We start from the raw sequence: 224,090 nt of genomic DNA, 5'->3' as shown, positions 1-224,090 counted from the left end.
TCACCCGCGCCTTCAATGCCATGCGTGAACGCATCGCCCGCTACCTGGACGAGCGCGCCCAGCTGTTCAGCGCCATCTCCCACGACCTGCGCACGCCCATCACCCGGTTGCGCCTGCGCGCTGAACTGGTGGATGACGAGGTGATGCAGGCCAAGCTGGTGCGTGACCTGGATGAGCTGGACCTGCTGGTCAAGGGTGCCCTGCAGTGCGTCAAGGACACCGACATCCACGAGAACCTGGAGCCGGTCGATCTCCAGGCACTGCTGATGCAACTGGTGGAGCCCTTCACCCAGGAGCAGCCGCCGCGGGTGCGTCTCACCGGTGAAGCCCGGGGCGCCCTGTTGGGCAAACCCCTGGCGCTCAAGCGTTGCATCGGCAACCTGCTGGACAACGCCCTCAAATATGGCTATCGCGCCCACCTGCAGGTGGAAGACGATGGCCATGCGTTCGTCCTGCATGTCGACGACGAAGGTCCCGGGGTGCCGGAGCAGGAGTTGGAACAGGTGTTCCAGCCTCATGTAAGGCTGGCTACCGATCGCCATGGGTACGGCCTTGGGCTGGGCATCGCCCGCAACCTGGCCCACGCCCATGGTGGCGAGGTGGAGCTGCGCAATCGCCGGGAGGGTGGCCTGCGGGTGACCCTGACCCTGCCGCGGACTTAGCGCCCAGGCGGACGCCATGTCACCAAGCCGTGACAAAACGCTTTCCCTTCGTTACCCACGGTCGCGGTTGCCTGACTAGACTCGGCGCAGCTCCTGAAAAACCGCTCCGATAAAAACAACAAGGAACGACCCCTCATGAATGCGTTGAATCGTCTCGCTCTCGCCGTTTCGCTGTCCTGCGCCGCTATCACGGCCCCCCTGGCCGCCCAGGCCGGAGAGGTCGAGGTGCTGCACTGGTGGACCTCCGGTGGCGAGGCTCGCGCCGTCGATGTGCTCAAGCAGCTGATGCAGAAGCAGGGCGATACCTGGAAGGACTTCGCCGTGGCCGGTGGCGCCGGCGAAGCCGCCATGACCGTGCTCAAGACCCGCGCCGTGTCCGGCAACCCGCCGTCCGCCGCCCAGCTCAAAGGCCCCGACATCCAGGAGTGGGCCAGCATGGGCTTCCTGGCCGACATCAGCGACATCGCCAAGCAGGGCAACTGGGACACCATCCTGCCCAAGCGCGTGGCCCAGACCATGCAGCACGAAGGCGAGTACGTCGCCGTGCCGGCCGGTATCCACCGGATCAACTGGCTGTGGATCAACCCCGCCGTCTTCAAGAAGGCCGGCGCCAAGGTCCCCACCACCCTGGACGAATTCTTCGAAGCCGCCGACAAGCTCAAGGCCGCCGGTGTCGTGCCCCTGGCCCATGGCGGCCAGAACTGGCAGGACGGCACCATCTTCGAATCCCTGGTCATGGCCATCATGGGTCCGGAAGGCTACGACAAGGTCTTCGTGCAGACCGATGCCGACACCATCCGCAGCGACAAGATGGTCGAGGTGTTCAAGACCTTCAAGCGCGTCAAGGGCTACGTCGATCCCAACGCCGCCGGTCGCGACTGGAACCTGGCCACCGCCATGGTCATCGAGGGCAAGGCGGGCATGCAGATCATGGGCGACTGGGCCAAGGCCGAATTCACCGCCGCCGGCAAGAAGCCGGGCGTCGACTACGAGTGCGTGGTGATGCCGGGCACCCAGGGCGACTTCATCTACAACATCGACTCCCTGGCCATGTTCAAGATCAAGAACAAGGACAACCAGAAGGCCCAGGACGACCTGGTGCGCACCGTCATCGACAAGCCCTTCCAGGAGGTGTTCAACCTCAACAAGGGCGCCATCCCGGTGCGCAACGACATCGACCTGTCCAAGTTCGACAGCTGCGCCCAGCAATCCGCCAAGGACTTCCAGGCGGCCAACGCCGACGGCAAGGCCGAGCCGAGCATGGCGCACAGCATGGCCAACACCAGCTACGTGCAGGGCGCGATCTTCGACGTGGTGACCAACTTCTTCAATGACCCGGGCGCCGATCCGAAGAAGGCCACCGAGCAACTGGTCGCCGCCATCCAGGCCGCCAAGTAAGCCCTTTCGCGGCCCTGGTGGTCAGCCGCTGCGGCCACTCCTACGCCTTGCTCCTGTAGGAGTGGCCCTCGGCCGCGATCCTCCGGCAACCGAACTTAAAATAATACCACCCCTGGGATTGTCTCCATGGCTCTCACCGAAACTCTTCCTGTGGCGACGGTCAGCCGGCGCCCGGACCGGCTGCAGCGCCTGCTGCCCAAGCTGGTGCTGGCGCCCACGGCCATCGCCATGGTCGTCTGCCTCTATGGCTACATGCTATGGACGGCGGTGATCTCCTTTACCAATTCGCGCTTCCTGCCCAGCTACACCTTCGCCGGCTTCGCCCAGTACGCGCGGTTGCTGGAAAACGATCGCTGGCTGGTGGCCTGCAAGAACCTGGCGATCTTCGGTGGCCTGTTCATCCTGCTGAGCCTGGCCATCGGCGTCTTCTTCGCCATCCTGCTGGACCAGCGCATCCGCCGCGAAGGCTTCATCCGCACTATCTACCTCTATCCCATGGCGCTGTCGATGATCGTCACCGGCACCGCCTGGAAGTGGCTGCTCAACCCGGGCATGGGGCTGGACAAGCTGCTGCGCGACTGGGGCTGGGAAGGCTTTCGCTTCGACTGGCTGGTGGATCCCGATCGGGTCATCTACTGCCTGCTGATCGCCGCCCTCTGGCAGGCCTCGGGCTTCGTCATGGCCATGTTCCTCGCCGGCCTGCGGGGCGTGGATTCCTCCATCCTCAGAGCCGCGCAGGTCGACGGGGCAGGGCTGCCGACCATCTACCTGCGCATCGTCCTGCCCAGCCTGCGGCCGGTGTTCTTCAGCGCGGTGATGATCCTCGCGCACATCGCCATCAAGAGCTTCGACCTGGTGATGGCCATGACCGCGGGCGGTCCCGGCTACGCCTCGGACCTGCCGGCGGTGTTCATGTACCAGCACACCTTCACCCGCGGCCAGATGGGCCTGGGTTCGGCCAGTGCGGTGCTGATGCTCGGCGCGGTGCTGGCGGTGCTGGTGCCCTACCTCTACTCGGAATTGCGGAGCAAGCGAAATGGCTAAGGCTCTGAACGTCAATCGCGTGGCCATCCACGCCACCCTGATCATCGCCTGCGCGGTCTATCTGGTGCCGCTGCTGGTGATGCTGCTGACCAGCTTCAAGACTCCGGACGATGTCCGTACCGGCAACCTGCTGAGCCTGCCCCTGGACTGGACGATCATCGGCTGGCTCAAGGCCTGGGACGTGGTGCACAGCTACTTCTGGAACTCCTTCATGATCACCGTGCCGGCGGTGCTCATCTCCACCTTCATCGGCGCGCTCAACGGCTACGCCCTGTCGAAGTGGCAGTTCCGCGGCTCGAATCTGCTGTTCAGCCTGTTGCTGTTCGGCTGCTTCATTCCCTTCCAGGTGATCCTGCTGCCGATGTCCTTCACCCTCGGCCAGCTGGGCCTGGCCAACACCACCGCGGGCTTGGTGCTGGTGCACGTGATCTACGGCCTGGCCTTCACCACGCTGTTCTTCCGCAACTACTACGTGGGCATTCCCGATGCGCTGATCAAGGCGGCGCGGCTGGACGGGGCCGGCTTCTTCACCATCTTCTTCAAGATCCTGCTGCCGCTGTCCACGCCCATCGTGATGGTCAGCCTGATCTGGCAGTTCACCCAGGTATGGAACGACTTCCTGTTCGGCGTGGTGTTCGCCAGCGGCTCGTCGCAGCCCATCACCGTCGCCCTGAACAACCTGGTCAACACCAGCACCGGCGCCAAGGAATACAACGTCGACATGGCCGCCGCCATGATCGCCGCGCTGCCGACGCTGCTGGTCTACATCTTCGCTGGCAAGTATTTCGTCCGGGGCCTGACCTCGGGCGTGGTCAAAGGATAAGGAAGGCCACCATGGCAGCTCTCGAACTCAAAAGCGTACGCAAGACCTACGGCAACGCCGCCCAGGAAGCCCTCAAGGGCATCGACATCCGCATCGACGCCGGCCAGTTCCTCATCCTGGTGGGGCCCTCCGGTTGTGGCAAGTCCACCCTGATGAACGCCATCGCAGGCCTGGAGGACATCAGCAGCGGCGCCATCTGCCTGGATGGCGAGGACGTCACCCAGGTCGAGCCCAAGGACAGGGACATCGCCATGGTGTTCCAGTCCTACGCGCTGTACCCGACCATGACCGTGCGCGAGAACATCGCCTTCGGCCTGAAGATCCGCAAGACGCCCAAGGAGCAGATCGACGCCGAGGTGGCGCGCGTCGCCAAGCTGCTGCAGATCGAGCACCTGCTCGACCGCAAGCCGGCCCAGCTGTCCGGTGGCCAGCAGCAGCGGGTGGCCATGGGTCGCGCCCTGGCGCGCCGACCCAAGCTCTATCTGTTCGACGAGCCGCTGTCCAACCTCGACGCCAAGTTGCGGGTGGAGATGCGCACCGAGATCAAGCTGATGCACCAGCGCCTGCAGACCACCACCGTCTACGTCACCCATGACCAGATCGAAGCCATGACCCTGGGCGATCGGGTCGCGGTGATGAAGGACGGCGAGGTGCAGCAATTCGGCACCCCCGAGGAGATCTACAACGACCCGGCCAATCTCTTCGTCGCCAGCTTCATCGGCTCGCCGCCGATGAACTTCGTGCCGGTGCGCCTGGAAGCGCGCGAGGGCAGGGTGGTCGCCCGCGTCACCGGCGACACCGGCGACAGCCAGGTGGACTTGCCCGATCTGGACCCGGCGCTGGCGGGACGAGAGGCGATCCTTGGGGTGCGTCCGGAGCAGATCCAGTCGGCGCATCCGGCGGACAACGCGGTACCAGGCATCCTGACGCGGATCCAGGTGGTCGAGCCGACCGGTCCCGACACCCTGCTGTACGCCGAATGGAACGGCACCAAGGTCTGCTGCCGGGTCGCCCCGGGCGAAGCGCCGCGAGCCGGCGACCAGGTGCTGTGGCGGATCGATTCGCGACGGGCGGTGCTGTTCGATCCGGCGAGCGGTCGCCGACTTTCTTGAACCGAGCTCATGGCTGAAACGTTACAGCAATGGTAAGGTCCGCCCGCCGCCGCGCCTGACGTCGGGTCGCGGCCCTACCAGAGGCCAGGAGTGCACCTCCGGCCGCCGTGACAGACAGGAGAACAACAATGGCACTACCCCGCGTCGTGGTCTTTGGCGAAGCCCTCACCGACATCGTCCAGGGTAATCCTGGCGAATGGCGGGGTTATCCGGGCGGTGCCCCCTGGAACGTGGCGCGCGGCCTGGCCCGACTGGGCGTGGACAGCGCCTTCGGCGGCGCCATCAGCCAGGACGGCCTGGGTGACGAGATCGCCTGGCAATCGGAAACCGCCGGTCTCGATACCCGCTTCTTGCAGCGCGTCGCCGCCGATCCCCTGGTGGCCATCGTGCCGTCGAGCCGTCCGCCGCGCTATTTCTTCGCTGGCGAAGCCGATCTCCAGTTCGACCCGGCGCTGCTGCCCGAAGGCTGGCTGGACGCCGCCGAGGTCTGCCATTTCAGTTGCATCAGCCTGGCCCGCTATCCGCTCGCCGACACCCTGCTGGACCTGGCTCACCAGGCCAAGACCGCCGGCAAGCGCCTGAGCTACGACCCCAACTGGCGCAACCTGATGGACGATCGCTATCGCCAGCAGACCTTTCCCGAGCTGGTGCGCCTGGCCGACGACATCAAGCTGTCCGACGAAGACATCCGGCAGATCTATCCGGGCCTGGACGAACGCGCCGCGCTGGACGAGTTGCGCGCCCTCAATCCCCAGGCGCGCATCCTCTTCACCCGTGGCGAGCACGGCCTCGTGCTCTACACTCCCGAGGGCGAGTGGCAGCAGGCCGCCATCGCCGTGGACGTGGCCGATACCGTTGGCGCGGGTGACGCCTGCATGGCCGGCTGGCTGGCCTCGGGCCTGCTGGGCCTGAGCGATATGCAGCAGCGCCTGAGATTCGCCGCGGCCAGTGCCTCGGTGTCCTGCCGCCATGCCGGCGCCTATGCGCCGACCCGTGCCGATGTCGAAGCCCTGCTGCAGGTGAGCCCTCACTAGAACGCGTTCCCACAACAACAATAGCCGTCAAGGAAACCCGATGGACTTCCCCGATTTTCGTCGTCGCGACACCCTGCTGGAGCACGTCCGCCACACCCTGGCGTTCTATCATCCCCGCTGTGTCGATCCGCAAGGCGGCTTCTATCACTTCTTCAAGGACGACGGCACGGTCTACGACAGCCAGACCCGCCACCTGGTCTCCAGCACCCGCTTCGTCTTCGATTTCGCCATGGCCTACCGGCACTATGGCGATCCGGCCTTCCTGGAAGCGACCCGTCACGGCCTGAGATACCTGCGCGAGTGCCATCGCCAGGCCAATGGCGGCTATGCCTGGCTGCTCGACGGCGACACGGTGGTGGATGGCACCAACCATTGCTACGGGCTGGCCTTCGTGGTGCTGGCCTACGCCCACGGCCTGCAGGCGGGCATCCAGGAGGCCCGCGGCTGGCTGAGCGAGGCCTGGGAATCCCTGGAGACTCACTTCTGGCGCGAGGCCGATGGGCTCTATGTCGACGAAATCAGCGCCGACTGGCAGACCGTGGCGCCGTACCGCGGTCAGAACGCCAACATGCACGCCTGCGAAGCCCTGCTGGCCGCCTTCGAAGCCAGCGGCGAGGTGCGCTACCTGGATCGCGCCGAGACCCTGGCGCGCAACATGACCCAGCGCCAGGCCGCGCTGACCCTGGGGCAGGGCGGGGTGGCCGACGAGGTCCCCGGTGGCCTGGTCTGGGAGCACTACCACAGCGACTGGTCCATCGACTGGGACTACAATCGCGACGATCCGGCCAATCTGTTCCGGCCCTGGGGTTTCCAACCGGGGCACCAGATCGAATGGGCCAAGCTGCTGCTGATCCTCGAGCGCCATCGCCCCCAGCCCTGGCTGCTGCCGCGGGCCAGGGCGCTGTTCGACGTCTCCTGGCGCCTGAGCTGGGATGACGAGCACGGCGGTCTCTACTACGGCTTCGCCCCGGATGGCTCACCCTGTGACCCGGACAAGTACTTCTGGGTCCAGGCCGAGGGCCTGGCCGCTGCGGCGCTGCTCGCGGAGCGCAGTGGCGAGGCGCGCTACTGGGAGCACTATGAAGCGCTCTGGCGCTACAGCTGGGAGTTCTTCATCGATCACGAGCACGGCGCCTGGTGGCGTCTGCTCGACCGTCGGAACCAGAAATACTCCGACGACAAGAGTCCGGCCGGCAAGGTCGACTACCACACCATGGGTGCCTGTTACGAAGTCCTCAACGTCCTGCCGTAAGTACTAGAGACGCGGGTTTCGGGCCCTGGGTGTCATCACTTCAATAAAAAGGGATCTCAGTAATGAACAGTCAGAACCACAAGAATCGTCGGGGTATCGCACTGCCCCTGGTCTCCGCGCTCGCCCTCGCGGTAGCCGGTACCGTCCATGCCGCACCCCAGGCCAACCCGGGTGGCAACTTCAGCGGCGTCAACAACACCGAGGCCGCCTTCGAGCCGCTGGGCAACACCATGACCGGTGACTGGGGTGGCGTGCGCAAGGACCTGCGCGACAAGGGCTGGGACATCAAGCTCGAATACGTCGGCGAGGGCGCGACCAACCTGCGTGGCGGCTACGACGACGACCGCACCGGGCGCTGGAGCTCCCAGTACATGTTCGGCCTCTGGGGCGACATGAACAAGATCGCCGGCTGGGAGAACTCGGTGTTCAAGCTGGCCATCACCTCCCGTGACGGCCGCAACCTGACCGACGACCGCATCACCGATCCGCGCGTCGGCGGCTACTCCTCGGTGCAGGAAGTCTATGGCCGTGGCCAGACCTGGCGTCTGACCCAGCTGTGGCTGTCCAAGGGCTTCTTCGATGGCCGTCTGGACATCAAGGCCGGTCGCTTCGGCGAAGGCGAGGACTTCAACTCCTTCGAGTGCGATTTCCAGAACCTGGCGTTCTGCGGTTCCCAGGTCGGCAACTGGGAAGGCGTCTGGTACAACTGGCCGGTCAGCCAGTGGGCCCTGCGCGTCAAGTACAGCCTGACCCCGGAGCTGTTCGTCCAGGTCGGTGCCTACGAGCAGAATCCGTCGCTGCTGGAAACCGGCAACGGCTTCAAGCTCAACGGCAGCGGCACCAAGGGTGCGGTCCTGCCGGTGGAAATGGTCTGGTCGCCCAAGGTCAACGGCCTGCCGGGCGAATACCGCGTCGGCTACTACTACAGCACCGCCGATGCCAACGATGTCTACGAAGACGTCAACGGCAACTCCGCCGCCCTCACCGGGCTGGATTACAAGGAGCACTCCAGCAAGCACGGCTACTGGGTCGTGGCGCGTCAGCAGATCACCGCGCACAACGATGACCCGAGCCGCGGCCTGTCGGTCTTCGCCAACTTCACCGCCCATGCCAAGGACGTCAACAAGGTCAGCAACTACGTCCAGGCCGGCCTGGTGTACAAGGGTCCCTTCGACGGTCGTCCCAAGGATGACATCGGCTTCGGCGTCGCGCGCATCAGCACCAACAGCGACTTCCGCGACAACCAGCGCGCCCTCAACCAGGCCGCCGGTGCCACCGATTACGATGATCCGGCCTACACGCCCCTGCAGCACAACGAGTACGACGCCGAGCTCTACTACGGCGTGCACGTGACCAACTGGCTGACCGTGCGCCCCAACCTCCAGTACATCAAGAGCCCAGGTGGCGTGCGTGAGGTCGACAATGCCGTGGTCGGCGGCCTGAAGGTTCAAGCAGTCTTTTAAATCGCTCCCATAGACCGCCATCCAGCCGGATGGCGCTGGACAGGGCCCTGCAGTGGTTATACTGCAGGGCCTTTTTCATTTCCGAGGTTGCCGTGGGTAAGGTCGAAAGTCCCTGCATCAGCCAGTGCAAGATCAAAGACGAAGTCTGCCAGGGATGTGGCCGCAAACGCTCAGAGATCAAGGGTTGGAAGGAGCTGAAGGACCGCGAGCGCAAGGAAGTCATCGACAAGTCCAGGAAGCGCCTGAAAAAGCTCAAGAAGGGCTGATGCGTTCCTGTCGGCACCCGTAGGTTGGGTTGAGCGCGGCGAAGCCCAACGTTGCCCTGGTCGCGCCGGCATTGTGGGGCTTCGACGATAGAGCCGTCTCAACCCAACCTACACCTGACGGAGTCGAACCCCGCTCGGCTAGCCCCCTCTCCCCGTGGGTGAGGGTACCGGGGCCACCGAACGGCTCTCGCTACGCCTGCTCGACCTCATCCAGCAACCCCATGAACGCCTGCGCCGCATTCGAATGGGTGCGCTCGGTATGCAGGATGTACCCCAGCCGTCGTTCCAGTTGAATCCCCGGCAGCGGCAGCCGGCGCACCTGGTCGTCCAGCAGGGTCCGCGGCAGTACGCTCCAGGCCAGGCCGATGGACACCAGCATCTTGATGGTCTCCAGGTAGTTGGTGCTCATGGCGATATTGGGTATCAGCCCCTGGGCGTCGAACAGGCCATGCACGATCAGCCGGGTAAAGGTGTTGCCGCCGGGAAACACCGCCGGATGCCGCGCCACGTCGGCCAGGGTGACCTGCTTCTGATTGGCCAGCGCATGCTCGGGCGCCGCCACGAAATCCAGCGGATCGCTCCACACCGGCACCGCCTTGATCGGCGCCGCGGTCTGGGGTGCCAGGGTAATGATGGCCAGCTCCACCCGCCCATGCAGGATCTCGTCGTAGGCGGCTTCCGAATCGAGAAAGCGGATATCCAGGGCGACGTCGGGATAGTCCCGGGTGAAGCGCCTGAGGATCGGCGGCAGCCGGTGCAGGCCGATGTGGTGACTGGTCGCCAGCGTCAGCCGGCCGCCGATGGCACCATTGAGGTTGGTCAGCGCACGCCGGGTGTCATCGATCACGCCGAGAATCTGATAGGCGCGGGGGAGCAGGGCGCGTCCCGCCTCGGTCAGGCTGACCTCGCGCCCGATGCGATCGAACAACCGCAGCCCCAGCTGCAGCTCCAGGGCCGCGATGCGCTTGCTCACCGCGGGCTGGGTCAGGTACAGGCGCTCGCCAGCGTCGGAGAAGCCGCCGGTTTCGGCCACGGCGACGAAAGCGTTGAGATTGGCGAGGTCCAAGACGTCGAATTCCTGTTGGTTATGCGCTTCATGAAAAAGATGAATTTGTTTCATGCGAGCCTAGCGCGGTATCTTTGGCCCCACAAGCACCAAGGGCATGCAAAGGCCCGTGCCGTTCCACGCCTGATGAGGAATCCACCCATGGCTGGCAAGACGCTCTACGACAAACTCTGGGATATGCATCTGGTCAAGCAGCGCGACGACGGTTCCGCACTGCTCTACATCGACCGCCACATCATCCACGAAGTGACCTCGCCCCAGGCTTTCGAAGGCCTGCGTCTGGCCGGCCGCAAGCCCTGGCGTCTGGACGCCAACCTGGCGACCCCCGATCACAACGTGCCGACCACACCCGATCGCAAGGAAGGCCTCGACTCCATCAAGGACGAGATCTCGCGCATCCAGGTCCGCACCCTGGACGAGAACTGCGACGACTTCGGCGTCACCCAGTTCAAGATGAACGACGTCCGTCAGGGCATCGTCCACGTGATCGGCCCGGAGCAGGGCGCCGTGCTGCCCGGCATGACCGTGGTCTGCGGTGACTCCCACACCTCCACCAACGGCGCCTTCGGTGCCCTGGCCCATGGCATCGGCACCTCCGAGGTCGAGCATGTGCTCGCCACCCAGTGCCTGGTGGCCAAGAAGATGAAGAACATGTTGGTGAAGGTGGAGGGTGAATTGCCCTTCGGCGTCACCGCCAAGGACATCGTCCTCGCGGTCATCGGCAAGATCGGCACTGCTGGCGGTAACGGCCATGCCATCGAATTCGCCGGCAGCGCCATCCGCGCCCTGTCCATGGAAGGCCGCATGACCATCTGCAACATGTCCATCGAGGCCGGTGCCCGGGTCGGCATGGTGGCGGTGGACCAGACCACCATCGACTACGTCGAAGGCCGTCCCTTCGCGCCCACCGGCGCTGTTTGGGACGCCGCCGTCGCCCAGTGGCGTGGCCTGGTGTCCGATGCCGACGCCCACTTCGACACCGTGGTCGAACTCGACGCCACTCAGCTCAAGCCGCAGGTCAGCTGGGGCACCTCGCCGGAGATGGTCCTGGCCGTCGACCAGCAGGTGCCGGACCCGGCTCGCGAAGCCGATCCGGTCAAGCGTGGTTCCATCGAGCGCGCCCTGAAGTACATGGGGCTCAAGGCCAACCAGCCGATCACCGACATCGTGCTGGACCGTGTCTTCATCGGTTCCTGCACCAACTCCCGTATCGAGGACCTGCGCGCCGCCGCCGCCGTGGCCAAGGGCCGCAAGGTCGCCGCTACCCTCAAGCAGGCGCTGGTGGTGCCGGGCTCCGGCCTGGTCAAGGCACAGGCCGAGCGCGAAGGCCTGGACAAGGTCTTCATCGAAGCCGGTTTCGAATGGCGCGAGCCGGGCTGCTCCATGTGCCTGGCGATGAATGCCGACCGCCTGGAGAGTGGCGAGCATTGCGCCTCCACCTCCAACCGCAACTTCGAAGGCCGCCAGGGCGCCGGTGGCCGTACCCACCTGGTGAGCCCGGCGATGGCCGCCGCTGCCGCCATCGCCGGTCGTTTCGTCGACGTCCGCGACTTCGCCAACGCCTGAGGAGCCTGACCATGCAAGCCTTTACCCAGCACACCGGTTTGGTCGCACCCCTGGATCGCGCCAACGTCGACACCGACCAGATCATTCCCAAGCAATTCCTGAAGTCGATCAAGCGCACCGGCTTCGGCCCGAACCTGTTCGACGAGTGGCGCTACCTGGACGTCGGCCAGCCCGGCCAGGACAACAGCAAGCGTCCGCTGAACCCCGAGTTCGTGCTCAACCAGCCGCGCTACCGGGGCGCCAGCATCCTCCTGGCGCGCGAGAACTTCGGCTGCGGTTCCAGCCGCGAGCACGCCCCCTGGGCGCTCGACGGCTACGGCTTCCGCTCGGTGATCGCGCCGAGCTTCGCCGACATCTTCTTCAACAACAGCTTCAAGAACGGCCTGCTGCCGATCATCCTCGGCGATGCGGACGTGGACGAGCTGTTCCGCCAGGTCCAAGCCACCGAGGGCTACCAACTGGTGGTCGATCTCAAGAGCCAGACCGTGCGGCGTCCCGATGGCGTGGCGCTGTCCTTCGAGATCGACGCCTTCCGCAAGCACTGCCTGCTCAATGGCCTGGACGACATCGGTCTGACCCTGCAGGATGCCGACGCCATCGCGAGTTTCGAAGCCCGCTATCGCCAGAGCAGTCCCTGGATGTTCCCCAGCGCCTGAACCCAGTCGCCGGCCCGCGAGGGCGGCGCTCTTTCCGGAGGCTCCATGAGCGGTGACCACGAGCAACACGTACAGCAGCAATTCGGCGCCACCGCCGAGGCCTATCTGACCAGTGCCGTCCATGCCCAGGGCGCCGAGCTCATCGAGCTGCGCGACGCCGTGGCCCAGCGGGAAGGCGCCAAGGTGCTGGATCTCGGGTGCGGTGGCGGTCACGTCAGCTACAACGTGGCGCCGGTGGCCGGGCAGGTGGTCGCCCTGGACCTGGCCGAGGAAATGCTCTCGGTGGTCAAGCGCAGCGCGGCCGAGCAGGGCCTGGACAACATCAGCGTCCAGCCCGGCATGGCCGAGCACCTGCCGTTTGGCGACGCCAGCTTCGACTTCGTCTTCAGCCGCTATTCGGCGCACCACTGGCGCGACATCGGCGCGGCCCTGCGCGAAGTGCGCCGGGTGCTGCGCCATGGCGGCGAGATGGCCATCATCGACGTGATCTCGCCGGCCAACCCGCGCCTGGATACCTACCTGCAGACGGTGGAAATCCTGCGCGACATCAGCCACGTGCGTAACTATTCCTTCGCCGAGTGGCACCGCCTGCTGGACATGGCCCGGCTGGGCGTGACCCGCTGCCGTCGCCAGCGCCTGCGCCTGGACTTCGCCAGCTGGACCGCGCGGATGCGCACCCCCGCGCCGCAGTGCCAGGCCATCCGCAGCCTGCAGAGCAAGATCGGCCAGGAAGTGCGCCAGTATTTCGAAATCGACCGCGACGGCTCCTTCACCGTCGACGTCATGGTTCTCTGGGCCCAGCCCATCTGATTTGAGACAGGAAAAGACAATGAGCAAGCAGATCCTCATCCTGCCGGGCGACGGCATCGGTCCGGAAATCATGGCCGAGGCGGTCAAGGTGCTGGAAGCGGTCAACCGCGACCATGAGCTCGGCTTCGAGCTGGTCCATGACGACCTGGGCGGCGCCGCCATCGACCGTTACGGCGTGCCCCTGGCCGATGAGACCCTGGAGCGTGCCCGCGCCGCCGACGCCGTGCTGCTGGGCGCCGTGGGCGGTCCCAAGTGGGACAAGCTCGAACGTGACATCCGCCCCGAGCGCGGGCTGCTGAAGATCCGTTCCGCCCTGGGCCTGTTCGGCAACCTGCGTCCGGCCATCCTCTATCCGCAACTGGCCGAGGCCTCGACCCTCAAGCCGGAAGTGGTCGCCGGCCTGGACATCCTCATCGTCCGCGAGCTGACCGGCGGCATCTACTTCGGCTCGCCGCGCGAGACCCGGATGCTGGAGAACGGCGAGCGCCAGGCGTTCGATACCCTGCCGTACAGCGAAGGCGAGATCCGTCGCATCGCTCGCGTCGGCTTCGACATGGCCCGCCTGCGCGGCCGCAAGCTGTGCTCGGTGGACAAGGCCAACGTCCTCGAATCCAGCCGCCTGTGGCGTGAAGTGGTGGAGGAGGTGGCCAAGGACTATCCGGACGTCGAACTCAGCCACATGTACGTCGACAACGCCGCCATGCAGCTGGTCCGCGCGCCCAAGCAGTTCGATGTCATCGTCACCGACAACATGTTCGGCGACATCCTCTCCGACGAAGCCTCGATGCTGACCGGCTCCATCGGCATGCTGCCCTCGGCCTCCCTGGATGCCCTCAACAAGGGCATGTACGAACCCTGCCACGGCTCGGCACCCGACATCGCCGGCCAGGGTGTGGCCAACCCGCTGGCCACCATCCTTTCGGTGGCCATGATGCTCAGGTACACCTTCGGTGCCGCCGCAGCGGCCGAGGCCATCGAAGCCGCAGTGGGCCAGGTGCTGGACCAGGGGCTGCGGACCGGCGACATCTGGTCGGAAGGCAAGCGGCGGGTCGGTACCCGCGAGATGGGCGAAGCAGTAGTGGCCGCGCTCGTTAAGCGGTAGGCTCTGTTTGAACGGTGCCCGCGCTCGGCCAGGCGGCGTTGAAAACCAGCTGGATCGCCAGCCCGGCCTGGGCGGCCCCGTCGGAATGCTCAGTTACCAGTGGTAAGCTGTGCGTCCTCGCCGGTTTTATCTTGCCTGACCGTCGCTCGGCGACTTTTCATGCAGGCCAATCTGATCGGCCGCCAGGGCGGGCGGCCGTCCTCAAGACAACAAAGGTGCAGTAGCGATGAAACGTGTAGGTCTGATCGGTTGGCGTGGCATGGTGGGCTCCGTGCTCATGCAACGCATGCTCGAAGAGCGGGATTTCGACTTGATCGAGCCCGTGTTCTTCACCACCTCCAACGTTGGCGGCGAAGGCCCGGCCATCGGCAAGGGTGTGGCGCCGCTCAAGGATGCCTACAGCATCGACGAGCTCAAGACCCTCGACGTCATCCTCACCTGCCAGGGCGGCGACTACACCAGCGAGGTGTTCCCCAAGCTGCGCCAGGCCGGTTGGAAAGGCTACTGGATCGACGCGGCTTCCAGCTTGCGCATGCAGGATGACGCCGTCATCGTGCTGGACCCGGTCAACCGCCGGGTCATCGACCAGGCCCTGGCCGATGGCCGCAAGGACTTCATCGGCGGCAACTGCACCGTCAGCCTGATGCTGATGGCCCTGGGCGGGCTGTTCGAAGCCGGTCTGGTGGACTGGATGAGCGCCATGACCTACCAGGCCGCCTCCGGTGCCGGCGCCCAGAACATGCGCGAGCTGATTCGCCAGATGGGCGCGACCCACGCCGCCGTCGCCGACAGCCTGGCCGATCCGGCCAGCGCCATCCTCGACATCGACCGCCAGGTCGCCGAGACCCTGCGCAGCGAAGCCTTCCCCACCGAGCAGTTCGGCGTCCCCCTGGCCGGCAGCCTGATCCCCTGGATCGACAAGGAACTGCCCAACGGCCAGAGTCGCGAGGAATGGAAGGCCCAGGCCGAGACCAACAAGATCCTCGGTCGCTTCAAGAATCCCATTCCGGTGGACGGCATCTGCGTGCGCATCGGCGCCATGCGCTGCCACAGCCAGGCGCTGACCATCAAGCTGAACAAGGACGTGCCGTTGTCCGACATCCACGGCCTGATCAGCCAGCACAACCCCTGGGTCAAGCTGGTGCCGAACAACCGTGACGTCAGCATGCGCGACCTGACCCCGGCTGCCGTTACCGGCACCCTGAGCGTACCGGTCGGCCGGCTGCGCAAGCTGAACATGGGTTCCCAGTACCTGGGCGCCTTCACCGTGGGCGACCAGCTGCTGTGGGGCGCCGCGGAGCCGCTGCGGCGCATGCTGCGGATCCTGCTGGAGCAGTGAGCCGACGGCTAAACGTTTGCCTATAGAGGAGGGCCGCCAGTAAAGTGCGGCCCTCTTTCGTTGCGGACCGTCCTATCATGACTGCCAGAGATATCGCCCTCGTCGGCGCCACCAGTGCCTACGGCGAAGCCATTCGCGAACTTCTCGACGAGCGCGACGTGCCCCTCGGGCGACTGCACCTGCTCGCCAGCGGTGAGTCGGCGGGTCAGAATCTGCCCTTCCGAGGCAGCAATCTGCGCGTCACCGGCCTCGACGGCTTCGATTTCGCCCAGGTCGGCATCGTCATCCTTGCCGCGCCGGCCGCCGTGGTCGAAACCCTGCGGCCACAACTGGTCGCTGCCGGTTGTGCCGTGCTGGATCTCAGCGGCGCCTCGGCCGCGCTGTCGGTGCTGCCACGCATCAATGGCGAACGCCTCGACCAGCTCCCTGCCGCCGCCTGGCTCGGCGTTCCTCTGGCAGCCGCCCAGGCGGCCGCCAGCGTGGCAGCCGTGCTCGCTCGCTTGAATGCACTCAATGATGCTTCCCTGACGGCTTGCCTGGCCGCCTCCGGCGCCGGCCGTGGTGGCGTCGAGGAATTGGCGCGTCAGGCCACCGAGTTGCTCAATGGTCGACCGGTCGAAGCCCGGTTGTTCGAGGGCCAACTGGCCTTCAATCTGCTCGGTCGAACCGGTGCGCCGGCCGCGGATGGCTATACTGCCCAGGAACATCGCCTGCTGGACGAATGTCAGCAGGTGCTGGGTGAGACCTTGCCGGTGCTGGATGTCACTGCGATGCAGGCGCCGGTGTTCTTTGGCGACAGCCTGGCGCTCAGCCTGAGGGGCCAGGCGCCCTGGCAGCTGGAGCAGGTGCTGGAAGCCCTGGGTGACGAGCCGGGACTGTCGCTCGACGAAGACCTCGATTGTCCGTCGGCGGTCGGCGATGCCCTGGGCCGGGAAGAGGTGCTGGTGGGACGGGTAAGATTGCATCCACGGGACGCTCGACGGCTGGAATGCTGGCTGGTCGCGGACAATGTCAGGTTGTCGGCACTGACGGCCGTTCAACTGGCCGAATTGTTGCTTAAACAGTCGGCCTAAAAGATACTTCGTGAAATGCTTCGCCCTTTTGGCTTAGGCGAAAGGGCCGTGGACGTGGCACGCAGCGATGGACACAGGCGCCCGCACGGTGGCGCGATCGACAGCTTCTAAAAAGGGACGGTCATGGTTCGAGTTCAGAAACTGGTGCGGGCAATTGCAGCGGCGAGCGCCTTGATGTCTGGCGCGGCCCAGGCCCTCAGCCTGGGGGAGATCCACCTCAATTCCGCCCTCAATCAGCCCTTCGATGCCACCATCGATCTGTCGGACCTGCGTGACCTCGGCACCGCCGACTTGCGCCCCAATCTGGCGTCCGTCGAGGAGTTCGGCAAGGCCGGTGTCGACCGCGCCTTCTTTCTCAACGACCTCAAGTTCACGCCGGAGCTGCGCAACGGACGCACCGTCATCCGTGTGACCTCGGCGCGTCCGGTGCGCGAGCCCTATCTCAACTTCCTGCTGGAAGTGAACTGGCCGAGCGGCCGGATCCTGCGCGAGTACACCGTGCTGCTGGATCCGCCGCTCTATACCCCGCAGGCCGCGGCGGCGCCTTTCGCGCCCCAGGTGCCGGCCACGCCGCGGGCGCGCACCACCACGCCGAGCGCACCGCGTCCGGCCACGCCGCCCGCCGCGCCAGCGCCGAGCGCGACCCAGACACCTGGCACCTATACCACCGAGCGGCGCGATACCCTCTGGGAAGTGGCGGCGCGCAATCGTCCGGCGTCCAGTGTTACCGTCGATCAGACCATGCTGGCGATCCAGGACCTGAATCCCGACGCCTTCATCGATCGCAACATCAACCTGATGAAGAGTGGCCAGGTGCTGCGCCTGCCCGATCAGGCCCAGGCCGGAACGCGACCCCAGCGCGAGGCGGTGGCCGAGATCGCCCGCCAGACCCGTGCCTGGAAGCAGGGTGGCGAAGGCGCACCCGCCGGTACGCCGCGCCGGCAGGTGGACGCTTCCGCCCAGCCGAGTGGCAACGAGGCCTCGACGCCTGCCGCACCCAAGGACAATCTCAAGCTGCTCTCCGGGCAGCCTGCCGGCCGCGCAGGCGAGTCGTCCGGTGGCAAGGGCAGTGACCAGTCCCTGGCCGATCGCCTGGCGGTGACCCAGGAAAGCCTGGACACCACCCGCCGTGAGAACGACGAACTCAAGAGCCGCCTGGGCGATCTGCAGTCGCAGCTCGACAAGCTGCAGAAGATCATGCAGCTCAAGGACGCCCAGCTGGCACGGATGCAGGCCAACATGGCCAATCCCCAGGCTGCGGGTCAGCCGGCCCAGCCGCCGGCGACGCCCGAAGCCGCGGCTCCGGTGACGCCTGCGCCGGTCGAGAACACCCCCGCGCCCGCGTCTCAGGAGCCGACGGCAGCCGCCCCGGTTGCCCCTGTCGACGCCACTGCACCCACTGCCACGCCGCCGGCCAGCGAGGCGGGCACCGGCTCGGCGCCGCCCGTGGCCAGCGAGCCCAAGGTCATCCCGGTCACGCCGAGCACCCCGGCGACCGAGCCGACCGAGGCCACCAACAGTTTCCTCGACGAGATCCTCAGCAATCCCCTCTGGCTCGGTATCATCGGCGGCAGCGCCTTGCTGGCCCTGCTGGTGCTGCTGATGATCAACTCGCGCCGCAACGCGGTGAAGGAGGCCGAGCGTGAGCGTGACGCTGAAGCCGCGCGCACCGACACCGTGTTCGACGCCGATCCCGAACTCGGTGATCACCATGCCCTCGCCGGGCTGGAGCTGAATCAGGGCAGCCAGGACGCGGCGCGAGACGCCGACGCCCAGGACGATGCCCTGGGTCAGGCCGACATCTACATGGCCTATGGCCGCTTCAGCCAGGCGGCCGAGGTGCTCAAGAAGGCCAGCGACCAGGAGCCCCATCGCGCCGACCTGCGCCTCAAGCTCATGGAAGTCTATGCCGAGATGGGCGACAAGGACGGCTTCCAGCGCGAAGAGCGCGAACTCAAGGAGATCGGCGGCGCCCAGCCGGCGGTGGAGCACCTGAAGTCGCGCTATCCGGCCATGGCCACCGTCGCGGTCGCCTCGGCCGCGGTAGGCGCCGCCGCGCTGGCGGCGGCCCACGAACTGAGCGAGGAGCAATCCCGCAACCAGGGCTTCTCGACCACCGAGGACAGTCAGGACTTCGACCTGTCCCTGGATGACTTCGGCAGCGAGGACACCCAGGGCCATCAGCCTGCCGGTCCGGCCGAGGAGCCCTTGTTCGGCGAAGCCTTCGCCGATGCCCAGGCCAAGGCGACCCAGCCGCGCGACGATTTCGACTTCGATCTCAATTTCGATGCCGAACCCGCTGCCACCTCGGCGGCGACTCCGGCGGCCAAGGACGATGACTTCGCGCTGGACTTCAGCGAATTCGAGCGGCAGGGCGATCTGGCCCACGACGAACCGGTCGCGGGTTCCAGCGCGAGCTCGGCCTTCGACGAGCCACTGGATGCGCCCACGCCGCCGGCGGCCGACGCCGAGCTGCCCGCGAGTTTCGATCTGTCCGATTTCGACGACGAGCAACCGGCATCCAAGCGCGAAAGCGACGAGGAATTCGCCGTTCGCCTGCAGGAGGCCTCTCGCCAGTTCGACGCGGAGACCGCTGGTGGCACGGCCGGCAGCGACGGCCTGGACGACTTCGACTTCCTGTCCGGCGAAGACGAAACCGCCACCAAGCTGGACCTGGCGCGTGCCTACATCGACATGGGCGATCCCGAAGGTGCCCGGGACATCCTCGACGAGGTGATCGCCGAGGGTAACGCCGGGCAGCAGCAGGAAGCCCGGGAGATCATCGCCCAGCTCAGTTGACAGCGGCCGGACTTGGCAGAGGAGGGGAGGCGCTATAAGCTGCCTCCCCTTTTTTTTGCCTGGCCGTCGCCTTGGATTTTCTAGACCCCACGATCATCGTTCCGCCGCAGCGCATCGCCCTGGGCGTCGAGTACAAGGGCGCCCGCTATCGCGGCTGGCAGCGCCAGCAGCCGGGTGTGCGCTCCGTGCAGGAGACCCTGGAAGACGCCCTGTCCGAGGTCGCCGCGGCGCCCATCGCGCTGCATTGCGCCGGACGTACCGATTGCGGGGTGCACGCCACCGGCCAGGTGGTGCATTTCGAGTCGCCGGTCGCACGGCCGCTCAAGGCCTGGGTGATGGGCACCAATGCCAATCTGCCGTCGGATATCAGTGTCACCTGGGTCAAGCCGGTCAGCGACGAGTTCCATGCCCGCTTCAGCGCCATGGCCCGGCGCTACCGCTATGTGATCTACAACGATCCCATCCGACCCGCGCACCTGGTCGAGGAGGTCACCTGGAATCACCGTCCGCTGCGGATCGAGCCGATGCGCGAGGCGGCCCAGATGCTGCTTGGCACCCACGATTTCACTTCCTTCCGGGCCAAGGCCTGCCAGGCCAAGTCGGCGATCAAGACCATCCATCATCTGCGTCTCTGGCAGAGCGGACGGCTGATCGTCCTCGACATCCGCGCCAATGCCTTCCTGCATCACATGGTGCGCAACATCGCCGGGGTGCTGATGGCGGTGGGCTGTGGCGAGCGGCCGGTGGAGTGGGTCGCCGAGGTCCTGGCTGCGCGGGAGCGGCGTCTGGGTGGCGTCACCGCCCATCCCTATGGCCTCTATCTAGTGGACGCCGAGTATCCCGAGAGCACGCCCGTGCCGAAGCGGCCGCTGGGTCCACTGTTCCTGGGGCATATCCCCGAGCTGGATGACCCTCAAGGCTGACGCTGCGCGGGGGGTCTGCTAACATCCATCGATTTGGAACGAGGTCATTCCGGTTTGGCTAACGTTCGAGTGAAGATCTGCGGGATCACCCGAGTCGAGGATGCACTGGCCGCGGCGGCTGCCGGCGCCGATGCCATCGGCCTGGTGTTCTATGCGCGCAGTCCGCGGGCGGTCAGCGCTGCCCAGGCCCGCCAGATCGTGGCGGCCCTGCCACCCTTCGTGACCAGTGTCGGGCTGTTCGTCGATGCCTCGCCTTGCGAGATCGAGGAGACGCTCGACGCCGTGCCCCTGGATCTCCTGCAATTCCATGGCGACGAGTCCCCGGCGCAGTGCGCCCGTTATCGTCGTCCCTACATCAAGGCCCTGCGCATGCGCGAGGACATCGACCTCGCCGCCATCGCCCGGGACTATGCCGGCGCTCGCGGGCTGCTGCTCGACACCTATGTCGCCGGCGTGCCTGGTGGAACCGGTCAGGCCTTCGACTGGACGCGGGTACCCCGGGACCTGTCGCTGCCACTGATCGTGGCCGGTGGGCTGGACGCGGCTAACGTCGCCACCGCCATCGCCGCGTCCCGGCCCTATGGGGTGGATGTGAGCGGCGGCGTAGAGCAGGCCAGGGGCATCAAGGATGCCGCCGAGATCGCCCGTTTCGTGGCGGCCGTGCGGGGTGCGCCGGTCGCCTGATGTGACCCTCGTCGGGTGGTTGCCGTCCACACCTGCGACATATTCAAGCAGACCTGCCCTTCGTGGGTCTGTCGTCCGGCTCCCAGGGAGCCGGCATGCGACAACAGGGTAGCGGCCCGGGAAACAGCGGGCGCTGCCGAACCTATTACAGATGCTCAAGGAAGGCGTGGCCCAGGCCACGCTGGGAGCCCATGCAAGTGGAGAGAGATGCATGAGCAATTGGCTGGTCGACAAACTGATTCCTTCCATCATGCGGTCCGAGGTGAAGCGCAGTTCGGTGCCGGAAGGTCTTTGGCACAAGTGTCCGGCCTGCGAAGCGGTCCTCTACCGTCCGGAGCTGGAAAAGAATCTGGACGTGTGCCTGAAGTGCGGTCACCACATGCGCATCAATGCGCGGCGCCGCCTGGACATCTTCCTCGACGCCGAGGGTCGTGAAGAACTGGGTGCCGAGCTGGAACCGGTGGATCGCCTGAAATTCCGCGACAGCAAGAAGTACAAGGACCGTTTCACCGCGGCGCAGAAGGAAACCGGCGAAAAAGATGCGCTGATTTCCATGCGCGGCACCCTCAAGGGCATGCCGGTGGCGGTCTGCGCCTTCGAATTCTCCTTCATGGGCGGTTCCATGGGTGCCGTGGTCGGCGAGCGTTTCGTGCGCGCGGCCAACGTGGCCTTGGAAGAGCGCTGCCCGCTGATCTGCTTCTCCGCCTCGGGCGGTGCGCGGATGCAGGAAGCTCTGATCTCCCTGATGCAGATGGCCAAGACCTCGGCGGTGCTGGCGCGTCTGCGCGAGGAGGGCATTCCCTTCATCTCCGTGCTGACCGATCCAGTCTATGGTGGCGTCTCCGCCAGTCTGGCGATGCTGGGCGACGTCATCGTCGCCGAGCCCAAGGCGCTGATCGGCTTCGCCGGTCCGCGCGTGATCGAGCAGACCGTGCGCGAAAAGCTGCCGGAAGGCTTCCAGCGCAGCGAGTTCCTGCTGGAGCATGGCGCCGTCGACCTCATCGTGTCGCGCAAGGAATTGCGTGATCGCCTGGCGCGTCTGCTGGCGACCTTCCAGCACCAGCCGGTACCGGCGGCCTGATGGCTTCGCGCAGCCTCGCGCAATGGCTGGCCTATCTCGAGCAGCTGCATCCGTCGGCCATCGACATGGGTCTGGACCGGGTGCGCGAGGTTGCGCAGCGGCTGGGCCTGACCCGGCCGGCGCCGCGGGTGGTGACCGTGACCGGCACCAATGGCAAGGGCTCTACCTGCGCCTTTCTCGCCAGCCTGCTGCGCGCCAGCGGGCAGCGGGTCGGCGTCTATGCCTCGCCGCATCTGGTGCGCTACAACGAGCGCGTCGACGTGGACGGCACTCTCGCCAGCGATAGCGATCTCTGCACGGCCTTCGCCGCGGTGGAAGCCGCGCGGGGCGAGATCAGCCTGACCTATTTCGAAGTGGGTACCCTGGCGGCCTTCTGGCTGTTCGAGCGTGCCCGGCTGGACGTCGCTGTCCTCGAAGTGGGTCTGGGCGGACGTCTGGATGCGGTCAACCTGATCGACGCCGATCTGGCGCTGGTCACCAGCATCGGCCTGGATCACGCCGAATGGCTGGGTGACACCCGCGAAAGCGTCGCCGTGGAAAAGGCCGGGATCTTCCGCGCCGGCAAGCCGGCCCTCTGTGGCGATCTGGAGCCACCCGCGCCGCTGACCGAAGCCGCCGAGCGCCTGGGGGCGCCCTTGCTGCTGCGCGGCGAAGCCTTCGATCTGCGGATCGAGAGCGCCGGCTGGTTCTGGCGCGGGCGCGATGCCCAGGGCGACGCCCTGGCACTGCCAGGTCTGCCGTTGCTCGACCTGCCCATGGAAAACGCGGCCCTGGCCCTGCAGGCCTACGCCTTGCTCGGGCAGCCCTGGCTGCCGGAACGGATCGCGGCGGCCCTCCAGGGGACGCGCATGACCGGACGGCTCGATCGCCGCCAGGTCGAACGGGCAGGGGAGACCCGCAGCGTTCTGCTGGACGTGGCCCACAATCCCCATGCCGCCGAATACCTGGCCCGCCGCCTGGCGATGAAGCCGGTCGCCGGCGTGCGTCGCGCGGTGTTCGGCGTCCTGGCCGACAAGGACCTGGACGGCATCCTGGCGCCCTTGGAAAGCCTGTTCGCCAGCTGGGCGGTAGCGACCCTGCCGACCCCTCGCAGTCGCGACGGTGCCGAGGTGGTTGCCCGCCTGATCGCGCGCGGTGCCCCGGCCGAGGCCCATGCCTCCCTGCTGGCCGCCTTCGAGGCGCAACTGGCCGCCAGTGCGGCCGACGACGAGGTGGTCGTGTTCGGCTCCTTCTACAGCGTCGCCGAGGTCCTCGCGCAGCTCTCTTCCCCATCCGAATCCGCGGAGGCATAACCCATGCTCAAGCAAAGAGTCATCGGCGCGCTGGTGCTGCTGGCGCTGATCATCATCTTCGTACCCATGCTCTTCAATCGCCAGGACGACGCCCGCAAGGTAGCGGTCGAGGCGCCGCCCCAGCCGGCCGCGCCTACCGTGCCCAATACCGAGGTACAGCCGGTCCAGACGCCCGAGGCGCCGCCGGTGGTGGTGGTGCCCGACGAGCCGGCCAAGCCGCTCGGCAAGCCGCAGACGCCCATCGCGGGCACCTCCGGCCAGGCGCCGACGCAGAACGCTCCCGTGAATACCGCACCGCCCCCGGCCCAGCCTGCCGCGCCGGTTGCCAAGGCGCCTGCCGCCCCTGCACCCGTCGCCAGTGCTCCCGTGGCACCGACGGCCACCCCGGCGCCAGCGGCCAAGCCGGACTCGCGCCTGGGCGCGGCCAATCTGCCCAACAGCTGGTCGGTCCAGCTCGCCAGCCTGTCGTCCCGCCCCAGCGCCGACGCCCTGCAGGCCAAGCTGCGCAGCCAGGGCTACAACGCCTATGTGCGTACCGCCGACGGCATGAACCGTGTCTTCGTCGGCCCGGTGATCGAGCGTAGCGAGGCGGATCGCCTGCGCGACCAGCTCAACAAGCAGAATGGCGTCAAGGGCTTCGTCGTACGCTTTCAGCCGGAGCGCGGTTAACCCGGTCACAAGGCTCTGCTAGAATGCAGGGCCTTTTTGTAAGTGGACCTTGCCGTGGGCTTCACCTGGGTGGACTGGGCGATCGTCGCCGTCGTCATCGTTTCCTGCCTGATCAGTCTCAGGCGCGGCTTCGTCAAGGAAGCGTTGTCATTGGCCACCTGGATCGTGGCCGGTGGCGTGGCCTGGGTCTTCGGTGGGGCGCTGTCCAGTTACCTGGTCGACTATATTCAGGTGCCTTCCGGACGGGTGATCGCCGCCTGTGTCATTCTCTTCGTGCTGACACTGCTCGTCGGTGCTCTGGTGAGCTTCTTGCTTGGTGAATTGATCCGCGTCACCGGATTGTCGGGCACCGATCGTTTTCTCGGCATGGCCTTTGGCGCCGCCCGCGGTGCGTTGTTGATCACCGTGGCCGTGGGGCTGTTGAGCCTGGGGCCGGTCCAGCAGGACGGCTGGTGGCAACAGTCGGTGCTGGTTCCACATTTTCTCCTGGTGGCCGATTGGTCGAAGAATCTGCTGTTGGGCTTTGCCGGCCAATGGCTGGGCGCGACGCCCATGCCCAGTCTGCAACTGCTGCCGCAGCTGGGGCCCAAGGCTCCTTGAACGCTTTTCCAGGCCTCGCACTGCCGGGGTCATCCTGCGATGGTTCGCCGTCGCATCACTTGAAACAGTGGGGTCGCGTCACATGTGTGGCATCGTAGGTATCGTGGGCAAGACTAACGTCAACCAGTCGTTGTACGACGCGCTCACCGTCCTTCAACATCGCGGTCAGGATGCCGCCGGTATCGTCACCAGCCTGGACGGTAAACTCTTCCTGCGCAAAGACAACGGCCTGGTCCGCGACGTCTTCCAGCAGCGCCACATGCAGCACCTGGTCGGCCGCATGGGCATCGGTCATGTGCGCTACCCCACGGCCGGCAGCTCCAGCTCCGCCGAGGCGCAGCCGTTCTATGTCAACTCGCCCTATGGCATCACCCTCGCGCACAACGGCAACCTGACCAACGTCGAGCAGCTGTCCCGCGAGATCTACGAATCCGACCTGCGGCACGTCAACACCAATTCCGACTCCGAGGTGCTGCTCAACGTCTTCGCCCACGAGCTGGCGGTGCGCAACAAGCTGCAGCCCACCGAGGACGACGTCTTCGCCGCGGTTTCCGAGGTCCATGAGCGTTGCCGTGGCGGCTATGCCGTGGTGGCCATGGTGACGGGTTACGGTATCGTCGGCTTCCGCGATCCCAACGCCATCCGTCCCATCGTCTTCGGCCAGCGTCACACCGAATACGGCGTGGAATACATGATCGCCTCCGAGAGCGTCGCCCTCGACGTGCTCGGCTTCACCCTGATCCGTGACCTGGAACCAGGCGAAGCGGTGTACATCACCGAAGACGGACGGCTCTACACCCGCCAGTGCGCGCAGAATCCGCACTACGCGCCCTGCATCTTCGAGCACGTCTACCTGGCCCGCCCGGATTCCATCATCGACGGCATCTCGGTCTATAAGGCGCGCCTGCGCATGGGCGAGAAGCTCGCCGAGAAGATCCAGCGCGAGCGGCCCGAGCACGACATCGACGTGGTCATCCCGATCCCGGACACCAGCCGCACCGCGGCGCTGGAGCTGGCCAACCACCTGGGCGTCAAGTTCCGCGAGGGCTTCGTCAAGAACCGCTACATCGGGCGGACCTTCATCATGCCCGGCCAGGCCGCGCGCAAGAAGTCGGTGCGCCAGAAGCTCAACGCCATCGAGCTGGAATTCCGCGGCAAGAACGTGATGCTGGTGGACGATTCCATCGTCCGCGGCACCACCTGCAAGCAGATCATCCAGATGGCCCGCGAAGCCGGCGCCAAGAAGGTCTACTTCTGCTCGGCGGCCCCGGCGGTGCGCTTCCCCAACGTCTACGGCATCGACATGCCCAGCGTGCACGAGCTGATCGCCCACGGCCGCACCACCGAGGAAGTCGGCGAGCTGATCGGCGCCGACTGGCTGATCTACCAGGATCTGCAGGACCTGCAGGAAGCCGTGCGCACCCGCAAGGCACCCAAGGTCGAGCAGTTCGACTGCGCGGTGTTCGATGGCGAGTACATCACCGGCGACGTCGATGCCGCCTATCTGAATCGGATCGAGCAGGCGCGCAACGACGCGGCCAAGGTCAAGCACAAGGCGGTCAGCGCCATCATCGATCTCTACAACGACTAAGGAGCTGCACATGAGCCAAGACTGGGATGCCGGACGCCTGGACAGTGATCTCGAGGGCGCGGCCTTCGAGACCTTGGCGGTGCGGGCAGGGCAGCAGCGCTCGCCGGAAGGCGAGCATGGCGAAGCCCTGTTCCTGACCAGCAGCTACGTGTTCCGGACCGCCGCGGATGCCGCGGCGCGCTTCGCCGGCGAGGTGCCGGGCAACGTCTATTCGCGCTATACCAACCCCACGGTCCGTACCTTCGAGACCCGTATCGCGGCCCTCGAAGGGGCCGAGCAGGCGGTGGCCACCGCCTCGGGCATGTCGGCCATCCTGGCCATGGTCATGAGCCTGTGCAGCGCCGGCGACCACGTGCTGGTCTCGCGCAGCGTGTTCGGCTCGACCATCAGCCTGTTCGAAAAGTACTTCAAGCGCTTCGGCATCGAGGTGGACTATCCGCCGCTGGCCGATCTGGACGCCTGGCAGGCGGCCTGCAAGCCCAATACCCGGCTGTTCTTCGTCGAGTCGCCGTCCAACCCCCTGGCCGAGCTGGTGGACATCGCCGCCCTGGCCGAGATCGCCCATGCCCAGGGCGCGCTGCTGGCGGTCGACAACTGCTTCTGCACCCCGGCGCTGCAGAAGCCGCTGGCGCTGGGTGCCGACATCGTCATCCATTCGGCGACCAAGTACATCGACGGCCAGGGCCGTGGCATGGGCGGCGTGGTCGCCGGCCGTGCCGAGCAGATGAAGGACGTGGTGGGTTTCCTGCGTACCGCCGGTCCGACCCTGAGTCCCTTCAACGCCTGGCTGTTCCTCAAGGGCCTGGAGACGCTGAAGATCCGCATGCAGGCGCACAGCCAGGCCGCGCTGGAGCTGGCGCGCTGGCTGGAAGGCCAGCCCGGCGTCGCCCGGGTCCACTACGCGGGCCTGGAAAGCCATCCGCAGCATGAGCTGGCGTGCCGCCAGCAGAGTGCCTTCGGCGCCGTGGTGAGCTTCGAGGTCGCCGGCGGGCGTGACGCGGCCTGGCGCTTCATCGACGCCACCCGAATGATCTCCATCACCACCAACCTGGGTGACACCAAGACCACCATCGCCCACCCGGCGACGACCTCGCACGGACGGCTGTCGCCGGCCGAGCGCGCCAATGCCGGAATCAGCGACAGCCTGATCCGCGTCGCCGTGGGTCTCGAAGACCTGGGCGATCTGCGGCAGGACCTGGCCCGCGGATTGGCGGCCCTATGAGCCTGACGTTCGCACCGGTGGAACTGCGTGTCGCCCTGGTCACCGGCGCGGCGCGTGGGATCGGTCTGGGCATCGCGGCCTGGCTGGTGGCCGAGGGCTGGCGGGTGGTGGTGGCCGATATCGAGCAGGCGCGCGGCGCCAAGGTGGCCGCCGCCCTCGGCGAGCGCGCCTGGTTCGTCGCCCTGGACGTGGCTGACGAGAGTCAGGTCGAGTCCGCCGTCGCCCAGGTGATCGGCCAGTTCGGTCGGCTGGATGCCCTGGTCAACAACGCCGGTCTCGCCACCGCCCAGGGCCAGCCACTGGAAAGCCTGGCACTGGCCGAGTGGCGCAAGGTGCTCGGGGTGAATCTGGACGGCCCCATGTTGATGGCCAAGCATTGCGCACCCTATCTGCGCGAGCAGCAGGGCGCCATCGTCAACGTCGCCTCGACCCGTGCCCAGCAGTCCGAGCCCCACAGCGAGGCCTATGCCGCGAGCAAGGGCGGATTGCTGGCCCTGACCCATGCCCTGGCCATCAGCCTGGGCCCGGAAGTGCGGGTGAATGCGCTCTCTCCGGGCTGGATCGATGCGCGCGATGCCCATGTCCGCGAGGCCGAGCCGCTGTCCGCCGCCGATCACGAGCAGCATCCGGTCGGGCGGGTAGGGACGGTGGAAGACGTCGCCGCCTGCGTGGCCTGGCTGCTGAGCGGCAACGCCGGTTTCCTCAGCGGCGAGGCCATCACCCTGGACGGCGGCATGAGCCGCAGGATGATCTACCGGGAATAGCGCCCCGTAGAAATTAAATTGGAAAAATCCTTGACGGATCAAGGGGCTACGAGGAGAATGCGCGTCACCCGAAGGGGATGGCTGATTAGCTCAGCTGGGAGAGCACCTGCATCACACGCAGGGGGTCGGCGGTTCGATCCCGTCATCAGCCACCAAACTCTTCGGGAAGTGTTCCGTAAGGTGCACGCAATGCGCGGCGGTAGTTCAGTCGGTTAGAATACCGGCCTGTCACGCCGGGGGTCGCGGGTTCGAGTCCCGTCCGCCGCGCCATATGAGTCGTTCCGGGTCCTCTGAACTGCCCGAACGACGCAAGAGAAGCTGCCCTAGGGCAGCTTTTTTTGTGCCTGGAGAAAAGGCGGTCGATCGTTCGCGTGCCGCTTCGGCGGCCTGCTCCAGGGGCGACCGACGGCCCCGTTCAGATGACGAATTCCGCCACCACCTGCCTGAGACCTGCCGCCAGGCGCGACACCTCGCTACTGGCGCTGGAGGTCTGGCTGGCGCTCGCGGTGGTTTGGTCGGAGAGGTCCTTGACGCTGATCAGGCCGCGGTCGATGTCCTTGGCCACCAGGGCCCGTTCTTCGGCGGCCGTGGCGATCAGCGCCGTGCGCTCGTCGATGCCGCCCATGACGCCGGCGATGGCCCGCAGGGCGCCATGGGCTTCCCGGGCGACGGAAAGGGGTTGCTCGGCAGTCTGGCTGCTCTGCTGCATGGCCTTCACCGCGTCCGTCGAATCATGCTGGATGGTGCCGATCATGGCTTCGATCTCCCGCGTCGACTGCTGGGTGCGGTGGGCCAGGGCACGGACTTCAGCCGCGACCACCGCGAAGCCGCAGCCCTGATCACCGGCGCGGGTAGCTTAGCGGCGGCTTAAGACCGGGCCTCCAGCAGGCAATGGAATGGTCTGACGACTATGGCTGTGCCCCTTGAACGGGTGCCTCGCGGCCCGGGGCACCCAGCTGCGCCGAGATGCGCGCCGTGGTAGCGAGCATCTGCTCGACGTACTCGGCCTTGAGGTCCTCACGGAAGCGGAAGCAGGGAAAGGACACACTCAGGCCGGCGATGACCTGGCCGAAACGGTCGCGGATCGGCGCCGCCAGGCACCTCATGTTGCCCTCGAATTCCTCGTGGTCCTCGGCGAAACCCAGGTCACGAACCCGCGCCAGTTCCGCCAGATAGGCGGCCAGGCTGTCGAGGGTGTTGGGCGTACGGCGGACAAAGGTCTCCTGGGCCAGGATCTGCCGCACCTCATCCTCCGCTCGCCAGGCCATCAATACCTTGCCGATTCCCGTGCAATACAGCGGCGCCCTCCGACCGATGCGCGAATACATGCGCAGGGTGTAGCGCGAATCGAGCTTGTGCACATAGACGATGGCGCCCTCGTCGAAGATGCCGAGGTGGACGGTCTCGCCGGTGAGGTCGTTGAGATGGCGCATGCCCGGTTCGGCTTCGCGGACCAGCTCGAGCTGGGGCAGGGCGCGGGCGCCCAGTTCGAACAGCTTGACGCTCAGGCGGTAGCGGTCCTCGGCGTCCTGGACCACGTAGCCCAGGGCCTTGAGCGTCTGCAGGAAGCGGTGGACGGTACTCTTCGACAGGTCCAGCTGCTGCGCCAGCTCCGAGACGCCGCAGTCGTCCTCGCGCTCGCCGAGGGCTTCGAGCACGGCCAGGGTACGCCCGACCGCGCTGACCATGTCATTGCCGAGATGCTGATTCTTTTCCATGGGACCGCCGGTCGCCTGATTGCCGGAACACTGTTCCATTCTGATTGACGAATGCGGGAAAGGCCAGCAACACTGTCCTCCAGCGAATGGAACAACGTTCCAAAGCATTTCGCGCGTAAGGGTCTCTTTCCACCGCTGACGGTCGTCAGGGGTGCGAACAAAAACAACAACGGAACCTGCGACGATGAAATCCATGACCAAAGGCCCGGGCGCGCTGGCGCCTGCCGCGCGTAACCCCGGTTGGCTGCCCCGTGCCCATCCGGTGTCCTGGCAGATGCTCGGCATCACCACCCTGGCGATGTTGATGATCTCGGTGGATCGCCAGCTGCTGCCGACCGTGCCGCCGGCGATCATGCAGGAATTCGGACTGGACGCCGCCCAGGGTGGCTGGCTCAGTTCGCTGAGTTTCGTCGGGACCCTGATAGGCGCGCTGGTAGTAGGGGTGCTGGCCGACAGCGTCGGCACCGGCCACCGCCGTGCCTGGAGCTGGGTGGGGGCCTGCGCCCTGACCATAGGCTCGGCCTTCGCCACCGTCTATGCGCGTTCGCTGGGCGCCCTGCAGGTGCTGAGATTCACCATGGGCCTGGGGACCGGCGCCATGGAGCCGGTCAACATCGCCGTGGCCAGCGAATTCTGGCAAAAGGAAAATCGCGGCTTCGCCCTCGGCGTCCATCACACCGGCATGCCCCTGGGGCAATTCGTCGGGCCGGTCCTGATGGGGCTGATCCTGGCCAACGGCGACTGGCGCGCCACCTTCCTCTGGATCCCGCTGATCGGCCTGCCGATCATCCTGCTGCAGCTCTACCTGGGCCGCCGCCGCAACGAGGAGCAGGTCTATGCCTGGATCCGCGAGGAGGGGCTGACCGTTCCGGTCGACACCGCCGCGCCCGTCTCGCGCAATCCGCTGCGCAACCTGCGCCAGGCCTTCGCCGAGCGCAACGTGCGCCTCTGCCTGGTGATGAACTTCCTGTTCCTCTGGACCGAGATGGGCGTGGCCACCTTTCTGACCTACCAGCTCACCAGCCAGCTGGGGCTGAGCCTGGCCGAGGCCGCGGTGATCTCCGGCGCCTCGGGGCTGGTGGGCTGGGCGGGACAGATCTTCTGGGGGACCCTGAGCGATCACCGCGGCCGCAAGTTCGCCCTGGGGATCCTGACCATCGGTTTCTCCCTCTGCGTCGCCCTGTGCATGTTCATCGACAGCCGCGCAATGGCCTGGACCCTGCTGCTGGCCTGGGGCCTGTTCCGCAATTCGCCCTATGTGGTGCTCTATTCGCTGGCGGTGGATTCCTCGCCGCGCGCGGCTGGCAGCGGCCTGGGCCTGCTCATCGGCGTGGGGCTGGGCCTGGCGGGCTTTCTGGTGGGGCCGGTGGCCGGTTACGTGATCGAGCATTTCGGCTGGCACTGGAGCTACGCCATGCTCGCCCTGAGCTGCCTGCTGGCGCTGATACCGCTGCGCTTCGTGGAGGAGACCCGCCATGGCGCCGCCTGAGGGCCTGTTCGACCATTGCGATGAACTGGGCGAAGGCCCGGTGTGGGATGCCGGCCAGCAGAGCCTGCTGTGGGTGGATATCCTCGCCGGTCGGCTGTTGCGCGCCGCGCCGCATCCGGCCGCTTCGGTCGAGGTGCTGGGCTTCGGCCGACCGCTGGGCTGCGCCGTGCCCCATGTCGACGGCTCCACCTGGCTGGCCCTGAGCGACGGTGTCTGGCGCCTGGCCGCCGGTGCGTCCCAGCCGACGCCGGTCGCGCGGCCGCCCCAGGCGGTCCATGGATCGCAGCATCGCTTCAATGACGGCAAGTGCGATGCGCTCGGCCGTTTCTGGCTGGGTACCACGCTGCTCGACGAGGCACCCGGCGGCGGCCGGCTGTATCGCCTGGATCTGGATGGCCAGCTGCAGCAGATGCTCGACGGCATCACCGTGTCCAACGGCCTCGGCTGGAGTCCGGACAACCGGACCTTCTACTACATAGATTCGCCCACCCGCCGGGTGCAGGCCTTCGACTTCGATCTCGCCAGCGGCGCACTCGGTCGCGCGCGCACCCTCATCGACTTCGGCGAGCAGCCTGGCGTGCCCGATGGCCTGGCCGTGGACAGCGAGGGGGCGCTGTGGATCGCCCACTGGGACGGCTACCGCCTGAGTCGCTGGAGCGCCGAGGGCGAACTGCTCGCCTGGGTGGAGTTGCCGGTGGCGCGGGTGACCTCCTGCGCCTTCTATGGCGAACGCCTGGAGCAGTTGCTGATCACCACCGCCCGGGTGGGCCTCGATGATTCCGCCCGCCAGGCGCAACCCCTGGCCGGGCGCACCTTTCGCCTCGATCCCGGCGTGACCGGCCTGGCGGTCTCCGCCTGCCGCGTCCGGATTCCGGCCCACCCTCAGGAGTCTGCATGACACTACCCCTCGTTTCGTCCCCCCTGACCCGCATCGGCCTCATCGGCGAATGCATGGTCGAGTTGCGCAGTCAGGTGGATGGCCAACTGGGCCAGGCCTTTGGCGGCGACACCCTCAATGCGGCCGTCTATCTGCGGCGGTTGCTCGGGGATGACCCGGTACAGGTGGATTACCTCACCGCGGTGGGCGACGACGGCCTGAGCCAGGCGATGCGCGCGCGCTGGCGGGAGGAGGGGTTGAGTGACGAGCGGGTGCGGGTGCTGCCCGGGCGCTTGCCGGGGCTCTATCTGATCCAGACCGATGCCGAGGGCGAGCGACGCTTTCTCTACTGGCGGGGCGAGGCGGCGGCGCGGGAGTGTTTCGACGGTGCCGAGGCCCAGCCGCTGCTGGCGGCCCTGGCGGAGTATCAGGTGCTCTACCTCAGCGGCATCAGCCTGGCGGTGCTGACCGATACCGGCCGCGAGCGGCTGTTGGAAGCCTTGCGCCAGGCGCGCGCCGCTGGCACCCGCATCGTCTTCGACAACAACTACCGGCCGCGGCTGTGGCCGAACATCCAGGCCGCGCGCACGGCCTATCACCGGTTGCTGCACCTCACCGACCTGGCGCTGGTGACCTGGGAGGACGATGCCGCCCTGTTCGGTTTCGCCGACGCGGCGGCGCTGTTCGCCCAGTACGCCGAGTGGGGCGTGACCGAGGTGGCGCTCAAGCGCGGCGCGCGCAGCTGCCTGCTGCAGGACCGCCAGGGGCACCAGGAGGTCGCCGGCGAAGCCGTGACGCGGGTGGTCGATACCACGGCCGCCGGGGACTCCTTCAGTGCCGCCTACCTGGCCTGCCGCCTCCAGGGCGGGGCCCCCGAGGTGGCCGCCCGCTGGGGGCATCGTCTGGCGGCCACGGTCATCCAGCATCCCGGTGCGCTCATCCCACGCGCGGCCATGCCGGCGTTGCCGCCCCTGATTCCCGCTCTCACTGCCCAGGCCTGAAGCCATGAAGATCACCGAAGCCCGCGTCATCGTCACCTGTCCCGGTCGCAACCTGGTCACCCTCAAGATCGTCACCGACGAAGGCCTTTATGGCCTCGGCGACGCCACCCTCAATGGCCGCGAGCTGGCGGTGGTGGCCTACCTGGAAGAGCACGTGCTGCCGGCGCTGATCGGTCGCGATGCCCATCGCATCGAAGACATCTGGCAGTACCTCTACCGCGGCGCCTACTGGCGGCGCGGACCGGTCACCATGACCGCCATCGCCGCAGTGGACGTGGCGCTCTGGGACCTCAAGGCCAAGGCCGCCGGCATGCCGCTGTACCAGCTGCTCGGCGGCAAGAGCCGGGAGCGGGTGATGGTCTATGGCCACGCCACCGGCAAGGACATCGACAGCTGCCTGGACGAGGTGGCCCGCCATGTCGAGCAGGGCTATCGTGCGGTGCGGGTGCAGTGCGGGGTGCCGGGCATCCCCACCACCTACGGCGTGGCCAAGCGCGAGGGCGAGCGCTATGAGCCGGCCGACAGCGATCTGCCGGCGGAGCACGTCTGGGACACCGCCAAGTACCTCAACCATGTGCCCAGGCTGTTCGCCGCAGTGCGCGAGCGCTTCGGTGACGACCTGCACCTGCTGCACGACGTGCACCACCGGCTGACGCCCATCGAGGCGGGCCGGCTGGGCAAGCGTGTCGAGGAATACAACCTGTTCTGGCTGGAGGACTGCACCCCGGCGGAAAACCAGGAGGCCTTCCGCCTGATCCGCCAGCACACCACCACGCCGCTGGCGGTGGGCGAGGTGTTCAACTCCATCCATGACTGCCGCGAGCTGATCCAGGAGCAACTGATCGACTACATCCGCGCCACCCTGGTGCATGCCGGCGGCATCACCCACATGAGGCGCATCGCCGACCTGGCGGCGCTCTACCAGGTGCGTACCGGTTTCCATGGCGCCACCGACCTGTCGCCGGTGTGCATGGGCGCGGCGCTGCACTTCGACACCTGGGTGCCCAACTTCGGCATCCAGGAGCACATGCCCCACGAGGCGCGCATCGAGGAGGTCTTTCCCCATGCCTATCGCTTCGCGGACGGCCACTTCACCCCGGGCGAGGTGCCTGGCCACGGCGTGGACATCGACGAGGACCTCGCCGCCCGTTATCCGTACAAACGCGCCAGCCTGCCGGTGAACCGGCTGGTGGATGGCACCCTGTGGCACTGGTGAGCGAGGAATCCAGGATGAAAGCCTTTCAGGTCAGAGCACCCCACGAATTCAGCATCGAAGAGGTCGCGGTGCCCGCGCTGGCGCCCGGCGAGGTCCGCGTCGGGGTGGCCTATGCCGGCATCTGCGGCTCGGACATGCACATCATCCATGGCCAGAACGCCTTCGTGCGCTTTCCCCGCGTCACCGGCCACGAATTCGCCGGCGTGGTGCGTGAGGTCGGCGAGGGTGTGAGCGGCCTGGCGGTGGGCGATCCGGTCTGCGTCGATCCGGTGATCGCCTGCGGCAGCTGCTATCCCTGCCGCATCGGCCGGCCCAATGTATGCAGTCGCCTGCAGGTGCTGGGCGTGCACCGCGATGGCGGCTTCAGCGAAGAGGTCTGCGTGCCCGCCGCCAATGCCCATCGCCTGCCGCCCGGCTTGCCGCTGGCCCAGGCCGCCCTGGTGGAGCCCTACAGCATCGCCCTCAATGTGCTGGAGCGGATGCAGTTCCTGCCCGGGGATTCCCTGTTGATCTACGGCGCCGGCGTGATCGGGCTGACCCTGGTGCAGATGGCCAGGGCACTGGGTCTCACCGACATCACGGTGACCGATGTGCTGGACGATCGCCTGGCCACCGCCCGGGCCCTGGGCGCGACCCGCACCCTCAATGGGCGCGATACCAACGTCGAAGCGGCGCTGCGCGAGGCCACCGGCGGCGAGGGCGTACCGCTGATCGTTGACGCCGCCTGCCATCCCGCCCTGCTGCCGGAGATCGTCCGCCTGGCGTCGCCGGCCGGGCGCATCGGCCTGCTGGGTTTCAGCGCCACGCCCAGCGAGCTGGTGCAGCTGGAGATCATCAAGAAGGAACTGACGCTGGTGGGTTCGCGGCTCAACAACGGGCGCTTCCCGCGGGTCATCGAACTCCTGGCGGCGGGCAAGCTGGATGCCGCGGCGCTGATCAGCCACCAAGTGGCCAGCCAGGAGATGCCGAGCGCCATCGAGCTGATCGAAAGGCACCCCGAGCAGACGCGCAAGGTGCTGGTGCAGTGGGGTGGCAACGCCTGAAAACTCGCGCTCCCCTGGGGCGTTCTCCGATGCCTTACCGAATAAAGACAATGAGCGGGAGGTAACAAATGGCTGGACAAGGTCGTGGACTGGTACTCGTCATGCTGTTCCTGGCGGGAGTCGTCAACTATCTGGATCGCTCGGCGCTGTCGGTGGCGGCGCCCCTGATCCAGAAGGACTTCGCGCTGAGCGCCGGCGAGATGGGGCTGCTGTTCAGCGCCTTCTTCGTCGGCTATGCGGCGTTCAACTTCATCGGTGGCTGGGCCGCCGATCGCTATGGCGCCAAGACCACGCTGCTGCTGGCGATGGTGCTCTGGTCGGCGTTCAGCGGCCTGACGGTGCTGGCCTCGGGCTTCGCCGCGCTGATCGTGATCCGGGTGCTGTTCGGCATGGCCGAGGGGCCCTTGAGCGTCTCCACCAGCAAGATGGTCAACAACTGGTACGCGCCCCATAACCGTGGCCGCACCCTGGGCCTGTCGATGTCGGGCACGCCCCTGGGCGGCGCCATTTCCGGCCCCATCGTCGGGGTGATCGCGGTGGCCTACGGCTGGAAGGTGTCCTTCGTCGTCATCATGCTGATCGGCTTCGTCTGGGCGGTAGTCTGGTACCTCTGGATCAAGGACAAGCCGACCGGCCAGCTAGCCGCCGACATCGCCGCCGAGGAGCGCGCCGTGGCCGTGGTGGACAGCGAGGTGCGACCGCTCAAGTACTACCTGCGCCAGCCCACGGTGCTGTTCACCGCCCTCGCGTTCTTCGCCTACAACTACACCCTGTTCTTCTTCCTCACCTGGTTCCCCAGCTACCTGATCCAGGCGTACGGGCTCAACGTGAAGGACATGAGCATCGCCACGGTGATCCCCTGGGTGCTGGGCTTCATCGGTCTGGCGATGGGCGGCTACCTGTCCGACTGGGTGTTCCGCAAGACCGGTCGCCTGATGTTCTCGCGCAAGGTGGTGCTGGTGACCTGCCTGCTGGCCTGCGCCCTGTGCATCGCCGTGGCCGGCCTGGTCAGCACCCTCTATGCCGCGGTGGCCCTGGTCGCGCTCTCGGTATTCTTCCTCTATCTGACCGGCGCCATCTACTGGGCGATCATCCAGGACACGGTGCCGGCGGCGCGGGTGGGCGGGGTGAGTGGCTTCATGCACTTCCTGGCCAACACCTCGGGCATCATCGGCCCGGCGGTGACCGGCTACCTGGTGCAATTCACCGGGGCCTTCACCAGTGCCTTCCTGTTGGCCGGGGCCCTGACCGTGATCGGTTCGCTGTGCGTGGCGCGCTTCGTCAAGCCGCTGGCCGAGCGGCCGGCGGACGCACCGGCCGCCCTGGCTACCGGAGGCGCCCGATGAGCGATTTCGAACGCATTCCCTCGCGCTATCCGGCGCCAGTCATCGGCATCGTCCACCTGGGACTGGGCGCCTTCCACCGCGCCCACCAGGCGGTCTACCTGGAGCGCAACCTAGCGCGCCATGGCGGCGGTGCCTGGGGCCTGTGCAGCGCCAACCTGAGATCGGGACGGGCGCTGGTGGAGACCCTGCGCGCCCAGCAGGGCCGCTATCACGTGGCCGAGTACCGCAACCGGCGCGAAGGGGTGCTGCGCGAGATCGGCGCCCTGCGCGAGGTGCTCTTTGCCGGCGACGGCGGGGCCGGACGCGAGGCCCTGCTGGCGCGGCTGGCCGATCCCGGGGTGCGCATCGTCACCCTGACCGTGACCGAGAAGGGCTATTGCCTGAGCCCGGCCAGCGGGGCCCTGCGCCGCGACGATCCCGGCATCGTCCACGACCTGGCCGAACCGCGGGCGCCGCGCACGGCGCCCGGGCTGCTGGTGGAAGGCCTGCGCCGCCGGCGGGCCGCAGGCATCGCGCCCTTCACCGTGCTCTGCTGCGACAACATGCCGGACAACGGCCAGCGGACCCGCCAGGCGGTAGTGTCCCTCGCCGAGGCCCAGGATGCGGGCCTGGCGGCCTGGATCGCCACCGAAGTCGCCTTTCCCTGCAGCATGGTGGATCGCATCGTGCCGGCCATGGACGAGGCTGCATTCGTCCGCCTGGGCGAGCTCGGCTGCGACGACCCGGCTGCCGTGGTGGGCGAGGCCTTCAGCCAGTGGGTGGTCGAGGACCGCTTTCCCCAGGGGCGCCCGGACTGGGAACATGAAGGGGTGCAGATGGTGGCGGACGTCCGTCCCTTCGAGACCATGAAGCTGCGCCTGCTCAATGGCAGCCATTCGCTGCTGGCCTATGTCGGCGGCCTGGCCGGTCACGGCACCGTGGCCGAGGCCATGGCCGACGAACGCCTGGCCGCGCTGGTGCACCGCTACATGAGCGGCGAGGCGGCGCCGACCCTGGACATGCCGGAGGACGTGGATCTGCAGGCCTATGCCGCGGCGTTGGTCGCGCGTTTCCGTAACGATGCCCTGCAGCACCGGCTGCGGCAGATCGCCATGGACGGCTCGCAGAAGCTGCCGCAACGCTGGCTGCTGGGCGCCCAGCGGCTGCTGGAGCAGGGCGGCGATCTCTCCTGTACCGCGCTCGGCGTGGCGGCCTGGATTCACTATGGTGAAGGCGAGGGCGAGGCGCTGGACGATCCCCTGCGCGTCACCCTGGCCGCCTTGCCTGCTGGCGCGGCGCGGGTGGACGCCGTGCTGGCGCTGGCCGAGGTCTTTCCGCCGGCCCTGGCTGCACAACCCGCTTTCCGCGAGGCGGTGCAACGGGCCTATGAGCGCATAGCCACGGCGGGTATCGCCGCGGCCCTTGCCGACTTGACCAACCAAGGAGTCTGACATGGAACACACCTGGCGCTGGTTCGGCCCGCGCGATCCCATCTCTCTCGCCGATATCCGCCAGACCGGGGCCACCGGCATCGTCACGGCGCTGCACGAGATTCCCAATGGCGAGGTCTGGCCGGTAGCAGCCATCGCCGAGCGCAAGGCGCTGATCGAGGCGGCGGGGCTGACGTGGTCGGTGGTCGAAAGCATCCCGGTTCACGAGGACATCAAGCGCGGCCTGCCGGGTCGCGCGCGCTATCTGGACAACTATCGACAGAGCCTGCGCAATCTCGCCCAGTGCGGCATCGACGTGGTCTGCTACAACTTCATGCCGGTGCTGGACTGGACCCGCACCCAGCTTGCCCACCGGTTGCCCGACGGCGGCTGGGCGCTCAGGTTCGATCAGGACGCCTTCGCCGCCTTCGACCTCTGCATCCTGCAGCGCGACGGAGCCGAGGCCGAGTACACCACCGCAGAGATCGAGCGCGCGCGCCGCTATCATGCCGGCCTCGACGAAGCCGGGCGCGAAGATTTGGTGCGTACCCTCATCGCCGGTCTGCCGGGCGCCGAGGAAGGCTATACGGTGGCCGACCTGCGCGCCCTGCTGGCCACCTATGCCGGTATCGATGCCGTGCGGCTGCGCGAGCACCTGGCGGTCTTTCTCCAGGCCGTGGTGCCGGTGGCGGAAGAGCAGGGCATCCGCCTGGGCGTGCATCCGGACGATCCGCCGCGGCCGCTGCTGGGTCTGCCACGGGTGGTCTCCACCGCCGCCGATGCCCAGTGGCTGCTGGACGCGGTACCCAGTCCGGCCAACGGCCTGACCTTCTGTACCGGTTCCTATGGCGTGCGCGCCGACAACGACCTGGTGGCCATGGCCCGCCAATTCGCCCCGCGCATCCACTTCGTCCACCTGCGGGCGACCCGGCGCGAGGCGGATCCGCGCAGTTTCCACGAGGCCCATCACCTGGACGGTGACGTCGACATGGTCGGGGTGATTCGTGAACTGGTGCGCGAGGAGCGTCGCCGCGAACGCGAAGGCGGGGCGCGTCTGCCCATGCGCCCGGACCACGGCCATCAACTGCTGGATGACCAGGGGCGGCGAACCAATCCGGGCTATTCGCTGATCGGCCGGCTCAAGGGCCTGGCGGAATTGCGCGGCGTGGAACGGGCCGTGTGGCGCCTGGAAGAGGCGCGTGGCTGATGCGGATCGGCGTCTGCCAGGAATCCCCCGTGCTCGATCCCGCCACAGGCGTGGTCAAGGCCAACCTCGAATGCTGACGTGGAGACTTACATGGAATTGATCACCCGCAGCGGCGCCGCGGCTGCTGCCCGCGCCACCCTGCGTCTGCATCCGCAGGACGACGTGCTCATCGCCCGCCAGGCGCTGGTGCCTGGCCTGGAATTGCCGGAGGAGGGCGTGCAGGTCCGCGAGCCGGTGCCCGCCGGTCACAAGGTCGCGGTGCGCGCCATCGCAGCGGGCGCGCCGGTACGCCGCTATGGCCAGATCATCGGCTTCGCCCGCGAGGCCATCGCCGCCGGCTGCCATGTCCACGTGCACAACCTGGCCATGGGCGACTTCACCCGCGAGCATGCCTTCGGGATCGAGGCCCGCGGTGCCCCGGCGCCCATCGAGCGCAGCTTCCTCGGCATCGTCCGCCCGGACGGCCGGGTGGCGACCCGCAACTACATCGGCATCCTCACCTCGGTGAATTGCTCGGCCACGGTGGCCCGGGCGGTGGCCGACCATTTCCGCCGCGACGTCCATCCCGCGGCGCTGGGGCGCTACCCCAACGTCGATGGCGTGGTCGCCCTGACCCATGGGGTCGGTTGCGGCATCGATACCCAGGGCGAGGGCATGGCGGTGCTGCGCCGGACCCTGGGCGGCTATGCATCCCACGCCAACTTCGCGGCGGTGCTGTTCATCGGCCTGGGCTGCGAAGCCAACCAGATCCCCACGCTGCTGGCCGACCAGGGCCTCAGCGAGCACGCGGGATTGCGCACCCTCAATATCCAGGACAGTGGCGGCACCACCGCCACCGTGGCCCGGGGCATCGCCGCGGTGGAGGCATTGCTGCCCGCGGCCAATGCGGTGCAGCGCGAACCGGTCAGTGCCCGTCATCTGATCCTGGGCCTGCAGTGCGGCGGCTCGGACGGCTATTCCGGCATCAGTGCCAATCCGGCCCTGGGCCGGGCGGTGGACCTGCTGGTGGCCGCCGGCGGCACCGCCATCCTCTCGGAAACCCCGGAAATCTATGGTGCCGAACACCTGCTCACCCGCCGTGCCGCCAGCCCGGCCGTGGGCGAGCGGCTGGTGGAACGCATCCGCTGGTGGGAAGACTATTGCGCCCGCTTCGGCGCCAGCCTGGACAACAACCCCTCGGCGGGCAACAAGGCCGGCGGCCTCACCACCATCCTGGAAAAATCCCTCGGCGCGGTGATCAAGGCCGGCTCCACCGATCTGATGGCGGTTTACGGCTACGCCGAGCCGGTGCGCAGTCCGGGTCTGGTGTTCATGGACACCCCCGGCTACGACCCGGTCTCGGCTACCGGCCAGGTGGCGGGCGGCGCCAACCTGATCGCCTTCACCACCGGCCGGGGTTCGGCCTATGGTTGTGTGCCGACGCCGTCGCTGAAGATCGCCACCAACACCCGCCTCTGGGAAAGCCAGCGCGATGACATGGACGTGGATTGCGGCGGCCTGGTGGATGGCAGCACCACCCTGGAAGAGCGTGGCGCCTTCATCTTCGAGCGGCTGCTGGCACTGGCGTCGGGCGAGCGCAGCCGCAGCGAGTTGCACGGCTACGGCCAGAACGAATTCGTCCCCTGGCAACTGGGCGCCACCACCTGAGCCTTCGCTCGCGCGAGGTGTACAGCCTCGCCGCCGGCCCCTCGCCCGCCTGTCCTGGCGCTGGCCATACAGCAACCCCTAGCGCACCGGGATCAGCCCCAGGGTCACCAGGGTGCCCAGCGCCAGGCCGCCGATCATGCTGATGACCATTCCCGGCCAAAGCGGGCCGGCAAAGAGCATCAGCGGGATGAGACCGAGGATGCAGGTGAGCTTGGTCATGATGATCGGCCTCAGGCGCTCGCCGGCGGCGTCGAGCAGCGCCGGGACGAGAGGCTTGCCGGCCTGGCGTTCGGCCTCGATGCGTTCGAGCAGCAGCACCGCGTTGTTGACGATGATGCCGGCCAGGGACAGCAGGCCGAAGGTGGCCATGAAGCCGAAGGGAGGGCCGCTCAGCCACGGCGCCAGGGCCACGCCGATGAGGATGAAGGGGATGCTGGCGACGATGATCGGCACCTTGCGCCAGGAATCGAATTGCCAGAGGAACAGTAGCAGCGTGGCCACGGCGGCCAGCGGCAGGTAGCGCAGCAGGGCGTCGTTGGCGGCGGCGGCATCCTCGCTCTCGCCGCCCAGCTCCAGGCGCTAGCCGGGCGGTAACTGCGCCATCTGCGCGGCGCACCAAGGCCGCATCGTCGCCCTGGGGGGCGAGGGTGGGGGCACGGTCATGCGGATCGAGTTGCCGGGACACCGGTCCTGGCGCGGCGGGCACCTGGAACGACTGCCCCCGTCATGGCGACGGGGGCAGCGGGGCTCAGGCGGAGGCGTCGTCCGCGGGGGCGGCGACCGCTTCGACCGCATCGACTGCTGCGCCCTTGGCGGGCGCAGCGGTTTCCGCCTTGGCCTTGGCCTGCTCACGGCGGGCCTGGGCGCGCTGGCGACGTGCCTGCTGCTTGGCATAGACCGCCTGGGACGCTGTCACGGTGCCAGCCGGCTGGCCATCGAGATCCAGGCGCGGTGCGTTTTCGGTCATGGCCGCCCAATAGCGGGTGCCGCGACACCAGGTGGCGATCGACTGCTTGAGCTGGTCGCCGGTGATGCCCAGGCGCTCCAGGTGCTGCTCGGCGTCTTTCAGGATGCCTTCCTTGAGCGGTACCTTGGGCGCGGGATTGACCGGGAAGGCCAGCGGGAAGTGCTTTTGCAGACGGCGGATGCCTTCGACCACCGGATCCTGCTCGCGGGGCTTCTGCTCGCGGGGTTTGGCTTTCGGTGAAGGTCTCCGCGCCGGCCGCTCGTTGCTTTCGGTCTTTACCTGCGCTTTTTCGGCCCGCAGGCGGTCGCGTAGTTCAGCTAGTTGCTCAAAGCCCATCGTTCAGCTCACCGCTCCAATAGAATTCACGTGCAAGGGTAACCCATGCCGGGCTTGGACCGCGCCGATTGCAGATCGGCACGCCCAAGGCTGGCGGCCCGTCATTCTAAAGGCTGGTATGCCACTCGTGCATCCTTGGAAGCGTCATTCCCGGCGGATGGTGTGCCCTGCTAGGCGTTTCCTTGGTTCTGTACGCAGGTCGCGAGCGAAGGTGAGGGGAGTTGAAACGACCAAGGGGAGTACCCGCTCAAGGCGGGACCAAAGGGTGAGCGCTGCCGAATCAAAAAGGTGAGGAAGCGCAGTTTACGTGGGGTAAACGAGCATTCCGACCGGGCTGGCGATCCAGGCCTTTTTCCACGAAGCGTCGCCGATGCGTAGGCACTTCTCGTACTGGACCTAGCCGCCTCCGGTCAGGCGCGACACCCACTGCGCCAATCGCAGCTTGAACGGGGAATAGGGCGGCAGCAGCAGACGGACCGCCAGCAGCGGACCGGCGGCGAGCACGCTGCGCTCGTGGGAGAAGGTGCGAAACCCCGCCTGGCCATGGGCGCTGCCGCTGCCGGAGTGATTGACACCGCCAAAGGGCAGGTGCAGCTGGGGGTACTGCTGCATGCACAGATTGAGGCCGACGCTGCCGGAGCTGGTGCGGGCGACCACCCGCCGCTGCACTGCGCGACCGCGACTCCAGAGATAGAGTGCCAGGGGCTTGGGACCGGCGTCGATGCGCTGCAGCACCTCCTCCAGGTCGTCGTAGGCGATCACTGGCAAGAGCGGACCGAACAGCTCCTGGCCGTCCAGGGGGCTGTCGATGGCCGAGCAATCCAGCAGGGTCGGGGCGAGGTAGCGCCCGGCCGCGTCGTGCGCGCCGCCATGGATCAGCTGCGCACCGGCCGCCCGGGCCTGTTCGAGCAGCCCGATCAGCTGGCTGGCGTGGCGCGGGTGAATGAGCCGGGCGTAGTCGGGACTGGCGGCGGCATCGGTCCCGTAGCGCTGCACCAGCAGGGCGCGACAGCCCTCGTTGAAGGCCAGCCGCCTGCCGCTCGAACGGGTCGCCTGGGATGTCGGTTACAGCGATCCGGGCGCCTTCCGCAAGGTCTTCACCCGTGTCGTGGGGCTGAGTCTGGGGGACTACCGGCGACGCTTCGGGGGTGCTGGCCCCGGGCGGTGAAACCGGGGCGCATCCCGCCGCCATGCCGGGCGTTCGCTGCTGGCGACTCGTCTCGTTGGTTGAACCAAGCGCCCGCAGGTGCCCTCCACACCAGTAGAAACGTCAGCGAAACGATCCCAACGGCAAGGCCGTCGATCCCTTCGCTGCATGCTCGGCGCTGATTAGACCCTGCAGGTGTTCATGAACCAAGATCCAGACTTCAAGTTGCTGTTCGAAGCACTTCCCCAGCAGATCCTGGTACTCACGCCCGGCCCCGATTTCATCATGATGGCCGCCAACGAAGCACGGCTGCACGGCACCCAGACCCGGCGAGAAGACTGCATCGGCCGCTCGGTCTTCGACGTCTTCGGCAGCAATCCGGACGACCAGTCGGCGTTCGGGGCGGGGGTTCTGCGGGCGTCGCTGGAGCGGGTCATGCGCACCCGTGAGCCGGACCGCATGGCCATCACCCGGTACGACATCCCGCGCCCCGCCCGCGTGGGCGGGGGATTCGAAGAGCGCTACTGGAGCCCCCTGAACATACCCGTGCTGGATGCGCGTGGCGAGCTGCGCTACATCATCCATCAGACCGAAGACGTCACCGAGCAGGTGCTGGGGGAGCAGGGCTCCAGTTCCACCCTGCAGCACGCCGACGAACGTTTTCGTGCCGCCTTGCTGGCGTCGGAAGCGGGCATTTTCGACTGGTACCTCGATGACCGGCAGTTCTACTGCGATAACGTCCTGCAGCAGTTGTTCGGCTTGCCCGGCGTCCTGACCGGTGCGCCCATCGAGGGCTTTCTCGAACGGGTCCACGTCGCGGATCGCGCCGTGGTCCGGGCCGCGCTGAGCGAATGTCTGCAGGGCAAGGACTTCGCCGTGGAATTCCGGCTGAGCCGGGATGCCGGAAACCAGTGGCTGCTGGGCAAGGGCCACGTCTTCAGGGATTCCGCCGGCAGGCCTTCCTACGTCACCGGCACCTGCGCGGACATCACCGCGCGCAAGCAGGCCGAGAAAGCCTTGCATGACCTCAACGAGACGCTCGAAGCCCGGGTGGCGGCGGAGGTGGCCGAGCGCTCGCGGGTGGAGGACACCCTGCATCAGGCGCAGAAGATGGAGGCGGTCGGTCAGCTCACCGGCGGCATCGCCCACGACTTCAACAACCTGCTCACCGGGGTCATCGGCAGCCTCGAGTTGATGCAGCGGCGGCGGCGCAGTGGCGACGGGACCGAGGACGAGCGCTACATCACGGCGGCGGTGACCTCGGCGCAACGCGCGGCAGCCCTTACCCAGCGTCTGCTGGCCTTTTCCCGCCGGCAGACCCTCGATCTGAAACCCCTCGAGGTCAATCCTCTGGTGGCGTCGCTGGAAGACCTGCTGCATCGCACCACCCGGGAAGACATCACGATCCATACGCACTTGGCGGCAGGTCTGTCGCTGGTGCGAATGGACGCCAACCAGTTGGAAAGCGCCATCATCAATCTGGCCATCAACGCCCGCGATGCCATGCCAGACGGCGGCACCATCACCATCACCACCGCCGCCGTGCAGCTCACCGCGGAAGAGGGCGCTGCCCTGAACGTGGCGGAAGGCAACTACATCAGGCTCACGGTGGCCGATACCGGCGTGGGGATGACACCCGAGGTGCTAGCCAAGGTCTTCGAGCCCTTCTACACCACCAAGCCGATCGGTCAGGGGACGGGCCTTGGGTTGTCCATGGTGTATGGCTACATGCGCCAGGCCAGAGGCGCGGTACGCATTCTCTCCCGGCCGGGGAAGGGCACCCAGGTGCAGCTGTACATGCCGTGCCTGGGCGGCGAACTGGACCTCCTGCCCATCGAAGAAAGCCGCAGCGCCCCCCTTGGCGTCGGCGAAGTGGTGCTGGTCGTCGAGGATGAGGTCGTGGTGCGGTCCCTGATCGTGGAGGTGCTCGGCGAACTCGGCTATCAGACCCTCGAAGCCGGGAACGCCCAGGAAGCCATGCCCTTCCTGGAAAACCCCCAGCGCATCGACCTGATGATTGCCGACGTCGGCCTGCCCGGCATGAACGGTCGCCAACTGGCGGACCTGGCCCAGGCCAATCGGCCGGAGCTCAAGGTGCTGCTGGCGACCGGCTATGCGGAAGGCTCGGACGTGGAGGGTTATCTCGCCGCCAACATGGAGATCATCACCAAGCCCTTCGCCATCGAGGCCCTGGCCAACAAGATCAGCGAGATGCTGAATCCGGCCGGTTGAGGAGCGCCCTGGGGGCAGTCTCACGGCTTGCCCGTGCTGTTCCCCAGGGCTGTCCGCCAGGCAACAGTTGTCTGCTGAGGTGTCTGGCCAGCGACTTTCAGGCACCAGGAAATTTATACAAGTCACTGATAAATAGCGAATTTTAAGCGATGGCACAGCTCGTGCTCCAGCTCGGGGATTACCTCCAAGGGAGTCCCCGCATGGCCGTCGCTACCTCGCCCAATACCTTTCCCCGCGCTGTCCCCGAACGTCCTGCCACGCGCTTGCGCGACGCCGCCGAAGCGCTCGATGTCGCAGCGGTCCTGGCGGAGGATTTCGCCCGCGAGGCGCCCAGTCGCGATCAGGAGCGCCGCCTGCCCTGGGCCGAGATCGAGCGCTTCTCGGCCAGTGGTCTCTGGGCCATTACCGTGCCGCGGTCGTTCGGCGGTGCCGGGGTGGGATTCGGCACCGTGGCGGAAGTCATCGCCCGGATCTCGGCGGCCGATCCATCGCTGGGCCAGCTACCGCAGAATCATCTGGGCGTGGTCAACAACCTGCTGCTGACCGGCAGCCCGGACCAGCAGCGCTACTATCTCGGCCTGGTGCTCCAGGGCTATCGTTTCGGCAATGCCTTCTCCGAGGCGCGCAGCAAGACCGTCACCCAGTTCGAGACGCGCATCCGCTTCACCGGGGACACCGCCTGGATCGATGGCGAGAAGGCCTATTGCACCGGAGCGCTGTTCGCCCATGTGGTCCCCACGGTCGCGCTGGACGACGAGGGGTTGGCCCATCTCGCCCTGGTACCGCGCGATGCCGGTGGCCTGACGGTGATCGACGACTGGGACGGTTTCGGCCAGCGCACGACCGCCAGCGGTCGGGTGCAGCTCAAGGGCGTCAATGTCCGGCGCAGTGCGGTGGTGCCGGCCTGGAAGGCCTTCGAGCGGCCGACGGCGGACGGCCCGGTGTCCCAGATCATCCAGGCGGCGGTGGATGTCGGCATCGCTCGCGGCGCCTTTGCTGCCACCCTGGCCGCTGCCCGAGTGGCACGGCCCTGGACCGACAGCGGACTCGAGCACGGCTGGCAGGATCCGCTGGGCCAGGCGCTGATCGGTGACCTGAGCTGGCGTCTGGCCGCCGCCGAGGCCTTGCTGGAAGAAGCTGGAGTCGCCGTCGACAGGGCACTGGCAGCGCCATCCGCGGCCAGCGTCGCCGAAGCCTCGGTAGTGGTGGGGCAGGCCAAGGTCGCCTCCACCGAGATCGCCCTGGCCGCCGCCAATCGCCTCTGTGAGCTGGGCGGCACCCGCAGCGTCTCGGCGCGCTTCGGCCATGACCGCCACTGGCGCAATGCCCGTACCCACACGCTGCACGATCCGGTGCGCTGGAAGTACCACCTGATCGGCAACCACCTGCTCAACGGCGTCGAGCCGCCCCGTCACGCCTGGAATTGATGCCATGACCGATCTCACCCCTGTCATCCACGCCGAACTCGCCTTCGCCGAACAGGTGCTCGCGCACCTGCGCGAGGCGCTGCCCCAGGACGCCCGCGCCCGCGATCCGCTGGTGATCGCCGCGGTGGGTGACCTCCAGGTGCGCCTGGCCGCCGCGCGTGCCCTGCTGCGTCCGCACCGCGGCGAGGACGCACCGGTACGCCAGCTCCAGCTGCGCCTGGCCACCGACCACGCCCGCCAGCTCGCCGCCGAACTCCAGCGCGAATGGCTGACGGAAGCCCCGGCGCCCCGTCGGCCCGGTCCGACCGTTCGCGACCTCCGGCGCCTGCTGGGCGAGCACCACCTGACGATCACCGACTAGAAAAGGACTGCCATGTCACTGCGTACACTGCTCCGTTCCCTCCTGCTGGTGCCGCTACTGGCCACGGCCGGGCTGGCGTCTGCCGACGAGATCCCCTCGCTGGCCGGCAAGCGCATCGCCATCAGCATGACCGGCACCAGTCACTACTTCGATCTCAAGGCCTTCCAGGCCCAGGTGGAAGAGGTCAAGCGGCTGGGCGGCACGCCCATCACCCTGGACGCCGGTCGCAACGACAAGAATCTGGTGACCCAGCTGCAGACCCTGGTGACCCAGAAGCCGGACGCGGTGATCCAGACCCTGGGCACCCTGAGCGTGATAGACCCCTGGCTGCGACGCATCCAGGCGGCCGGCATCCCGCTGTTCACCATCGACGCGCCATCCCGATACAGCCTCAACAACACCACCTCCGACAACGCCGCCGCCGGGCGGGAGCTGGCCGAGCAACTGGCGAAGGACACCGGCGGCCAGGGCGACATCCTGGTGTTCAACGGCTTCCAGGGCGTGCCGGTCTGCGCGATCCGCTACGCCGAGCTGCGCAAGGTGCTCGACGCCCATCCGGGACTGAAGATCATCCAGCCCGAGTTGCGCGATGTGATCCCCAACACCGTGCAGGACGCCCGTGGCCAGATCGCGGCGCTGCTCAACAAGTATCCCAGGGGGCAGATCGCCGCCATCTGGTCGGCCTGGGACATTCCCCAGCTCGGCGCCAGCCAGGCGCTGATCGAGGCTGGCCGTACCGAGATCAAGACCTATGGCGTCGACGGCACCCCCGAGGTGCTGGAGTTGCTCAAGCGCGGCGACAGTCCGGTGGGCGCGGTGGTCGCCCAGCAACCGGCGCTGATGGGCCGGACCGCAGTGCGGAACGTCGCCCGTTATCTGGCGGGTGCGCGCGATCTGCCCAAGGAGACCCAGGTGCCGACCCTGCTGACCAACCGCGCGAACCTGGACCAGGTCGCGGCGCTGCGAGGTGATCCATGAGAACGACGATCCTCGAGCTGCAGGGTATCTCCAGGCGTTATGGCGCCACCCAGGCGCTGGATGGCGTGGACCTGACCCTCAGGGCCGGCGAGATCCACGGGTTGATCGGCGAGAACGGTGCCGGCAAGTCCACCCTGATCAAGGTGCTCGGTGGCCTGGTGACACCGGATACCGGTGAGCTGCGCTTGCATGGCGAAGCCCTGACAGGCGCAGGGCCGCGCGAGTTGGCCCGCCGTGGCATCGCCATCATCCACCAGGAACGGCTGCTGCCGCCCAACTTCACCCTGGCCGAGGCGCTGTTCTTCGGGCAAGAGCGGCGCCTTGGCCCGCTGCTGGATCGCCGTGGGCAGGAACGGACGGCCGAGCGGCTGCTGGCCGAGCGCTTTGGCCTGGACTGCCGCGCGCGAACCCGGGTGGCGGAACTGAGCAGCGCCGAACAGCAACTGCTGCAGATCAGCCGGGCGCTGCTCGGCACCCCCAAGGTGCTGGTGCTCGACGAACCCACGGTGGCCCTGGCCCATGGCGAGCTGGAGCGCCTGCTGACCCTGCTGCGCCAGTTGCGTGACCAGGGGCTGGCCTTGCTCTATGTGTCCCACTATCTGCAGGAAGTCGAGCGGCTCTGCGATCGCGCCACGGTACTGCGCGGTGGGCAGGTGGTGGCGGAGGTGAAGCCCAGCGTGACACCGGCAGCGGCCATGGCGCGGTTGATGATCAATCGGGACCTGGGCGAGGCCTATCCCAAGGCCCAGGCAGCGCCGGGCGAGGTGCTGCTGGAGACTCGCAGGCTGGGCCGTCCGGGCGCCTTCGGCGAGGTCGACCTGCAGGTGCGCCGCGGCGAGGTGGTCGGGGTGGCCGGCCTGGTCGGCGCGGGCGCCAAGGAGCTGCTCAAGACGCTGTTCGGCCTGTTGCCTGTGGCCGAGGGCGAATTGCTGCTGGACGGTCGCCCGCACCGCTTCGCCAGTCCCCGCGCGGCGGTGCGGGCGGGCCTGGCGCTGTTGCCGGAGGATCGCCGCCAGCAGGGCGTGGCCCTGGATCTCACCGTGACCGAGAATCTCACGCTGGCGGCCCTGGAGCGTTTCAGTCGCTTCGGGCTGCGGTTGCCAGGGGCCGAGCGTCGCGCCGCTCGCGGGCTCCGCCAGGCCCTGGACATCCGCACCCCGGACCTGGACACCCCGGTGCGGCACCTGAGTGGCGGCAACCAGCAGAAGGTCGCCCTGGGCAAATGGCTGGCCCGGGACGCGCGGCTCTATCTGCTCGACGAACCCAGCGTGGGCATCGATCTCGCCGCCCGCGCCGAACTCTATCGCCAGGTCGCCCGGTTGGTGGAGCAGGGCGCCGGCGTCCTGATCCTGTCGGTGGATCTGTCCGAATTGCTCAACCTCTGCGACCGCATCCACGTGATGCACCGTGGTCGCCTGCTGCCGGCACGTCCGGCGGCCGAGGTGAGTGCTGAGGATCTCCTGGCTACCGCCACCGGAGCCAGCGAATTGCCCGCCAGACAGCTGCGGAGGGCGGATCTTGGCCTCGTCTCCTGAGCGGTTGTCGATACCGGTCCCGACCTGGCGCCCTGACCTCTGGCGCCATGGCGCACTGCTGGCCTTCGCGGTGATCGCGGCCCTGTTCGCCTGGCGTGCGCCGGGCTTCCTCGGGGCGGGCAATCTGGCCAACATCCTGGCCCAGGCCGCCATTCCCGGCATTCTCGCCCTCGGCCTGACCCTGGTGATCGTCGGCGGCGGGGGCAACGTGCTCGGCGGTGGCCTGGACCTCTCGCTGGCGGCCAATCTCGGGCTCTGCGCGGCGCTGCAGGCGACCCTGGTCAACGCCGGCTGCGGCGCACCGCTGGCCATCGGCTTGACCCTGGTCTGCGGACTGCTGGTCGGGGCGGTCAACGGCCTGACGGTGACCCTGCTGGGCCTGCCGCCGCTACTGGCCACCCTGGCCAGTCTCAACGTGGTGGCCGGTCTGGAACTGTTGCTGAGCGAGAATACCGTGCTGCCGGCCAGTGCGACCTGGCTGGATCTGCTGGGCCTCGGCAGCTGGCTGGGCATTCCGGCAGCGGGTTGGGTGCTGCTGGTGACCGCCCTGGCGCTGGCGGTGCTCCTGCAGCGAACCCCCTATGGGCTGCGCCTGGCGGCGGGGGGCGACCATCCCGAGGCGGCCCGCGCCGCTGGTCTGCCGGTGCGCGGGCTGGTGTTTTCCAGCTATCTGCTGGCCGGCGGCTGCGCGGGCCTGGCGGCGCTGCTGTCGGTCGCCTGGTTCAGCGGCAGTACCCCAGGGTCGGCCGAGCTGCTGCTGCCTGTCGTGGCCATCGCCTTTCTCGGCACGGTGTTCTCCTGGCGCTCGCAGCCCAGCGTCGGCGGCACCCTGCTGGCCGCTTTGCTGGTGGGCATGCTCGGCAATGGCTTCCAGTTGCTCGGGGTGAGCAGCTTCCTGGTCAATGGCGTCCAGGGCGCGTTGATCCTGCTGGTGGTCGCCGCGGCCAGCCTGCGCCAGGAGGGCCGGCAATGAACGCGACCCTTTCCCTCGGCCGGTCCGGCCTGCGCCTGGCGTTGCCGCTGCTGTTCCTGGCGCTGGTGATGGTCTTCGCCGTGGCGGCGCCCGGGTTCCTCAGCCAGGGCAACCTGCTCAGCCTGTTGCTGAACAATGGCCTGGTCCCGGCGCTGGTGGCCCTGGGATTGACCTATGCCATCGCGGCGGGTGGTATCGATCTTTCGGTGGGTATCGCCCTGGATCTGGCGGCCTTCGGTTGCATCGCCTTGCTCAACGCCGGTTGGCCGCTCGCCGTGGCGCTCGCCGGCGGGGTGGGACTGGGCTTGCTGGTGGGGCTGGCCAACGCCCTGCTGGTGGCCGGCGTGGGGCTGTCGCCGTTCCTGGCCAGCCTGGGCGTGCTGTTCATCGGTACCAGCCTGCAACAGCTGCTGTCCGAGGGCGGCCTGCCGCTCTACCTCAAACCCGAATGCAGACCCTCCACAAGCAACTGGCTCGGCGTACCGGCGGCGGTCTGGGCGGTGGTGCTGCTGGCGCTGCTCTACGGGGTGGTAATGGCTCGTGGCCGCCTGGGCCGCGCCCTGCTGGCCCTGGGCAGCCAGCCGCTGGTGGCGCGCCATTCGGGGCTGGCGCTGCGCCGCCTGGCGCTCTGGACCTGCCTGGCCACGGCCCTGGCGGCGGCGGTCGCCGGCATCCTGCTGGCGCTGCGCATAGACGCCTATGTGCCGCTCTCGGGCAACGCCTACCTCATCAATGGCATCGGCGCCGTGTTCATCGGCGCCAGCCTCAATCGCCACGGCCGGCCCAACGTCCCCGGCAGCCTGCTGGGGGTACTGCTGCTGGCGGTTACGGCCAACGGCCTGCTGCTGGTGGGGTGGAATTTCTACTGGCAACAGGTGGCCACCGGGCTGCTGATCCTGCTGGTGCTGACCCTCAACCAATTGGCGCGGCGCCGCGACGCGTCGTGCTAGGAGTCCCCATGTCCCGCGAAATCCGCCTCAATGCCTTCGACATGAATTGCGTGGCCCACCAGTCGCCCGGACTGTGGCGCCATCCGCGCGACCGCTCCTGGGAGTACAAGGATCTCGAATACTGGACGGACCTGGCGCAATTGCTCGAACGCGGGCTGTTCGACGGCCTGTTCATCGCCGACGTCCTCGGCCTCTACGACGTCTACGGCGGTGGCCCGGCGGCCACCCTGCGCGAGGCCACCCAGGTGCCGGTCAACGATCCCCTGGCGCTGATCACCCCCATGGCGGCGGTGACCCGTCACCTGGGCTTCGGCCTCACCGCCTCCCTGAGCTTCGAGCATCCCTATCCCTTCGCCCGCCGGCTTTCCACCCTGGATCACCTGACCAAAGGGCGCATCGGCTGGAACATCGTCACCTCCTACCTGGAAAGCGGTGCGCGTAATCTGGGCCAGTCCGCCCAGGCCGATCACGATGCCCGCTACGACTACGCCGAGGAATACCTGCAAGTCGTCTACAAGCTGCTGGAAGGCAGCTGGGAAGAGGGCGCGGTACTGCGCGACCGCGCCTCCGGGCGCTTCACCGACCCGGCCAAGGTGCACCCCATCGGCCACCACGGCCGGCACTTCCAGGTGCCCGGCTATCACCTCTGCGAACCCTCGCCGCAGCGCACGCCAGTGCTCTACCAGGCCGGCGCCAGCAGCCGTGGCCGGCAATTCGCCGCGGAGCACGCCGAGTGCGTCTTCGTCGCGGCGCCGTCCAGGACGGTGCTCAAGCAGACCGTGGCCGACATCCGCCGCCGGGCCGCCGAGGCCGGTCGCGATCCGCGCCAGGTGCTGATCTTCAACCTGCAGACGGTCATCGTCGGCGAGACCGATGCCCAGGCGCGGGCCAAGTGGCAGGACTACAAGGGCTATGTGAGCTATGAAGGCGCCCTGACGCTGATCTCTGGCTGGACCGGTATCGACTTCGCCGCCTACCGCCCGGACCAGGTCCTCGAGCACCTGCACACCAATGCCATCCAATCGGCCGTGGAGGCCTTTTCCACCGCCGATCCCACCAAGCAATGGACGGTGCGGGAGCTGGCCGACTGGGTCGGCATTGGCGGTTTCGGGCCGCTGCTGGTAGGCAGCCCGGCGACCGTGGCGGACGAGTTGCAGAGCTGGGTCGAGGAGACCGACGTCGATGGTTTCAACCTGGCCTACGCCGTGACCCACGAGACCTTCGCCGACGTGGTGGAACTGCTGGTCCCGGAACTGCAGCGGCGCGGGGTCTACAAGCGCGCGTACCAGCAGGGCACGCTGCGCGAGAAACTTGGCGGCGCCGGGCCGCGGTTGCCAGAGAACCACCCGGCCGCCGACTATCGCGACCTGGCGCGGCAGCGGGAGGGCAGTGCGATACGGGTACCGGCCTAGATCATCAGGCCTGGCGCCTCACTCATACCAGCGGCTCTACGATCCGTTCCAGCAATTCAGGACCGTCGTTCTTCACGCTGCCCACGGCCTTGCCCACCGGGTACCAGTCGAAGGCGTCCACGGGCGTGCCTTCGACCTCGCCGATCTCGGTGGCGCGTTCCATGGGCAGCTCGGGGTCCAGCCACTCGCGCGCCACGGTGGGCGGCAGGACCAGCGGGCGGCGGTCGTGGATGTCGACCATGCCGGCATCGGCAGCAGCGGTGACGATGACGAAGCCGTCATCGTCCTGAGGCGCCCGGTCGGCCGGGCGGAAGTGGCCGATGGCGGCGAAGAACAGCGGCTCGCCAGATTTCAGCCGGATGAAGTAGGGCTGCTTGAGCTTGGGGTCTGCGGGGTCCTTCTTCCATTCGTACCAGCCGTCGGCGACCACCAGGGCACGGCCGTGCGTCCAGAGGCTACGAAACATCCGGCTGGTGGCCGCCGTCTCGACACGCGCGTTGATCACCGGTGGCCGCTTGGCCTGGCGCGCCCAGGCGGGCTGGTAGCCCCAGAGCACTGGCTCCAGGTGCAGGCCATCGGCCTGCTGGTGGAGCAACTGGACCCGGGTGCCGGGTGCCACGTTGTAGCGACCCAGGGCGCGGGGTTCCAGGCCGCTGCGGACGTCCGCCGGGGCGGCGCCCAGGGCGTCCAGGTAATCGAGGGCATAGCGGTACTGGGCAAAGCGACCACACATGGCGGACTCCTGAAAAGGCGTGCGGGCAGCCGAGGTATCCGGCTGCGCCCGGGCGGTTGAGGTGCTTCGAATGAGGGCACCGCCCTTAGGATGGGACCCTGCCGCCCGCTCGAAGTACCCGCCCCGGGCGTCGTCCAGACGGCAAGGGCGGAGCCGCTCAGCCAAGCAGTGCACTGGGGGGTCGCGATAGCCGGGCAGCGGGCGCCCCAGCAGCCGGAACAGCCGGTCGCGATCGCCGGGTTGCGGGAGCATGCCGTCGCTGACATGGCGCTCGGCCACGGGTCTCATCTCGGAGGCCATCCAGTGAAGTAGGTGGGCCGCAGGGTGGTGGGGCCGAAGCCCATGGCCGCAAGCATGCGTTCACCGCCGAATGTCACCGCGAAGTGCGGCACGTCGACCGCGGTGTCGGCGCCGAAGTCCGAGAGGTAGACGACCTGCTCGACGCTGACCATCCTTCGCGGCGATTGCAGAGCCCCAAGGTCGAGGCCTTCGTCGACGTCCTCTGCGCGCGCTATCCGCATGGGTCCCTTGTGCTGGACTAGGGGAGGCCGAGACCGGGTCCGCTGACCACGAGACGACAGCCTGCGTATCACCCTCGGCCCTTTGTCCGGATAATGGCGGCCACTCTGTCTCCAAACCGGAATGCTGTGCATGGAAATCAAGGTCAATTTTCTCGACAACCTGAGGCTCGAGGCCAAGTTCGACGACTTCTCGGTGATCGCCGATCAGCCCATCCGCTACAAGGGTGACGGCTCGGCCCCGGGGCCCTTCGACTATTTCCTGGCGTCCTCGGCGCTCTGCGCGGCCTATTTCGTCAAGCTCTACTGCCAGACCCGCGACATCCCCACCGACAACATCCGCCTGGCGCAGAGCAACATCGTCGACCCGGAGAACCGCTACAAGCAGACCTTCAAGATCCAGGTGGAGCTGCCCGCGGATCTCTCCGACAAGGATCGCCAGGGCATCCTCAGATCCATCGACCGCTGCACGGTGAAGAAGGCGGTGCAGGCCGGCCCGGACTTCATCATCGAGGCGGTGGAGAGCCTGGACGCCGATGCCCAGGCCCTGCTGCTGCCCAGCGACAGCGGCAGCCAGACCTACATCCCCGGCAAGGACCGGCCGCTGGAAGAGACCATCGCCAAGCTCTCCGGCATCCTCGCCACGCTGGGCATGAAGGTGGAGATCGCCTCCTGGCGCAACATCGTGCCCAACGTCTGGTCGCTGCACCTGCGCGATGTGCAGTCGGCGCTGTGCTTCACCAACGGCAAGGGCGCGACCAAGGAAGCCGCCCTGGCCTCGGCGCTGGGCGAATTCATCGAACGCCTCAACTGCAACTTCTTCTACAACGACCAGTACTGGGGCGAGGCCATCGGCCAGGCCGCCTTCGTCCACCATCCCGACGAGCGCTGGTTCCAGCCGGGGCCCAAGGATGCGCTGCCCCGGGAGATCCTCGACCGTTACTGCCGCAAGCTCTATGACCCGGAAGGCGAGCTGCGCGCCTCGCACCTGCACGACACCAATTCCGGCAACGTGGCACGCGGCATCTGCGCGCTGCCCTTCGTGCGCCAGTCCGACGGCGAGGTGGTGTACTTCCCCTCGAACCTGATCGAGAACCTCTACCTCAGCAACGGCATGAGCGCCGGCAACACCCTGGCCGAAGCCCAGGTGCAGTGCCTGTCGGAAATCTTCGAGCGGGCGGTGAAGCGCGAGATCCTCGAAGGCGAACTGGCGTTGCCCGACGTACCCGAGGCGGTGCTGGCGCGCTATCCCGCCATCGTCGAGGGCATCCGCGGCCTGGAAGCCCAGGGCTTCCCGGTGCTGGTCAAGGACGCCTCCCTGGGGGGTGAATTCCCGGTGATGTGCGTGACCCTGATGAATCCGCGCACCGGCGGGGTGTTCGCTTCCTTCGGCGCCCATCCGCGCCTGGAGATCGCCCTGGAGCGCAGCCTCACCGAACTGTTGCAGGGCCGCAGCTTCGAGGGCCTCAACGACCTGCCGCAACCTACCTTCGAGAGCCAGGCGCTGATGGAGCCGAACAACTTCGTCGAGCACTTCATCGACTCCAGCGGCCTGGTCTCCTGGCGCTTCTTCAGCGCCAAGGCCGACCATGACTTCGTCGACTGGGATTTCTCCCATGAGGGCGAAGATTCCACCGCCCAGGAGGCCGCCACCCTGTTCGGCATCCTCGCCGAGCGGGACCTGGAAGCCTACATGGCGGTGTACGAGGACCTGGGCGCGCCGGCCTGCCGCATCCTGGTGCCGGGCTATTCGGAGATCTATCCGGTCGAGGACCTGATCTGGGACAACACCAACAAGGCCCTGGCGGTGCGCGAGGACATCCTCAACCTGCACCGCCTGGACGATGCGGCCCTGCAATCCCTGCTCGAACGCCTGGACGCCACCCAGGTGGACGACTACACCCGCATCGCCACCCTGATCGGCGTGGAGTTCGACGAGAACACCGTCTGGGGCCAGTTGACCCTGCTGGAACTCAAGCTGCTCATCCACCTGGCACTGCGGCAGTTCGAAGAGGCCAAGGAAGAGGTGGAGACCTTCCTGCAGTTCAACGACAACACCCTGGAGCGTGGCCTGTTCTACCAGGCGCTCAATGCGGTGCTGGAAGTCGAGATGGACGACGAACTGGAATTGGCCGACTTCGAGGTCAACTTCCGCCGGATGTTCGGCAGCGAGCGACTGGACGCTGCCCTGGGATCGGTATCGGGCGAAGTGCGCTTCCACGGCCTGACGCCCACCAGCCTCAAGCTGGAAGGCCTCGACAAGCACCAGCGCCTGATCGACAGCTATCGCAAGCTGCACGCGGCGCGGGCCAGGGCGGCCGGCATCGCGCTCTGACGTCGCGCCCCGCCCGGACCTAGGCGGGTTTTCCCGGCGGTCAGCAGACCGCGATATGGGAATCCGCCCGCGGCTCGGTGCCGCCGCAGAGCACACCGGTCTCGGGGTCGCGGACGATGATCTGGCCGCGACCGAAGTCGGTGGAGTCGTGGGCGATCTCGATCTGGTGACCGCGCCGCGCCAGGCCACTGGCCAGGGCGCGCGAAGCCGCCTGTTCGATGCCGACCTTCATATCCCCCAGCCACTGCCAGCGCGGCGCGTCCAGCGCCGCCTGGGGGTTCAGGCCGAAGTCCACCAGGTTCATCACCATCTGCACATGCCCCTGGGGCTGCATATAGCCACCCATGACGCCGAAGGGGCCGATGGGCACGTCACCCTTGCTCAGGAAGCCCGGGATGATGGTGTGGAAGGTCTGCTTGCCCGGCGCCAGGGCGTTGGAGTGCCCGGCATCCAGGCTGAATTCCGAACCGCGATTCTGCAGGCCGATACCACTGTCGGGCAGCACCACGCCGGAGCCGAAGCCGTGGTAGGCGCTCTGGATGAAGGACACCATGTTGCCCTCGCCATCGGCAGTGGCGATGTAGACGGTGCCGTTGGCCTGGGGATCGCCATGCAGCGGCGGCTGGGCCTGGTCGGTGATCTCGGCGCGACGGCGGTCGGCGTAGGCGTCTTCCAGCAGCACGCTGGCGGCGACCCTCATGTGCTCGGGATCGGTGATGTAGTGCAGGCCGTCGGCATAGGCCTTCTTCATGGCCTCCAGCTGACGGTGCCAGGTGAGCTGGCTGTCGCGCTGGTCGAAGTCATAGCCCTTGAGAATGTTCAGGGTCATGAGGGCGATCAGGCCCTGGCCACTCGGCGGAATCTCCCACACCTGATAGCCACGGTAATCGACCTTGATCGGCTCCACCCAGCGCGGCTGGTAGCCGGCCAGGTCCGCTGCGCTCAGCTGGCCGCCGCTGGCCGCGGCATGGTCCGCCAGGCGCTTGGCGATGGCGCCCCGGTAGAAGCTCTCGCACTGGGTCTGCGCCAGTTCCTCCAGGGTGCGCGCCTGGGCCGGATTGCGGAACAGCTGGCCGGCGACCGGCGCCTGGCCGTCGATGAGGAAGGTGTCGAACCAGGCTTCCAGTTCCGCTGCCTTGGCGCGGCTGGCCTGGTATTCGGCCTGGGCGATACGCCACTGGTGGGCGACCACCGGCGAGACCGGAAAGCCATCGCGGGCCAGGGCGATGGCGGGCTCGAACAGGGTGGCGAAGGGCAGCTTGCCGAACCGCCGCGACAATTCGGCCCAGGCCGCCGGGCAACCCGGCACCGTGACCGGCAGCCAGCCGTGCACCGGCATGCGCTCGTGGCCGGCGGCCTTGACCGTGGCGATGTCGAGGCTGGCCGGGGCATGGCCGCTGGCGTCCAGGCCGTGCAGCTGGTCCTTGATCCAGACCAGGGCGAAGGCATCGCCGCCGATGGCATTGCCGGTAGGTTCCACCACGGTCAGGGTCGCGGCGGTGGCGATGGCCGCGTCGACGGCGTTGCCACCCTGGCGCAGCATGGTGATGCCGGCTTCGGCCGCCAGCGGCTGGGAGGTGGCGACCATGCCATTGCGCGCGAAGACGCTCTGGCGTTGCGAGGCGTAGGGGTAGTCGTGGGCGGAGAAATTCAGCATGGCAGGCTCTTCGTTTTCCATCGGGTATCGGTGTGCTTCGGCTCAGAGCACGCGACTGAGGAATTCGCGGGTGCGCGGATGGGTGGGATTGCCGAACACCTGGGCGGGCGGGCCTTCTTCGATCAGTTCGCCCTGGTGCAGCACCACCACGCGATCGGCCACCTCGCGGGCGAAGCCCATTTCGTGGGTCACCACCACCATGGTCATGCCGTCCTCGGCCAGCTCCTTCATCACCTGCAGCACCTCACCGACGGTTTCCGGGTCGAGGGCGCTGGTGGGTTCGTCGAACAGCATGGCCTGGGGCTTCATGGCCAGGGCGCGGGCGATGGCGACGCGCTGCTGCTGGCCACCGGAGAGTTGCGCCGGATAGTGCTCGGCCTTGTCGGACAGCCGCACCCGGGCGAGCAGGGCGCGGGCCTGCTCCACGGCGGCGGCGCGCGCTACGCCCAGCACCTGGATCGGCGCCTCGATGATGTTTTCCAGCACCGTCATGTGCGGGAAGAGGTTGAACCTCTGGAACACCATGCCGATGTCGCGGCGGCGGCGGGCGATGTTGCGCTCGGAGTCCCTGACTCTCGATCCGTCGGGACGCTCGCGAAAGCCCATCAGCGCGCCGTTGACGCGGATGCTGCCGCCCTGGATGTCTTCCAGGTGGTTGAGGCAGCGGATGAAGGTGGTCTTGCCCGAGCCGGAGGCGCCGATCAGCACCACCACCTCGCCGCGGCGCACCTCCAGGGTCACGCCCTTGAGGATCTCCAGCTCGCCGAAGGCCTTGTGCACCTCCAGCGCCTGGATCACGGGTTCTTGCGTGGTCGTCATGGCTAGCGTCCCCGTAGCTTGAAGCCCTGCAGGCTGAACAGCCGGCCGGTGGCGGTGGGTCGCTGACCGTCGGCCTTGCCGAAGCGCCGCTCCAGCCAGGCCTGGAAGAAGCCCCAGAGGGTGGTCAGGACCAGGAAGTAGATGGCCACCACCAGGTACAGCTCGAAGACGCGGAAGGTCGCCGAGGTGATCATCTGGGTGCTGAGCAACAGCTCCTGCACCCCGATGACGCTGACCAGGGTGGTGTTCTTGAGCATCACGTTGAACTCGTTGCCGAGCGGCGGAATGATCACCCGCAGCGCCTGGGGCAGCACGATGCGGCGCATCAGCTTGGCCGGCGTCATGCCCAGGGAGCGAGCCGCCTCGTACTGGCCGCGATCCACCGCGCCGATGCCGGCGCGGATGATCTCGGCCATGTAGGCACCTTCGTTGAGACCCAGGGCGATGATGGCCGCCTGGATGTTGCCCGGGATCACCAGCAAGCCCAGGTCCAGGTCCTCGAAGCGGAAGATGCCGCCGGCCGCCAGGGCCGTGTAGAGGAAGACGATCTGCACCAGCAGCGGCGTCCCACGCATCAGCCAGACATAGCCGCGCACCGGGTATTGCAGCGCCCGGTAGCGCGACAGCCGCGCCAGCGCCGCCAGCAGGCCGAGCGCGCAGCCCAGCAGCATGGCGCCGATGGCGATGACGCAGGTCAGCCCGAGGCCGTAGAGGTAGACGTCGCTCGGGTGCAGCAGGTACTGCCAGAACACATCCCAGCTGAAGTTCATCGTGGCCTTCCCTTAATCGAGCTTGTCGCCTTCCAGGTGCCACTTGGCCATGAGGGTGGCGTAGCTGCCATCGGCCTTCATGTCGGCGAGGATCTGGGTGAGGGCGCTGCCGAGCTGGCTGTCGTCCTTGCGCACGCCGATCCCGGTGAGGATGCGGGCGAAGGCCGGCACGCCGGTCTCGAACTGCCCAGGCGCCACGCCCTGGTAGTAGGCGGCGGTTTCCACGGTGGTGCCGTAGGCGTCGGCCTGGCCCAGGCGCAGGGCCTGGAAGGCGTCGGTGTCGCTGTTGTAGGCCACCAGCTTCATGGGCGCCTTGCCGGCCTTCTTCAGCTCCTCGTTGCGGGCGTCGAGCAGGGTACGGATGGTGGAGCCATTTAGCACCGCCACCTTCTTGCCGGCGAGGTCGTCCAGGGTATGGATGCCGGCCTTGTTGCCCGCCGGCACCACCACCGCCTGGCTGGAGTACATGTAGTTGACGATGTCGATCACCTGGCGGCGCTCGGGTTTGTCGAACAGTTGGTCGATGAGCAGATCGCACTGGCCCGCCAGCAGCGCGGGGATCAGGCCGGAGAAGGGCACCACGCGCCAGTCCACCTTCTTGTCGCCGAGACGCTTGGCGATCTCGGCGCCGAGGTCGACGGTGAGGCCCTTGGGCTTCTGGGCTTCGTCGAAGAAGCCGATCGGCGGGGTATCGAGGGCGCCGCAATAGGTGATCTTGGACGCCTTGGCCAGGCGCTCGGGGATCTGCGGGGCGGCCTGGGTGAAGCCGGCGACGAGGGTCAGGGCGAGCAGACTGCAGGAAAGCCGGTGGCGGGTCATGGTCTTCTCCGGAAGGACGGGGGTTGGGCAGGGCGGATGGCTCAGCGCGGGGGCGCACTTCGGGTCTGGTCGCCCGATCGTTCGATGAAGGTCAGCAGGTCGGGGACCGTGCCCTCGATGTGCTCGCGCAACACCCGCTCGGCCGCGGCGGCATCGCCGGCGCGCAGGGCGGCGAGGATGGGCGCGTGCTCGTCGCGGGCCGACTGGGGCCGGTCGGCGTGTAGCCAGAGCTGCATGTGCGGCTCGATCAGGGCATAGAGGCCGTTGATCTGGCGCAGCAACCGCGGCCGGCCGGCCAGGCTGCACAGGTATTCGTGGAAGGCGCGGTGCTGGGCGACCCAGGCGCCGGGTTCCTGCTCGTCGTCCAGGTCTTCCAGCAGGCGTTCCAGTCGCGTCATCTCCCGCGGGCCGACATGGGGCGTGGCCAGGCGGATGGCCAGACCCTCGAGGGCACTGCGCATCTCGAACACCTCGCGCATGTCGTCCAGGTCCAGGCCGCTGACCACCGCGCCGCGGTGCGGCCGGAGGATCACCAGGCCTTCGGCGGCGAGGCGCTGGAAGGCGCTGCGCACCGGCATGCGACTCATGCCCAGGGTGGTGGCGATGTCCTCGGCGATCAGCCGTTCGCCATTGCGATAGTGCCCGGCGCAGATGGCCTGCAGCAGATGGCGATAGGCCTCTTCTTCGGCGCTCAGGGCGGTGGAGCGGGACAGGGCGGAGAGCGGCATGGGCTGGCTTCCTGGATTTTTGTATCCAATCTGCCAAGGCAAGGCTCATGCCAGGGCGCCCAGTGCCCGCCAGCGCTGGGCCGCGGGTCAGGGCAGTCCGGCACCGGCGTTACCTTTTGCACCAGCCTGGGTCGCAGTTGCCGCCGCCTTGCTACCCCAGGACCCGAAACGGGGCGGCGTCAGTCCAGCAACTGGCCGTCGGCGGAGAAGAAGGGATAGGGCCCGGGATAGTTGCCCAGCGGCAGATGGTGGGTCACCAGGGCCTCGTCCGCCCAGCGATGCAGCAGGAGGCCCGGCGGTTCCAGGCGGAAGCGCGACGGCGCCGCCTCGCGCAGGTCCAGGTCGACCTGGTGCGACACGCCCGGGCAGACGCAGGCCAGGGTGCCGCCGAAGCGGCGCTGGATCAGCCGGTGCAGATGGCCGCAGAGCAGCCGTTCCACCTGGGGATGGCGGCGGATCACCGCTTCCAGCTCGGCGCCCCCCGCCAGGCCGATGCGATCCATATGGCCAATGCCGACCGGGAACGGCGGGTGATGCAGGAGCACCAGGGTCGGCTGCGCGGGCGCCTGGTTGAGCTGGTCGTCGAGCCAGGCCAGTTGCGCGGCGTCGAGACGCCCCCCGTGCTCGCCGGGGATATGGGTATCCAGGCCGATCAGCCGCAGCGGGCCGCAGTCCTGCTGCCAGTCCAGGGTGCCCTGGGCCGGCAGATAGGGGTGATCGGCGAAGGCGGCGCGCAGGGCGGCGCGGTCGTCGTGATTGCCGGGGATGACGAAGAAGGGCATGGCCAGCTCGGCCAGCACCTCGCGCAGGGTGGCGTACTCCTCGGGGATACCGAAGTCCACCAGGTCGCCGGTGATGACCAGGGCATCCGGGCGCGGCTGCAGGGCATTGAGGCGGTCCACCGCCAGGTGCAGGGCGCCGAGGGTATCGACCACCCCGTAGGACAGCCGACCGCCGGCCTTGATGTGCAGGTCGCTGAGCTGGGCCAGCAGGAAGGGCGCGTGCATGGGGATCTCCTAGGACGCGAGGGTGAAGAGGGCGTCGGGGCGCACGTTCAGGTGCAGCAGGTCGCCCGGTTGCGCCTGCAGGGGCTGGGCGGTGTCCACCAGCAGCGGCTGGCCGGTGCCCACCTCCACCAGCAGCCTCGAATGGGCGCCTTGGAAGAAGTGTCCGACCAGGATGCCGGTGAGGTGCGCGGGCGTCGCGCTCGGCTCCAGGTGTTCCGGGCGACAGAATAGGGTGCTGGCAGCGCCCGTCCAGGGCAGGCGTCCGCCGGCCACCGCCACCTCGGCGTCGGTCTGGCCGCGGACCTCGAAGCGGTTGAGCTGGCCGACGAAACCGGCGACGAAGCGACTGGCCGGGCGCTGGTAGATCTGCGTCGGGGTGCCGATCTGGGCGATGCGGCCTTCGCCCATCACCACGATGCGATCGCCCAGGGCCAGGGCTTCCTGCTGGTCGTGGGTGACGTAGACGGCGGTGGTGCCGAGTTCGCGCAGCAGGGCGCCGATGTCGGCCCGCAACTGCTCGCGCAGCTGGGCGTCCAGGGCCGCCAGGGGTTCGTCGAACAGCAGCACCCGGGGGCGCGGCGCCAGGGCCCGGGCCAGGGCGACACGCTGGCGCTGGCCTCCGGACAGCTGCTGGATGCGCCGCTCGGCCAGGGCCTCGAGTTGCATCATGGCCAGCAGCTCGGCGACCCGGGCATCCCGCTCGGCGCGCGGCAGGCCGCGGATCTTCAGGCCATAGCCGATGTTGCCGGCCACGTCCAGGTTGGGAAACAGGGCGTAGTTCTGGAACACCATGCCGACGTCGCGGCGCTCGATGGGCAGGCCGGTGACGTCACGCTCGTCGAACAGCACCTGGCCGCCGGCATCGGGCTGCTCCAGGCCGGCGATCAGCCGCAGGGTGGTGGTCTTGCCGCAGCCGGAGGGGCCGAGGAACACCAGGGTCTCGCCCGGGTGGATGTCGAGGTCCAGGGGCTGCAGCACCTGGCGGCCTCCGGCGAAGGTCTTGGCGCAGTGGCGCAGGCGGACGGCGGTACCTTGGGTCATCGCAGGGCTCCACGGGAGAGGCGGGCGCTGAGGGCCTGGAGGGCGACCAGCAGCGGCACGATCAGACAGAGGAAGATCAGGGTGTAGGCGGAACCCACCTCCAGCCGCGCCGATGCGTAGCTGTCGGCCAGGCCCACCGGCAGGGTCTTGGTCAGGGGCGTGTGCAGCATCCAGGTGAGGTTGAATTCACCCAGCGACAGGGTGATCACCATGAGGCTGCCGGCGAGGATGCCGGCGCGGGCATTGGGCACCACCACCCCGAAGAAGCTCCGCCAAGGACCGGCGCCCAGGCTGGCCGCGGCTTCCTCCAGCAGCGGCAGCTGGCTGCGCCTGAGCACCGCCATCACCGGGCGGATCAGGAAGGGCAGGGTGAACAGCAGGTGGCCGACCAGGATGATCGCCGGGCTGCGGCGAAAGCCGCCGAGGTGCCCGTAGGTCAGCAGCAGCGCCAGCGCCGAGGCGAAGCCGGGCATGGCCACCGGCAACACCAGCAATTCCTCGAAGGCGCGGGCGAAGCGGTTGTCCAGGCGCACCAGGGCATAGGCCGCCGGGACGCCGAGCACCGCCGCGAAGGCCGCCGTGCCCAGCGCCAGTTGCAGCGACAGCCAGACGGTGGGCGCATAGGCCTGCCAGACCTGCAGCACCCAGTCGAGGGTGAGGCCGCTGGCAAGGCCCTGGAAGTAGTTGCGGGTGAGGCCGGCCAGCACCGAGAGCAGCACTGGCACCAGCAGGAAGGCCGCCACCAGCAGGGTGAACAGCAGTTGCAGCCAGAAGCGCAGGGGTCGATTCATCGCAGGTCTCCCTGGACGCCGCCGAGGCGCCGGGCCAGCAGCAGGACCAGCCAGGTGACGAGGCCGAGCACCACCGAGAGCGCCGCGGCGACGCCGAAGTTGGCGAAGTTGGTGAAGGTGTCGTAGATCGCGATGGGCGTCACCGCCAGCCGCGTGCCGAGGGTGAAGGCGGTGCCGAAGGCGCCCATGGCGGTGGCGAAGCACAGCGCGCCGCTGGAGAGCAGCGCCGGGGTCAGGCCGGGGACCAGCACATCACGCACCACGGCGAAGAGTCCGGCGCCCAGGGAGCGGGCGGCTTCTTCCAGACTGGTGTCGAGGGTCTCGCAGGCCGCCATCACAGTGAGGATCACCCGCGGGATGGAGAAATAGAGATAGCCGAGAAACAGCCCGAACAGCGAATAGGCGAACACCCAGGGCTCGCCGAACAGGCTGCGGCCGAGACCGGCGAACAGGCCCTGGCGGCCACCCAGCAGGATGATCAGGAAGCCCACCACCACGCCCGGAAAGGCCAGCGGAAAGGTCAGCAGGGCCACCAGCAGGCTGCGTCCGACGAAGGCATGACGCGCCAGGAAGCAGCCGGCGATGCCGGCCACCAGCAGGGTGGCCAGGGTGGTGACGGCGGCCAGGGCCACCGTCTGGGCGAGTCCGGACAGATAGCCGGCGCTGGTCAGCACCTGCCAGTAGCCGGAGCTGCCAGCGGCGTCCGGACGCGCGCCGAGCACCAGCAGCTGTGCCAGCGGCAGCAGCCAGAAGGCCAGCAAAAAGGCGCTCGCCGGTGCCAGGGCGACGAGCACGGGCCAGGGCAGCCGGCGCGGCACCCGGCGGCGCCCGAAGGAAACGGCGAGGCCCTGCATCTCAGCGCACCTCGGCCTGGTAACGCTTGGCGAAGGCTTCCTGGACCGCCGCCATGTGACCGTAGTCGACGGTGCCGGCGCGGGCATAGTCGGCGGCGGGCAGGAAGCGTGCCTTCACCTCGGCCGGCAGCGGCACGTCACGCACCGGGCGCAGATAGGCCAGGGCCCAGAGCGCCTGGCCCTTGTCCGACAGCACGTAGTCCAGCACCTTCTCGCCATTGGCGCGGTGCGGCGCGCCCTTCACCAGGCTCATGGTGTAGGGTACGGTCAGGCTGCCTTCCTGGGGGATGACGAAGGCCACCGGGGCGTTGTCCTTGTAGCGGGCGCGGTAGGCGTTGAAGTCGTAGTCGACCAGGATCGGGATCTCGCCGGAGAGCAGGCGGGCATAGGCGGTCTGCTTGGGCACGATGGGATCGTTGGCCGCCAGCTGCTTGAAGAAGGCCATGGCCGGACCGAAGTCGTCGAGGTTGCCACCCAGGGCCTGGTTGAGCGCCACGGCGGTGACGTAGCCGACGAAGGCGCTGGAAGGGTCCAGGTAGCCCACCAGGCCGCGGTACTCGGGCTTGAGCAGGTCGGCCCAGCGCTGTGGCACCGGCTTGCCGCCCAGGGCCTGGGTGTTGACTATGAAACCGAGGGTGCCGGAATGGATGGCGGTCCATTCACCCTGGGGGTCCTTGAGGCCAGCGGGTACCTGGTCCCAGTGCTTGGGTTGGTAAGGGGCCAGCACGCCGGCCTTTTCCGCCTGGATGCCGAAGGTCACCCCGTAGTAGACGACGTCGGCCACCGGGGCTTCGCGCTCGGCCACCAGCTGGGCCAGCGACTGGCCGGAATTCTTGTTGTCCTGGGGGACCTCGATACCTGTGTCGGCGGCGATGGCCTTGAGCTGGGCACCCCAGTCGGCCCACTCCAGCGGGCAGTTATAGCAGATGGCGGTGTCGGCGGCCTGGGCGCTGGCCAGGCCGCAGGCCAGGGCGACGCCGGCCAGGAGGCGACGCATGGGGAAGCGGGATTTCATCGGTAGGGCTCCTTCAAGGGGCCGGCACTGGTGCCGGGACGGACGAGGCAGGGCAGACACCTCTGGTGGATGGCGCTGCCGGCGATCAGCGCCAGCAATTCGGTGACGAGCACGGCGCCCAGGCTCTGCAGCGGCTGCATGACACTGCACAGGCTGGGTTCGAGGCGGGCGCCCATGGCGATGCCATCGAAGCCCACTACCGAGAGGTCGGCAGGCACGGGCACCCCGTGGCGCTGGAGTTCGGCGATGACGCTGATGGCCAGCAGGTCGTTGGTGCAGAGCAGGGCGGTTGGGGCGTGACGCTCCAGCAGCGGCGCCAGCTCCGCCCAGTCGGCGTCGGTGTGGCTGGCCAGCTCCAGACGCGGCAGCGTCGGCAGGCCGGCGGCGGCCATCGCCTGGCAATAGCCGGCGAAACGGCGCTCGCTGCGATCCGACTGCTGGGCCGGTCCCGAGACCAGGGCGATGCGGCGGTGCCCCAGGTCGAGCAGGTGCTCGGTGGCCATGGCCATGCCCTGGCGGTTGTCCACCGCCACCGCCGCATAGGGACGCTGGGGTTCGTGATAGGCCAGGATGAAAGGCGTCCGCTCCTGGCTCAGCTCGGCCAGCACCTCGCTGCGGTCGGCGTCGGCCACCGTCAGTACCAGGCCAGCGACGCGCTGGCGCAGTAGCTCCTCCACCACCGCCGCTTCGCGCTCGGGCTGGTAGTCGGTGGTGGCGATCACCAGCGAATAGCCCTGGCTGCGCGCGGTGCGCTCCATGGCCTGCAGTTGTTCGGCGAACACCGGGTTGAGCAGGCTGGGCACCACCACGCCGATCAGCCGGGTGCTCTGCTGACGCAGCTGGCGGCCCAGCAGGTTGGGGCGGAAATTGAGCCTGCGCGCGGCGTCCAATACCCGTTGTCGGGTGCTCTCGCGCACCTGCTCGGGCGTGGCGAACACCCGCGCCGCCGTGGCCCGGGAGACCCCCGCCTGTTGCGCTACCTGTTTCAGATCGGTCATGCCGGCCTCGTTTGAGATCGATCTCATTTGCGGCAGACGATGCCGGCGGCAGATGTCGGGACGATGACAGCGAGATGAAGCTTCTGCTCCGGCCGGGCACGTCCTCGCGCGCATGGCAGCCGGCGAGGGCAGGCCTCGAAGGGATATACCTTGGTATAGCCAGACGTCCATCGTTTCAATGGCTTGGACGGGGTGGCCAGCCTAGATTAGCCCGGTGGCCGGACCCTGCGCGGCAGGGCCGGCCACTCTCCCAAGGCCCCCATTCGAAGAGGTACGCCATGAAGACCCTTCCTGGCCTCTACACCCCCGCCGTGGCGCCGCGCTCGCTGCGGCAACGTCCCACCTCCCTGTGGGCCGATGCCCTCTGCCTGGCACTCGGGCTGATCGCCCTGGCGCTGATCTGGCACGGCGTCGCCGAGATGCGCGCGCCCCTGGCCGTGCTCGACGCCGATCCCATGACCCTGGACCTGGCGCGACTGCCCGAGTACGCCCTGCGCACCACCCTGCGCATGTTCATCGCCCTGGGCGCCTCGCTGCTGTTCACCTTCGTCTTCGCCACCCTGGCGGCCAAGAGTCGCAAGGCGGAGCTGCTGATCCTGCCGGCCATCGACATCCTGCAGTCGGTGCCCATCCTCGGCTTCCTGACCTTCACCGTCAGTTTCTTCCTGGGCCTGTTCCCGGGTCGCCAGCTGGGCGCCGAGTGCGCGGCCATGTTCGCCATCTTCACCAGCCAGGCCTGGAACATGGCGTTCGGCTTCTACCAGTCGCTGCGCACCGTGCCCGAGGACCTGCAGCAGGTGAGTCGCCAGTTCGGGCTGTCCCCCTGGCGGCGGTTCTTCCGCCTGGAGCTGCCGTTCGCCATCCCCGGCCTGGTGTGGAACACCATGATGTCCATGTCCGGCGGTTGGTTCTTCGTGGTGGCCTCGGAAGCCATCACCGTGGGCGACAACACCATCGACCTGCCCGGCATCGGCTCCTGGCTGGCCCTGGCCATCGCCCGGCAGGACATCGCCGCCATCGGCTGGGCGGTGCTGGCCATGGGCCTGGTGATCCTGGTCTACGACCAGCTGTTCTTCCGCCCGGTGGTGGCGTGGGCCGACCGCTTCCGCGTCGAGCAGACCGCCAGCCAGCAGGTACCGCGCTCCTGGGTCTACGACCTGGTCCGGCGCGCGCGCCTGGGCCGCATGCTGGGTGGCTTCGGCAGCTTCTGCGCCCAGCTCGCCACCCCACGGATCCGCCGCGCCTGGCCGCACGGGCACCTGGCGCCGCAACGCCGCGCCTGGCTGCAGCGCGGGCTGGACGTGCTCTGGTATGGCGCGCTGCTGCTGGTGCTGCCCTACTATGCGCTGTATAGCTTCATCGCCGCCGACGTCTACTGGGTGGAAGCGGTCTCGGTACTCGGCCTGGGGCTGCTGACCATGGCCCGGGTGCTGCTGCTGATCGCCGTCGCCAGCCTGATCTGGGTACCCATCGGCGTCTGGATCGGCCTGCGCCCGGGCTGGTCGCTGCGGCTGCAGGCGGTGGCCCAGTTCCTCGCCGCCTTTCCGGCCAACGTGCTGTTCCCGGTGGCGGTGGTGGGCATCGTCAGCTTCCACCTCGATCCGGACATCTGGCTGTCGCCGCTGATGGTGCTGGGCACCCAGTGGTACATCCTGTTCAACGTCATCGCCGGCGCCAGCGTGCTGCCCAACGACCTGCGCGAAGCGGCCCGGCTGTTCGGCCTCAGGCGCTGGCAGTGGTGGCGGCAGCTGGCCCTGCCGGCGATCTTTCCCTACTACGTCACCGGCGCCCTGACCGCCGCGGGCGGCTCCTGGAACGCCAGCATCGTCGCCGAGGTGGTGAGCTGGGGCAATGAACGCCTGGAGGCCCATGGCCTGGGCGCCTACATCGCACAGATGACCACCGCCGGGGATTTCCCCCGGGTCGCCCTGGGCATCGTGGTGATGTCGATCTTCGTACTCGGCTTCAACCGGCTGCTCTGGCGGCCCCTGTACGCCTACGCCGAGCGGCGTCTGCGGCTCGATTGATAGGAGAAACGCCATGAACCTGACCGCGCTGAATTCCCGTCCCCTGATCGACGTCCAGAACGTCCGCCAGCTCTATGGCAACGCCGGCGGCCCGGCCCGGGTCGTGCTGGACGAAGTGTCCCTGACCCTGCACGAAAACGAGATCGTCGGCCTGCTGGGTCGCTCCGGCTCGGGCAAGTCGACGCTGCTCAGATCCATCGCCGGGCTGCTCACCCCCAGCGGCGGCACCGTCGCTTTCCCGCCCAAGGACGACGGCCAGCGCGCCCGCGTCAGCATGGTGTTCCAGAGCTTCGCCCTGTTTCCCTGGCTGACCGTGCTGCAGAACGTCGAGATCGGCCTGGAGGCGCTGCACGTGCCGCTGGACGAGCGTCGCCGCCGCGCCCTGGCCGCCATCGACCTGATCGGCCTGGACGGCTTCGAGAGCGCCTATCCCAAGGAACTCTCCGGCGGCATGCGCCAGCGCGTCGGCCTGGCCCGTGCCCTGGTGGTGCACCCGGACGTGCTGCTGATGGACGAACCCTTCTCGGCGCTGGACGTGCTCACCGCCGAGACCCTGCGCACCGACCTGCTCGACCTCTGGATCGAGGGGCGCATGCCGATCCGCTCCATCCTCATGGTCACCCACAACATCGCCGAGGCGGTGCTGCTCTGCGATCGGGTGCTGATCTTTTCCAGCAATCCCGGCCGCGTCGCCAGCGAGATCCGCATCGACCTGCCGCAGCCGCGCAATCGCCACGATCCGGCCTTTCGCGAACTGGTGGAGGAGATCTATGTGCGCATGACCGGCGAGACCACCCCGGCGCCCCACGACGGCGGGGTTCCCGGCAATGGCCTGGGCATGCGGCTGCCGACGGTATCGACCAACGCCCTGGCCGGGCTGCTAGAGGCGGTCCAGGCCGCACCCTACGATGGGCGCGCCGACCTGCCGGAACTGGCCGGCGGGCTGGGCTATGCGCTCGACGAACTCTTTCCCCTGGCCGAGGTGCTGCAACTGCTGCGCCTGGCGGTCCTCGAAGGTGGCGATCTGCGCCTGCTGCCGGCCGGGCGTGCCTACGTCGAGGCGGGGGTGGACGTGCGCAAGCAGCTGTTCGCCCGCCAGTTGCTCAACTTCGTGCCCCTGGTGGCCCATATCCGCCGGGTGCTGGACGATCGCCAGGGCCACACGGCGCCGGCGCGGCGTTTCCGCGACGAGCTGGAGGACTTCATGGACGAAGCCGACGCCGCCCGCACCCTCGGCAGCGCCATCCAGTGGGGGCGCTATGGTGAACTCTTCGCCTATGATCAGGCGGCCGATATGTTCAGCCTGGAAAATCCGGGCTAAGAGCGACGAATAAAACGACTGCGCGTCCGCCAGACGGGCGCGTGCAGCGCCCGGAATCCTCATGTATCACCCATACATTGCGGTTCCTGCGCGCCGCGCGCACCCGCCTGACAGCCGCTCGCCACGTTTTGTAAGCCGCTCTGGGACGTACACGCGACCACGAACGAGAGACTGGCCATGGATCGACGACCCTTCGCCACCACCACCCACTGGCTGCGGCTAGGGGGCCTCTGCGCCCTGGCGCTGGGCATCGCCCTGCTGGACACCTTCACCGACCGGGAGATCGCCATCGGCGTCTTCCAGGTGGTGGTGGTGCTCCTGGCGGCCGGCTTTCTGTCGGCGCGCGGGGTCACGATCACCGCGCTGGGCTGCACGCTGCTGGTGCTCTGCAGCTATGTCGCCACCCGGAGCGGGGACCAGGAGGCGGGACTGGTCAACTGCATCATCAGCCTCCTGGCCATCGTCGCGGTCGCGGCCCTGTCGTTGCGGCTGGAGGCCGCCAAGCGCGCCGCCGATGCGGCCCGCGCCCGGCTGGTCCAGGCCGGGCGCCTGAGCCAGCTGGGTGAACTGGCCGCGTCCATCGCCCATGAGGTGAATCAGCCGCTTACCGCCATCGCCGCCAGCGGCAATGCCTGCCAGCGCTGGCTGAGCAACCAGCCACCGCAGGTGGAGCGCGCCGTGCAGGCCGCGCAGCGGGTCATCGATGACGCCCATCGCGCCAGCGCGGTGATCGCCCGCGTGCGCAGCCTGGTGCGCCAGGCGCAGGTGGCCAAGGATTGGCTGAACGTCGCCGATACCGTGGAGAAGGTGCTAGATTTCGTCCGCGCCGAATTGAGCCAGCGCCAGGTCGCCGTGGAGGTACGCCTGCAGGAAGGCCTGCCGCCGCTGCTGGCCGACGAAAGCCAGCTGCAGCAGGTGATCCTCAATCTGCTGCTCAATGCCCTGGACGCCCTCGAAGGGGTGGCGCCCGAGCAGCGGCGGGTGGTCATCCAGGTGGGGCAGGACACCGCCGGTGCCATCCGCCTGGGCGTGGAAGACAGCGGTCGTGGCTTGACGCCGGTAGCGCGCGAGCAGATGTTCGAGGCCTTCTACACCACCAAGGAACAGGGCATGGGCCTGGGACTGGCGCTGAGTCGCTCCATCGTCGAAGCCCATGGCGGGCGGATCTGGGCGACCTCGCTGCCGGAAGGTGGCACCGGGGTCTACTGCAGCCTGCCCAAGGACCCGCAACCATGACCGAGCAAACCCAGCCCGCCCTGGTCCACCTGGTGGACGACGACGCCTCGGTGCGCGCCGCCGTGGGAGACCTGCTGGCGTCCGTGGGGCTCAACACCCGCAGCTATGTCTCGGCCGCCGACTTCCTCGACCGGGCCCGGCTGGACGAGCCCGGCTGCCTGGTGCTGGACGTGCGCATGCCTGGCATGAACGGCCTGGATCTGCAGCAGGCATTGCAGCGCCGGGGCCTGGCGCTGCCGATCATCTTCATCACTGGCCATGGCGACATCCCCATGTCGGTCCGGGCGATGAAGCAGGGCGCCCTGGAGTTCCTCACCAAGCCGTTCCGCGACCAGGACCTGCTCGACGCCATCGACCAGGCGCTGCGCAAGGCCCAGGACGCCCATGCCCGGCGCCGGCAGTTGCAGGACCTGCAGACCCGCCTCGATACCCTCAGCGAGGGTGAGCGCGCGGTGCTGGCGCGGGTGGTGACCGGGCTGCTCAACAAGCAGATCGCCGCTCAGCTGGGCGTCAGCGAGATCACCGTCAAGGTGCGCCGCGCGGCCCTCATGCGCAAGCTGCAGGCCGGCTCCCTGGCGGAACTGGTCAAGATGGTGGAGCGGCTGGAGGCGTCACGCGGCTAGGCCGTTGCGACGCGCCGTACAGCCGCTGGACAACCTCCACAGTATTCTTGTCGCGCCAATCGCTGACGCGCTAAAGAAAGACATTGGTCAGTCGATACGGGCTTTAGAGGATCGCCTTCCGCCGATCCAAGGAGCCCGTCTTGAACCTTCGTCAGCTACGCATCGCCCCCCGCGCCACCCTCTGCTTCGGTGCGGTCACCCTGTTCGTGATGCTGCTCGGCGCCTTCGCCCTGGTCCAGCTCAAGGCCCTGCGCGCCACCGAGCAGGCGATGGAGGCCGAGTGGCTGGCGAGCGTCCAGACCACCGACGACATCCAGATCGCGCTGCTGCACACCCGGTTGGAAAGCATCCGGTTGCTGGCCAGCGAAGACAGCGCCGCCTTGGCCCTCGCCACCCGGCAGATCCAGGTGAATCGGGATCTGATGAACGCCCGGACCGCCTATTACCGTGACCACCTGATCTCCACCCCCGAGGAACGCACCAACCTCGACCAGGCCGCGCTGCAGATGAAAGGCTATCTGGACGGGCTGGATCGGGTGGTGACCCTGGCGGCCAGCGACCGCGCCGAGGCCCTCAAGCTGGCCAATGGCGAGCAGCGCCAGCGGGCCGAGGGTTATCAGGAGCAACTGACCCGCCTGCGAGAATTCAACAGCGAAGGCGCCCGTCGTGCCGGGGAAGTGGCGACGGGCATCTATGACCATAGCGTCAGCATCGTGGTCGGCATCATGCTGCTGGCGGTGCTGGTGACCCTGCTGCTGGCCTGGCGCCTGACCCGCAGCCTGGCCCAGCCGATCGGCGCTTCCCTGGCCGTGGCCAACGCCATCGCCCAGGGCGAGCTGACCGGCAAGATCGATCCGACCGGCAAGGACGAAGCCGCCGGTCTGATGCGCGCCCTGGCGCAGATGCAGGACAACCTCAAGGACACCCTGCACGGCATATCCAATTCTTCCAGCCGCCTGAGCGAGACCGCGCGCACCATGCACGCCGTCACCGACCAGGCCAGTCGTGCCCTGGCGAGCCAGAACGCCGAGATCGACCAGGCCGCCACCGCGGTCACCGAGATGAGCGCCGCCGTAGAGGAGGTGGCCCGCAACGCGTCCTCCACGTCCCAGGCTGCGCGGGAATCCAGTGCGGCAGCGGAAAGCGGCAATGCCAAGGTCGGCCAGGCCCTCGACGCCATGCAGCGCCTCACCCAGCAGGTGCAGTCCACCTCGGTGCAGGTCGAAGGCCTGGCCGGGCAGGCCCAGGACATCAGCCAGGTGCTCAGCGTGATCGGCTCCATCGCCGAGCAGACCAATCTGCTGGCGCTCAACGCGGCCATCGAGGCCGCCCGGGCGGGCGAGCAGGGTCGCGGTTTCGCCGTGGTCGCCGACGAGGTCCGCGCCCTGGCGCATCGCACCCAGACCTCGACCCGCGAGATCGAGCAGATGATCCAGGCGGTCCAGAAGGGCTCGGCCGAGGCCGTGGATTCCATGCAGCTCAGCACCACCCAGGCCCAGGCCACCTACGCGGTGGCCCAGGAAGCCGGCGCGGCGCTGAGCGACATCCTCCAGGCCGTGCGCCTGATCGACGAGCGAAACCTGCAGATCGCCACCGCCTCCGAAGAACAGGCCCATGTGTCCCGCGAGGTCGACCGCAATCTCATCAGCATCCGCGATCTCTCGGTACAGACCAGCGATGGCAACCGCGAAACCGTGGGTGCCAGCGAGCAGCTGTCCGAGCTCGCCGGCGAACTGCAGACGCTGGTGCGACGCTTCAAGCTGGCATGAGGGGCAGGGCGCGCAAAGCGGGCTGCGCGCCTGAACCACTCGGCCCGTCCACTGCCGCCAGGCGACTATCCCTGAGGCCGACGATTCGCGGTGTGGGCCTGCCTGGCACAGCTAAGGTCAGATAAATTACCTCTGACGACTGATTTCTGCCGGCTCGTCGGTGAGGACGGTCTTGGGTCTTTTGGGAATGGTGGCTTCTTGCTATTAATGGTTAGTGCAATATCTAATTAGCCACGTCCACCGAGGCGCTCCTGGAAACACTATGGCTTTGCCCGAATACAGCATCAGACTGCCAGTCTCCCAGTTGCAGCTGGGCATGTATGTCAGCGAACTGGATCGGCCCTGGGCAGGCACGCCTTTCCTGTTCCAGGGTTTTCCCATCCAGAGCGTGCACGACCTCCGCGCCCTGCAGGACACCTGCGAGTTCGTCTGGGTGGACCGACGGCAGAGCCGTTCGGTGACCCCGCTGGCAGCCAACCTGGCGGCAGGCGAGCAGACCAAGACCTATGCCATCGACTACCGGGAGGCGGTCAAGGCCACCGAACCGGTGTGGCGGGAGGCCCGTGCCGTGTCGATGCGCCTGCTCGACGCCGTCAAGTTCGGCCAGGAACTCGACGTCAGCGAGGTGCGGCGTGCGGTGGGGGCGTGCGTCGAGAGCGTGCTCAAGCATCCCGCGGCCAGCCTCTGGCTGGCGCGCATCAAGCAGCGTGACCATTACACCGCGGAGCACTGCCTGCGCGTCTCGCTCTATGCCATCGCCCTGGGCAAGGCGCTGGGCATGCTGCCCCTGGAACTGGAAGAGCTCGGGGTGTGCGGCATGCTGCACGACGTCGGCAAGATCAAGGTGCCCGACGAGATCCTCAACAAGCCAGGCCGCCTGACCGACGAAGAATTTCGCATCATGCAGGCCCATACCACCTACGGCTATCAGTTGCTGATGGGCAACAGCGAGGTGCCGCCCGCCGCCGTCGACGTCGCCCATACCCACCACGAACGCATGGATGGCAAGGGCTACCCCCGCCAGCTGCCGGCGCAGCGCATCCCCTTCAAGGCCAAGATCATCGCCGTGGTGGATGCCTACGACGCCATCACCAGCGACAGGGCCTACAGCGAGGGCCGTTCCAGTCTGGAGGCCTTGCGCATCCTTTTCGAAGCCCGGGGCACGCAATTCGACGAAACCGTCGTCCTGGCCTTCATCCAGCTGATCGGTGTCTATCCGCCGGGTGAGATCGTCGAGCTGAGTACTGGGGAGGTGGGGATCATCATCGGCTTCGACGCCGGCAGCAAATTGAAGCCGCGGGTCCTGGTCGTGCTGGATGCGGACAAGCAGCCGCGCCTGGAGCGAGTGCTGGATCTGGCGCGCAATCCGCTCGATGCCGCTGACCGTCTGATCAGCGTCCGTGCGGTGAAGCCCTCGGGTGCGTACGGGATCGATATCGATGCCTACCGCGCCAAGGGCCTCGTGGTACCGGCCTGAGCGGGCGAGCGGGCTGGCCGCCATAGGGCCCGGCATCAAAGCGTCTTGAGGCCCGTTGGTGTCTCGATACAGGCCAGCAAGCCCGGTCCCTCGCCAGGTATCACCGCGACGGGCCCGGAAAAGCCGATCGCCTCGAGCTGCTGCCCGAGCACCACGGCATCGGGATGCCTGAGCTCAAGGCGCTGCACGCGACAGCCCCGGTCGATCAGTCCTCGCGCGGGGGGCTCGGCGTCGCCCCAGTCGATCAGGCTGGGTAGCATCCCTCCCAGCGGCAAGTGTCCATCGGCGTGGATCGATATCTGCCAGGAAAGCGTGCCTCTGCTCATCGATTCGATAGTGCCGAAGGTCTGCGTGAGGCGCGCATCCGCCTGAGCCAAGCCCTGCGTCCTGGCCACCCAGTGGGCCAGGCGGGGCTCGGCATCGGCCTCCAGAGCATCCAGCCCGAACCAGCGCGTTCTGGTGGGCGGGGCAGCGTCCGGGTCAGGGGCTATGACCTCCAGATAGGCATCGCCCAGGCGCAGCAAGAGGTTATGGGTACCCATGCGCGCATGCTTGCCGCCCGGCTGCATCTCCACGCCAAGTCTGCGTTCGACGTACTGGGCGCCCGCGGCGAGCGTCGGGGCCACGACGACCAGATGATCCAGGCTGGAAAGTCTCATGGGTGTGGCTCCTGACCGGAGAAGGCTTGCTGGTGGACAGTCAGCTTAGCGCCCGCGAGCGAGCTCGCCACCTCAAGACGCCCTGGGGAGGCAGACGCGCCGAGACGTCGTCGCCATCGCCGCTTTGAGCGCAGAGAAGCACCCTGAGCGACGCTACATATCCGATAGCGCCCCGTGCTTTGACCTTTCGTTCCTACACCCCTAGGGTCAGGCAGGGGTGCATTCGTCAGACGATTTCACCCGATCGGAATACCAATCCAGGCAATGGGAGTGTCAGATGTCTTTTGCTCGTTCGGCCTTGGCCAACCGCTTTTCCGCTCTAGTGCTTACCGCCGCGACCGCCACCCTGGCGTTGCCCCTGGCCGCCGCGCCGGGCGTCGAGGGTTCCCTGTCCGCCGTCCAGGCCGATGCCCGGGTTACCAAGGCGCTGGACGCGCTGCGCGCCGATGACGGCCGCACCTTCACGGAACAGAAGCACATCGCCCAGATTCCCGCGCCGCCGTTCAAGGAAAAGGTGCGCGCCGAGTATTACCTCAAGCGTTTCCAGGAGCTGGGCCTGAAGGACGCCAGCATCGCCCCGGAAGGCTATGTGATCGCCACCCGCAAGGGTAGCGGCCAGGGTCCGCAGCTGGTGGTCTCGGCGCACCTGGATACGGTGTTTCCCGAGGGCACCGACCTGACCCTCAAGGAAAAGGACGGCAAGACCTACGGCCCCGGTATCGGCGATGACGCCCGGGGCCTGGCGGCCCTGCTGTCGGTGATCGACGCCCTGAACAAGAGCGGCATCGAGACCGTGGGCGACCTGATCTTCGTCGGCACCGTGGGCGAGGAGGAGCTGGGCAACCTGCGCGGGGTCAAGGCCCTGTTCAAGGATCGCCGGGGCATCGACGGCTTCATCTCGGTGGACGGCATCGACGTGCGGCGGATCGTCAATCGCGGCACCGGCAGCCACCGCTACGAGATGACCTTCAAGGGCCCGGGTGGCCACAGCTTCGCCGAGTTCGGTCGACCCAGCGCCATCCACGCCATGGGTCGCGCCATCGCCAAGATCGCCGAGGTGCGGCCGCCCAAGGAACCCAAGACCACCTTTACCGTGGGCACGGTGCAGGGCGGCACCTCGGTCAACGCCATCGCCGGCGAAGCGCGCCTGACCCTGGACATGAGATCCAACGAGGAGGCCGCGCTGCTGGCCGAAGAGAAGGAGATCCTGGCCCTGGTGCAGGACGCGGTGAAGGAGGAGAACCAGCGCTGGGACACCGATCAGATCTCGGTCGACATCAAGCTGATCGGTGATCGTCCGGCTGGTGGCACGGCGGAGGATTCGCCCATGGTGCAGACGGCGCAGCGCTCCATCGCCGCCGTTACCAACGGCGCCAAGGTCACCTTGAGCGGTGGCAGCACCGACTCCAATACCGCCATGTCCCTGGGCGTGCCGGCCATGACCATCAGCGGCGGCGGGGAGGGCGGCAGTGCCCACTCGCTGGCGGAGTGGTACAAGCCGGTTGACGCCTACCAAGGACCGCAGAACGTGCTGCTGACCAGCCTGACCCTGGTGGGCGTCAAGGGCGTCAGCGAGCCGGTGCTGCAGGCCAAAGGCAAGTAGCCCAAGGCCGCCCTGGCACCCGTCCGCAAGGGAGGAGTGCCAGGGCCTGCAGCCTCATTCGCGCGCCGGCTTCACGCTCAGGCACGCCAAGGAGCTGACCAGGATGGCCAGGCCGGACAGCGGATACAACAGGGTCGAAGGCACCAGCGGGATGAGCACGCCCGCCAGCAGCGGACCCACGCTGGCACCCACGTCGCGCCACATGGCGTTGGAGGCCAGCGCCGGCAGCCGGGCCTGGCCGGGATGGCGGGCGGCGACCAGGGTCACCACCAGCGGGATCTGCAAGGCTCGCAGGATGAGCACGCCGCCGGCGCCGAGGATCAGCCAGTGGCAGCCGAAGGCGATCAGGAACAGTGCGGTCAGCGTCGAGCAGACCACCAGCATGGGCGCCGCGCCATAGCGGTCCGCTGCCCGGCCGCCGAGCGGGCTGAGCAGCATGTCGGACACATAGCGCAGCGCCATCAGCAACCCGGCCACCAGCACGGCGTCGCCGCCCAGCACCGCCTGGGAAAAGGCCGACAGGCCAAAGATGAACAGGCCGTCCAGGGTCACCCCTTCGATGAAGGACCAGGTGACGATGCGATCCGGCCAGCGCAGGCGCCGCCCAGGCGCCGGCAACTCGTGAGCGGCGCGCGGCAGCCCCAGGGCCAGCAGCAGACCGATCAGGCAGACTCCACTGCTCAGCAGCAGCACCGCGCGCGGACCGTATTGCAGGGTGAGCCAGGCGCCCGCGGACAGGGCGAGCATGGGACCGATGGCGATCAGCGCGCGGGAGGTGCCGGTGCGCCGGGCGGCGCCGGCCGGGTCGGCGGTGGCCAATACCTGGGTGGACAGGTTGAAGGTGGCGAAACTCAGGCCCCAGGCCAGGCGTAGCCCCAGCAACGCCCAGAAGCCCGCGAGGTTGGCGTTGCCCAGAGCGCAGAGCGCGGCCACCGCGGCGGCCACCACCAGGCTACGGCGATCCCCGCAGCGGGCATAGAGCTGCACCACATAGCGATAGCCGACGATGCGGATCACCCGGTTGGCGGCCAGCAGGATGCCGGCTTCGATCAGGGTGATGCCGAAAACCGGGGCGTACATGGGTAGGACGAGATAGAGCAGCACGTCGCTGGGCAGGCAGCAGGCGAGGACGATGGCCGCACGCCGGGAGGCCTGGTCGACGGACCGGGAAGAGGTCATGCGCAAGGGGTTCCTGTAGCGGAGGTGACGTCCAGCCCTTCGGTCGGCAGCCGGACAGCGGATTGCAGGGACGGCTCGGCCGGACAGGCGCCAGGCAGAGGTCGCGGCTGCAACGAGCCATCATTATCTCTTCTTTTGCAAGAGGTGTCCGCCAGGCGAAACGGCTGAACTTACCCCGGGCGCGCGCAATCCTTTTCAGTGCGTCTTGCGCTGCGCAGTGGCTGCCCGGCCCTGCCACGTCCCGTCATCAAAAGGAGTCGTCAGTGACCGTAGCTGCCCATCATTACCACCCTGTCCGGCCCGGCCCGCTGCACGCGTTGCTGTTGGCCGGCGCCGTCCCGCTGTTCATCGGCGGCCTGCTCAGCGACATCGCCTACTACCAGACCCAGCAGATCCAGTGGGCCAATTTCGCCGCCTGGCTGATCGCCGGCGCCCTGTTGCTGTCCGGGCTGGCCCTGCTGTTCGCCCTGGGCAATCTGTTCGGTGCCCGCTTCCGCGGTCGCCGGCCGGTGGCCTATTTCCTCCTGCTGCTGCTGGCCTGGGTGCTGGGGCTGGTCAACGCCTTCGAACATGCCAAGGATGCCTGGGCGGTAATGCCTGCCGGGCTGATCCTTTCGGCAGTGGTCTCGGTGCTGAGCCTGGTGGCTGCCTGGATCGGTCTTTCCAACCTGCGTTCGGAGGCGGTCCGATGAGCACTCCAAGAGCCTTGAGCGTCCTGGGTCTGGCCGTGCTGCTCGCCGCCTGTGGTAACGAGGGCGGCGCCGACACCCAGGCGCGCGGCCCCGATCCCAAGCTGCCCGAACCCCAGCGCGGCCTGCTGCCGAGCATGAAGATCGCCGAACCGGCCCCCTGGGGCGATCGCACGCCCAGCGTTCCCCAGGGCTACACCATCACCGCCATCGCCACCGACCTGCGCATTCCGCGGCAGATGCTGGTGCTGCCCAATGGCGACATCCTGGTGGCCGAGGGGCGTGGCGGCAACGCGCCCAAGCTGAAACCCAAGGACGTCATCGCCGGCTACATCAAGGCCAAGGGCAACACCCAGGTGAAGGGCGGCAATCGCCTGACCCTGCTGCGCGACGCCGACGGCGATGGCAAATACGAACTCAAGACGGTGTTCGCCGAAAATCTCAACGCGCCCTATGGCCTGGCCTTCGCCAACGGCCGTATCTATGTGGCCAACCAGGATGCCTTGGTTAGCTTCCCCTACCAGGAGGGCCAGACCCAGGCCAGCGGCGCGCCGGACAAGCTGGTGGACCTGCCAGCGGCGATCAACCACCACTGGACCAAGTCCCTCGCCGCGAGCGCCGATGGTCGCTACCTCTATGTGGGCATCGGCTCCAACAGCAACGTCGGCGAACGCGGCATGGACGTCGAGGTGGATCGCGCGGTGATCTGGCAGATCGATGCCCAGAGCGGCGCGCACAAGGCCTATGCCACCGGGGTGCGCAATCCCACCGCCCTGGCCATGCAGCCCGGTAGCGGTCAGCTGTGGGCGGTGGCCAACGAGCGCGACGAGATCGGGCCGGATCTGGTGCCGGACTACCTGACCTCCATCCGCGAGGGCGGCTTCTATGGCTGGCCCTACAGCTACTGGGGGCAGAACGTCGATACCCGTGCCCAGCCGCAGGACCCGGCCAAGGTGGCCGCGGCCATCAAGCCCGACTACAGCCTGGGCTCCCACGTCGCCGCCTTGGGCGTGACCTTTTCCACGGCAGCCGTGGGCGGGCAATTCACCGATGGGGTCTTCGTCGGTGAACACGGCAGCTGGAACCGCGACAAGCCGGTGGGCTACCGGGTGGTCTTCGTGCCTTTCCAGCAGGGACGTCCGGCTGGCGAGCCCATCGACTTCGCCACCGGGTTCTTCGGCGACGATGGCAAGACCCGCGGCCGACCGGTCGGGGTGGCGGTGGACCAGCGCGGCGGCGTGATCATCGCCGACGACCTGGCCAACACCGTCTGGCGGGTGACGCGCACCCAGTAAGGTGGGTGACGCTCCGGTCACCGTCTTTCGGGACGGCGACCGCTGTTAACCCATGCGGTGATGGAGATCACCCAGCACTATCAAACTGCCCACCACCATCAGCACCAGGATCAGGCTGGTGAACAGCAGCAGATAGAGGTCGTGGCGGTGCGAACGACCCAGGCTGATATGCAGGAAGCAGCGCAGGTGCACTAGGATCTGCAGCAGGCCCAGGCCGAAGATGACGCCCAGGGTGGTCCCGCGCGGCCAGGTCGGGAAGAGCACCAGGCCGATGGGGATCAGGCTCAGGGTCACCGCCAGTACCAGGCCGATCCCATAGCTCGTCAATTCGCGGCGATAGTCGTCACGTTTCATGGCAACAGCCCCTGCAGGTAGACCACCGAAAGGATGGCCACCCAGACGATATCGAGAAAATGCCAGAACAGGCCGAGGCGCATCAGCCGGGTCTTCACCGGCGTATCCAGGCCGAACACCCTGAGCTGCACCAGCATCACCACCAGCCACAGGCAGCCACTGGCGACGTGTACCCCGTGCATGCCCACCAGGGCGAAGAAGGCCGAGAGAAAGGCGCTGCGCTGGGGTAGGGCGCCCTGGTCCGCCATGCCGAGGAAGTCGTGCCCCTCCAGGCCGAGAAACACCAGACCCAGGGCCAGGGTCACCAGCAGCCAGGTTACCAGGAGCCACAGGCGACCCTCGTGGTACTTCAACGCCAGCGACGCCAGGCCGTAGGTGAAGCTGCTGGCCAGCAACACCAGGGTCTGGACGGTGACACTGCCGATCTCGAAGACGTCCCGGGCCACCGGTCCCCCGGCGGTAGCGTGCTGCAGCGTCGCGTAGAGGGCGAACAGCAGCGCGAACACCAGGGCGTCGCTCATCAGGAAGATCCAGAAGCCGAACAGCGAGTATTCGGCCTCGGCGTGGGTCGCGTGATCGGTGGCGCCGACGTTGAGGCCGGCGTGGTTCATATCGCGCGGACTCATGGCCCCATCTCCGCCAGGCCGCGATTGCCGGGCCCGGTTTCCTCGTCACGGTTGACCGCCCGCGTCGCGGCGACCTCATCCAGCCAGGCCTCGTGTTGGCAGCGGATGTCCGCCGCCGAGATCAGTTGCTCGGTATCGCGCTGGAAACTGCGGACGATCACCGCGCCCCAGGCCACCAGCAGGCCCAGTACCGCCATCCAGCCGATATGCCAGACCAGGCCGAAGGCGCAGGCGAAGCCCGCCGCGCCGACGATGGCCGGGACGGCACTGTTCTTGGGAAGCACCAGATCGGCATAGGTCCGCGGCCGCTCGTAGGCCAGGCCGTGTTCCTTGAGCCAGGTGAAGGGGTCGCGGTCGTTGATCGGCAGCGGCACGGCGAAGTTGTACTCCGGCGGCGGCGCGGCCACCGCCCATTCCAGGGTGCGGCCGTTCCAGGGGTCGCCCGCCGGTACCCGCGCACCGTCGCGGCGGCGGATGCTCACCACCAGCTGGATCACCAGGCTGGCCAGGGCGGCCAGCAGGATCAGCGCGCCGAGTTCGGCGACCCAGAGCAGCGGGGCGAAGTCAGGATTGTGGATCGCCTGGCTGCGCCGCGGCAGGCCGGAGACGCCCAGCACGTACAACGGCATGAAGGCGAGGATGAAGCCCAGGCCGAAATTCAGCGCGGCGATGCGGCCCCAGCGCTCGTCGAGGCGAAAGCCGAAGGCCTTGGGAAACCAGAAGTGGTAGCCCGCCAGCATGCCGAACAGCATCCCGGGGATCAGCATGTTGTGGAAGTGGGCGACCAGGTAGACGGTGTTGTGCACCTGGTAGTCCACCGGCGGCGTGGCCAGGGTGATGCCGGTGAGGCCGCCGATGACGAACAGCATGATGAACATCACCGCATAGATCAGCGGTGTGGTCAGGCGGATGCGGCCACGGAACATGGTCGCCATCCAGTCGTAGATCTTCACCCCGGTGGGGATGCCGATGAGCATGGTGGCGATGCCGAAGGCGGCGTTGATCCTGGGTGACTGCCCCATGGTGAAGAAGTGGTGCAGCCAGACGGTAAAGGACAGCACGGCGATCACCAGGGTGGCCCAGACCAGCGAGTGATAGCCATAGAGCCGCTTGGTGGAGAAGGTGGCGAAGACCTCGGAAAACACCCCGAAGGCCGGCAGGATCAGGATGTACACCTCCGGATGGCCGAACAGCCAGAACAGGTTGATGTAGTTCATCAGGTTGCCGCCCTGGGTATTGGTGAAGAAATGGAAGTCCAGGTAGCGGTCCAGGGCCAGCAGCAGGGTCGCCACGGTCAGCGGCGGCATGGCGAAGATCATCAGGATGCTGGTGCATAGCGCCGTCCAGCTGAACAGTGACATGTGAAACAGGCGCATGCCTGGCGCTCTTTCCTTGTAGAGGGTGACGGCGAAGTTGAGGCCGGTGAGGGTGCTGCCCAGGGAGCTCAGCGTCAGCGCCCAGATCCAGTAGTCCGGGCCCACGCCGGGCTGGTATTCGGCGCCGGTATAGGGCGGATAGCCGCTCCAGCCGCCGGTGGAAAAGCGCCCCAGCACCAGGGATACCATCACCAGCGCCGCGCCGGCCACGGTCAGCCAGAGGCTGATGGCGTTGAGCAGCGGAAAGCGCACGTCGCGGGCGCCGATCTGCAGCGGCATGACGAAGTTGATCAGCCCGGTGAGAAAGGGCATGGCGACGAAGAACACCATGATGGTGCCGTGGGTGCTGAACAGCTGGCCGAAGTGCTCCGGCGGCAGGTAGCCCGGCGCATCGATGGCCAGCGCCTGCTGGGTGCGCATCATCACCCCTTCCACCACGCCGCGGCTGAACATCACCAGTGCCAGTACCACATACAGGATGCCGATGCGCTTGTGGTCCAGGCTGGTGAACCACTCCTGCCAGAGATAGCGCCATTTGCCGAGCCAGGTGATCACCCCGGCGGTAGCCAGGCCGCCGAGAATCACCACGCTGGCGCCGCAGGTGGCGATCAGGCTGTAGAAGGGCAGGGCGTCGTAGCCCAGGCGGCCGAACAGCAGGTGCCAGAGGGCCGAGGAATCAGTCATGGGTGGCTCCCTGGAAGGTGGCGCAGGCGGGTACCGGGTCCTGGCGATAGCGCGCCAGCACCCAGGCGAAGAGGGCAGGTTGGGTCAGGCGAAGCTGGGCGGCCTGTTCCAGGGTGCCGGGGCGGGCCAGCACCTGGTAGTGGGCGCAGTCCAGGGCCTCGCGGGCCTGGCCGACCTGTCGGGTCCAGGCCTGGAAATCCGCCTCCGCCAGCACCCGGATCGGGAAGTGCTGGTCCTGGAAACCTTCGCCGCTGTACTGGGCATTGCGGCCCTCGAACTGGCCGGGCGCGGGAATCTGTAGATAGCGCTGGGTCCGCATGCCGGCCATGGCGTAGATCTGGCCGCCCAGGCGCGGCAGCAGCAGGGATTGCATCACCGTATCGCTGGTGAGTGTCAGCTGTACCGGCCGCCCCGCGGGCAAGACCAGCTCATTGACCGTGGCGATGCCCTGTTCGGGATAGAGAAACAGCCACTTCCAGTCCAGGCCGATCACCTGGACCTCCAGCGGCGCCTCGCTGGGCGTCGGCGAGCGATAGGAGTCGAGGCTGTGGGTGCGGGTCCAGACCAGCACCGCCAGCACCGCGACGATCAGCGCCGGCACGCCCCAGGCGAAGACGTCCAGCAGCCAGGAGAATTCCCAACGCGGCCGGTAGGCGGCGCGCGTATTGCCGTGGCGATAGCGCCAGACGATCAGCGGGGTGAGCAGGATCACCGGCAGCACCACCACCAGCGCCAGGCCGACGATCCACAGCAGCAGGTCGCGTTCGCCGCTGGCGGCGAGACCGGCCGGGGCGAGAAAGCCGTGCTGCAGTGGCGAACAGCCGCTGAGCGAAGCCGCCAGCAGCAGGCCAGCGATGGACCCGGCCGCCAGGCGGCGCCTCGAGGTGCTCCCCGGACAGGGAGAAGAACGACGCGACTTTCGCGCAAAGGACATGAGTGGCCCTGACCGTAACCAGTTGTTGCAGCCAACAGACCGCCCGAACAGGCGCGACGTTCACTGCATACTGGCGCTTGGCCGCCCCGACTCAGGGCGCGCCGGCGCGCAGGCCCGGGCTAGGGCCGTTCGGTCTGCCACTGGCCGAGCAGGATGGCGACGAATTTTTCCGCGGCGGGCGACAGCGAGGCACCACGGCGCGAGACCAGGCCGAGGGTACGGGTCACTTCCGGATCGGTGAGGGGCACGCTGACCAGGGTCGGGTGGTCGGCATCCGGCATGGCCAGGCTGGGCATGGCCGAGACGCCGAGGCCGGCTTCCACCATGCCCAGGGACGTGGACAGGTGCTGCACCTCATAGAACCACTTGGGGCGGATGCCGCGGGCGGAGAGGGCGTGGTCGAGCAGCACCCGGTTACCACTCAGGCGCCCCACGCCGATCAGCCGGTGCTCGACCAGCTCGGCCCAGCTGATCGACGGGCGTCCGGCCAGTTCGTGGTCACGCCGGCAGGCCAGCACGAACTGCTCCTGCACCAGAGGCACGAATTCGATGTCAGGGTGCTGGCCGCTGAGCATGTTGATGCCGAAGTCGGCCTCGCCGCGCAGTACGGCCTCCAGGCCGTCGTTGGCGCTGAGGTCCAGCAGGCGGATGCGGATCTTGGGGTATTGCTCGTTGTACTGGCGGATCACCGAGGGCAGGAAGTAGAAGGCCGCGGTGGGGATACAGGCCAGGGTGACCTGGCCGGTCTGGCGCTCGGCCAGTTCGCGGATGCTGAGGATGGAATCCTCGAAGTCGTCCAGCAGCCGCCGTGCCTTGGGCAGGAAATCCCGGCCCACACTGGTGAGGCCGACGCGACGAGTGGTGCGTTCGAGCAGCGGCGTGCCCAGGCCGTCTTCCAGCTTCTTGATGCGCCGGCTCAAGGCGGGCTGCGACAGATGCAGGGCGTCCGCTGCCTCATGGAAGCTGCCCAGTTCAGCGATTTTCACGAAGGATCGAATGTCTTGCAGCTCGTAGTCCATGAATGCCCTGTCCCGGAAATCCAGTTCTATTGATTATCCAAGTGGAATAATAGCGCTGATATTTGCATTGGATAGATTTATCTCCGGCTGCCAATCTTGTCTCCAGAACATCAATAACCGCTATTGATCAACAAGAGTCAGCAGTCATGCAACGTATTCCCTGCGTTCTCATGCGCGGTGGCACCTCCAAGGGCCCCTTCTTCCATGCCAGCGACCTGCCCAGCGATCCCGTCCAGCGCGACGAGATGCTGATCGACCTCATGGGTGCCGGTCACGAGCTGGAAATCGACGGCATTGGTGGCGGCAGCCCCCAGACCAGCAAGGTCGCCATCATCAGCCCGTCCAGCCATCCCGATGCCGACGTGGACTATCTCTTCGTCCAGGTGATGGTCGCCGAGCGGCGCGTCGATACCGCGCCCAACTGCGGCAACATGCTCTGTGCCGTGGGTCCCTTCGCTGTGGAGCAGGGCCTGGTCGCCGCTGAAGACGGCAAGACCCTGGTGCGCATCCGCAACCTCAACACCGACAGCTTCGTCGATTCGCTGGTGCACACGCCCGGCGGCCTGGTGCGCTATGAAGGCGATACCGCGATCGACGGCGTGCCCGGCACCGCCGCGCCGGTGCAACTGACCTTTCTCGACGCCGTGGGCAGCAAGACCGGCAAGCTGTTTCCCACCGGCCAGGCCACCGACGTCTTCGACAGCGTGCCAGTGACCTGCATCGACATGGCCATGCCGATGATGATCGTCGACGCCCGCCACCTGGGCGTGACCGGCAGCGAGCGGCCGGCCGAGCTGGACGCCAACGCGGCGCTGCTGGCGCGGCTGGAAGACCTGCGTCTGCAGGCGGGTCGGGCCATGGGCCTGGGCGATGTCAGCGGCAAGGTGATCCCCAAGCCGGTGCTGATCTCCCCGCCGCAGCAGGGCGGCACCCTGCAGGTGCGCTACTTCATGCCGCACAGCTGTCACCGGGCGCTGGCCATCACCGGCTCCATCGGCCTGGCCACCGCCTGCGTCACCGCGGAAACGGTGGTGATGGCGTTGCTCGGCGAGTCGGCGCGTGGTCTGACCAATGTCCGCCTGGAGCATCCCAGCGGTGGTATCGACGTGGTGCTGTCGCGCGGCGGCGCGGACGGCACTACCATCCAGGCCTCGGTCGTCCGGACCGCGCGCCGACTGTTCGCCGGCCACGTGTACGCGCCCACCGCGCGGAGGCTCGCCGGCTAGCAGGCTCCACACCCCACCCACCAGCGCATCCGCACAACTTCAATAAACGGTGATGCCCCATGAAACTTGCCAAATCGCTGTACTTCCAGATCCTCTGCGCTGTGGTCCTCGGGGTGCTGGTCGGTCACTTCTGGGCGCAACAGGCCATCGCGCTCAAGCCCCTGGGTGACGCCTTCATCAAGCTGATCAAGATGATGATCGCCCCGGTGGTGTTCTGCACCATCGTCACCGGCATCGCCGGCATGACCGACAAGAGCACCCTGGGTCGGCTGATGGGCAAGACGCTGCTGCTGTTCCTGGTGCTCACCGTCATCAGCCTGTTCATCGGCCTCGGCGCGGTCTATCTGTTCCAGCCCGGCGTAGGCATGAACATCGATCCCGCGACCCTGAGCACCGCCAGCATCGCCCAGTACACGGCGTCGGCGGCCAAGCTCAGCGTGGTGGACTTCTTCATGCACATCATCCCGGACACCTTCATGGGGGCGTTCAACAAGGGTGAGGTGCTGCCGGTGCTGTTCATCGCCGTGCTGTGCGGCTTCGCGCTGTCCGCCATGGGCGAGCGCGGCCGGCCGGTGCTGGATGTGCTGGAGTCGGCGTCGCAGATGGTTTTTCGCATCTTCGGCTACCTGATGCGCTTCGCGCCGGTGGGTGCCTTTGGCGCCCTGGCCTTCACCGTCGGCCAGTACGGCATCACCTCGCTGGGTTCCCTGGCCAAGCTGATCGCCACCCTCTACATCGCCTGCGCCTTCTTCGTCTTCGTGGTGCTGGGCGCCCTGTGCCGCTCGCGGGGCTTCAGCCTGTGGAAGCTGCTGCGCTATTTCCGCGAGGAATTCCTGGTGGTGCTTGGTACCTCATCCACCGAGCCGGTGCTGCCGCGCATGCTGCAGAAGCTCGAAGGCCTGGGCTGCAAGAAGGGCGTGGTCGGCCTGGTGCTGCCCACCGGCTACTCCTTCAACCTGGACGGCACCGCCATCTACCTGTCGCTGGCCGCGGTCTTCATCGCCCAGGCCTGCAACATCGACCTCACCGTCGGCCAGACCCTGACCATGCTGGCGATCATGCTGCTGTCCTCCAAGGGCGCGGCAGGGGTGACTGGCAGCGGCTTCGTCGCCCTGGCCTCAACCCTCACCGTGATCCATGACATCCCGCTGGCGGGGCTGGCACTGCTGATCGGCATCGACCGCTTCATGTCCGAAGCCCGCGCCCTGACCAGCCTGGCCAGCAACGCCGTGGCCACCGTAGTGATCTCCCTGGCCGAAGACGCCTGCGACCGCGAGAAACTGATGCGCGCCCTGGAAACCGGCAAGGCCCAACCCCTGGCCGTGACCGAAGCGCCCGAGTGGCCCGCGCCGGACGCCCGTCCCCACGCCTGATCGTTCCAACCCCGCTACCGCTGCAATCCCACCTCCGCGCCGTCAGCTGGCCGGAGGCGGGGATCGGCTGGCCAGCGTCTGGCCAGACCCACAACAAGAACAAGGGATACGCCTATGCTCGCGCTTCTCGGTCTGATCATGGTGGTGACCTTCACCTACCTGATCATGAGCAAACGTCTGTCACCCATCGTGGCGCTCACCGTGGTGCCCATCGTCTTCGCCCTCATCGGTGGCTTCGCCCCCACCACCGGCAAGATGATGCTCGACGGCCTGAGGATGGTGGCGCCCTCGGCGGCGCTGCTGCTGTTCGCCATCCTCTTCTTCGGCCTGATGATCGATGCCGGGCTGTTCGATCCGCTGATCCGCAAGATCCTCAAGCGGGTCAACGGCGACCCGGTGAAGATCGCCATCGGCACCGCGCTGCTCTCGCTGCTGGTGGCCCTGGACGGCGACGGCACCACCACCTACATGATCACCTGCGCCGCCATGCTGCCCCTGTACAAGCGCATCGGCATGAATCCCATGGTGCTGGCGACCGTCTCCATGCTCTCGCTGAGCATCATGAGCGGCATGAGTCCCTGGGGCGGCCCGGCCACCCGCGCCATCGCCGCGCTGGGGCTGGACGCCACCGCCTACTTCATTCCCCTACTGCCCACGGTGATCGGCGGGGCGGCCTGGGTGGTGTTCACCGCGTTCCTGCTCGGCCGCCGCGAACGCGCGCGCATCGGCAACGTCGCCCTGGAAAGCGGCGGGGCGGCCGGCGGCAAGTGCTATATCGAGGAGATCCTCGGCGATTCGCCGACCAAGCGGCCGCGGCTGGCCTACGTCAATCTGGTGCTGGTGATCGCGGTGATGACCGCCCTGGTCATGGGCGTGATGCACGCGGCCATCCTGTTCATGATCGGCTTCGTGCTGGCGCTGATGATCAACTATCCGCAACTGGAGCTGCAGAAGGCGCGCATCCTGGCCCATTCCGGCAACGCCATGACCGTGGTGCTGCTGGTGTTCGCCGCGGGCATCTTCGCCGGCATCTTTTCCGGCACCAAGATGGTCGATGCCCTGGCCCAGACCCTGGTCGACTGGATTCCGCCGGCCTGGGGCCACTGGTTCCCGCTGGTGGTGGCCATCACCAGCATGCCGCTGACCTTCGTGCTGTCCAACGATGCCTACTACTTCGGCGTGGTGCCCATCCTGGCCAACGCCGCCGCGGCCTACGGCATCGATCCGGTGGAGATCGCCCGCGCCTCGGTGCTGGGCCAGCCGGTGCACCTGATGAGTCCGCTGGTGGCGTCGACACTGCTGCTGGTGGGCATGGTCGACCGCGACATCGGCGACTTCCAGAAGGCCACCGTCAAATGGGCGGTGCTGACTTCCCTGGTCATCACCGTACTCGCCCTGGCCACCGGCGCCATTTCCTTCTTCGTCTGACGCCGGCGGCCTGGCCCTCATTGCTGGGCGGGGATGGGCTTGAGACCGCTGTCCTGGATGGCCTTGGCAGCGTCCTTCGAGGCCAGGTACTGCAGCAGGGCGCGCGCCGCATCCGGGTGCGTGCTCTTGCTGACCACGGCGCCGGAATAGAGGGTCATCTTCTGCGCCTGGTCGGGGATCAGGCCGACGATATCGATGCCTGGCACGGGCTTGAGTTCGCTCAGTTGCTGGAAGCCCAGCTGCGCCTCGCCACGGGCCACCACCTCGCCCACGGGTTCGGCGGGAATCATGCGCGCCTTGGCCTTGAAGGCCTCGCTCAGCTGCATGCGGGGGAAAAGGATGTGCGCCAGGTAGACGCCGCTGGCGCTGTCGGAATAGGCCACCGACTGGGCGTTCTCCAGGCTCCGCTTGAAGGCCTCCATGGTGGCGATGTCCGGCTTGGGCGCGCCCTTGCGCACCGCCAGGGCGATGAACGACTGGCCCAGGTCGACGCGGCTGTCCTTGAGCGCCTGGCCGTTGGTGACCAGCTTGTCCAGCGCCGAACCCACCATCAGCACCACGTCGGCCGGCTCGTTGCGGGCCAGGCGCTGGGGGATGGCCTGGGGCGTGTCGCCCATGGACGGCGCGGCGGCGATGTCCAGTTTCACGCCGGTGGCCTTTTCGTAGGCCGGGGCGACTTCGCGGATGGCGCCCATGATGCCGCCCGAGCTCAGCACCGTGAGGGTGGTGACGGGTTGTGCGGCCAGCAGCGGCGTGGCGGCCAGCAGCAGGGCGCCGAGGGCGAGGGTGGGCAGACGTCGAAACATGGGGAGGACTCCAGGCTGAAAAGACCGACGATAGACCGCGGGCAGGGCGGAAGCGCGTTAGTCCGAATGAAGAAAAATTTAATTTACCGGCCTGGCCGTTTTCCCTAGGGTGTCCGGTCCGCCAGACCGGGCGCCAGATCCAGAGGCCGCTATGACCCAGGCTTTGGTCATCGAAGACGACGAGGTGACCGCCCACGCCATCGCCAGCGAATTGCAGGCGCAAGACTATCAGGTACGTTGGGAGAACACCGGCCGCGAGGGCCTGGCCGCGGCCATCGCCGGCGGCCACGACATCATCACCCTCGACCGAATGCTGCCGGATTTCGACGGCCTGACCATCGTCAGCACCCTGCGCGGCCTCGGCATCGCCACCCCGGTGCTGATGCTCAGCGCCCTGTCCGATGTCGACGAACGCGTCCGCGGCCTGAGATGCGGCGGCGACGACTACCTGACCAAGCCCTTTTCCCTGGTGGAGATGATGGCCCGCCTGGAGGCGCTGCTCAGGCGGCCGGTGGCTCAGTCCGCCCGTCACCGGTTGCGGGTTGGCGAGCTGAGCCTGGACCTGATCGACAACACCCTGACCCGTGCCGGCGAGGCCATCGCCTTGCTGCCCACCGAATTCAAGATCCTCACCTACCTGATGCGCAACGCCGGCCAACTGGTGACCCGCACCATGCTCTTCGAGCAGGTCTGGGGCTATCACTTCGATCCCGGCACCAACATCATCGACGTGCACATGGGGCGGCTCAGACGCAAGATCGAGCGGGCGGGGCGGCCGCTGGTGCATACCGTTCGCGGAGCCGGCTATGTCCTCGTCGTCCCGGACTAGGCGCTGGCGCTCGGGCAGCAGCCGCCTGCTGGCGCTCTATGCGTTGCTCTTCGTGGCCTGGGGCGCGGTCTTCACCGGGGTGCTCTACTGGCAGATCTCCGGCTACCTGGGCGCCGTGGCGGAGCGCACCCTGCTGCAGCGGGCGCACTACTACGGCAAGGTGGCCGACGCCGACCTGCTGGGGGAGCTGCAGGCCAGCGAGGTCTATTCCATGCCCGGTATCGACGCCTACGGCCTGTTCGAGGCCGATGGTCGCTATGTCGCCGGCAACTTGGTCAAACTGCTGCGCAACCTGCCGGACGACGGCCAGGTGCATTACCTGCAGCGCGGCCTCAGGACCACCGACGCCCTGGACGAGACCCGCAGCAGCCACGCCTTTCTGCAGCGCCGCGCGGACGGCCGCATCCTGGTGCTGGCCCGCGATGGCGGCTCCATCTCGGCGGTGGGCGGCATCATCGGCCAGGCGCTGTTCTGGGGCTTGTCGCTGACCCTGATCCCCGGGCTGGTCGGCTGGCACCTGTTGCGGCGACGACCGCTACGGCGCGTCGAGCGACTGCAACGCAGCCTGGAGCGGATCGTCGCCGGTCATCTGGAAGAACGGCTGCCGCTGTCGCCGCGGCACGACGAGCTGGACATGCTGGCCGATGCGGTCAATACCACCCTGGCGCAGCTGGAGCGCTCGATGCACGAGGTGAAGGGGGTCTGCGACGGCATCGCCCATGACCTGCGCACCCCGCTGACCCGGCTGCGGGCGCGGCTGCACCAGCTGCAGCAACTGCCCCTGGCCGAACCCCAGGCCGACAGCCTCGGCGAGGCGCTCGCCGAGACCGAGGCCATCATGTCGCGCTTCCAGGGCCTGCTGCGCATCTCCGAGCTGGAGGACACCCGGCGGCGCATGGCCTTCGCGCCCCTGGACCTGGCCGCGCTGCTGCGCCAGGCCCATGACTTCTACGAGCCCCTGGCCCAGGAAAAGGCCCAGACCTTGAGTCTGGAACTGGGCGAGGAATTGCCGGAGGTCCAGGGCGACGCCGAGTTGCTGTTCGAGGCGCTGGTCAATCTGCTGGACAACGCCCTCAAGTTCGCCCCGGAGAGGGGCAGGGTGCGGCTGGTGGCGCGCGGCGTCGGCCTGGCGGTGCGCATCGAAGTGGTCGACGACGGCCCTGGCATTCCCGCGGCCGAGCGCGAGAGCGTACTGCGGCGGCTCTATCGCGGCGATGCCAGTCGCCAGCAGCCGGGCTATGGCCTGGGCCTGTCGCTGGTGGCGGCCATCGTCCGCCTGCATGGCTTCAGCCTGAGCATCGAGGCGGCCGAACCGGTGGGCGCGCGGGTGCTCATCACCAGCGCCGGCTGAGGCGCGCCTTCCTAAATTTTTCTTCACTTTCCTTCATTTGAGACCGGGGCAGGGCTCTCCCAGGATGGCGGGCCCCACTGCCACACCGGATCTGTCGCTCGTGAAACACCCCCTGCTACTGGGCCTCGCCGCCCTGGCTCTCGCCTGGCTCGGCCAAGTCGAGGCCGCGCCCGCCGCTGTACCCGCCACTGCGCCCGCCGCCAATGTGCTGATTCCCTCGCCGCCCCAACTCTCGGCCAAGGCCTGGGTGTTGATGGATGCCACCACCGGCCAGGTGATCGCCGAGGAGGATTCCCACGAGCACCTGCCGCCGGCCAGCCTGACCAAGCTGATGACCGTCTATGTGGCGACCCGTGACATCCAGGCCGGCCAGCTCAAGGCCGACGACAAGGTCACCGTCAGCGAGCACGCCTGGCGCACCGAGGGCTCGCGGATGTTTCTCGATCCGCGCTCCCCGGTGTCGGTGCACGATCTCCTGCAGGGCATCGTCATCGATTCGGGCAACGACGCCAGCGTGGCCCTGGCCGAGCACATCGCGGGCAGCAACGAGAGCTTCGCCAGCCTGATGAACGCCACGGCCCAGCGCCTGGGCCTGCACGACAGCCACTTCATGAATCCCACCGGGCTACCCGACCCCGAACACTTTTCCTCGCCCTACGACATGGCGCTGCTGGCGCGCGCCATTATCCAGGACGAGTCGGCCTACTATGAGCTCTATGCCAGGAAGTACTTCACCTGGAACGGCATCCGCCAGCCCAATCGCAATCTGCTGCTCTGGCGCGATCACAGCGTGGACGGCCTCAAGACCGGGCATACCGAGGCGGCTGGCTATTGCATGGTGACCTCGGCACGGCGTGACGGGCGCCGGCTGATCACCGCGGTGTTCGGCTCCAACTCGATCAACAACCGCGCGGCGGATACCCAGAAGCTGCTGACCTATGGCTATCGCTTCTTCGAGAACCAGACCCTCGATCGGACCGGTGTCGCCCTGGGCACCCCGGCGATCTGGGAGGGCGAACAGTCGGCCCTGCCGGTGGGCGTGACCGAGGATGTGGTGCTGACCCGCCCCAAGGGCCAGCAACCGCCAGCGCGCCGGCTGGTGCTGGACGAGCCGCTGGTGGCACCCATCGCCCAGGGCGCCGTGGTCGGGCGCCTGGAGCTGGTGGAGGGCGAGCGCATCCTGCAGACCCGCCCGCTGGTGGCCCTGGAGGCGGTGGAGCAGGGCGGCTGGTGGTCGCGCTGGCCGCAGCACCTCTACCGCCTGGTGCTGCACTGGTTCGGCCGGGCCTGACCCGCGCGGCCGGACTCAGGCCTCCTGCCGCAGCTGCTCGCGCAGGAAGGCGTTCATCCGCGCCAGGGTCCAGCGCACACTCGGCAGCACCCCGAGCATCTCGATGAAGCCATGGATCATGCCTGGCAGCTCGTGGTACTCCACGGCGTTGCCGGCGCCGATCAGCGCCTGGGCATAAAGGCGGGCATCGTCGCGCAGGGCGTCGCATTCGCCGCCAAAGATCAGCGCCGGCGGCAGGTTGGCGTGGGAGGGGGCATAGAGCGGCGAGACGCGCGGGTCGCGGGTGTCCACGGCCTGCAGGTACATCCCGGAGAAGTAATCCATCATCGGCCGGGTCAGCGGCGGGACCTCGGCGTTCTCGATCCGCGACGGGTGATTCCAGGCTCGGGGCGTGTTGTCGACGCCGGGATAGATCAGCACCTGGGCCTTGAGCCTGAGCGGTCCTTCGCGCAGGTGCAGCGCGGCCATGGCCGCCAGGCCGCCGCCAGCGCTGTCGCCGGCTACGGCGATCCGTTGCAGATCCAGGTGGAAGGCGCCGCCGGCCTCGGCCAGCCACCGCAGGGCGGCCAGCACGTCGTCAGGGCTCGCCGGTGCCGGATGTTCCGGGGCGAGGGCATAGTGCACCGCCAGCACCGCATAGCCGGTGCCCAGGGCGATCTGGCGGCAGAGCGAGTCATGGCTGTCCAGGTCGCCGATCACCCAGCCACCGCCGTGCAGATAGACCACCAGCGGGCGGGGAAGATCGTCTTTCGCATAGGGCCGATAGAGGCGCAGCGGGATGGGGCCGAGGGGACCGGGGGCGCTGAGCTCGTCCACCCGCGTCACCCCTGCCGGCGGCAGGCCGAGGGCGCGATTCAGCTGCACATAGGCGGCGCGCGCCTGCTGCGGGGTGAGGCTGTCCAGCGGCGGCTGCGGGTGGGCGGCCAGCTGCGCCAGCAGGCCGGCAACCTCGGGAGTGAGGCGCGCGAAGACGTCGGGCATGGGGCTTCTCCTGTGGTCCCGGGCGCCAGGATGGACGCCGGGTCGCCGCCAGCCTCGCCGGAGGTCACGGGCGGGTCTATCGATCAGATGAACGATGGCGACCCGCGTTGGACCCCGGTTCGCGCGCGGCCGTTGCGCGGACGCGCGGGTAGCAGAGGGCGGCCTATCCTGCATCTGAACGATAGGCGCGCCGCAGCGGTACGGTAGACTCGGACCCAAGCCAGGCCCCGTCAGGGGGCCGGCATCCTACCCAAAGACAATCAAAACAATGGGGGTAGCATGGATCAGTCAGCCGTCGTTTCCTGCAGTGTACCCAGCGCGGTGGTCGCGCGCTTCAGCCAGGTCGTCCTGGCGCTGCAAGCCCGCCTGCGTGGCGGGGCCATCACCGAATTCCATGCCCAGGCCCTGGCGCAACTGCAGCGCCTGGTCGCCTTCGACAAGGCCTGGTGGGGCAACTCCGCCTGGCGCGACGGGGTTCCCGTGGCACACAGCACCTTCCTGCTGGGGCTGCCCAGCAGCTATACCCGGGAGTGGGATGCCCTCAAGGCCGACGACCGCGCCCTCGGCACCCTGCATCTGGTGCAGGGCCGCTGCCAGGTGTTCGACTGCCGGGCCGCGACGGCCGCGCCGACCCTGGCCGCCCTGGGGCAGCGTCATGGCCTGGCACACGGCCTGCGCATCGTGCTCACCGATGACCACACCCGCCTGGGCGTGCACCTCACGCTGTTCCGCGACGATCCCGCCACGCCCTTCACCCCCCTGGAATGCCAGCTGGTGGAGTGGCTGATGCCGCACCTGCTGCATGCCGAGCGCGAGAGTTGCCTGCGTACCCTGGCGATCCTGAGGGACAGCCAGGGCAGCTTCGACGAACTCGCCCTGGCGGTGTGCGATCGCTATGGCGTGCTGCTGTCCATGGAGCCCGGCTTCGCCGCCCTCCTGGCGGCAGAGTGGGACGGCTGGCAGGGCAATCGCCTGCCGACCGCCTGTGATCCCCACGGCCCCTATCAGGGCCGCACCCTGCAACTCGATGCCCAGCCGCTGGGCGATCTGCTGCTGCTCAAGGCGCGCCGACGCAGCTCGGCGGAGCGCCTCAGTGCCCGCGAACTGGAAGTGGCTCAGTGCTTCGCCCTGGGCCAGACCTACAAGGAAGTCGCCCGCAACCTGGGCATGGCGCCGGCCACGGTCCGCCATCACCTGAGGCGCATCTACGAGAAGCTCGGCGTCAACCGCAAGGCGCAGATCGCGCAACGGGTCGCCGCCGCGCCGGACTGATCCCCCCTGACCCTACGCCAAGACCGAGCGCCTCGCGCGCCCGGTGAGGCCTCGCTCGTCCGCTCGAAAGCCCTGAGGAATCCCGCCATGCCGTCCCTGCCCGGAATGCTGACCCGTGCCTCTATCCTGTCACTCGTGGCGTTGGTCGCCACCACCCACGCCACCGAGAAGGGCATGCCGACCACCGCGGCCGGCGTGCAGGACTTCGGCGCCGGCTTCATGCCGCCGTCGACCCCCGTCGGTACGGTCGGCATGCGCTTCAGCGACTACCAGGCCCGGGTGATCAAGGACAGCCATGGCAAGGACGATGGCAACGATTTCAACATCAACGTCCTGGCCATCGGCCTGGCCTATCTGCGCATGACCGACCAACAGCTGTTCGGTGCGCGCTACGGTTTCGGCGCCGTCTCGGTGTTCTTTCGCATGGATGCCGACCTCGGCATCAACGCCGGTGGGCAGCGGGTGTCCGGCGACCGCGCCGAGTTGTTCCGCCCGGCCGATTTGCAGCTGATCCCGCTGATCCTCGCCTGGGAGCCGGCGCCCGGCGTCGGCATCAATACCCAGCTGTCGATCCAGGCGCCCACCGGCGACTACGACAAGAATCGCCTGGTCAGTCCCGGGACCAACCACTGGACGGTCTCGCCGATCTTCAACGCCAGCTACATCAGCCCGAGCGGGCTGGAGCTGTCGTCCAGCTTCCAGGTCGACATCAATGCGCGCAACGCGGCCACCGACTACCGCAGCGGGGTGGAGTACCGCCATGAATTCGCCCTCGGCCAGCACTTCGGCCCCTGGACGGCGGGGCTGGGCGGCTACTACTACCGCCAGCTCAGCGACGACGACGCTCCCGGCCTGACCCGCGGCAATCGCGCCCGGACCCTGGCGCTGGGCCCGGCGCTCAGCTTCTTCGACCCCACTTCGGGGCTGCCGGCCATCTGGCTGCACGCCTACAAGGAATTCGAGACGCGCAACCGGGCGGAGGGCTATACGGTGGCGCTGAAGATCGGCGCGAGCTTCTAGCGGGACATGCTAGCCGCCCATCATCTCGCGCACCCGTGCTGTCAGACTGTCCACGGCGAAGGGCTTGGTGAGGATCTCCATGCCGGGGTCCAGATGGCCATTGCCGATGGCGGCGTTCTCGGCATAGCCGGTGATGAACAGGGTCCTGAGCCCCGGGCGTGACTGCCGACCCGCCTCGGCCATCTGCCGGCCGTTCATGCCACCGGGCAGGCCCACGTCGGTGATCAGCAGGTCCAGGTGCACATCGGATTGCAGGATCTTCAGGCCGGTGAGGCTGTCGGCGGCTTCGATCACCGCGTAGCCGAGGTCTTCGAGGATATCCACCACGAGCATCCGCACCGTCGGCTCGTCGTCGACGATGAGCACCGTTTCGCCCTGGGCGCTGCCGGCCATGTCGAGGCGCGTGGCCAGGTCTTCATCGGCCGGTGCCTCGCCCAGATACCGCGGCAGATAGATGCACAGGGTGGTGCCCTGGCCGACTTCGGAGTAGAGCCGCACCTGACCGCCCGACTGGCGCGCGAAGCCATAGATCATCGACAGGCCGAGGCCGGTGCCCTGGCCGATGGGCTTGGTGGTGAAGAAGGGCTCGAACACCCGGCCCGCGACCTCCGGCGGGATGCCCACCCCGGTATCCGTCACGCACAGCGACAGGTACTGGCCTTCCGGCAGGTCCTGGGCGCGGGCGGTCTCGCGATCCATCCAGCGATTGGCGGTCTCGATGGTGATGCGACCACCCTCGGGCATGGCGTCGCGGGCATTGATGCAGAGATTGAGCAGGGAGTTTTCCAGCTGGCTGGGGTCGACCAGCGCCGGCCAGAGACCCGCGGCGCCCACGGTCTCGACCTGGATGCCCGGGCCGACGGTGCGCTGGATGAGTTCGGTGAGGCCATCGATCAGCTGGTTGACGTCCACCGGCCGAGGCGCCAGGGTCTGGCGCCGGGAAAAGGCCAGCAGTCGGTGGGTGAGGGCGGCGGCGCGCTTGGCCGCGCCCTGGGCGGCCGCCAGATAGCGATCGAGTTCGCGCAGACGACCCTGGGCGATGCGCGTCTCCATCAGTTCCAGCGCCCCGGAGATACCGGCCAGCAGGTTGTTGAAGTCGTGGGCGAGACCGCCGGTGAGCTGGCCGACGGCTTCCATCTTCTGCGACTGGCGCAGCTTTTCCTCCGCCTGCATCAGCTCGGCCGAGCGCTCGGCCACGCGCACCTCCAGGGTGTCGTTGAGGGTGCGCAGGGCGGCCAGGGCCTTGTCGCGCTCGGCTTCGATGGCGCGCCGCTCCTCGACGTCGATGAGCACGCCGGGAAAGCGCAGCGGCGTCCCGTCGGCGGCATGGTCGACCCGGCCGTTGGCCTCGATCCAGTAGTAGTGGCCGTCGGCCCGGCGCACCCGGTACTGATGGGCGAAGGAACCGGCCTGGGCGATCACCACCTCGATGGCCCGGGCGAGGCCCTCCTTGTCATCGGGATGGACGTTGGTGACCACCTGCGCCAGGCTCAGGCCCTCGCGGCCCAGCTGCGGATCGAGGCCGAAGACCGTGGCGAAGGCTTCGTCCACGGTGAATCTGTCGGTCGGCAGGTCCCAGTGCCAGGTGCCGATGATGGCGCCGGCGGAAAGCGCCAGCTGCACCCGCTCGATGTTTTCCCGCGCCAGTGCCTCGCTGATGCGCAGCCGTTCCTCGGCATTGCGCCGCTCGGTCACGTCGCTGAAGAGGATGGCGATCTGGCGCTCGTCCGGATCGCCGACCCGTACGGCGCGCACGTCGAACCAGCGTTCGAAGGTGTTGGCGTAGTTCTCGAAGGTGGCCGGCTCGCCGGTCTTGGCCACATGGCCATAGGTGTCGAACCAGAACTGCTCCAGGTTGGGAGCGAATTCGGTCACCCACTTGCCGCGCAGGTTGACCCCGGCCTGGCGTTCGAAGGCCGGATTGGCCTCCAGGAAGCGGTAGTCGATCGGCTGGTCGTCGGCATCGAACTTGACCTGGACGATGGCGAAGGCCGAGCCGATGGTCTCGATGATGGCGCGAAAGCGCTCCTCGCTCTTGCGCAGGGCGGTTTCGGCCGTCTGCAGCTGGCTCATGTCCAGCATGGCACCGATCATCCGTGTCGGGCGGCCGTAGACATCACGGATCACCCGACCGCGGTCCAACACCAGCGCATAGGAGCCATCCGCACGCAGAAAGCGGTATTCGTCCGTCCAGACCAGGCCGTCGCCATCGATCACCCCATGGATGGAGGCGTCGATCCGCGTACGGTCATCCGGATGGATCTGCGCGAGCCACCAGCTGCCGGTAGAGTCCACCGCTTCAGGGGCGTGGCCATAGGCCGCGGTCAAGGCTTCGTTCCAGCGCACCTGGCCGGTGTTGAAGTCCCAGTCCCAGATGGCGTCGTTGGTGGCTTCGGCCACCAGGCGGTAGCGTTCCTGGGTTTCCTTGAGCGCCAGGCCCGCCAGGTGTTCGACGGTACGATCGCGCAGGATCTTGACGAAACCCAGGTGCTCGCCGTCGTCGTCGGTCAGGGCCATCATCTCGCCCGAGGCCCAGAAGCGCTGGCCGTCCTTGCGCAGGTGCCAGCGCTCGTCCATGGCGCTGCCGTCCCGCAGCGCCTTGGCCATTTCGTACTCGGCACGACGGTTGGCACGGTCTTCAGGCGTAAAGAAGCGCGCGGCGTCCTGGCCGATTATCTCCTCGGCGGTCCAGCCCATGACCTGCTCGGCGCCCGGATTCCAGTCAGTGATGAGCCCCTCACGGTCGCAGACCACGATGGCGAACTCGGTGGTGCTTTCCAGCACGGCGCGGCTGCGTGCCTTGCTGGGTCGGCGGGCGGCGTCTTCATCCGGCGGGGCCTCCTGCAAGGCGGCGCGCAGGCGCAGCACCTCGGCTTCGAGTTCGGCGCGGGTCAGCGTGGCCAGGGGTCCCTCACTCATCTTGCTGGGCATCCTCGAGGAATGGATCTCGGGGTCGTTCGACCGCGAGAAATCGCAGAGTGTGGCAAGCGTCCGCCAGCCCGAAAAGGCCCTGCCGCTGATCGGCAAAGGGCAGGGAGCCGTGGCTCGCCGGCGACCGGGCAGGGCCGCTGGATACCAGCGGAACGGTACCCCCGCGCGGGCTCCCGCCCTAGACGGCCGCAAGCGCAGCGGCGGACGTCCTCCAACCTGGATGTTCGATAGCTCCACGCCATCGCTGACGCCCGTGGGGGCGGGTGGATGAACGGTCAGGCGCTGGAACCCGGTCGCTGCCCGGGCTCTCTACGGTTGCACGCGGCGGACCCGGCAAGGGCCCGCGCCCGTCCCCAGACCGTTCAAGGAGCACCACGCGCATGGCCACGGAATCCTCTCCTGCAACCGCTACGCTCAACCGCGCCATCACCCTGCCCATGCTGCTGTTCTTCATTCTCGGCGACGTGCTCGGCGCCGGGGTCTATGCCCTGGCGGGCACCATCGCCGGGCGGGTCGGCGGCGCCATCTGGGCCCCCTTGCTAGTTGCCTTGCTGTTCGCCCTGCTGACCGCGGCTTCCTATGCCGAGCTGGTCACCAAGTACCCCAGGGCGGGGGGCGCGGCGGTCTTCGCCGAACGCGCCTTCGGGCGACCCTGGCTGTCCTTTCTGGTGGGCTTCTCGATGCTGGCCGCCGGGGTCACGAGTGCCGCAGGCCTGGCGGTGGCCTTTGCCGGTGGCTATCTGCAGGCGCTGGTGCCCTGGCCGGCCAGTTGGGTCTGCCTGGCCTTCCTGGTGCTCATCGGCCTGCTCAACGCCCGGGGCATCAAGGAATCGCTGTCGGTGAATCTGGTGATGACCCTGGTCGAGTTGTCGGGCCTGGTGATCGTCATCGCCGCGGCCGCCTGGTTCGTCGCCCAGGGGCAGGGCGAACCGGCGCGGCTGCTGGAGGTGGATGCGCCCTCGGCGACCGTGGCCATTCTCAGCGCCTCGCTGCTGGCCTTCTATTCCTTCGTCGGCTTCGAGACCTCGGCCAATCTGGCCGAGGAGGTGCGCGACGTCAGCCGAGTCTATCCACGCGCCCTGTTCGGCGCCCTGGTCATAGCCGGCCTCGTCTACATGCTGGTGGGCGCCGGCGCCGCCCTGGTGCTGCCGGTCGACCAGCTCAAGGCTTCGGGCGCACCGCTGATGGACGTGCTCGGCGCCTCGGGGCTGGGTGTGCCGACTCGCCTGTTCGCCGTCATCGCGCTGATCGCGGTGGCCAATGGCGCGCTGCTGACCATGATCATGGCCAGCCGCCTGGCCTATGGCATGGCCCGCCAGGGCCTGCTGCCAGCGGTGCTCGGCCGAGTACTGCCGCGGCGGCAGACCCCCGGGATCGCCATCCTCGCCACCACCGCGGTGGCCATCGCCCTGACCTATACCAGTACCCTGGATGTACTCGCCGAAACCGTGGTGCTGCTGCTCCTGGTGGTGTTCATCAGCACCAACCTGGCGGTGCTGGTGCTCAAGCGCGACCGGGTCGAGCACGCGCATTTCCGGGTGCACTGGCTCTTTCCGGTGCTGGCCCTGGGTTCCTGTGCCCTGCTGCTGGCCCAGCAGGGCGCCGCGACCTGGTGGCGCGCCGGGCTGATGCTGCTGGTGGGCGTGGCGCTCTATGGGCTGACGCGGCTGGCCGGTTCGCGGCGGGTCACCGCCTAGGCGCCCACCAGGACGTAGAGGGCCTGCATGTCAGCCGGCTTGGTCAGGTGATGATCGAAGCCGGCCGCCAGGGCCTCGGCCTTGTCCTGGGCCTGGCCCCAGCCGGTCATGGCGATCAGCCTGACCGCCTGGCCAGCCGGGGTCGCGCGAATCGCCCGGGCCAGTTGGTGACCGGTCAGGCCCGGCATGCCGATGTCGGAGATGACGATCTCGGGGCCATAGCTCTGGAACAGCGTCAGGGCCGCCTGGCCGTCGTAGGCGACCCGCACCTCGTGGCCATCCAGCTCCAGCAATTCGGCGATGGTATCGGCGATGTCGGGATTGTCGTCGGCGACCAGGATCCGCCGGGTGGCGGGCAGCGCCGGTGCCGCTTCCACCGCTTCCGGCCCGGTTGTCGGCGCCGTCGCTGTCAGCGGCAGGCGCACGGTGAAGCGACTGCCCAGGCCGAGGCCGGCGCTGGTGGCGGTGATGTCGCCACCCTGTAGCCGGGCCAGTTCGCGGGAAAGAGCCAGGCCGATGCCCAGTCCGGGCGAGCGCTCGGTAAGGCGCGGATCGATCTGGCCGAACATCTGGAACAGGTCCGCCAGGCGCTCGGGGGCGATGCCGATGCCGGTGTCGGCGATGTCCACCCGCACCTCGGTGTCGCTGGCCTGCACGGCGAGGGTGATCCGTCCCCCTGCCGGCGTGTAACGGGCGGCGTTGCCCAGCAGGTTGATGAAGATCTGCTCCAGGCGCAGCGGATCGGCCTGCAGCCAGAGTGGCGCCTCGGGCAGGCGCAGTTCGAAGGTCTGGTGCTTGTCCTGCATGGGCGCCAGGGTCGCTTCGGTGGCTGCCTGGAGTACGGTCTGCAGGGTGACGAAGGCATTGTGCAGGGTGATGCGGCCAAAGGTGATGCGCGAGATGTCCAGCAGATCATCGAGCAGGGCGCCCATGCGTTCCACCTGCCGCTCGATGGTCTGGCAACTGCGCCGCCGCTGTTCGGGACAGGCCTGGGGCGCGGCGATCAGCGCCGCTGCCTGGCGGATGGGCGCCAGGGGATTGCGCAGCTCATGGGCCAGCACGGCGAGGAATTCGTCCTTTTGCCGGTCGTTGTCGCGCAGCTGCTGCTCCTGGCGCTTGCGCTCGCTGATGTCGAGAAACCAGACCGCCACGTTGCCGTCGAAGGGCGTGGCGCTGATCTGCAGCCAGCAACTGGCGCCACTGGCGGCGGGACCCTGCAATTCTACGGACCAGGCCGTCTCGCCGGCCTGGTGCTCCGCACAGAGCTGCAGGATCCGCGCACTGGCCCAGGACAGGCAGGAATGCGCGCTGCTGCCGTCGAGGCCCAGGGTGGTGGCGCCTATGGGGTTGAGATAGTCCCAGCTGAAGGCGCCTTCGGCCGTGGGCACGGCGATGCCGAAGGACACCTGCGAGCCTTCCAGGGCTACTCGCAGGCGGCGTTGCGAGCGCAGTGCGGCTTCCTGGATCCGGGCGCGATCGATCACCAGCACCGCCTTGGAGGCGCACAGATCGGCCAGGCGCTGCTGGCGCGGCGTGGGTTCCCGGGCCTCCGGCAGGTGCACGGTGATGGCGCCGAGGGTGCCGTGCAGGGTACTGCGCAAGGGCACACCATGCAGCGCGGCGAAGCCCAGGCGGCGGCCGAGCGTGGCCAGGGTGGCGAACCCGGGTGCGTTCGCCAGGGCCGGTACCACCACGCGGGTACCACTGCGCACGGCAGCGGCACAGGCGCTGTCTTCGGGTCGCAGGGCGGCCAGCTGCGCCTGCTCCTCGGCCGTGAAGCCAGGCGCGAAATACAGCTGCGGCGGCTTGCCGTCTTCCAGCAGCGAGACGCAGCCCTGGGATGTCTGGTGGAAGCGACAGAGGACCTCGAGGATTTCCTGCAATTGCTGCGGCAGCGAGGGCAACTGCAGCAGACGATGGTTGAGCCGCTGCAGGACCTCCAGGTCGGCGACCTGCAGTTGCAGCTGCTCCTGACTCAGCTGCAGGCTACGCAGGTAGTCGTCGCGTTCCTCTTCGATCAGCCGGCGGGCTTCGGCCGCGGCCAGCAGGGCTTCGCCCACCTGGCGGATCTCCAATACGTCGCTGTCCGGCAGCACCGGCGGCAGGCGCTGCCCCAGCGCCTGGGCGGCCTCCTGCAGGGCCTGCACCGGTTGGCTGATCCGCCGCGACAGCAGCAGGGCCACCGCCCAGGCGAAGACCACCGACAGCACCAGGCCGCCGCCATAGAGCGCGAAGGAGCGATTGGCGGCCGCGGCCACCTCTTCGGTGGGGATCGCCGTGGTCACGGTCCAGCCGGAATCGGGCAGGCGCACGAAAGCTGTGTAGACCTGGCGGCCTTCGCGGGTGCGGGCGGTGCCGACGCCTTCCTCGCCCGGTTGTGCCAGGATCGCCGCCAGGCCTGGCAAGGCCGGCTCGCCCAGGCTTTCCTCGTGCAGGCTGGTACGGGCGATGCGCAGGCCATGGCGATCGAATACCGAGCCCACCCAGTCCTTGGGCAGGGCGCGGGCCATGCGCGCGGCTCGGATGCTTTCCGGGGTCATCACCGCGGTCAACACGAAGCTCAGCTGACCCTCACGCAGCACCGGGACCCTAATCGGAAAGGCGAGCAGGCCGGCGGGGCCGCGGCCCAGTTGCCCAACCACTGGCCGGTGCTGGGCGACCGCCTCGGCGAAGCTGTCCGGCTCGGCGAGAGGACCGCCGACGGGCCGGGCGAGGCTCGATATCCGCCGGACGACCTGGCCGTCCGGCGTGGCGAGCAGCAGCGTTCGCCAACCTGGCACCAGCGGCAGGATGCGCCCGACCAGGGTGTCGAAATCGCTCAGGTCACCCGTCCGCAGCAGGGGGGACTCGGCCAGCGCCTGGAGAATGGTCACCGAGCGACGCAGTTCGCTTTCGATGGTGGTGGCGGCCTGGCGACTGGACTCCAGGGCGCGCTGTTCGGCTTCGTGCTGCTGGTGATGGACGAGCAGCCACAGCCCCAGCCCGGCAACCAGTGCCAGGGGCACGATCCCGGCGAAGGCGATGGCCAGCAGGCGGTTGCGCAGGGGGACCAGGTGCGCCGGGCGCGGCTTCGAGGGCGACATAGGGATTTCGATGGTGGAAAGGCTCATTCTAGCCCGAGTTCGAGTGGCCCTTTGCCAGGATCGCGCGCCCATCGTCGGGTTGGTGCATGGCGCTGCAGGCCGCGCCCGCTCTAGCCTGCGGCTTATAGAGGACACGCCGCTGATCGCCGATGGCTGGCTATTCAGCCAGGGGTGATGGCGCCGAACAAAAGGGGTGAATACGCTTTTCCTGCCTGGAGTCGCGCCATGCGTACCTTGAAATTGTCGGCCCGTTCGGCCGTGTGTTTTGCCGCCGTTACCCTGTTGCTGCTGGTGCTGGCGGTCACCTCGGCCGTGGGCCTCAACGCGCTGTACAAAGCCGAACAGGATGTCGAGACCAACTGGATGGCCAGCATCGCCCAAACGGCGAAGATGGATTCCCTGGTTCTGCGTCTGCGCCTGGAAACCCTGCGTATGGTGGCCTCGGAAGACGAGCAGATGAAGCAGACCACCGCGGCGACCATCGCCCAGGCGCGCGGTCAGCTGCAGAAGGAAGTAGCGGCCTATCAGGCCCTGGTCGCTTCGCCTGAGGAGCAGCGGTTGGCCGATGCCGTGTCCGCCGGCGTCAAGGCCTACGACGCGCGCCTCGACGAGGTCGTCGCCATCGCCCGGACCCGTCCGGCGAGCGAGGGGACCGCCTACGTCAATGCCAATATCCGTCCCCTCACCAACGAGCTGCAAGAGAAGATCGTCGCCCTGGGCGACTTCAACCAGCGCGGCGCCAAGCAGGCCGGCCAACTGGCCACCCAGACCTACAGCCACAATCTCTGGATCCTCGGGGTGATTTCCGCCGCGGCCGTGGCGCTCACCGTGTTGCTGGCCGTGCTCTACACCCGCAGCATCCTGCAGCCGCTGCGCCAGGTGCTGACCATCAACCGGCGTATCGCCGACGGCGATCTGCGGGTCGAGGCCCAGGCCACCGGCCACGACGAGATGGCCGACCTGATGCGCGCCACCGTGCAGATGCAGCAGACCCTGCGCGACACCGTCAGCCACATCGGGGAGGCCTCGACGCAACTGGCGTCCGCCGCCGAAGAGATGAATGCCGTGACCGAAGAAGCCAGCCGTGGCCTGCAGCGCCAGAATGGCGAAGTGGAGCAGGCCGCCGCGGCAGTCAACGAGATGACCGCCGCGGTCGAAGAGGTGGCGCGCAACGCCGCCTCGGCCTCCACCTCGGCGCAGCAGTCGGAGCGTTCGACCGGCCTGGGTACGGCCCGTGTCACCGAGACCGTCAACGCCATCCATTCGCTGACCGACACCGTGTCCCATACCAGCGACCAGATCGTCGCCCTGGCTGGACAGGCCCAGGGCATCGCCACCGTGGTCGATGTGATCCGCGGCATCGCCGAGCAGACCAACCTGCTGGCGCTGAACGCCGCCATCGAAGCCGCCCGGGCCGGTGAACAGGGCCGTGGCTTCGCTGTGGTCGCCGACGAGGTGCGCGCCCTGGCCCACAGGACCCAGGAATCCACCCGCGAGATCGAGCAGATGATCGGCGGCATCCAGAGCGGTTCGGAAGGCGCCGTCCAGGCCATGCAACGCAGCCGCGACGAGGCCACCGCCACCCTGAAGATCGCCAACGAAGCCGGCGCCGCCCTGGCGGAGATCGCCCGCTCCATCACCGAGATCAACGAGCGCAATTTCCTCATCGCCACGGCGTCGGAAGAGCAGGCCCAGGTCGCCCGTTCGGTGGACCAGAACCTGGTCAGCATCCGCGACCTGTCGATCCAGACCTCGGCCGGTGCCCACCAGACCGCCGCGGCTGCCCATGAGGTCTCGCGCCTGGCGGTGGACATGAATCGCCTGGTCGGCCGCTTTTCGGTCTGATCCGGACGCAAAGGTCAGGGAAGGCCCTGCCGAGAGCCCCTCGGCAGGGCTTTTTCGTTTCCAGCCTGGCGGCGGACAAGCAGCTGCAGGAGCCATGGATGGGAACCTACCCGGGGGCTAGGAGGGTCTGCAGCCAAAGACCCCAGGAGAGACGGCCATGTACCTCATCCAGTTGCTGCTACCCCTTGAAGACAACGACGGCCAGCGCCTGCCCGGGGCACTGTTCCGGGAGGTGCGCGAGGAATTGGTGGCGCGTTTCGGCGGGCTGACCGCCTTCAGCCGGGCGCCGGTGGAGGGCCTGTGTCAGGATGAGACACAGCGCGTCGAGGACGATGAGCTGCTGGTCTACGAGGTCATGACCGAAGCCCTGGATCGGGCCTGGTGGGCCGACTATCGGCGCCGTCTGGAAAAGGCCTTCCGCCAGCGCGAAATCCTGATTCGCGCCCAGCCGACCGAGCGGCTCTAGGCCTTGGCCAGCACCACCCGCGCCCGTCCGGCGCGCTTGGCCTGATACAGGGCGCCGTCGGCGCGGCGGATCAGTTCATGGACAGTGAGGCTGCCGTCGGTGCAATGGGCGATGCCGATGGAGGAGGTGGTCTCGAGGCTGACGCCCTGTAGCTGCCAGGGTTGCTGCAGCGCGCGGCAGAGGCGTTCGGCCAAGGCCAGGGCCGCCTCGGCGGAGGTATCGCGCAGGAAGACGATGAATTCGTCGCCACCGATCCGGCCGAGCAGATCGCCGGTGCGCAGGCAGGCGCTGACCCGGGCGACGAAGGCCACCAGCAGCAGATCGCCGAACTCATGGCCGAATTCGTCATTGATGGTCTTGAAGCGGTCGAGGTCCAGATAGAACAGGGCGCAGGGTTGGCCGCTGGCACTGCCGGCCCGGTGGTGGGCGATCTGGTCGAGGATGCTGCGGCGGTTGGCGATGCCGGTCAGGGCGTCCAGGTAGGCCAGCGACCGGAAACGCCTTTCGCTTTCCTGCAGGGCGGTCTCGGCCAGTTTGCGCTCGGTGACGTTGCGACTGACGATGGTCAGCAGCCGCCGTCCACCCTGGGCATCGAAATGTGGGGTCTTGACCACCTCCCAGGTGTTGATGCGTCCATCTGGGCCCATGAAGGACTTTTCGATCTGGGTGGGCGCGCCGTTCTGCCAGGCCTGCTCATCGGTCTCGATGTTGTAGCGGAAGGCCTCGGCATGGGCCGGAAACCGCTCGATCAATTCGACATCGGTGATGCCTACATAGTCGAAGCCGACCATGGCATAGGCTTCGAGCACGATGCGATTGACGAACAACCAGCGTCCACGGCCATCCTTGGCGACGATGAACTCCTGGATCGAATCGAGGAGGGCGCGCAGATCGACGTCGGAATCAGCGGGGGACATGGGCAGAGGCCTGGCGGTCGTGTGAGTTTCCAGGTTATCGGCCCGCCAGCCTGGTTAATGAGGTCCCTCGTCAGGTCACCCGTCGCCTGGCGCGCTGGACGCCAGCAGGCGGATCAGCGTGGACCGGCCGCCGACGAATGGCAGCGGCCGCCAGCCTGCGCCCTTGACGGCCACAAGCGAGGCGGCGCGCTCCCGCGCGGGGTCCGCCAGGAACCAAGGCCTTTCCCACGGGCCGAACGAGGTATTCATCAGCTGCCAGATGTGCCCTTCATGCAGACCACGACAAGAGCCCTTACCGGCCAGCACACCGCCTCCAGCCCGCTCAGCCTGCAACCCGCCAGATCGCTGTACCAGGCGTTGCTGCTGGAGCACCCGGGCGCCAGGGCGCAGGAGAAGGCCCGACGCTTTCTCGATGACCAGCTGCAGGCGGTCGGCGGCATGACCGCCGACCTGCCGGACGACCCCGAGGACCTGGAAGCCTGGGTGCTGGAAAACAACGCCCGGGTCGGCGCCCAGTACCGCGACTACCTGGCCGCGCGCAAGGCCGGGGCACCGCGCCGCTACTTCGGCAGCAAGGCCCATGCGCTGTATTTCCTGCGGGGCGTGGCGCCGACCAAGCTGGTGGATGGCGCCTGGCTCTATGGCACGCTCGCCCACTGGAACGACCTGCGCTATCGCGCGGCTATCCAGATCTATCTGGAGGAATTGGGCGACGGCCAACCGGACAAGAATCACGTGGTGCTCTATCGCAAGCTGCTGGCCAGCCACGGCTGCGAGGACTTCGCCCAACTGAGCGACGACCACTATGTGCAGGGCGCCATCCAGCTGGCCCTGGCCCATAACGCCAATCACTACCTGCCTGAGGTGCTGGGGTTCAACCTGGGTTACGAGCAACTGCCGCTGCACCTGTTGATCACCGCCTACGAACTCAACGAACTGGGCATCGATCCCTACTATTTCACCCTGCACGTCACCGTCGACAACGCCGGTACCGGCCATGCGCGCAAGGCCTTGCAGGCGGTGCACGACGCCATGCCCACCGAAGGCCGCGCGGCCTTCTACCAGCGCGTGGTCCAGGGCTATCTGCTCAACGAGCTGGGCGCCAGCACCACCTCGGTGATCGCGGGCTTCGACCTGGAGCAGGCGGTGATCGAGGTCCTGGCGGAAAAGAGCAGCGTCGGCCGCTACGTGCATTCCGACTACTGCCGCATCGGCGGCCGCAGCGTTAGCGACTGGCTGACCGATCCGTCGCAGATCCCCGACTTCCTCCAGGTGATGCAGGAACAAGGCTGGATCAAGCGCCACGAGGACCCCACCAACAGCCGCTTCTGGCGGCTGATCCAGGGCGAGCGCGCGGAGATGTTCGGCGTCTTCACCGCCTACGAGCAGCAGCTGATCCACGACTGGATCGCCGGCGAATTCGTGCACGATGGCGCTCGCCAGCAGGCCACTGGCGAGCGAGTGGCCGTGCTGCCGCGCCGCGAAGTGAGTTTTCGCGCCCGGCAGCGCCAGCAGGAACGCCTGTGCCCGGCTCTGGAAGCGGAGCAGGGCGGGGCGGCCAATGCCAGCACGGCCCAGGCCAGTGATTTCGACAGCGAGCAGGCTGCGCTGGAGCAACGGCTGGCCAGCCAGCCCAGTCGCGCCGCCGCGATGGCGCTGCTGATCGAGCAGCTGTCGCCGGCGCGCCATCACAGTCGCGCCGGGCTCCTGGCGACGCGGCTGTTCGTCTCCCTCCTGGGCTGAAGCCCAGGCAAGGACCCGCGCGGGTCCTTTTTCATTTCGATCGCCACTCGAGGACCCGCCTGTGACGGCCATGGAACATCCCGAACGCACCGCTACCACCCCTGATCCGGCCGCGGCACTCAAGCTGCTGGTCGAGACGCTGCGTGCAGCCGACTATCACTTCATCACCCCGACCCCGGCCTCTCACGCCCGGGTCAATGCCCGACCCGGCAATGCCTGGGCGCGGGATCTGCAAGGCGTCTTCGGCTGGAGCCGGCCGTTTTCCCGCGAGGTGCTGCCGCAAGTCCTGATCGACGCCCTGACCGCGGCCGAGCTGCTGACCCCCGTGCCCGGTGGCTGGCGTAGCCGGGTGCGGGTATCGAGTCTGGGTGATCAGCTGTTCGTGCATTCCGCCTATCCCACCGACGCGGCCGATGCGGTGTTCTTCGGCCCCGACACCTATCGCTATGCCAATGCCCTGGAAGCCCAGCTGCGCCATGACACCGGGGCCATCCGCCGGGCGGTGGACATCGGCAGCGGGGCCGGCCCCGGCGCCATCCTGGTCGCCCTGGCGCGGCCCGATGCCGAGGTGCTGGCGGTGGACATCAACGAGCGCGCCCTGGCGCTGACCCGGGTCAATGCCGACCTGGCCGGGGCCGACAACCTGGAGGCGTGTTACAGCAACCTGCTCAAGGACGTGGACGGTGATTTCGATTTCATCCTGTCCAATCCCCCCTATCTGGTCGATCCGGGCGAACGCGCCTACCGCCATGGCGGCGGTCCCCTGGGCGCCGGCCTGTCGCTGGCCATTCTCGACACGGCCCTGGAGCGCCTGGCCCCGGGCGGCACCCTGCTGCTCTACACCGGCGTCGCCATGGTCGAGGGTCGCGATCCCTTCTTGGAGGAGGTCGGCACCCGCCTGACCGGCCAGGACGTGGTCTGGCGCTATCGCGAACTGGACCCGGATGTCTTCGGTGAAGAGCTGGAGACAGGGGTCTATGCCCATACCGATCGCATCGCCGCCGTGGTCCTTACGGTAACCCGGCCGCACTGAGGGCGTACGCCAGCGGCTACACTGGCGGGCGCCTCTATCGCCCGCCCGTGTCCCGGAGTCCGCCATGCAACTGCTGCTGAACCAGACCTCGCCCTATGCCCGCACCGCGCGCGTCACCGCCCTCGAAGCCGGCTTCGGCGAGCGATTGACCCTGGTGTGGAGCGATCCCTGGAAGGAAGATCCGGCCTTGCTCGCCGCCCATCCCGGCAACAAGGTCCCGGTCCTCATCACCGACGAGGGCATCGCCCTCAGCGAGACCCTGTTGATCTGTATTTATCTGCACCAGCTGGGCGCCGGCAATCCGCTCGCGATCGAGCGCCTGCAGCTGGCCGGCCTGGGCCAGGGGCTGATCGACGCCGCCTTCGGTACGGTGATCGCCCGCAAGCATGGCGGTGCGGCCCAGGACGACTCGGTGCTGGGCGCCCGCCGACTGGCCGCCCTGGACCGGCTGCTGGCGCGGTTGAACGAGACGTCCACGCTGGACGCAGAGGACGTGGATTTCAGCCACTTCCTGGTGGCCGTCGGCCTGGACTACCTGGGCTTTCGCCTGCCGGAAGTCGATTGGTCCGCGCATCCGCGGCTGGTGCGCTTCCACCGGCGGCTCCTGGCCCGTCCCAGCCTCGCCGCGACGAGTTTCCAATAGGGCGGAACAGTCCCGCGCGGCGGCCCCCGCCGGTGGGGACGGGCTAGAGTTCGATCAGGATCTTCAGCTGGGTACCGGCCTTGTCCAGCAAGGCTTCGAAGCCCTGTTCCACCACCTCGTCCAGCGCGATATGGCGGGTCACCACCTTTTCCGCCGGCAACTGGCCGCTGGCGATCAGGGCCGCCACCTGGGGCCACATCAGCGTCGAGTAGCACCAGGAGCCGCGCAGGTCGACGTCCTTGTAGGTCAGGGTGAAGCCATCAGCGCCGGAGGCTTGCCCTGCATCCCCACCTGCACCACCACGCCCTGGCGGCGAACCGCCTCCAGGCACAGCCCTAGCGGTGCCTCGGCGCCCACGCATTCGAAGGCCACATCCACCCCCACACCCCCCGCGGTCCGGGCGCGGATCTCGCGCAACACATCGGTGCTGCCGGGATTCAGGGTGACGAGCCCCTCCACCAGGCGGTGGGCCATTTCCAGGCGGTTGTCGTTGAGGTCCACCAGGAAGATCCGCGTGGCACCCGCCGCCCGAGCGGCCATGACCTGCAGCTGGCCGATGGGCCCGGCGCCGGCCACCAGCACGCTGTCGCCGGGCTTCACGCCACCCCGGCGGGTGGCATAGACGGTCACCGCCGTGGGCTCGATCAGCGCCGCATGCTCGGTGCTGAGGTCGTCCGGCATGGGGACGGCGTTGTAGTCCTCCACCAGGGAGTGCTCGGCCATGCCGCCCCAGGGGTGGGACAGGCCGATGATGGCCAGCTGTTCGCTGAGCTGGTACTGGCCGCGGCGGCCATAGTAGTCGTCGCGTGGCGACACCATGGGCTGGATGGAGACCCGGTCACCGGGTTTCACCGACGTCACCTGGCTGCCCACGGCCTCCACCACGCCGGAATACTCGTGGCCGAGGATCTGCGGCACCTTACCGCCGGTGTAGCTGTGCGGCGCGGTGGGAATGAAGATGGGACCGCCGAGGTACTCGTGCAGGTCGGTACCGCAGATGCCGCAGAACTGGTTTTTCACCAGGACCTGGGTGGGGCCCGGCTCGCCGGGGGCCGGGACGTCTTCCACCCGGATATCGCGGGCGGCGTGGAAACGGGCTGCTTTCATCGTGAGGCTCCTCTAGCGTTCGCAGCGGGGCAGGAAGGCCTGGATCAGGGCATTGACCCGATCCGCGGCCTCCATCTGCACCATATGGCCCTGGCCTTCCAGGATCTCGACCTGAACGGTTTCCGGCAGGCCTTCGGCATGCTGGACCGGAATGATGGCGTCGGCCTCGCCCCAGATCACCAGGGCGGGCAGATCGCCTTCGAGTACCGGGCGCAGCACCTGAGCCTGCTGGCCATTGGGGAAGAGCGTGCCGGCCAGTCGCTTCAGGGCCTGGTCCACCCCTTCCAGCCGCTTGTACTTGAGCAGGTCTTCCAGCAGTGGCCGGGTGACCAGGCCGGGATCGCTGAACAGCAGGCTGACCGGCCCCTTGAGCTGGTTGCGGCTGGTGGCGGCGACGAAGCCTTCCAGGTAGTCGCCGTTGATCTCCTGGCCCAGCCCGGCGCTGCCGATCAGGACCAGGCCGGCGACCCGCTGCGGCGCCGTCTGCGCCAGGTGCAGGGCCACGGCGCCCCCCATGGAGTGGCCGACGAGCACGGCGCGGGGGATGTCCAGATGGTCGAGCAGAGCCAGCACCGCGGTGCTCAGCTCGGCAAGGTCTCCCGTGGCCAGCGTCTTGCCGGACTGGCCATGGCCCGGCAGGTCCAGGGCGATCACCCGGCGCTCGGCCGCCAGCGCCTCGTGGTTGAACAGCCAGTTGTCCAGATCGCCTGAGAAACCGTGGATCAGCACCACTGACAGGCCGCCTTCGCCACGTTCCAGATAGCGCACTGGCCGGCCGTCGAGTTCGATGCGCTGGGCCTGGGGACCGGCCTCGGCGGCGTCTTCGCCACCGGGCACGAAGTCTGCCTGGAAGCGCGCGATCACCGCCTCTATCTCTTCGTTGCTGGCCTCGCCTTCCACCACGATGGCCAGCAGGGCGCCCACCGAAAGGGTCTCGTCCTCGCGGGCCAGGCAGCGGCGCAGGATGCCGGAGAAGGGCGCCTCGACGCTGCTGCTGATCTTGTCGGTCTCGACGTCGAGCACCTCGTCGCCTTTGGCGATGGTGTCGCCCTCGGCCTTGAGCCAGGCGTTGACCCGGCCCTCGCTCATGGACAGGCCCCACTTGGGCATGGTCAGGGTATGGATCTGGCTCATGCGGCCTGCCTCCCTTGGGTGATCTTCAGCACGGCGCGCTTGATCTTGGCCGCGTCGGGGATGTAGAGGTCTTCCAGGGCATCGGAGAAGGGCACTGGGGTGTGCGGCGCGGTCACCAGCTGCACCGGGGCGCGCAGGTCGTCGAAGGCCTGTTCAGCGAGCAGGGCGGCGATGTCGGTGGCCACCGAGCAGCGCGGATTGGCTTCGTCGATGACCACCGCGCGCCCGGTCTTTTCCACGCTTTCCAGGATGCTGTCGCGATCCAGCGGACTGGTGGTGCGCAGGTCCAGCACCTCGCAGGACACGCCCTGGCGCGCCAGGTTGCTGGCGGCCTCCATGGCCAGGTGCACCATGCGGCCGTAGGTGATGAGGCTGACGTCGTCGCCCTCACGCAGGAAGCTGGCCTCGCCGAAGGGGATGGCGTAGGACTCCTCGGGTACCTCGCCCTGCATCCCGTAGAGCAGCTTGTGCTCGCAGAAGATCACCGGGTCGTTGTCGCGGATGGCCTGGATCAGCAGGCCCTTGGCGTCGTAGGGCGTGGCCGGGCAGACCACCTTCAGTCCGGGGATGTGCGTCCACCAGGACGTCAGCATCTGCGAATGCTGGGCGGCGGCCCGAAGGCCCGCGCCGACCATGGTACGCAGGACCAGCGGGGTGACCGCCTTGCCGCCGAACATGTAGCGGAATTTGGCCGCCTGGTTGAGGATCTGGTCCAGGCAGCAGCCGGCGAAGTCGACGAACATCAGTTCGCACACCGGTCGGGTGCCACGGGCGGCGGCGCCTACCGCCGCGCCGACGTAGCCGAGCTCCGACAGCGGGGTGTCCAGCACCCGCCCGGGAAACTTGTGGTAGAGGCCCTTGGTGACCCCGAGCACGCCGCCCCAGGCGTCCTGCTCGCCAGGGGCGCCGGCACCGCCGGCGTTGTCTTCGCCCATGAGGAAGACGGTGGGATCGCGGCGCATCTCCTGCTCCAGGGCTTCGTTGATGGCTTGCTGGTAGCTGATCTTTCTGGCCATGGTGGCGCTCCTTGTTGTTTTCCGATCAGGCGTAGGTGACGTAGACGTCGGTGAGCAGGTCTTCCGGGCCGGGCTTGGGATCGGCCTTGGCCTTGCGCACGGCGTCTTCGATGAGCTGTTCCACCTCCTGGTCGATGCTGTCGAGCAGGGCGGGCTGCAGCTGGCCGGAGCGCGTCACCCGCTCGCGGAACTGCATCAGGCAGTCGCGCTGCTCGCGGGCCTGCTTGACCTCGTTGGGGTCGCGATAGGTCTGGGCGTCGCCCTCGAAGTGGCCGAAGTAGCGGGTGAACTTCACCTCGATCAACGAGGGGCCTTCACCGGCCCGGGCACGGGCCACGGCGGCCGCGGCGGCTTCATGGACGGCGAAGAAGTCGAAGCCGTCCACCGTCACGCCGGGCATGCCGAAGCCGGCGGCGCGATCGGCGATGTGGTCGCAGGCCACCGACCAGTTCGAGGCGGTGGCTTCGGCGTAGCCGTTGTTCTCGGCGACGAAGATGCACGGCAGATTCCACACCGAGGCCAGGTTCATGGCCTCGAACACCGCACCCTCGTTGGAGCCGCCGTCGCCGAAGAAGGCTACGGCGACGGCGTCGCTGCCCTTGAGCTTGGCCGCCAGGGCGGCACCGGCGGCCAGCGGGGCCCCGGCCCCGACGATGCCGTTGGCACCGAGCATGCCCTTTTCCAGGTCGGCGATGTGCATGGAGCCGCCCTTGCCCTGGCAGACCCCGGTCTTCTTGCCGTAGATCTCGGCCATCATGCCGTAGACGTCCACGCCCTTGGCGATGCAGTGGCCGTGGCCGCGGTGGGTGGAGGCGATGCTGTCCTCGTGGCCCAGGTGGGCCATGACACCGGCGGCCGAGGCCTCCTCGCCGGCATAGAGGTGGACGAAGCCGGGAATCTCGCCGGTGGCGAATTCCACGTGCAGCCGCTCCTCGAAGGCGCGGATGGTGCGCATCACCCGGTAGGCATGGCTCAGGTTTTCGGTGCTGGGGGTCTCGCTCATCTTATTGTTCTCCAGGATTGCCGAGGGCCGACGCGGGCAGGCGGCGGACCAGCAGGCGCTGCTGCGCCGCCAGCTCCAGTACCCGCTCCACGTCGATGCTCAGGGGGCCGTCGAGGTCCAGCGTCACCTGCGGACGCGCCTCGGGGCCGAATTCGATTTCCCGCTCGCCATCCAGCGCCAGGGTGCCGGTGGCGAGCGACAGCGCGCGCGGCTCGCCCGGCAGCAGCAGGCCGCTGGCGGCGATGCCGGCCTGCGCCAGCACGCCGGGGGCGAGGGGGACGGTCAGCTGCGCGGGCGCGTGCGGGTCCAGACGGACCCAGCCGCCATGGGGGGCATTGCGCGCGACCGGATGCCAGAGGCCGCAGAGGGCCGACAGACCGATGGCCCAGGGCTCGGCGAAGGTGGTGAAGACCTCGGCCAGATCCTCCACCCGGGTCACCGCCCGGGCGCCGAGATAGGCCTGGCGACAGACCGCCACGTCCACCAGCGCCCAGTCGCGGATGTCGCGCTCCGGCACCTCCACCCGCAGCCGCTTGTTGCGCCGCAGCGCCAGCGCCGGATCGACCCGGCCGCTCGCCACCAGCCCGCCGGCCAGTCCGGCACTGGTGGCCTCGCGCAATTCGGGAAAGGCGTTGTTGGTGCCGGTGGACAGGGTCAGCAGCGGCAGGTCGCCCACCTCGGCGGCCACCGCCTTGTGGGTGCCGTCGCCGCCGAGCACCGCGATCACCGCCGCACCCTGGGCCAGCAACAGCCGCCCGGCGCGCCGGGTGTCGTCCACGGTCTGGGTCAGCGGCAGATCGAGAAACGTAAGCTCCGGCCAGCGCTGCTCGCGGGCCTGGCGACTGCCACTGGCCTTGAGCACCGCGGCGGCGATACCGGTCATGTCCGGCGGCAGGAGCACCCGCTCCACGCCAGTGGCGCCAAAGGCCGCCAGCAGGCGCATCACCACCCCGGCCTTGTCGGTGCTGGAGGTGAGGGCGGCGTTGCCGGTCAGGCGGCGCAGGTCACGCCCCGAGGCGGGGTTGGGCAGGATGCCGACGGTCACCGGCATGGCTGTAGCCACGAGGTGGGGCCACCGGTCGCCGGGAGCGGTTCGATCTGCCAGGTTGCGCTCATGGGGCTGGCCCTCTTGTCGTTGTGATGGGAGCGTCGCAGAGCCCTGAGCAAGGCCGGTGCCAAGCGGCGATGAGTCCGCTGCAGTGCAGGCAGGGCGCGGGTTTGAATGGAGGCGACAGGTCGTGGGAGGGGCGACTCCACGCGCCGGGGCATCTCACGGCTGCGACGGGAAGGCGAGACGCTGAGACGATTCGTCTCACGGCGCGGCGGACTTGAAGGCCGGGGCCAGGGGGCGCTAAATGAAGGGCAGAACAATGACCGGCCTTCCATGCCATGACCGGAATTCAGGGAGAGACGTCCATGTTGTCTACCCAGGCCCGCTATCACGCCCGCGCCATCGACCAGGCCCTGCGCGCGCCCTTGCGCGCGGCCAGTCCGCCCGGGCGCATCCTCGATTCCTGGCGCCGTTCCCTGCAGCATCAGCTCGACCCCGCCTGCCTGCAGGGCCCGCGCATCCTCTCGCGCTACGAACTGCGCCAGCACCAGCAGGCGGCGGAAGACTTCCTGCGCGTCGCCGACGGTGAACTGGGCGCCCTGCACGCACGGGTCGAGGCGGCCGACTACTGCGTGCTGCTGGCCGACGCCCAGGGCCATACCCTGGACTACCGGGTCAGCGATCGACTGGACGACGAATGCCGCCGCGCGGGACTCTACCTGGGGACCTGCTGGTCCGAGCAGGAGGAGGGCACCTGCGGGGTCGCCGCGGTGCTGACCGACCGGGCGCCGGTCACGGTGCACAAGGCCGATCATTTCCGCGTGGCCTTTACCGGCCTGACCTGCACGGCTGCGCCGGTATTCGCTCCGGGTGGCGAGTTGCTCGGGGTGCTGGACGTTTCGGCGCCACGCTCGCCGGACGACCGGCGCAGTCAGTTGCTGATCCAGCAATTCACCCGCGACAGCGCCCAGCGCATCGAGAATGCCTACTTCATGCACAGCGCCCGGGGCGACTGGGTGCTCTGCGGCCACGCCCAGGCCAGCTATCTCGACACCCAGCCGGAATTCCTGTTGGCCTGGGATTCGAATGGGCGCCTGACCGGCCTGAATCGCCCGGCCCGGCAACTCTGCCTCGCTCAACTGGGCTACCTGCCGCAGCGCCTCGACGAGTTGTTCGGTCGCGATGCCCCGGCGCGGTTGCAGGAGGACGATCCTGAACCCCTGCGTCTGGGCGAAACGCAGTTCCACGCCCGGGTGCGGGCGCCGCGGCCGCGCACGGGTGTGGTGATTCCCCTGGTGCGCGAAGCCCTGGAGACCGAAGGCGAACAGGAGCCGCAGGTCAGCCAGGCGCTCGCGACGGCCCTGCGTCTCTATCGCCACGGCCTGCCGATCCTGGTGACCGGGGAGACCGGCACCGGCAAGGAGGTCTTTGCCCGCGGCCTGCACCAGGGCGGCGATCGCAGCGGGCGGCCCTTCATTGCCCTCAATTGCGCGGCGCTGCCGGAAAGCCTGATCGAGAGCGAATTGTTCGGTCATGCCGCGGGGGCCTTCACCGGCGCCCAGCGCCAGGGTCGCGACGGCCTGATCGTGGCGGCCGATGGCGGCACCCTGTTTCTCGACGAGATCGGCGACATGCCCCTGGCCCTCCAGACCCGGCTGCTGCGGGTGCTGGCCGAGGGTGAGGTATTGCCGGTGGGCAGCGCCCAAGCGCGGCGGGTCGATGTCCGGCTGGTCTGCGCCACTCACCGCGACCTCCAGGCGCGGGTCGCCGCCGGGCTGTTTCGCGAAGACCTGCTCTATCGCCTCAATGGCGCCGTCTTCCAGCTGCCACCGCTGCGCGAGCGCGGCGACCGCCTGGGGCTGGCGCGGCGGCTGCTCGGCGAGGAATGCGGCGAGCGTCCGGCACCGGAGTTGGCGCCCCAGGTGCAGGAGGCCATCCTGGCCCATGACTGGCCGGGCAATGTGCGCGAATTGCGCAACGTGCTGCGCTATGCCTGCGCCCTGTGCGACGGCGTCCTGATCTGCCTAGATCACCTACCGGCCAGTCTACGGCCCGCTGGCGCGTCGGCCATCGAACCGCCACCCGAGGTCGACGGCCCCGAGCGGCGGTCGATCCTGGCCGCCCTGGTGCGGCACCGCTGGAAGGCCATTCCGACCGCCCGCGCCCTGGGGATATCCCGGGCCACCCTCTATCGGCGGCTCAAGCTGCACGGCATCGTCATGCCGCATCGCCAGCCCGAAGACTGAGCTCTTCCGCCGAACGGTCGAGGAGCACGGCAGCTGCCCTGGCGCGACGATCTCGGCGATCAAGCGAAGCGGTGGCCGTCGGCGCGCCAGGCCCCGGTCGTCCCAGGCGGGACGTCAGTGCGGTCGGCCACGGGTCACACCTCAGACACAGACCCGAGGAAGACCCCTGATGCGTACCCTGCCACTGCTACTTGCCCTGCCTGCCGCCCTGGCCCTGCTGAATCGCACCTCGTCCCGGCGTTCGCCGCGGATCGATCATCGGCAGTTGCATGGCCGGACCATCGTCGTCACCGGCGCTTCCAGTGGCGTTGGCCGCGGCGTGGCCCTGGCGCTGGCCCGGCACGGTGCCAACCTGGTGCTGGCGGCGCGGCGGACCGAGGCGCTGGAAGCCCTGGCGGTGGAGATTCAAGCCCTGGGCGTGGCCGCGCTGGTGGTGCCCACCGACGTGGCCGATGTGGCGCAGATGACTGCCCTGGCCGAGCGGGCCGAGCAGCGCTTCGGCCGTATCGACGGCTGGATCAACAATGCCGGGGTCGTGGCGGTCGGGCGCTTCGAGGCGGTACCCCTGGAAGACCACCTGCGCCTGCTGGATACCAATGTGAAAGGCGTGGTGATCGGCACCCACCTGGCCCTGCAGCGCTTCCGCCGCCAGGGCTACGGCCGGCTGGTCAACGTGGCCTCGGTGGACGGTGAGATTCCCCACGCCTACCAGGCCTCCTATTCGGCGTCCAAGGCCGCGGTGCTCAGCCTCGGCCGGGTGCTCCAGCAGGAGTTGCGGCGCGGCCGGCAGCCGAACATCCAGCTGTCAACGGTACTGCCCTGGGCGCTGGATACGCCGATCTGGGGCCATGCGGCGACCTATACCGGGCATCGCGCCGACCTGCCCACCAAGGATGCGCCGGACAAGGCGGTGCAGGCCATCGTCGGCGCGCTGTTGCAGCCGCAAAAGGAGATCACCGTGGGCTACAAGGCGAAGCTGGCCTACTGGGGCCATCGCCTGGCGCCGGAGCTCAACGAGCGCTTCACCGCGGCCGCGGTACAGCGCGCCGAGATCGACTGGAACCCGGCCAAGGCCGCCACCTCGGGCAATCTGCAACGGCCTGATCAGGCGGGACGGACGATCCGTGGTTCGAATTTCTAAGGGATGGACGACCGCCCTAGTGCCAGGACGCGCTATCAGCCCCGGTACGCGCTTCGGGACCGGTGACGGTCAGCGAGGGCAACGCGCCATGGTAGAGGGCAGTCTGGAGTGCCCGGACCAGGGTGGGCCGGGTGCAGAGGAGGGCGGTCGGAGCGGCGCGTTGCAGGCGGGCAACAAGCTCCGGCCCGCACAGGATGGCTGCCGGATCGAGCTCCATGCAGGGCAACAGGGGTAACCCCTCCGCCAGCATGACCTGACTGTGAGCCTGCAATTCGGCGATTGGCGGCTCACCGGCGGTGACCAGCAGGATTCGTCGATGCCCGAGCGCGATCAGCCACTGGGTCGCCAGGGCGATGCGCTGGCCGTACGCCGCAGCGCAGCGGCAGTGGCTCGGGGCGGTATCCCGCGCCAGCCGCGGCGATGGCATGGCGAAAGGATCGAGCGGGCGGATAGCGGGACGAGTAGCCATGGGTGGGCCTCTGCCACGGCGTGGCGGTCAAGACGCCCAGCGTGCCGGGAGCTGATGGCAGCTTCGTGACAGACCTCAGCCGCTTTTCTGACCCGGTACCCTCCCGTGACCCTGGCATCACACGGCGACACAGACGCCTTGCATTCTCCACCGAGGCGGCTAGCCTGAAGTGGGTGACGTTCCTTCGGGAGCCTGCAGATGAACAGGTTGCATGAACGCTTGGCCCAACTCGATCCACCCGTGCGCCATGAGCTGGAGCGGCGCAGTGACGGCCTGCTGATCACGCTCATCGAGCCCGATCACAATGTGCGGGTGTCGCGGCTGCTCAAGGCGGATGACATGCGCGAGGTCGAACAGGTCAATCTGATCCTGCTGCATGCCATCAACGAGCTCAGACGCAAGGGCGCCCAGGTCCCGCTCGACAAGGACACCATCCTGCTGACGCGCTTGCCTGGCGCGGGTGTCGGCACCCCAGGTTGAGCCGTGCGGCTAGTCCTCCAGCTCCAGATCCAGCAACGCCGCGCCCAGGCCCTTGCCATGGGCATCCAGCGCCAGGGAGCGGGTGACGCCACCGCGCAGGGCGCCGGGCAGCACGAAATTCAGCGCGCCCAGGGCGGGCAGTTCGTAGCGGCGCACGGGCGCGGCGTCGGCGGGTCGGCTGTCGGCGAACCAGGCGGCGACCCGTTCCGCGGTGAGCGTCCGGCGCAGGCGCTCGAAATCTTCACGGCGATAGGCGATCACCGCCATGTTCGAAATGTCCCCCTTGTCGCCGGTACGGACGTGGGCGATCTCGCGCAGTTTCATGGCAGCGTCTCCAGCTCCAGGGTAGGGGTGACGGCCGCACGCGGCCACAGCAGCGACGCCACGGCGATCACCTCGCGGACCGCCTTGGTGGCGCCACCACCGCCGGCCGGGCCATTGGTGTAGAGGGTTTCCACCTCGTTGCCGATCTGCACCGCCGCAGCCCGGCTGGCGCAGCGCCCGACCACCCGCAAGCGGACCTCCCAGGGTTCGCCGCTGGCGCGCGCGGCCAGCGTCGCGCCGTGGAGGGCGTCGCAGCCGATCAGTTCGCAGCGCAGCTCCTGGACCGGTACGCCGCAGAGTCGCAGACGTTCGCGCACCACTTCCGCCGCCAGGCGGGCGCGGGCCAGGGCACCCGGCCCGGCATAGGAAAGCTGGCCTTCGCCATGCCAGCCGTCGCGATAACCCACCGAGACCTTGAGCTGCGCGGGGCGCGCCTTGCCTCGCGCACCGCTGACCGTGACCCGGTCGGGCGCCGACTGCTGCAGAGCGACGCCGGAAAAGTCCGCGGTTACATCCGGAGTCAGATAGGCCGCCGGGTCGTGTACTTCATAGAGCAGTTGTTCGGTGCAGGTCGCGGGGGTCACGCAGCCGCCGGAGCCCGCGACCTTGGTGAGGGTCGCCTGGCCCTCGGCGTCCACCTCGGCCAGGGGAAAGCCCAGGCGAGCGAGGTCGGGGACATCCTTGTAGCCGGGGTCGGCGAAGTAGCCGCCGGTGACCTGACCGGCGCATTCCAGCAGATGGCCGACCAGGGTGCCGCGTCCGCGCCGCTCCCAGTCGTCCGCCGCCCAGCCGAATTCATGCACCAGCGGCGCGAGGAACAGCGAAGGATCGGCCACCCGGCCGGTGACGATGACGTCGGCGTCCGCCGCCAGGGCCTGGACGATGCCTTCCACGCCCAGGTAGGCGTTGGCCGAGATCACCCGGTCACCCAGCTCGGCCAGGGTCTGGCCGCTGTCCAGCAGGGCGTCGGCGGGCAACTGGGCCAGCACGTCGTCGCCGGCCACCGCAGCGATCTTCAGCCCGGTGACACCCAGCTCCCGCGCCAGGGCCGCGACCTTGCGCGCCGCGGCGGAGGGATGGGCGGCGCCCATGTTGGTGATCACCCGCAGGCGCGCTCGCCCGGCCTGGCGCAGCAGCGGCAGGATGCGACGCATCCGTGCCTCCAGCAGCGGATCGAAACCGGCCTCGGGGTCGGCCAGTCGCGCCTGTTGCGCCAGGGCGATGGTGCGTTCGGCCAGGCATTCGAACACCAGGTAGTCGAGGCGGCCATGCTCGGCCAGCTCCACGGCGGGTTCGATGCGATCACCGGAATAGCCGGCGCCGCAGCCGATGCGAAGAAGACGGCTCATCTAGAAGACTCCCAGGAGCAGGGCGGTCAGGGTCATCAGTACCGAGGCCGCGAACAGGAAGGGGATGGTGAAGCGCTGGTGATCGGCCAGGTCCAGCTTGCACAGGCCCACCAGCAGGAAGGTCGCCGGGGTCAGGGGGCTGACCGGGAAGCCGGTGGTGTGCACCCCGAGCAGCGAGGCCTGGGCCACCTGCACCGGGTCGACCCCCAGGTTGCGGCCGACCTCGGCGATCACCGGCATCACGCCGAAGTAGAAGGAATCCGGGTCGAACAGCAGGCTCAGCGGCATGGACAGGAAGCCCACCACTGCCGGGATCAATTGCCCGTGGCCAGCCGGGATGCCCGCCACCGCCACCTGGGCCATGGCCTTGAGCATGCCGCTGCCCTGCATGATGCCGGTGAAGACCCCGGCGGCGAAGAGGATGCTGGCCATGGTCAGGGCGGTCTTGGCGTGGGCGTCGATGCGTGCCTTCTGGGCGTCCACCGAGGGGTAGTTCAGGCACAGCGCGGCCACGGTGCCGAGCATGAACATCACCACCGGATCGACCCAGCCGGCAATCATCACCCCCATCACCACCAGGGTCAGCAGCAGGTTGATCCAGAAGCGCCCAGGGCGACGCAGGGCACGCTCGGCCTCGCTGAGCACCCGCTCCGGCGCGGCACCAGCCCCACCGTCGGCCAGCCAGGGCGCCTGGCCGGCCAGGGTCAGGCGCTTCTCCTCGCGCCGACCGAGCCACCAGGCGCTGGCGAAGACGAAGGCCAGGCCCACCAGCTGCACCGGGATCAGCGGCTGGAAGAGCTCGGCCACCGGCACGTGCAGGGCGGCGGAGGAGCGCAGCACCGGCCCGGTCCAGGGCAGGAAATTGACCCCGGCGGCCATGGCGGCCACACAGGCGAGAATGCGCCGATCCAGCCCCAGGCGGGTATAGAGCGGCAGCATGGCGGGGATGGTCACCAGGAAGGTCACCGCGCCGGAGCCGTCCAGGTGCACCAGCAGGGCGAGCAGGGCGCTGCCGCAGACGATGCGCGTCGGCCGGGTGCCGACGGTGCGCAGGATGCGGTCGATGATGGGATCGAGCATCCCGGCGTCGGTCATGATGCCGAAGAACAGGATGGCGAAGACGAACATGCCGATCACCGGGGCGACACCCTTGATGCCGGCGATGATGAAGGCGCTGGTGCCCAGGCCGAAGCCACCGATCAGGGCGGCGGCGATGGGGATGACGATCAGGGCGACCAGGGGCGAGACGCGTTTGCTCATGACCGCGACGAGCAACGCGAGAATGGTGACGACACCGAGCAGGGCGAGCATGGCGGACTCCTTGGACCGTGGCGCGGCAGGCGGGCGCACGGGAGGTTTTGTTGTTGTAGGTCCAGTATTCGAAGACGCCCGACGTCCTGTAAATTGGAATCTTCCGAAGCAGCGTTCAGAAAAACAAAATGAAGAATCTGCTCCAGCACGTGCAGGCCTTTCTCGCCGTGGCCCGCCAGGGCTCCTTCGCCCGCGCGGCCGAGGAGTTGCACCTGTCCCCTCCGGCGCTCACCGTGCAGATCCAGCAACTCGAAGCCTGGCTGGAGGTGCAGCTGCTGGAGCGCACCCCGCGGCGGGTCCAGCTGACCACCGCCGGGGAAGAACTGCGCGGACCCCTGGAGCGCATCCTGGTGGACCTGGGCGATGTCCAGACCCACGCGAGGGACCTGGCCGGCCTGCGCCGGGGACGCATCACCCTGGCGGCCTTGCCGTCGTTCTTCATGGGGCCCTTTCCCGAGTTGCTGAAGACCTTCCAGGCCCGCCATCCGGCCATCGAGATCCGCCTGCAGGATGGGGTGGCCGGTAGGGTCGAGGCGCTGGTCAGGGAAGGGCAGGTGGATCTGGGCGTCGGCGTCCGGCCACGGGCCGTGGGCCTGGCCTTCCAGCCGCTGTACGTCGATCACCTGCAGCTGTTCGTCCCCCGCGACCATCCCTGGGCCGGCCGCGCCGAAATCGCCCTGGCCGAACTCGACGCCGTGCCCCTGCTGCTCACCGGCCGCGACAGCAGCGTCCGCGAATGCCTGGATTTCGCCTTCGCCGCCGCCGGCCTGCGCCTGGTGGCGGCACTGGAGGCCAACTACATGAGCACCCTGCTGGCCCTGGTGGCAGCCGGGCAGGGCCTGGCCCTGCTGCCGGAATCGGCGGGTGGAGAGGCCGCGGTGGTGGCCCTGCCGGTGCGCGGCGAGAGCCTGGCCCGCCCGCTCGGCATCCTCACTCCCGCCGGCCGCAGTCTCACCCCGGCGGCTCAGGCCTTCGTCGCCTTGCTCCGGGAGCGGCTGCAGGCAGGCTAATACTCGAAGGGCTGCCCCAGCTCCTGTTGCAGCCAGTCGAGAAAGCGGCGCACCCGGCCGTAGCGCGAGTGCGCCCGGGGAAACACCAGGTGGTGCGCGGCCACCGGCAGGTCGTCGTCCTGTGGCAGTACCCGCACCAGATCGCCCCGGGCCAGATAGTCCGCCGCCAGCACCGTGCTCTCCAGGGCGAAGCCCAGGCCATGGCGGGCGGCTTCCAAGGTCATGTAGGAGCGATCGAAGCTCAGGGTGTAGGGTCGTTCCGGCAGCGCCAGGCCCTGCTGGGCGAACCAGTTGGGCCACTTCATCAGGGTGGCCTCGGACAGGATCAGCTCACTGTGCAGCAGATCCGCCGGCGAGTGGACCGGGCGTTTTTCCAGCAAGTGCGGTGCGGCCAGGACCGCCAGGCGTTCGCGCTGCAGGGTGCGGATCTCCAGGTTCGGCCAGCTGGGCAGGCCGTGGCGGATGTCGAGGTCGACCTTGTCGCGGCTGAAGTGCAGGGATTCGTAGGAGCAGGAGAGATTGATCTGCAGGTCGGGATGACTCTGGCGGAACAGCTCCAGCCGTGGCATCAACCAGAGCAGGCCGAAGCTCGGCGCCGAGTGCAGGCGCAGGCATTCCAGGCCGGCATCGCTGGCCGCGCGATCCGTGGCCATGGCCAGCCGGTGCAGCACCTCGCTGACCTCTTCGAGGTATTGCTCCCCGGCCGGGGTCAGGGTCATGCCGCGCGCACCGCGGACGAAGAGGGCGCGCCCCACCAGGGCTTCCAGCTTGGCCAGCTGATGGCTGACCGCCGAGGGCGTCAGCGCCAGCTGCTCGGCGGCGCGGGCGACGTTGGCGAAGCGGGCGGTCTGCTCGAAGGCTTGAAGGGCTTTCAGCGGTGGCAGGGAAAGCGTCTTGCCGGAATCCATGGGGCGCGGCTCCTGTGGCGAGTTTGAGGCTGATTGTCGAGAGACCTGGCCCGGCTGCCAAGCCGCAGGCATGAATTTTATTCAGCACGGTCTGACGCAGGCTGCGTTGCTGGGGGCCTGGGGCAGGGGCACTCTGGGCCTCAGCGACAGCCCTCCACAACAACAAGAAGGATAGCGTCATGCCCCTGCACTCCTTGCTGCTGCAAGACAAGATCACCCTCGTCACCGGCGCCGCCTCCGCGCGTGGCATCGGTCGGGCTACGGCCCAGGCCTTCGCCGCCCAGGGCGCGCGGGTCATCATCCTCGACCTCGATGCCAGTGCCGCCCGCGATGCCGCGGCCAGTCTCGGCGAAGGTCACCTGGGCCTGGCGGCCAACGTGGCCGACGAGGCCCAGGTCAGGGCCGCGGTCGACCAGGCGCTCGCCCAGTACGGTCGTCTCGATGTGCTGGTCAACAATGCCGGCATCACCCAGCCGGTGAAGACCCTGGACATCGGCCGCGCCGACTACGACCGCATCCTCGACGTCAATCTGCGCGGCACCCTGCTGATGTCCCAGGCGGTGATCCCGGCCATGCGCGCGCAGGGTGGCGGCAGCATCGTCTGCCTATCCTCGGTCTCCGCCCAGCGTGGCGGTGGCATCTTCGGCGGTCCGCACTACAGCGCCGCCAAGGCCGGGGTGCTGGGCCTGACCAGGGCCATGGCGAGGGAATTCGGGCCGGACGGCATCCGCGTGAATGCCCTGACGCCCGGCCTGATCCAGACCGATATCACCGGCGGGCTGATGCACGACGAGCGCCGCCAGTCGATCATCGACGGCATCCCGCTGGGCCGCCTGGGCGAGCCCAAGGACGTCGCCAACGCCGCGCTGTTCCTGGCCAGCGATCTCTCCAGCTACCTGACCGGCGTCACCCTGGACGTCAATGGCGGCATGCTGATCCACTGATCGCTCCCTCGTTCTCAGCGCTCTGCATCGAAGAGGGCGCCCGCGGCTGCGGCGCCCATAACAACAAGAGATCAGACCATGACTACGCTCACCCTGGCAGCGGCCACCTCGGCGCGCGCCACTGCCTATCGCAAGACCGCCTGGCGGCTGATGCCCTTCCTGATGCTGTGCTACTTCTGCGCCTATCTGGACCGGGTCAACGTCGGCTTCGCCAAGCTGCAGATGATGAACGACCTGGCCCTGAGCGAAGCCGTCTACGGCCTCGGCGCCGGCATGTTCTTCCTCGGCTATTTTCTCTGCGAGGTACCCAGCAACATCATCCTGCACAAGGTTGGCGCCCGGCGCTGGATCGCCCGCATCATGATCACCTGGGGCATCCTTTCGGGGCTGTTCGCCTTCGTCGAGACGGCCTGGCAGTTCTATCTGCTGCGCTTCCTGCTCGGCGTGGCCGAGGCGGGCCTGGCGCCGGGGTTGCTGCTGTATCTCACCTACTGGTTTCCCACCTACCGCCGCGCCCGCATGACGGTGCTCTGGTTCGTCGCCATTCCCCTGTCGGGCATGATCGGCGGGCCGCTGTCGGGCTGGATCATGAATCAGTTCGCCGGCGTCCACGGCTGGGCCGGCTGGCAGTGGATGTTCGTCATCGAAGCCATACCCACGGTGCTGGTGGGGCTGATGGTGCTGGGCTACCTCAAGGACGGCGTGCACCAGGCGACCTGGCTGGACGACGAGGAAAAGGCGCTGATCCAGAAGGAACTGGCCGAGGACAACCAGCACAAGACCGAGCACGCCAGCGTGCGCGACTTCATCGGTGATCGCCGGCTGTGGCTGCTGGCCGCCATCTACTTCTGCGTGGTCATGGGCCAGTACGCCATCACCTTCTGGCTGCCGACCCTGGTGCGCAATTCGGGGGTCGCCGACCCGCTGCACATCGGCCTGCTCACCAGCCTGCCCTATATGTGCGCCATCGTCGCCATGCTGCTGGCCGGGCGCAGCGGGGACAAGCACCGCGAGCGCCGCTGGCACTTGGTGGTTCCCATGCTGCTGGGCGCCTGCGGCCTCAGTCTCGCCGCGGTCTTCGGCCACAACGTCACCCTGTCGATCCTCAGCCTGTGCCTGGCGGCGGCCGGCATCCTCTCCGCGTCCTCGCTGTTCTGGATGCTGCCCACCACGCTGCTGGGCGGGGTCACCGCCGCGGCCGGCATCGCCGCGGTGAACAGCTTCGCCAACCTGGCCGGCTTCTGCTCGCCCTACCTGATCGGCTGGATCACCACCAGCACCGGCTCCAGCGCCATCGGCATGTTCCTCATCACCGGGGTGCTGGTGATCGGCGCCACGCTGGTCCTGCGCATTCCCGCCGCCCTGGTCAATCGCTAATCGAGGTACAGATCATGACCGCTCCTACGCCACAACTCGCACCGCGCTCGCTGGCCGAGCGCGCCCACAACATCCGCCGCCATGCCCTGCGCATGGGCCAGATCCAGGGCCAGGGTTATGTCGGCCAGGCCCTGGGCGTCGCCGACGTCCTGGCCGTCGCCTACTTCCATGCCCTGAGCTACCAGCCCCAGGACCCCGAGTGGGAAGGGCGCGACCGCTTCTACCTGTCCATCGGCCACTACGCCATCGCCCTCTACGCCGCGCTGATCGAGGCCGGGATCGTGCCGCTAGACGAGCTGGAGAGCTATGGCTGCGACGACAGCCGCCTGCCCATGTCGGGCATGGCCGCCTACACCCCCGGCATGGAGATCACCGGTGGTTCCCTCGGCCAGGGCCTGGGCATCGCCGTGGGTGCCTGTCTCGGCCTCAAGCGCAAGCAGTCCAGCGCCTTCGTCTACAACCTGTTGTCCGATGGGGAACTCAACGAAGGCGCCACCTGGGAAGCGGCCATGTCGGCTTCCCACTGGCAGCTGGACAATCTCATCGCCCTGGTGGACGTGAACAACCAGCAGGCCGACGGCCACTGCCGCGAGATCCTGGCCTTCGAACCCCTGGCCGAGCGTTGGCAGGCCTTCGGCTGGTTCGTCCAGCGCGTCGACGGCAACGACCGGGAGGCGTTGGTCGCCGCCTTCGACCGCGCCCGCCAGCACCCGGGCCGGCAGCCCCGGATCATTCTCTGCGATACCCGCATGGGCAAGGGCGTGCCCTTCCTAGAAACCCGCGACAAGACTCACTTCATCCGCGTCGAGGCGCACGAATGGGCCCTGGCCCTCGACGCCCTGGATGCCGGGAGGGACTTCTGATGACTATCAGCACCGCTACCACCAAGCCACGCCTGACCACCTCGGCGATGATCGCCAGCATCGCCGCCGAGGGCCAGCCGACGCGGCCGGCCCCTTTCGGTCATGCCCTGGCGGCCCTGGCCGAACGGCGCCAGGACATCGTCGGCCTCACCGCCGACCTCGCCAAGTACACCGACCTGCACGTCTTCGCCAAGGCGCATCCCGAGCGCTTCTACCAGATGGGCATGGCCGAGCAGCTGCTGATGAGCGCCGCCGCCGGCATGGCGCGCGAGGGCTGTGTGCCTTTCGCCACCACCTATGCAGTGTTCGCCTCGCGGCGTGCCTACGACTTCATCTGCATGGCCATCGCCGAAGAGAACCTCAACGTCAAGATCGTCTGCGGCCTGCCCGGGCTGACCACCGGCTACGGCCCCAGCCACCAGGCCACCGACGACCTGGCGATCTTTCGCGCCATGCCCAACCTCATGGTGATCGACCCCTGTGACGCCCTGGAGATCGAGCAGGCGGTGCCGGCCATCGCCGCTCACCAGGGGCCGGTCTACATGCGCCTCTTGCGTGGCAACGTACCCCTGGTGCTGGATCGCTACGACTACCGGTTCCAGCTCGGCAAGGCCCAGGTGGTGCGCCCCGGTCGCGACGTGCTGGTGGTGTCCACCGGCCTGATGACCATGCGCGCCCTGGAGGCGGCCGAGGCCCTGGCCGCGGATGGCGTGGACGTCGCGGTGCTGCATGTGCCGACCGTCAAGCCGCTGGACGAAGAGACCCTCCTGGCGGAGGCGCGCAAGCCGGGACGGCTGGTGGTGGCGGCGGAGAACCACTCGGTGATCGGCGGCCTGGGGGAGGCGGTGGCGACCACCCTGCTGCGCAACGGCGTGACGCCCACCTTCCGCCAGATCGCGCTGCCCGACGCCTTCCTCGATGCCGGGGCGCTACCGACCCTGCATGATCGCTACGGCATCTCCACCACGGCGGTCTGCCAGCAGATCAAGGGTTGGTTGTAGCGAGGCGGGCTGCGGAGCGCGCTCGGCGGCACCGCAGCCCAGCGTCCCACTACCTCAACAGGGCGCTTCGTCTTCACCCAGTTCCCGCGCCAGGCGCACGACGGTGACACCGCTACCCAGGTGGCGGATCGAGGGCTGGATCAGCACGCAATTGGCGTAGGGGGTGCGGATCTCGCGCTCGCCGTCGGTGGCGATCAGGGTGCCTGCCTCGGGGATGGTTTCCAGGCCCTTGAAGTCCTGGGTGAAGCGAAAGTCCAGGGTGTCGGCGACGATGGCATCGGTCACCCGCAGGAAGCGCTGGCGCATTGGCTTGGCTACCCGCAGCAGGTCAGCCACCGCGGCCTCGTCCACCACCTCGGCCAGTAGCAGGAAGCGGGCGACGCAGTCGAGCGCGATCTGCCGGCTCACGGCCAGCACGTGTTGGCCAGTCTCAATCAGCAGGGCGTTCTTCGGGCTATCCGGCTGACCGAAGCCGCCGAAATCACGTAGGCGTCGGCCGTTCTGGTGGCCCTCGTCGGCGATGACGAATTCCGGGGTGCCCAACTGGGCAGCCAGGCGCAGGCTCTTTTCCAGGGGGCCGGTCATCATCAGCGGTGCGGAGTGCTCGTGCATGGAGTGGATGTCCAGCAGCCAGTCCACTCCGTCGATCAACGGACGCAGCTGTTGGGCACGGGCCAGATCGGCCGTCGTTGCCGGCCCCTGCAGCCGCTGAGGCAGCCAGACGCGATTCATGTCCTCCTCCAGGTAGCGGGTGGCGTCGATGTCTTCAGGATCGAAGGCGTGGTAGGCGGCCACGTTACCAAAGGCCAGAGTCAGCTTGCCCCGGCTCGGGCGGATGCCACGGTGCAGCAATTCATTCGCGGCGATGGCGCCGCTGACCTCGTTGCCATGGGTCAGGGCCATGATGGCGACATGGGGGCCTGCGACGCCGCTGTCGAAACTGTGCACATAGTCGATGCCGGTGTTGCCGGTCTTCCAACGCTCGATGTCGGGAAATTCGACCTCGATGGAATAGCGGGGCAGACCAGCGCGGATCTGGGCGAGGGTGGTCATGGCAGGCTCCTGAGGGTAGGCAGACCGGGGGCGGGCCCCGGTGGGGGATCAAACCGGAGTATGGCGGCGGGTGCGGGTCAGCGTCAGGATGGAGATCAAGCTCAGGGCGGCGGTGCCCATCACGTAGTAGCTGGGGGCGAGGTTGTCGCCGCTGCTGGTGATCATCCAGGTCACCACCAGCGGGGCGAAGCCGCCGAACGCGGTGACCGAAAAGTTGTAGCTGAGTGACAGGCCCGAGCCGCGGGTACGGGTAGGGAAGGCGTCGGCGAGCATCGCCGGGATCGGCCCGAGAGACGCGGCGATCAGGACACCCACCAGCGCCTGCACCAACAGCAGGGTGGTGATGGAAGGCAGGGCGTTGAGCAGCAGGAACAACGGATAGGAAGACAGCCCTACCAGCGTCATGGCGATGCCTAACACCCGCAGACGACCGAAGCGGTCGGAGAGGATGCCGAATACCGGCGACATCAGCATGATGGCGAGGCCAGTGATGAAGGCGCCGAGAAAGGAGGAAGTGGCGGCGATGTGCAGCTGCTTCATGGCATAGGTGGGCATGTACAGCTTGTGCACGTAGTTGAAGGCGGTGGCGCCGGACACCACGCCGATGCACAGCAGGAGCACGGCCCAGTCGGCCTTGAGCAGATCCCGCACCGGGGTCGGCTCCGGGCCCTCCCGGCGCGCCAGCGCCTTGAATTCCGGGGTTTCGTCCATCTGCCGGCGGATATACAGACCGATCGGGCCGATCAGCAGGCCGATACCGAAGGCCAGGCGCCAGCCCCAGTCATCCAGCTGCGCCGGACTGAGCCCATAGCTCAGCACGGCCGCTACGCCAGCGGCGAAGACCGTGGCCAGGCCCTGGGTGGACAGCTGCCAGCTGGCGAAGAAGCCGCGACGACCCTCGGTGGCGTTCTCGGCCATGAAGGCGGTACAGGCACCGAATTCGCCGCCGCTGGAGAATCCCTGCAGCATCCGCGCGACAATCACGATCAGGGGGGCCAGCAGGCCGATCTGGCCGTAGGTAGGCACGCAGGTCATCAGCAGGGTGCCGATCATCATCAGGGCGATGGACAGCGTCAGCGAGGCCTTGCGGCCACGACGGTCGGTGTAGGAGCCCAGCACCACGGCACCCAGCGGCCGCATGATGAAGGAGATGGCGAAGGTGGCCACGCTCAGGAGCAGCGAAGTGGTTTCGTTCTCGGCTGGAAAGAACTGTCGGCTGATGATCACGGCGAAATAGCCGTAGATCAGCAGGTCATAGAATTCCAGGGCATTGCCGATGCCGGCCGCGCAGATTTCCTTCCAGGAGCCATGCCGGGCCGGTGTGGCGGCCTCGCCGCTGGCAAGGGTCGATATGGAGTGCGACATGACCGGGTTCCCCTTGGCGCAGCGCCGCCAGGTGTGGCAGCGCCTTCACGATCGAGGCTCAACCTTGGGTCAAGCCTAGGTATCGGCTCAATTGCCGTTTCGGCACAGGCCTGGGCCCACCAGGCACAGGTGCTCAAGGTCATGCTTGTCCGTATGGGTTCAGACGCTGATTATTTTGTCGTGCACCGCTATGGGGCGCTCGTGGCGAGCGTTCGCCAGATATGTTCGAGGCGTTCATCGTGCGGCTCGCGCAAGCGATGCAGGCAGATATCGAAGGTGGCGATCAGCTCCGTCGATCCCGCCAGCACCAGACTGCCCTGAGCCAGGGACTCGCGCACCACCATGCGGGGCAGCCAGGCCAAGCCGTGTCCACGGCGCGCCATCTGGTGGATGGCCGGATAGGAATCGGCCTGGTAGATCATGCGCATGGCCACCTTGCCCGGCAGCCGGGAGAGATGCCGAGCCAGTACGCCGCGCAGTGCCAGCGAAGGCGCGAAGGCCAGCCAGGGCACCGCAGCGGCGCCGTCTTCCAGCCGATAGCGCGGTCGTCCGTCCGCATCCGGTACGCAGACCGGCAGCAGCTCGTCCTGACCGATGACCAGGGTTTCGAAGCGTGCAGGATCCAGCAAGCGCTCGGTGAGCGGGCTGCTGAAGATCAGCATCAGGTCGGCATCACCCGCGGCCAGCCGGCCGATGGCTTCCTGGGCGCCACTGGTGATGAGCGATACGGGAAACTCGCCGAACCGTGCGCTCAAGCTGTCGTACCACTCCGGAAAGAAGTCGCTGGCCAGCGTCCGGCCGGTGGCGATACGGATCGGCTGTTCGCGCTGCAGGGCGGCACCCTGAAACAGCGAGCGGCATTCGCTCAATCGGTCGACGACTTCCCGTGCCGTTTCCAGCAACAGCAGACCCTCGGGAGTCAGGCTGATGGGCTGCTGGCGGCGAATGAGGGGCGCCCCACACCAGTCCTCCAGGGCGCGGATGCGCCGACCGAAGGCCGGATGGGTGACAAAGCGATTTTCCGCCGCGCGCGATAGGCTGCGGGTACGCGCGAGTTCGATGAAGTCTTCCAGCCATTCCAGTTGCATAGATCTCAGACCCGGGATGATGCCAGGGCAGGGTACGGGGTGAGGGCGGTCACGGCCAGTCCGGGCCGGGACTCGACGCCGCCCGCCCATCCGGGCAAGGTGGGCAGCTGTCTTCCACCGCCCGCTGGCCGCCATGTCCGATACCGCTGACCTCACCCTGCGCAAGCTGGAGATCTTTCTGGCCTTCATGCGCAGCCGCAACCTGGCGCGGGCCGCCGCCGAGCTGGGCACAAGCCATGTCAGCGTGCACCGCGCCATCCATTCGCTGGAGAACGCCCTGCGCTGTCCGCTGTTCAAGCACGAGGGGCGCACCCTGACGCCGCTGGACGGGGCCTTCGTGCTGGAGGCACGCGCCGAGCGACTGATGCAGGACCTGGCCGAGACGGTACGCCTTACCCGGCAGGCGGCGGGCTTCTCGGCCGATCGCTTTCGCCTGGGCGCGCTCTATTCGCTGACGGTCAAGACCGTGCCCCAGCTGATCATGGGCCTCAAGCTCAGACGCAGCGAACTCAACATCGACCTGGTGCTGGGTTCCAACGCCGATCTCGCCGAGCAGCTGCACGACTTCAAGCTGGACGCCATGCTGGTGGCCCTGGACGACGCCGTGGTGGATGCGGACTGCGAGAGCGTCGAGCTGTTCAGCGACGACATCTTTCTCGCCGCGCCCAGCGACTCGCCTTTCGCCGACCAGGCCGAGGTGGACCTGCGCGACCTCGCCGGCGTGCCCTTCGTGACCCTGACCCAGGGCTTCGCCACCTTTCGCGATGGCCGCCAGGTGTTCGCCCAGGCCGGCTTCGAGCCGGAGGTGATCATGCAGGTCAACGATATCTTCTCGCTGATGAGCATGGTCAGCTCCGGGGTGGGCTACGCGCTGCTGCCCGGGCGGGTCGAGGCGGTCTACCAGAACCGCCTCAAACTGTTGCCCCTGGCCGCGCGCTACCGGCTGCAGCAGCGCATCGGCGCGGTCTTCCTGCGCAGCCGCGAGCGCGATCCCAATCTGCTGGCCTTCGTCGCCGAATGCCGGATGTATGCGCGCGGCTAACCCACCAGTGCCCGCACGCAGAAGAACAGCAGCGATGGCCCCAGCAGGCAGCCCAGGCCGGTGTGGAAGGTGGCGGTAAGGGCACCATAGGGCACCAGTCGGCGGTCGGTGGCGGCGAGTCCCGCGGTGACGCCGCTGACGGTACCGGCCAGGCCGCCGAAGACCATCGCCGAGCGTGGGTTGTCCAGTGCCAGCAGCCGCGCCGAGGCGGGCGTGGCCACCATGACGATGATCGCCTTGATCAGGCCGGTGGCGATGGACAGCGCCATGACGTCGGAGCTGGCGCCCAGGGCCGCGCCCGTCACCGGTCCGACGATGTAGGTCACGGCGCCCGCGCCGATGGTGGTCATGCTCACCGCGTCGCGATAGCCGAAGGCCCAGGCCACCGCGGCGCCGACGATGAAGGGCAGCACGGTGCCGAGCAGCAGGGCCACGGCGCCGATCATTCCGGCCTTGCGCGCCTCGGTGGCCTGGACCTCGAAGGCGGTGGCGACGATGGCGAAGTCGCGCAGCATGGCGCCGCCCATCAGGCCGATACCGGAGAACAGCGCGAGGTCGGCCAGGCCTTTCTGGCCACCGGTGACGGTCCCGCCGACCCAGGCCAGCACCAGGCCGATGACGATGGCGATGGCCGAGCCGTGCACCCGGCCAAAGGTCAGTCGGCGCGAAAGGACCACCGAGATCCACATGATCAGGCCGATCAGCGCGAAGGCGGCGACCAGGCCGTTGTGTTGCAGGGCTTTGGTGACGATGTCGTTCATGCTAGCGACCTCCGGCCGGCGCGGCATGGGCGACCGCTGGCGCGGGTGCCACGGCTGCGTCCGGCAATGGCGGTAGCGGTTCACCGCGATGGCTGCGGCTGATCAGGGCGATGGTCACCCCGCAGATCCCCACCGCGCCCACCGCCGCCAGCACCGCCACCGGACCACCGTGCAGGGCGGTGACCACGTTCTGCTGGGCGGCCATGGCCACCACCACCGGGATGTACAGCGCGCCCCAGAAGCCGACCCCGAATTCGCATTCCTTGCTCATGCCGCCATGCCGCTCCATGTAGAGCCGGGCGCATATCAGCAGGAGCATGGCGATGCCCACCCCGCCGACATTGGACTTGACCCCGAGCAGGACGCCCAGGAAGTCGCCGATGATGACGCCTGCAAGCATGCAGACGGCCAGGAGCGCTACACCGTAGATAATCATTGTTGTTGTCCTCGGTTGTGCTTGGGGTGGGGTGAAGCCTGGCACCGCTCTCGCTTTCCCCCTCCTTGGGGAGAGGGCTGGGGTGAGGGAAGCCGCCGTATGGGGAATGCTCAATCCAGTCGCGCCGCCTCCTCGCGCCTGAGCGCGTCCAGGGTCTCGGGGTGGGTATCCTGCCAGGCCAGTACGCCGCTGGCGGGCAGCACGCGCCTGGCCAGTTGGGAGAGCACGCTGCCCGGCGCCAGCTCGATGGCCAGGCGTACGCCGCGCTCGCGGGCGGCTTCCAGGGTGGCGTGCCATTCGATGGGCCGCGCCATGTTGAAGGCCAGATCGTCACGCAGTTGTTCGGCGCGCACCAGCCGTCGCGCGGACGTACCACTGAGATAAGCCAGCCGGGGCGCGCGTAACTCGACCTCGGCGAAGGCCTGGTCCAGGGACTGGGCCGCTTCGGCGAGCAGCGGGCAGTGGGACGGCACACTCATGGCCAGGCGCTTGGCCGCTGCGGCACCTTGGGCGCGCGCGGCTTCGGCCAGCACGGCCAGGCCGGCATCGCTGCCCGCTACTACGTATTGTCGCTCGGCATTGGCATTGGCCAGATACAGCGGCGCTGCAGGGCGATGGTGGTCAGCGACCAGGCGTTCCACCGCGCCCCGCCCCAAGCCCAGGATCGCCAGCATGCCGTAGCCTTCGGGATAGGCCGTCTGCATCAACTCACCGCGCCGCGCCACCAGGCGCAGGGCATCGGCGAACTCCAGGGCCTCGGCCACCGCCGCCGCGGCATAGGCACCGATGGACAGCCCGGCCACCAGCTGTGGCGCCGGTCCGCGGCTCAGCAGCAGGCGCGCGGTGGCGACGCCGGCGATCAGCAGGCAGAGCTGGACGGCGCGGGTGTGGTCCAAGGCCTGGGCGGTGTCCAGGCTCAGGGGATCGACTTCCAGCACCTTGGCCGCTTCCTCCAGGGTGCGCCGGACCTCGGCGTCGTCGGGCAGGGTGTGCAGCATGCCGGGACGCTGGGCGCCCTGGCCGGGAAACTGGAAGAGGGTGCTCATGCGGCGCGCTCCCCTGGCCAGGGATCGCTCACCAACTGGGGACCGGCAGCGGTCTTGAGCAGCACCCTTGCTGCCTTCGCGGCCCAATCGGCCAGCGCCACGCCGCCGAGGGGGGTCTCCAGCAGGATGTCCAGGCGGCACAGCGCCTGCGCCTGCAGGGACGCCAGCAATACCCGCGCCTGCTCGCGTGGCAGCGGGGCCACGCAGCGGATCAGCAGATCCAGATCGCTCCCGGCATGCAGCGCCGGCCAGCCGGAGGCCAGTTCGTAACCGGCGGCGCCCGTAGGACCCCAGGGCAGGTCCAGCCCGTCCAATAGCGGTTGCAGCCTGGCCAGGGTGTCGAAGGCCGGCAGATCGCGGCAGCCGGCCGTGATCTTCAATCCCTCGGGGGGACGCCGGCGCCGCACGGCGGCGGATTCCAGCCAGGCCCCCAGCCGCTCGGCCCGGATGGTGCCCCGCAGACCGACGGGTAGCCGATCTGCCTCAGGCGCCGCCCGGCGTACTACCACGGGCAGGCCCGCCTCGGCGACGTGTTGCGCCCAGAGGGGGGCGTGCGCGGGCAGGCTATCCGGGGTCAGGCCCCAGAGGAGGTCATGGGGTCGGTGTTGGGCTTCGCGTTGCTCAACCCAACCTACGCGGGTGTCCGGTAGGTTGGGTTGAGCGCCAGCGAAGCCCAACGGGCCCATGCGCCCGCGCATCAGGCGTTCCATCCTGCCCGCAGGCGTTCGCGCACTGCGCGAGAGGCCGCGCGATTGGCGCCGTCCAGCCGCAGCCTGAGATCGGTGGCACCGCTGGCCAGGACATCCGCCTGGGCGTCGGCCAGGGCCTGGCGCACCTCCTGCAGATCTGCGCTCGAGGGCTGGTCGGGCTGGCCGACCTCCAGCTGGCGCCAGAGCAGGCCCAGGGAGGCATAGCTGTCCAGGTCGTAGGCCATGGGCGGGATGTCCGCCGCCAGGCGTTCCAGTTCCTCGACACTGCGCAGGGTGACCCGAGCCGCCGAGGCCTTGCCCATGGCATGCACCTGCACCTGGGGATCGCGCAGGGCCAGCAGGCGATTGGCCTGGTAGCCATGGGCGAGAAAGCCGCCGGACATGGCCTTGCCCACCAGCAGACCCAGCACCGGGTGCCCCGCCAGGCGTGCCTCGGCATAGGCGCCCGCGGCTCCGGCCAGGGCCTGGTGGATGCCATAGGCTTCCTCGCGGCGACCGTAGGCCTGGCTGGGCACGTCCACCAGGGCGATCAGGGTGCGTTTCATTGCGGCGTCACCATCCTCTTCGATGGCCTGCCGGATGGCCCGGGCCAGGCCCCAGCCCTCCAGCAGGCCCACCTCGCCCTGGCGGGCGCGGGGAAAGGGATTGCCGGCGTCCGCTACCACCGCCAGCCAGCGCGCGGGGCGTCCGGCCAGATCGAGGTCGGCGACGCGCAGGGAGGCGGGCAGGCCGCTGACGGTCTCGCCCTGGCCGGCCAGCGCCTGGAACCAGGTCAGGCCGCGTTGCGAAGGCTGGGTGCTCATGGCTGGTCTCCGGCGTAGAGGTGGCGGACCGCGGCGGCGTCCGCCTGGGGACGGGTGTCGAGATCGGCGAGGCGCGCCAGGTAGTGGTCGGCCTGCTCGCTGCGCAAGGCGCCGGCAACGCCCCGGGTGAAGCCCTGGCGGATGGCGGCGGTCACGGCGGCGCTGTCGTCGGCGACGAAGACATCGGCCAGGCCCGTGGCGACCCGCTGCTCGCCGCCGGTCAGGCTCCAGATGAAGGGGCGGTCACGGGAGTCGTATTCCTCGATGCCGGCTTCCTGCTCGATCACCTGGGGACCGTTGAGGCCCAGGCGTGCCTCGCGGGTGACGATCAGCTGACTGCACAGGCCCGCGGCGATGGACATGCCACCAAAGCAGCCGACGCTGCCGGCGATGACGCCGATGACTGGCTGGTGCGCGCGCAGGGCGACGATGGCCGCCTGGATCTCGGCGATGGCGGCCAGGCCCAGATTGGCCTCCTGCAGGCGCACGCCGCCGGTTTCCAGCAGCAGCACCGCACGGGTCGGGATGCCGGCAAGATTGTCTTCCAGCGCCAGCTCCAGGGCCCCGGCGATCTTGGCGCCGCCCACTTCGCCCATGCTGCCGCCCTGGAAGGCGCCCTCGATGGCGCAGACCACCGCGGGCTGGCCGTCGATCAGCCCCTTGGCCACCACCACGCCGTCATCGGCCTGGCAGACGATGCCCTGCTTGGGCAGCCACGGCGACATCAGCCGTTCGAAGGGGCCAACCAGCTCGCGAAAGCTGCCGGCATCGAGCACCACACGGGCCCGCTCGCGGGCGCCGAGTTCGACGAAGCTGCGGCTGTGCAGCAGCTCCTGGACATCGGGAAGAGGGGCTTCAGCCATGGGTGCTGTCCTCCAGGTCGAGGGTTTCCAGGCCCTGCTCCAGGCGCAGGCGCACCACGCCCGGGGTGGCGCCGAAGTCATGGATGTCCAGGGTCAGGGCCGGCAGGTCCTCGCGGGTGGCGAACAGCCGGTCGAAGAGGGCACGCCAGCGCGGTTCGCTACCGTTGACCGAGGTGGTCACCTTGAGGGTGAAGTCGGCGTTGGCGGGTTCGAGCAGGACCTCCAGGTCCCCTGAGCCGACGCAGCCCACCAGGGCGCGGCCCTGGCGACGCTGGCTGGCCGGATAGCGGCAGGTGAAGTGTTCCATCAGAGGTCTCCAGGGAGCCGCGGCTCCAGGCGATCGACGAGAAGGGTGGCGGCCAGCAGATCGGCGACGCCGCCAGGGGAGGCATTGGCGGCCAGCAACTGGCGGTCCAGGGTCAGCAGCTGGCGCCGCCCGGCGAGACTGGCGCTGCCCCCGGCATGCAGCACGGCGCGGGCGCCCTGCTGCATGGTGGTGAGGGCCGCAGGGCCGCCCCGGTGCAGCACGCAGGTATCGTCCAGCCGGGTCATGATCGCCAGGAGCGCATCCAGGCGCGCGTTCTGTTCGCCCGCGCCGGCCTGGCGGCTGGCGTGCAACTGCGGCAGACCGCGCTGGTGGATGGCGGGAAAGCCCGCGGCGGCCTCGGCCCGGGCGCCGCCGACGCCATAGCGCTGGGCGACGCGCTGACCATGGCTGGGCGCCGCCTGGGGCGCGTCCGGATCGGGCAGGCTGGCCAGGCGACCGGCCGCCAGGCACAGCGCCTGGGCGGAAGCCGGACGCTCATGCACGGTCGCCGTCACCAGCAGCCCCAGCGCCCAGATGGCGCCGCGGTGAGTGTTGACCCCGTGGGTGACCTGCAGCATGGCGGCTTCGCCGTCACGCCCCAGTTGGCCGATCAGGCGGCGCAGTTCGGCGGCGGGCAGCCCCCGCTCGGCGGCTTCGGCCATGGCCTGGAAACAGGGCCGCAGGGCCTGGGCCGAGGTCAGCATCAGACCGAGGCTGAGGTCACTGTGGGCGCCCTGACCACGGCGATCCACCAGGGCCGGCTTGGGCGAGAGTTCGGCTTCGTCCACCAGGGCGGAAACGGCCAGCTCGGCCAGGCGCTCGGCGGGCGATGAGGTACGGCGGGCGAGGGCGCGCATCACCAGCTCCTGAACTTGGCCGGGGGTTGATAGAGGCCGCCGGACCATTCCACCAGTTCGCCGATGCTCTTGGCGGCGAGCAATTCGCGACTCGCATCGGTGCGGCGGATGCCGAGGTCCTCGGGCAGGGCCACCAGGCCTTCCTGGCGCAGCCGCCGGGCCTCGACCGGATCGCTGCGCAGGCCGATGGCGGTGACCCCGGCCACGGCGGCGATCATCGCCCGGCGCTCTTCCAGGGAGCGGGCGCGGTAGAGATAGGCGATGCCTTCCTCGGTGAGCAGGTGGGTGACGTCGTCGCCATAGACCATGATGGGCGCCAGCGGCATGCCGCTCTTGCGCGCCACCTCCACGGCATCCAGGGTGTCGACGAAGGTGGGCTTGCCGCCTTCCTGGAAGGTCTCGACCATCTGCACCACCAGCTTCTTGCCACGCTCCAGGAGCGCTGGGGCGCCGTCGCCGGTCTGCTGACGCATGTCCAGCCAGGCCGGGGTGGGATGACGCCGGCCGTGCGGATCATGGCCCATGTTGGGCGCGCCACCGAAGCCGGCGAGACGACCACGCGTCACGGTGGAGGAATGACCGTCGCCGTCCACCTGCAGGGTGGCGCCGATGAAGAGGTCCACGGCGTACTGGCCGGCCAACTGGCAGAGCAGCCGGTTGGATCTCAGCGAGCCGTCGCGTCCGGTAAAGAAGACGTCCGGCCGCTGGGCGATATAGCCCTCCATGCCCAGCTCGGTGCCGAAGCAGTGCACGCTCTCCACCCAGCCGCTCTCGATGGCGGGAATCAGCGTGGGATGGGGATTGAGCGTCCAGTGCCGGCAGATCTTGCCCTTGAGACCCAGGCGCTCGCCGTAGGTGGGCAGGATCAGTTCGATGGCCGCGGTGTTGAAGCCGATGCCATGGTTGAGCGACTGCACCTGGTGGCGTTCATAGATGCCGCGGATGGCCATCATCGCCATCAGCACGTGCACCGGCTTGATGTGGCGCGGATCGCGGGTGAACAGCGGTTCGATATAGAAGGGCCGATCGGCCACCACCACGAAATCCACCCAGTCCGCCGGGATGTCGACCCGCGGCAATTCGGACACGTCGTCCACCAGCTGGTTGACCTGGACGATGACGATGCCGTCGCTGAAGGCCGCCGGCTCGATCAGCGCCGGGCTGTCCTCGGTGCTGGGGCCGGTGTAGATGTTGCCGGCGCGGTCGGCCATGAAGCCGGCGCTGAGCACCACCTTGGGGATCAGGTCCACCAGCAGCCGGGCATAGAGTTCGATATAGGTATGGATGGCACCGACTTCGAGCAGCCCGTCTTCCAGCAGCTGGCTGATCCTCAGGCTCTGGGTGCCGGCAAAGGAGAAGTCCAGCTTGCGGGCGATGCCGCGTTCGAAGAGGTCCAGGTGCTCGGCGCGACCCACGCTGGGCATGATCATGTGCAGGTCGTGCAGCCGGGCCGGATCGACCTGGGCGAGGCTGCGGGAAAGGAAGTCGGCCTGCTTCTGGTTGTTGCCTTCCAGCACCACCCGGTCGCCGGGGGCAAGCAGCTGTTCCAGGGCCGCGACGATGGACGCGGTGGGCAGCACCTTGCCATCGGCCAGCGCGGCCACCCGGTCCAGGCGCTGCTGCTTGTCGCTGCGGCGCCTGGCGATCCGAGCCGGTGGGGAGGATGTCGTTGTCATTGGGGTCTCCACGAATCACCTGTCGTGGAGTCACCCTAGCCCTCGCCTCCCAGGCGTTCAATCAACCTGAGGGCGGAATCGTTACGCTGAAGTTAACGATTCCGTGCGGTCTCGGGTGTCCGTGACCGGCTCAGGTCTTGTCGACCGGAGTGAAGACCGTGGTGGTCCTGGAGAACCAGCTGGTGGGGGTCACGTCGACATTGGCGTTGTCGTATCTAAGGCTGTTCTGCACCTGATTGAGCGTCAGGTTGGGCTGCCAGTATTGCTCGTGGCCCAGTTCCTGGTTGGCCCTGCGCACCAGGTCCAGGGTTTCCTGGGCTGGCAGTACCGCGGTCGAGTAGTCCACGTCGACCCCGGCCAACTTGAGGGTCTCGCCGGCGCCCTGGGTGTCGCCCTGCTGGATCTTCTCGTTGGCCTGGGCCACGGCCTGGTTCTTGGCCGGGGGGCGACATGGTTGTCACGCAGCGCCATGCCGCGCCAGATCGGCAGCCAGGCCGTGGCCTTGGCGTCCTGCGCGGCTACCTGCGTGAGTTTGCCCTCCTGACCCCGCAGCTCCCTGGGCGACTTGAGGTAGGCGGTCTTGTCGGTCTGGGCGGTCTGCAGCGCGCCTTCGGCGGCGCCCAGTTGCTGCTTGGCCTGATCGACATGGCCTTCGTAGAGGTCCTGGCGGGTGGCGACCACGTCCATGAAGGCCTGCTGGCCCTGCTGGGCGATCGCCGGCAGGGTGGCGACCTACTGGGTGGCGGCGTCGGGCCGGGTGTCGGCCAGGGCGGCGGTGGAAAACACCGAGGCGATGGTCAGGACGAGAAGGCTCTTGGCGATACGACGGTTGAGGTTCATGTGCTTCTCCCGGATACGAAAGTGACTGGAAGCGCGGGGGTATCGGGCAGGGGTGCGAGATACCGTGAGTTCAGTGTCGATCCGGTGAGCTTAACGAACGCTTAGCAGGCTATCGGTGACTGTGATCCGATATGTCAGACGCTGGAAACGGAAACAGCGCCCGCCCCGGAGATTCCGGAGCGGGCGCTGCTGGCGGGCTGGGGCGCCTCAGCGCACCAGGCAGGGCTTCTTGTTATCGAAGGTCCAGTTGGGCGAGAGGAATTGCATGGCCATGGCGTCGTCCCGCGCGCCGAGGCCCTTGGTCTTGTACAGCTCGTGGGCGCGGGCGAGGGCATCCAGATCCAGCTCCACGCCCAGGCCACCCTGCTGCGGCACCGCGACCAGGCCGCCCTTGATCTCCAGCGGTTGCCGGGTCAGGCGCTGGCCGTCCTGCCAGATCCAGTGGGTGTCGATGGCGGTGATCTTGCCCGGCGCCGCGGCGGCGACGTGGGTGAACATGGCCAGGGAGATGTCGAAGTGGTTGTTGGAGTGCGAACCCCAGGTCAGGCCCCAGTCGTTGCACATCTGCGCCACCCGCACCGAGCCCTGCATCGTCCAGAAGTGCGGATCGGCCAGCGGGATGTCCACCGATTGCAGCTGGATGGCGTGACCCATCTGGCGCCAGTCGGTGGCGATCATGTTGGTGGCGGTGGGCAGGCCGGTGGCGCGGCGGAATTCGGCCATCACCTCCCGTCCGGAATAGCCGTTCTCGGCGCCACAGGGGTCCTCGGCATAGGCCAGCACCTGGTGCTGGTCGCGGCACAGGCGGATGGCTTCCTGGAGCGACCAGGCGCCATTGGGGTCCAGGGTCACGCGCGCCTCGGGGAAGCGCTCGGCCAGGGCGGTGACCGCCTCGATCTCGGCATCGCCGCTGAGCACGCCGCCCTTGAGCTTGAAGTCCTTGAAGCCGTAGCGGTCGTAGGCCGCCTCGGCCAGGCGCACCACGGTCTCGGGCGTCAGGGCCTCTTCGTTGCGCACGCGGAACCAGGCATCGTCGCTCTCGGCTTCGCTGCGGTAGTCCAGGGTGGTCTTGTTGCGGTCGCCGACATAGAACAGGTAGCCGAGCATCTCCACGGCGTCGCGCTGCTGGCCTTCGCCGAGCAGGGCCGCGACCGGCACTTCCAGGTGCTGGCCGAGCAGGTCGAGCAGGGCGGCTTCCAGGGCGGTGACGGCGTGGATGGTGATGCGCAGGTCGAAGGTCTGCAGGCCACGACCGCTTGCATCACGCCCGGCGAAGGCCTGGCGGACCTGGCCGAGGATGCGCTGGTACTGCCCCAGCGGCTGGCCGATCAGGAACTGGCGGGCGTCTTCCAGCGTCTGGCGGATGCTCTCGCCGCCGGGGACCTCGCCGACGCCGGTGCGGCCTGCGCTGTCCTTGAGGATCAGCACGTTGCGGGTGAAGTAGGGGCCATGGGCGCCACTCAGGTTGAGCAGCATGCTGTCCTGGCCGGCGACGGGCACGACCTCCAGCGAGGTGACCACCGGGGTGCCGGTGTGCAGGGCGGGGGTGGCGTCGAATTGCGTCATGGTCGGGCTCCTTGTCGATCAGCGAGAGGTTTCGGCGGCGAGCGGGGCTTCGGCGGGCGGCGTGGGCACGCCCCGCAACTCGACGCGCTTGATCTCACCGACGACGAACAGGTAACTGATGGCGGCCACCAGGGCGTTGGCACCGACGAACACCAGGGCCATCTTGAAGGAACCGGTGGCGGCGATGATGTAGCCGATGATGATCGGGGTGGTGATGGAGGACAGGTTGCCGATGGTGTTGAACAGGCCACCGGAGAGGCCGGCGATCTGCTTGGGCGAGGTGTCGGAGACCACCGCCCAGCCCAGGGCGCCGATGCCCTTGCCGAAGAAGGCCATGGCCATGAAGCCCACCACCATCCAATCGGCGTCGACGTAGTTGCAGAGGATCATGCTCATCGACAGCAGCATGCCGGCGACGATGGGGGTCTTGCGCGCCACGCTCAGGCTGCTGCCACGGCGCAGCAGCCAGTCGGAGATCACCCCGCCCAGCACGCCGCCGATGAAGCCGCAGATGGCCGGCAGGGAGGCGATGATGCCGGCCTTGAGGATGGTCATGCCGCGTTCCTGTACCAGGTAGACGGGGAACCAGGTGAGGAAGAAGTAGGTGAGGGCGTTGATGCAGAACTGGCCCAGGTAGATGCCGGCCATCATGCGATTGGTCAGCAGCTGGCCGATGTAGCTCCACTTCGGACCTTCGCTTTTCTTGCCGGGGGTGTCCAGGTCGACCAGGCCGCCGTTGCTGGCGATGTAGTCGATCTCGGCGGCATTGGCGCGGGGATGTTCGCGGGGGCTGTAGATCACCGCCAGCCAGACCGCCGAGAAGGCGATGCCCAGGGCACCCATCACCACGAAGACGTGCTGCCAGCCGAAGTGGTAGACGATCCAGCCCATCAGTGGCGCGAACAGCACGGTGGCGAAGTACTGCGCCGAGTTGAAGATCGCCGAGGCGGTGCCGCGCTCCTTGGTGGGGAACCAGGCGGCGACGATGCGGGCGTTGCCGGGGAAGGAGGGCGCCTCGGCCAGGCCGACCATGAATCTCAGGGCGAACAGCAGGAATACCGCGGTGCCGATGCCGAATTCACCGATGTAGCCTTGCAGCATGGTGAACACCGACCAGGTGAAGATGCTCGCCGCATAGACCTTCTTCGAACCGAAGCGATCGAGCAGCCAGCCGCCGGGGATCTGGCCGAGCACATAGGCCCAACCGAAGGCGGAGAAGATGAAGCCGAGGGAGACGGCACTGATGCCGAGGTCTTTTTGCAGGGCGGAGCCGGCGATGGAAATGGTGGCGCGGTCGGCATAGTTGATCGTGGTCACGACGAACAGCATGAACAGGATCAGATAGCGGACGCGCGTCTGCTTGGTTTCGTGCATGGAGAGCTCCCACTGGTTTGTTTTTGTGTGCGGGCGGACATCGTGTAGCGGGCTTATGTTGTAAGTCGTCTGACAACGATAGCGTTATCATTAAACAGATAACGCTATCATTCAACCGTTAAATCTGTGCCCGCGTGCAAAAAATCCGCTAGGAGCTCTGGCGCTCGATCAGGGCGAAACCGGTGTCGAGACTCACCGCGGTGTGATCGCCCGCGAGACGGTCGAGCAGCGCCTGGGCGACCCGCTGGCCCATGGCATCGGCATTGACGCTGACCGTGGACAGCGCCGGGGTGGCGAAGCGGCCGTTGGTGGTGTCGCCGAAGCCGACCACTGCCAGCTGCTCGGGGATGCGCAGGCCCCGGCTGCTGGCCTCGGCCACCACACCCAGTGCCAAGGTGTCGGAGCTGCACAGCACCAGGTCCGGCGGCGCGGGACGTTCCAGCAGGCGCGCCAGGCCGATCCGGCCGACTTCCCAGGTGGCCGGCAGCGGCAGCACTTCCATGGGTAGTTCGCCGATGCCAATGTTGGCCAGACGGGCCTGCAGGGCCAGGTTGCGGCGCATGGCGCGGGGATCGTCCACCGAGATCACCCCGAAGCGGCGATAGCCGCGGGCGACGAAGTGGTCCGCCAGGGCCACGCCGACCTGCTCGTGGGAAAAGCCCACCTGCATGTCCAGGGCTTCGGCGCTCAGGTCCCAGGCTTCCACCACGGGGATGTTCAGCGCTGCCAGCCGCGCGCGACTGGCCGGGGTGTGCAGGGTGCCGGTGAGGACGATGCCATCGGGACGGCGGCCGAGGATGGCTTCCAGCAGTTCCTCCTCCTTTTCCGGCGAATAGCCGGTGGGACCGATCAGCGCCTGGTAGCCTGCCTCGGTGAGGCGATCCATGATCGCCTGCACCACCGTGGCATAGATGGAATTGGCGATGGTGGGCAGGAGGATGGCCACCAGCCGACTCTTGCTGGAGGCCAGGCTGCCCGCCAGCAGGTTGGGCACGTAGCCCAGCTCCTTGACCACGGCCAGGACGTGCTCGCGGGTGGCGGCGCTCACCAGGCTCGGCCGATGCAGCGCCCGGGACACGGTAATGGGCGACACCCCGGCGGCGAGGGCGACCTCGCGCACGGTGAGAGGCAGCTCGGTGGTGCCGTCGAGCTGGGCGAGTTCGCGTCGGGACTTCCTGGCCAAAACAGGTCCTTGGATGAGAGAAGCCGCCATTATGGGAGCAAGCCCCGGCGGTTGCCATGGGCGCCCGGCAGAGCCGTTGCTAGTCGACCGCCCGCGCCGCCCGGGCGCGGCCGACCCGCGACTGATTGGGTCGACCCAGCAGGGCAGAGACGTCCTGTCCGGCCTCGACCAGTCTGGCGAGGTCGATTCCGGTCGCTATGCCCAGGCCGTCCAGCAGATAGACCAGGTCCTCGCTGGCGACATTGCCGCTGGCGCCCCGCGCATAGGGACAGCCGCCGAGGCCGGCGACCGAGCTGTCGAACACGCTCACCCCTTCGAGCAGGCTGGCATAGACGTTGGCCAGGGCCTGGCCATAGGTGTCGTGGAAATGCCCGGCCAGTCGGCTGAGGGGCACCTCCCGGCCTAGCCGCTGCCAGAGCGCCCGGGTCCGGCCCGGGGTGCCGACGCCAATCGTGTCGCCCAGGGAGACCTCGGCGCAGCCCAGCTCCAGCAGCTCGCGGGTTACGCTGGCCACCTGGTCGGGAGCGACCTCCCCGTCGTCGGGGCAGCCCAGCACGCAGGACACATAGCCGCGCACCCGGATGCCCGCCGCCCGCGCACCCTCGACCACGGGCACGAAGCGCGCCAGGCTCGCGGCGATGGAGCAGTTGATGTTGCGCTGGGAAAAGCCCTCCGAAGCGGCGGCGAAGACGGCGATCTCCTCCACCCCCGCCGCCAGGGCGGCTTCGAAGCCCTGCATATTGGGCACCAGTACCGAACGGACCACGCCCACCGGCCGGCCGAGCCCTGCCAGCACCTCGGCGGTCCCGGCCATCTGCGGCACCCAGCGGGGCGAGACGAAGCTGCCCACCTCCAGATGCTGCACGCCGCTGCCGACCAGCGCCGTGCACAACTGGATACGCTCGGCTATGCCCAGCGCCTGGGGCTCGTTCTGCAGGCCATCGCGGGGCCCGACCTCGACCAGCCGCACCTGAGTCGGCAAGGCATCGCTCATGACGGCGACTCCTCCAGTTCCACCAGCGGCGCGCCCTCGGCCACCAGCTCGCCAGGACTGCAGAACAGCGCCGCCACCACGCCGGCACGGGGCGCGCGGATGCTGTGTTCCATCTTCATCGCCTCCAGCACCACCAGCGGGGCCCCGGCTTGCACGGCGTCGCCGACGGCCACCGAGACCGCCACCACGCTCGCGTTCATCGGTGCCGTGAGTCCGCCCGCATCGGCCTGGCGCGCGACCTCGGCCAGCGGATCGGCCCAGGTGACGGCTTCGAAGCGGTCCTGCCATTCGAGGAACAGCGTCTGCCCACGGCGATGGAGGCGAGCGCTCTGGCGGACGCCGTCCGCTTGCCAGTGGAGTCGATCACCGCTCAGCTCGACCGCCGTGGAATCGGCCAGGGTAAGGTTGCGGACCTCGCCACGACCGGCCAGCCGCAACGCGATGCGCGGCGGGCCGCCCAGGCGCCAGCCCTGGCGGGACGCCCAGGGTGACGTGGGATCGGCAGCGGCCGGCAGCGTCGCCAGCCAGGCCTGGCCCGCCAGGGTCCAGAAGGCCTCCGGCAGCTCTGCGGGTGCGGGCAGCAAGGCCGCCTGATGACGTTCGATGAAGCCGGTGTCCAGCTCCGCCGCGGCAAAGGCCGGATGGGCGAGCAGGCGCTGCAGGAAGGCGAGGTTGGTGGCGAAGCCGCCCACCGCGGTGTCTTCGAGCATGGCCAGCAATCGCTTGCGCGCCTGTTCGCGGCTGTCGCCCCAGGCGATCAGCTTGGCCAGCAGGGGGTCGTAGAAGGGCGACACCTCGTCGCCTTCCTCCACGCCGCTGTCCACTCGCCGCCCCGGACCGGCCGCGGGCTCGCGGTAGAGCTGCAGGGTGCCCGAGGCCGGCAGGAAGCCCTGGTCGGTGTCCTCGGCATAGAGCCGTACCTCGATGGCATGGCCGTGCAAGGGCACCTGGGCCTGGGTGAGGGGCAGGGGTTCGCCAGCGGCCACGCGCAGCTGCCAGGCCACCAGGTCCAGGCCGGTGATGGCCTCGGTGACCGGGTGCTCCACCTGCAACCGGGTATTCATCTCCATGAAGAAGAATTCGCCGCGGGCGTCGAGCAGGAATTCCACGGTACCGGCGCCGACGTAGCCGATGGCCTGGGCCGCCTGCACCGCCGCCTCGCCCATGGCCCGGCGCAACTCGGGCGTAAGACCCGGCGCGGGGGCTTCCTCGATCACCTTCTGGTGGCGGCGCTGGATGGAGCAGTCGCGTTCGTTGAGATAGAGGCAGTGGCCGTGGCCGTCGGCGAAGACCTGGATCTCCACGTGGCGCGGTTGCAGCACGTATTTCTCCACCAGCATTCGCGCATCGCCAAAGGCCGAGAGCGCCTCGCGCTGGGCCGAGGCGAGGCCCTCGGCCAGCTCGGCTTCGCGCTCGACGATCTTCATGCCCTTGCCACCGCCGCCGGCGGTGGCCTTGAGCAGTACCGGATAGCCGATGCGCGCCGCGGCGTCGCGAAAGGTGGCCAGGGACTGGTCCTCGCCGTGATAACCCGGCACCAGGGGTACCCCGGCGTCGATCATCAGCGCCTTGGCCGCGGACTTGCTGCCCATGGCGCGGATCGCCGCGGCCGGAGGACCGACGAAGACCAGCCCCGCCGCGGCCACCGCCTCGGCGAAGGCGGCGTTCTCGGACAGGAAGCCATAGCCCGGATGGATCGCCTGGGCGCCGGTGGCCAGGGCGGCGGCGATGATGCGCTCGCCCAGCAGATAGCTGTCGGCCGGCTTGGTCCCGCCCAGGTCCACCGCCTGGTCGGCCTGGCGCACGTGGCGGGCGCCGGCATCGATGGCGCTGTGCACGGCGACGGTACCCAGGCCCAGGGCCTTGGCAGTACGCATCACCCGGCAGGCGATCTCGCCGCGGTTGGCGACGAGCAGACGGGCGAAGCTCATGGCGAGGTCTCCTGCCAGGCGGGGCGGCGCTTTTCCAGGAAGGCGGCAAGGCCTTCCTGGGCTTCGGGGGTGACCCGGATGGCGGCGATCAGGCCCTCGGTGAACGGGCGCACCTCGGCGCGGGGTGCGCCCTCGCCAGCGCCGTCCAGCAGCCGCTTGCAGGCACGCAACGCCTGGGGGCCGTTGTCCAGCAGCCGGGCGATCCAGGCCTCGACCAGGGACTCCAGTTCGGTGGCCGCGGCGGTCTCGGCCACCAGGCCCAGTTCGGCGGCGTGTTCGCCGGAAAAGCGCTCGGCGCCTAGCATGTAGCGGCGCGCCACGCGCTCGCCCAGGGCGCGGATCACGAAGGGGCCGATGACGGCGGGCACCAGGCCGATGCGCACCTCCGACAGACAGAAGGTGGCGTCACTGGCGGCCAGGGCCAGGTCGCAGCAGCTGACCAGGCCCACCGCGCCGCCAAAGGCCGCGCCCTGCACCACGGCCAGGGTGGGCATCGGCAAGGCCTGCAGGCGATACATCACCTCGGCCAGGCGCTCGGTGTCGGCGCGGTTGGCGGCGGCTTCCAGGTTGGCCGAGGCCTGCATCCAGGCGAGGTCGGCGCCGGCGCAGAAGTGCCGCCCGCGACCGCGCAGGAGCAGAAAGCGCAGGGCTTGGTCAGAGGCGATCTCGGCGAGCACGGTCCCCAGCTCCGCGATCAGCTGCGCATCCAGGGCATTGTGGCGATCCGGACGGTTGAGCCAGAGCGTGGCGAAGCCGCGCGGATCACGGATCAGTTCCAGGGTGTGGAAGTCAGTCATGGCCTACATCCGGAAGACGCCGAAGGTCGTCGGCTCGAGAGGGGCGTTGAGGCTGGCCGACAGGGCCAGGGCGAGGACCTCGCGGGTCTGGGCCGGGTCGACCACCCCGTCGTCCCACAGCCGCGCGCTGGAATAATGGGCATGGGCCTGGCGTTCGTACTGCTCGACGATGGGGCCCTTGATCCGCGCCGCCTCTTCGTCGTCGAAGGCTTCGCCGGCACGCTCGGCCTGTTCGCGCTTGACCTGCACCAGCACCCCGGCCGCCTGCTCGGCGCCCATCACGCCGATGCGCGCGTTGGGCCACATCCACAGGAAGCGTGGATCGTAGGCGCGACCGCACATGCCGTAGTTGCCGGCGCCAAAGCTGCCACCGATGATCACGGTGAACTTGGGCACCCTGGCGCAGGCCACCGCGGTGACCAGCTTGGCGCCGTGCTTGGCGATGCCGCCTTCCTCGTATTTCTTGCCGACCATGAAGCCGGTGATGTTCTGCAGGAACAGCAGCGGAATACGTCTCTGGCAGGCCAGCTCGATGAAGTGCGCGCCTTTCTGCGCCGATTCGGCGAAGAGGATGCCGTTGTTGCCGAGGATGGCCAGCGGATGGCCGTGCAGATGGGCGAAGCCGCAGACCAGGGTGGTACCGAATTGCGCCTTGAATTCATCGAAGACGCTGCCGTCCACCAGCCGCGCGATCACCTCGCGCACCTCCAGCGGCTGCTTGGGATCGGCCGGGACCAGGCCGTGCAACTCCTCGGCCGGGTACAGCGGTGCGAGGGGCGTCTTCAGCTGCAATTCGCCCAGCTTGCGCCAATTGAGGTTGGCGATGCAGCGCCGGGCCAGGGCCAGGGCATGCGCATCGTTTTCGGCGTAGTGGTCGGCCACGCCGGAGGTACGGCAATGAACGTCGGCGCCGCCCAGTTCCTCGGCGCTGACCACCTCGCCGGTGGCCGCCTTCACCAGCGGCGGGCCGGCGAGAAAGATGGTGGCCTGCTGGCGCACCATGATGGTCTCGTCGCTCATGGCCGGCACATAGGCGCCACCGGCGGTGCAGGAGCCCATCACCACGGCGATTTGCGGGATGCCCTGGGCGCTCATGGTCGCCTGGTTGAAGAAGATCCGCCCGAAGTGCTCGCGGTCGGGGAAGACGTCCTCCTGGCGTGGCAGGTTGGCGCCGCCGGAATCCACCAGATAGAGGCAGGGCAGGCGATTCTGCAGGGCGATGGCCTGGGCGCGCAGGTGCTTCTTCACCGTGAGCGGATAGTAGGAGCCGCCCTTTACCGTGGCGTCGTTGGCGATGATCATGCACTCGACCCCCTCGATGCGGCCGATGCCGGCCACCACCCCGGCGGCGGGTACCTCTTCCTCGTAGACGTCGAGGGCGGCCAGGGCGCCGATCTCCAGGAAAGGCGAGCCCGGGTCCAGCAATAGATCGATGCGCTCGCGGGGCAGCAGCTTGCCGCGGGCGGTATGGCGCGCCTGGGCCTTGGCCCCGCCGCCTTCGCGGATGCGCGCCAGCAGCTGGTCGAGCCGGGCCAGTTGCGCGGCCATGGCGGCGGCGTTGCGCTGGTAGTCCGGGGTGCGCCGGTTCAGCGTGGAGGTCAGCACGGTCATGAAGGCGTCCTCACCGGGTTTCGTTGAACAGCTCGCGGCCGATCAGCATGCGGCGGATCTCGCTGGTGCCGGCGCCGATCTCGTAGAGCTTGGCGTCGCGCAGCAGGCGGCCGGTGGGGTATTCGTTGATATAGCCATTGCCCCCGAGGATCTGGATGGCTTCCAGGGCCATCTGGGTGGCCTTCTCGGCGGTGTAGAGGATCACCCCGGCGGCGTCCTTGCGGGTGGTCTCGCCACGGTCGCAGGCCTGGGCCACCGCATAGAGATAGGCGCGACTGGCGGCGAGGCCGGTGTAGAGATCGGCCACCTTGCCCTGGATCAGCTGGAATTCGCCGATGCTCTGGCCGAATTGCTTGCGGTCGTGGACATAGGGCAGGACCACGTCCAGGCAGGCCTGCATGATGCCCACCGGGCCGCCGGCGAGGACCACCCGCTCGTAGTCCAGCCCGCTCATCAGCACCTTGACCCCGCCATTGACCTGGCCCAGCACGTTTTCCTCCGGCACCTCCACATCGTCGAAGAACAGCTCGCAGGTGTTGGAGCCGCGCATGCCCAGCTTGTCGAACTTGCTGCCGCGGCTGAAGCCGGTCCAGTCCCGCTCGACGATGAAGGCGGTGATGCCATGGGCAGCCTTTTCCGGTTCGGTCTTGGCATAGATGACATAGGTGTGGGCATCGGGACCGTTGGTGATCCAGGTCTTGCTGCCATTGAGCACGAAGCGATCGCCGCGGCGTTCGGCGCGCAGCTTCATGGAGACCACGTCCGAGCCGGCATTGGGTTCGCTCATCGCCAGGGCGCCAATGTGCTCGCCGCTGACCAGTTTGGGCAGGTAGCGGGCCTTCTGCGCGGCGCTGCCGTTGCGGTGGATCTGGTTGACGCAGAGATTGGAATGGGCGCCATAGGACAGGGCCACCGAGGCCGAGCCGCGGCTGATCTCTTCCATGGCCACCGCATGGGCCAGGTAGCCGAGTCCGGAGCCGCCGTATTCCTCGCCCACGGTGATGCCGAGCAGTCCGAGGTCGCCAAAGGTGCGCCACAGGTCCATGGGAAAGCTGTTGCTGGCATCGATCTCGCCCGCGCGAGGCGCTACCTCGCGGGCGACCAGGGTGCGCACCTGATCGCGCAGCAGGTCGAGTGTCTCGCCCAGGGCGAAGTTGAGACTCGGGTAGCTCATAAGGTCACCTGTTGTTGGGATTGTCGGGTGAGAGCGGTCAGCCGATCGGGTGCGCACGGGGCAACCACCCGGTACGGCGCAGAGCTGAAAGAAACAGGGCGGGGCAGCGCTGAAGGCCAGGGGCGGGCCTGGCGCGCAGGCGGACGCTGGAAAACCCTCGGGCAGGGCGGCCGAAGGCAGGGCAAGGGTGCGCATGGAGCGCGGGTGCGGAACGCGGGCGCCAGGGCGCACATGGTCCGTCCTCCTGTTCATTGTTCTTGTCATGGCGACCACGAGAGGAAGGCGGCGCGCCTGTGCCTCTGAGTCTAGGAGAGGAAATGCGCTATCGTGAAACGATAAAAATAGAATCCAGGTATTGGAAAATCAGATGGCATTGCTCAAGGACATTTCCATGCGGCAGCTGCGCTACTTCGTCGCCGCCGCCGAGAACAGCCAGTTTTCCCTGGCCGCCAGCGCGGTCAACGTCAGCCAGTCGGCGGTCACCACGGCGGTCAGCCAGCTGGAGGCGCTGCTCGCCGTGCGGCTGTTCGAGCGCCTGCCCCACGGCGTCAAGCTCACGGCCGAGGGGCACCAGTTCTATCACCATGCCCGGCACATCCTCGATACCCTGCAGGACGCCGTCAGCCAGCCGCTGTTCCAGAGCCATGCGCTGACCGGCCAGGCGCGTGTCGGCGCCTCCTATGCGGTGCTCGGCTACTACCTGCCGACCCTGCTGGCGCGCTTCAAGCGCAGCTATCCGCAGATCGACATCGACCTTCGTGACATGGACCGGCCCAGCATCGAGGCCGGCATCACCGACGGCACCCTGGAGCTGGGCCTCACCGTCATCTCCAACGTCGACGCCACCCAGCCTTTCGAGCGCCACCTGCTGATGCGCTCGCCGCGCCAGCTCTGGCTGCCCAGCGCCCATCCGCTGCTGGCGCCGGAGCGCGTGACCCTGGCCGACATCGCCCCCTATCCCTACATCCTCGCCACGGTGGACGAAGGCGAGACCTCGACCCTGCGCTACTGGCGCGCGGCCGGCCTGGAACCCAACGTGGTGTTCAAGACCTCGTCCATGGAATCCCTGCGTGGCCTGGTCGCCCACGGCTTCGGCGTGACCATCCTCTCCGACATGCTCTATCGCGGCTGGTCGCTGGAAGGCCGCAAGCTGGAAGCCCGCCCGGTGGCCGATGCCATCCCGCCCATGGAGCTGGGCCTGATCTGGAGTCCCGAAGACCGCCTGAGCCCCGGGGCCCAGGCGTTTCGGCAGTTCCTGGTGTCGGCGGCGGGGTAGCGGAAGCACCCGCTCGGAGTCAGCCCTTGGACTGCGCCGGATCCGCACTGCGTGGATAGGTGCGCTCTTCCTCGATGCGGCCATCAGCGGTGTGAATCTTGACGCTGCCGGTCTTGCCGTCCATGAACTGCGCCGCCTGGTGGACGATGGCGTCCTTGGTCGAGGCCTTGAGCAGGGCGCGATCGCCGTGCTCTTCCTTGAATTCCCAGCCGGTGTCGGTGGGTACGATGTGGTAGTTCTGCATCTGGTCTCCCTGGGGCCCTGGGCCCGTGCCTGGTCTTGGGTTGCGCCTGTTTCGACCCACGTTCGCCCGCGAACATTCGGGCGAAGCGGCCCGGTAGGGGACCAGGCCGCGACACTCAGCCCTGCAGATAGACCACCTGGGTATGGGTGTACTCATAGAGGCCGTGCTTGCCATCGGCGCCGCCGATGCCGGACTTGCGCACCCCGGCGTGGTAGCCCTGCATGGCCTCGAAGTTTTCCCGGTTGATGTAGGTCTCGCCGAAGTCGATCTCGCGCATGGCGTGCATGGCCTTGCTCAGGCTGCGGGTATAGACGGAGGAGGTGAGGCCGTATTCGCAGTCGTTGGCCAGCGCGATGGCCTCATCGAGATCGTCCACCACCTGGATCGGCAGCACCGGGCCGAAGATCTCTTCGCGCATGATCGGCATGTCCGCACGACAGTCCGCCAGCACCGTGGGCTGGAAGTGGAAGCCGCGACCCAGGTCGGCGCGGCTGCCACCGGTGACCAGGCGGGCGCCCTGGCCGAGGGCGACGTCGACCTTGGCCGCCACCTTGTCCAGGCCGGCGGCGTTGATCAGAGGTCCCATCTCCACGCCGATGTCGGCCTGGGGGTCGCCATAGCGGGTGGCGGCCATGGCACGGCCGATGCGCTCGATGAAGTCCTCGGCCACCGCGCGTTCCACATAGACGCGCTCGGCGCAGTTGCACACCTGGCCGGTGTTGATGATGCGCGAGTCACGGATCGCCCGGACCGCCAGGTCCAGATCGGCATCGGCCAGGACGATGGCCGGCGCCTTGCCGCCCAGCTCCAGGTTGAGCTTGGTCAGATTCGGTGCGGCAGCGGCCATGATCCGCGAGCCGGTGCCGACGCTGCCGGTAAAGCTGACCATGTCGATGCCGGCATGGCCGCTGAGCTGGCCCCCCACGGTGCCGGCGCCGCTGACCAGGTTGAACACCCCGGGCGGCAGGTCGGTCTCGGCCACCAGGCGGGCGAATTCATGGGCATTGATCGGGGTTTCCTCGCTGGGCTTGATCACGATGGTGTTGCCGGTGATCAGCGCCGGTGCCAGCTTGCGGGCGATCAGGAAGAAGGGGAAGTTCCAGGGCAGGATGCCGGCCACCACCCCCAGTGGCTTGCGCAGCAGAAAGATCTGCTCGTCGGGCCGGTCGCTGGTGATGATCTCGCCTTCGATGCGTCGTGCCCACTCGGCCATGTAGTCGAGGTAGTCGGCGGTGAAATTGACTTCCACCTCGGCCAGGCCGTGGATCTTGCCCTGTTCGGCGACCAGGGTCTGGGCCAGCCACGGCGCCTGCTCGCGCAGCTTGGCGGCAATGCGTCTGAGATAGCCGGCACGCTCGATGGCCGGTTTGCGTGCCCAGGGCTTCTGGGCACGCCGGGCGGCGGCGATGGCCTGGTCGACGTCCTCGCGACTGGACGCCGGTACCCTGGCCAGGGCCTCGCCGGTGGCCGGGTTATGGACGAGAAAGTCCTCGGCGGCCGCCAGGAAGCGGCCGTCGATGTAGTTCTGGTAGAGGGGCAGATCGGCCATGGCGGACTCCGGGTCAGTAGGTGCGAGAGGGCGCCTGGGGCGCTTCGAGGGGGCGATAGCGGGCCAGGTTGGCCAGCGCCGCCTGGCGGAACAGGCTGATGTCGATGCCGACGGCGACGAACTGGCAACCCCAGTCGCGATAGCGCCGGGCATCGTCTTCCTTGGGCGCCAGGATCCCGGCCACCTTGCCGGCCGCGCGGGTGGCATCGATGGCGGCGCGGATACGCGCCTGCACCTCGGGGTGGCCCGGATTGCCGGCATGGCCGAGGCCGCTGGAGAGGTCGGCCGGGCCGACGAAGACGGCGTCCACGCCCTCCACCGCGGCGATCTCGGCGACGTTGTCGCTGCCCAGGCGGGACTCCACCTGGACGATCAGGCAGAGCTCGCTGTGGGCGGTGTGCAGATAGTCGGGCACCGCGTCCCAGCGGGTGGCCCGCGCCAGGCCGCCGCCGACGCCGCGGATGCCATGGGGTGGATAGCGCATGGCCCGCACCAGGGCACGGGCCTGGTCGGCGGTCTCCACCATGGGCACCATCAGCGTCTGCACGCCGATGTCGAGCAACTGCTTGATCAGCACCGCATCACCGGTGACGCAGCGCACCACCGGCGCCGTGGAGTAGGGCGCCACTGCCTGCAACTGGGCGAGGATGCTCGGCACCGTGTTGGGCGCGTGCTCGCCGTCGATCAGCAGCCAGTCGTAGCCAGTGGTGGCGGCGATCTCGGCGGCATAGCCGGTGGCGAACCCGGCCCAGAGGCCGTAGAGGGTATCGCTGTCCATGAGGCGGGCCTTGAAGGGATTGCGAGGCAGATCCATGACGGTCGTCTCCAGGGGAGTCAGGAAGGGGTGTCAGGCAGGCGCACCAGCAGCCCATAGCTCAGGGCGCCAGCCACCGCGACCGCGGCGGCGATGCCGAGGGCGAGGCCGAAGGAGCCGGTCTGCTGGACGATCATGCCGGTGATGACCGGGGCGAAGGCGCCGCCGAAGTAGCCACCGAAGTTCTGGATGCTGGCCAGGGACGCCACCTGGTGCGAAGGCACCGCGACGCTGACCAGCGACCAGGTGCCGGCCACCGCCACGTTGAGGCTGAACAGCGCCAGGCTGAAGCAGAGGATGACGCTGCCGATACCGGTCACCCCGGCGCTGCACAGGGCGAATAGCCCGGCGGCGGCCAGACCGCCACAGATTGGCAGCTTGCGGCTGAAGGCCAGGCTGCGGCCGCTGCGGGTCAGGCGATCCACCAGCAGGCCGCCACCGATCACGCCACAGGCGCCGGCCAGGAACGGCAGGCTGGCGACCCAGCCGGCCTGGGCCAGGGACAGGTGATGCACCCGTTCCAGGTAGGCCGGCAGCCAGGTCAGGAACAGCGACAGCATGTAGATGATGCCCACGTAGCCGATCACCACGCCCCAGGTCAGGCGGCGGCGGAACAACCCCAGCCAGTCGGCGAAGGTCAGCCGCAGACCGGCGTCCTGGGGCGGCAGGCCGGCGTCCAGGTGCGCCCGCTCCGCCGCGTCCAGTGCCACCTGTACGCGGTCGCGGTAGCTCAGGTACCAGAGCGCCGCCACGGCGACGCCGAGTACCCCCATGGCGATGAACATCTGCCGCCAGCCCAGCCACAGCAGCAGGGCGGTGAGGATCGGCTGGGAGATCGCCGGTCCGAGCGATGACGACAGGTTGAAGATCCCGGAGGGCAGGCCGCGCTCGCGCACGTTGAACCACTCGCTGACCACCTTGGCGCCGGCCGGGAATTGCGGCGCCTCGCCGATGCCCAGGCCGATCCGGGCGAGGATCATCAGGTGCAGGCTGCTGAGCAGCCCGAGCACGCCCTGGGCGAGCGACCAGAGGCAGATGCCCAGGCCCAGCGTCAGGCGCGCGCCGAAGCGATCCAGCAGGCCGCCGATGGGCAGCTGGGCGAAGGCATAGGCCCAGGCGAAGGCCGACAGCAGCAGGCCCATCTCGGTCGGCGTGAAGCCCAGCTCGCCGCTGATGGTCTGGTTGGCGATGGCCAGGGTGCTGCGGTCGAGGTAGTTGACGAAGCCAGCCAGTACCAGCAGCGCCAGGGCGACCACCTGCACCCGCTTGAGGCGGGCACTCTTGGGTGGCAGCGGCGTTGCGGCGGGGCGTGCGTCCGCCAGCGGCGTCGCCAGGGTTTCTTGGGTCGCTTTCATTCAGCCCTCCCGGGCAACGCCTCAGTGGCGATAGGGACGTTCCAGGGCGCACTCCGGATTGAGGCGCACGCCGAAGCCAGGCCGATCCAGCGCCGAGGCGCGCATGCGGCCCCGCACCGGGACGGGTTCGTCGAGCAGTTGCGGATGGAACATGGGCACTACTTCATCGGCCTTGGGCGCCATCATCAGGAACTCGGCGAAGGGACTGTTGGTGCGGGTGATGACGAAGTGGTAGCTGTAGACCGAGGAGCCGTGGGGCACCACCAGGGCGTTGTGGGCATCGGCCAGTGCCGAGATGCGGACCAGCTCGGTCAGGCCACCGCACCAGCCCACGTCGGGTTGCAGGATGTCGCAGCAGCCCATCTCCAGCAGCAGGCGGAAGCCCCAGCGGGTGGCCTCGTGCTCGCCGGTGGTGACCAGCATGCCCTTCGGCACGTTGCGCCTGAGTTCGGCATAGCCCCAGTAGTCATCCGGCGGCAGCGCCTCCTCGATCCACTTGAGGCCGTACTGCTGGGCGCCCTGGGCCAGGCGGGTGGCGTAGTTCAGGTCCAGGCTCATCCAGCAGTCGAGCATCAGCCAGAAGTCGTCGCCGACCCGCTCGCGCATGGTCGCCAAGGCCTCGAGATTCTTGCGCAGGCCTTCCTCGCCCTCGGCCGGGCCGTGTTGCAGCGGCAGCTTGCCGCCAATGAAGCCCATCTCCTTGGCCAGGTCCGGCCGGGCGCCGGTGGCGTAGAACTGCAATTCGTCACGCACGGCGCCGCCGAGCAACTGGTGCACCGGTTCCTGGCGCAGCTTGCCGAGCAGGTCCCAGAGCGCGAGATCCACCCCCGAGATGGTGTTGAGCACGATGCCCTTGCGCCCGTAATAGAGGGTGGAGAGGTACATCTGGTCCCAGATCTTTTCCAGGTCGGTGACCCTGGCGCCCTCCAGGAAGCGCGCCAGGTGCCGCTCGACGATGAAGGCACCCAGCTCGCCGCCGGTGGTGACGGCGAAGCCCACGGTGCCGTCGCTGGCCTCGACTTCCACCACCAGGGTGCCCAGCACATTGATGCCGAAGCTGCGGCGGCTCTGGCGGTATTCCGGGTACTTGGCCATGGGCGTGGCGATGTGGTCGTCGATCCAGTGGCCGTCGCCCTGGTCGTGATAGTCGGCGCCACCGCCGCGAAGAGTGTAGGCGCGCACCTGCTTGATGGTGGGTAGGGTCATGGCGAAGCTCCCTTAATGACTGGGCGTGAGCTGGGGTTGGGGATCGGCCTGGTCGCGGCGGCGTAGGCCGAGGATCAGGGCGGCGGCCACCAGGGTGGTGCCGGCGAGCAGGTAGAGGCCGGCGCCGGGGTGGGCGAAGGTCACCTCCGCCCAGCGCTTGGCGAGGGGCGCGATGAAACCGCCGATGGCGCCGCAGGTGTTGATCAGGGCGATGCCGCCCGCGGCGGCGCTGCCGCGCAACTGGTCGGACGGAAAGGTCCAGAACAGCGGCTGCACGGCGATGAAGCCGGCGGCGGCAAAGCACAGGGCGAGCAACGCATAGGGCGGCGAGAAGGTCACCGAGGCGGCGATGCCCAGGCCGGAAACGGCCAGGGTGGCGGCCGCGGTGCGGCGGCGTTCGCCGGTGCGATCCGACCAGCTGGGGATCAACCAGGCGGCGAGCAGGGCGCACACCCAGGGGATCGCCGAGACCAGGCCGACCAGCAGCCCGACCTTCTGCCCGAGCAGCCCGGCCACCTGGGTCGGCAGGTAGAAGACCACGCCATAGACGCTGGCCTGGATCAGCAGGTAGATGCTGCACAGCAGGAGGATACGCGGCTGACCGAGCAGGCGCAGCAGCCCCCCAGGGTGCGGCTTGGCGGCATCCTCGGCGTCCAGCGCCTGTTGCAGCGCGTGCTTTTCCGCGTCGCTCAGCCAGCGGGCATCGCGTGGCCGGTTGTCCAGGTAGAACCAGGCCCAGACACCCACCAGGCTGGCCAGCACCCCTTCGACCAGGAACATCCACTGCCAGCCGTGCAGACCGCCGAAGCCGTCGAATTCCAGCAGCAGGCCCGACAGCGGACTGCCGAAGATGAAGGCCAGGGGCGCGCCGAAGTAGAAGAAGCCCAGCGCCCGGGCGCGGTGGCGCGAGGGGAACCAGTAGGTGAGATAGAGGATGACGCCAGGGAAGAAGCCGGCTTCGGCCACCCCGAGCAGGAAGCGCAGCACATAGAAGGCCGTCGCCGTGTGGGCGAACATCATGGCGGCGGAGATCAGGCCCCAGCTGACCATGATCCGGCACATCCACAGTCGGGCGCCGACGCGGTGCATGATCAGGTTGCTGGGAATCTCGAGAAAGGCGTAGCCGACGAAGAAGACCCCGGCGCCAAAGGCGAAGGCCGCGTCGGAGATGCCGGTATCGGCCTGGAAGGCAACCTTGGCGAAACCCACGTTGGCCCGGTCGAGAAAGGCCATGACGTACATGAGCAGCAGGAAGGGCAGCAGGCGCCGGGTGACCTTGGCGACCAGCCCCGGTGACAGGAGGGTGTGCATGGCGATCTCTCTTGTTGTTGTGATTCGGCCACGGCTCAAGGTAGTCGCAGTTGCAATGCCTGGATAATCGCTTTTTGTTTAGGACCGATACCCTTAAGGTATCGGTACGTGTCAGCAGCTTGGCCAGAGCCGTCGAGCCCCGTTGGACGCCTCCGCTCGCGCCACCAGGATTGCCGCCGATGAACGCTTCCCCCCATGCCCGCGCGCTGTTCGGTCGGCTGCGCTACAAGCATCTGCTGATGCTGGTGACCCTGGCCGGGACCCGCAATCTGCACCGCGCCGCGGAAGCCCTGCACATGTCGCAGCCGGCCACCACGCGGATGCTGCAGGACGTGGAGGAAGCCTTTGGCTGCATGCTGTTCGAGCGTCAGGCGCGGGGCCTGACACCCACGGCGCTGGGCGTGGAGATCATCGAATTCGCCCGCCGTGCGCTCAATGGCCTGGATCGCTGCGCCGAAGACCTGGATGCGCGCCGCTCTGGCGGTTATGGGCATCTGGCGGTGGGGGCCATCATGGGTGCCTTGCCCGATCTAGTGGTGCAGGCCATCGCCGAGAGCAAGGCGCGCCAACCCGGCCTGCAGTTGCGCATCCTGGGTGATACCAGCGACCAGCTCACCGAACTGCTGGAACAGGAGCGGATCGATGTGGCCATTGCCCGTTTCACCCAGCCGGCCGATCTCGGTCGCTTCACCTTCGAGCCGCTGGGCAACGAGCATCTGGCGGTGGTGGTACGCACCGGGCATCCCCTGACCGATCGCGCGCCACCCGATCTGGCCGAGCTGGTGGCGGACTGGCCCTGGATCCTGCAGCCCGAAGCCAGCCCGGCCCGGGTGGCACTGGAGGCGGCCTTCGCCCGACGTCGGCTGCCGCCCCCGGCGGACGTCATCGAATGTGGCTCGGTGTTCGCCATGCTGCAGCTGGTGCAGATCACCGACGCCATCCTGGTGCTGACCGAGGCGGTGGTGCGCGATCACCTGCGCACCGGGCTGGTGGTCTCGCTCGACCTGGAGATCACCGAACCCCTGACGCCCTTCGGGATCCTGCTGCGCACCGGCCAGGTACCCAGCGCGGCGCTGGAGGGCTTTCTCGGCCTGCTCAGACGCCAGGCCGCAGGTACGGCTGTCTGAGCGCCGCCCTGGCCTGCGCCGCGGCCCCTGTATGGCGAGAAATATTTTCTCTGCCCTGTTGTTTCTTCCCTGATAAATCAGTATCTTAGCGGCCGCTGGTGCAGAGAACCCCGCTGAACAGGTTCTCGGTAAGTGCCAGCCGGATGCCGCGAGGCTTCCATGCGCAGCGGTAGTTCAGTCGGTTAGAATACCGGCCTGTCACGCCGGGGGTCGCGGGTTCGAGTCCCGTCCGCTGCGCCACATACCACCCGCGAGCTCTGTCTCGCGGGTGACGAAAGAAGCGGCCCTCGAGGCCGCTTTTTTCGTCCTGTATTTTGTCGCCAAGTCTTGCCGCCGGGAAACCCCATCGCTTCGCTAGCCTCCAATGGCTATCATCGATGCGCGGGAGTGGCCATGAAGATCGCCTGTCTGGGTTGGGGTTCGCTGATCTGGAAGGCGGCGGAGTTGCCGGTCGCCTCGGACTGGTTCGCCGATGGACCCTGGTTGCCCATCGAATTCGCCCGGGAGGGTGACAGCGGCGAGCTGGCCACGGTCATCTGCGAAGGCGTGCCCGAGGTCCAGGTGCTCTGGGTCTATCTGGCGGTCGACACCCTGGAAGAGGCGCGCGAAGCCTTGCGCGAGCGCGAGGGGGTGCCAAGGGAACAGCCCGAATGCATCGGCAGCTGGCCGACGGGGCCGCACTCGCCGTTCCAGCGGCGAATCGCCGCCTGGGCGGCAGAACAGGGTGTCTCCGCCGTGGTCTGGACCGCCTTGCCGCCGCGCAGCGGCGGCCTCAATCAGCGCATGCCTACGGCGGAACAGGCACTCGACTACCTGCGCAAACTCGACCACGAGCGGCAGGCGCATGCGCGGGACTATATCCGGCGGACGCCAGTGGCCATAGACACCGAATACCGGCGGGTAATAGCGCGGACGTTCAACTGGCAGCCCGTGCCCGAGGCGCAGCTGGATCTGGATGCGTCCGCCTGAGGTGCATGCCAGAGGGCTTCGCAGCGTCTAAGCCTACAATTTTTGCCAACTTCTGCATGATTATGCAGTTGAGTTGAGGGTTCGTATTAAGCGGCTTTTCTTCGATGGATCCGGTTACTACCAGGTTACTTGCAAAGATGGCTATCAAGACCTGGTTGGCGCGCATTCTCCGACTTGGCTCAGGGTTTTCTTAATATTCAAACTTGCCGTCGCAAGAAGTGGTCGCTATTTTTTCAAAAGGATTACGTGTCACTGGCATCCGGGGCATCAATCCTTTATCTTCGCGTGCAACTTTAGCCCGCGGGCGAAGTTTCCAGTAACCTTTTCAGATTGTCGCCAGGAGTGCCCATGTCCCGTCTCGCCGAATTCCGTGCTGCCGAAGAGCAACTTCGTGCCCAACTGCAACTGCTCGAAGATCTCAAGCAAGACAGTTCCCTGCAGAAAGAAATCGAGTTTGAAAGTAAGCTCCAGGCCTTGATGGATGAATATCACATGAACCTGGGCGATATCATCGGCATCCTGGATCCCAACGCTGCCCCCAAGCACAAGGCACAGACGCCACATCCGGAAAAGCCGGCTGGCAAGCGTCGTCCGCGCAGCACCAAGCGTTACCAGCATCCCAAGACCGGCGAAGTCATCGAAACCAAGGGCGGCAACCACAAGTTGCTCAAAGCCTGGAAAGCCGAACACGGCGCCGATACCGTGGAAGGCTGGCTGCAGTAACGTCTTGCCCGAATTGCGGTCGGTGGCTGCGCAAGGCGGACCTACCGACCGCAATCCTTTTCCCGCCGCTGCGACGTTAGCGCGTCCCGCAATTACGCTACGTTCAAGCCCATAGCGGGGCGATCTGTTTCCCGGCGCCTTTCTAACTGCGGCTACCGTCGTATTCATCATATCCTTTAGCCTTCCGCGCGCTCATGAGATAAGGCCAATGCCAGCCATACTTATGCCGACGGTCATGGACGGGTGATAACGGGGAAGACGGCTTATTTCCGCACTGGGCGAGCAGCATTCAGCCCAGGACGGCTAACCTTCGACGCGCAAGCGATAACCCACGCCGGGTTCCGTGACGACATAGCGCGGCGCCAGCGGATCGTCCGCCAACTTCTGCCGGAGATGGCCAATCACGATGCGCAGATAATGACTGTCCTGCGCATGGGTCGGGCCCCAGATATCGATCAGCAATTGCCGCTGGGTCACCACCCGTCCCGGATGGTGGGCGAGGGTGGCCAGCACGGCGTATTCCTTGCGGGTCAGGGCCACTTCGCTGCTGCCCAGAAGGACCCGACGATAGGCGAAATCCACCTTCAGATCGCCAACCTCCAGCGCCGCGACCTGCTGGGTCGCCGTGGCCGGGGTCTGCCGCAGCAGGGCGCGACTGCGGGCCAGAAATTCCTGGATACCGAAGGGCTTGGTCACGTAGTCGTTGGCGCCGGCATCCAGGGCGCGGACCTTCTCGCGCTCGTCCGCTCGCACCGACAGCACCAGCACCGGTACGGCGGACCATTCGCGCAGGTCCACCAGTACTGCCTGGCCGTCGCGATCGGGCAGGCCCAGGTCGAGGATGACCAGGTCCGGCTGGCCCAGCGCCGCCTGGGCCAGGCCTTCGGCGCCGGTGGCGGCTTCGCTGACCTGGTAGCCTTGGGCCGCGAGGCTGATGCGCAGGAACTTGCGGATCTGGGGTTCATCGTCGATGACGAGGACGTGAGCGGGCATCTGAGGGGGTTCCACACAAGAGGGCGTCATCGTAGAGCCTGTTCAAAGGCTGCTGCGTGTCGGCCAAACGGCGTTGAAAATGGCTTCGGAATGCTCATTTACTACCTGAAGACTCCGCTTCCTCAACCATTTTCGGCTTATTTGGCTCTAGCTCGCGAGCCTTGAACAGGCTCTTGGCCGCTGCGACCGCCGGGTGATTCAGCCTTGTTCCACCGGCGGCACGGGCAGTGGCAGGTGCATGCGCATCGTGGTGCCGCGACCGTCCAGGCCGTCTTCCACGCTGACCCGTCCGCCATGGGCGCCGACCATGCCCTGGCAGATCGCCAGACCCAGACCGGTCCCCTGGCCGCCCCGATCGCCGCGGGCGGCGGTATAGAACATGTCGAAGATCCGCGTGCGGTCCTCGGGCGGAATGCCCGGGCCTTCGTCGGCCACGGCCATCTGCAGTTCAGTGCCCTGGCGCCGCAGGCTGATCTCCAGCCGCCCGCCGGGTGCGGAGAAGCGGATGGCATTCTCCAGCACGTTGACCAGCGCCTGTTCGATCAGCGCCGGATGAACCCAGAGCAAGGGCAGGCCCGGCTCGATCCGGGTGGCCACCTGCAATCCGCTCAGCAGCGGCTGCAGGCGCTGCAGGGCGCTGGCCAGGATGTCGCCGGGGTCGACCCAGTCCCGCGCCAGCTGCAGGCTGCCGTGGCCGAGGCGGGTCATGTCCAGCAGATTCTGGATATAGCGATCGAGGCGTTCGGCCTCTTGGCGGGTGGCTTCCAGCAACTCCTGGCGATCGCCGGCGGGAATGGCCTCGCCCAGGGTCGCCAGGGCATCGATGGAGCCGCGCATCACCGTCAGTGGCGTGCGCAGGTCGTGGGACACCGAGGCGAGGAGGGCGCTGCGCAGCTGTTCGGTCTCGCCGTGCAGGCGCGCGGCTTCGAGATCCTCGCTGAGGCGCACCCGCGCCAGGGCCTGGGCCAGCGGCTGCGCCAGGCTGGCCACCTGGCGACGTACGGCGTGGTCCAGGGGCTGGGCATCGTCACGCCGTACGCCCAGCACGGCCAGGCTGCCGCTCTCGCTCAGCAGGGGCCACCACCACCAGCCACCGGAGGGCAGGGTATCGGTGCCGCACCCGGCCGGCTTTTCCTGCTTCCAGGCCCATTCGGCGGCGATGCGTTCGCTGTCGGCCAGCATGAGATCGCCCGGTTGGGTCACCAGCCGGCCACCCTTTTCCGGCAACAGCAGGCAGACGTGGCGCGTCGCGTCGCCCAGTTGCTTGAGGGTGACGCTGACCACCGCCTGGCGATCGCTGGCGGCGCTCAGCTGGCGGGTGAAGTCCAGCAGCGCCAGGGTCTCGCGCTGGGTCCGACGCAGCGCCTGCAGCTGGCGCCGCTGGCGAGCGGCCAAATCGCCGGTGAGCAGGGCCATCAGCAGGAAGAAGGCCAGGGTGAGGACGTCCTGCTCGCGGTTGATGGTCAGTGAGAAGGCCGGCGGAATGAACAGGAAATCGTAGGCTAGAAAGCCCAGCAGGGCGCAGAACAACGCCGGGCCGCGACTGCTGCGTACCGCCACCAGCAGGACGGCGGCGAGAAAGATCAGCGAGATATTGGGCAGTTCCAGCAGTCCGGACAGGCCCTCGGCGATGGCCGCGGCCACGGCGGTCGCCAGGACGGCGGCGCCATAGGGGCCGGGCCTGATCGCCCGACGCGGCCGGGCAGCGGGCGGCGCGTCGCGATCCAGATCGAGGATGGCGATTTCCAGCCCCTGGGCCAGGCGCAGCAGGCGACTGGCCAGGCGGCGCCGCAGACTGAAGCCGCGCGGGCGGCCGCGGCCGATCAGCAGCACGCTGGCGCGCTGGTCGCGGGCATGGCGGACCAGGGCGCGGGCCGGATCGCTGTCGCGCAGGGTCAGCACCTCACCGCCCAGGCGCTCGGCCAGGCGCTGGCTGGCTTGCAGGTTGGCGCGGGCGGCATCGTCCAACGGCTGGCCGGTGTCGACGTGGACCAGGGTCCAGGGCAGGTGGCGTTGATCGGCCAGGCGGCTGGCATGGCGTACCAGGCGCTCCGCCGACGGCGCGGTACCGGCGCCGACGATCAGGCGGCCCAGCAGCGGCGGCGCGGCCTGGCCCTGCTGGCGGTATCTCAGGGCGAGCGCCGAATCCACCTGGACGGCGGCGGTGCGCATGGCCAGCTCGCGCAGGGCGGTGAGGTTGGTCTGGCTGAAAAAGGCATCGATGGCCGCGCGCGCCTGCTCGGGCACATAGACCTTGCCCTCGCGCAGGCGCTCCAGCAGTTCCCGGGGCGGCAGATCGATGAGCACCAGGTCATCGGCGTCGAGCAGCACCTGGTCGGGCACGGTCTCGCGCACCTGGACGCCGGTGATGTCGCGCACCTCGTCGTTGAGGCTTTCCAGGTGCTGGACGTTGACCGTGGTGTAGACGTTCAGGCCGGCGGCGAGCAGGTCCGCGACGTCCTGCCAGCGCTTGGCATGGCGACTGCCGGGGGCATTGCTGTGGGCCAGTTCGTCGACCAGCACCAGTTCCGGCGGATCGGCCAGCAGGCCTTCCAGATCCAGTTCGCTGAGCTTGAGGCCGCGGTGCTCGACCCGCCGCAGCGGTTGCTGCGGCAGGCCGGCGAGGAGGGCGGCGGTCTCCCGCCGCCCATGGGTCTCGACGATCCCCGCGCGTACCCGGCGGCCCTGGCGCAGGGCGGTCTGGGCCGCCTGCAGCATGGCATAGGTCTTGCCTACGCCAGGCGCCGCTCCCAGGAAGACCTTGAGGCGCCCACGGCCTTCGCGGTGTTCGGCGAGCAGCGCTTCGGCGCGCCCGGTGCTGTCGGTCATGGAGCCAGTTCCGCCAGGGCCAGATTGAGAAGCAGGACATTAACCGTTGCCGGGCCGAAGCGCGAGGTGCGCGTCTGCTCGCTCACCAGGGCTTCCAGACGCTCCGGTGCCAGGCCGCGTGCGGCGGCGACGCGGGCGATCTGGTAGCGGGCACCGGCCGGGGTGAGGTCAGGGTCGAGGCCGCTGGCGGAGGTGGTCACCAATTCCTGGGGCACCGGGCCCTGACCGGCCACCTGGGCGTCGGGCAGCGCCTTCTCGATCCGCTCGCGCAGCCCCGGCGCCGACTGCGCCAGGTTGCTGGCGCTGCTGGAGACGGTGGCGTAGTCGCCGGCCGAGGGGCGCGGCTGGAACCACTCGGGGCCGCTGAATTTCTGGGCGATCAGGCGCGAGCCGAGGACGCTGCCGTCGGCACGCTGGAGCAGGCTGCCGCCGGCCTGATCGGCGAACAGCACCTGGCCGAGCACCGTCACCAGCAGGGGGTAGGCGCCCCCGGTCAGGGCGCTGAGCAGCAGGAGCATCAGCAGGGCGGAACGCAATTGCATGAGCATGGCGGTCTCCTCAGACCAGACCCAGGGCGCCGAGCGCCAGGTCGATAGCTTTGATGCCGACGAAGGGCACGACGATGCCGCCCAGCCCATAGATCAGCAGGTTGCGACGCAACAGGGCGGCGGCGCTGGCGGCCTTGACCCGGACCCCGCGCAGCGCCAGGGGAATCAGCGCGACGATGATCAGGGCGTTGAACACGATGGCCGACAGGATGGCGCTCTGCGAACTGGCCAGGTGCATCACGTTGAGCACGTTCAGCTGCGGATAGATGCCGGCGAACAGCGCGGGCAGGATGGCGAAGTACTTGGCCACGTCGTTGGCCACCGAGAAGGTGGTCAGGGCGCCGCGGGTCACCAGCAGCTCCTTGCCCACCTGCACCACGTCGAGCAGCTTGGTGGGGTCCGAATCCAGGTCCACCAGGTTGGCGGCCTCGCGGGCGGCCTGGGTGCCGTCGTTCATCGCCATGCCGACATCGGCCTGGGCCAGGGCCGGGGCGTCGTTGGCGCCGTCGCCGCACATGGCCACCAGCTTGCCTTCGGCCTGTTCGCTGCGGATGCGCTCCAGCTTCTTTTCCGGGGTGGCTTCGGCGATGACGTCGTCCACCCCGGCCTCGGCCGCGATGGCGGTGGCGGTCAGGGGGTTGTCACCGGTCACCATCACGGTGCGGATGCCCAGGGTGCGCAGTTCGGCGAAGCGCTCGCGAATGCCCGGCTTGACCACGTCCTTGAGGTGGATGGCACCCAGCAACCGGCCTTCGCCGCAGACCAGCAGCGGGGTGCCGCCACTCCTGGCGATGGTCTCGATCTCCCGGGCCAGCACCTCGGGCAGGTCGGCGCGGGTCTGGCCGAGAAACATCAGCACGGCGTCCACCGCACCCTTGCGATACTCGCGGCCCTGCCAGTCGATGCCCGACAGGCGCGTCTCGGCGCTGAAGGGAATGGCTATGACCTGGGCGCGTGGCGGCTCTTCCAGTGGGTGCAGGTTGCGCAGGTATTCCACCACCGAACGGCCTTCCGGGGTCTCGTCGGCGAGCGAGGCATAGAGGGCGCCCTCGGCCAGGGCCTTGGGGGTGATGCCCTGGGCCGCGTACAGGGCACTGCAGCGGCGGTTGCCGAAGGTGATGGTGCCGGTCTTGTCCAGCAGCAGGGTATGGACGTCACCGGCGGCCTCCACGGCGCGCCCCGAGGTGGCGATCACGTTCAGCCGTACCAGGCGATCCATGCCGGCGATGCCGATGGCCGAGAGCAGGCCGCCGATGGTGGTGGGGATCAGGGTCACCAGCAGCGCCACAAGGAACAGCAGCGGCAGCTCGCCACCGGCCAGGACGGCGAAGGGCTGCAGGGTCACCACCACCAGCAGGAAGATCAGCGTGAGGCCGATCAGCAGGATGTCCAGGGCGACCTCGTTGGGGGTCTTCTGGCGCTTGGCGCCCTCCACCAGGACGATCATCCGGTCCAGCGTCGATTCGCCGGGGTTGGCGGTGATGCGCACCCGGATCCAGTCCGACACCACCCGGGTGTTGCCGGTCACCGCCGAGCGATCGCCGCCGGATTCGCGGATCACCGGCGCCGATTCCCCGGTGATGGCCGCCTCGTTGACCGCGGCCACGCCTTCGATGATCTCGCCGTCACCGGGGATCAGCTCGCCGGCTTCCACCCGCACGATCTGGCCCTTGCGCAGGGAGCTGGCCGGCACCATGCGCTGCTCGCCGTTTTCCTCCAGGCGCGCGGCCAGGTTCTGGCCGATGCCCTTGAGGCTGTCGGCGCGGGCCTTGCCGCGCCCCTCGGCGAGGGCTTCGGCGAAGTTGGCGAACAGCAGGGTGAACCACAGCCAGAGGGTGATCTGCACCGCCACCCCGGTGCTCACGCCATTGCTGGGTGCCAGGCACAGCAGGGTGGAGAACAGTGCGGTGACCTCCACCACGAACATCACCGGCGAGCGGATCTGCTGACGCGGGTCGAGCTTGACGAAGGCCTGCCGCAGCGCCTGGCGCCACAGGGTGCCAGGGGTGGGAGTGGGCAGGGTGTGGGTCTGGGCATCCATTTCAGCGGACTCCGAACAGTTGCAGATGGTCGGCGATCGGCCCCAGGGCGAGCGTCGGCAGGAAGGTCAGGCCACCCACCAGCAGCAGGGTGATCACCAGCAGGGTGACGAACAGCGGGCCGTGGGTGGGGAAGCTGTTGGGGCCGAGCGGCACGGGCCGCTTGGCGGCCAGGCTGCCGGCGATGGCCAGGACCGGCAGGATGTAGCCGAAGCGACCGATCAGCAGGGCCAGGCTCAGCATCAGGTTGTGGAAGGGCGTATTGGCGCTGAAGCCGCCAAAGGCCGAGCCGTTGTTGGCCGTGGCCGAGGTATAGGCATAGAGCAGCTGGCTGAAGCCATGGGGACCCGTGGCGGCGATCCCGGCGACGCCGGCCGGGACGCTGGCGGCGATGGCGCCCAGCACCAGCACGCCCAGCGGCATGACCAGCAGGGTCGCCACCAGCAGCCGCACCTCGGGCGCTTCCAGTTTCTTGCCCAGGTACTCCGGCGTGCGGCCGACCATGAGGCCGGCGATGAAGACGGCGATCAGCACGTTGAGCAACATGCCGTAGAGGCCGGCGCCGACGCCGCCGAAGATCACTTCGCCCAGCATCATGTTGAACAGCGCGATCAGGCCGGTCAGGGGCGCCAGGCTGTCATGCATGGCATTCACCGAGCCATTGGAGGCGGCGGTGGTCACCGTCGCCCAGAGCGCCGACGCGGTACCGCCGAAGCGGGTCTCCAGACCTTCCAGGGAAGCCCCCTGGGTGATCGCCAGGCCGGCCAGCGCGGGGTCGGCGTGGTTCTGGGCGCCGATGGCCACGGCGCCACCGATCACCAGCAGGCCGAACATGGCGGCGAAGATCGCCCAGCTCTGCCGCCGATCCTTGACGTAGTGGCCGAAGCTGAACACCAGGGCCGCCGGAATCATGAGGATCGCCGACAACTCCAGCAGATCGCTCAGCGCCGTGGGGTTCTCGAAGGGGTGCGCCGAGTTGACGCCAAAGAAGCCACCGCCGTTGGTGCCCAGCTGCTTGATCGCGATCTGGCTGGCGGCCGGGCCCAGCGGCAGGGTCTGGCTGGCGCCCTGCAGGGTGGTGGCATCGACATGGGCGGCGAACGTCTGGGGCACACCCTGCCAGATCAGCAGCAGCGCCAGGGGCAGGCACAGCGGCAGCAGCACATAGAAGGTGGCGCGAAACAGATCGACCCAGAAGTTGCCGATGGCCTGGGCGCTGCGGCGGGTGATGCCGCGAGCCAGGGCCGCGAGCACGGCCACACCTACTGCGGCGCTGACGAAGTTCTGCACACCGAGGCCGACCATCTGGCTGAAGTAGCTCAGCGAGGCTTCGCCACTGTAGGCCTGCCAGTTGGTGTTGGTGACGAAACTGATGGCGGTGTTCAGCGCCAGGGTCCATTCCAGCCCGGGCAGATGCTGCGGATTCAACGGCAGACCGCCCTGCAGCACGAGGATGGCGAACAGCAGCGCGATTCCCAGCCCATTGAACAGCACCAGGGCGATGGCATAGGTGCGCCAGTCCTGGCCGCGGCCATCGGTGCCCACCGCCTTGAGGGTCAGGCGCTCCAGGGGCCCGCCGACGAAGGTCAGCCAGGTCCGCTCGCCTTCCAGTGCGCGGTAGAAATAACGCCCCAGGAAGGGCGCGGGAAGAAAGGTCAGGGCCAGGAAGGCCAGGATCAGGAACGCGGCTTGGCTGTCCATGCCGCCTCCCTAGGAGCGGCCGGCGCGCAACAGCGCCGCCAGCAGATAGACGAACAGACCCAGTGCCAGGAGCAGGGCCAGAAGATTCCAGGGGGTCATCACGAGTTCTCCAGAGACGGCAGTTGCCGCGTGGAGAAATTGTCGGGAGGAGGGGCGTAAAGAAGCGAGGCGGGGAGCGGTGGTGGGGCGTAAAGAAAGCGTTAAATCGGCCCCGCCAGTCCTGGCGGAGCCTCGCGACTATTGCTTGGGTGCGTTCTGCTGTTCTTCCTTGGCCTTCTTGTTGGCCTCGTGGTGCCCGATGGCGCAGCCCGCGGCGGCGCCGGCAACGCCGTGACCACCGGCGACATGGCCCGCGGCGCCGCCGACCACGGCGCCCTTGACGCAACCGGCGGCGAAGGTGACTTGGCTGGCGCCGAGCAGCAGAGCAGACAGGGCAAGGGTAGGCAGGAGCTTCATGGTGGCGACCTCTCGTGGGTGCAAAGTAATGTCCTGTAACAATTGACCTGGCGAGGCTTCGGGGGTTCGCCGCTTGCTGCAAATCTTCCGTGGACAAGCCGCGCACCAGAGCCTGCCCGGACGACAAGCTACCCGTGGGGCGCCTGGTGCAGCACCGCCCAGAAGGCCGGTTTCGGTCGCTGCTGGCGATCGAACAGCAGCGGCTGGTCATCCCCTGGCGCCCCGGGCTGGTGGTTCAGCCAACTGTGGTCATCGGCCACGCCCCACCAGGTCACCGCGGCAACCTCGGGGTGGGCCAGCACCAGGGCCATGAGGTCGCGATAACGCTCGGCCTGCAGGTTCAGGCGCTGCGCCAGTGGCTGCTGCGGCTGGTAGTCGTGATGCTGGTAGAGGCTCATGTCCAGCTCGGTGATCTGGTTTTCCAGTCCGAGGCGGGCGAAGGTGGTGAGCGACTGATCGATCGCCGCCAGGGATGGCCAGTAGATACTGATATGGGTCTGGTGGCCGATGCCCTGTACCGGCACGCCTTCTGCGAGCAGCCCCTTGACGACCCGCGCGAGACAGTCGCGCTTGGCCGGTTCCTGGGTGTTGAAGTCGTTGATGAACAGCCGCGCCTGGGGATCGGCGGCATGGGCGGCGCGAAAGGCCACGGCGAGATAGTCCGGGCCGACTACCTGCAGCCAGCGGTCGTTACGCAGGCAGCTGGGTTGGTTGGGATCGATGGCCTCGTTGACCACATCCCAGGCATAGACCCGGCCACGGTAACGCCCCACCACGGTGGCAATGTGCTGACGCAGCCGCTGCAGCACCCGCTCGCGCGAGGCCGGCTGGCCGCCATCCCCTTGCCAGAACCAGTCCGGCGTATGGCTGCCCCAGAGCAGGGTATGGCCGCGAATCGCCAGTCCATGGCGCTGGGCGAAAGCGACGATGGCATCCGCGGGGGCGAAGACGTAGCTGTCCTCCTGCGGATGGATGCGCGCGGGTTTCATGGCGTTCTCCGCCACGACACTGCTGAACTGTTGCGTCAGCAGGGCGCCATCGGGCCCCTGCAGCTGGTCGGGCTCGATGGCGGCGCCTATCTTCAGGCGCGGCTCATAGGCCGCGGCTAGGGAGCGGGTAGCGGTCGGCGCCATCGGTTCCGCGGCCCAGGCAGCCGCAGTGGCACTGCAAAGACCGAGAGACAACAGCATTGCGACGAGTGAGCGTGGCATCTGCGTGATGCTCCGGAAGGGGCGTGGGAATTAGCGATACGGCCGTGCGCAGCATCCTCAGGAGTGAGGATGCTGCTGTTCTTCCTTGGCCTTGGTGGCCAGGTGGTGGCCGATTGCGCAACCGGCTACCGCACCCGCGATGGCATGGTGTCCGGCGATATGCCCGGCCACGCCGCCTGCCACGGCGCCCTTGATGCAACCCGCTGCTAGACTCGTCTGGCTGACGGCGAGCAGCAGGGCGGTCAGGGTGATGGCAGCAAGACCTTTCATGGCGGGTACCTCAATGGTAATGGAGGGCCGAGGGTAAAGGCGCCTGGGTTAACCGGTGCTTAAGGCGCGTGCCTCTCACGCCAGCGAACGAGGCGTAGTGTGGAAAACGGCGCAGCCTTTTCCACGGACCGCTACCAATGGCCTCCCGCCCGGCCTTCCACGTGGACAAGCTGCGCGTTGTCCACACTACTGGGAGCGGACATAAAAAAACCGCCCCGAAGGGCGGTTTTTCAGTACCGAACGCTGGCGTCAGACTTCGACGGCGGCGATGCGGGCCTTCTCGGCGCTTTCACGGAATTCGGCGATCTGGTCGAAGCTCAGGTAGCGGTAGACGTCCGCGGCCATGCTGTCGATGCTCTTCGCGTATTCCATGTATTCCTCGACGGTGGGCAGCTTGCCCAGGATCGAGGCCACCGCCGCCAGCTCCGCCGACGCCAGATAGACGTTGGCGCCGTCGCCCAGGCGGTTGGGGAAGTTACGGGTGGAGGTGGAGACCACGGTGGCGTTGGCGGCCACCCGGGCCTGGTTGCCCATGCACAGCGAGCAGCCCGGCATTTCCATGCGCGCGCCGGCCTTGCCGTAGATGCCGTAGTAGCCTTCCTCGGTCAGCTGGTGCTGGTCCATCTTGGTCGGCGGCGACAGCCACAGGCGGGTCGGGATCGAACCCTTGACCTTGTCCAGCAGCTTGCCCGCGGCACGGAAGTGACCGATGTTGGTCATGCAGGAACCGATGAACACCTCGTCGATCTTGTCGCCGGCCACCTGGGACAGCAGGCGGGCGTCGTCCGGATCGTTCGGGGCGCACAGCACCGGCTCGTTGATCTCGGCCAGGTCGATCTCGATGACTTCGCTGTATTCGGCGTCGGCATCGGCGGAGAGCAGTTCCGGGTTGGCGATCCAGGCTTCCATGGCGCGCGCACGGCGCTCCAGGGTGCGCGGGTCACCGTAGCCTTCCTCGATCATCCAGCGCAGCAGGGTGATGTTGGACTGCAGGTACTCGGTGATCGACTCGGGCGACAGCTTGATGGTGCAACCGGCGGCGGAACGCTCGGCGGAGGCATCGGACAGCTCGAACGCCTGCTCGACGGTCAGGTCTTCCAGACCTTCGATCTCGAGGATGCGGCCGGAGAAGATGTTCTTCTTGCCCTTCTTCTCGACGGTGAGCAGGCCCTTCTGGATGGCATAGTAGGGAATGGCATGCACCAGGTCACGCAGGGTGATCCCGGGCTGCATCTTGCCCTTGAAGCGCACCAGTACCGACTCCGGCATGTCCAGCGGCATGACGCCGGTGGCCGCGGCGAAGGCGACCAGGCCGGAACCGGCCGGGAAGGAGATGCCGATCGGGAAGCGGGTGTGGGAATCGCCACCGGTGCCGACGGTGTCGGGCAGCAGCATGCGGTTCAGCCAGCTGTGGATGATGCCGTCACCCGGACGCAGGGAAACACCGCCACGGGTGCGGATGAAATCCGGCAGGGTGTGGTGGGTCTTGACGTCGATGGGCTTGGGATAGGCCGCGGTGTGGCAGAAGGACTGCATCACCAGGTCGGCGGAGAAGCCCAGGCAGGCCAGGTCCTTCAGTTCGTCGCGGGTCATCGGGCCGGTGGTGTCCTGGGAACCGACGGTGGTCATCTTCGGCTCGCAGTAGGTGCCGGGGCGCACGCCCTCGACGCCGCAGGCCTTGCCGACCATCTTCTGCGCCAGGGTGTAGCCCTTGCTGCTCTCGGCCGGCTGGTCCGGCTTGTTGAACAGGTCGGTCGGACCCATGCCCAGTTCGGCACGCGCCTTCTCGGTCAGGCCACGGCCGACGATCAGAGGGATACGGCCGCCGGCGCGGACTTCGTCCAGCAGCACGGGGGTCTTGAGTTCGAAGGTGGCGAGCACCTCGTCGCTGCCGTGGCGGGTGACCTTGCCGGCCTTGGGGTAGACGTCGATGACGTCGCCCATTTCCAGCGCCGACACGTCGAATTCGATCGGCAGGGCACCGGCGTCTTCCATGGTGTTGTAGAAGATCGGGGCGATCTTGGAGCCGAAGCAGAAACCGCCGGCGCGCTTGTTCGGCACGTAGGGGATGTCGTCGCCGAAGAACCACAGCACCGAGTTGGTGGCGGACTTGCGGGAAGAACCGGTACCGACCACGTCACCGACGTAGGCGACCGGGAAGCCCTTGGCGCGCACTTCCTCGATCTGCTTCAGCGGACCGATGCTGCCTTGCTGCTCGGGCACGATGCCGTCGCGAGCCATCTTCAGCATGGCCAGGGCGTGCAGCGGGATGTCCGGACGCGACCAGGCATCGGGGGCGGGGGAGAGGTCGTCGGTGTTGGTTTCGCCAGGGACCTTGAACACGGTCAGGGTGTACTTCTCGGCGATTTCCGGACGCTTCTTGTACCACTCGCCTTCGGCCCAGGACTGCATCACGGCCTTGGCGTGGGCGTTGCCGCCCTTGGCCTTCTCGGCCACGTCGTGGAAGGCGTCGAACATCAGCAGGGTGTGCTTGAGCTGATCGGCGGCCACGGCGCCCAGTTCGGCGTCGTCCAGCAGCTCGACCAGGGTGGCGATGTTGTAGCCGCCCTGCATGGTGCCCAGCAGCTCGGTGGCGCGCTGGCGGGAGATCAGCGGGGACTGGGTTTCGCCCTTGGCGACCGCGGAGAGGAAACCGGCCTTCACGTAGGCGGCTTCGTCGACGCCCGGCGGCACGCGGTTGGTAATGAGGTCGACGAGAAATTCTTCTTCGCCGGCCGGGGGATTCTTCAGCAGTTCGACCAGACCGGCCGTTTGCTCGGCGTTCAGCGGCTGGGGCACGATGCCCTGGGCGGCACGCTCTTCTACGTGGTTACGATAGGCTTCAAGCACAGGTTGACCCTCATCAGTGGTCCAATATTGCGTCCGGGGGCTGGCGCCCCGGAATGTATCCGGCAGGGTATGACGGGGGAGGCTGCGGGCAGGACCGCCGTCGCGCCGGACGCATTCCGCCGGAAGCTGTTTTCAAAGTTTTACGCCGGCTGCTGAGGAGCTGATCGGCAGCAGGGCGGTTGATGAGGCCGCCGCTGCCGGATCACCGGATACTTCGCTCGTGACGCTTTGAAAACAGCTTCGTATCGGACATTGCGCCTATAAGGCTGCCTAATTCTACGCCAAGCCTCGGGCGAAGTTAAGCGCTGCGTTGTCGCATCTCTGCTACCGGTCGTTGGCCCTGGCCGCAGGCTAACGGCCCAGATGGGCGAAGCGTCCGCTGAAGGGCTTGGCGATGGGGTAGGCCAGGTCGCCGTGCTTGCTGGTGCCCAGTCCCAGGTCGACCAGTGACTCGGCCAGCTTGACCGCGGCGCTGACGCCTTCGATCACGGGGATGCCGATGGCCTCGCTCAGGGCCTCGCGCAGATCGGCCATGCCGCCACAGCCGAGCACGATGGCGCCGGCGCCTTCCTCGTCACGGGCGCGACGACCCTCGGCGGCGATCAGCTCGACCAGGCTGTCGTCGGCGGCTTCCAGGGCCAGCACCGGCAGGTCGATACAGCGCACCGAGGTGCACAGTTCGGCGAAGCCGTACCGCTGGAGCAGGTGCTCGGCGATGATGCGGGTGCGGGTGAGGGTGGTCACCACGGCGAAACGGGTGGCCAGCAGACTGGCCAGATGGAAGCCGGCCTCGGCGATGCCCAGCACCGGCCCCCTGGCCATTTCCCGCGCCGCGAGCAGGCCCGGATCGCCGAAGCAGGCGATGACATGGGCCGCGCAGCCGGCCTCGACGCCCTTGCGCATCTCCTCGATCACGCCGACCGCGGCCACCGCCTCGTCGTAGTGACTCTCGATGGACACGGGGCCGGCTTCGGGATTGCTGGCGAGGATGGTGGTGCCCGGACGGGCGATGGCCTGGGCCGCGCGACCGATCTTGGCGGTCATGCTGGCGCTGGTATTGGGATTGATGACCTGGATCTGCATGGGGGCCTCAACTGCGTTTGAAGATGCTGCGGAAATCGGGCTCGGCGGCCGCGGGCCGGTCGATCCGGAGGGACTCGCGGATCAGGCGCAGGTGGCGCGCCATCCAGTCGCTGGCGGCCGCACCCGCGCCCCGGGCGAGCAGGTCCAGCAGGTCTTCGTGCTGGCCGCAATCGCAGCCCAGGCTGTGCCGCGAGCCATAGATGGCGATCAGCAGCGAGGAGCGGCTGGCCAACTGGGCGACCTGTTCGGTCAGTACCTGGTTGTCGGCCAGCGCGGCCAGTTCGACGTGAAAGCGCGCGGACAGCTGGATCGCCAGGCTGTGGCGCCCGCCATGCTGGGCCTCGTGCTCTTCCAGGCAGAGCTGGCGCAGGGACGCCAGCTGGGCGCCGTCGACACGCGCGGCCACCAGCGGCATCAGCGCCGGTTCGATCAGCTGGCGCGCGGCGAGGATGTCCTGGGCTTCCTTGGCGCTGGGTTGGGCGACCTGGGCGCCGCGATTGGCGCGCAGGGTCACCAGCCGTTCCAGCGCCAGTCGCTGCAGCACCTTGCGGATGCCGGTGCGGCTGATGCCGAAGGTTTCCGCCAGGGTGTCTTCCGGCAGCCGGGTGCCCGGCGCCAGGCGATGCTCGACGATGGCCTCGAGGATGTCCTGGTAGATCCGCTCGTCCCGCGGGGAGGCGGCAACGGCGAGTGACGCGGGTACTGCACTCATGGGCTGACTCCGGCGATTTGCCTGAATTGTATACAAAGTCTGGGGCGCTGACGATGCGCGAATGTGGCGGGCGCTGTGCGCCAAGGTAGCGCCTTGCTGCCACCTGACGCCCCAGTGGGGTGCGCGCCCGGTAACGCCCCGGTCCTGGGATTAGCGCCTCCCATTCAGGAAATTCCCTGTGAAGCCAGCGAGTTAAGGCCATCTTGGGGCACCTGGCACGGACTCTGCCTAGTCGGATTGTATACAAAAAAAGGCGAGCGCCGTATGCAGGTGCCCGCCACCACGGAGGAGGCGATCCATGAACCAGCAGATTCCCCCGGGCTACAGCCCACGTCTGTACAACGATGACCTCGGCCCGGTCGAGCAGAAATGGAATTGGTACAACATCTTCGCCTTCTGGATGAGCGACGTGCACAGTGTCGGCGGCTATGTCTTCGCCGCCAGCCTGTTCGCCCTGGGCCTGGCCAGCTGGCAGGTGCTGATCGCCCTGCTGGTGGGAATCTGCATCGTTCAGGTGATCGCCAATCTGGTCGCCCGGCCCAGCCAGCAGGCTGGCGTACCCTATCCGGTGATCTGTCGCCTGGCCTTCGGCGTCTTCGGCGCGAACATCCCGGCGGTGATCCGCGGCCTGATCGCGGTGGCCTGGTACGGCATCCAGACCTATCTGGCCTCCAGCGCCCTGGTCATCGTGGTGCTGCGCTTCTTTCCCGCGCTGGCAATCTATGGCGACAGCAGCTTCCTGGGCCTGTCCTATCTGGGCTGGGGCGGCTTTCTCACCCTCTGGTTCCTGCAGGCCTGCGTCTTCTGGGCGGGCATGGAGTCCATCCGTCGCTTCATCGACTGGGCCGGTCCCGCCGTCTATGCGGTGATGTTCCTGCTCGCCGCCTGGATCGTCTGGCGCGCCGGCTGGAGCAACATCAGCTTCACCCTGGCGGAAAAGCAGCTGACCGGTTGGGCCGCCTTCGGCCAGGTGATCGTCGCCATCGCCCTGGTGGTGTCCTATTTCTCCGGGCCCACGCTCAATTTCGGTGACTTCAGCCGCTACTGCCGCTCCATGCAGGATGTGCGTCGCGGGAATTTCTGGGGCCTGCCGATCAACTTCCTGGCGTTCTCCCTGGTCACCGTGGTGATCGTGTCCGGCACCCTCCCGGTGTTCGGCGAGATGATCCACGATCCCATCGCCACCGTGGCCCGCATCGACAACACCACCGCGGTGCTGCTCGGCGCCTTCACCTTCGTGACCGCCACCATCGGCATCAACATCGTCGCCAACTTCGTCTCGCCGGCCTTCGACTTCGCCAACGTGGCGCCCAGCAAGATCAGCTGGCGCGCGGGCGGCATGATCGCCGCGGTGGCCTCGATCTTTCTCACCCCCTGGAACCTGTTCAACAACCCCGAGGTGATCCACTACACCCTGGACGTCCTGGCCGCCTGCATCGGCCCGCTGTTCGGCATCCTGCTGGTGGACTACTACCTGCTGCGCAAGGGCCGCATCGAGGTCGATGCGCTGTTCGACGACAGCCCGAGTGGCGCCTACTGGTACAGCGGCGGCGTCAACTGGGTAGCGGTCCAGGCGCTGGTCGCGGCGGCGCTGATCGGGCTGTGCTTCACCTTCGTGCCCTGGTTCAAGCCGATCGCCAACTTCGCCTGGTTCACCGGCTGCTTCCTGGGTGGGCTGTTCTTCTACGGCCTGAGCCGCCGCAGCGCCAGTCCGGTGGCGAGCCGAGGTGTCGCCGCGGTGTGATCCGCGTCCTGTGATCAGGATGGGATTCTGTACGACTGGCGCGGGCCACCCGCGCCGGTCGTTGACGTTTCCGGCTAGACTAGGTGTTTTGCTCCAAGGCTTGCCGCCCATGCCCGCTCCTGTCATCAAGACGCCCTGTGTCGGCCTGTGCTCGACGATGTTCGGCGATCACGTCTGTCGTGGCTGCAAGAGATTCCACCACGAGGTGGTGAACTGGAATCTCTACGGCGAAGAGGAGCGGCGCGCCGTCTGGGCGCGTCTGGAGCTGCTGCTGGTGCAGGTGGTGTCGGCCAAGGTCGATGTCTTCGATCCGGGGCTGTTGCGCCAGCAACTGCAGCAACGCAGCATCCGCTTCCGGCCCGATCAGTCGGAGTATTGCTGGGCCTATCAGTTGCTGGCGCGGGGCGCACGCCACATCCAGCAACTGGATGCCTATGGCGTACGCCTCTTGCCGGAGTTTCGCGATCGACCCTTGGCCGAGTTGCGCGACGCCATCGACCGGGAATTCTTCCTGCTTTCCGAAGCCCACTACGACCGCTACATCGCGCCGCGCTTCCTGCTCGAAGGCATCGACACCCGCGTCTGAACGCCAGCAGGCAGGCGGCGCTGCCCAGGCGCCTGCCTTTCTCTATAATGCGCGGCTTTTGCACGGGAGCACGCTGATGTCCTTGCCCGAGATGAACGAATTCCTCGGTTGCCACACGCCGGATGCCTGGGTCGAGGCCGCGCTGCAGGACCTGCCGACGCTGCTGCAGGACCACGCCAACAACGAGAAGAAGGCCGCCGGCGCCGCCTTCCACTATCTGTTCACCTATTCCAATCGCGCCGAGCTGTCCTGGAAGATGTCGCGCATCGCCCGCGAAGAGCTGCGCCATTTCGAGCAGGTGCTGCAGATCATGAAGCGCCGCGGCATCGAGCACCGCAACGTCAGTTCGGCGCGCTATGCCGGCGCCCTGCGCAAGCTCTGCCGCAACCATGAGCCGCTGAAGCTGACCGACAGCCTGGTGATCGGTGCCTTCATCGAATGCCGCTCCTGCGAGCGCTTCGGTGCGGTGGCGCCCCACCTGGACGCGGAGCTGGGCAAGTTCTACAGCGGCCTGCTGGCCTCCGAGGCCCGGCATTTCCAGGACTATCTCAAGCTCGCCTATCTCTATGGCGAGCGGGAGGACGTCGACGCCAAGATCGCCGAGGTCCGCGCCCTGGAGGTGGAATTGATCACCTCCGGTGATCGCGAGCTGAGATTCCACAGCGGGATTCCAACCGCCGCCTGAACGGCTGCGGACAGGTGCTGAGTCGCCTCACTTGCAGGCCTTGGTCTCGCCGACGTAGGGATTGCCGCGACCCATGATGCAGGCCAGGCGCTGATTGCGCTGGCGCTCCCAGGCCTCCGGGGGATACTGCTTGGTCCAGGCGGTATAGAGCTGGCGATCCTGCTTGGACAGGCGCAGGCCGTAGCGATCGCTCATGTAGAAGTAGGTGCGGGCGACCATGCCGCGGATCTCCGGGCGCGGCATGGCGGTCTTGGCCTTGAAGTCCACCACCATCTGGCAGGCGCCGTACTGGCTGGGTTTCTGCGGCAGCCAGCCGAAGGCGAAGTTGCTGCGGTCGCCATTGACCTCGCCGACCACCGGTACCAGGTTGAAGAGGTCGGCCTCGGCCTTCTGGTACACCGGGTCGTTGGCCGTGCAGTTCTTGCGACCGCCTTTCTGCCAGCACTGGCGCTGGTGGCCGATCACCCAGGCTGGGACGATGTGCTCCCATTCGATGCGGCTAGCGCGCTGGGCGCTCTTGCGCGGGACGTAGCCGCAGCTTTTCAGATCCACGGTGTTGCCGCTGTAGTGGCAGCCGCAATAGAAGTCCACACCTTGCTTGGCATAGACCTTTGCCGCCACCACCTTGGCTTCGCCGAAGGTACGCGGCGGCTGCGGCGGCTGCGGCGTCGCCAGGGCGCTCAGGGAAGCCAGGCTCAGGCAGAACAGCAGGGCAGGGCGCAACGACATGGAGAATCCGTCCGAAAAAGCGCGGATACTACCGGCCCGCTCTTGGTCGCGGTGTGACTGGGTTCACTGGAAGCCCTCCCGCGTCCGCCCGCCAATCAGGCGGAACACGATTCGATATCAATGACTTAGAGGTATGGCATGGCAGCCTGGGACATCTTCTGCACGGTGGTGGACAACTATGGCGACGCGGGTATCACCTGGCGTCTGGCCCATCAGCTGGTCGCCGAGCATGGACAGCAGGTCCGCCTCTGGATCGACGACCTCTATCCCTTGGCGCGGATCCAGCCGGGAGTCGAGGGTGCGGCCGAGCAGCAATGGCACCGCGGCGTCGAGGTGCGACGCTGGCACGCCGACTGGACGGCGACCGAGCCGGGTGACGTGGTGGTGGAAGCCTTCGCCTGCCAGTTGCCGGAAGGCTTCGTCAGCGCCATGGCGCGCCGCGCCGAGCGCCCGCTCTGGCTCAACCTGGAATACCTGAGCGCGGAGGAGTGGATCGAAGGCTGTCACGCCCTGCCGTCGCTGCAGCCCACCGGGCTGAACAAGTACTTCTTCTTTCCCGGCTTTACCGCCAAGGTGGGCGGGCTGCTGCGCGAGCGCGAGCTGCTCGATCAGCGTGACGGCTTCCTCCAGGCTGCCGCGGCCCAGGACGACTTTCTCGCTGGGCTGGGCGTCCGGCGCCAGCCCGGGGAGCGGCTGTTCTCGCTGTTCGCCTACGAGAACCCGGCGCTGATCGACTGGCTCGACGCCCTCAGCGCCGGTGCCCGGCCCACCTGCCTGCTGGTGCCGGAAGGGCGGGTGCTGGCGAACGTTGCCGCCTGGCTCGGCGTGGACTGGCTCAAGGCCGGCGACGGCCATCGTCGCGGCGCCCTGCGGGTGCAGGTGCTGCCCTTCGTCTCCCAGCAGGAGTACGACCGGCTACTGTGGTGCTGCGACTTCAATGCCATCCGTGGCGAGGACTCCTTCGTCCGCGCGCAATGGGCGGCGCATCCCTTCGTCTGGCACATCTATCCGCAGGAAGAGGACGCCCATTTCGTCAAGCTCGAGGCCTTCCTGGCGCGCTATGTCGCGTCCGGCACGCCGGCGCTGGCCGCCGCGGTCAGCGCCCTCTGGCTGGCCTGGAACGGTCGCGGGGACCTGGCGGCCGCCTGGTCGGCGCTGGAGGCGCAGGTCGAAACCTGGCGTCTGCTGGCGCGTGATTGGAGCGATCGGATGGCTTCTCACAGCGATCTTGCCGGCAGCCTGGTGCATTTCCATACAGATTGGCTATCATATGGCGCCTCGAAATCCCGTTCTTCCATCCATACGGATAACCGCATGAAAACCGCACAAGAGTTCCGTGCCGGCCAAGTGGCCATGATCGACAACGCTCCCTGGGTCATCCAGAAAGCTGAATACAACAAGTCCGGCCGTAACGCTGCAGTGGTCAAGATGAAGCTGAAGAGCCTGCTCTCCGGCAGCGCGACCGAGACCGTCTTCCGCGCCGACGACAAGCTCGAGCCGGTGATTCTGGATCGCAAGGAAGTGACCTATTCCTACTTCGCCGATCCCCTGTACGTGTTCGTCGACAACGACTACAACCAGTACGAAGTCGAGAAAGACGACCTGGGCGATGCCATCGCCTTCATCGAAGACGGCATGACCGACGTTTGCGAAGCGGTGTTCTACAACGACCGCGTCATCTCCATCGAACTGCCCACCACCATCGTGCGCCAGATCGCCTACACCGAGCCGGCCGTTCGCGGCGACACCTCGGGCAAGGTCATGAAGACCGCTCGCCTGAACAACGGCTACGAGCTGAAGGTCTCCGAGTTCTGCGACATCGGTGACCACATCGAGATCGACACCCGTACCAACGAGTACAAGTCGCGCGCCAAGGTCTAAACCTGGCATCTCGATAGAAAGCCCGGCTTGCCGGGCTTTTTGCTGTCTGGCGCTCCGCTGGCGGTGCGCCGGACAGCGGTTTCCGAATCCGTTCGCTTCTGGGTAGTGCGCCGTGGAATTGCTGTCTCAGCTCTTGATTGATATCGCCCTCGGGGCGGTGCTGGGTGTGGTGGGTGGGTTGTTCGGCATCGGCGGCGGCTTGATCGCCATCCCGGTGCTGGCCCTGCTGTTCGGCCTCGACCAGCAACTGGCCCAGGGCACCGCCCTGGTGATGGTGGTGCCCAACGTGCTGCTGTCGGTCTACAAGTACAACCAGCGCAATCGCATCGACTGGCAACGCGCCGGTCTGCTGGCCGCCGCCGGCATGCTCTCGGCCCTGGCGGGTACGGCGCTGGCGGTGTCCCTGGACGCCCGCTCCATGCGCCACGGCTTCGTCGGCTTCCTGCTCGTGCTGGTGCTCTACAACCTCTGGCAACTCTATCGCCGTGGCCAGCCGCCGCTGACCACGCCGAGTCGCCTGGGGCTCGGGGTGCTGGGGCTGGTGGCAGGGCTGGTCGGCGGGCTGTTCGGCGTCGGTGGCGCGGTGATCGCCACCCCCATTCTCGCCGGGGTGATGGGCATGACCCAGGTGGCGGCCCAGGGCATGTCGCTGGCCATGGCGTTGCCCACCACCGGGGTCACCCTGGCCAGCTATGCCTGGCACGGGGAAGTGGATTGGCACGTCGGCCTGCCGCTGGCGCTGGGTGGCCTGCTCAGCGTCAGCTGGGGCGTGCGGCTCGCGCACCAGTTGCCCGAGCGGCTGCTGCGCCTGCTGTTCTGCGGTTTTCTGCTGCTGTGTGCGGTGCTGCTGGCGCTGCGCTGATTAGACGTTGTCTGAAAAATGCCTGCGCATTGGTGATGCTGCGTTAAAAATCAGCTCGGAATGCTCATTTACCATTTGTAAACTCCGCTTCCTCGCTGATTTTTGCCTTGCCTCACCTGCGCTCGTCGACTTTTCAGGCAAGTCCTACTGCCGAAAGCCCTCGGCGATATGCTCGGCGAGGGTGTCGATGATCGGCGAGGCGCTGCGCGGATTGCGCAGCAGTTCGATGGAGCAGGCCGGCAGGTCCGGCATGCCGTCGGCTTCTCCCAGCCGGCGCAGCTCGCTCGGCAGCAGGCTTTCCAGTTGCGCGGTGACCGCCAGGCCGGCCTTGACGATGCCGAGCAGAGCGGCAAGGCTCGGGCTGCTGTAAGCCAGGCGATAGCCGCGTCCGCGATTGTCCAGCGCCCGGCGCGCCCATTCGCTGAGAAAGCACGAGGTGTTGAACATCGCCAGCGGCAGCGGATCGCGCTGGTGGACATCGAAACCCGGCGCCTCGGCCCAGATGAAGCGCTCGCGACGCAGGGGGAGGCCGATCTCGTTGCCCGGTTCACGGGTGACGATGGTCAGGTCCAGGTCCTGGCGTTGCAGCAGGCCGGCGGTGGTCTCGCAATGGACGTCCACCTGCACCAGTGGATAGGCCTTGGCGAAGCCGGCCAGGATGCCGGGAATGAACCTCATGACGTAATCGTCGGGGGTGCCGATACGCACCGTTCCCACCATGTGCGGTTCGCGCAGGGTGGTCATCACCTCGCCATGCAGCTTGAGGATCCGCCGGGCGAAGCCCAGCAGGATCTGACCCTCCGCTGTCAGGCGCACCTGGCGGCCCTCCCGTTCGAACAGCCGCCGCTGCAGCACGTCCTCTTCGAGCTTGCGCATCTGCATGCTCACCGCCGACTGGGTGCGGTTGACTACCTCGGCCGCGCGGGTGAAGCCGCCCTGATCGGCGATGGCGACGAAGGTGCGCAACAGATCGGTCTCTATGCTCGGATAATTCATGACATCAACCAGGTGAATGGATCGCATCAGAAAGATTCGTTGGATTGATGTTATGCCGGCTTTCAGACTTGCGCCACACCCCCTGGAGAAGGAGATTCACCATGGCCCGGCTCATGGCTCAACGAGATTCGTCCGCGCATACCCCTGGTGTTCCCGGCGTCACCTTCCGTCTGCGGCAAGTCTGGGCTTGGTTGCGCCGCGCGGTGGAGCTTTCCCACCAACGCCGGGCGCTCTATCGACTGGATGAGGGCGCGCTGCACGACCTCGGTCTGAGTCGCGCCGATGCCTGGCAGGAAGCCGACAAACCGTTCTGGCAGCAACCCGCAGAGGAGGGCCGCCGCCGATCCTGCTAGGGTGGAAGATCACCTCTCTCTGTCAGGAGCTCGGATGGATAGCCTTTCCCTGCGCGAAGCCCGGCGCCTGGCCCTGCGTGCCCAGGGTTTCGGTAGTCAACCCAAGGGCGGCGCGGGCCTGGCCACCCTGTACCGCCAGGCCGCACGCCTGAATGTGCTGCAGATCGACTCGGTCAATGCCCTGGTGCGCTCGCACTATCTGCCACTGTTCAGTCGTCTCGGCCACTATGCCTTCGCCGACTTCGATACCCTGGCCTGGGGTCAGGGGCGCAAGCGGCAGCTCTATGAGTGCTGGGCTCACGAGGCCTCGCTGGTGCCGGCCGAGGTCTGGGCCGAACTGCGCTGGCGACGCGATCAGGCGCGCCAGGGCATTGGCATCTATCGGCAGCTGGCGCGGTTCGCCGTCGAGCAGCCGCAGGTCGTCGCCCAGACCCTGGAGGCGGTGGTGCAGCGCGGCGCGCTGGGCGCTGGCAGCCTGGCGAAGCGGGTCGAGCGGGCTGGCCCCTGGTGGGATTGGAGCCCAGGCAAACTGGCGCTGGAGTGGCTGTTCGCCGCGGGTGAGGTGACGGTGGCCGGACGGCGCGGCTTCGAGCGCCTCTATGACCTGCCCGAGCGGGTGCTCCCGGCGGAGATCCTCGCGGCGCCTGCCCCTACACCCGAAGCCGCGCGCCGGGCATTGCTCCTGCGCAGTGCCCGTGCCCTGGGCGTGGCGAGCGAAGGCCAGCTGCGCGATTACTTTCGCCTGAGTCCCGCCGAAGCGAGGCAGGGCATCGCCGAATTGCTGGAGGAGGGCAGGCTGCAGCCGTTTCAGGTACAGGGCTGGTCGAAGCCGGCCTATGTGGCCGGGGCGCCGAATCCCGGGCGTCCGGTGCAGGCGGCGGCGCTGCTGTCGCCCTTCGATTCCCTGGTCTGGGAGCGCGAGCGCACCGAGCAGCTGTTCGGTTTCCGCTATCGGCTGGAGATCTATACCCCGGCGCCCCAACGGGTCTATGGCTACTACGTGCTGCCCTTTCTCTATCGGGAGCGGCTGGCGGCACGGGTGGATCTACGCGCCGAACGCGCACAATCGCGCCTGGCGGTGCATGCGGTGCATCTGGAGGCGGCAGGGCTGGATGACGAGGGGCTGGATGCCCTGGCGGGGCAGTTGCGCGCCCTGGCGGCGTGGCTCGGTCTCGCCGACCTGCAGTTGCACGGGCCGGCGGACGTCTTGCGTGAGGCTGTTGCGCAGCACTAGATCGCGCCGCGCCCTCTGCCTAGCGGCGGATGCCCTTGAGCGTCTCGGCGATCATGAAGGCCAGTTCCAGGGACTGGTCGGCGTTCAGGCGCGGGTCGCAGTGGGTGTGGTAGCGATCGGACAGGGCGTCTTCGGTGACCGGGCGGGCGCCGCCGATGCACTCGGTGACGTTCTGGCCGGTCATCTCGATGTGGATGCCGCCCGCGTAGGTGCCCTCGGCCTGGTGCACGCCGAAGAACTCCTTGACCTCGCCCAGCACGCTGGCGAAATCCCGGGTCTTGTAGCCGGTGGAGGCCTTGATGGTGTTGCCGTGCATGGGGTCGGAACTCCACAGCACCTGGCGGCCTTCACGCTCCACGGTCTGGATCAGCCGCGGCAGGTGATCGCCGACCTTGCCCACGCCCATGCGCACGATGAGATTGAGGCGGCCCGGATCGTTCTCGGGGTTGAGGGTGTCGATCAGGCGGATCAGGTCTTCGCTGGTGGTGGACGGACCGACCTTGACGCCGATGGGGTTGTTCACGCCGCGCAGGAATTCCACATGGGCACCATCGGGCTGGCGGGTGCGATCGCCGATCCAGAGCATGTGCGCGGAGCAGTCGTACCAGTCACCGGTCAGGCTGTCGCGGCGGACGAAGGCTTCTTCGTAGTTGAGCAGCAGTGCCTCGTGGGCGGTGAAGAAGTTGGTCTCCTTGACCTGGGGCGCGGTGTCCAGGCCGCAGGCGCGCATGAAGGCCAGGGTCTCGTCGATGCGATCCGCCAACTGGTGGTAGCGGTCGGCCAGGGCCGAGTTAGCGATGAAGTCCAGGTTCCAGCGATGCACCTGGTGCAGGTCGGCGAAACCGCCCTGGGCGAAGGCGCGTAGCAGGTTGAGGGTCGCGGTGGACTGGTTGTAGGCCTGGATCAGCCGCTGCGGATCCGGGATGCGGCTGCCTTCGGTGAAGTCGATGCCGTTGACGATGTCGCCGCGGTAGGCCGGCAGGGAGACGCCGTCCTGGACTTCATCGCCGGACGAGCGCGGCTTGGCGAACTGGCCGGCCATGCGGCCGACCTTGACCACCGGGCAGCCCGCGGCGAAGGTCATGACCACCGCCATCTGCAGGAGCACCTTGAAGGTGTCGCGGATCTTGCCGGCGGAGAATTCGAAGAAGCTTTCCGCGCAATCACCGCCCTGCAGCAGGAAGGCCCGACCCTGGGTCACCTCGGCGAACTGCCGGCGCAATTCGCGGGCTTCGCCGGCAAACACCAGGGGCGGATAGCCGGCCAGGGTGCGCTCGACATCGGCGAGACGGGCTTGATCGGGGTATTCGGGCTGCTGCTGGATGGGCAGGCTTCTCCAGCTGGTGGGGCTCCAGGGCGCGGACATGATTCTCTCTGAGTGGTGCGACGAAGCCTTCCATACTAACCGATGACGGGCGCGACGCTCGATAGACAGTGCCCATCGCGGCTACCATGGGCGGCTATAGAGGAGGGTGGTGATGGTCGAGACGGAAGTGTTGCTGGAAGAGGTCGTCGATGACCATGGCCGGATCCGGGTGGTCGAGGTGGGGCCCTATCGCTTCCTGGAGTTCGGCGAGGAGGTGGAGCAGAGCTGCGTCTTCACCCAGGACCCCGCCTGGCTGGAATACGACTACAACCGCGCCATGCTGCTGGGTGCGCTCTGCCATCCGCAGCCACGGCGGGCACTCTTTCTCGGGCTGGGCGCCGGCACCCTGACCCAGGCCTGCCTCAAGTGGCTGCCCCTGGAGGCGGTGGAAGCGCTGGAGCTGCGCCCCGCGGTGCCGCGCCTGGCCCGCCTGCATCTTGGCCTGGGTGAGGATCCGCGGCTGGCGATCCGCATCGGCGATGCCCTGGACCTGCTCGACAGCGCGGCGCCTGCCGATCTGATCTTCGTCGACCTCTATACCGATGTCGGCCCCTCCAGTGCGCATCTGGCCTGGCGCTTTCTGGAAAACTGCCAGGCCAAGCTCAATCCGGGCGGCTGGCTGATGATCAACCAGTGGAGCGCCACCGACGGCAAGCCACTGGGCGCCGCGCTGCTGCGCGGGCTGTTCCGCCATCATTACTGGGAGTGCCCGGTGGTGGAGGGCAACGTGATCCTGCTGGTACCGGCGAGCCTGGAACAGGAGCTGGACGAGGCTGGCACGCGGCAGCGCGTTCGCGAATTGAGCCTGCGGATCGGCTTCGATCTGGAGTCCCATCTGGACAACCTGCGTGCGGCAACCTGACTACAAAAGTAGACCAAGGTTCTCTGGAGAAATGTCCAGGGTTCGGGTATTATTCGCCCCGGTCTTTTTGACCTTCCGTTCAGGAACTGCATTCTCCCGGTCCGCCGCCATGGCCACGCCGGTCGTGCGTTCGCCCGACGGCGAACAATCCTAGACGCTTCACCCCCTTTCATCCGCTATTTCGCAAAAAGCTCACACCTTGGCTGCCTGGGCGACTTCGGTCATTCGGATAAGCGCAGCTCTTGGCTTTGGGGTCTTTGCGAAGCACACGAGGCAAGACAATGACCCAGGACATCAGCAATTTCGCTGCGCTCAATCTCAATCCCGCCATCCTCGCCGCCATCAAGGCCGTCGGCTACGAAGAGCCGTCGCCGATCCAGTCGCAGTCCATTCCGGTGATCCTCGCCGGCCACGACATGATCGGCCAGGCGCAGACCGGTACGGGCAAGACCGCAGCCTTCGCTCTGCCGCTGCTCTCGCAGCTCGACCCGTCCCGTCGTGAACCCCAGATTCTGGTGCTGGTTCCTACCCGTGAACTGGCCCTGCAGGTCGCTACCGCCTGCGAAACCTATTCCACCGAGATGCCCGGCGTCAAAGTCGTGGCTCTCTACGGCGGCGCGCCCATGGGTCCGCAGCTGAAGTCCCTGCGCATGGGTGCCCAGGTACTGGTCGCCACCCCCGGCCGCCTGTGCGACCACCTGCGCCGTGACGACAACCTGCTGGCCACCGTCCAGCGCCTGGTGCTCGACGAAGCCGACGAGATGCTCAAGCTGGGCTTCATGGACGACCTCGAATTCATCTTCGAAGCCATGCCGGAAACCCGCCAGACCGTGCTGTTCTCGGCGACCCTGCCGCCGTCGATCCGCGCCATTGCCGAGCGCCACCTGAAAGAGCCGCAACACGTCCGCATCGCGGCCAAGACCCAGACCGTCGCCCGCATCGAGCAGGCGCATCTGATGGTCCATGCCGACCAGAAGCCGGCCTCGGTCCTGCGCCTGCTGGAAGTGGAGAATTTCGACGCCCTGATCGCCTTCGTGCGGACCAAGCAGGCGACCCTGGACCTGGCCGAGCTGCTCGAGCGCCAGGGCTATCGCGTCAGCGCCCTGAACGGCGACATGCCCCAGGCCCAGCGCGAGAAGACCATCGAGTCCCTCAAGGACGGTTCGCTGGACATCGTGGTCGCCACCGACGTCGCCGCCCGCGGTCTGGACGTGGCGCGCATCACCCACGTGCTCAACGTGGACATGCCCTACGATCCCGAGTCCTATGTGCACCGTATCGGTCGTACCGGTCGTGCCGGTCGTGAAGGCCGCGCGCTGCTGCTGGTCACCCCGCGCGAGCGGCGCATGCTGCAGGTGATCGAGCGTGTCACCGGTCAGCGTGTTGGCGAGATCCGCCTGCCCGACGCCGAAGCCGTGCTGGAAGCCCGTATCTCCCGCCTGGCCGATGGCGTGGGTTCGCTGCTGGCCGACGCCGACGCCACCCATGGTGCCCTGCGTCAAGAGCTGTGCGAGCGTCTGCAGTGCGATCCTTCGACCCTGGCGGCGGCCCTGCTGGCCAAGCTGACCAGCGGCCGCGCCCTGGACATCGAATCGGTACGTCGCGAGCAGCCGCTGACCCCCGGCGCCGGTCGTAGCGAGCGTCCCCGTGGCGAGCGCAGCGAGCGGGGCGACCGCCCTGAGCGCGGCGAGCGTCCGGATCGTGGCGAGCGTCGCCCGATGCAGCCGCTGCCGGAAGGCCGCGTGCGTTGCCGCACCGCCCTGGGCGCCCGTGACGGCGTTGCCGCCAAGAACCTGCTGGGTGCCATCATCAATGAGGGTGGCATGGATCGCGAGGCCATCGGCCGTATCCAGATCCGTGACTCCTTCAGCCTGGTGGAGCTGCCCGAAGACGGCCTGGAGCGTCTGCTGACCAAGCTCAAGGACACCCGCGTAGCCGGCAAGGCCCTGCGCCTGCGTCGCTATCGCGAGGATTGATCCCCGCGGTCACATGAAAAAGCCCCGGATATCCGGGGCTTTTTTCTGCCTGCAGCAAAGGCGGGCGACTAGAGGATCACCTTGTCCTTCAGCTTTTCCGCCGCCAGCTGCAGCGCCTGGATGACCCGCTCCTTGTCGTAGTTCTGGATGTTGTTGGTGTCCAGGTACATGGAGAAGCCCGGCAGCTCGTGCTCGACGTAGCTGGGGGAGGCGCCCAGGTCGCGGCGGAAGTCCACCACCTGGTAGATCTGCACCGGCTTGCTGAAGCCCTTAACGGTGATCCAGCTCTTGTCGCGGCACATGATGGTTTCCTTGACCAGCGAGTAGGTCTCGTGGCTGATCAGGATCTCGCCGGCATCGGCGGCGTTTTCCAGGCGGCTGGCCAGGTTCACTTCGCGACCGATGATGGTGTAGTCCATGCGCGTGCTGGAACCGAAGTTGCCGACCGTGCAATAACCGGTGTTCAGGCCCATACGGATCTCCAGCGGCTTGTTGATGCCCTGGCTGCGCCACTGCTGGCGCAGGACCTTCATGTGCTTGCGCATGGCGATGGCCATGGAGACCGCGGCCACGGCATCCTTCTTGGCGCCCTGGCTGTTGGCGTCGCCGAAGAACACCATCACGCAGTCACCGACGAACTTGTCGATGGTGCCACCGTACTTCACGGCGATCTTCGACATCTCGTTGAGGTAGTTGTTGAGCATGTCGGTGAGGGCTTCGGCCTCGAGTTCTTCGGACAGCTCGGTGAAGCCCTTGATGTCGGAGAAGAACACCGTGAGCTTCTTGCGCTGGGTGCCCAGGGCGATGTGCTGCTTGCCGGTGAAGATGGATTCCCAGACCTGGGGCGAAAGGTACTTGGCCAGGTTGTGCGCCAGGATCGCCGACTTTTCCTGTTCGCGCTTGAGGTCGTCGTTGATCTGGATGAGGCGCTTGCGCTGCCGGTGCAGGAAATAGCCGGTGCCCCAGAGGTGCAGCATGGTGCCCACCACGCTGGTGACCGCCACCAACAGCGGGCTGGTGAGGTCGACGCCCTGGAAGAAGGTGGCACTGCCCAGCGCCGCGGCACTGGTGGCGAACAGCAGGCAGAGACCGAGCAGACGCGGACCACCACGCAGCATGCTGGTGTAGCCGAGCATGAACAGCAGCATCAGGGTGGGCATCAGCGGGAAGCGCAACACCACCGCGGCCATGCCCACATGGATGGCGTCCACGGCGGCGAGCAGGACATCGGTCTGGGCGCCGCGGTCGCGCCGGAGCTTGAGGCTCAGGGTCTGGGCCACGTGCGGATAGAGCAGGGCGTAGGGGATCAGCCAGAGGCCCACGGCGTCGGCCTGGACGTAGTAACCCGCGGTGACGCTGGCGGCGGCGATCAGATAGGCGAATACCCGGGCGTAGTAGACGCCCAGGCTGTCACCGGACGCAGCGAGGAACCGGTTGAGCGCAAACTTCATCTGTCGGGTCCGTTTCGAAAAAGGCGAGAGGTCGGGATAACTCCGTTCGCGACGATGAAAGCGGCCGGGTTTTCTTGCATTGGCGATCTTAGCCGACCGCCCTGGCAGCGGCCAAGATTGTCGGCCATTCCGCTGCTGTGACAGCCAAATTCGGCGGTCATCCCTGGGTTACACTGCGGCATCTTTACAGGAGAGACGCTATGGATGCCCTCGCAGCCCTTTGCAATCGCGCCTCGGTCGGTCGCCTGACCGAACCGGGTCCGACCCCCGAGCAACTCGAGACCCTGCTGCGCGCCGCGGACCGGGCGCCTGACCACAAGCTGCTGCGCCCCTGGCGGCTGATCCTGGTGGCCGGCGAGGGCCGCAGCGCACTTGGCGAGCTCTATGCCGACGCCCTGCGCCGCCGCGAGCCCGACGCGGATGCGGCGGCCCTGGACAAGGCTCGGCGCATGCCGCTGCGGGCGCCCCTGGTCATCACCGTCGTCGCCACACTCCAGGAACACCCCAAGGTGCCCGTCCAGGAGCAGATCATCACCGCTGGTTGCGTCGCCCACGGCCTGGTCAACGCGGCCTTTGCCCTGGGGCTGGGGGCGGTCTGGCGCTCCGGTGAGTTCAGCTACGACCCCTGGGTCCTGCAGGGGCTGGGGCTGGCCGAGAACGAACAGGTGGTGGGCTACATCTACCTGGGCACGCCGGAGGTAGCGCCGCGCGTCCCGGCGCCGCGTGATCTGAGTGCGCAGGTCAGCCATTGGCCAGGACCGGTCTGAGCGGCAGGGTGACGGTGGCGAGAAAGCCGCCGTCCGGGTGATTGCTCAGGTGCAGCTCGCCCCCATGGCGCTCCACCGCGCGGCGGGCGATGGCCAGGCCGAGGCCGTAGCCAGTGGCGTGCTGTTGATCCGAGCGGAAGAAGGGCTCACCCAGGCGCGGCAGGTCATCGGCCTTGACGCCGGGGCCATGGTCACGCACCTGGATGCGCACCTCGCCTGCCGCGGCGGTCGCCGAGATGACGATCGGCCGGGCAGGCGGATTGAAGCGCAGCGCATTGCGCAGGAGATTGTCCAGGGCACGTTCCAGTACATCGGGCCAGCCGTCCAGCCGGAGGGTGGCGGGAACGTCGAGCTCCACCCGCTGCTGGGGCGCGCTGAGCTGGGCATCCTCCATCAGGCCTTCCAGCAGTGGATGCAATTCCAGCTGCTCGGGTGGACCCGGGTCCGCTTCCTGGCGGGCGAGGGCGAGGATCTCGCCGATCAGGGTTTCCAGACGATCGCATTCCAGGGTGAGCCGCGGCCACATGTTGCCCAGGTCACGGGGATCAGAGCGTTCGGCCAGCGCCAGGGCAATGCGCAGCCGCGCCAGCGGTGAACGCAATTCATGGGACACGTCGCGCAGCAGTTGGCGCTGGCTGTCGATCAGGCGCTGCAGATGGGCGCCCATGCGATTGAAGTCTTCGGCCAGCACGCCCAGTTCGTCCTTGCGCCGAGCGAGGCGGGCCAGGGTGTCCTGCTGGTAGGCGGTCTGGCCAAGGTCGTGGACGGCGCGGCGCAGATGATTGAGCGGGCGGGTCAGGCTCAGGGTCAGCAGCAGGCTGAACAGGGTCAGCACCACGGTGGCGATGGCCAGCATGCCGACCGGCCAGAACAGGCTCTGCCGGCGCCAGGCACCCAGTTCGGGCGTGGGCAGGTGGTAGATGAACAGGTAGTTCTGGCCGCTCGGGCTGGTGTATTCGTCGGTCAGGCGTCGCCAGGGCAGCGGCCGATTGGGATCGCGGGCGCCGGGGCCGGGGCGCTGCTGACGCTGTGGCTGGTCGAGATCCTGGTCGAAGAGGCGCGGTGGCAGGGTGCCGCGCACCAGGGGCGAGCCGTTTTCGCCCAGCACCAGCACATCGATGCCGTAGCGGCCCTTGCGCTGTTCGAGCAGGCCTTGGGCGGCGGCGGGACCGTCGTTTTCATAGCGTTGCACCCACTGTTCGGGAAGGTCGCGCAAGCCGGGATGCTGCGCGAGTATCCAGGAATCCTGGTCGGCCAGGTGGCCGAGCAGCATGGTCAGGCCGACCGCGGAGAGGATGGCCAGCCAGAAGGTGGCGAAGATGCGCCAGAAGAGGGAACGGAAAACCATGCGGTCGCCTTAGAAGCTGCTCAACGTCTGCTGCGCGTCGGCCAAACGGCGTTGAAGATGCCCTGGAAGGCCAGCCCCGCCGGAATGCTCATTTACCACTCGTAAACTCCGCTTCCTCAGGCATTTTCGCCTTGTTTGTCTCTAGCTCGCGAGACTTTGGGCAGCTTCCCGTTGAGACGCTGCGCCGAGGACCGTCGGCGCAGCGAACGGAGATTACGAGGACTTGTGGTCCTGCTTCCACTGCTGGAATTCAGCCCACTCCTTGGCGCGATCCTCGCGCTTCTTTTCCATTTCGTCGAAGCGCTTCTGCTGATCGGGCTTGAGCAGGGCACGAATGGACTGACGGGTCTTGTCGCGATTGCCATCCAGCTGATCGTGCAAGGCCTTGCGCTGATCCTCGGGCAGCTTGTCGAGATAGCTCTTGACGATCTCGCGCTGCTGCTGGCGTTCCTCGCCCCTCAGCTTGCCGACCTGCTCGCGTTGGTCGGGCGTCAGCTTGAGGCCGCGCAGGGGACCATCGCTACGCGGGCCACCGTCCATCAGCTTGCCATGGGGCGGCGGGGTGATGTCGGCGCTGTCCTGGGCCGCGGCCAGGGTCAGGGTCGGCAACAGGGCGGCGAACAGCACGGCGGGCATGAGTTTGCGCATCGGGAAATCTCCTTGGGATGACCGGTGCAATACCGGATGAGCCCAGTCTAGGAGCGGGGGAGTCAGTGGCGGTCAGCGGGCGTAAAGAGGGGGTAAAGGCTGCGCGGTAGGCTAGACGCTGTAGTAGTAGCCGCGGCCGCGCAGGGCGAGGATGCGCGGACGACCGTCGGCATGACTGCCGAGCTTGCGTCGCAGATTGCTGACGTGCATGTCCAGGCTGCGATCGTAGAGCGTCAGCTTGCGCCCAAGCGCCACCTGGGCCAGGGCCTGCTTTTCCAGGGGTTCGCCCGGCTGGCGCAGCAGGGCTTCGAGGATGCGGCTCTCGGTGAGGGTCAGGGTGATCTCGGTTTCGCCGATGTTGGCGACGCCTCGTGCCAGACTCAGCGACAGATCGCCCAGCTGCAGGCGGGCCGCGGGTTGGGCCGGATGGCTGCGTCTGAGGATGGCTCTCAGCCGTGCTGTGAGTTCGCGCGGATCGCAAGGCTTGGCCAGGTAGTCGTCGGCGCCCAGCTCCAGGCCGAGGATCCGGTCCAGTGGTTCGCCCCGTCCCGACAGCATCAGCACGGGCAGCTGCGGATGATCGCTGCGCAGCTGCTTGAGCAGTTCCAGGCCGCTGCCGTCGGGCAGCATCACGTCCAGCACCACCACGTCCGGCGTGGCCTCGCGCAGTTGGACCCGGGCATCGCTACCGGCATGACAGGCCGTGACCTCGAAGCCTTCCTGTTTCAGCCAGGCGCCGAGCAGCTCGCACAGCTCCTGGTCGTCATCGATCAGCAGTATCTGACTCATGGGATCAGTCTCGCGGTTCATCCATGGGTTGCAGATGGCGCGCCAGATAGAGGCCCTGGCCGAGCATGAACACCAGGGTCATCGCCAGACTGCCGAAGACCTTGAAGTCGACCCAGAAGCTTTCGTAGGTGAAGGCCACGTAGAGATTCGCGCAGCCGCAGACGATGAAGAAGATGATCCAGGCGATGTTCAGCCGCGTCCAGATCGGTGCCGGCAGGCGCACCGCGTGGCCCAGCATGCGCTGAATCAGCGGCTTGTCGCCGATGAACTGGCTGCCCAGAAAGGCCACGGCGAAGAGCCAGTTCACTACCGGCGCCTTCCATTTCAGGAAGGTCTCGCTATGGAATGCCAGCGTCATGCCGCCAAACACCAGGCAGGCGATCAGCGTCAGCCACTGGCTCTTTTCCAGCCGGCGCTGGGTCGCGAAGATCGCGCCATAGACCACCAGGGACGCGATGATCAGGACCGCGGTGGCACTGAAGATGCCGCCCAGGGTGAAGGCATGCCCGGCGAATTCCAGCGGACGCGGATCGAGCTTGTAGACCAGGAAGAACAGGAGCAGGGGGATGAAATCGATGAATTGTTTCATTAACGCAGCCGATAGCAGTGCATCGCGGCATAATACCTGATGAAGCCGGAGGAGAAAGCCATGCGTATCGACCTGCACTGTCATACCACCGCGTCGGACGGCGCCTTCGCGCCCGCCGAGGTGGTCAGACGAGCCCATGAGCGCGGGGTGCAGCTGCTGGCCATCACCGATCACGACACCCTGGACGGCTACGCGGAAGCCCTGGAATGCGCGGACGGCCTGGGTCTGCGCCTGCTCCCCGGCATCGAGATGTCCTGTACCTGGGGCGGGGCCACGCTGCATGTGCTGGGCTACAATTTCGCCCCTGACGCGCCAGAGCTGAATGCCGCCCTGGAAGCCTTGCACGAAGGTCGCTGGGAACGCGCCCGGGAAATCGACCGGCGGCTGGCGGCCAAGGGCATGCCCGGCACCCTGGAAGGGGCACGCGCGGTGCAACTGGCCTTGGGCGACAGTCGCAATGCGCCGGCCCGGCCGCATTTCGCCGAATATCTGGTGCAGGCCGGCTATGTCGCGGACCGCGGCGAGGCCTTTCGCAAGTGGCTCGGCGGCGGCAAGCTCGGCGACGTCAAGCAGCACTGGCCGACCCTGGCCGAGACGCTGGCGACGCTCAAGGGCGCCAAGGCCTGGATCAGCCTGGCTCACCCATTGGCCTATGGTTTCACCCGCACCAAGCTGCGCAAGCTGATCGGCGAATTCGTCAGTGACGGCGGCCATGCCATCGAGGTGGTCAACGGCGTGCAGCCGGCGGAGCAGGTGGGCGCCTTGGCAATTCTGGCGCGGGAATTCGGTCTGATGGTCAGTGCGGGCAGCGATTTCCATGCGCCGGCCGATTGGTCGGAGCTGGGTATGTACCGTCCGTTGCCCGAAGATCTGCCGCCCCTCTGGGCGCGCTTCAGTCAACCGCTATACCCTCAGATCCGGGAACCCCAATGAGCCAGTTCATCGAAATTCATCCGCAGAATCCCCAGCCGCGGCTGATTCGTCAGGCCGTGGAAATCATCCAGTCCGGCGGTGTCATCGCCTATCCCACCGATTCGTCCTATGCGCTGGGCTGCCGTATCGGCGAGAAAAGCGCGGTGGAGCGTATCCGCCGCATCCGCCAGCTCGACGACAAGCACAACTTCACCCTGGTGTGCTGCGATCTTTCCGAGCTGGGCATCTATGCCAAGGTGGATACCAGCGCCTTCCGCCTGCTCAAGGCCTACACGCCCGGACCCTATACCTTCATTCTCAACGCCACCCGCGAGGTGCCGCGCATGCTGCTGCATCCCAAGCGGCGCACCATCGGCGTGCGGGTGCCCCAGCATCCCATCACCCTGGCGCTGCTGGAGGCGCTGGGCGAGCCCTTGATGAGCGTGAGCCTGATCCTGCCGGGGGATGACGAGGCCCTGGGCGATGCCTGGGAGATCCGTGAGCGTCTCGAGCATTTCGTCGACCTGGTGATCGAAGGCGGTCCGGGTGGCTTGCAGCCGTCCACCGTGATCAGCCTGGCCGATGATGAACCGGAAGTGATCCGGGTCGGTGCCGGCGATCCGACGCCCTTCATGATCGAAGCATGAGCGAAGCCCTGGACCCTCAGCTGTTCGAACCCGAGCAGCTGCGCCTGGCGCTGGTCTATGGCGAGGCCTTCACCGAACTGCCCCAGGACCTCTATATCCCGCCGGATGCCCTGGAGGTCTTTCTCGAAGCCTTCGAGGGGCCGCTCGACCTGCTGCTCTATCTGATCCGCAAGCAGAACATCAACATCCTCGACATCCCGGTCGCCGAGATTACCCGGCAGTACATGAGCTATGTCGAGCTGATGAAGGCGGTGCAGCTGGAACTGGCCGCCGAGTACCTGCTGATGGCCGCCATGCTGGCGGAGATCAAGTCGCGCATGCTGTTGCCGCGCGCCGAAGGCCTGGAAGCCGAGGAAGAGGATCCCCGCGCCGAATTGATCCGGCGCCTGCAGGAATACGAGCGCTTCAAGAAGGCCGCCGAGGATCTCGATGACCTGCCGCGGGAGGGCCGCGACTTCGTGGTGCCGACCTTGCCGGCGCCGGACGCGCGGGCGCGCAAGCTGTTGCCGGAAGTGGACCTGGGCGAGTTGCTGCTGGCGATGGGCGAGGTCCTGCGCCGCGCCGATCTGTTCGAGAGCCACCAGGTGAGCCGCGAGGTGCTGTCCACCCGTGAGCGCATGAGCCAGGTGCTGGAGCGCCTCAGGGAGGGCGCCTTCATGCCCTTCGTGGCGCTGTTCACCCTGGATGAAGGCCGGCTCGGCGTGGTGGTGACCTTCATGGCCATCCTCGAGCTGGTCAAGGAATCCCTGGTGGAACTGGTGCAGAACGAGCCCTTCAGCCCCATTCACGTCCGCGCCCGCGTCAGCGGCGCTGACGGGGAAGAGGTCGCCCAGGCATAAGCCAAGGCTGCCGTCGCAGCCGCGCTCTTGCGCTTGCTCACCAGCAATCGGGCACCTTCACCCGCCGCGGCCAGGGCCGCGGCTTCGGCAACGCTGGGGCTGCCAGTGTGCTGCGATACCAGATCGCTGGCTGCAGTTATGCCGCGCTCTTGCGCCAGACGCTCGGCGGTGAAGCCGTGCAGAGGCAGCTGCCAGTGCTGGGCGAGGGCGCGCAACCCGCGTTCCTCGAGTCGACCGGCAACGGTCGCCAGCGCGGTCAGCGCGGTGCGATCGCACCGGGCTTCCTGCAAGACCGCGAGCGCCAGTTGGGCGAGTTCGTCCAGCGAACAGCCCTGCCGGCAGCCGAGGCCCAGGACCAAGGCCATCAACCTTGCATGTCCTTGCGGCGCAACGCATCCCTGCCGTCCAGTCCAGGCCCTGAACAGGACGGCGGGCGAAGGGCGAGCCGGCTAGCGGCCGGGTGCCAGGCCGGAGTGGTGGTCTGGCACAAGGGAGTGAGGACGCGCGGGGTGGCGATCATGGCGGGTCTTGGGGCGGAGGAAGGCTGGCGGTGGCTCGCTCTTGGCGGGCGCAGCGAGCAGACCACGCGCCTCGTCCGCCGGTCAAGCCTGGCTGATTGACACCCCGACAAGGCGCTCGTAGCCTGTCGCGTTCCGAGGTGCTCTTGTCGGCAAGAGCTTGAAAGGGAACGCGGTGCGATACCGCGGCTGCCCCCGCAACTGTAAGCGGCATCTTCCGCCTCTCCACCAGGCCACTGCTCGCGCGGGAAGGCCGGAGCCAGGCGCCGCGAGCCAGGAGACCTGCCTCGTCACGCTTCGAACACGCAACCGGGCGGGGTGATCCGGGCTGCCACCAGGGCCTCGCCGTCACGCGGGCGTCCGGCATGCCTGCCCGTCTATCTTCGCTTTTTCTCTAAGGGCAGCCCATGAAAACCCTGGCCAAGACTCCCGTCACCATCGTTACCGGCTTCCTCGGTTCCGGCAAGACCACCCTGCTGCGGCACATGCTCGACCACGCCGAAGGCCGGCGCATCGCGGTGATCGTCAACGAGTTCGGCGAGCTAGGCATCGACGGTGAGATCCTCCGCCAGTGCAGCATCGGCTGCACCGAGGAAGAAGCCCAGGGCCGCGTCTTCGAACTGGCCAACGGCTGCCTGTGCTGCACCGTGCAGGAAGAATTCTTTCCGGTGATGAAGGAGCTGGTGGCGCGGCGCGGCGACATCGACCACATCCTCATCGAGACCAGCGGCCTGGCCCTGCCCAAGCCCCTGGTGCAGGCCTTCCAGTGGCCGGAGATCCGCACCGCCTGCACCGTGGATGCGGTGATCACCGTGGTCGACAGCCCGGCGGTGGCTGCCGGTACCTTCGCCGCCCATCCGGAGCAGGTGGATGCCCAGCGTCGCCAGGACCCCAACCTCGACCATGAATCGCCGCTGCACGAGTTGTTCGAAGACCAGCTCGCCAGTGCCGATCTGGTGATCCTCAACAAGGCCGATGGCCTGGATGCCGAGGCCCTGGCCCGGGTGCGTGCCGAGGTGAGCGAAGAGCTGCCGCCGGCGGTCAAGGTGGTGGAAGCCAGTCGCGGCGTGCTGCCCCTGTCGGTGCTGCTGGGCCTGCAGGCCGAGTCCGAGGCCCATATCGACAGCCGTCCGACCCACCATGACCTTGAAGGTCATGAAGACCATGACCACGACGAATTCGACTCCTTTGGCGTCGAGTTGCCCGAGGTGGCGGAAGCGACCCTGCTGGCGGCCCTGACCGAGGTGGTCAGGGGCCATGGCGTGCTGCGGGTGAAGGGCTTCGCCGCCATCGCCGGCAAGCCGCTGCGGCTGCTGGTTCAGGGCGTGGGCACCCGCTTCGACAAACACTTCGATCGCGCCTGGAAGACCGATGAGACCCGCAGCACCCAGCTGGTGCTGATCGGTCAGGCGCTGGACCAGGCGGCCATCACCGCCCAGTTGCGCGCCGCGGTGGCCTGACCCCGGATGCATCTACTGCGTACCCAGCCGGGCGGTTTCGTCCCGGACGACGGCATCGCCCACCTGGCGCAGACGCCTGGCGAGATCGTCGTGCTCTGCAGTGGTGATTCGCACCTGGCGCTGCTGGCCGAGGCGACCCGTAGCCTGGACGACGGCTATCCGAGCCTGCGCCTGGCCAATCCCATGCAGCTGCAGAACCACGCCTCGGTGGATCTCTATGTCGAGGAGGTGCTGAGCCAGGCGCGGGTGGTGTTCATCTCCCTGCATGGCGGCCAGGGTTACTGGCGCTATGGCATGGAGCGGCTGACCGAGTTGGCCGCGCAGGGGCTGACCCTGATCGCGGTACCGGGTTGCGATCGGCCCGACCCCGAGCTGATGGCGCTGGGTACGGTGGCGCCCGAGCTGGCCGAACGGCTATGGCGCTATCTGCGCCAGGGCGGCTTGGCCAATGCCCGGGATTTCCTGCATTGCCTGGCCAGCGAATGCCTGGATGCCCAGTACACCTACGAGGCGCCACGGGAATTGCCACGGGTGGCCGTCTATCACCCAGACGCCCTGGGCCTGGATGGCTGGCGTCAGCGCTGGCGGCCGGACTGGCCTACAGTGGCGCTGCTGTTCTATCGCACCCACCTGCAGTCGGCCAACACCGCCTTCGTCGATAGCTTTTGCCAACAGCTGGAAGCCCAGGGCCTGAATCCACTGCCCATCGCCGTGGCCAGTCTCAAGGAGTCGGCCTGCCTGGAGGAGGTGGAACGGCTCCTGGCCGAGACCGCCACGGCGCTGATCCTCAATACCACCGGTTTCGCCCAATCCAGTCCGGAACGACCGAATCTGGCGCCGTTCCGCCGGCCGGTACCGGTACTCCAGGCCATCTGCGCCCAGGACAATCGCGAACGCTGGCAAGAAAATTCTCAGGGGCTGGGCGCCCGTGACCTGGCCATGCACATCGCCTTGCCGGAATTGGACGGGCGCATCATCACCCGCCCGATCAGTTTCAAGGGCCTGGCCTGGCGCTGCGAGCGCAGCCAGAGCGATGTGGTCAACTACCAGGCCGACGAGGAGCGCATGACCTTCGTCGCCCGCCTGGCGCGCAACTGGGTCGAACTGGCGCGGCGTCCGGCGGCGGACAAGCGCATCGCCCTGATCCTGGCCAACTATCCCACCCGCGATGGCCGCATCGGCAATGGCGTGGGCCTGGACACTCCAGCGGCGGCCCTCAGGGTGCTGCAGGCGCTGCAGACGGCCGGCTATCCGGTGGCCAATCTACCCGAGAGCGGTACCGCCCTGATCGAGCGCCTGCTCGGTGGCGTGACCAATGACAGCGTCCTGCGCGATCTGCGCCCGGCGCTGCAGAGTCTGGCGCTACCGGATTACCAGGCGCTGTTCGCCCAATTGCCGGAGCGTCTGCAGCAGGCGGTGACCGAGCGCTGGGGCGGGCCCGAGACCGATCCCATGCACCGCCGGGGTCGGCTCATGGTGGCCGGGGTGCGCTTCGGCCTGACCTTCGTCGGCATCCAGCCGGCGCGTGGCTACGACGTCGATCCGGCGGCGGTCTACCACGATCCTTCGCTGGTGCCGCCCCATGGCTACCTGGCCTTCTATTTCTGGCTGCGCGAGGCCTATGCTGCACAGGCGGTGGTGCATCTGGGCAAGCACGGCAATCTGGAGTGGCTGCCGGGCAAGGGCGTCGGGCTGTCGGCGGAGTGTTGGCCGGACGCCATTCTCGGGCCGCTGCCCAACGTCTATCCCTTCATCGTCAACGATCCAGGCGAGGGTGCCCAGGCCAAGCGGCGCACCCAGGCGGTGATCATCGACCACCTGATGCCGCCGCTGACCCGCGCGGAGAACTACGGGCCGCTGCGCGACCTGGAACGCCTGGCCGACGAATACTATGACGCCAGCCTGCTGGACCTCCGACGCGCCACCGAATTGCGCGGCGAGATCCTGCAGCTGGTCCGCGAAACCGCCCTGGATCGCGAACTGGGGCTGGTCATTACCGACGATCCGGACAGCTGGCTGCCGCAGCTGGACGCCTATCTCTGCGACCTCAAGGAGTCCCAGATCCGCGACGGCCTGCACGTGTTCGGTGAATCCCCGACCGGCCAGCTGCGTCGCGATACCCTGGTGGCCCTGCTGCGCATTCCCCGGGGCGATGCCCAGGGCGCCAATGCCAGCCTGCTGCGAGTGCTGGCCAAGGACCTGCAGCTGGGGTTCGATCCCCTGGCCTCCGACCTCGGCGAGGCCTGGCAGGGACCGCGTCCGGCGTGCCTGGAGGGGCTGTCGAGCGAACCCTGGCGCACCCTGGGCGATACCCGGGAGCGGTTGGAGCTCCTGGCATTGGCCCTGGTGGCCGCGACGGTCGATGCCGAGCCCCTGCCGTTGGCGTTGGACGAGCTGCCTGCCACCCGCCCGGTGCTGGAGCACCTGGCGGCCCAGGTGGCGCCGGCCTTGGACAGCTGCGGCCCCGCCGAGATCGATGGCCTGCTGGCGGCCCTCGACGGGCGCTTCGTCCCCGCCGGACCCAGCGGAGCGCCCAGCCGCGGTCGACTGGACGTTCTGCCCACCGGGCGCAACTTCTTTTCCGTGGATGTGCGTAATCTGCCGAGCATGACGGCCTGGCGCCTCGGCTGGCAGTCGGCCAACCTGCTGCTGGAGCGTCATCTGCAGGAGGAGGGCGATCACCTGCGCCAACTGGGCCTCTCGGTCTGGGGCACCGCGACAATGAGGACCGGCGGCGACGATATCGCCCAGGCCATGGCCCTGCTTGGCGTGCGTCCGGTATGGCAGACCGGCAGTGCCCGTGTGGAAGACTTCGAGATCCTGCCGCTGTCGCTGCTGGATCGGCCACGGGTGGATGTCACCCTGCGCATCTCCGGTTTCTTCCGCGACGCCTTCGGCGGTCTGGTACGGCTGTTCGATGCCGCCGCCCAGGCGGTCGCTGCACTGGACGAGCCGGACGACCTCAATCCGCTGGCGGCCCAGGTACGCCGCGAGCGCGCTGCCCTGGAAGCGGCCGGTACCGATGCTGACCTCGCTCGGCGTCAGGCCGGCTGGCGCATCTTCGGCGCCCAGCCCGGTGCCTATGGGGCCGGTGTCCAGGTCGCGGTGGAGGAGCGCCAGTGGCAGAAGCGTAGCGATCTGGCCACGGCCTATCTCAACTGGGGTGGCTATGCCTATGGGGCCGAGGATGACGGCACGGCCGCCCGGGAGGACTTCTCGCGCCGCCTGGGGCACCTGCAGGCCGTACTGCAGAACCAGGACAACCGTGAGCACGACCTGCTCGATTCCAACGACTACTACCAGTTCCAGGGCGGCATGCTGGCCGCCGCCGAGACCCTGAGCGGCCAGCGGCGCGCCAGCTACTTCGGCGACCATGCCCAGGCCGACCTGCCGAGGATCCGTACCCTCAAGGAAGAACTGGGCCGCGTCGTGCGCTCCCGGGCGGCCAATCCCAAGTGGATCGCCGGCATGAAGCGCCACGGCTACAAGGGCGCCTTCGAAATGGCCGCCACCGTGGACTATCTGTTCGGTTTCGGCGCCACCACCGAGTTGGTCGAGGATCACCAGTACCGGCAGCTGGCCGATGCCTATCTGCTCGATGCCGATACCCGCGACTTCGTCGAACGCCACAACCCCGAGGCCCTACGCGACATGACCGAGCGCCTGCTGGAAGCCCAGCAACGCGGCCTCTGGCAGGAGCCAGGCGACTACCGTGAAGCCCTCGAACAGCTCCTGATGGATATGGATGAAGCCTGAGATGACCGCTCCCGTCTTTCCCCTGGCCGCCGTGGTCGGCGCCGAGTCCCTGAAGCTGGCGCTGTGCCTCAATGCCATAGATCCCCGCATCGGCGGGGTGTTGATCGAGGGACCGCGCGGCATGGCCAAGTCGACGCTGGCTCGCGGTCTGGCCGATCTGCTCGGTGGCGGTCCTTTCATCACCTTGCCGCTGGGCGCCAGCGAGGAGCGCATCGTCGGCACCCTGGATCTGGACGCTGCGCTGGGCGAGGGCCGGGCGCGCTTCGCGCCAGGTGTCCTGGCGGCGGCGGATGGTGGCGTGCTCTATGTCGACGAGGTCAATCTGCTGCCGGATCACCTGGTCGACCTGCTGCTGGACGTGGCCGCCAGCGGCGTCAACCGGGTGGAACGCGATGGCCTCTCCCATGAGCACGCTGCCCGTTTCCTGCTGGTGGGCACCATGAATCCGGAGGAGGGCGAGTTGCGCCCGCAGTTGCTGGATCGCTTTGGCTTCGCCCTGGCATTGAACAGCCGGCCGGCTCCCCGGGAACGGGCCGAGATCTTGCGCCGGCGTCTGGCCTTCGATAGCGATCCGCTAGCCTTCAATGCCCAGTGGGAGCCAGCCCAGGCAGAGCTGCGTGAGCGCTGCGGCGAGGCCCGGGCGCGGCTGGCGGACATCCCGCTGGACGATGCCGCCCTGGAAGCCATCACCGCGGGCTGCCACCAGGCCGGGGTCGACGGCCTGCGTGCCGATCTGGTCTGGTTGCGCGCGGCTCGCGCCCATGCTGCCTGGCGCGGCGCTCGGGCGATCGAAAACACCGATATCGCCGCCGTGGCTGAATTCGCCCTGCGCCATCGGCGCCGCGAGTTAGCGGACGCTTCCGCATTAATACCACCCCTAGAAGACAGTTCGGCTGCTGATACTTCGGAGCAGGATCCTGGTGATCAACAGCGGCAAGGTGATGCCGAGCCCGCGGAAGGTGAGGGCGATAGCTGGGGCGCCCTGGCGCCAGAGCCCACCGCAACGGGACCCAGACGCCGCTTGGGCGGGGGAAAAAAGCCCTAGGCATCCGATCACCTCATGTCCCGGATCGCGATGCCCGAAGCGGAACGGGCAAGGCCCTGGGAGGGCGTCAAGGCGCCCGTTCGCCGGGCTCGGCAGGTCCCGTCGCCTGGGTGCCGACGCTGCTCCGGGGGCGTCCACGTCGCGTTGATGAGCTCTTGCGGCAACCGCGTCGGCAGCGCCCGGCCCAACTCTGGCTGGTGATCGTCGATCACTCCGCGTCCACTCGCCGCCACGGCGCCCTGGCCCAGGCCAAGGGCCTGCTGGCCGACTGGTTCGAGCAGGCCTATCGCCAGCGGGTCAGGGTCGCGGTCCTGCAGACGGCGGGAGAGCGACCCGAATGGTCTTTCCAGGGCCAGCGCAGCGGTCGGGCATTGCAGGCCTGGCTGGAGCAGCTGGGAGCGGGAGGCGGAACGCCTTTGCTGGCGGGCCTGGCGGAAGCTCAGGCATGGCTGAGAAGGCGTCGCCGGCAGCACCCTGGCGAGGAATGCCAGCTGCTACTGGTCACGGATGGACGTCTGCGCGACCTGGAAGAGCTGGCCGTGCCGGACTGTCCTGTCCAGGTGCTGGATATCGAATTGGGGCCGCTGCGCCTGCGGCGAGCCCGGGAACTCGCCCGGCGCCTGGGCGCGGCATACCGGCACCTGGAAGAGGTGCCGGTGGTCTAGCCACCCAGTCTCCGCGTCGTAGGTTGGGTTGAGACGGCTCCCTCGTCGAAGCGCAACATGGCGACGTTCGACCCTCACGCCGTTGGGCTTCGCTGCGCTCAGCGCCAACCTACCAGAGGACCTCGAACCTCAGTGCCCGCCCTTCATGGCCTTGACCAGGGTATCCACATTGTAGCGGAACATGGCCGCATAGGTCGCAGCCGGGCCGTCTGCCGGCGACAGGGCCTCGACGTACAGCTCGCCGCCCGGCTGGGCGCCGCTCGCCTTGGCGATCTGCTGCACCAGGCGCGGATCGTTGGAGTTCTCGAAGAAGTAGGTGGCAACATGCTCCTGCTTGATCTGGCGGATCAGCTTGGCGACGTCCTGGGCGGAGGCCTCGGCCTCGGTCGACAGCCCCAGCGGCGAAATGAAGGTCACGCCATAGGCGTCGGCGAAGTAGCCAAAGGCGTCGTGGGAGGTCAGCACCTTGCGCTTCGCCTCGGGGACCTGACCGATCTGTTCGCGGGCATAGCGATCCAGGGCTTCCAGTTCGGCGATGTAGCGATCACCGTTGGCCTTGAAGGTGGCAGCCTGCGCCGGCTCGACCGCGGACAGCGCCTTCACCACGTTGCGGGTGTAGATGACCACGTTGAGGGGGTTGTTCCAGACATGGGGATCGATACCGCCATGGTCGTGATCATGGTCAGCCTGGCCGTGTTCATCCTCGTCTTCCGCCATTTCGCGGGTCTTGATCCCTTCGCTGAGCACCACCGGCGGGCGCGCCTGGCCGGAGGCCTTGATCAGGCGATCCATCCAGCCCTCCAGGTGCAGGCCGCTCATGAACACCACATCGGCCTGTTTCAGCGCCTGGGCATCCGTGGGCGTCGGTTCGTAGGCATGGGGATCACCGTTGGGACCGACCAGGGAGGAAACCTGCACCTGATCGCCACCGACCTGTTTGACCACGTCGGCGATCACGGTAAAGGTGGCGACGGCCTTGACCGGAGCGGCCTGGGCCTGGCCGGTAGCGGCGAGCAGCAGGGCAGCGCCCAGGGAGAACAGGGATTTCATGGTGACTCCTTTCAGTGGGTGAGGTGGGGGCGGGGCCGCAGCCGCCGGTAGAGACCCAGGCGACCGAACAGCAGGGAGAAGAGGTAGCCGCCGCCCGCGGTCAGGACGATGGCCGGGCCCGAGGCGCAGCCCAGGTGGTAGGACAGCACCAGGCCGATCAGGCCGCTGAGGCTGGCGATCAGGCTGGCCACCGCCATCAGTCCGGGCAGGCTGTTGGCCCAGAACCGCGCTGCGGTGGCCGGCAGCATCATCAGGCCCACCGCCATCAGGGTGCCCAGCGCCTGGAAGCCGGCCACCAGGTTGAGCACCACCAGCAGCAGGAACAGCAGGTGATAGAGCGAGCCGCGCCCGCCTACGGCGCGCAGGAAACCCGGATCGAAGCACTCCAGCGCCAGCGGCCGGTAGATCACTGCCAGCACCACCAGCGACAGGGTGGCGATGCCGGCGACCAGGTAGAGCGCCGTGGCGTCGATGGCCAGGATGGTGCCGAACAGCACATGCAGCAGATCCACGCTAGAGCCGTGCAGCGACACGATCAGCACCCCGGCGGCCAGGGACATCAGGTAGAAGCTGGCGAAGCTGGCATCCTCACGCTGGCTGGTGAAGCGGCTGACCAGGCCGGCGAGTCCGGCCACGAGCAGTCCGGCAAGCATTCCGCCGATGCCCATGGCCGGCAGCGAAAGGCCGGCGACCATGAAGCCCAGGGCAGCGCCGGGCAGCACGGCGTGACTCATGGCATCGCCCACCAGACTCATGCGCCTGAGCATCAGCAGGACGCCGACCGGCCCGGCGCCCAGCGCCAGGGCCAGGCAGGCCACCAGGGCGCGGCGCATGAAGCCGAATTCGACGAAGGGTTCGAACAGGAGTTGATAGAGGGTCATGCGCGCTCACAGACCGCCGCGTTGGCGTCCCAGTGTTCGGCGAGATTGCGCGCGCGGGCCAGATGCTCGCTGACCAGCACCTGATCGGTGGCGCCCCAGGCGATGGCTTCCCGGGCCAGCAGCAGGGTCTCGGGGAAGTGCTGGCGAACCTGCTCCAGGTCGTGCAGCACGGCGATCACCGTGCGGCCCTGGCCGTGCCAGCGGCGGACGATGGTCAACAGGTCCGCGGTGGTGCGGGCATCGATGGCGGTGAAGGGCTCGTCCAGCAGGAGCACCGGTGCATCCTGCAACAGCAGCCGGGCGAACAGCACCCGCTGGAATTGCCCGGAGGACAGGGCGCCGACCAGGCGATCCTCGAGGCCTTCGAGACCTACCGCCTGCAGCGCCCGGGAGGCTTCCTCGCGATGGGCAGCGGTGACCCCGCGCCAGACGCCCAAGCCGCGCCAGGCGCCCAGTATCACGGTCTCCAGCACGCTCAAGGGAAAGCTGCGATCGATCTCCGCGGCCTGCGGCAGATAGCCCAGCCGGCGCTGGGGCACGGCGCGGTCCACCCGGCCACTGACCGGTCGCAGGGTGCCGGCGATGGCCTTGAGCAGGGTGGACTTGCCCGCCCCATTGGGGCCGACGATGGCGGTCAGACTGCCGGTCCGAAAGCAACCACTGAGATGATGGATGGCCGGATGCCGCTGATAGGCCAGGGTCAGGTCCTGCAGTTCGATGGCGGCGCTCATGGCAGGGCGACCGCCCAGAGCACGGCCAGCCAAAGCGCGACCAGCGGGATGGCGGCGAGCGACAGCCGAACGGGCACGGAAAGGAGCAGGAGGGAAGCGCGGGGGGATGCCATGACTGAGCCTTGAATAACCTGTTAAAGTTATAACATAACATTCATGGCGGCGCCATCAGCCTGTCTTGGACGACTCACGATAGGCGAGCAGGGCCGGCGTCTATTGCAGGATGCTCCCCGCCCCGCGCGAGGGGCAGGGTAGCCGCGCCTTGTCAGGCGGCCTGGGTCTCCGCCATCCGCTGTTCCAGCCGCTGCAGGAAGTTGAGCAGCAGCACCTCTTCCTCCTTGAGCCCCTTGCGCTTGCGCGGCTTGGGCAGGGTGCAGAGGTCACCGGCCAGGAAGGCATCCAGCACCCCGGGGTGGATGTAGCACTTGCGGCAGACCGCCGGGGTATTGCCCAGGGTGCGGGATACCGCCTTGACCATGTCCACCAGTTCCTTCTTGGCGTCGGTCTGGGTCTCGCAGCGCAATTCGCGCAGGGCTTCCAGGGCGAGGGCGCTGCCCGCCCAGGTGCGGTAGTCCTTGGCAGTGAAGTCGGCGCCGGTGAGTTCGTGCAGGTAGGCGTTCACGTCGGAAGAGGTCACGGTATGGCGGGCGCCCTCGCCGTCCACGTACTGGAAGAGGTGCTGGCCGGGCAACTCCAGGCATTTCTTCACGGTGCGCGCCAGGCGTGGATCACTGACCTTGATGTCGTGCTCCACCCCGCTCTTGCCGCGGAAGTGGAAGGCGATGGTGTTGCCATGCACCTCGGCATGTCGGTTGCGCAGGGTGGTGAGGCCATAGGACTTGTTGCTCTTGGCGTACTGGGCGTTGCCAACCCGGATCAGGGTCGCGTCGAGCAGGCTGATGACCGTGGCCATGACCTTTTCCCGACACAGGCCGCGTCGGGCAAGATCCTCTTCCACCCGCTGCCGCAGCTTGGGCAGGGCCTGCCCGAACGCCAGCATCCGCTCGTACTTGTCGGTATCGCGGATCTCGCGCCAACGCGGGTGGTAGCGATACTGCTTGCGGCCGCGGGCGTCGCGTCCGGTGGCCTGCAGATGACCATTGGCATTGGGGCAGATCCAGACATCGGTATAGGCTGGCGGGATGGCCAGCTTGTTGATGCGCTCGACTTCCGCCTGATCGCGGATGCGTTCGCCGTCAGCGGTGAAATAGGCCCATTTGCCGCGCAGCTTGCGTCGGCTCAGGCCCGCCTGGCTGTCGTCGACATAGTTGAGGTCGGGTGGCAAGGGCGTGCAGAGGGCGGTACCGGTGTCGTCACGCTCATCGGCGGGGATGGGCAGGTCGGTCTGGGCGAGGCGTTGCATTACTTTCGAGACTTTCGAGCGAGAGGTCATGACTGCACCGACAATTTCATGGTCGAAACGGTGGACTCCAGGAGACGGGACCCGGTTCTCATGACAGCGCTCAAGCCGACCGACGCACAATTGCGTGAAGCCTTGCTGGCCAAGGCACAGGCGCGCCGTCCAGGGACGACCTTCTGTCCGTCGGAGGTGGCGCGTGACCTGGCCACGAATTGGCGGCCGTTGATGGAACCCCTGCGCGATACGGCGCGGGAACTGGCTCGCGAGGGTCGGCTGCGGGTCACGCAAAAGGGCGAAGCCCTGGATGCCGAAGCGCCCTGGCGTGGCCCGATCCGATTAAGCCTGGCTTAATCTGCGTTTAAGTTTCGATTAATGGCGGATCGCTACTCTGGACCCAGATCGAACAGCAACCAGAGAGAATCACCATGAAAAAGCTTACCGCCCTCGCGACCGCCGCCCTCCTGCTTACCGGTGTAGGCGTCGCCCAGGCCCGCGATCTCGGCCCCGACGAAGCCCTCAAGCTGCGTGACAGCGGCAAGATCAAGAGCTTCGAGGTGCTCAACCAGGCCGCCATCGCCAAGCACCCGGGCTCGACGACCCACGAGACCGAATTGGAAGAAGAATATGGTCGCTATATCTATCAACTGGAACTGCGTGACCCCAAAGGTGTGAAATGGGATCTGGAACTCGACGCCACCACCGGCGAAGTCCTGAAAGATCAGCGCGACGACTGACCGTCGCCCTCGCCGGGCTGCTCCTGCTCGGTAGCGTCTCCTCGCCGATCCAGGCCCGCGACCTGGATCAGGACGAGGCGCTCAAGCTGCGCAAGGAAGGCGTGATCCGGCCATTGGAGAGCCTGCTGCAACGGGTCAACGAACGCTATCCCCAGGCGCGGCTGCTGGAAGCCGAGCTGGAAGAGGAGGACGGCCAGTATCGCTACGAGATCGAGATCCTCGTCGGCGATGTCGTCCGCGAACTGGAAATCGGCGCGATGGACGGCGCCATCATGAAGGACGAGGTGGACGACTAGATGCGCCTGTTGCTGGTGGAAGACGATGTGGCCCTGGCCGACGAGATCACGGCCTTCCTCGCCCGGCAGGGCTACGCCATCGACTGGCTGGCCGATGGCCGCGACGCCGCCTGGCAGGGCGCCCAGGAGCCCTATGACCTCATCGTTCTCGACCTGGGTCTGCCCGGCCGGCCCGGACTGGAGGTGCTCGGGGAGTGGCGCGCAAAGGCGCTGGCGACGCCGGTACTGATCCTGACCGCCCGCGACAGCTGGGCGGAGCGCATCGACGGCCTCAAGGCCGGGGCCGATGACTACCTCACCAAACCCTTTCATCCCGAAGAACTGGGCCTGCGCATCGCCGCCTTGCTGCGGCGGGTGCGCGGCGTGGCCAACCAGCCGCTGCTGCAGGCCGCCGGACTCGCGCTCGACGAGGCGCGCCAATGCGTGGTGCGTGGCAATGAAACCATCGCCCTGAGCGCGGCGGAATCTCGCCTGTTGCGCTGCTTCCTGCTGCATCCCGGGCAGATCCTGTCGAAGACGCGGCTCAACGACCATCTCTACGACGGCGAGAGCGAGCGCGACTCCAATGTCATCGAGGTCCACGTCAATCATCTGCGGCGCAAGCTGGGGCGCGCGGTCATCGAGACGCGGCGCGGCCAGGGCTATCGCCTGGGCGGTGTCGATTGAATTCCATCCAGGCCCGGCTCAGGGTCGGGCTGGTGGCCATTTTGCTGGTGGCCGGTCTGGTGCTGGTCTTGGGGGGAGCCTGGCTGGTGGACCATGCCTTGCGCCGTTATCTGGAAACCGGTTTGCGCGGCGAGACGGAAAACCTGCTCGCCGCCCTGGTGCGCGGCCCCCACGGCCTGCAACTGGATGAGGGCCGGCTGGGCAGTCTCTATACCCGGCCGCTGTCCGGCCGCTACTTTCTCATCGAGATCCCGGCGCTGGGCATCCGCTGGCGCTCGCGCTCGCTGTGGGACGCACAACTGGAAGCGCCACCCGGCACCGGCCTGAGCGAGACCCTGGCGGACGGCCCCAGTGGCCAGCGACTGCTCGCCTACCGCGCCGATTACCAGCGCTATGGCCAGGCGGTGCAGGTAACGGTCGCCGACGACTACAACCCCCTGCTGACTAATCTGACGCGCATCCTCGCGTTCGGTGGCCTGCTGGGGCTGGCGACCTTGCTGCTGGTCCTGCTGCTGCAACGGCTGATCGTGCGCCGGGCGCTGCGCCCGCTGGAGCAGGTGCGCGAGCAGATCGCCCAGCTGCATCAGGGGCGCCGTTCGACGCTGGACGCCAGCGTGCCCACCGAACTCGAACCGCTGGTGGGAGAAATGAATGCCCTGCTGCGCCACACCGAAGACGGCCTCAAGCGCGCGCGGCATGGCATCGGCAATCTGGGCCATGCGCTCAAGACCCCGCTGGCGGTGCTGACCAGCCTGGCCGAGCGTCCCGAACTGCAGGCGCTGCCCGAACAGCGCGAACTGTTGCGCGAACAACTGGGCCGTATCCGCCAGCGCCTGGAGCGGGAATTGCGGCGTGCCCGGCTGGCCGGCGAGGCCCTGCCGGGCGCGCACCTGGACGGCGCCGAGCTTCGCGAACTCTGCACGCTGCTCAATCGGCTGCATGGCGAGCACCTGCAGTTCGAGTGCCGGCTACCCGCGGATCTGCGGCTGCCCTGGGACCGGGAAGACCTGCTGGAACTGTTCGGCACCCTGCTGGACAACGCCGGCAAATGGGCGGATCAGCAGGTCCGGCTGGCGGTGGCGCAGGGTGCAGAGGGCTATCTGATCCGGGTCGAGGACGACGGGCCCGGCGTGCCGGAAGCCCAGCGCGAGACGATCCTCGATCGGGGTGCCCGGCTGGATGAAGCGGTTAGCGGTCACGGCCTGGGGCTGGGGATCGCCAAGGACATCGTCGACAGCTGCGGCGGAACCCTCGTTCTCGAGGCCTCCGGGCTGGGTGGGCTGGCAGTGGTCATCCGGCTGCCGTTGCCAGCGCGCACCCCGTCACTCAAGTGACTCCCTGGTCAAGTTATCGGGCAGGGCGCCGATAACTGCACAAGCTCTTGTGACCAAGGAGAACTTCGTGAGCCTCAAATTCAAAGTCACCTTACTGGCCGTCCTGCCCGTCTGCCTGTTCACCCTGGTGCTGGGTGGACTGTCCTATTGGGTCTTGCACGACCAGGCCGTAAGGGACGTCGCCGACGCTCGCGAGCGGCTGATGGTCCAGAGTCGCAGCGCCCTGCAGAACACCGTGGAAGCCGCCATGACCGTGGTCAAGCCGCTGTACGACAAGGCCGCCGCGGGCGATACCGAGGCGCGCAAGGAGGCTATCGGCCTGCTGTCCGCCATCAGCTACGGCAAGGACGGCTATATCTTCGGCTACGATTCCAACGTGGTCCGCCTGTTCAAGGGCAACGATCCGGCCGGGATCGGCAAGAGCTTCAAGGACAACCGCGATCCCAGTGGCCTCTACCTCAACCAGGAACTGGTCCGGGTCGGCAAGGACGGCTCGCATTTCAGCCGCTACAGCTCGTCGCTGCCCGGCAACAAGGACGTGCTGGTGCCCAAGCTCGCCTACACCGACTACCTGCCCAAATGGGATCTGGTGATCGGCTCGGCGGTGAACTTGGATGGCGTGGAGGCCGAGGTCGCTGCCGTGGCCCAGCAGGTCGCCAAACGCACCCAGGACCAGCTCTGGCTGATCTTCGGTGTGGCCGGCGTGCTGTTGGTGGTGATCGGCATCGCCGCGCAGCTGTTTGCCGCCCGCACCCTCAGGCCTCTGGCGCAGATCCGGGAGAATCTCGACGACATCGCGGCCGGGGAGGGCGATCTGACCCGCCGCCTGCCGGTCAACGGACGCGACGAGATCGGTGAGCTCGCCGCCGCCTTCAATCGCTTCGTCGATCGCATCCAGGGCACCATCGCCCAGGTCGTCGACATCACCCACCAGTTCACCGGTCTGCTCGACGATGTCGCCCAACAGGCCCAGCGCACCGATCGCGACATGCAGCGCCAGCGCAGCGAAACCGACCAGGTGGCCACCGCCATCAACCAGATGTCCGCGGCGGCCCAGGAAGTGGCGAGCAGTGCCCTGCAGGCCTCCGAAGCCACCCGTCAGACCGAGGAGAAAGGGCGGCTGGCCCGCGAGACGGTCGCCACCAGCGTGGCGCGCATTCACGAACTGGTCGAGGAGGTACGCCAGAGCAGCGTGTCCCTGGATGGTCTCAAGCAGGACGTGGGCGCCATCGTCGGCGTGCTCGATGTGATTCGCGCCATCGCCGAACAGACCAATCTGCTGGCGCTCAATGCCGCCATCGAAGCGGCCCGGGCGGGCGAGGCCGGTCGCGGTTTCGCCGTGGTCGCCGACGAGGTACGGGCCCTGGCCAGCCGGACGCAGCTGAGCACCCAGGAAATCCAGGGCATGATCGATCGCCTGCAACAGGCCACCGGCCGCGCGGTCGGGGCCATGGAACGCTCGGGCGGCATGGGCGAGGCCACCACGGCCCAGGCCGAGCAGGCCGGTACCGCCCTGGCCGCCATCAGCGAGCTGATCGCTACCATCAACGCCATGAACGCCCAGATCGCCAGTGCCGCCGAGGAGCAGACGGCGGTGGCGGAAGAGGTCAATCGTAGCGTCCACACCATCGCCAATGCCGTCGACAGCATGGCCCAGGGTGCCCAGCAAGGTGCACGCAACACCGCCGGCATGGTCGGCCTGGGCGAGCGCCTGAACGGCCTGGTCCGTCAGTTTCGCGTATGATCCCGGGCGCGCCGGTCACGCCGGCGCGCCTCTTCGGGTCGAGTTGGGGGTGCTCATGGGAACCCCACGGCTTCCGAGGCTCTAAGCAAGGCCTGTCATCCTTGTTCGGAATCGCGAAAGCCAATGAAAAGTGCTCGGCTGGAAAACAAGACGTTCCTGATCCTGCTGGTGGTGGTCTCGCTGGCCTTCGTCTGGATCCTCACGCCCTTCCTGGGGGCGGTGTTCTGGGGCGCCATCCTCGCCATCCTGTTCGCCCCGCTGCAGCGCTGGTTCGTCCGGCGCTTCAACAACAGACGCAACCTCGGTGCGCTGTGCACCCTGTTCGTGATCCTGCTTATCGTCATCCTGCCAGTGGTCTTCATCGCCATCTCCCTGGTGCAGGAAGGGGCGCTGCTGTACCAGCAGATCAGCAGCGGCCAGCTCAATTTCGGCCAGTACTATCAGCAGGTCTGGGGCGCCTTGCCGGACTCGGTACGTAGCGTGCTGGAGCGTTTTGGTGCCGGCGACCTGGAGGGCATTCGCCAGAAGCTATCCGAAGGCGCCATGCAGGGCAGCCAGTTCGTGGCCACCCAGGCCTTCAGCTTCGGTCAGGGGACCTTCCAGTTCCTGATCGGCTTCGGCGTGATGCTCTATCTGCTGTTCTTCCTGCTGCGCGACGGTTCGCAGCTGGTGGCCCTGATCCGCAAGGCCATTCCGCTGAGCGACATGCACAAGCGCAGCCTGATGGCCAAGTTCACCGCCGTGGTGCGCGCCACGGTCAAGGGCAACATCATCGTCGCCGTGGTGCAGGGCGCCCTGGGCGGCTTCATCCTCGGCGTGCTGGGCGTCCAGGGCGCGGTGCTCTGGGGCACCCTGATGGCCTTCCTGTCGTTGCTGCCCGCCGTGGGTTCGGCGCTGATCTGGGTGCCGGTGGCCATCTACTTCCTGGCCACCGGCGCGGTGATCAAGGGCGTGATCCTGATCGTCTTCGCCGTGGTGGTGATCGGCCTGGTGGACAACCTGCTGCGCCCCATCCTGGTCGGCAAGGACACCAAGATGCCGGACTACGTGGTACTGATCTCCACCATCGGCGGCATGTCGTTGTTCGGCCTCAACGGCTTCGTCATCGGCCCGCTGATCGCCGCGCTGTTCATGTCGACCTGGGACCTGTTCAGCCACCGCGACGACATCTAAAAACCTACTTACGATCTGCTGCGCGTCGGCCAAACCGCGTTGGAAGCGCCTTCGGAATGCTCATTTACTATAGGTAAACTCCGCTTCCTCAGGCGCTTTCGCCTTGTCTGGCTCTAGCTCGCGAGATCCTAAGCAGGTTTTGCACAGTGAGGGCGCCTAGCCTTGGTCGGGCTCCGAGGGATAGCGGGTGGCGACCAGGCTTTCCTTGACCTTGCGCAGGTGCGGCTGGAAATCCACGCCGCGCTTGAGCGTGACCCCGGTGGCCAGGATGTCCAGCACGGTGAGCTGGATGATCCGCGAGGTCATGGGCATGTAGATGTCGGTGTCTTCCGGCAACGGGATGTCCAGGCTGTGGGTGCAGACCTTGGCCAGCGGGGTATTGCTGGCGGTGAGGCCGAGCACCGAGGCGCCGTTGTCCCGCGCCAGCTTGGCCACGTCCACCAGTTCCCGGGTGCGGCCGGTGTAGGAGATGATCACGAACAGGTCGCCGGTCCTGGCGATGGACGCGAGCATCCGCTGCATCAGCACGTCCGAATGGGCCGAGACCGCCATGTTGAAACGGAAGAACTTGTGCTGGGCGTCCAGGGCCACGGGTGCCGAGGCGCCCAGGCCAAAGAAGTGGATCTGCCGCGCCTGGATCATCAGGTCGACCGCGCGATCCACGGTGCGGGCGTCCAGTCGCTGGCGGGCGCTGTCCAGCGAGGCGATGGTGCTGCTGAAGATCTTTTCCGCGTAGGCCTCGGATTCGTCGTTGGCTTCCACCGCCTGGCTGACGTAGACCGCGCCGCTGGCGATGCTCTGCGCCAGCTGGATCTTCATCTCCGGGTAGCCGCTCACGCCCAGCGAACGGCAGAAGCGATTGACGGTGGGCTCGCTGGCCTGGGCCGCCTGGGCCAGGGCCGCGATGGTGTAGCGCGTGGCCTGCCGGGGATTCTGCAGGATGACCTCGGCGACCTTGCGTTCCGCGCGGTTGAGTTCGCCGATGCGGTTCTGGATGGTTTGCAGCAGGGTGCTGGCACGATCCATGAGAACTCCTAGTGGTTGTTGTGCCTCTATCCTAAGGCTATAAAAGGTGTGGGCCGGGCTTACCCCTGCGCCGTATTTTTTAATATAAAGACTACGCGAATCGCCCCGGCTCCCCTATGATGGCGCTGGAATATCTCAAACTTTAAGTAAAAGAACGAATATTTATGGCTGGCGTCCGAGTTCTACCCTGTACCCTGGCAATCTTCGGCGCGTTGGGCGACCTGGCTCTGCGCAAACTTTTCCCTGCCCTTTATCAGCTGGACCGGGAAGGTCTGCTGCACGAGGATACCCGCATCATGGCGCTGGCGCGTGACCAGGGCGATGGGGTCAGGCAGCTGGAGCACATCGAGGAGCGCCTGCGCCACTATGTGCCCAAGGCCGATTGGGACGAAGCGGTATGGACCCGGATGCGCGGCCGCCTGGGCTATCGCGCCATCGATTTTCGCAATCGCGAAGACTATACGGGACTTGCCGAGGATGTGGGCGAGACCTCGCCGCTGATCGCCTACTTCGCCACCCCGGCGCTGGTCTACAGTGCCATCTGCGAGAACCTCGCCGCCGTCGGTCTGTGCGAGCGCACCCGGGTGGTGATGGAAAAGCCCATCGGCTACGACCTGGAATCCTCCAAGGTGGTCAACGACGCCGTGGCGCGCTTCTTCCCCGAAGACCGCGTCTATCGCATCGACCATTACCTGGGCAAGGAGACCGTGCAGAACCTCATCGCCCTGCGCTTCGCCAACAGCCTGTTCGAGACCCAGTGGAACCAGAACTACATCTCCCACGTGGAAATCACCGTGGCCGAGAAGGTCGGTATCGAGGGTCGCTGGGGCTATTTCGACCAGGCCGGCCAGCTGCGCGACATGGTGCAGAACCACCTGCTGCAGCTGCTCTGCCTGACCGCCATGGACCCGCCGGCGGATCTTTCGGCCGACAGTATCCGTGACGAGAAGGTCAAGGTGCTCAAGGCGCTGGAGCCCATCACCGCCGACCAGCTGGCCAGCCGCGTGGTCCTCGGCCAGTACACCTCAGGCTACAGCGACGGCAAGCCGGTACCGGGTTATCTGGAAGAGCCCAATTCCAATACCGAAAGCCGCACCGAGACCTTCGTCGCCATTCGCGCGGACATCCGCAATTGGCGCTGGTCGGGCGTGCCTTTCTATCTGCGGACCGGCAAGCGCATGCCGCAGAAGCTGTCGCAGATTGTCATCCACTTCAAGGAACCGCCGCACTACATCTTCGCCCCCGAGCAGCGCAGCCTGATCAGCAACCGGCTGATCATCCGCATCCAGCCGGACGAAGGCATTTCGCTGCAGGTGATGAGCAAGGACCAGGGCCTGCGCAAGGGCATGCAACTGCGCAGCGGTCCGTTGCAGCTCAATTTCTCCGAGACCTTCAAACATCTGCGTACCCCGGATGCCTACGAGCGACTGCTGCTGGAAGTCATGCAGGGCAACCAGTCGCTGTTCGTCCGCAAGGACGAGATCGAAGCGGCCTGGAAATGGTGCGATCAGCTGATGGATGGCTGGTCGAAGATGGGCGACTCGCCCAAGTCCTATGCCGCCGGCAGCTGGGGTCCGCTGACCTCCATCGCACTGATCGCACGAGACGGGAGATCCTGGTATGGCGACGTCTGACCTAGGGCAGGGCGTGACCCTGCGCGAATTGCCCGACCGCGAGGCCCATGCCACGGCGTTGGCCGAGACGGTCACCGCGTCACTGCGCGAGGCCCTGGCGGCCCGCGGCGAAGCGCTGCTGATCGTTTCCGGTGGCCGCAGTCCGGTGCCTTTCCTGGAGCGCCTGGCGCAGGCCGAGCTGGACTGGTCGAAGGTGCTGGTGACCGTGGCGGACGAGCGCTGGGTCCCCGGTGACCATCCGGACAGCAATGCCGGTCTGTTGCGCCAGCACCTGTTCCAGGGACCCGCTGCCGCCGCAGGTTTCGTCGATCTCTACAGCCCGGCCACCTCCACGGAAGAGGGCATGACCCAGACCGAGGCCCGGCTGCGCGACACCCTGGCGACCCCCGATGTGCTGGTGCTGGGCATGGGCGACGACGCCCACACCGCCTCGCTGTTCCCCGGCAGTCCCGGCCTGGAAGAGGCCCTGAATCCGGCCAGCGAGCGCCTGAGCTTTCCCGGTGTGGCACCGTCCGCGCCCCAGACCCGCATCACCCTGAGCCGCGCCTACCTGAGTCGCGCGCGGCAGCAGATCCTCGCCATCCAGGGCGCGGGCAAGCGACAGGTACTGGAAACCGCTCTGGCCGAGGGCGACGAGCTGGCCACTCCGATCAAGGCGTTCCTGCGCGAACCCCTGGTCGTCTATTGGTGCCCCTGACGAGGAGTTGAGTTTTGGACATGCAGAACAAGATCGCGACCCTAGATGCCCTGTGCGCCCGCGCGCGGATCCTGCCGGTGATCGTGATCAACGATCCGGCCGACGTGCTGCCCTTCGCCGACGCCATGGCCGCGGGGGGGCTCACCGCCCTGGAGATCACCCTGAGATCGGCCCACGGGCTGGACGCGGTGCGCCTGCTGCGCCAGGAACGTCCGCAGCTGGATGTCGGCGTGGGCACCGTGCTGGACGTGCGGATGTTCGACGCCGCGGTCGAGGCCGGTGCCCAGTTCATCGTCACCCCGGGCACCACCGAGGAAATCCTCCAGGCCGGGGTATCGGCGCCCATTCCGCTGCTGCCCGGCATCGCAACACCCTCGGAGATCATGCAGGCCTACCGCCTGGGTTATCGCCGCTTCAAGCTGTTTCCCGCCAACGTCTACGGCGGCGTGGAGGCGCTCAAGGCCTTCGCCGGGCCCTTCGCCGAACTTAAGTTCTGCCCCACCGGTGGCGTCAATCCGGGCAATGTGAAGAACTACTTCCAGCAGGCCAACCTGCTGTGCGTCGGCGGTAGCTGGATGCTGCCCGGCGACGTGGTGAAGGCCAAGGACTGGACGCGCGTCGAGCAGCTCTGCCGCGAAGCCCTGGCCACGCTGGACTGAGCCTGCGGCCATCCGTCACCCGCCAGGCGAGCTAGGCTGGCGCAAGCAGGGACGCTATCATGCGCCCCTGTCTTTTTCCTGGTGCCCGTTCCGCGGCACCTTTGTCGTCCACTACACCGGGAGGTGCCTGATGACCCTCGACAAGAATCCCCCAAACGAATCCCTCGACGAAACCGTCCCCGCGCCGGCTGGCGAAAAGCTGCAGAAGGTGCTGTCGCGCCTGGGCGTCGGCTCGCGTCGCGACGTCGAAGCCTGGATCGGCGAAGGCCGTATCAAGGTCAATGGCGTGGTCGCCCCCCTGGGGCTGCGCGTCATGCCCAAGGACGCCATCGCGGTGGACGGACGTCTGCTCAAGCGTGACCAGGCCGAGGAAGTGGTACGTCGCGTGCTGATCTACAACAAGCCCGAGGGCGAGATCTGCACCCGTGACGATCCCGAAGGCCGACCCACCGTCTTCGATCGCCTGCCCAAGCCCAAGCAGGGTCGCTGGATCAATGTCGGTCGCCTGGACATCAACACCACCGGCCTGCTGCTGTTCACCACCGATGGCGAACTGGCCAACCGGTTGATGCACCCGTCCTACCAGATGGACCGCGAATATGCGGTACGGGTACGCGGCGAGGTCACCGAGGAGATGCTGCTGCGCCTGAAGAACGGGGTGATCCTCGAAGACGGCCCGGCCCGCTTCACCGACATCCAGCAGGCGCCGGAAGGCGACGGCTTCAACCACTGGTTCCATTGCGTGGTGATGGAAGGCCGCAACCGCGAAGTCCGGCGGCTGTGGGAGTCCCAGGGCCTGGTGGTGAGCCGGTTGAAGCGCGTACGTTTCGGTCCGGTGTTCATGACCAGCGACCTGCCCGTTGGGCGCTGGCGCGAGATGAACCAGGCGGAGATCGACATCCTCGCCGGTGAAGTCGGCCTGCCGCCGGTCGCCCTGCCGTCCATGGGCGGCAAGACCAAGGAAAAGCTCGAGCGCCAGCAGCGCAAGACCGCGCGGCCGATCGATGCCGGTCGGGGTTCGCGCAACAAGGTGACCAAGGCGAGCAAGACTGGCAAGACCCAGGGATCGGCCGTGGCCGAGCGTCCCAGCGAAATGGGCCGCAAGCCGGTCAGCAAGGGCCGTACCTCGCCGGGCATCGCCCCGCGTCGTGGTCCGAGTGGCGGCGGTACCGGTAAGGGCGGTCGTCGCTAAGCAGAGAGGTCGCCCGGTCCCAGGCGAGCCTCAGGCCAGGCTGCAGAGTCGATTGCGGCCGTCGGCCTTGGCCTGATAGAGGGCCCGATCCGCGCGCAGCAGCAGGCAGCGCGGGGATTCCACGTCGCGCAGGGTCGCCAGGCCTAGGCTCAGGGTGACCGGCAACGGGATGGCACCCGCCGTCTCCGACTGGGCCTCTACCGCCGCTCTCAGGCGTTCCGCGACGATATGCGCCGCTTCGTGGCCGGTGGCCGACAGCAGCACACAGAATTCCT

The 224,090-nt window shown here is 67.7% G+C and carries 201 protein-coding genes, 3 tRNA genes, 1 other RNA gene, 7 pseudogenes and 1 riboswitch (2 of these 213 only partly in view); of the genes and pseudogenes, 115 read left to right on the top strand and 97 right to left on the bottom strand.

The annotated features are described in order from the left end of the window. The 9 genes from RCF34_RS02575 to RCF34_RS02535 form a co-directional block, all read left to right on the top strand. Positions 1 to 662: the 3' end of an ATP-binding protein gene (locus RCF34_RS02575; protein ID WP_308706759.1), read on the top strand. Its footprint begins 787 nt before the window's first position; only the last 662 of its 1,449 coding nucleotides appear in the window; its start codon lies off the left edge, out of view; it ends in the stop codon at positions 660 to 662. A gap of 135 nt (positions 663 to 797) precedes the next feature. Further along, positions 798 to 2,060: an ABC transporter substrate-binding protein gene (locus tag RCF34_RS02570; protein ID WP_308706758.1), complete on the top strand. Its 1,263-nt coding sequence runs from the start codon at positions 798 to 800 to the stop codon at positions 2,058 to 2,060. Between the two features lie 126 nt (positions 2,061 to 2,186). Further along, complete coding sequence (locus tag RCF34_RS02565) at positions 2,187 to 3,104, top strand: carbohydrate ABC transporter permease (protein ID WP_044342564.1); 918 nt, start codon at positions 2,187 to 2,189, stop codon at positions 3,102 to 3,104. Continuing rightward, entirely contained in the window at positions 3,097 to 3,927 is an 831-nt protein-coding gene (locus RCF34_RS02560; protein ID WP_007158674.1) for a carbohydrate ABC transporter permease, read from the top strand. Before RCF34_RS02565 ends, RCF34_RS02560 begins: the two co-directional genes overlap by 8 nt. Positions 3,928 to 3,938: 11 nt before the next feature. Continuing rightward, a complete protein-coding gene (locus RCF34_RS02555) occupies positions 3,939 to 5,039 on the top strand; it encodes a sn-glycerol-3-phosphate ABC transporter ATP-binding protein UgpC (protein ID WP_308706757.1) in 1,101 nt (366 codons plus the stop codon). A gap of 128 nt (positions 5,040 to 5,167) precedes the next feature. After that, positions 5,168 to 6,073: a carbohydrate kinase gene (locus RCF34_RS02550; protein ID WP_308706756.1), complete on the top strand. Its 906-nt coding sequence runs from the start codon at positions 5,168 to 5,170 to the stop codon at positions 6,071 to 6,073. Between the two features lie 40 nt (positions 6,074 to 6,113). Continuing rightward, positions 6,114 to 7,325 (top strand): AGE family epimerase/isomerase, encoded by a 1,212-nt coding sequence (locus RCF34_RS02545; RefSeq protein WP_308706755.1) that lies wholly within the window; start codon positions 6,114 to 6,116, stop codon positions 7,323 to 7,325. 62 nt (positions 7,326 to 7,387) lie between these two features. Further along, positions 7,388 to 8,788, top strand: coding sequence for a carbohydrate porin (locus tag RCF34_RS02540; protein ID WP_308706754.1), 1,401 nt, complete (start codon positions 7,388 to 7,390; stop codon positions 8,786 to 8,788). Positions 8,789 to 8,880: 92 nt separating this feature from the next. Next, positions 8,881 to 9,054, top strand: a complete 174-nt coding sequence (locus tag RCF34_RS02535; protein WP_081321002.1) for a DUF1289 domain-containing protein — start codon at positions 8,881 to 8,883, stop codon at positions 9,052 to 9,054. 190 nt (positions 9,055 to 9,244) lie between these two features. Here the strand turns inward: RCF34_RS02535 and RCF34_RS02530 are convergent, their stop codons facing one another. Beyond that, positions 9,245 to 10,120 (bottom strand): LysR family transcriptional regulator, encoded by an 876-nt coding sequence (locus RCF34_RS02530; protein WP_308706753.1) that lies wholly within the window; start codon positions 10,118 to 10,120, stop codon positions 9,245 to 9,247. 141 nt (positions 10,121 to 10,261) lie between these two features. Here RCF34_RS02530 and leuC point away from each other — a divergent pair, with 141 nt between their 5' ends. The 18 genes from leuC to RCF34_RS02440 all read left to right on the top strand — a co-directional run bounded on the left by leuC (position 10,262) and on the right by RCF34_RS02440 (position 28,561). Further along, positions 10,262 to 11,686, top strand: coding sequence for a 3-isopropylmalate dehydratase large subunit (gene leuC / locus RCF34_RS02525; protein WP_308706752.1), 1,425 nt, complete (start codon positions 10,262 to 10,264; stop codon positions 11,684 to 11,686). Positions 11,687 to 11,697: 11 nt separating this feature from the next. Continuing rightward, on the top strand, positions 11,698 to 12,342 hold the full coding sequence (leuD, locus tag RCF34_RS02520; RefSeq protein WP_308706751.1) for a 3-isopropylmalate dehydratase small subunit: 645 nt from the start codon (positions 11,698 to 11,700) through the stop codon (positions 12,340 to 12,342). 45 nt (positions 12,343 to 12,387) lie between these two features. Then, positions 12,388 to 13,152 carry a methyltransferase domain-containing protein gene (locus tag RCF34_RS02515; RefSeq protein WP_308706750.1) on the top strand — a complete coding sequence of 255 codons (765 nt, stop codon included), beginning with the start codon at positions 12,388 to 12,390 and terminating at the stop codon, positions 13,150 to 13,152. Positions 13,153 to 13,171: 19 nt separating this feature from the next. Next, entirely contained in the window at positions 13,172 to 14,254 is a 1,083-nt protein-coding gene (gene leuB / locus RCF34_RS02510) for a 3-isopropylmalate dehydrogenase (RefSeq protein ID WP_308706749.1), read from the top strand. Between the two features lie 226 nt (positions 14,255 to 14,480). Beyond that, a complete protein-coding gene (gene asd / locus RCF34_RS02505; RefSeq protein WP_007158663.1) occupies positions 14,481 to 15,593 on the top strand; it encodes an aspartate-semialdehyde dehydrogenase in 1,113 nt (370 codons plus the stop codon). 77 nt (positions 15,594 to 15,670) lie between these two features. After that, positions 15,671 to 16,666: an aspartate-semialdehyde dehydrogenase gene (locus RCF34_RS02500; protein ID WP_308706748.1), complete on the top strand. Its 996-nt coding sequence runs from the start codon at positions 15,671 to 15,673 to the stop codon at positions 16,664 to 16,666. A gap of 123 nt (positions 16,667 to 16,789) precedes the next feature. Next, positions 16,790 to 19,465, top strand: a complete 2,676-nt coding sequence (locus RCF34_RS02495) for a FimV/HubP family polar landmark protein (protein ID WP_308706747.1) — start codon at positions 16,790 to 16,792, stop codon at positions 19,463 to 19,465. A 71-nt stretch (positions 19,466 to 19,536) separates the two neighbouring features. After that, entirely contained in the window at positions 19,537 to 20,388 is an 852-nt protein-coding gene (truA, locus tag RCF34_RS02490; RefSeq protein ID WP_308706746.1) for a tRNA pseudouridine(38-40) synthase TruA, read from the top strand. Between the two features lie 54 nt (positions 20,389 to 20,442). Next, entirely contained in the window at positions 20,443 to 21,072 is a 630-nt protein-coding gene (locus RCF34_RS02485; protein ID WP_308706745.1) for a phosphoribosylanthranilate isomerase, read from the top strand. A gap of 211 nt (positions 21,073 to 21,283) precedes the next feature. Next, positions 21,284 to 22,153, top strand: a complete 870-nt coding sequence (accD, locus tag RCF34_RS02480) for an acetyl-CoA carboxylase, carboxyltransferase subunit beta (RefSeq protein ID WP_308706744.1) — start codon at positions 21,284 to 21,286, stop codon at positions 22,151 to 22,153. Beyond that, positions 22,153 to 23,445 carry a bifunctional tetrahydrofolate synthase/dihydrofolate synthase gene (folC, locus tag RCF34_RS02475; protein WP_308706743.1) on the top strand — a complete coding sequence of 431 codons (1,293 nt, stop codon included), beginning with the start codon at positions 22,153 to 22,155 and terminating at the stop codon, positions 23,443 to 23,445. The genes accD and folC overlap by 1 nt, the downstream gene beginning before the upstream one ends. A gap of 3 nt (positions 23,446 to 23,448) precedes the next feature. Then, positions 23,449 to 24,114 (top strand): SPOR domain-containing protein, encoded by a 666-nt coding sequence (locus RCF34_RS02470; RefSeq protein ID WP_308706742.1) that lies wholly within the window; start codon positions 23,449 to 23,451, stop codon positions 24,112 to 24,114. A 54-nt stretch (positions 24,115 to 24,168) separates the two neighbouring features. Further along, positions 24,169 to 24,714, top strand: a complete 546-nt coding sequence (locus RCF34_RS02465; protein WP_231355031.1) for a CvpA family protein — start codon at positions 24,169 to 24,171, stop codon at positions 24,712 to 24,714. An 82-nt stretch (positions 24,715 to 24,796) separates the two neighbouring features. Continuing rightward, entirely contained in the window at positions 24,797 to 26,305 is a 1,509-nt protein-coding gene (purF, locus tag RCF34_RS02460) for an amidophosphoribosyltransferase (RefSeq protein WP_308706741.1), read from the top strand. A gap of 10 nt (positions 26,306 to 26,315) precedes the next feature. Beyond that, a complete protein-coding gene (locus RCF34_RS02455; protein WP_308706740.1) occupies positions 26,316 to 27,527 on the top strand; it encodes an O-succinylhomoserine sulfhydrylase in 1,212 nt (403 codons plus the stop codon). After that, positions 27,524 to 28,291: an SDR family oxidoreductase gene (locus RCF34_RS02450; protein WP_308706739.1), complete on the top strand. Its 768-nt coding sequence runs from the start codon at positions 27,524 to 27,526 to the stop codon at positions 28,289 to 28,291. Before RCF34_RS02455 ends, RCF34_RS02450 begins: the two co-directional genes overlap by 4 nt. Positions 28,292 to 28,370: 79 nt before the next feature. Then, positions 28,371 to 28,446 (top strand) — tRNA-Val (locus tag RCF34_RS02445). 38 nt (positions 28,447 to 28,484) lie between these two features. Next, positions 28,485 to 28,561: transfer RNA gene (locus RCF34_RS02440), tRNA-Asp, on the top strand. A gap of 145 nt (positions 28,562 to 28,706) precedes the next feature. Here the strand turns inward: RCF34_RS02440 and RCF34_RS02435 are convergent. Then, positions 28,707 to 29,111, bottom strand: a complete 405-nt coding sequence (locus RCF34_RS02435; RefSeq protein ID WP_374941134.1) for a methyl-accepting chemotaxis protein — start codon at positions 29,109 to 29,111, stop codon at positions 28,707 to 28,709. Between the two features lie 88 nt (positions 29,112 to 29,199). Next, the gene (gene kdgR, locus RCF34_RS02430) at positions 29,200 to 30,009 is read right to left on the bottom strand and encodes a DNA-binding transcriptional regulator KdgR (protein WP_308706738.1); all 810 of its coding nucleotides are present in this window, start codon (positions 30,007 to 30,009) and stop codon (positions 29,200 to 29,202) included. Positions 30,010 to 30,202: 193 nt separating this feature from the next. On the opposite strand from kdgR, the gene RCF34_RS02425 reads away from it, so the two are divergent. The 9 genes from RCF34_RS02425 (at position 30,203) to RCF34_RS02385 (ending at position 41,244) form a co-directional block, all read left to right on the top strand. Then, complete coding sequence (locus tag RCF34_RS02425) at positions 30,203 to 31,498, top strand: MFS transporter (RefSeq protein ID WP_308706737.1); 1,296 nt, start codon at positions 30,203 to 30,205, stop codon at positions 31,496 to 31,498. Further along, a complete protein-coding gene (locus RCF34_RS02420; RefSeq protein ID WP_308706736.1) occupies positions 31,485 to 32,396 on the top strand; it encodes an SMP-30/gluconolactonase/LRE family protein in 912 nt (303 codons plus the stop codon). The genes RCF34_RS02425 and RCF34_RS02420 overlap by 14 nt, the downstream gene beginning before the upstream one ends. Further along, positions 32,393 to 33,376: a sugar kinase gene (locus tag RCF34_RS02415; protein ID WP_308706735.1), complete on the top strand. Its 984-nt coding sequence runs from the start codon at positions 32,393 to 32,395 to the stop codon at positions 33,374 to 33,376. The genes RCF34_RS02420 and RCF34_RS02415 overlap by 4 nt, the downstream gene beginning before the upstream one ends. A 4-nt stretch (positions 33,377 to 33,380) precedes the next feature. After that, positions 33,381 to 34,592, top strand: a complete 1,212-nt coding sequence (gene manD, locus RCF34_RS02410) for a D-mannonate dehydratase ManD (protein ID WP_308706734.1) — start codon at positions 33,381 to 33,383, stop codon at positions 34,590 to 34,592. 14 nt (positions 34,593 to 34,606) lie between these two features. After that, positions 34,607 to 35,635, top strand: a complete 1,029-nt coding sequence (locus RCF34_RS02405) for a Zn-dependent oxidoreductase (protein ID WP_308706733.1) — start codon at positions 34,607 to 34,609, stop codon at positions 35,633 to 35,635. Between the two features lie 68 nt (positions 35,636 to 35,703). Beyond that, positions 35,704 to 36,981, top strand: coding sequence for an MFS transporter (locus RCF34_RS02400; protein ID WP_308706732.1), 1,278 nt, complete (start codon positions 35,704 to 35,706; stop codon positions 36,979 to 36,981). After that, complete coding sequence (locus tag RCF34_RS02395) at positions 36,978 to 38,411, top strand: mannitol dehydrogenase family protein (protein ID WP_308706731.1); 1,434 nt, start codon at positions 36,978 to 36,980, stop codon at positions 38,409 to 38,411. Before RCF34_RS02400 ends, RCF34_RS02395 begins: the two co-directional genes overlap by 4 nt. A 1-nt stretch (position 38,412) precedes the next feature. Then, entirely contained in the window at positions 38,413 to 39,597 is a 1,185-nt protein-coding gene (uxuA, locus tag RCF34_RS02390; protein ID WP_308706730.1) for a mannonate dehydratase, read from the top strand. 90 nt (positions 39,598 to 39,687) lie between these two features. Next, positions 39,688 to 41,244 (top strand): altronate dehydratase family protein, encoded by a 1,557-nt coding sequence (locus tag RCF34_RS02385; RefSeq protein WP_308706729.1) that lies wholly within the window; start codon positions 39,688 to 39,690, stop codon positions 41,242 to 41,244. A 78-nt stretch (positions 41,245 to 41,322) separates the two neighbouring features. Here the strand turns inward: RCF34_RS02385 and RCF34_RS02380 are convergent. The 3 genes and pseudogenes from RCF34_RS02380 to RCF34_RS02370 form a co-directional block, all read right to left on the bottom strand. Further along, positions 41,323 to 41,823: pseudogene (locus tag RCF34_RS02380) on the bottom strand (efflux RND transporter permease subunit); the annotation flags it as partial. 169 nt (positions 41,824 to 41,992) lie between these two features. Then, positions 41,993 to 42,547 (bottom strand): ProQ/FinO family protein, encoded by a 555-nt coding sequence (locus RCF34_RS02375; protein WP_308706728.1) that lies wholly within the window; start codon positions 42,545 to 42,547, stop codon positions 41,993 to 41,995. Between the two features lie 396 nt (positions 42,548 to 42,943). Next, complete coding sequence (locus tag RCF34_RS02370; protein ID WP_308706727.1) at positions 42,944 to 43,543, bottom strand: aldehyde dehydrogenase family protein; 600 nt, start codon at positions 43,541 to 43,543, stop codon at positions 42,944 to 42,946. 49 nt (positions 43,544 to 43,592) lie between these two features. Here RCF34_RS02370 and RCF34_RS02365 point away from each other — a divergent pair. The 9 genes and pseudogenes from RCF34_RS02365 to RCF34_RS02325 all read left to right on the top strand — a co-directional run. Further along, positions 43,593 to 43,715, top strand: a pseudogene (locus RCF34_RS02365) (GlxA family transcriptional regulator); the annotation flags it as partial. A 180-nt stretch (positions 43,716 to 43,895) separates the two neighbouring features. Continuing rightward, positions 43,896 to 45,926, top strand: a complete 2,031-nt coding sequence (locus RCF34_RS02360) for an ATP-binding protein (protein ID WP_308706726.1) — start codon at positions 43,896 to 43,898, stop codon at positions 45,924 to 45,926. Between the two features lie 200 nt (positions 45,927 to 46,126). Beyond that, on the top strand, positions 46,127 to 47,353 hold the full coding sequence (locus RCF34_RS02355) for an SfnB family sulfur acquisition oxidoreductase (RefSeq protein ID WP_308706725.1): 1,227 nt from the start codon (positions 46,127 to 46,129) through the stop codon (positions 47,351 to 47,353). Between the two features lie 4 nt (positions 47,354 to 47,357). Then, positions 47,358 to 47,714, top strand: coding sequence for a hypothetical protein (locus RCF34_RS02350; protein WP_308706724.1), 357 nt, complete (start codon positions 47,358 to 47,360; stop codon positions 47,712 to 47,714). A 12-nt stretch (positions 47,715 to 47,726) separates the two neighbouring features. Further along, complete coding sequence (locus tag RCF34_RS02345; RefSeq protein ID WP_308706723.1) at positions 47,727 to 48,692, top strand: sugar ABC transporter substrate-binding protein; 966 nt, start codon at positions 47,727 to 47,729, stop codon at positions 48,690 to 48,692. Then, complete coding sequence (locus RCF34_RS02340) at positions 48,689 to 50,227, top strand: sugar ABC transporter ATP-binding protein (RefSeq protein WP_308706722.1); 1,539 nt, start codon at positions 48,689 to 48,691, stop codon at positions 50,225 to 50,227. Before RCF34_RS02345 ends, RCF34_RS02340 begins: the two co-directional genes overlap by 4 nt. Beyond that, complete coding sequence (locus RCF34_RS02335) at positions 50,211 to 51,200, top strand: ABC transporter permease (RefSeq protein WP_308706721.1); 990 nt, start codon at positions 50,211 to 50,213, stop codon at positions 51,198 to 51,200. Before RCF34_RS02340 ends, RCF34_RS02335 begins: the two co-directional genes overlap by 17 nt. Beyond that, positions 51,197 to 52,150: an ABC transporter permease gene (locus RCF34_RS02330; protein ID WP_308706720.1), complete on the top strand. Its 954-nt coding sequence runs from the start codon at positions 51,197 to 51,199 to the stop codon at positions 52,148 to 52,150. The genes RCF34_RS02335 and RCF34_RS02330 overlap by 4 nt, the downstream gene beginning before the upstream one ends. Positions 52,151 to 52,158: 8 nt before the next feature. Then, positions 52,159 to 53,562 carry an LLM class flavin-dependent oxidoreductase gene (locus tag RCF34_RS02325; protein ID WP_308706719.1) on the top strand — a complete coding sequence of 468 codons (1,404 nt, stop codon included), beginning with the start codon at positions 52,159 to 52,161 and terminating at the stop codon, positions 53,560 to 53,562. A gap of 22 nt (positions 53,563 to 53,584) precedes the next feature. Here RCF34_RS02325 and RCF34_RS02320 read toward each other — a convergent pair whose 3' ends face one another. Both RCF34_RS02320 and RCF34_RS22915 read right to left on the bottom strand, forming a co-directional pair. Then, positions 53,585 to 54,295: an SOS response-associated peptidase family protein gene (locus RCF34_RS02320; protein ID WP_308706718.1), complete on the bottom strand. Its 711-nt coding sequence runs from the start codon at positions 54,293 to 54,295 to the stop codon at positions 53,585 to 53,587. 284 nt (positions 54,296 to 54,579) lie between these two features. Continuing rightward, positions 54,580 to 54,816, bottom strand: coding sequence for a hypothetical protein (locus RCF34_RS22915; RefSeq protein ID WP_374941133.1), 237 nt, complete (start codon positions 54,814 to 54,816; stop codon positions 54,580 to 54,582). A 130-nt stretch (positions 54,817 to 54,946) separates the two neighbouring features. Here RCF34_RS22915 and RCF34_RS02310 point away from each other — a divergent pair, with 130 nt between their 5' ends. Then, the gene (locus RCF34_RS02310) at positions 54,947 to 57,148 is read left to right on the top strand and encodes an OsmC domain/YcaO domain-containing protein (RefSeq protein WP_308706717.1); all 2,202 of its coding nucleotides are present in this window, start codon (positions 54,947 to 54,949) and stop codon (positions 57,146 to 57,148) included. A 40-nt stretch (positions 57,149 to 57,188) separates the two neighbouring features. Here RCF34_RS02310 and RCF34_RS02305 read toward each other — a convergent pair whose 3' ends face one another. From RCF34_RS02305 to RCF34_RS02255, 11 genes are all read right to left on the bottom strand, one after another. Then, positions 57,189 to 58,805, bottom strand: a complete 1,617-nt coding sequence (locus tag RCF34_RS02305; protein ID WP_308706716.1) for a gamma-glutamyltransferase family protein — start codon at positions 58,803 to 58,805, stop codon at positions 57,189 to 57,191. 42 nt (positions 58,806 to 58,847) lie between these two features. Continuing rightward, a complete protein-coding gene (locus tag RCF34_RS02300; protein ID WP_308706715.1) occupies positions 58,848 to 59,624 on the bottom strand; it encodes an amino acid ABC transporter ATP-binding protein in 777 nt (258 codons plus the stop codon). Positions 59,625 to 59,626: 2 nt separating this feature from the next. After that, on the bottom strand, positions 59,627 to 60,394 hold the full coding sequence (locus RCF34_RS02295; protein ID WP_308706714.1) for an amino acid ABC transporter permease: 768 nt from the start codon (positions 60,392 to 60,394) through the stop codon (positions 59,627 to 59,629). A gap of 12 nt (positions 60,395 to 60,406) precedes the next feature. Then, positions 60,407 to 61,213 carry an ABC transporter substrate-binding protein gene (locus tag RCF34_RS02290; protein WP_308706713.1) on the bottom strand — a complete coding sequence of 269 codons (807 nt, stop codon included), beginning with the start codon at positions 61,211 to 61,213 and terminating at the stop codon, positions 60,407 to 60,409. Positions 61,214 to 61,254: 41 nt separating this feature from the next. Then, the gene (locus RCF34_RS02285; RefSeq protein ID WP_308706712.1) at positions 61,255 to 61,941 is read right to left on the bottom strand and encodes a GntR family transcriptional regulator; all 687 of its coding nucleotides are present in this window, start codon (positions 61,939 to 61,941) and stop codon (positions 61,255 to 61,257) included. 179 nt (positions 61,942 to 62,120) lie between these two features. Then, positions 62,121 to 62,948, bottom strand: coding sequence for a phosphodiesterase (locus tag RCF34_RS02280; protein ID WP_308706711.1), 828 nt, complete (start codon positions 62,946 to 62,948; stop codon positions 62,121 to 62,123). Between the two features lie 9 nt (positions 62,949 to 62,957). Then, complete coding sequence (locus RCF34_RS02275) at positions 62,958 to 63,989, bottom strand: ABC transporter ATP-binding protein (protein WP_308706710.1); 1,032 nt, start codon at positions 63,987 to 63,989, stop codon at positions 62,958 to 62,960. After that, positions 63,986 to 64,780, bottom strand: coding sequence for an ABC transporter permease subunit (locus RCF34_RS02270; RefSeq protein WP_308706709.1), 795 nt, complete (start codon positions 64,778 to 64,780; stop codon positions 63,986 to 63,988). Before RCF34_RS02270 ends, RCF34_RS02275 begins: the two co-directional genes overlap by 4 nt. Further along, a complete protein-coding gene (locus tag RCF34_RS02265; protein WP_308706708.1) occupies positions 64,777 to 65,634 on the bottom strand; it encodes an ABC transporter permease in 858 nt (285 codons plus the stop codon). Before RCF34_RS02265 ends, RCF34_RS02270 begins: the two co-directional genes overlap by 4 nt. 1 nt (position 65,635) lies before the next feature. Further along, on the bottom strand, positions 65,636 to 66,631 hold the full coding sequence (locus RCF34_RS02260; protein ID WP_308707510.1) for an ABC transporter substrate-binding protein: 996 nt from the start codon (positions 66,629 to 66,631) through the stop codon (positions 65,636 to 65,638). Positions 66,632 to 66,645: 14 nt separating this feature from the next. After that, positions 66,646 to 67,647: a LacI family DNA-binding transcriptional regulator gene (locus tag RCF34_RS02255; RefSeq protein ID WP_308706707.1), complete on the bottom strand. Its 1,002-nt coding sequence runs from the start codon at positions 67,645 to 67,647 to the stop codon at positions 66,646 to 66,648. A 278-nt stretch (positions 67,648 to 67,925) separates the two neighbouring features. Here RCF34_RS02255 and RCF34_RS02250 point away from each other — a divergent pair, with 278 nt between their 5' ends. The 8 genes and pseudogenes from RCF34_RS02250 to RCF34_RS02220 all read left to right on the top strand — a co-directional run bounded on the left by RCF34_RS02250 (position 67,926) and on the right by RCF34_RS02220 (position 76,100). Then, the gene (locus RCF34_RS02250; protein WP_308706706.1) at positions 67,926 to 69,674 is read left to right on the top strand and encodes an ABC transporter permease subunit; all 1,749 of its coding nucleotides are present in this window, start codon (positions 67,926 to 67,928) and stop codon (positions 69,672 to 69,674) included. A 13-nt stretch (positions 69,675 to 69,687) separates the two neighbouring features. Continuing rightward, positions 69,688 to 70,995, top strand: a complete 1,308-nt coding sequence (locus tag RCF34_RS02245; protein ID WP_308706705.1) for a nitrate/sulfonate/bicarbonate ABC transporter ATP-binding protein — start codon at positions 69,688 to 69,690, stop codon at positions 70,993 to 70,995. Between the two features lie 61 nt (positions 70,996 to 71,056). Beyond that, positions 71,057 to 71,132: non-coding RNA, sX9 sRNA (locus RCF34_RS02240), on the top strand. Between the two features lie 40 nt (positions 71,133 to 71,172). After that, a complete protein-coding gene (locus tag RCF34_RS02235) occupies positions 71,173 to 72,231 on the top strand; it encodes an ATP-binding protein (protein ID WP_308706704.1) in 1,059 nt (352 codons plus the stop codon). After that, the gene (locus RCF34_RS02230; protein ID WP_308706703.1) at positions 72,228 to 72,854 is read left to right on the top strand and encodes a response regulator transcription factor; all 627 of its coding nucleotides are present in this window, start codon (positions 72,228 to 72,230) and stop codon (positions 72,852 to 72,854) included. The genes RCF34_RS02235 and RCF34_RS02230 overlap by 4 nt, the downstream gene beginning before the upstream one ends. Positions 72,855 to 72,994: 140 nt before the next feature. Beyond that, a pseudogene (locus RCF34_RS22910) lies at positions 72,995 to 73,765 on the top strand (MCP four helix bundle domain-containing protein); the annotation flags it as partial. Continuing rightward, positions 73,739 to 74,623 (top strand): methyl-accepting chemotaxis protein, encoded by an 885-nt coding sequence (locus RCF34_RS22905; RefSeq protein ID WP_374941156.1) that lies wholly within the window; start codon positions 73,739 to 73,741, stop codon positions 74,621 to 74,623. The pseudogene RCF34_RS22910 and the gene RCF34_RS22905, both read left to right, overlap by 27 nt. A 262-nt stretch (positions 74,624 to 74,885) precedes the next feature. Next, positions 74,886 to 76,100, top strand: coding sequence for an HD-GYP domain-containing protein (locus RCF34_RS02220; RefSeq protein WP_308706701.1), 1,215 nt, complete (start codon positions 74,886 to 74,888; stop codon positions 76,098 to 76,100). Positions 76,101 to 76,135: 35 nt separating this feature from the next. Here RCF34_RS02220 and RCF34_RS02215 read toward each other — a convergent pair whose 3' ends face one another. Next, positions 76,136 to 76,759, bottom strand: coding sequence for a VOC family protein (locus tag RCF34_RS02215; protein WP_308706700.1), 624 nt, complete (start codon positions 76,757 to 76,759; stop codon positions 76,136 to 76,138). A 277-nt stretch (positions 76,760 to 77,036) separates the two neighbouring features. Between RCF34_RS02215 and RCF34_RS02210 the strand changes: the two genes are divergently transcribed. Next, positions 77,037 to 78,362 (top strand): M20/M25/M40 family metallo-hydrolase, encoded by a 1,326-nt coding sequence (locus RCF34_RS02210; RefSeq protein WP_308706699.1) that lies wholly within the window; start codon positions 77,037 to 77,039, stop codon positions 78,360 to 78,362. Between the two features lie 54 nt (positions 78,363 to 78,416). On the opposite strand, the gene RCF34_RS02205 is transcribed toward RCF34_RS02210, so the two are convergent. Further along, on the bottom strand, positions 78,417 to 79,541 hold the full coding sequence (locus tag RCF34_RS02205; protein WP_308706698.1) for an MFS transporter: 1,125 nt from the start codon (positions 79,539 to 79,541) through the stop codon (positions 78,417 to 78,419). Positions 79,542 to 79,804: 263 nt separating this feature from the next. On the opposite strand from RCF34_RS02205, the gene RCF34_RS02200 reads away from it, so the two are divergent. Next, complete coding sequence (locus tag RCF34_RS02200) at positions 79,805 to 80,233, top strand: DUF2231 domain-containing protein (RefSeq protein ID WP_308706697.1); 429 nt, start codon at positions 79,805 to 79,807, stop codon at positions 80,231 to 80,233. Further along, the gene (locus RCF34_RS02195; protein WP_308706696.1) at positions 80,230 to 81,525 is read left to right on the top strand and encodes a sorbosone dehydrogenase family protein; all 1,296 of its coding nucleotides are present in this window, start codon (positions 80,230 to 80,232) and stop codon (positions 81,523 to 81,525) included. Before RCF34_RS02200 ends, RCF34_RS02195 begins: the two co-directional genes overlap by 4 nt. A 45-nt stretch (positions 81,526 to 81,570) precedes the next feature. On the opposite strand, the gene RCF34_RS02190 is transcribed toward RCF34_RS02195, so the two are convergent. The 5 genes from RCF34_RS02190 to RCF34_RS02170 form a co-directional block, all read right to left on the bottom strand. Beyond that, entirely contained in the window at positions 81,571 to 81,879 is a 309-nt protein-coding gene (locus RCF34_RS02190; protein WP_308706695.1) for a cytochrome C oxidase subunit IV family protein, read from the bottom strand. Next, positions 81,876 to 82,505, bottom strand: coding sequence for a cytochrome c oxidase subunit 3 (locus tag RCF34_RS02185; protein ID WP_308706694.1), 630 nt, complete (start codon positions 82,503 to 82,505; stop codon positions 81,876 to 81,878). The genes RCF34_RS02190 and RCF34_RS02185 overlap by 4 nt, the downstream gene beginning before the upstream one ends. Next, positions 82,502 to 84,565, bottom strand: coding sequence for a cbb3-type cytochrome c oxidase subunit I (locus RCF34_RS02180; RefSeq protein WP_308706693.1), 2,064 nt, complete (start codon positions 84,563 to 84,565; stop codon positions 82,502 to 82,504). Before RCF34_RS02180 ends, RCF34_RS02185 begins: the two co-directional genes overlap by 4 nt. Next, the gene (locus RCF34_RS02175; RefSeq protein ID WP_308706692.1) at positions 84,558 to 85,499 is read right to left on the bottom strand and encodes a ubiquinol oxidase subunit II; all 942 of its coding nucleotides are present in this window, start codon (positions 85,497 to 85,499) and stop codon (positions 84,558 to 84,560) included. Before RCF34_RS02175 ends, RCF34_RS02180 begins: the two co-directional genes overlap by 8 nt. Before the next feature lie 119 nt (positions 85,500 to 85,618). Continuing rightward, positions 85,619 to 86,518: a LysR family transcriptional regulator gene (locus RCF34_RS02170; RefSeq protein ID WP_308706691.1), complete on the bottom strand. Its 900-nt coding sequence runs from the start codon at positions 86,516 to 86,518 to the stop codon at positions 85,619 to 85,621. 146 nt (positions 86,519 to 86,664) lie between these two features. Here RCF34_RS02170 and RCF34_RS02165 point away from each other — a divergent pair, with 146 nt between their 5' ends. The 3 genes from RCF34_RS02165 to RCF34_RS02155 all read left to right on the top strand — a co-directional run bounded on the left by RCF34_RS02165 (position 86,665) and on the right by RCF34_RS02155 (position 90,545). Continuing rightward, entirely contained in the window at positions 86,665 to 87,744 is a 1,080-nt protein-coding gene (locus RCF34_RS02165) for a 4-oxalomesaconate tautomerase (RefSeq protein WP_308706690.1), read from the top strand. A gap of 59 nt (positions 87,745 to 87,803) precedes the next feature. Continuing rightward, positions 87,804 to 89,117 (top strand): C4-dicarboxylate transporter DctA, encoded by a 1,314-nt coding sequence (dctA, locus tag RCF34_RS02160; RefSeq protein ID WP_308706689.1) that lies wholly within the window; start codon positions 87,804 to 87,806, stop codon positions 89,115 to 89,117. Between the two features lie 114 nt (positions 89,118 to 89,231). Continuing rightward, positions 89,232 to 90,545 carry a citrate:proton symporter gene (locus RCF34_RS02155; protein ID WP_308706688.1) on the top strand — a complete coding sequence of 438 codons (1,314 nt, stop codon included), beginning with the start codon at positions 89,232 to 89,234 and terminating at the stop codon, positions 90,543 to 90,545. A gap of 17 nt (positions 90,546 to 90,562) precedes the next feature. On the opposite strand, the gene RCF34_RS02150 is transcribed toward RCF34_RS02155, so the two are convergent. Continuing rightward, a complete protein-coding gene (locus tag RCF34_RS02150) occupies positions 90,563 to 91,351 on the bottom strand; it encodes a substrate-binding domain-containing protein (RefSeq protein ID WP_308706687.1) in 789 nt (262 codons plus the stop codon). Positions 91,352 to 91,502: 151 nt separating this feature from the next. On the opposite strand from RCF34_RS02150, the gene RCF34_RS02145 reads away from it, so the two are divergent. From RCF34_RS02145 to RCF34_RS02135, 3 genes are all read left to right on the top strand, one after another. Beyond that, positions 91,503 to 92,180 carry a response regulator transcription factor gene (locus tag RCF34_RS02145; RefSeq protein ID WP_308706686.1) on the top strand — a complete coding sequence of 226 codons (678 nt, stop codon included), beginning with the start codon at positions 91,503 to 91,505 and terminating at the stop codon, positions 92,178 to 92,180. Continuing rightward, positions 92,158 to 93,531, top strand: coding sequence for a HAMP domain-containing sensor histidine kinase (locus tag RCF34_RS02140; protein WP_308706685.1), 1,374 nt, complete (start codon positions 92,158 to 92,160; stop codon positions 93,529 to 93,531). The genes RCF34_RS02145 and RCF34_RS02140 overlap by 23 nt, the downstream gene beginning before the upstream one ends. Positions 93,532 to 93,595: 64 nt before the next feature. Further along, the gene (locus RCF34_RS02135; RefSeq protein ID WP_374941132.1) at positions 93,596 to 94,822 is read left to right on the top strand and encodes a D-alanyl-D-alanine carboxypeptidase family protein; all 1,227 of its coding nucleotides are present in this window, start codon (positions 93,596 to 93,598) and stop codon (positions 94,820 to 94,822) included. Between the two features lie 15 nt (positions 94,823 to 94,837). Here RCF34_RS02135 and RCF34_RS02130 read toward each other — a convergent pair whose 3' ends face one another. Beyond that, the gene (locus RCF34_RS02130) at positions 94,838 to 95,803 is read right to left on the bottom strand and encodes an alpha/beta hydrolase (protein WP_308706683.1); all 966 of its coding nucleotides are present in this window, start codon (positions 95,801 to 95,803) and stop codon (positions 94,838 to 94,840) included. 279 nt (positions 95,804 to 96,082) lie between these two features. Between RCF34_RS02130 and RCF34_RS02125 the strand changes: the two genes are divergently transcribed. Together RCF34_RS02125 and RCF34_RS02120 are read left to right on the top strand one after the other, a co-directional pair. After that, a complete protein-coding gene (locus RCF34_RS02125; RefSeq protein ID WP_308706682.1) occupies positions 96,083 to 97,075 on the top strand; it encodes a helix-turn-helix transcriptional regulator in 993 nt (330 codons plus the stop codon). Between the two features lie 105 nt (positions 97,076 to 97,180). Continuing rightward, positions 97,181 to 98,095: a transporter gene (locus RCF34_RS02120; protein ID WP_374941155.1), complete on the top strand. Its 915-nt coding sequence runs from the start codon at positions 97,181 to 97,183 to the stop codon at positions 98,093 to 98,095. 9 nt (positions 98,096 to 98,104) lie between these two features. Here the strand turns inward: RCF34_RS02120 and RCF34_RS02115 are convergent, their stop codons facing one another. Continuing rightward, the gene (locus RCF34_RS02115) at positions 98,105 to 101,014 is read right to left on the bottom strand and encodes a PAS domain S-box protein (RefSeq protein ID WP_308706680.1); all 2,910 of its coding nucleotides are present in this window, start codon (positions 101,012 to 101,014) and stop codon (positions 98,105 to 98,107) included. Positions 101,015 to 101,406: 392 nt separating this feature from the next. Between RCF34_RS02115 and RCF34_RS02110 the strand changes: the two genes are divergently transcribed. After that, complete coding sequence (locus RCF34_RS02110; protein ID WP_308706679.1) at positions 101,407 to 102,723, top strand: APC family permease; 1,317 nt, start codon at positions 101,407 to 101,409, stop codon at positions 102,721 to 102,723. On the opposite strand, the gene RCF34_RS02105 is transcribed toward RCF34_RS02110, so the two are convergent. After that, complete coding sequence (locus RCF34_RS02105) at positions 102,720 to 105,806, bottom strand: ATP-binding protein (protein WP_308706678.1); 3,087 nt, start codon at positions 105,804 to 105,806, stop codon at positions 102,720 to 102,722. The two genes, RCF34_RS02110 and RCF34_RS02105, sit on opposite strands and share 4 nt — an antisense overlap. Before the next feature lie 225 nt (positions 105,807 to 106,031). Here RCF34_RS02105 and RCF34_RS02100 point away from each other — a divergent pair, with 225 nt between their 5' ends. Continuing rightward, entirely contained in the window at positions 106,032 to 107,651 is a 1,620-nt protein-coding gene (locus RCF34_RS02100) for a methyl-accepting chemotaxis protein (RefSeq protein WP_308706677.1), read from the top strand. Positions 107,652 to 107,808: 157 nt separating this feature from the next. Further along, positions 107,809 to 108,117 carry a hypothetical protein gene (locus RCF34_RS02095; protein ID WP_308706676.1) on the top strand — a complete coding sequence of 103 codons (309 nt, stop codon included), beginning with the start codon at positions 107,809 to 107,811 and terminating at the stop codon, positions 108,115 to 108,117. On the opposite strand, the gene RCF34_RS02090 is transcribed toward RCF34_RS02095, so the two are convergent. Beyond that, positions 108,114 to 109,034, bottom strand: coding sequence for a GGDEF domain-containing protein (locus RCF34_RS02090; RefSeq protein WP_308706675.1), 921 nt, complete (start codon positions 109,032 to 109,034; stop codon positions 108,114 to 108,116). The genes RCF34_RS02095 and RCF34_RS02090 overlap by 4 nt on opposite strands. A gap of 270 nt (positions 109,035 to 109,304) precedes the next feature. On the opposite strand from RCF34_RS02090, the gene RCF34_RS02085 reads away from it, so the two are divergent. From RCF34_RS02085 to RCF34_RS02075, 3 genes are all read left to right on the top strand, one after another. Continuing rightward, positions 109,305 to 110,777, top strand: coding sequence for an iron-containing redox enzyme family protein (locus RCF34_RS02085; protein WP_308706674.1), 1,473 nt, complete (start codon positions 109,305 to 109,307; stop codon positions 110,775 to 110,777). 70 nt (positions 110,778 to 110,847) lie between these two features. Then, a complete protein-coding gene (locus tag RCF34_RS02080) occupies positions 110,848 to 111,810 on the top strand; it encodes a class I SAM-dependent methyltransferase (RefSeq protein ID WP_308706673.1) in 963 nt (320 codons plus the stop codon). A 64-nt stretch (positions 111,811 to 111,874) separates the two neighbouring features. Then, a complete protein-coding gene (locus RCF34_RS02075; RefSeq protein WP_308706672.1) occupies positions 111,875 to 112,453 on the top strand; it encodes a glutathione S-transferase N-terminal domain-containing protein in 579 nt (192 codons plus the stop codon). A gap of 43 nt (positions 112,454 to 112,496) precedes the next feature. Here the strand turns inward: RCF34_RS02075 and RCF34_RS02070 are convergent, their stop codons facing one another. From RCF34_RS02070 to RCF34_RS02045, 6 genes are read right to left on the bottom strand one after another with little or no spacing between them, the layout of a single operon-like run. After that, complete coding sequence (locus RCF34_RS02070) at positions 112,497 to 112,652, bottom strand: hypothetical protein (protein WP_308706671.1); 156 nt, start codon at positions 112,650 to 112,652, stop codon at positions 112,497 to 112,499. A 47-nt stretch (positions 112,653 to 112,699) separates the two neighbouring features. Further along, entirely contained in the window at positions 112,700 to 113,560 is an 861-nt protein-coding gene (locus RCF34_RS02065) for an alcohol dehydrogenase catalytic domain-containing protein (protein ID WP_308706670.1), read from the bottom strand. A 12-nt stretch (positions 113,561 to 113,572) separates the two neighbouring features. Continuing rightward, positions 113,573 to 114,694 carry an acetoin dehydrogenase dihydrolipoyllysine-residue acetyltransferase subunit gene (locus RCF34_RS02060; protein WP_308706669.1) on the bottom strand — a complete coding sequence of 374 codons (1,122 nt, stop codon included), beginning with the start codon at positions 114,692 to 114,694 and terminating at the stop codon, positions 113,573 to 113,575. Next, positions 114,691 to 115,710 (bottom strand): alpha-ketoacid dehydrogenase subunit beta, encoded by a 1,020-nt coding sequence (locus RCF34_RS02055; protein ID WP_308706668.1) that lies wholly within the window; start codon positions 115,708 to 115,710, stop codon positions 114,691 to 114,693. The genes RCF34_RS02060 and RCF34_RS02055 overlap by 4 nt, the downstream gene beginning before the upstream one ends. A gap of 25 nt (positions 115,711 to 115,735) precedes the next feature. Then, on the bottom strand, positions 115,736 to 116,713 hold the full coding sequence (locus tag RCF34_RS02050; RefSeq protein WP_308706667.1) for a thiamine pyrophosphate-dependent dehydrogenase E1 component subunit alpha: 978 nt from the start codon (positions 116,711 to 116,713) through the stop codon (positions 115,736 to 115,738). A 1-nt stretch (position 116,714) separates the two neighbouring features. Further along, complete coding sequence (locus RCF34_RS02045; protein ID WP_308706666.1) at positions 116,715 to 117,764, bottom strand: NAD(+)/NADH kinase; 1,050 nt, start codon at positions 117,762 to 117,764, stop codon at positions 116,715 to 116,717. A 365-nt stretch (positions 117,765 to 118,129) separates the two neighbouring features. Between RCF34_RS02045 and RCF34_RS02040 the strand changes: the two genes are divergently transcribed. Then, on the top strand, positions 118,130 to 120,010 hold the full coding sequence (locus tag RCF34_RS02040; RefSeq protein ID WP_308706665.1) for a sigma-54-dependent Fis family transcriptional regulator: 1,881 nt from the start codon (positions 118,130 to 118,132) through the stop codon (positions 120,008 to 120,010). Positions 120,011 to 120,179: 169 nt separating this feature from the next. Then, positions 120,180 to 121,151 carry an SDR family NAD(P)-dependent oxidoreductase gene (locus RCF34_RS02035; RefSeq protein WP_308706664.1) on the top strand — a complete coding sequence of 324 codons (972 nt, stop codon included), beginning with the start codon at positions 120,180 to 120,182 and terminating at the stop codon, positions 121,149 to 121,151. 16 nt (positions 121,152 to 121,167) lie between these two features. Here the strand turns inward: RCF34_RS02035 and RCF34_RS02030 are convergent, their stop codons facing one another. Next, positions 121,168 to 121,620, bottom strand: a complete 453-nt coding sequence (locus tag RCF34_RS02030; protein WP_308706663.1) for a hypothetical protein — start codon at positions 121,618 to 121,620, stop codon at positions 121,168 to 121,170. Between the two features lie 198 nt (positions 121,621 to 121,818). Here RCF34_RS02030 and RCF34_RS02025 point away from each other — a divergent pair, with 198 nt between their 5' ends. Then, positions 121,819 to 122,100, top strand: coding sequence for a hypothetical protein (locus RCF34_RS02025; protein ID WP_308706662.1), 282 nt, complete (start codon positions 121,819 to 121,821; stop codon positions 122,098 to 122,100). 9 nt (positions 122,101 to 122,109) lie between these two features. Here the strand turns inward: RCF34_RS02025 and RCF34_RS02020 are convergent, their stop codons facing one another. Genes RCF34_RS02020 through RCF34_RS02010 form a run of 3 tightly spaced genes read right to left on the bottom strand, consistent with a single transcriptional unit; the run spans position 122,110 to position 125,084 of the window. After that, entirely contained in the window at positions 122,110 to 122,424 is a 315-nt protein-coding gene (locus RCF34_RS02020) for a hypothetical protein (RefSeq protein WP_308706661.1), read from the bottom strand. Continuing rightward, the gene (locus RCF34_RS02015; protein WP_308706660.1) at positions 122,421 to 123,773 is read right to left on the bottom strand and encodes an acyclic terpene utilization AtuA family protein; all 1,353 of its coding nucleotides are present in this window, start codon (positions 123,771 to 123,773) and stop codon (positions 122,421 to 122,423) included. The genes RCF34_RS02020 and RCF34_RS02015 overlap by 4 nt, the downstream gene beginning before the upstream one ends. After that, a complete protein-coding gene (locus RCF34_RS02010; protein WP_308706659.1) occupies positions 123,774 to 125,084 on the bottom strand; it encodes a citrate:proton symporter in 1,311 nt (436 codons plus the stop codon). A 128-nt stretch (positions 125,085 to 125,212) separates the two neighbouring features. Here RCF34_RS02010 and RCF34_RS02005 point away from each other — a divergent pair, with 128 nt between their 5' ends. Next, a complete protein-coding gene (locus RCF34_RS02005; protein ID WP_308706658.1) occupies positions 125,213 to 126,094 on the top strand; it encodes a LysR family transcriptional regulator in 882 nt (293 codons plus the stop codon). On the opposite strand, the gene RCF34_RS02000 is transcribed toward RCF34_RS02005, so the two are convergent. Continuing rightward, positions 126,091 to 127,002, bottom strand: a complete 912-nt coding sequence (locus RCF34_RS02000; RefSeq protein ID WP_308706657.1) for a LysR substrate-binding domain-containing protein — start codon at positions 127,000 to 127,002, stop codon at positions 126,091 to 126,093. The genes RCF34_RS02005 and RCF34_RS02000 overlap by 4 nt on opposite strands. Positions 127,003 to 127,196: 194 nt before the next feature. Between RCF34_RS02000 and RCF34_RS01995 the strand changes: the two genes are divergently transcribed. The 4 genes from RCF34_RS01995 (at position 127,197) to RCF34_RS01980 (ending at position 131,187) form a co-directional block, all read left to right on the top strand. Further along, complete coding sequence (locus tag RCF34_RS01995; protein WP_308707509.1) at positions 127,197 to 127,946, top strand: SDR family NAD(P)-dependent oxidoreductase; 750 nt, start codon at positions 127,197 to 127,199, stop codon at positions 127,944 to 127,946. A 78-nt stretch (positions 127,947 to 128,024) separates the two neighbouring features. Next, positions 128,025 to 129,323, top strand: a complete 1,299-nt coding sequence (locus RCF34_RS01990; protein ID WP_308706656.1) for an MFS transporter — start codon at positions 128,025 to 128,027, stop codon at positions 129,321 to 129,323. A 14-nt stretch (positions 129,324 to 129,337) separates the two neighbouring features. Continuing rightward, positions 129,338 to 130,186 (top strand): transketolase, encoded by an 849-nt coding sequence (locus tag RCF34_RS01985; RefSeq protein WP_308706655.1) that lies wholly within the window; start codon positions 129,338 to 129,340, stop codon positions 130,184 to 130,186. Next, on the top strand, positions 130,186 to 131,187 hold the full coding sequence (locus RCF34_RS01980) for a transketolase family protein (protein ID WP_308706653.1): 1,002 nt from the start codon (positions 130,186 to 130,188) through the stop codon (positions 131,185 to 131,187). The genes RCF34_RS01985 and RCF34_RS01980 overlap by 1 nt, the downstream gene beginning before the upstream one ends. Before the next feature lie 54 nt (positions 131,188 to 131,241). On the opposite strand, the gene RCF34_RS01975 is transcribed toward RCF34_RS01980, so the two are convergent. The 3 genes from RCF34_RS01975 to RCF34_RS01965 all read right to left on the bottom strand — a co-directional run bounded on the left by RCF34_RS01975 (position 131,242) and on the right by RCF34_RS01965 (position 134,693). Then, positions 131,242 to 132,240, bottom strand: a complete 999-nt coding sequence (locus RCF34_RS01975; protein ID WP_308706652.1) for a succinylglutamate desuccinylase/aspartoacylase family protein — start codon at positions 132,238 to 132,240, stop codon at positions 131,242 to 131,244. A gap of 48 nt (positions 132,241 to 132,288) precedes the next feature. Continuing rightward, the gene (locus RCF34_RS01970) at positions 132,289 to 133,605 is read right to left on the bottom strand and encodes an MFS transporter (protein ID WP_308706651.1); all 1,317 of its coding nucleotides are present in this window, start codon (positions 133,603 to 133,605) and stop codon (positions 132,289 to 132,291) included. A gap of 188 nt (positions 133,606 to 133,793) precedes the next feature. Next, positions 133,794 to 134,693: a LysR substrate-binding domain-containing protein gene (locus RCF34_RS01965; RefSeq protein WP_308706650.1), complete on the bottom strand. Its 900-nt coding sequence runs from the start codon at positions 134,691 to 134,693 to the stop codon at positions 133,794 to 133,796. Between the two features lie 133 nt (positions 134,694 to 134,826). On the opposite strand from RCF34_RS01965, the gene RCF34_RS01960 reads away from it, so the two are divergent. Then, complete coding sequence (locus RCF34_RS01960; RefSeq protein WP_308706649.1) at positions 134,827 to 135,735, top strand: LysR family transcriptional regulator; 909 nt, start codon at positions 134,827 to 134,829, stop codon at positions 135,733 to 135,735. Here RCF34_RS01960 and madM read toward each other — a convergent pair. The 19 genes and pseudogenes from madM to RCF34_RS01870 all read right to left on the bottom strand — a co-directional run bounded on the left by madM (position 135,732) and on the right by RCF34_RS01870 (position 154,664). After that, a complete protein-coding gene (madM, locus tag RCF34_RS01955) occupies positions 135,732 to 136,496 on the bottom strand; it encodes a malonate transporter subunit MadM (RefSeq protein ID WP_059315062.1) in 765 nt (254 codons plus the stop codon). The two genes, RCF34_RS01960 and madM, sit on opposite strands and share 4 nt — an antisense overlap. 1 nt (position 136,497) lies before the next feature. After that, positions 136,498 to 136,932, bottom strand: coding sequence for a malonate transporter subunit MadL (gene madL / locus RCF34_RS01950; RefSeq protein ID WP_308706648.1), 435 nt, complete (start codon positions 136,930 to 136,932; stop codon positions 136,498 to 136,500). Positions 136,933 to 137,042: 110 nt separating this feature from the next. Further along, positions 137,043 to 137,978, bottom strand: a complete 936-nt coding sequence (mdcH, locus tag RCF34_RS01945) for a malonate decarboxylase subunit epsilon (protein ID WP_308706647.1) — start codon at positions 137,976 to 137,978, stop codon at positions 137,043 to 137,045. After that, positions 137,975 to 138,676, bottom strand: coding sequence for a malonate decarboxylase holo-ACP synthase (locus RCF34_RS01940; protein WP_308706646.1), 702 nt, complete (start codon positions 138,674 to 138,676; stop codon positions 137,975 to 137,977). Before RCF34_RS01940 ends, mdcH begins: the two co-directional genes overlap by 4 nt. After that, positions 138,676 to 139,491: a biotin-independent malonate decarboxylase subunit gamma gene (gene mdcE / locus RCF34_RS01935; RefSeq protein WP_308706645.1), complete on the bottom strand. Its 816-nt coding sequence runs from the start codon at positions 139,489 to 139,491 to the stop codon at positions 138,676 to 138,678. Before mdcE ends, RCF34_RS01940 begins: the two co-directional genes overlap by 1 nt. After that, on the bottom strand, positions 139,488 to 140,354 hold the full coding sequence (locus RCF34_RS01930) for a biotin-independent malonate decarboxylase subunit beta (protein ID WP_308706644.1): 867 nt from the start codon (positions 140,352 to 140,354) through the stop codon (positions 139,488 to 139,490). The genes mdcE and RCF34_RS01930 overlap by 4 nt, the downstream gene beginning before the upstream one ends. Then, positions 140,347 to 140,661 (bottom strand): malonate decarboxylase subunit delta, encoded by a 315-nt coding sequence (locus RCF34_RS01925; protein WP_133860715.1) that lies wholly within the window; start codon positions 140,659 to 140,661, stop codon positions 140,347 to 140,349. The genes RCF34_RS01930 and RCF34_RS01925 overlap by 8 nt, the downstream gene beginning before the upstream one ends. Then, complete coding sequence (locus RCF34_RS01920; protein WP_308706643.1) at positions 140,661 to 141,518, bottom strand: triphosphoribosyl-dephospho-CoA synthase; 858 nt, start codon at positions 141,516 to 141,518, stop codon at positions 140,661 to 140,663. The genes RCF34_RS01925 and RCF34_RS01920 overlap by 1 nt, the downstream gene beginning before the upstream one ends. Continuing rightward, on the bottom strand, positions 141,518 to 143,194 hold the full coding sequence (gene mdcA, locus RCF34_RS01915; RefSeq protein WP_308706642.1) for a malonate decarboxylase subunit alpha: 1,677 nt from the start codon (positions 143,192 to 143,194) through the stop codon (positions 141,518 to 141,520). Before mdcA ends, RCF34_RS01920 begins: the two co-directional genes overlap by 1 nt. Positions 143,195 to 143,324: 130 nt before the next feature. After that, positions 143,325 to 143,630 (bottom strand): annotated as a pseudogene (locus RCF34_RS01910) (YfdX family protein); the annotation flags it as partial. 29 nt (positions 143,631 to 143,659) lie between these two features. Then, positions 143,660 to 143,881 (bottom strand): annotated as a pseudogene (locus RCF34_RS22900) (YfdX family protein); the annotation flags it as partial. A 360-nt stretch (positions 143,882 to 144,241) separates the two neighbouring features. Next, a complete protein-coding gene (gene gudD, locus RCF34_RS01905; RefSeq protein WP_308706641.1) occupies positions 144,242 to 145,600 on the bottom strand; it encodes a glucarate dehydratase in 1,359 nt (452 codons plus the stop codon). A gap of 18 nt (positions 145,601 to 145,618) precedes the next feature. Further along, positions 145,619 to 146,974: an MFS transporter gene (locus RCF34_RS01900; RefSeq protein ID WP_308706640.1), complete on the bottom strand. Its 1,356-nt coding sequence runs from the start codon at positions 146,972 to 146,974 to the stop codon at positions 145,619 to 145,621. Positions 146,975 to 147,122: 148 nt separating this feature from the next. Further along, a complete protein-coding gene (locus tag RCF34_RS01895) occupies positions 147,123 to 148,157 on the bottom strand; it encodes a LacI family DNA-binding transcriptional regulator (RefSeq protein WP_308706639.1) in 1,035 nt (344 codons plus the stop codon). Positions 148,158 to 148,236: 79 nt separating this feature from the next. Further along, entirely contained in the window at positions 148,237 to 149,151 is a 915-nt protein-coding gene (locus RCF34_RS01890; protein WP_308706638.1) for a hydroxymethylglutaryl-CoA lyase, read from the bottom strand. Beyond that, a complete protein-coding gene (locus RCF34_RS01885) occupies positions 149,148 to 151,082 on the bottom strand; it encodes an acetyl/propionyl/methylcrotonyl-CoA carboxylase subunit alpha (RefSeq protein ID WP_308706637.1) in 1,935 nt (644 codons plus the stop codon). The genes RCF34_RS01890 and RCF34_RS01885 overlap by 4 nt, the downstream gene beginning before the upstream one ends. Next, positions 151,079 to 151,879, bottom strand: a complete 801-nt coding sequence (locus tag RCF34_RS01880) for an enoyl-CoA hydratase-related protein (RefSeq protein ID WP_308706636.1) — start codon at positions 151,877 to 151,879, stop codon at positions 151,079 to 151,081. Before RCF34_RS01880 ends, RCF34_RS01885 begins: the two co-directional genes overlap by 4 nt. A gap of 3 nt (positions 151,880 to 151,882) precedes the next feature. Then, complete coding sequence (locus RCF34_RS01875; RefSeq protein ID WP_308706635.1) at positions 151,883 to 153,490, bottom strand: carboxyl transferase domain-containing protein; 1,608 nt, start codon at positions 153,488 to 153,490, stop codon at positions 151,883 to 151,885. Positions 153,491 to 153,500: 10 nt separating this feature from the next. After that, positions 153,501 to 154,664 carry an isovaleryl-CoA dehydrogenase gene (locus RCF34_RS01870; protein WP_308706634.1) on the bottom strand — a complete coding sequence of 388 codons (1,164 nt, stop codon included), beginning with the start codon at positions 154,662 to 154,664 and terminating at the stop codon, positions 153,501 to 153,503. 367 nt (positions 154,665 to 155,031) lie between these two features. On the opposite strand from RCF34_RS01870, the gene RCF34_RS01865 reads away from it, so the two are divergent. Then, the gene (locus RCF34_RS01865) at positions 155,032 to 155,940 is read left to right on the top strand and encodes a LysR family transcriptional regulator (RefSeq protein WP_308706633.1); all 909 of its coding nucleotides are present in this window, start codon (positions 155,032 to 155,034) and stop codon (positions 155,938 to 155,940) included. 19 nt (positions 155,941 to 155,959) lie between these two features. On the opposite strand, the gene RCF34_RS01860 is transcribed toward RCF34_RS01865, so the two are convergent. The 6 genes from RCF34_RS01860 to RCF34_RS01835 all read right to left on the bottom strand — a co-directional run bounded on the left by RCF34_RS01860 (position 155,960) and on the right by RCF34_RS01835 (position 162,419). Further along, positions 155,960 to 156,184 carry a DUF2188 domain-containing protein gene (locus tag RCF34_RS01860; RefSeq protein WP_308706632.1) on the bottom strand — a complete coding sequence of 75 codons (225 nt, stop codon included), beginning with the start codon at positions 156,182 to 156,184 and terminating at the stop codon, positions 155,960 to 155,962. A gap of 115 nt (positions 156,185 to 156,299) precedes the next feature. Beyond that, positions 156,300 to 157,733, bottom strand: a complete 1,434-nt coding sequence (gene aldA / locus RCF34_RS01855) for an aldehyde dehydrogenase (protein ID WP_308706631.1) — start codon at positions 157,731 to 157,733, stop codon at positions 156,300 to 156,302. Positions 157,734 to 157,746: 13 nt separating this feature from the next. Continuing rightward, on the bottom strand, positions 157,747 to 158,547 hold the full coding sequence (locus tag RCF34_RS01850; protein ID WP_308706630.1) for an HpcH/HpaI aldolase/citrate lyase family protein: 801 nt from the start codon (positions 158,545 to 158,547) through the stop codon (positions 157,747 to 157,749). A gap of 20 nt (positions 158,548 to 158,567) precedes the next feature. After that, positions 158,568 to 159,902, bottom strand: coding sequence for an MFS transporter (locus RCF34_RS01845; protein ID WP_308706629.1), 1,335 nt, complete (start codon positions 159,900 to 159,902; stop codon positions 158,568 to 158,570). Between the two features lie 21 nt (positions 159,903 to 159,923). Next, positions 159,924 to 161,108, bottom strand: a complete 1,185-nt coding sequence (rhmD, locus tag RCF34_RS01840) for an L-rhamnonate dehydratase (protein ID WP_308706628.1) — start codon at positions 161,106 to 161,108, stop codon at positions 159,924 to 159,926. 12 nt (positions 161,109 to 161,120) lie between these two features. Further along, entirely contained in the window at positions 161,121 to 162,419 is a 1,299-nt protein-coding gene (locus RCF34_RS01835) for an MFS transporter (protein WP_308706627.1), read from the bottom strand. 179 nt (positions 162,420 to 162,598) lie between these two features. Here RCF34_RS01835 and RCF34_RS01830 point away from each other — a divergent pair, with 179 nt between their 5' ends. The 4 genes from RCF34_RS01830 (at position 162,599) to RCF34_RS01815 (ending at position 165,238) form a co-directional block, all read left to right on the top strand. After that, positions 162,599 to 163,546 carry a LysR family transcriptional regulator gene (locus tag RCF34_RS01830; RefSeq protein ID WP_308706626.1) on the top strand — a complete coding sequence of 316 codons (948 nt, stop codon included), beginning with the start codon at positions 162,599 to 162,601 and terminating at the stop codon, positions 163,544 to 163,546. A gap of 163 nt (positions 163,547 to 163,709) precedes the next feature. Continuing rightward, positions 163,710 to 163,786, top strand: a tRNA-Asp gene (locus tag RCF34_RS01825). A gap of 153 nt (positions 163,787 to 163,939) precedes the next feature. Next, a complete protein-coding gene (locus tag RCF34_RS01820; RefSeq protein ID WP_308706625.1) occupies positions 163,940 to 164,515 on the top strand; it encodes a hypothetical protein in 576 nt (191 codons plus the stop codon). Between the two features lie 348 nt (positions 164,516 to 164,863). Continuing rightward, entirely contained in the window at positions 164,864 to 165,238 is a 375-nt protein-coding gene (locus RCF34_RS01815; RefSeq protein ID WP_288436011.1) for a histone-like nucleoid-structuring protein, MvaT/MvaU family, read from the top strand. Positions 165,239 to 165,541: 303 nt separating this feature from the next. Here the strand turns inward: RCF34_RS01815 and RCF34_RS01810 are convergent, their stop codons facing one another. The 12 genes from RCF34_RS01810 to RCF34_RS01755 all read right to left on the bottom strand — a co-directional run bounded on the left by RCF34_RS01810 (position 165,542) and on the right by RCF34_RS01755 (position 179,930). Continuing rightward, positions 165,542 to 166,231 (bottom strand): response regulator, encoded by a 690-nt coding sequence (locus RCF34_RS01810; RefSeq protein WP_308706624.1) that lies wholly within the window; start codon positions 166,229 to 166,231, stop codon positions 165,542 to 165,544. A gap of 198 nt (positions 166,232 to 166,429) precedes the next feature. Then, positions 166,430 to 169,060, bottom strand: coding sequence for a sensor histidine kinase KdpD (locus RCF34_RS01805; protein ID WP_308706623.1), 2,631 nt, complete (start codon positions 169,058 to 169,060; stop codon positions 166,430 to 166,432). Continuing rightward, positions 169,057 to 169,608 carry a potassium-transporting ATPase subunit KdpC gene (gene kdpC, locus RCF34_RS01800; RefSeq protein ID WP_308706621.1) on the bottom strand — a complete coding sequence of 184 codons (552 nt, stop codon included), beginning with the start codon at positions 169,606 to 169,608 and terminating at the stop codon, positions 169,057 to 169,059. Before kdpC ends, RCF34_RS01805 begins: the two co-directional genes overlap by 4 nt. 10 nt (positions 169,609 to 169,618) lie before the next feature. Next, the gene (gene kdpB, locus RCF34_RS01795; RefSeq protein WP_308706620.1) at positions 169,619 to 171,649 is read right to left on the bottom strand and encodes a potassium-transporting ATPase subunit KdpB; all 2,031 of its coding nucleotides are present in this window, start codon (positions 171,647 to 171,649) and stop codon (positions 169,619 to 169,621) included. A gap of 1 nt (position 171,650) precedes the next feature. Next, a complete protein-coding gene (gene kdpA / locus RCF34_RS01790) occupies positions 171,651 to 173,348 on the bottom strand; it encodes a potassium-transporting ATPase subunit KdpA (protein ID WP_308706619.1) in 1,698 nt (565 codons plus the stop codon). 9 nt (positions 173,349 to 173,357) lie between these two features. After that, positions 173,358 to 173,447, bottom strand: a complete 90-nt coding sequence (locus tag RCF34_RS01785) for a potassium-transporting ATPase subunit F (protein WP_017640468.1) — start codon at positions 173,445 to 173,447, stop codon at positions 173,358 to 173,360. A gap of 138 nt (positions 173,448 to 173,585) precedes the next feature. Beyond that, a complete protein-coding gene (locus RCF34_RS01780; protein ID WP_308706618.1) occupies positions 173,586 to 173,804 on the bottom strand; it encodes a hypothetical protein in 219 nt (72 codons plus the stop codon). Between the two features lie 128 nt (positions 173,805 to 173,932). After that, positions 173,933 to 174,937, bottom strand: a complete 1,005-nt coding sequence (locus tag RCF34_RS01775; RefSeq protein WP_308706617.1) for an endo-1,4-beta-xylanase — start codon at positions 174,935 to 174,937, stop codon at positions 173,933 to 173,935. Positions 174,938 to 175,072: 135 nt separating this feature from the next. Beyond that, positions 175,073 to 175,285, bottom strand: a complete 213-nt coding sequence (locus RCF34_RS01770) for a hypothetical protein (RefSeq protein ID WP_059229620.1) — start codon at positions 175,283 to 175,285, stop codon at positions 175,073 to 175,075. Positions 175,286 to 175,534: 249 nt separating this feature from the next. Continuing rightward, complete coding sequence (gene acnB / locus RCF34_RS01765) at positions 175,535 to 178,135, bottom strand: bifunctional aconitate hydratase 2/2-methylisocitrate dehydratase (RefSeq protein ID WP_308706616.1); 2,601 nt, start codon at positions 178,133 to 178,135, stop codon at positions 175,535 to 175,537. Between the two features lie 351 nt (positions 178,136 to 178,486). Then, positions 178,487 to 179,218, bottom strand: coding sequence for an aspartate/glutamate racemase family protein (locus RCF34_RS01760; RefSeq protein WP_308706615.1), 732 nt, complete (start codon positions 179,216 to 179,218; stop codon positions 178,487 to 178,489). Positions 179,219 to 179,225: 7 nt separating this feature from the next. Continuing rightward, a complete protein-coding gene (locus RCF34_RS01755; RefSeq protein ID WP_308706614.1) occupies positions 179,226 to 179,930 on the bottom strand; it encodes a GntR family transcriptional regulator in 705 nt (234 codons plus the stop codon). Between the two features lie 298 nt (positions 179,931 to 180,228). Between RCF34_RS01755 and RCF34_RS01750 the strand changes: the two genes are divergently transcribed. The 3 genes from RCF34_RS01750 (at position 180,229) to RCF34_RS01740 (ending at position 182,945) form a co-directional block, all read left to right on the top strand. Continuing rightward, positions 180,229 to 181,674: an NCS1 family nucleobase:cation symporter-1 gene (locus RCF34_RS01750; RefSeq protein ID WP_308706613.1), complete on the top strand. Its 1,446-nt coding sequence runs from the start codon at positions 180,229 to 180,231 to the stop codon at positions 181,672 to 181,674. A gap of 109 nt (positions 181,675 to 181,783) precedes the next feature. Then, on the top strand, positions 181,784 to 182,260 hold the full coding sequence (locus RCF34_RS01745) for a DUF1289 domain-containing protein (RefSeq protein ID WP_308706612.1): 477 nt from the start codon (positions 181,784 to 181,786) through the stop codon (positions 182,258 to 182,260). 73 nt (positions 182,261 to 182,333) lie between these two features. After that, a complete protein-coding gene (locus RCF34_RS01740) occupies positions 182,334 to 182,945 on the top strand; it encodes a tRNA isopentenyl-2-thiomethyl-A-37 hydroxylase MiaE (RefSeq protein WP_308707508.1) in 612 nt (203 codons plus the stop codon). A 27-nt stretch (positions 182,946 to 182,972) separates the two neighbouring features. Here the strand turns inward: RCF34_RS01740 and RCF34_RS01735 are convergent, their stop codons facing one another. Continuing rightward, positions 182,973 to 183,674 (bottom strand): endonuclease I family protein, encoded by a 702-nt coding sequence (locus RCF34_RS01735; protein WP_308706611.1) that lies wholly within the window; start codon positions 183,672 to 183,674, stop codon positions 182,973 to 182,975. 138 nt (positions 183,675 to 183,812) lie between these two features. Between RCF34_RS01735 and earP the strand changes: the two are divergent. The 3 genes and pseudogenes from earP to RCF34_RS01720 all read left to right on the top strand — a co-directional run. After that, positions 183,813 to 184,940: pseudogene (gene earP / locus RCF34_RS01730) on the top strand (elongation factor P maturation arginine rhamnosyltransferase EarP); the annotation flags it as partial. Positions 184,941 to 184,988: 48 nt separating this feature from the next. Next, positions 184,989 to 185,555 carry an elongation factor P gene (gene efp / locus RCF34_RS01725; RefSeq protein ID WP_308707507.1) on the top strand — a complete coding sequence of 189 codons (567 nt, stop codon included), beginning with the start codon at positions 184,989 to 184,991 and terminating at the stop codon, positions 185,553 to 185,555. Positions 185,556 to 185,676: 121 nt separating this feature from the next. Beyond that, the gene (locus RCF34_RS01720; RefSeq protein WP_308707506.1) at positions 185,677 to 186,417 is read left to right on the top strand and encodes a sulfite exporter TauE/SafE family protein; all 741 of its coding nucleotides are present in this window, start codon (positions 185,677 to 185,679) and stop codon (positions 186,415 to 186,417) included. 144 nt (positions 186,418 to 186,561) lie between these two features. Here the strand turns inward: RCF34_RS01720 and RCF34_RS01715 are convergent, their stop codons facing one another. Further along, positions 186,562 to 187,413 carry a LysR substrate-binding domain-containing protein gene (locus tag RCF34_RS01715; protein ID WP_308706610.1) on the bottom strand — a complete coding sequence of 284 codons (852 nt, stop codon included), beginning with the start codon at positions 187,411 to 187,413 and terminating at the stop codon, positions 186,562 to 186,564. A 101-nt stretch (positions 187,414 to 187,514) separates the two neighbouring features. Between RCF34_RS01715 and RCF34_RS01710 the strand changes: the two genes are divergently transcribed. Both RCF34_RS01710 and RCF34_RS01705 read left to right on the top strand, forming a co-directional pair. Beyond that, complete coding sequence (locus RCF34_RS01710) at positions 187,515 to 187,766, top strand: DUF1127 domain-containing protein (protein ID WP_308706609.1); 252 nt, start codon at positions 187,515 to 187,517, stop codon at positions 187,764 to 187,766. A gap of 34 nt (positions 187,767 to 187,800) precedes the next feature. Then, positions 187,801 to 189,000: a DNA glycosylase AlkZ-like family protein gene (locus tag RCF34_RS01705; RefSeq protein WP_308706608.1), complete on the top strand. Its 1,200-nt coding sequence runs from the start codon at positions 187,801 to 187,803 to the stop codon at positions 188,998 to 189,000. A gap of 19 nt (positions 189,001 to 189,019) precedes the next feature. Here the strand turns inward: RCF34_RS01705 and RCF34_RS01700 are convergent, their stop codons facing one another. Beyond that, positions 189,020 to 190,366, bottom strand: a complete 1,347-nt coding sequence (locus RCF34_RS01700) for a class II 3-deoxy-7-phosphoheptulonate synthase (protein WP_144958803.1) — start codon at positions 190,364 to 190,366, stop codon at positions 189,020 to 189,022. Positions 190,367 to 190,478: 112 nt separating this feature from the next. On the opposite strand from RCF34_RS01700, the gene RCF34_RS01695 reads away from it, so the two are divergent. Together RCF34_RS01695 and RCF34_RS01690 are read left to right on the top strand one after the other, a co-directional pair. Further along, positions 190,479 to 191,228, top strand: coding sequence for a spermidine synthase (locus RCF34_RS01695; RefSeq protein ID WP_308706607.1), 750 nt, complete (start codon positions 190,479 to 190,481; stop codon positions 191,226 to 191,228). A gap of 281 nt (positions 191,229 to 191,509) precedes the next feature. Continuing rightward, the gene (locus RCF34_RS01690) at positions 191,510 to 193,204 is read left to right on the top strand and encodes a DEAD/DEAH box helicase (protein ID WP_308706606.1); all 1,695 of its coding nucleotides are present in this window, start codon (positions 191,510 to 191,512) and stop codon (positions 193,202 to 193,204) included. 68 nt (positions 193,205 to 193,272) lie between these two features. Here the strand turns inward: RCF34_RS01690 and RCF34_RS01685 are convergent, their stop codons facing one another. Further along, a complete protein-coding gene (locus RCF34_RS01685; protein ID WP_308706605.1) occupies positions 193,273 to 194,655 on the bottom strand; it encodes an adenylate/guanylate cyclase domain-containing protein in 1,383 nt (460 codons plus the stop codon). Positions 194,656 to 194,855: 200 nt separating this feature from the next. Between RCF34_RS01685 and RCF34_RS01680 the strand changes: the two genes are divergently transcribed. Continuing rightward, complete coding sequence (locus RCF34_RS01680) at positions 194,856 to 195,422, top strand: nitroreductase family protein (RefSeq protein WP_308706604.1); 567 nt, start codon at positions 194,856 to 194,858, stop codon at positions 195,420 to 195,422. Here RCF34_RS01680 and RCF34_RS01675 read toward each other — a convergent pair. The 4 genes from RCF34_RS01675 to RCF34_RS01660 all read right to left on the bottom strand — a co-directional run bounded on the left by RCF34_RS01675 (position 195,397) and on the right by RCF34_RS01660 (position 198,796). After that, a complete protein-coding gene (locus tag RCF34_RS01675) occupies positions 195,397 to 196,770 on the bottom strand; it encodes a HAMP domain-containing sensor histidine kinase (protein WP_308706603.1) in 1,374 nt (457 codons plus the stop codon). The genes RCF34_RS01680 and RCF34_RS01675 overlap by 26 nt on opposite strands. Positions 196,771 to 196,983: 213 nt before the next feature. Beyond that, positions 196,984 to 197,418 (bottom strand): LTXXQ domain protein, encoded by a 435-nt coding sequence (locus RCF34_RS01670; protein ID WP_308706602.1) that lies wholly within the window; start codon positions 197,416 to 197,418, stop codon positions 196,984 to 196,986. A 111-nt stretch (positions 197,419 to 197,529) separates the two neighbouring features. Next, positions 197,530 to 198,207 (bottom strand): response regulator transcription factor, encoded by a 678-nt coding sequence (locus tag RCF34_RS01665; protein ID WP_308706601.1) that lies wholly within the window; start codon positions 198,205 to 198,207, stop codon positions 197,530 to 197,532. 4 nt (positions 198,208 to 198,211) lie between these two features. Beyond that, positions 198,212 to 198,796 (bottom strand): septation protein A, encoded by a 585-nt coding sequence (locus RCF34_RS01660; protein WP_183629893.1) that lies wholly within the window; start codon positions 198,794 to 198,796, stop codon positions 198,212 to 198,214. Positions 198,797 to 198,856: 60 nt separating this feature from the next. On the opposite strand from RCF34_RS01660, the gene RCF34_RS01655 reads away from it, so the two are divergent. The 3 genes from RCF34_RS01655 (at position 198,857) to RCF34_RS01645 (ending at position 201,194) form a co-directional block, all read left to right on the top strand. Continuing rightward, positions 198,857 to 199,729 (top strand): PHP domain-containing protein, encoded by an 873-nt coding sequence (locus RCF34_RS01655; RefSeq protein ID WP_308706600.1) that lies wholly within the window; start codon positions 198,857 to 198,859, stop codon positions 199,727 to 199,729. Next, entirely contained in the window at positions 199,726 to 200,355 is a 630-nt protein-coding gene (locus RCF34_RS01650) for an L-threonylcarbamoyladenylate synthase (RefSeq protein ID WP_027599504.1), read from the top strand. The genes RCF34_RS01655 and RCF34_RS01650 overlap by 4 nt, the downstream gene beginning before the upstream one ends. A gap of 110 nt (positions 200,356 to 200,465) precedes the next feature. Next, positions 200,466 to 201,194 carry a ScpA family protein gene (locus RCF34_RS01645; protein WP_308707505.1) on the top strand — a complete coding sequence of 243 codons (729 nt, stop codon included), beginning with the start codon at positions 200,466 to 200,468 and terminating at the stop codon, positions 201,192 to 201,194. Here RCF34_RS01645 and RCF34_RS01640 read toward each other — a convergent pair. Continuing rightward, on the bottom strand, positions 201,140 to 201,559 hold the full coding sequence (locus RCF34_RS01640) for a cobalamin biosynthesis protein (protein WP_308706599.1): 420 nt from the start codon (positions 201,557 to 201,559) through the stop codon (positions 201,140 to 201,142). The genes RCF34_RS01645 and RCF34_RS01640 overlap by 55 nt on opposite strands. 274 nt (positions 201,560 to 201,833) lie before the next feature. After that, a riboswitch (cobalamin riboswitch) is annotated at positions 201,834 to 202,017 on the top strand. A gap of 102 nt (positions 202,018 to 202,119) precedes the next feature. Between RCF34_RS01640 and cobW the strand changes: the two genes are divergently transcribed. Genes cobW through RCF34_RS01620 form a run of 4 tightly spaced genes read left to right on the top strand, consistent with a single transcriptional unit; the run spans position 202,120 to position 208,638 of the window. Next, positions 202,120 to 203,172 carry a cobalamin biosynthesis protein CobW gene (gene cobW, locus RCF34_RS01635; RefSeq protein ID WP_308706598.1) on the top strand — a complete coding sequence of 351 codons (1,053 nt, stop codon included), beginning with the start codon at positions 202,120 to 202,122 and terminating at the stop codon, positions 203,170 to 203,172. Between the two features lie 6 nt (positions 203,173 to 203,178). Further along, positions 203,179 to 206,928 (top strand): cobaltochelatase subunit CobN, encoded by a 3,750-nt coding sequence (gene cobN / locus RCF34_RS01630; RefSeq protein WP_308706597.1) that lies wholly within the window; start codon positions 203,179 to 203,181, stop codon positions 206,926 to 206,928. A gap of 1 nt (position 206,929) precedes the next feature. Then, a complete protein-coding gene (locus RCF34_RS01625) occupies positions 206,930 to 207,973 on the top strand; it encodes an AAA family ATPase (RefSeq protein ID WP_308706596.1) in 1,044 nt (347 codons plus the stop codon). 56 nt (positions 207,974 to 208,029) lie between these two features. Then, positions 208,030 to 208,638: a VWA domain-containing protein gene (locus tag RCF34_RS01620; protein WP_308707504.1), complete on the top strand. Its 609-nt coding sequence runs from the start codon at positions 208,030 to 208,032 to the stop codon at positions 208,636 to 208,638. A 129-nt stretch (positions 208,639 to 208,767) separates the two neighbouring features. On the opposite strand, the gene RCF34_RS01615 is transcribed toward RCF34_RS01620, so the two are convergent. The 4 genes from RCF34_RS01615 to RCF34_RS01600 all read right to left on the bottom strand — a co-directional run bounded on the left by RCF34_RS01615 (position 208,768) and on the right by RCF34_RS01600 (position 212,663). Then, on the bottom strand, positions 208,768 to 209,688 hold the full coding sequence (locus RCF34_RS01615; RefSeq protein ID WP_308706595.1) for a metal ABC transporter substrate-binding protein: 921 nt from the start codon (positions 209,686 to 209,688) through the stop codon (positions 208,768 to 208,770). An 11-nt stretch (positions 209,689 to 209,699) separates the two neighbouring features. Continuing rightward, a complete protein-coding gene (locus RCF34_RS01610; protein ID WP_308706594.1) occupies positions 209,700 to 210,569 on the bottom strand; it encodes a metal ABC transporter permease in 870 nt (289 codons plus the stop codon). Next, a complete protein-coding gene (gene aztA / locus RCF34_RS01605) occupies positions 210,566 to 211,300 on the bottom strand; it encodes a zinc ABC transporter ATP-binding protein AztA (RefSeq protein ID WP_308706593.1) in 735 nt (244 codons plus the stop codon). The genes RCF34_RS01610 and aztA overlap by 4 nt, the downstream gene beginning before the upstream one ends. Positions 211,301 to 211,565: 265 nt before the next feature. Continuing rightward, positions 211,566 to 212,663, bottom strand: a complete 1,098-nt coding sequence (locus tag RCF34_RS01600) for a DNA topoisomerase IB (RefSeq protein WP_308706592.1) — start codon at positions 212,661 to 212,663, stop codon at positions 211,566 to 211,568. A gap of 90 nt (positions 212,664 to 212,753) precedes the next feature. Here RCF34_RS01600 and RCF34_RS01595 point away from each other — a divergent pair, with 90 nt between their 5' ends. The 8 genes and pseudogenes from RCF34_RS01595 (at position 212,754) to RCF34_RS01565 (ending at position 218,607) form a co-directional block, all read left to right on the top strand. Next, entirely contained in the window at positions 212,754 to 213,011 is a 258-nt protein-coding gene (locus tag RCF34_RS01595; RefSeq protein ID WP_308706591.1) for a DUF3253 domain-containing protein, read from the top strand. 74 nt (positions 213,012 to 213,085) lie between these two features. After that, on the top strand, positions 213,086 to 213,394 hold the full coding sequence (locus RCF34_RS01590) for a PepSY domain-containing protein (protein WP_115945580.1): 309 nt from the start codon (positions 213,086 to 213,088) through the stop codon (positions 213,392 to 213,394). Continuing rightward, on the top strand, positions 213,334 to 213,690 hold the full coding sequence (locus tag RCF34_RS01585) for a PepSY domain-containing protein (protein WP_308706590.1): 357 nt from the start codon (positions 213,334 to 213,336) through the stop codon (positions 213,688 to 213,690). The genes RCF34_RS01590 and RCF34_RS01585 overlap by 61 nt, the downstream gene beginning before the upstream one ends. Further along, positions 213,691 to 214,356 (top strand): response regulator transcription factor, encoded by a 666-nt coding sequence (locus RCF34_RS01580; protein ID WP_308706589.1) that lies wholly within the window; start codon positions 213,691 to 213,693, stop codon positions 214,354 to 214,356. Then, entirely contained in the window at positions 214,353 to 215,690 is a 1,338-nt protein-coding gene (locus RCF34_RS01575; RefSeq protein ID WP_308706588.1) for a sensor histidine kinase, read from the top strand. Before RCF34_RS01580 ends, RCF34_RS01575 begins: the two co-directional genes overlap by 4 nt. Continuing rightward, positions 215,632 to 216,576: pseudogene (locus RCF34_RS22895) on the top strand (cache domain-containing protein); the annotation flags it as partial. The gene RCF34_RS01575 and the pseudogene RCF34_RS22895, both read left to right, overlap by 59 nt. Positions 216,577 to 216,678: 102 nt before the next feature. Then, positions 216,679 to 217,434, top strand: a complete 756-nt coding sequence (locus tag RCF34_RS22890) for a methyl-accepting chemotaxis protein (protein WP_374941154.1) — start codon at positions 216,679 to 216,681, stop codon at positions 217,432 to 217,434. A 123-nt stretch (positions 217,435 to 217,557) separates the two neighbouring features. Beyond that, on the top strand, positions 217,558 to 218,607 hold the full coding sequence (locus tag RCF34_RS01565) for an AI-2E family transporter (RefSeq protein WP_308706585.1): 1,050 nt from the start codon (positions 217,558 to 217,560) through the stop codon (positions 218,605 to 218,607). Positions 218,608 to 218,763: 156 nt separating this feature from the next. Here the strand turns inward: RCF34_RS01565 and hexR are convergent, their stop codons facing one another. Beyond that, positions 218,764 to 219,633 carry a transcriptional regulator HexR gene (gene hexR / locus RCF34_RS01560; RefSeq protein ID WP_308706583.1) on the bottom strand — a complete coding sequence of 290 codons (870 nt, stop codon included), beginning with the start codon at positions 219,631 to 219,633 and terminating at the stop codon, positions 218,764 to 218,766. A 164-nt stretch (positions 219,634 to 219,797) separates the two neighbouring features. Here hexR and zwf point away from each other — a divergent pair, with 164 nt between their 5' ends. The 4 genes from zwf to rluB all read left to right on the top strand — a co-directional run bounded on the left by zwf (position 219,798) and on the right by rluB (position 223,815). Further along, the gene (gene zwf / locus RCF34_RS01555; protein WP_308706582.1) at positions 219,798 to 221,267 is read left to right on the top strand and encodes a glucose-6-phosphate dehydrogenase; all 1,470 of its coding nucleotides are present in this window, start codon (positions 219,798 to 219,800) and stop codon (positions 221,265 to 221,267) included. Beyond that, positions 221,254 to 221,964: a 6-phosphogluconolactonase gene (gene pgl, locus RCF34_RS01550; protein WP_308706581.1), complete on the top strand. Its 711-nt coding sequence runs from the start codon at positions 221,254 to 221,256 to the stop codon at positions 221,962 to 221,964. The genes zwf and pgl overlap by 14 nt, the downstream gene beginning before the upstream one ends. A gap of 20 nt (positions 221,965 to 221,984) precedes the next feature. Continuing rightward, positions 221,985 to 222,623, top strand: coding sequence for a bifunctional 4-hydroxy-2-oxoglutarate aldolase/2-dehydro-3-deoxy-phosphogluconate aldolase (locus RCF34_RS01545; protein WP_308706580.1), 639 nt, complete (start codon positions 221,985 to 221,987; stop codon positions 222,621 to 222,623). 130 nt (positions 222,624 to 222,753) lie between these two features. Continuing rightward, complete coding sequence (rluB, locus tag RCF34_RS01540; protein WP_308706579.1) at positions 222,754 to 223,815, top strand: 23S rRNA pseudouridine(2605) synthase RluB; 1,062 nt, start codon at positions 222,754 to 222,756, stop codon at positions 223,813 to 223,815. Positions 223,816 to 223,845: 30 nt separating this feature from the next. Here the strand turns inward: rluB and RCF34_RS01535 are convergent, their stop codons facing one another. Then, positions 223,846 to 224,090: the 3' portion of a GGDEF domain-containing protein gene (locus tag RCF34_RS01535; RefSeq protein ID WP_308706577.1), read on the bottom strand. Its footprint extends 679 nt past the window's final position; 245 of the gene's 924 nt are visible here — the last part of the coding sequence; its start codon lies beyond the right edge, outside the window — the gene reads right to left on this strand; its stop codon occupies positions 223,846 to 223,848.

This window comes from Pseudomonas sp. 102515 (genome assembly GCF_031085165.1).
Lineage (GTDB): Bacteria > Pseudomonadota > Gammaproteobacteria > Pseudomonadales > Pseudomonadaceae > Chryseomonas.
Note: the sequence above shows the minus strand (reverse complement) of the source record. Positions and strands in the feature narration are given on the sequence as shown.

What these genes read in the sequence shown, in the direction of transcription:
- RCF34_RS02570 (WP_308706758.1), top strand. Translation starts at nt 798, where the DNA reads ATGAATGCGTTGAATCGTCTCGCTCTCGCCGTTTCGCTGTCCTGCGCC.
- RCF34_RS02565 (WP_044342564.1), top strand. Translation starts at nt 2,187, where the DNA reads ATGGCTCTCACCGAAACTCTTCCTGTGGCGACGGTCAGCCGGCGCCCG.
- RCF34_RS02560 (WP_007158674.1), top strand. Translation starts at nt 3,097, where the DNA reads ATGGCTAAGGCTCTGAACGTCAATCGCGTGGCCATCCACGCCACCCTG.
- RCF34_RS02555 (WP_308706757.1), top strand. Translation starts at nt 3,939, where the DNA reads ATGGCAGCTCTCGAACTCAAAAGCGTACGCAAGACCTACGGCAACGCC.
- RCF34_RS02550 (WP_308706756.1), top strand. Translation starts at nt 5,168, where the DNA reads ATGGCACTACCCCGCGTCGTGGTCTTTGGCGAAGCCCTCACCGACATC.
- RCF34_RS02545 (WP_308706755.1), top strand. Translation starts at nt 6,114, where the DNA reads ATGGACTTCCCCGATTTTCGTCGTCGCGACACCCTGCTGGAGCACGTC.
- RCF34_RS02540 (WP_308706754.1), top strand. Translation starts at nt 7,388, where the DNA reads ATGAACAGTCAGAACCACAAGAATCGTCGGGGTATCGCACTGCCCCTG.
- leuC (WP_308706752.1), top strand. Translation starts at nt 10,262, where the DNA reads ATGGCTGGCAAGACGCTCTACGACAAACTCTGGGATATGCATCTGGTC.
- leuD (WP_308706751.1), top strand. Translation starts at nt 11,698, where the DNA reads ATGCAAGCCTTTACCCAGCACACCGGTTTGGTCGCACCCCTGGATCGC.
- RCF34_RS02515 (WP_308706750.1), top strand. Translation starts at nt 12,388, where the DNA reads ATGAGCGGTGACCACGAGCAACACGTACAGCAGCAATTCGGCGCCACC.
- leuB (WP_308706749.1), top strand. Translation starts at nt 13,172, where the DNA reads ATGAGCAAGCAGATCCTCATCCTGCCGGGCGACGGCATCGGTCCGGAA.
- asd (WP_007158663.1), top strand. Translation starts at nt 14,481, where the DNA reads ATGAAACGTGTAGGTCTGATCGGTTGGCGTGGCATGGTGGGCTCCGTG.
- RCF34_RS02500 (WP_308706748.1), top strand. Translation starts at nt 15,671, where the DNA reads ATGACTGCCAGAGATATCGCCCTCGTCGGCGCCACCAGTGCCTACGGC.
- RCF34_RS02495 (WP_308706747.1), top strand. Translation starts at nt 16,790, where the DNA reads ATGGTTCGAGTTCAGAAACTGGTGCGGGCAATTGCAGCGGCGAGCGCC.
- accD (WP_308706744.1), top strand. Translation starts at nt 21,284, where the DNA reads ATGAGCAATTGGCTGGTCGACAAACTGATTCCTTCCATCATGCGGTCC.
- folC (WP_308706743.1), top strand. Translation starts at nt 22,153, where the DNA reads ATGGCTTCGCGCAGCCTCGCGCAATGGCTGGCCTATCTCGAGCAGCTG.
- RCF34_RS02470 (WP_308706742.1), top strand. Translation starts at nt 23,449, where the DNA reads ATGCTCAAGCAAAGAGTCATCGGCGCGCTGGTGCTGCTGGCGCTGATC.
- purF (WP_308706741.1), top strand. Translation starts at nt 24,797, where the DNA reads ATGTGTGGCATCGTAGGTATCGTGGGCAAGACTAACGTCAACCAGTCG.
- RCF34_RS02455 (WP_308706740.1), top strand. Translation starts at nt 26,316, where the DNA reads ATGAGCCAAGACTGGGATGCCGGACGCCTGGACAGTGATCTCGAGGGC.
- RCF34_RS02450 (WP_308706739.1), top strand. Translation starts at nt 27,524, where the DNA reads ATGAGCCTGACGTTCGCACCGGTGGAACTGCGTGTCGCCCTGGTCACC.
- kdgR (WP_308706738.1), bottom strand. Translation starts at nt 30,009, where the DNA reads ATGGAAAAGAATCAGCATCTCGGCAATGACATGGTCAGCGCGGTCGGG.
- RCF34_RS02425 (WP_308706737.1), top strand. Translation starts at nt 30,203, where the DNA reads ATGACCAAAGGCCCGGGCGCGCTGGCGCCTGCCGCGCGTAACCCCGGT.
- RCF34_RS02420 (WP_308706736.1), top strand. Translation starts at nt 31,485, where the DNA reads ATGGCGCCGCCTGAGGGCCTGTTCGACCATTGCGATGAACTGGGCGAA.
- RCF34_RS02415 (WP_308706735.1), top strand. Translation starts at nt 32,393, where the DNA reads ATGACACTACCCCTCGTTTCGTCCCCCCTGACCCGCATCGGCCTCATC.
- manD (WP_308706734.1), top strand. Translation starts at nt 33,381, where the DNA reads ATGAAGATCACCGAAGCCCGCGTCATCGTCACCTGTCCCGGTCGCAAC.
- RCF34_RS02405 (WP_308706733.1), top strand. Translation starts at nt 34,607, where the DNA reads ATGAAAGCCTTTCAGGTCAGAGCACCCCACGAATTCAGCATCGAAGAG.
- RCF34_RS02400 (WP_308706732.1), top strand. Translation starts at nt 35,704, where the DNA reads ATGGCTGGACAAGGTCGTGGACTGGTACTCGTCATGCTGTTCCTGGCG.
- RCF34_RS02395 (WP_308706731.1), top strand. Translation starts at nt 36,978, where the DNA reads ATGAGCGATTTCGAACGCATTCCCTCGCGCTATCCGGCGCCAGTCATC.
- uxuA (WP_308706730.1), top strand. Translation starts at nt 38,413, where the DNA reads ATGGAACACACCTGGCGCTGGTTCGGCCCGCGCGATCCCATCTCTCTC.
- RCF34_RS02385 (WP_308706729.1), top strand. Translation starts at nt 39,688, where the DNA reads ATGGAATTGATCACCCGCAGCGGCGCCGCGGCTGCTGCCCGCGCCACC.
- RCF34_RS02375 (WP_308706728.1), bottom strand. Translation starts at nt 42,547, where the DNA reads ATGGGCTTTGAGCAACTAGCTGAACTACGCGACCGCCTGCGGGCCGAA.
- RCF34_RS02360 (WP_308706726.1), top strand. Translation starts at nt 43,896, where the DNA reads ATGAACCAAGATCCAGACTTCAAGTTGCTGTTCGAAGCACTTCCCCAG.
- RCF34_RS02355 (WP_308706725.1), top strand. Translation starts at nt 46,127, where the DNA reads ATGGCCGTCGCTACCTCGCCCAATACCTTTCCCCGCGCTGTCCCCGAA.
- RCF34_RS02350 (WP_308706724.1), top strand. Translation starts at nt 47,358, where the DNA reads ATGACCGATCTCACCCCTGTCATCCACGCCGAACTCGCCTTCGCCGAA.
- RCF34_RS02345 (WP_308706723.1), top strand. Translation starts at nt 47,727, where the DNA reads ATGTCACTGCGTACACTGCTCCGTTCCCTCCTGCTGGTGCCGCTACTG.
- RCF34_RS02340 (WP_308706722.1), top strand. Translation starts at nt 48,689, where the DNA reads ATGAGAACGACGATCCTCGAGCTGCAGGGTATCTCCAGGCGTTATGGC.
- RCF34_RS02330 (WP_308706720.1), top strand. Translation starts at nt 51,197, where the DNA reads ATGAACGCGACCCTTTCCCTCGGCCGGTCCGGCCTGCGCCTGGCGTTG.
- RCF34_RS02325 (WP_308706719.1), top strand. Translation starts at nt 52,159, where the DNA reads ATGTCCCGCGAAATCCGCCTCAATGCCTTCGACATGAATTGCGTGGCC.
- RCF34_RS02320 (WP_308706718.1), bottom strand. Translation starts at nt 54,295, where the DNA reads ATGTGTGGTCGCTTTGCCCAGTACCGCTATGCCCTCGATTACCTGGAC.
- RCF34_RS22915 (WP_374941133.1), bottom strand. Translation starts at nt 54,816, where the DNA reads ATGCGGATAGCGCGCGCAGAGGACGTCGACGAAGGCCTCGACCTTGGG.
- RCF34_RS02310 (WP_308706717.1), top strand. Translation starts at nt 54,947, where the DNA reads ATGGAAATCAAGGTCAATTTTCTCGACAACCTGAGGCTCGAGGCCAAG.
- RCF34_RS02305 (WP_308706716.1), bottom strand. Translation starts at nt 58,805, where the DNA reads ATGCTGAATTTCTCCGCCCACGACTACCCCTACGCCTCGCAACGCCAG.
- RCF34_RS02300 (WP_308706715.1), bottom strand. Translation starts at nt 59,624, where the DNA reads ATGACGACCACGCAAGAACCCGTGATCCAGGCGCTGGAGGTGCACAAG.
- RCF34_RS02295 (WP_308706714.1), bottom strand. Translation starts at nt 60,394, where the DNA reads ATGAACTTCAGCTGGGATGTGTTCTGGCAGTACCTGCTGCACCCGAGC.
- RCF34_RS02290 (WP_308706713.1), bottom strand. Translation starts at nt 61,213, where the DNA reads ATGACCCGCCACCGGCTTTCCTGCAGTCTGCTCGCCCTGACCCTCGTC.
- RCF34_RS02285 (WP_308706712.1), bottom strand. Translation starts at nt 61,941, where the DNA reads ATGCCGCTCTCCGCCCTGTCCCGCTCCACCGCCCTGAGCGCCGAAGAA.
- RCF34_RS02280 (WP_308706711.1), bottom strand. Translation starts at nt 62,948, where the DNA reads ATGCACGCGCCCTTCCTGCTGGCCCAGCTCAGCGACCTGCACATCAAG.
- RCF34_RS02275 (WP_308706710.1), bottom strand. Translation starts at nt 63,989, where the DNA reads ATGACCCAAGGTACCGCCGTCCGCCTGCGCCACTGCGCCAAGACCTTC.
- RCF34_RS02270 (WP_308706709.1), bottom strand. Translation starts at nt 64,780, where the DNA reads ATGAATCGACCCCTGCGCTTCTGGCTGCAACTGCTGTTCACCCTGCTG.
- RCF34_RS02265 (WP_308706708.1), bottom strand. Translation starts at nt 65,634, where the DNA reads ATGCAGGGCCTCGCCGTTTCCTTCGGGCGCCGCCGGGTGCCGCGCCGG.
- RCF34_RS02260 (WP_308707510.1), bottom strand. Translation starts at nt 66,631, where the DNA reads ATGCGTCGCCTCCTGGCCGGCGTCGCCCTGGCCTGCGGCCTGGCCAGC.
- RCF34_RS02255 (WP_308706707.1), bottom strand. Translation starts at nt 67,647, where the DNA reads ATGACCGATCTGAAACAGGTAGCGCAACAGGCGGGGGTCTCCCGGGCC.
- RCF34_RS02250 (WP_308706706.1), top strand. Translation starts at nt 67,926, where the DNA reads ATGAAGACCCTTCCTGGCCTCTACACCCCCGCCGTGGCGCCGCGCTCG.
- RCF34_RS02245 (WP_308706705.1), top strand. Translation starts at nt 69,688, where the DNA reads ATGAACCTGACCGCGCTGAATTCCCGTCCCCTGATCGACGTCCAGAAC.
- RCF34_RS02235 (WP_308706704.1), top strand. Translation starts at nt 71,173, where the DNA reads ATGGATCGACGACCCTTCGCCACCACCACCCACTGGCTGCGGCTAGGG.
- RCF34_RS02230 (WP_308706703.1), top strand. Translation starts at nt 72,228, where the DNA reads ATGACCGAGCAAACCCAGCCCGCCCTGGTCCACCTGGTGGACGACGAC.
- RCF34_RS22905 (WP_374941156.1), top strand. Translation starts at nt 73,739, where the DNA reads ATGCGCGCCCTGGCGCAGATGCAGGACAACCTCAAGGACACCCTGCAC.
- RCF34_RS02220 (WP_308706701.1), top strand. Translation starts at nt 74,886, where the DNA reads ATGGCTTTGCCCGAATACAGCATCAGACTGCCAGTCTCCCAGTTGCAG.
- RCF34_RS02215 (WP_308706700.1), bottom strand. Translation starts at nt 76,759, where the DNA reads ATGAGACTTTCCAGCCTGGATCATCTGGTCGTCGTGGCCCCGACGCTC.
- RCF34_RS02210 (WP_308706699.1), top strand. Translation starts at nt 77,037, where the DNA reads ATGTCTTTTGCTCGTTCGGCCTTGGCCAACCGCTTTTCCGCTCTAGTG.
- RCF34_RS02205 (WP_308706698.1), bottom strand. Translation starts at nt 79,541, where the DNA reads ATGACCTCTTCCCGGTCCGTCGACCAGGCCTCCCGGCGTGCGGCCATC.
- RCF34_RS02195 (WP_308706696.1), top strand. Translation starts at nt 80,230, where the DNA reads ATGAGCACTCCAAGAGCCTTGAGCGTCCTGGGTCTGGCCGTGCTGCTC.
- RCF34_RS02190 (WP_308706695.1), bottom strand. Translation starts at nt 81,879, where the DNA reads ATGAAACGTGACGACTATCGCCGCGAATTGACGAGCTATGGGATCGGC.
- RCF34_RS02185 (WP_308706694.1), bottom strand. Translation starts at nt 82,505, where the DNA reads ATGAGTCCGCGCGATATGAACCACGCCGGCCTCAACGTCGGCGCCACC.
- RCF34_RS02180 (WP_308706693.1), bottom strand. Translation starts at nt 84,565, where the DNA reads ATGACTGATTCCTCGGCCCTCTGGCACCTGCTGTTCGGCCGCCTGGGC.
- RCF34_RS02175 (WP_308706692.1), bottom strand. Translation starts at nt 85,499, where the DNA reads ATGTCCTTTGCGCGAAAGTCGCGTCGTTCTTCTCCCTGTCCGGGGAGC.
- RCF34_RS02170 (WP_308706691.1), bottom strand. Translation starts at nt 86,518, where the DNA reads ATGGACTACGAGCTGCAAGACATTCGATCCTTCGTGAAAATCGCTGAA.
- RCF34_RS02165 (WP_308706690.1), top strand. Translation starts at nt 86,665, where the DNA reads ATGCAACGTATTCCCTGCGTTCTCATGCGCGGTGGCACCTCCAAGGGC.
- dctA (WP_308706689.1), top strand. Translation starts at nt 87,804, where the DNA reads ATGAAACTTGCCAAATCGCTGTACTTCCAGATCCTCTGCGCTGTGGTC.
- RCF34_RS02155 (WP_308706688.1), top strand. Translation starts at nt 89,232, where the DNA reads ATGCTCGCGCTTCTCGGTCTGATCATGGTGGTGACCTTCACCTACCTG.
- RCF34_RS02150 (WP_308706687.1), bottom strand. Translation starts at nt 91,351, where the DNA reads ATGTTTCGACGTCTGCCCACCCTCGCCCTCGGCGCCCTGCTGCTGGCC.
- RCF34_RS02145 (WP_308706686.1), top strand. Translation starts at nt 91,503, where the DNA reads ATGACCCAGGCTTTGGTCATCGAAGACGACGAGGTGACCGCCCACGCC.
- RCF34_RS02140 (WP_308706685.1), top strand. Translation starts at nt 92,158, where the DNA reads ATGTCCTCGTCGTCCCGGACTAGGCGCTGGCGCTCGGGCAGCAGCCGC.
- RCF34_RS02135 (WP_374941132.1), top strand. Translation starts at nt 93,596, where the DNA reads ATGGCGGGCCCCACTGCCACACCGGATCTGTCGCTCGTGAAACACCCC.
- RCF34_RS02130 (WP_308706683.1), bottom strand. Translation starts at nt 95,803, where the DNA reads ATGCCCGACGTCTTCGCGCGCCTCACTCCCGAGGTTGCCGGCCTGCTG.
- RCF34_RS02125 (WP_308706682.1), top strand. Translation starts at nt 96,083, where the DNA reads ATGGATCAGTCAGCCGTCGTTTCCTGCAGTGTACCCAGCGCGGTGGTC.
- RCF34_RS02120 (WP_374941155.1), top strand. Translation starts at nt 97,181, where the DNA reads ATGCTGACCCGTGCCTCTATCCTGTCACTCGTGGCGTTGGTCGCCACC.
- RCF34_RS02115 (WP_308706680.1), bottom strand. Translation starts at nt 101,014, where the DNA reads ATGAGTGAGGGACCCCTGGCCACGCTGACCCGCGCCGAACTCGAAGCC.
- RCF34_RS02110 (WP_308706679.1), top strand. Translation starts at nt 101,407, where the DNA reads ATGGCCACGGAATCCTCTCCTGCAACCGCTACGCTCAACCGCGCCATC.
- RCF34_RS02105 (WP_308706678.1), bottom strand. Translation starts at nt 105,806, where the DNA reads ATGTCGCCCTCGAAGCCGCGCCCGGCGCACCTGGTCCCCCTGCGCAAC.
- RCF34_RS02100 (WP_308706677.1), top strand. Translation starts at nt 106,032, where the DNA reads ATGCGTACCTTGAAATTGTCGGCCCGTTCGGCCGTGTGTTTTGCCGCC.
- RCF34_RS02095 (WP_308706676.1), top strand. Translation starts at nt 107,809, where the DNA reads ATGTACCTCATCCAGTTGCTGCTACCCCTTGAAGACAACGACGGCCAG.
- RCF34_RS02090 (WP_308706675.1), bottom strand. Translation starts at nt 109,034, where the DNA reads ATGTCCCCCGCTGATTCCGACGTCGATCTGCGCGCCCTCCTCGATTCG.
- RCF34_RS02085 (WP_308706674.1), top strand. Translation starts at nt 109,305, where the DNA reads ATGCAGACCACGACAAGAGCCCTTACCGGCCAGCACACCGCCTCCAGC.
- RCF34_RS02080 (WP_308706673.1), top strand. Translation starts at nt 110,848, where the DNA reads ATGGAACATCCCGAACGCACCGCTACCACCCCTGATCCGGCCGCGGCA.
- RCF34_RS02075 (WP_308706672.1), top strand. Translation starts at nt 111,875, where the DNA reads ATGCAACTGCTGCTGAACCAGACCTCGCCCTATGCCCGCACCGCGCGC.
- RCF34_RS02070 (WP_308706671.1), bottom strand. Translation starts at nt 112,652, where the DNA reads ATGTGGCCCCAGGTGGCGGCCCTGATCGCCAGCGGCCAGTTGCCGGCG.
- RCF34_RS02065 (WP_308706670.1), bottom strand. Translation starts at nt 113,560, where the DNA reads ATGAAAGCAGCCCGTTTCCACGCCGCCCGCGATATCCGGGTGGAAGAC.
- RCF34_RS02060 (WP_308706669.1), bottom strand. Translation starts at nt 114,694, where the DNA reads ATGAGCCAGATCCATACCCTGACCATGCCCAAGTGGGGCCTGTCCATG.
- RCF34_RS02055 (WP_308706668.1), bottom strand. Translation starts at nt 115,710, where the DNA reads ATGGCCAGAAAGATCAGCTACCAGCAAGCCATCAACGAAGCCCTGGAG.
- RCF34_RS02050 (WP_308706667.1), bottom strand. Translation starts at nt 116,713, where the DNA reads ATGAGCGAGACCCCCAGCACCGAAAACCTGAGCCATGCCTACCGGGTG.
- RCF34_RS02045 (WP_308706666.1), bottom strand. Translation starts at nt 117,764, where the DNA reads ATGCCGGTGACCGTCGGCATCCTGCCCAACCCCGCCTCGGGGCGTGAC.
- RCF34_RS02040 (WP_308706665.1), top strand. Translation starts at nt 118,130, where the DNA reads ATGTTGTCTACCCAGGCCCGCTATCACGCCCGCGCCATCGACCAGGCC.
- RCF34_RS02035 (WP_308706664.1), top strand. Translation starts at nt 120,180, where the DNA reads ATGCGTACCCTGCCACTGCTACTTGCCCTGCCTGCCGCCCTGGCCCTG.
- RCF34_RS02030 (WP_308706663.1), bottom strand. Translation starts at nt 121,620, where the DNA reads ATGGCTACTCGTCCCGCTATCCGCCCGCTCGATCCTTTCGCCATGCCA.
- RCF34_RS02025 (WP_308706662.1), top strand. Translation starts at nt 121,819, where the DNA reads ATGAACAGGTTGCATGAACGCTTGGCCCAACTCGATCCACCCGTGCGC.
- RCF34_RS02020 (WP_308706661.1), bottom strand. Translation starts at nt 122,424, where the DNA reads ATGAAACTGCGCGAGATCGCCCACGTCCGTACCGGCGACAAGGGGGAC.
- RCF34_RS02015 (WP_308706660.1), bottom strand. Translation starts at nt 123,773, where the DNA reads ATGAGCCGTCTTCTTCGCATCGGCTGCGGCGCCGGCTATTCCGGTGAT.
- RCF34_RS02010 (WP_308706659.1), bottom strand. Translation starts at nt 125,084, where the DNA reads ATGCTCGCCCTGCTCGGTGTCGTCACCATTCTCGCGTTGCTCGTCGCG.
- RCF34_RS02005 (WP_308706658.1), top strand. Translation starts at nt 125,213, where the DNA reads ATGAAGAATCTGCTCCAGCACGTGCAGGCCTTTCTCGCCGTGGCCCGC.
- RCF34_RS02000 (WP_308706657.1), bottom strand. Translation starts at nt 127,002, where the DNA reads ATGGATTCCGGCAAGACGCTTTCCCTGCCACCGCTGAAAGCCCTTCAA.
- RCF34_RS01990 (WP_308706656.1), top strand. Translation starts at nt 128,025, where the DNA reads ATGACTACGCTCACCCTGGCAGCGGCCACCTCGGCGCGCGCCACTGCC.
- RCF34_RS01985 (WP_308706655.1), top strand. Translation starts at nt 129,338, where the DNA reads ATGACCGCTCCTACGCCACAACTCGCACCGCGCTCGCTGGCCGAGCGC.
- RCF34_RS01980 (WP_308706653.1), top strand. Translation starts at nt 130,186, where the DNA reads ATGACTATCAGCACCGCTACCACCAAGCCACGCCTGACCACCTCGGCG.
- RCF34_RS01975 (WP_308706652.1), bottom strand. Translation starts at nt 132,240, where the DNA reads ATGACCACCCTCGCCCAGATCCGCGCTGGTCTGCCCCGCTATTCCATC.
- RCF34_RS01970 (WP_308706651.1), bottom strand. Translation starts at nt 133,605, where the DNA reads ATGTCGCACTCCATATCGACCCTTGCCAGCGGCGAGGCCGCCACACCG.
- RCF34_RS01965 (WP_308706650.1), bottom strand. Translation starts at nt 134,693, where the DNA reads ATGCAACTGGAATGGCTGGAAGACTTCATCGAACTCGCGCGTACCCGC.
- RCF34_RS01960 (WP_308706649.1), top strand. Translation starts at nt 134,827, where the DNA reads ATGTCCGATACCGCTGACCTCACCCTGCGCAAGCTGGAGATCTTTCTG.
- madM (WP_059315062.1), bottom strand. Translation starts at nt 136,496, where the DNA reads ATGAACGACATCGTCACCAAAGCCCTGCAACACAACGGCCTGGTCGCC.
- madL (WP_308706648.1), bottom strand. Translation starts at nt 136,932, where the DNA reads ATGATTATCTACGGTGTAGCGCTCCTGGCCGTCTGCATGCTTGCAGGC.
- mdcH (WP_308706647.1), bottom strand. Translation starts at nt 137,978, where the DNA reads ATGAGCACCCTCTTCCAGTTTCCCGGCCAGGGCGCCCAGCGTCCCGGC.
- RCF34_RS01940 (WP_308706646.1), bottom strand. Translation starts at nt 138,676, where the DNA reads ATGCGCGGGCGCATGGGCCCGTTGGGCTTCGCTGGCGCTCAACCCAAC.
- mdcE (WP_308706645.1), bottom strand. Translation starts at nt 139,491, where the DNA reads ATGAGCACCCAGCCTTCGCAACGCGGCCTGACCTGGTTCCAGGCGCTG.
- RCF34_RS01930 (WP_308706644.1), bottom strand. Translation starts at nt 140,354, where the DNA reads ATGGCTGAAGCCCCTCTTCCCGATGTCCAGGAGCTGCTGCACAGCCGC.
- RCF34_RS01925 (WP_133860715.1), bottom strand. Translation starts at nt 140,661, where the DNA reads ATGGAACACTTCACCTGCCGCTATCCGGCCAGCCAGCGTCGCCAGGGC.
- RCF34_RS01920 (WP_308706643.1), bottom strand. Translation starts at nt 141,518, where the DNA reads ATGCGCGCCCTCGCCCGCCGTACCTCATCGCCCGCCGAGCGCCTGGCC.
- mdcA (WP_308706642.1), bottom strand. Translation starts at nt 143,194, where the DNA reads ATGACAACGACATCCTCCCCACCGGCTCGGATCGCCAGGCGCCGCAGC.
- gudD (WP_308706641.1), bottom strand. Translation starts at nt 145,600, where the DNA reads ATGACGCAATTCGACGCCACCCCCGCCCTGCACACCGGCACCCCGGTG.
- RCF34_RS01900 (WP_308706640.1), bottom strand. Translation starts at nt 146,974, where the DNA reads ATGCACGAAACCAAGCAGACGCGCGTCCGCTATCTGATCCTGTTCATG.
- RCF34_RS01890 (WP_308706638.1), bottom strand. Translation starts at nt 149,151, where the DNA reads ATGAGCGATGCCTTGCCGACTCAGGTGCGGCTGGTCGAGGTCGGGCCC.
- RCF34_RS01885 (WP_308706637.1), bottom strand. Translation starts at nt 151,082, where the DNA reads ATGAGCTTCGCCCGTCTGCTCGTCGCCAACCGCGGCGAGATCGCCTGC.
- RCF34_RS01880 (WP_308706636.1), bottom strand. Translation starts at nt 151,879, where the DNA reads ATGACTGACTTCCACACCCTGGAACTGATCCGTGATCCGCGCGGCTTC.
- RCF34_RS01875 (WP_308706635.1), bottom strand. Translation starts at nt 153,490, where the DNA reads ATGACCGTGCTGACCTCCACGCTGAACCGGCGCACCCCGGACTACCAG.
- RCF34_RS01870 (WP_308706634.1), bottom strand. Translation starts at nt 154,664, where the DNA reads ATGAGCTACCCGAGTCTCAACTTCGCCCTGGGCGAGACACTCGACCTG.
- RCF34_RS01865 (WP_308706633.1), top strand. Translation starts at nt 155,032, where the DNA reads ATGGCATTGCTCAAGGACATTTCCATGCGGCAGCTGCGCTACTTCGTC.
- RCF34_RS01860 (WP_308706632.1), bottom strand. Translation starts at nt 156,184, where the DNA reads ATGCAGAACTACCACATCGTACCCACCGACACCGGCTGGGAATTCAAG.
- aldA (WP_308706631.1), bottom strand. Translation starts at nt 157,733, where the DNA reads ATGGCCGATCTGCCCCTCTACCAGAACTACATCGACGGCCGCTTCCTG.
- RCF34_RS01850 (WP_308706630.1), bottom strand. Translation starts at nt 158,547, where the DNA reads ATGGATCTGCCTCGCAATCCCTTCAAGGCCCGCCTCATGGACAGCGAT.
- RCF34_RS01845 (WP_308706629.1), bottom strand. Translation starts at nt 159,902, where the DNA reads ATGAAAGCGACCCAAGAAACCCTGGCGACGCCGCTGGCGGACGCACGC.
- rhmD (WP_308706628.1), bottom strand. Translation starts at nt 161,108, where the DNA reads ATGACCCTACCCACCATCAAGCAGGTGCGCGCCTACACTCTTCGCGGC.
- RCF34_RS01835 (WP_308706627.1), bottom strand. Translation starts at nt 162,419, where the DNA reads ATGCACACCCTCCTGTCACCGGGGCTGGTCGCCAAGGTCACCCGGCGC.
- RCF34_RS01830 (WP_308706626.1), top strand. Translation starts at nt 162,599, where the DNA reads ATGAACGCTTCCCCCCATGCCCGCGCGCTGTTCGGTCGGCTGCGCTAC.
- RCF34_RS01820 (WP_308706625.1), top strand. Translation starts at nt 163,940, where the DNA reads ATGAAGATCGCCTGTCTGGGTTGGGGTTCGCTGATCTGGAAGGCGGCG.
- RCF34_RS01815 (WP_288436011.1), top strand. Translation starts at nt 164,864, where the DNA reads ATGTCCCGTCTCGCCGAATTCCGTGCTGCCGAAGAGCAACTTCGTGCC.
- RCF34_RS01810 (WP_308706624.1), bottom strand. Translation starts at nt 166,231, where the DNA reads ATGCCCGCTCACGTCCTCGTCATCGACGATGAACCCCAGATCCGCAAG.
- RCF34_RS01805 (WP_308706623.1), bottom strand. Translation starts at nt 169,060, where the DNA reads ATGACCGACAGCACCGGGCGCGCCGAAGCGCTGCTCGCCGAACACCGC.
- kdpC (WP_308706621.1), bottom strand. Translation starts at nt 169,608, where the DNA reads ATGCTCATGCAATTGCGTTCCGCCCTGCTGATGCTCCTGCTGCTCAGC.
- kdpB (WP_308706620.1), bottom strand. Translation starts at nt 171,649, where the DNA reads ATGGATGCCCAGACCCACACCCTGCCCACTCCCACCCCTGGCACCCTG.
- kdpA (WP_308706619.1), bottom strand. Translation starts at nt 173,348, where the DNA reads ATGGACAGCCAAGCCGCGTTCCTGATCCTGGCCTTCCTGGCCCTGACC.
- RCF34_RS01785 (WP_017640468.1), bottom strand. Translation starts at nt 173,447, where the DNA reads ATGACCCCCTGGAATCTTCTGGCCCTGCTCCTGGCACTGGGTCTGTTC.
- RCF34_RS01780 (WP_308706618.1), bottom strand. Translation starts at nt 173,804, where the DNA reads ATGAAGCTCCTGCCTACCCTTGCCCTGTCTGCTCTGCTGCTCGGCGCC.
- RCF34_RS01775 (WP_308706617.1), bottom strand. Translation starts at nt 174,937, where the DNA reads ATGGCGCCGACCGCTACCCGCTCCCTAGCCGCGGCCTATGAGCCGCGC.
- RCF34_RS01770 (WP_059229620.1), bottom strand. Translation starts at nt 175,285, where the DNA reads ATGAAAGGTCTTGCTGCCATCACCCTGACCGCCCTGCTGCTCGCCGTC.
- RCF34_RS01760 (WP_308706615.1), bottom strand. Translation starts at nt 179,218, where the DNA reads ATGCAGATCCAGGTCATCAATCCCAATACCAGCGCCAGCATGACCGCC.
- RCF34_RS01755 (WP_308706614.1), bottom strand. Translation starts at nt 179,930, where the DNA reads ATGAGTGCAGTACCCGCGTCACTCGCCGTTGCCGCCTCCCCGCGGGAC.
- RCF34_RS01750 (WP_308706613.1), top strand. Translation starts at nt 180,229, where the DNA reads ATGAACCAGCAGATTCCCCCGGGCTACAGCCCACGTCTGTACAACGAT.
- RCF34_RS01745 (WP_308706612.1), top strand. Translation starts at nt 181,784, where the DNA reads ATGCCCGCTCCTGTCATCAAGACGCCCTGTGTCGGCCTGTGCTCGACG.
- RCF34_RS01735 (WP_308706611.1), bottom strand. Translation starts at nt 183,674, where the DNA reads ATGTCGTTGCGCCCTGCCCTGCTGTTCTGCCTGAGCCTGGCTTCCCTG.
- efp (WP_308707507.1), top strand. Translation starts at nt 184,989, where the DNA reads ATGAAAACCGCACAAGAGTTCCGTGCCGGCCAAGTGGCCATGATCGAC.
- RCF34_RS01715 (WP_308706610.1), bottom strand. Translation starts at nt 187,413, where the DNA reads ATGAATTATCCGAGCATAGAGACCGATCTGTTGCGCACCTTCGTCGCC.
- RCF34_RS01710 (WP_308706609.1), top strand. Translation starts at nt 187,515, where the DNA reads ATGGCCCGGCTCATGGCTCAACGAGATTCGTCCGCGCATACCCCTGGT.
- RCF34_RS01705 (WP_308706608.1), top strand. Translation starts at nt 187,801, where the DNA reads ATGGATAGCCTTTCCCTGCGCGAAGCCCGGCGCCTGGCCCTGCGTGCC.
- RCF34_RS01700 (WP_144958803.1), bottom strand. Translation starts at nt 190,366, where the DNA reads ATGTCCGCGCCCTGGAGCCCCACCAGCTGGAGAAGCCTGCCCATCCAG.
- RCF34_RS01695 (WP_308706607.1), top strand. Translation starts at nt 190,479, where the DNA reads ATGGTCGAGACGGAAGTGTTGCTGGAAGAGGTCGTCGATGACCATGGC.
- RCF34_RS01690 (WP_308706606.1), top strand. Translation starts at nt 191,510, where the DNA reads ATGACCCAGGACATCAGCAATTTCGCTGCGCTCAATCTCAATCCCGCC.
- RCF34_RS01685 (WP_308706605.1), bottom strand. Translation starts at nt 194,655, where the DNA reads ATGAAGTTTGCGCTCAACCGGTTCCTCGCTGCGTCCGGTGACAGCCTG.
- RCF34_RS01680 (WP_308706604.1), top strand. Translation starts at nt 194,856, where the DNA reads ATGGATGCCCTCGCAGCCCTTTGCAATCGCGCCTCGGTCGGTCGCCTG.
- RCF34_RS01675 (WP_308706603.1), bottom strand. Translation starts at nt 196,770, where the DNA reads ATGGTTTTCCGTTCCCTCTTCTGGCGCATCTTCGCCACCTTCTGGCTG.
- RCF34_RS01670 (WP_308706602.1), bottom strand. Translation starts at nt 197,418, where the DNA reads ATGCGCAAACTCATGCCCGCCGTGCTGTTCGCCGCCCTGTTGCCGACC.
- RCF34_RS01665 (WP_308706601.1), bottom strand. Translation starts at nt 198,207, where the DNA reads ATGAGTCAGATACTGCTGATCGATGACGACCAGGAGCTGTGCGAGCTG.
- RCF34_RS01660 (WP_183629893.1), bottom strand. Translation starts at nt 198,796, where the DNA reads ATGAAACAATTCATCGATTTCATCCCCCTGCTCCTGTTCTTCCTGGTC.
- RCF34_RS01655 (WP_308706600.1), top strand. Translation starts at nt 198,857, where the DNA reads ATGCGTATCGACCTGCACTGTCATACCACCGCGTCGGACGGCGCCTTC.
- RCF34_RS01650 (WP_027599504.1), top strand. Translation starts at nt 199,726, where the DNA reads ATGAGCCAGTTCATCGAAATTCATCCGCAGAATCCCCAGCCGCGGCTG.
- RCF34_RS01640 (WP_308706599.1), bottom strand. Translation starts at nt 201,559, where the DNA reads ATGGCCTTGGTCCTGGGCCTCGGCTGCCGGCAGGGCTGTTCGCTGGAC.
- cobW (WP_308706598.1), top strand. Translation starts at nt 202,120, where the DNA reads ATGAAAACCCTGGCCAAGACTCCCGTCACCATCGTTACCGGCTTCCTC.
- cobN (WP_308706597.1), top strand. Translation starts at nt 203,179, where the DNA reads ATGCATCTACTGCGTACCCAGCCGGGCGGTTTCGTCCCGGACGACGGC.
- RCF34_RS01625 (WP_308706596.1), top strand. Translation starts at nt 206,930, where the DNA reads ATGACCGCTCCCGTCTTTCCCCTGGCCGCCGTGGTCGGCGCCGAGTCC.
- RCF34_RS01615 (WP_308706595.1), bottom strand. Translation starts at nt 209,688, where the DNA reads ATGAAATCCCTGTTCTCCCTGGGCGCTGCCCTGCTGCTCGCCGCTACC.
- RCF34_RS01610 (WP_308706594.1), bottom strand. Translation starts at nt 210,569, where the DNA reads ATGACCCTCTATCAACTCCTGTTCGAACCCTTCGTCGAATTCGGCTTC.
- aztA (WP_308706593.1), bottom strand. Translation starts at nt 211,300, where the DNA reads ATGAGCGCCGCCATCGAACTGCAGGACCTGACCCTGGCCTATCAGCGG.
- RCF34_RS01600 (WP_308706592.1), bottom strand. Translation starts at nt 212,663, where the DNA reads ATGCAACGCCTCGCCCAGACCGACCTGCCCATCCCCGCCGATGAGCGT.
- RCF34_RS01595 (WP_308706591.1), top strand. Translation starts at nt 212,754, where the DNA reads ATGACAGCGCTCAAGCCGACCGACGCACAATTGCGTGAAGCCTTGCTG.
- RCF34_RS01590 (WP_115945580.1), top strand. Translation starts at nt 213,086, where the DNA reads ATGAAAAAGCTTACCGCCCTCGCGACCGCCGCCCTCCTGCTTACCGGT.
- RCF34_RS01585 (WP_308706590.1), top strand. Translation starts at nt 213,334, where the DNA reads ATGGGATCTGGAACTCGACGCCACCACCGGCGAAGTCCTGAAAGATCA.
- RCF34_RS01580 (WP_308706589.1), top strand. Translation starts at nt 213,691, where the DNA reads ATGCGCCTGTTGCTGGTGGAAGACGATGTGGCCCTGGCCGACGAGATC.
- RCF34_RS22890 (WP_374941154.1), top strand. Translation starts at nt 216,679, where the DNA reads ATGCAGCGCCAGCGCAGCGAAACCGACCAGGTGGCCACCGCCATCAAC.
- RCF34_RS01565 (WP_308706585.1), top strand. Translation starts at nt 217,558, where the DNA reads ATGAAAAGTGCTCGGCTGGAAAACAAGACGTTCCTGATCCTGCTGGTG.
- hexR (WP_308706583.1), bottom strand. Translation starts at nt 219,633, where the DNA reads ATGGATCGTGCCAGCACCCTGCTGCAAACCATCCAGAACCGCATCGGC.
- zwf (WP_308706582.1), top strand. Translation starts at nt 219,798, where the DNA reads ATGGCTGGCGTCCGAGTTCTACCCTGTACCCTGGCAATCTTCGGCGCG.
- pgl (WP_308706581.1), top strand. Translation starts at nt 221,254, where the DNA reads ATGGCGACGTCTGACCTAGGGCAGGGCGTGACCCTGCGCGAATTGCCC.
- RCF34_RS01545 (WP_308706580.1), top strand. Translation starts at nt 221,985, where the DNA reads ATGCAGAACAAGATCGCGACCCTAGATGCCCTGTGCGCCCGCGCGCGG.
- rluB (WP_308706579.1), top strand. Translation starts at nt 222,754, where the DNA reads ATGACCCTCGACAAGAATCCCCCAAACGAATCCCTCGACGAAACCGTC.